At 61.9% G+C, this 230686-nt stretch carries 187 protein-coding genes, 2 tRNA genes and 5 pseudogenes (2 of these 194 cut by a window edge); 108 read left to right on the forward strand and 86 right to left on the reverse strand.

What is annotated here, in order from left to right; genetic code table 11:
- Positions 1-762, forward strand: partial view of a beta-lactamase family protein gene (locus tag IPL79_15110; protein MBK9072308.1) — the 3' portion only. Its footprint begins 672 nt before the window's first position; only the last 762 of its 1434 coding nucleotides appear in the window; its start codon lies beyond the left edge, outside the window; it ends in the stop codon at positions 760-762.
- 4 nt (positions 763-766) lie between these two features.
- Here the strand turns inward: IPL79_15110 and IPL79_15115 are convergent, their stop codons facing one another.
- The 3 genes from IPL79_15115 to IPL79_15125 form a co-directional block, all read right to left on the reverse strand.
- Complete coding sequence (locus IPL79_15115) at positions 767-1609, reverse strand: tetratricopeptide repeat protein (protein MBK9072309.1); 843 nt, start codon at positions 1607-1609, stop codon at positions 767-769.
- A 238-nt stretch (positions 1610-1847) separates the two neighbouring features.
- Positions 1848-3038, reverse strand: a complete 1191-nt coding sequence (locus IPL79_15120; GenBank protein MBK9072310.1) for a retropepsin-like domain-containing protein — start codon at positions 3036-3038, stop codon at positions 1848-1850.
- Positions 3039-3089: 51 nt separating this feature from the next.
- Positions 3090-6008 carry an insulinase family protein gene (locus tag IPL79_15125; GenBank protein ID MBK9072311.1) on the reverse strand — a complete coding sequence of 973 codons (2919 nt, stop codon included), beginning with the start codon at positions 6006-6008 and terminating at the stop codon, positions 3090-3092.
- Positions 6009-6282: 274 nt separating this feature from the next.
- Between IPL79_15125 and rpsB the strand changes: the two genes are divergently transcribed.
- From rpsB to IPL79_15145, 4 genes are all read left to right on the forward strand, one after another.
- Positions 6283-7131, forward strand: a complete 849-nt coding sequence (gene rpsB, locus IPL79_15130) for a 30S ribosomal protein S2 (GenBank protein MBK9072312.1) — start codon at positions 6283-6285, stop codon at positions 7129-7131.
- Positions 7132-7301: 170 nt separating this feature from the next.
- The gene (gene tsf / locus IPL79_15135; GenBank protein MBK9072313.1) at positions 7302-7952 is read left to right on the forward strand and encodes a translation elongation factor Ts; all 651 of its coding nucleotides are present in this window, start codon (positions 7302-7304) and stop codon (positions 7950-7952) included.
- 127 nt (positions 7953-8079) lie between these two features.
- A complete protein-coding gene (locus IPL79_15140; protein MBK9072314.1) occupies positions 8080-8496 on the forward strand; it encodes a hypothetical protein in 417 nt (138 codons plus the stop codon).
- A gap of 112 nt (positions 8497-8608) precedes the next feature.
- Positions 8609-9112: a hypothetical protein gene (locus tag IPL79_15145; GenBank protein ID MBK9072315.1), complete on the forward strand. Its 504-nt coding sequence runs from the start codon at positions 8609-8611 to the stop codon at positions 9110-9112.
- Between the two features lie 39 nt (positions 9113-9151).
- Here IPL79_15145 and IPL79_15150 read toward each other — a convergent pair whose 3' ends face one another.
- A complete protein-coding gene (locus IPL79_15150; protein ID MBK9072316.1) occupies positions 9152-9616 on the reverse strand; it encodes a hypothetical protein in 465 nt (154 codons plus the stop codon).
- Between the two features lie 165 nt (positions 9617-9781).
- Between IPL79_15150 and IPL79_15155 the strand changes: the two genes are divergently transcribed.
- A complete protein-coding gene (locus IPL79_15155; protein ID MBK9072317.1) occupies positions 9782-11263 on the forward strand; it encodes a hypothetical protein in 1482 nt (493 codons plus the stop codon).
- 129 nt (positions 11264-11392) lie between these two features.
- On the opposite strand, the gene IPL79_15160 is transcribed toward IPL79_15155, so the two are convergent.
- From IPL79_15160 to IPL79_15180, 5 genes are all read right to left on the reverse strand, one after another.
- Positions 11393-11884, reverse strand: a complete 492-nt coding sequence (locus IPL79_15160) for a hypothetical protein (GenBank protein ID MBK9072318.1) — start codon at positions 11882-11884, stop codon at positions 11393-11395.
- 284 nt (positions 11885-12168) lie between these two features.
- A complete protein-coding gene (locus IPL79_15165; GenBank protein MBK9072319.1) occupies positions 12169-13359 on the reverse strand; it encodes a homogentisate 1,2-dioxygenase in 1191 nt (396 codons plus the stop codon).
- The gene (locus IPL79_15170) at positions 13359-14516 is read right to left on the reverse strand and encodes a VOC family protein (protein ID MBK9072320.1); all 1158 of its coding nucleotides are present in this window, start codon (positions 14514-14516) and stop codon (positions 13359-13361) included. The genes IPL79_15165 and IPL79_15170 overlap by 1 nt, the downstream gene beginning before the upstream one ends.
- A gap of 61 nt (positions 14517-14577) precedes the next feature.
- A complete protein-coding gene (locus IPL79_15175) occupies positions 14578-15309 on the reverse strand; it encodes a hypothetical protein (protein ID MBK9072321.1) in 732 nt (243 codons plus the stop codon).
- 53 nt (positions 15310-15362) lie between these two features.
- On the reverse strand, positions 15363-16172 hold the full coding sequence (locus IPL79_15180; GenBank protein ID MBK9072322.1) for a patatin-like phospholipase family protein: 810 nt from the start codon (positions 16170-16172) through the stop codon (positions 15363-15365).
- 237 nt (positions 16173-16409) lie between these two features.
- On the opposite strand from IPL79_15180, the gene IPL79_15185 reads away from it, so the two are divergent.
- Positions 16410-16985: an FKBP-type peptidyl-prolyl cis-trans isomerase gene (locus IPL79_15185; GenBank protein ID MBK9072323.1), complete on the forward strand. Its 576-nt coding sequence runs from the start codon at positions 16410-16412 to the stop codon at positions 16983-16985.
- A 44-nt stretch (positions 16986-17029) separates the two neighbouring features.
- Here the strand turns inward: IPL79_15185 and IPL79_15190 are convergent, their stop codons facing one another.
- The 8 genes from IPL79_15190 to IPL79_15225 form a co-directional block, all read right to left on the reverse strand.
- Positions 17030-17962 (reverse strand): helix-hairpin-helix domain-containing protein, encoded by a 933-nt coding sequence (locus IPL79_15190; protein MBK9072324.1) that lies wholly within the window; start codon positions 17960-17962, stop codon positions 17030-17032.
- A 37-nt stretch (positions 17963-17999) separates the two neighbouring features.
- Positions 18000-18893, reverse strand: a complete 894-nt coding sequence (locus IPL79_15195) for a helix-hairpin-helix domain-containing protein (protein ID MBK9072325.1) — start codon at positions 18891-18893, stop codon at positions 18000-18002.
- A 36-nt stretch (positions 18894-18929) separates the two neighbouring features.
- On the reverse strand, positions 18930-19841 hold the full coding sequence (locus tag IPL79_15200; GenBank protein MBK9072326.1) for a helix-hairpin-helix domain-containing protein: 912 nt from the start codon (positions 19839-19841) through the stop codon (positions 18930-18932).
- A gap of 87 nt (positions 19842-19928) precedes the next feature.
- Positions 19929-20606 carry a maleylacetoacetate isomerase gene (gene maiA / locus IPL79_15205; protein ID MBK9072327.1) on the reverse strand — a complete coding sequence of 226 codons (678 nt, stop codon included), beginning with the start codon at positions 20604-20606 and terminating at the stop codon, positions 19929-19931.
- Between the two features lies 1 nt (position 20607).
- Positions 20608-21615 (reverse strand): fumarylacetoacetate hydrolase family protein, encoded by a 1008-nt coding sequence (locus IPL79_15210; protein MBK9072328.1) that lies wholly within the window; start codon positions 21613-21615, stop codon positions 20608-20610.
- 57 nt (positions 21616-21672) lie between these two features.
- Positions 21673-22857 (reverse strand): hypothetical protein, encoded by a 1185-nt coding sequence (locus IPL79_15215; GenBank protein ID MBK9072329.1) that lies wholly within the window; start codon positions 22855-22857, stop codon positions 21673-21675.
- A 50-nt stretch (positions 22858-22907) separates the two neighbouring features.
- Complete coding sequence (locus tag IPL79_15220; protein MBK9072330.1) at positions 22908-23120, reverse strand: hypothetical protein; 213 nt, start codon at positions 23118-23120, stop codon at positions 22908-22910.
- 111 nt (positions 23121-23231) lie between these two features.
- Positions 23232-25205, reverse strand: a complete 1974-nt coding sequence (locus IPL79_15225; protein MBK9072331.1) for a hypothetical protein — start codon at positions 25203-25205, stop codon at positions 23232-23234.
- Between the two features lie 136 nt (positions 25206-25341).
- Here IPL79_15225 and IPL79_15230 point away from each other — a divergent pair, with 136 nt between their 5' ends.
- Complete coding sequence (locus IPL79_15230; protein MBK9072332.1) at positions 25342-26607, forward strand: ATP-binding protein; 1266 nt, start codon at positions 25342-25344, stop codon at positions 26605-26607.
- A 4-nt stretch (positions 26608-26611) separates the two neighbouring features.
- Here the strand turns inward: IPL79_15230 and IPL79_15235 are convergent, their stop codons facing one another.
- Positions 26612-28576 carry a hypothetical protein gene (locus tag IPL79_15235; GenBank protein ID MBK9072333.1) on the reverse strand — a complete coding sequence of 655 codons (1965 nt, stop codon included), beginning with the start codon at positions 28574-28576 and terminating at the stop codon, positions 26612-26614.
- A gap of 87 nt (positions 28577-28663) precedes the next feature.
- Between IPL79_15235 and IPL79_15240 the strand changes: the two genes are divergently transcribed.
- The 5 genes from IPL79_15240 (at position 28664) to IPL79_15260 (ending at position 32944) form a co-directional block, all read left to right on the forward strand.
- The gene (locus IPL79_15240) at positions 28664-29122 is read left to right on the forward strand and encodes a group 1 truncated hemoglobin (GenBank protein ID MBK9072334.1); all 459 of its coding nucleotides are present in this window, start codon (positions 28664-28666) and stop codon (positions 29120-29122) included.
- A gap of 33 nt (positions 29123-29155) precedes the next feature.
- Positions 29156-29548 carry a hypothetical protein gene (locus IPL79_15245; protein ID MBK9072335.1) on the forward strand — a complete coding sequence of 131 codons (393 nt, stop codon included), beginning with the start codon at positions 29156-29158 and terminating at the stop codon, positions 29546-29548.
- A 138-nt stretch (positions 29549-29686) separates the two neighbouring features.
- Positions 29687-30157 carry a hypothetical protein gene (locus IPL79_15250; protein ID MBK9072336.1) on the forward strand — a complete coding sequence of 157 codons (471 nt, stop codon included), beginning with the start codon at positions 29687-29689 and terminating at the stop codon, positions 30155-30157.
- Positions 30158-30257: 100 nt separating this feature from the next.
- Complete coding sequence (locus IPL79_15255; protein MBK9072337.1) at positions 30258-32378, forward strand: ABC-F family ATP-binding cassette domain-containing protein; 2121 nt, start codon at positions 30258-30260, stop codon at positions 32376-32378.
- Positions 32379-32401: 23 nt separating this feature from the next.
- Complete coding sequence (locus IPL79_15260) at positions 32402-32944, forward strand: YaeQ family protein (protein ID MBK9072338.1); 543 nt, start codon at positions 32402-32404, stop codon at positions 32942-32944.
- Positions 32945-32970: 26 nt separating this feature from the next.
- Here IPL79_15260 and IPL79_15265 read toward each other — a convergent pair whose 3' ends face one another.
- Both IPL79_15265 and IPL79_15270 read right to left on the reverse strand, forming a co-directional pair.
- Positions 32971-33249, reverse strand: a complete 279-nt coding sequence (locus tag IPL79_15265) for a hypothetical protein (protein ID MBK9072339.1) — start codon at positions 33247-33249, stop codon at positions 32971-32973.
- Positions 33250-33714: 465 nt separating this feature from the next.
- Entirely contained in the window at positions 33715-34227 is a 513-nt protein-coding gene (locus IPL79_15270; GenBank protein MBK9072340.1) for a hypothetical protein, read from the reverse strand.
- 206 nt (positions 34228-34433) lie between these two features.
- Here IPL79_15270 and IPL79_15275 point away from each other — a divergent pair, with 206 nt between their 5' ends.
- A complete protein-coding gene (locus IPL79_15275; GenBank protein ID MBK9072341.1) occupies positions 34434-35438 on the forward strand; it encodes a serine/threonine protein kinase in 1005 nt (334 codons plus the stop codon).
- Between the two features lie 3 nt (positions 35439-35441).
- On the opposite strand, the gene IPL79_15280 is transcribed toward IPL79_15275, so the two are convergent.
- Both IPL79_15280 and IPL79_15285 read right to left on the reverse strand, forming a co-directional pair.
- Positions 35442-36269, reverse strand: coding sequence for a symmetrical bis(5'-nucleosyl)-tetraphosphatase (locus IPL79_15280; protein MBK9072342.1), 828 nt, complete (start codon positions 36267-36269; stop codon positions 35442-35444).
- Positions 36270-36294: 25 nt separating this feature from the next.
- A complete protein-coding gene (locus tag IPL79_15285; GenBank protein ID MBK9072343.1) occupies positions 36295-36951 on the reverse strand; it encodes a hypothetical protein in 657 nt (218 codons plus the stop codon).
- Positions 36952-37055: 104 nt separating this feature from the next.
- Here IPL79_15285 and IPL79_15290 point away from each other — a divergent pair, with 104 nt between their 5' ends.
- Entirely contained in the window at positions 37056-39239 is a 2184-nt protein-coding gene (locus IPL79_15290) for a YgiQ family radical SAM protein (GenBank protein MBK9072344.1), read from the forward strand.
- Positions 39240-39278: 39 nt separating this feature from the next.
- Positions 39279-39722: a hypothetical protein gene (locus tag IPL79_15295; GenBank protein ID MBK9072345.1), complete on the forward strand. Its 444-nt coding sequence runs from the start codon at positions 39279-39281 to the stop codon at positions 39720-39722.
- 1247 nt (positions 39723-40969) lie between these two features.
- Here the strand turns inward: IPL79_15295 and ahpF are convergent.
- From ahpF to IPL79_15310, 3 genes are all read right to left on the reverse strand, one after another.
- Complete coding sequence (gene ahpF / locus IPL79_15300) at positions 40970-42520, reverse strand: alkyl hydroperoxide reductase subunit F (GenBank protein MBK9072346.1); 1551 nt, start codon at positions 42518-42520, stop codon at positions 40970-40972.
- Between the two features lie 186 nt (positions 42521-42706).
- Positions 42707-43270: a peroxiredoxin gene (gene ahpC / locus IPL79_15305; protein ID MBK9072347.1), complete on the reverse strand. Its 564-nt coding sequence runs from the start codon at positions 43268-43270 to the stop codon at positions 42707-42709.
- A gap of 211 nt (positions 43271-43481) precedes the next feature.
- The gene (locus IPL79_15310; GenBank protein ID MBK9072348.1) at positions 43482-44390 is read right to left on the reverse strand and encodes a LysR family transcriptional regulator; all 909 of its coding nucleotides are present in this window, start codon (positions 44388-44390) and stop codon (positions 43482-43484) included.
- Between the two features lies 1 nt (position 44391).
- Here IPL79_15310 and IPL79_15315 point away from each other — a divergent pair, with 1 nt between their 5' ends.
- A complete protein-coding gene (locus tag IPL79_15315) occupies positions 44392-45363 on the forward strand; it encodes a DUF1853 family protein (GenBank protein ID MBK9072349.1) in 972 nt (323 codons plus the stop codon).
- Positions 45364-45523: 160 nt separating this feature from the next.
- Here the strand turns inward: IPL79_15315 and IPL79_15320 are convergent, their stop codons facing one another.
- The 6 genes from IPL79_15320 to IPL79_15345 all read right to left on the reverse strand — a co-directional run bounded on the left by IPL79_15320 (position 45524) and on the right by IPL79_15345 (position 55924).
- Entirely contained in the window at positions 45524-47425 is a 1902-nt protein-coding gene (locus tag IPL79_15320) for a hypothetical protein (protein MBK9072350.1), read from the reverse strand.
- Between the two features lie 152 nt (positions 47426-47577).
- Complete coding sequence (locus IPL79_15325) at positions 47578-47979, reverse strand: fasciclin domain-containing protein (protein MBK9072351.1); 402 nt, start codon at positions 47977-47979, stop codon at positions 47578-47580.
- 921 nt (positions 47980-48900) lie between these two features.
- Entirely contained in the window at positions 48901-49851 is a 951-nt protein-coding gene (locus IPL79_15330; protein MBK9072352.1) for a helix-turn-helix domain-containing protein, read from the reverse strand.
- 9 nt (positions 49852-49860) lie between these two features.
- A complete protein-coding gene (gene sufS / locus IPL79_15335) occupies positions 49861-51549 on the reverse strand; it encodes a SufS family cysteine desulfurase (protein MBK9072353.1) in 1689 nt (562 codons plus the stop codon).
- 49 nt (positions 51550-51598) lie between these two features.
- Positions 51599-52504, reverse strand: coding sequence for a hypothetical protein (locus tag IPL79_15340; protein ID MBK9072354.1), 906 nt, complete (start codon positions 52502-52504; stop codon positions 51599-51601).
- 114 nt (positions 52505-52618) lie between these two features.
- Positions 52619-55924, reverse strand: coding sequence for a hypothetical protein (locus IPL79_15345; protein ID MBK9072355.1), 3306 nt, complete (start codon positions 55922-55924; stop codon positions 52619-52621).
- A 187-nt stretch (positions 55925-56111) separates the two neighbouring features.
- Here IPL79_15345 and IPL79_15350 point away from each other — a divergent pair, with 187 nt between their 5' ends.
- Both IPL79_15350 and IPL79_15355 read left to right on the forward strand, forming a co-directional pair.
- A complete protein-coding gene (locus IPL79_15350) occupies positions 56112-57113 on the forward strand; it encodes a metalloregulator ArsR/SmtB family transcription factor (GenBank protein ID MBK9072356.1) in 1002 nt (333 codons plus the stop codon).
- A gap of 134 nt (positions 57114-57247) precedes the next feature.
- Positions 57248-58579, forward strand: coding sequence for an adenosylhomocysteinase (locus IPL79_15355; GenBank protein MBK9072357.1), 1332 nt, complete (start codon positions 57248-57250; stop codon positions 58577-58579).
- Positions 58580-58604: 25 nt separating this feature from the next.
- Here the strand turns inward: IPL79_15355 and IPL79_15360 are convergent, their stop codons facing one another.
- Positions 58605-59252, reverse strand: coding sequence for a hypothetical protein (locus IPL79_15360; protein MBK9072358.1), 648 nt, complete (start codon positions 59250-59252; stop codon positions 58605-58607).
- Positions 59253-59523: 271 nt separating this feature from the next.
- On the opposite strand from IPL79_15360, the gene IPL79_15365 reads away from it, so the two are divergent.
- From IPL79_15365 to IPL79_15390, 6 genes are all read left to right on the forward strand, one after another.
- Entirely contained in the window at positions 59524-60471 is a 948-nt protein-coding gene (locus IPL79_15365; protein ID MBK9072359.1) for a hypothetical protein, read from the forward strand.
- A gap of 53 nt (positions 60472-60524) precedes the next feature.
- A complete protein-coding gene (locus tag IPL79_15370; GenBank protein ID MBK9072360.1) occupies positions 60525-60947 on the forward strand; it encodes a polymer-forming cytoskeletal family protein in 423 nt (140 codons plus the stop codon).
- Between the two features lie 99 nt (positions 60948-61046).
- Positions 61047-62444: a hypothetical protein gene (locus IPL79_15375; GenBank protein ID MBK9072361.1), complete on the forward strand. Its 1398-nt coding sequence runs from the start codon at positions 61047-61049 to the stop codon at positions 62442-62444.
- A gap of 67 nt (positions 62445-62511) precedes the next feature.
- Positions 62512-63540 (forward strand): hypothetical protein, encoded by a 1029-nt coding sequence (locus IPL79_15380; GenBank protein MBK9072362.1) that lies wholly within the window; start codon positions 62512-62514, stop codon positions 63538-63540.
- 34 nt (positions 63541-63574) lie between these two features.
- Complete coding sequence (locus IPL79_15385; GenBank protein ID MBK9072363.1) at positions 63575-63928, forward strand: YkgJ family cysteine cluster protein; 354 nt, start codon at positions 63575-63577, stop codon at positions 63926-63928.
- 50 nt (positions 63929-63978) lie between these two features.
- Positions 63979-64377, forward strand: a complete 399-nt coding sequence (locus tag IPL79_15390; protein ID MBK9072364.1) for an MAPEG family protein — start codon at positions 63979-63981, stop codon at positions 64375-64377.
- A 7-nt stretch (positions 64378-64384) separates the two neighbouring features.
- Here IPL79_15390 and IPL79_15395 read toward each other — a convergent pair whose 3' ends face one another.
- Both IPL79_15395 and IPL79_15400 read right to left on the reverse strand, forming a co-directional pair.
- Positions 64385-65059 (reverse strand): SAM-dependent methyltransferase, encoded by a 675-nt coding sequence (locus tag IPL79_15395; protein MBK9072365.1) that lies wholly within the window; start codon positions 65057-65059, stop codon positions 64385-64387.
- Between the two features lie 54 nt (positions 65060-65113).
- The gene (locus IPL79_15400; GenBank protein ID MBK9072366.1) at positions 65114-66301 is read right to left on the reverse strand and encodes a DUF2786 domain-containing protein; all 1188 of its coding nucleotides are present in this window, start codon (positions 66299-66301) and stop codon (positions 65114-65116) included.
- An 846-nt stretch (positions 66302-67147) separates the two neighbouring features.
- Between IPL79_15400 and IPL79_15405 the strand changes: the two genes are divergently transcribed.
- Positions 67148-67645 carry a hypothetical protein gene (locus IPL79_15405; GenBank protein MBK9072367.1) on the forward strand — a complete coding sequence of 166 codons (498 nt, stop codon included), beginning with the start codon at positions 67148-67150 and terminating at the stop codon, positions 67643-67645.
- Between the two features lie 150 nt (positions 67646-67795).
- On the opposite strand, the gene IPL79_15410 is transcribed toward IPL79_15405, so the two are convergent.
- Both IPL79_15410 and IPL79_15415 read right to left on the reverse strand, forming a co-directional pair.
- Positions 67796-68215 (reverse strand): fasciclin domain-containing protein, encoded by a 420-nt coding sequence (locus tag IPL79_15410; GenBank protein MBK9072368.1) that lies wholly within the window; start codon positions 68213-68215, stop codon positions 67796-67798.
- Between the two features lie 545 nt (positions 68216-68760).
- On the reverse strand, positions 68761-69150 hold the full coding sequence (locus IPL79_15415; GenBank protein MBK9072369.1) for a class I SAM-dependent methyltransferase: 390 nt from the start codon (positions 69148-69150) through the stop codon (positions 68761-68763).
- Between the two features lie 268 nt (positions 69151-69418).
- Here IPL79_15415 and IPL79_15420 point away from each other — a divergent pair, with 268 nt between their 5' ends.
- Positions 69419-70366, forward strand: coding sequence for a DUF4419 domain-containing protein (locus tag IPL79_15420; protein MBK9072370.1), 948 nt, complete (start codon positions 69419-69421; stop codon positions 70364-70366).
- Positions 70367-70557: 191 nt separating this feature from the next.
- Here IPL79_15420 and IPL79_15425 read toward each other — a convergent pair whose 3' ends face one another.
- A complete protein-coding gene (locus IPL79_15425) occupies positions 70558-71076 on the reverse strand; it encodes a hypothetical protein (GenBank protein ID MBK9072371.1) in 519 nt (172 codons plus the stop codon).
- Complete coding sequence (locus tag IPL79_15430) at positions 71073-71987, reverse strand: class I SAM-dependent methyltransferase (protein MBK9072372.1); 915 nt, start codon at positions 71985-71987, stop codon at positions 71073-71075. The genes IPL79_15425 and IPL79_15430 overlap by 4 nt, the downstream gene beginning before the upstream one ends.
- 328 nt (positions 71988-72315) lie before the next feature.
- Between IPL79_15430 and IPL79_15435 the strand changes: the two genes are divergently transcribed.
- From IPL79_15435 to IPL79_15455, 5 genes and pseudogenes are all read left to right on the forward strand, one after another.
- Positions 72316-72705, forward strand: a complete 390-nt coding sequence (locus IPL79_15435) for a transposase (GenBank protein ID MBK9072373.1) — start codon at positions 72316-72318, stop codon at positions 72703-72705.
- A pseudogene (locus IPL79_15440) lies at positions 72705-73720 on the forward strand (IS3 family transposase). The gene IPL79_15435 and the pseudogene IPL79_15440 overlap by 1 nt, the downstream one beginning before the upstream one ends.
- Before the next feature lie 51 nt (positions 73721-73771).
- Positions 73772-74215, forward strand: coding sequence for a hypothetical protein (locus IPL79_15445; GenBank protein ID MBK9072374.1), 444 nt, complete (start codon positions 73772-73774; stop codon positions 74213-74215).
- A 1029-nt stretch (positions 74216-75244) separates the two neighbouring features.
- Entirely contained in the window at positions 75245-76141 is an 897-nt protein-coding gene (locus IPL79_15450; GenBank protein MBK9072375.1) for a hypothetical protein, read from the forward strand.
- A gap of 189 nt (positions 76142-76330) precedes the next feature.
- Positions 76331-76831, forward strand: coding sequence for a hypothetical protein (locus tag IPL79_15455; GenBank protein ID MBK9072376.1), 501 nt, complete (start codon positions 76331-76333; stop codon positions 76829-76831).
- Positions 76832-76901: 70 nt separating this feature from the next.
- Here IPL79_15455 and IPL79_15460 read toward each other — a convergent pair whose 3' ends face one another.
- Positions 76902-77690, reverse strand: coding sequence for a transposase (locus IPL79_15460; GenBank protein MBK9072377.1), 789 nt, complete (start codon positions 77688-77690; stop codon positions 76902-76904).
- Positions 77691-78307: 617 nt separating this feature from the next.
- Here IPL79_15460 and IPL79_15465 point away from each other — a divergent pair.
- The 7 genes from IPL79_15465 to IPL79_15495 all read left to right on the forward strand — a co-directional run bounded on the left by IPL79_15465 (position 78308) and on the right by IPL79_15495 (position 98381).
- Positions 78308-79963 carry a hypothetical protein gene (locus IPL79_15465; GenBank protein ID MBK9072378.1) on the forward strand — a complete coding sequence of 552 codons (1656 nt, stop codon included), beginning with the start codon at positions 78308-78310 and terminating at the stop codon, positions 79961-79963.
- Between the two features lie 109 nt (positions 79964-80072).
- Complete coding sequence (locus IPL79_15470; protein MBK9072379.1) at positions 80073-82490, forward strand: CHASE2 domain-containing protein; 2418 nt, start codon at positions 80073-80075, stop codon at positions 82488-82490.
- Positions 82491-82571: 81 nt separating this feature from the next.
- Positions 82572-85604, forward strand: a complete 3033-nt coding sequence (locus tag IPL79_15475) for a poly-gamma-glutamate biosynthesis protein PgsC/CapC (GenBank protein ID MBK9072380.1) — start codon at positions 82572-82574, stop codon at positions 85602-85604.
- The gene (locus IPL79_15480) at positions 85594-88149 is read left to right on the forward strand and encodes a hypothetical protein (GenBank protein ID MBK9072381.1); all 2556 of its coding nucleotides are present in this window, start codon (positions 85594-85596) and stop codon (positions 88147-88149) included. The genes IPL79_15475 and IPL79_15480 overlap by 11 nt, the downstream gene beginning before the upstream one ends.
- A 1-nt stretch (position 88150) precedes the next feature.
- Positions 88151-89158 (forward strand): hypothetical protein, encoded by a 1008-nt coding sequence (locus IPL79_15485; protein ID MBK9072382.1) that lies wholly within the window; start codon positions 88151-88153, stop codon positions 89156-89158.
- 5 nt (positions 89159-89163) lie between these two features.
- Positions 89164-93834, forward strand: coding sequence for a hypothetical protein (locus IPL79_15490; protein ID MBK9072383.1), 4671 nt, complete (start codon positions 89164-89166; stop codon positions 93832-93834).
- A complete protein-coding gene (locus IPL79_15495) occupies positions 93813-98381 on the forward strand; it encodes a hypothetical protein (GenBank protein MBK9072384.1) in 4569 nt (1522 codons plus the stop codon). The genes IPL79_15490 and IPL79_15495 overlap by 22 nt, the downstream gene beginning before the upstream one ends.
- Positions 98382-98659: 278 nt before the next feature.
- On the opposite strand, the gene IPL79_15500 is transcribed toward IPL79_15495, so the two are convergent.
- Together IPL79_15500 and IPL79_15505 are read right to left on the reverse strand one after the other, a co-directional pair.
- Positions 98660-98938, reverse strand: coding sequence for a type II toxin-antitoxin system RelE/ParE family toxin (locus tag IPL79_15500; protein ID MBK9072385.1), 279 nt, complete (start codon positions 98936-98938; stop codon positions 98660-98662).
- Positions 98935-99168 (reverse strand): ribbon-helix-helix protein, CopG family, encoded by a 234-nt coding sequence (locus IPL79_15505; GenBank protein ID MBK9072386.1) that lies wholly within the window; start codon positions 99166-99168, stop codon positions 98935-98937. Before IPL79_15505 ends, IPL79_15500 begins: the two co-directional genes overlap by 4 nt.
- 645 nt (positions 99169-99813) lie before the next feature.
- On the opposite strand from IPL79_15505, the gene IPL79_15510 reads away from it, so the two are divergent.
- Complete coding sequence (locus IPL79_15510; protein ID MBK9072387.1) at positions 99814-101073, forward strand: hypothetical protein; 1260 nt, start codon at positions 99814-99816, stop codon at positions 101071-101073.
- A 209-nt stretch (positions 101074-101282) separates the two neighbouring features.
- On the opposite strand, the gene IPL79_15515 is transcribed toward IPL79_15510, so the two are convergent.
- Both IPL79_15515 and IPL79_15520 read right to left on the reverse strand, forming a co-directional pair.
- Complete coding sequence (locus tag IPL79_15515; protein MBK9072388.1) at positions 101283-101597, reverse strand: hypothetical protein; 315 nt, start codon at positions 101595-101597, stop codon at positions 101283-101285.
- Positions 101598-101816: 219 nt separating this feature from the next.
- Positions 101817-102908, reverse strand: a complete 1092-nt coding sequence (locus IPL79_15520; protein ID MBK9072389.1) for a transposase — start codon at positions 102906-102908, stop codon at positions 101817-101819.
- Positions 102909-103503: 595 nt separating this feature from the next.
- Between IPL79_15520 and IPL79_15525 the strand changes: the two genes are divergently transcribed.
- Positions 103504-103860 carry a hypothetical protein gene (locus tag IPL79_15525; GenBank protein MBK9072390.1) on the forward strand — a complete coding sequence of 119 codons (357 nt, stop codon included), beginning with the start codon at positions 103504-103506 and terminating at the stop codon, positions 103858-103860.
- A 204-nt stretch (positions 103861-104064) separates the two neighbouring features.
- Positions 104065-106443 (forward strand): CapA family protein, encoded by a 2379-nt coding sequence (locus IPL79_15530; GenBank protein ID MBK9072391.1) that lies wholly within the window; start codon positions 104065-104067, stop codon positions 106441-106443.
- A gap of 29 nt (positions 106444-106472) precedes the next feature.
- Here IPL79_15530 and IPL79_15535 read toward each other — a convergent pair whose 3' ends face one another.
- The 3 genes from IPL79_15535 to IPL79_15545 all read right to left on the reverse strand — a co-directional run bounded on the left by IPL79_15535 (position 106473) and on the right by IPL79_15545 (position 112246).
- A complete protein-coding gene (locus IPL79_15535) occupies positions 106473-107981 on the reverse strand; it encodes a DNA/RNA non-specific endonuclease (protein MBK9072392.1) in 1509 nt (502 codons plus the stop codon).
- A gap of 230 nt (positions 107982-108211) precedes the next feature.
- The gene (locus tag IPL79_15540) at positions 108212-110056 is read right to left on the reverse strand and encodes a lamin tail domain-containing protein (GenBank protein MBK9072393.1); all 1845 of its coding nucleotides are present in this window, start codon (positions 110054-110056) and stop codon (positions 108212-108214) included.
- Positions 110057-110173: 117 nt separating this feature from the next.
- Positions 110174-112246 (reverse strand): hypothetical protein, encoded by a 2073-nt coding sequence (locus IPL79_15545; GenBank protein ID MBK9072394.1) that lies wholly within the window; start codon positions 112244-112246, stop codon positions 110174-110176.
- A 98-nt stretch (positions 112247-112344) separates the two neighbouring features.
- Between IPL79_15545 and IPL79_15550 the strand changes: the two genes are divergently transcribed.
- The 3 genes from IPL79_15550 (at position 112345) to IPL79_15560 (ending at position 116510) form a co-directional block, all read left to right on the forward strand.
- Complete coding sequence (locus IPL79_15550) at positions 112345-113667, forward strand: MFS transporter (protein MBK9072395.1); 1323 nt, start codon at positions 112345-112347, stop codon at positions 113665-113667.
- 61 nt (positions 113668-113728) lie between these two features.
- Complete coding sequence (locus IPL79_15555; GenBank protein MBK9072396.1) at positions 113729-116086, forward strand: DUF349 domain-containing protein; 2358 nt, start codon at positions 113729-113731, stop codon at positions 116084-116086.
- A 46-nt stretch (positions 116087-116132) separates the two neighbouring features.
- Entirely contained in the window at positions 116133-116510 is a 378-nt protein-coding gene (locus IPL79_15560) for a hypothetical protein (GenBank protein MBK9072397.1), read from the forward strand.
- Positions 116511-116538: 28 nt separating this feature from the next.
- On the opposite strand, the gene IPL79_15565 is transcribed toward IPL79_15560, so the two are convergent.
- From IPL79_15565 to IPL79_15580, 4 genes are all read right to left on the reverse strand, one after another.
- Positions 116539-117327 (reverse strand): type II secretion system protein, encoded by a 789-nt coding sequence (locus IPL79_15565; protein MBK9072398.1) that lies wholly within the window; start codon positions 117325-117327, stop codon positions 116539-116541.
- Positions 117328-117425: 98 nt separating this feature from the next.
- The gene (locus tag IPL79_15570; protein ID MBK9072399.1) at positions 117426-118097 is read right to left on the reverse strand and encodes a hypothetical protein; all 672 of its coding nucleotides are present in this window, start codon (positions 118095-118097) and stop codon (positions 117426-117428) included.
- A gap of 965 nt (positions 118098-119062) precedes the next feature.
- A complete protein-coding gene (locus tag IPL79_15575; GenBank protein MBK9072400.1) occupies positions 119063-119482 on the reverse strand; it encodes a DUF86 domain-containing protein in 420 nt (139 codons plus the stop codon).
- A complete protein-coding gene (locus IPL79_15580; protein ID MBK9072401.1) occupies positions 119479-119889 on the reverse strand; it encodes a nucleotidyltransferase domain-containing protein in 411 nt (136 codons plus the stop codon). The genes IPL79_15575 and IPL79_15580 overlap by 4 nt, the downstream gene beginning before the upstream one ends.
- 62 nt (positions 119890-119951) lie before the next feature.
- On the opposite strand from IPL79_15580, the gene IPL79_15585 reads away from it, so the two are divergent.
- Positions 119952-120101 (forward strand): hypothetical protein, encoded by a 150-nt coding sequence (locus IPL79_15585; GenBank protein MBK9072402.1) that lies wholly within the window; start codon positions 119952-119954, stop codon positions 120099-120101.
- Between the two features lie 26 nt (positions 120102-120127).
- Here the strand turns inward: IPL79_15585 and IPL79_15590 are convergent, their stop codons facing one another.
- Complete coding sequence (locus IPL79_15590; protein ID MBK9072403.1) at positions 120128-120367, reverse strand: DUF2442 domain-containing protein; 240 nt, start codon at positions 120365-120367, stop codon at positions 120128-120130.
- Positions 120368-120763: 396 nt separating this feature from the next.
- Here IPL79_15590 and IPL79_15595 point away from each other — a divergent pair, with 396 nt between their 5' ends.
- Complete coding sequence (locus IPL79_15595) at positions 120764-121189, forward strand: nucleotidyltransferase (GenBank protein MBK9072404.1); 426 nt, start codon at positions 120764-120766, stop codon at positions 121187-121189.
- A gap of 95 nt (positions 121190-121284) precedes the next feature.
- Here IPL79_15595 and IPL79_15600 read toward each other — a convergent pair whose 3' ends face one another.
- From IPL79_15600 to IPL79_15620, 5 genes and pseudogenes are all read right to left on the reverse strand, one after another.
- A complete protein-coding gene (locus IPL79_15600; protein ID MBK9072405.1) occupies positions 121285-123051 on the reverse strand; it encodes a hypothetical protein in 1767 nt (588 codons plus the stop codon).
- Positions 123052-123136: 85 nt separating this feature from the next.
- Positions 123137-126331, reverse strand: coding sequence for a hypothetical protein (locus tag IPL79_15605; GenBank protein ID MBK9072406.1), 3195 nt, complete (start codon positions 126329-126331; stop codon positions 123137-123139).
- Positions 126332-126425: 94 nt separating this feature from the next.
- A complete protein-coding gene (gene hemN, locus IPL79_15610) occupies positions 126426-127796 on the reverse strand; it encodes an oxygen-independent coproporphyrinogen III oxidase (GenBank protein ID MBK9072407.1) in 1371 nt (456 codons plus the stop codon).
- Positions 127797-127818: 22 nt separating this feature from the next.
- Positions 127819-128025 (reverse strand): annotated as a pseudogene (locus IPL79_15615) (cytochrome c oxidase subunit 3).
- 985 nt (positions 128026-129010) lie between these two features.
- On the reverse strand, positions 129011-129367 hold the full coding sequence (locus IPL79_15620) for a c-type cytochrome (GenBank protein MBK9072408.1): 357 nt from the start codon (positions 129365-129367) through the stop codon (positions 129011-129013).
- Positions 129368-129781: 414 nt separating this feature from the next.
- Here IPL79_15620 and ccoN point away from each other — a divergent pair, with 414 nt between their 5' ends.
- The 8 genes from ccoN to ccoS are packed head-to-tail and all read left to right on the forward strand — an operon-like array spanning position 129782 to position 138047.
- Positions 129782-131974 (forward strand): cytochrome-c oxidase, cbb3-type subunit I, encoded by a 2193-nt coding sequence (ccoN, locus tag IPL79_15625; protein ID MBK9072409.1) that lies wholly within the window; start codon positions 129782-129784, stop codon positions 131972-131974.
- Positions 131961-132140 carry a CcoQ/FixQ family Cbb3-type cytochrome c oxidase assembly chaperone gene (locus tag IPL79_15630; protein ID MBK9072410.1) on the forward strand — a complete coding sequence of 60 codons (180 nt, stop codon included), beginning with the start codon at positions 131961-131963 and terminating at the stop codon, positions 132138-132140. The genes ccoN and IPL79_15630 overlap by 14 nt, the downstream gene beginning before the upstream one ends.
- A complete protein-coding gene (locus IPL79_15635; GenBank protein MBK9072411.1) occupies positions 132137-132751 on the forward strand; it encodes a c-type cytochrome in 615 nt (204 codons plus the stop codon). Before IPL79_15630 ends, IPL79_15635 begins: the two co-directional genes overlap by 4 nt.
- Positions 132752-132757: 6 nt before the next feature.
- Positions 132758-134185, forward strand: coding sequence for a cytochrome c oxidase accessory protein CcoG (gene ccoG / locus IPL79_15640; GenBank protein MBK9072412.1), 1428 nt, complete (start codon positions 132758-132760; stop codon positions 134183-134185).
- Positions 134172-134687 (forward strand): FixH family protein, encoded by a 516-nt coding sequence (locus IPL79_15645; GenBank protein MBK9072413.1) that lies wholly within the window; start codon positions 134172-134174, stop codon positions 134685-134687. The genes ccoG and IPL79_15645 overlap by 14 nt, the downstream gene beginning before the upstream one ends.
- Positions 134684-135409, forward strand: a complete 726-nt coding sequence (locus tag IPL79_15650; GenBank protein MBK9072414.1) for a sulfite exporter TauE/SafE family protein — start codon at positions 134684-134686, stop codon at positions 135407-135409. The genes IPL79_15645 and IPL79_15650 overlap by 4 nt, the downstream gene beginning before the upstream one ends.
- Positions 135409-137859: a heavy metal translocating P-type ATPase gene (locus IPL79_15655; GenBank protein MBK9072415.1), complete on the forward strand. Its 2451-nt coding sequence runs from the start codon at positions 135409-135411 to the stop codon at positions 137857-137859. The genes IPL79_15650 and IPL79_15655 overlap by 1 nt, the downstream gene beginning before the upstream one ends.
- Positions 137841-138047: a cbb3-type cytochrome oxidase assembly protein CcoS gene (gene ccoS / locus IPL79_15660; GenBank protein ID MBK9072416.1), complete on the forward strand. Its 207-nt coding sequence runs from the start codon at positions 137841-137843 to the stop codon at positions 138045-138047. Before IPL79_15655 ends, ccoS begins: the two co-directional genes overlap by 19 nt.
- Here ccoS and IPL79_15665 read toward each other — a convergent pair.
- Both IPL79_15665 and IPL79_15670 read right to left on the reverse strand, forming a co-directional pair.
- Positions 138010-139203, reverse strand: a complete 1194-nt coding sequence (locus IPL79_15665) for a GHKL domain-containing protein (protein MBK9072417.1) — start codon at positions 139201-139203, stop codon at positions 138010-138012. The two genes, ccoS and IPL79_15665, sit on opposite strands and share 38 nt — an antisense overlap.
- A 329-nt stretch (positions 139204-139532) precedes the next feature.
- Entirely contained in the window at positions 139533-140960 is a 1428-nt protein-coding gene (locus tag IPL79_15670; protein ID MBK9072418.1) for a sigma-54-dependent Fis family transcriptional regulator, read from the reverse strand.
- Positions 140961-141181: 221 nt separating this feature from the next.
- Between IPL79_15670 and IPL79_15675 the strand changes: the two genes are divergently transcribed.
- Positions 141182-142090, forward strand: coding sequence for a universal stress protein (locus IPL79_15675; GenBank protein ID MBK9072419.1), 909 nt, complete (start codon positions 141182-141184; stop codon positions 142088-142090).
- Here the strand turns inward: IPL79_15675 and IPL79_15680 are convergent.
- The 3 genes from IPL79_15680 to IPL79_15690 all read right to left on the reverse strand — a co-directional run bounded on the left by IPL79_15680 (position 142087) and on the right by IPL79_15690 (position 144439).
- Positions 142087-143451: a hypothetical protein gene (locus IPL79_15680; GenBank protein MBK9072420.1), complete on the reverse strand. Its 1365-nt coding sequence runs from the start codon at positions 143449-143451 to the stop codon at positions 142087-142089. The genes IPL79_15675 and IPL79_15680 overlap by 4 nt on opposite strands.
- 102 nt (positions 143452-143553) lie before the next feature.
- On the reverse strand, positions 143554-144063 hold the full coding sequence (locus tag IPL79_15685; GenBank protein MBK9072421.1) for an FKBP-type peptidyl-prolyl cis-trans isomerase: 510 nt from the start codon (positions 144061-144063) through the stop codon (positions 143554-143556).
- Between the two features lie 70 nt (positions 144064-144133).
- Positions 144134-144439 carry a hypothetical protein gene (locus IPL79_15690; protein MBK9072422.1) on the reverse strand — a complete coding sequence of 102 codons (306 nt, stop codon included), beginning with the start codon at positions 144437-144439 and terminating at the stop codon, positions 144134-144136.
- A gap of 241 nt (positions 144440-144680) precedes the next feature.
- On the opposite strand from IPL79_15690, the gene IPL79_15695 reads away from it, so the two are divergent.
- The 4 genes from IPL79_15695 to IPL79_15710 all read left to right on the forward strand — a co-directional run bounded on the left by IPL79_15695 (position 144681) and on the right by IPL79_15710 (position 150819).
- The gene (locus IPL79_15695; protein MBK9072423.1) at positions 144681-145664 is read left to right on the forward strand and encodes a SagB family peptide dehydrogenase; all 984 of its coding nucleotides are present in this window, start codon (positions 144681-144683) and stop codon (positions 145662-145664) included.
- Between the two features lie 35 nt (positions 145665-145699).
- Positions 145700-148024 (forward strand): YcaO-like family protein, encoded by a 2325-nt coding sequence (locus IPL79_15700; protein ID MBK9072424.1) that lies wholly within the window; start codon positions 145700-145702, stop codon positions 148022-148024.
- A 136-nt stretch (positions 148025-148160) separates the two neighbouring features.
- Positions 148161-149867, forward strand: coding sequence for an aldehyde dehydrogenase family protein (locus IPL79_15705; protein ID MBK9072425.1), 1707 nt, complete (start codon positions 148161-148163; stop codon positions 149865-149867).
- An 88-nt stretch (positions 149868-149955) separates the two neighbouring features.
- Entirely contained in the window at positions 149956-150819 is an 864-nt protein-coding gene (locus IPL79_15710) for a hypothetical protein (GenBank protein ID MBK9072426.1), read from the forward strand.
- A gap of 38 nt (positions 150820-150857) precedes the next feature.
- On the opposite strand, the gene IPL79_15715 is transcribed toward IPL79_15710, so the two are convergent.
- Both IPL79_15715 and IPL79_15720 read right to left on the reverse strand, forming a co-directional pair.
- Positions 150858-151178 (reverse strand): hypothetical protein, encoded by a 321-nt coding sequence (locus tag IPL79_15715; protein MBK9072427.1) that lies wholly within the window; start codon positions 151176-151178, stop codon positions 150858-150860.
- Positions 151175-151621 carry an OsmC family protein gene (locus IPL79_15720; GenBank protein MBK9072428.1) on the reverse strand — a complete coding sequence of 149 codons (447 nt, stop codon included), beginning with the start codon at positions 151619-151621 and terminating at the stop codon, positions 151175-151177. Before IPL79_15720 ends, IPL79_15715 begins: the two co-directional genes overlap by 4 nt.
- A 220-nt stretch (positions 151622-151841) precedes the next feature.
- Here IPL79_15720 and IPL79_15725 point away from each other — a divergent pair, with 220 nt between their 5' ends.
- The 8 genes from IPL79_15725 to IPL79_15760 all read left to right on the forward strand — a co-directional run bounded on the left by IPL79_15725 (position 151842) and on the right by IPL79_15760 (position 160717).
- Complete coding sequence (locus tag IPL79_15725) at positions 151842-152810, forward strand: hypothetical protein (protein MBK9072429.1); 969 nt, start codon at positions 151842-151844, stop codon at positions 152808-152810.
- 148 nt (positions 152811-152958) lie between these two features.
- On the forward strand, positions 152959-153531 hold the full coding sequence (locus IPL79_15730) for a hypothetical protein (protein ID MBK9072430.1): 573 nt from the start codon (positions 152959-152961) through the stop codon (positions 153529-153531).
- 251 nt (positions 153532-153782) lie between these two features.
- Positions 153783-154997: a mechanosensitive ion channel family protein gene (locus IPL79_15735; protein ID MBK9072431.1), complete on the forward strand. Its 1215-nt coding sequence runs from the start codon at positions 153783-153785 to the stop codon at positions 154995-154997.
- A 32-nt stretch (positions 154998-155029) separates the two neighbouring features.
- The gene (locus IPL79_15740; GenBank protein ID MBK9072432.1) at positions 155030-155809 is read left to right on the forward strand and encodes a murein L,D-transpeptidase; all 780 of its coding nucleotides are present in this window, start codon (positions 155030-155032) and stop codon (positions 155807-155809) included.
- A 59-nt stretch (positions 155810-155868) separates the two neighbouring features.
- The gene (locus IPL79_15745) at positions 155869-157455 is read left to right on the forward strand and encodes a glycoside hydrolase family 1 protein (GenBank protein ID MBK9072433.1); all 1587 of its coding nucleotides are present in this window, start codon (positions 155869-155871) and stop codon (positions 157453-157455) included.
- Positions 157456-157522: 67 nt separating this feature from the next.
- Complete coding sequence (locus IPL79_15750; GenBank protein MBK9072434.1) at positions 157523-159034, forward strand: DUF2252 family protein; 1512 nt, start codon at positions 157523-157525, stop codon at positions 159032-159034.
- Positions 159024-160190, forward strand: a complete 1167-nt coding sequence (locus tag IPL79_15755) for a hypothetical protein (GenBank protein ID MBK9072435.1) — start codon at positions 159024-159026, stop codon at positions 160188-160190. The genes IPL79_15750 and IPL79_15755 overlap by 11 nt, the downstream gene beginning before the upstream one ends.
- Positions 160175-160717, forward strand: a complete 543-nt coding sequence (locus tag IPL79_15760) for a lamin tail domain-containing protein (GenBank protein ID MBK9072436.1) — start codon at positions 160175-160177, stop codon at positions 160715-160717. Before IPL79_15755 ends, IPL79_15760 begins: the two co-directional genes overlap by 16 nt.
- Positions 160718-160732: 15 nt before the next feature.
- Here the strand turns inward: IPL79_15760 and IPL79_15765 are convergent, their stop codons facing one another.
- Together IPL79_15765 and IPL79_15770 are read right to left on the reverse strand one after the other, a co-directional pair.
- Positions 160733-161833 carry a c-type cytochrome gene (locus IPL79_15765; protein MBK9072437.1) on the reverse strand — a complete coding sequence of 367 codons (1101 nt, stop codon included), beginning with the start codon at positions 161831-161833 and terminating at the stop codon, positions 160733-160735.
- A 3-nt stretch (positions 161834-161836) separates the two neighbouring features.
- A complete protein-coding gene (locus IPL79_15770) occupies positions 161837-162373 on the reverse strand; it encodes a hypothetical protein (GenBank protein MBK9072438.1) in 537 nt (178 codons plus the stop codon).
- 206 nt (positions 162374-162579) lie between these two features.
- Here IPL79_15770 and IPL79_15775 point away from each other — a divergent pair, with 206 nt between their 5' ends.
- The 3 genes from IPL79_15775 to IPL79_15785 all read left to right on the forward strand — a co-directional run bounded on the left by IPL79_15775 (position 162580) and on the right by IPL79_15785 (position 165537).
- The gene (locus tag IPL79_15775) at positions 162580-163047 is read left to right on the forward strand and encodes a response regulator transcription factor (protein ID MBK9072439.1); all 468 of its coding nucleotides are present in this window, start codon (positions 162580-162582) and stop codon (positions 163045-163047) included.
- 389 nt (positions 163048-163436) lie between these two features.
- On the forward strand, positions 163437-164339 hold the full coding sequence (locus IPL79_15780; protein ID MBK9072440.1) for a CYTH domain-containing protein: 903 nt from the start codon (positions 163437-163439) through the stop codon (positions 164337-164339).
- A 28-nt stretch (positions 164340-164367) separates the two neighbouring features.
- Positions 164368-165537 (forward strand): hypothetical protein, encoded by a 1170-nt coding sequence (locus IPL79_15785; GenBank protein ID MBK9072441.1) that lies wholly within the window; start codon positions 164368-164370, stop codon positions 165535-165537.
- Between the two features lie 69 nt (positions 165538-165606).
- On the opposite strand, the gene IPL79_15790 is transcribed toward IPL79_15785, so the two are convergent.
- Complete coding sequence (locus tag IPL79_15790) at positions 165607-166077, reverse strand: hypothetical protein (protein ID MBK9072442.1); 471 nt, start codon at positions 166075-166077, stop codon at positions 165607-165609.
- Between the two features lie 23 nt (positions 166078-166100).
- On the opposite strand from IPL79_15790, the gene IPL79_15795 reads away from it, so the two are divergent.
- Positions 166101-166709, forward strand: a complete 609-nt coding sequence (locus IPL79_15795; GenBank protein ID MBK9072443.1) for a hypothetical protein — start codon at positions 166101-166103, stop codon at positions 166707-166709.
- Complete coding sequence (locus IPL79_15800; GenBank protein MBK9072444.1) at positions 166703-167413, forward strand: hypothetical protein; 711 nt, start codon at positions 166703-166705, stop codon at positions 167411-167413. The genes IPL79_15795 and IPL79_15800 overlap by 7 nt, the downstream gene beginning before the upstream one ends.
- A gap of 1109 nt (positions 167414-168522) precedes the next feature.
- Here the strand turns inward: IPL79_15800 and IPL79_15805 are convergent.
- The 3 genes from IPL79_15805 to IPL79_15815 form a co-directional block, all read right to left on the reverse strand.
- Positions 168523-169326: a hypothetical protein gene (locus IPL79_15805; protein MBK9072445.1), complete on the reverse strand. Its 804-nt coding sequence runs from the start codon at positions 169324-169326 to the stop codon at positions 168523-168525.
- Between the two features lie 259 nt (positions 169327-169585).
- On the reverse strand, positions 169586-170224 hold the full coding sequence (locus IPL79_15810; protein ID MBK9072446.1) for a hypothetical protein: 639 nt from the start codon (positions 170222-170224) through the stop codon (positions 169586-169588).
- Positions 170225-170761: 537 nt separating this feature from the next.
- Positions 170762-170847: transfer RNA gene (locus tag IPL79_15815), tRNA-Leu, on the reverse strand.
- Positions 170848-170992: 145 nt separating this feature from the next.
- On the opposite strand from IPL79_15815, the gene IPL79_15820 reads away from it, so the two are divergent.
- A complete protein-coding gene (locus tag IPL79_15820) occupies positions 170993-172462 on the forward strand; it encodes a VWA domain-containing protein (protein ID MBK9072447.1) in 1470 nt (489 codons plus the stop codon).
- A gap of 91 nt (positions 172463-172553) precedes the next feature.
- On the opposite strand, the gene IPL79_15825 is transcribed toward IPL79_15820, so the two are convergent.
- On the reverse strand, positions 172554-173009 hold the full coding sequence (locus tag IPL79_15825; GenBank protein ID MBK9072448.1) for a hypothetical protein: 456 nt from the start codon (positions 173007-173009) through the stop codon (positions 172554-172556).
- A 162-nt stretch (positions 173010-173171) separates the two neighbouring features.
- Positions 173172-174140, reverse strand: a complete 969-nt coding sequence (locus IPL79_15830) for a D-alanyl-D-alanine carboxypeptidase (GenBank protein MBK9072449.1) — start codon at positions 174138-174140, stop codon at positions 173172-173174.
- Between the two features lie 180 nt (positions 174141-174320).
- Here IPL79_15830 and IPL79_15835 point away from each other — a divergent pair, with 180 nt between their 5' ends.
- The 10 genes from IPL79_15835 to IPL79_15880 all read left to right on the forward strand — a co-directional run bounded on the left by IPL79_15835 (position 174321) and on the right by IPL79_15880 (position 185471).
- Positions 174321-175961, forward strand: coding sequence for a serine/threonine protein kinase (locus IPL79_15835; protein MBK9072450.1), 1641 nt, complete (start codon positions 174321-174323; stop codon positions 175959-175961).
- Between the two features lie 18 nt (positions 175962-175979).
- Positions 175980-177266 carry a hypothetical protein gene (locus tag IPL79_15840; protein ID MBK9072451.1) on the forward strand — a complete coding sequence of 429 codons (1287 nt, stop codon included), beginning with the start codon at positions 175980-175982 and terminating at the stop codon, positions 177264-177266.
- A 10-nt stretch (positions 177267-177276) separates the two neighbouring features.
- A complete protein-coding gene (locus tag IPL79_15845; GenBank protein MBK9072452.1) occupies positions 177277-177936 on the forward strand; it encodes a PH domain-containing protein in 660 nt (219 codons plus the stop codon).
- A 4-nt stretch (positions 177937-177940) separates the two neighbouring features.
- A complete protein-coding gene (locus tag IPL79_15850; protein ID MBK9072453.1) occupies positions 177941-178741 on the forward strand; it encodes a hypothetical protein in 801 nt (266 codons plus the stop codon).
- 97 nt (positions 178742-178838) lie between these two features.
- On the forward strand, positions 178839-180257 hold the full coding sequence (gene tig / locus IPL79_15855) for a trigger factor (protein ID MBK9072454.1): 1419 nt from the start codon (positions 178839-178841) through the stop codon (positions 180255-180257).
- A 104-nt stretch (positions 180258-180361) separates the two neighbouring features.
- A complete protein-coding gene (locus IPL79_15860) occupies positions 180362-181180 on the forward strand; it encodes an alpha/beta fold hydrolase (protein ID MBK9072455.1) in 819 nt (272 codons plus the stop codon).
- Positions 181181-181266: 86 nt separating this feature from the next.
- Entirely contained in the window at positions 181267-181902 is a 636-nt protein-coding gene (gene clpP, locus IPL79_15865; protein ID MBK9072456.1) for an ATP-dependent Clp endopeptidase proteolytic subunit ClpP, read from the forward strand.
- A 71-nt stretch (positions 181903-181973) separates the two neighbouring features.
- Entirely contained in the window at positions 181974-183209 is a 1236-nt protein-coding gene (clpX, locus tag IPL79_15870; GenBank protein MBK9072457.1) for an ATP-dependent Clp protease ATP-binding subunit ClpX, read from the forward strand.
- Between the two features lie 140 nt (positions 183210-183349).
- Positions 183350-184570: a hypothetical protein gene (locus IPL79_15875; protein ID MBK9072458.1), complete on the forward strand. Its 1221-nt coding sequence runs from the start codon at positions 183350-183352 to the stop codon at positions 184568-184570.
- A 181-nt stretch (positions 184571-184751) separates the two neighbouring features.
- Complete coding sequence (locus IPL79_15880; protein MBK9072459.1) at positions 184752-185471, forward strand: outer membrane beta-barrel protein; 720 nt, start codon at positions 184752-184754, stop codon at positions 185469-185471.
- Positions 185472-186016: 545 nt separating this feature from the next.
- Here the strand turns inward: IPL79_15880 and IPL79_15885 are convergent.
- The 3 genes and pseudogenes from IPL79_15885 to IPL79_15895 all read right to left on the reverse strand — a co-directional run bounded on the left by IPL79_15885 (position 186017) and on the right by IPL79_15895 (position 190058).
- Positions 186017-188559 (reverse strand): annotated as a pseudogene (locus IPL79_15885) (leucine--tRNA ligase).
- Positions 188560-188602: 43 nt separating this feature from the next.
- A complete protein-coding gene (locus IPL79_15890) occupies positions 188603-189394 on the reverse strand; it encodes a hypothetical protein (GenBank protein MBK9072460.1) in 792 nt (263 codons plus the stop codon).
- A 469-nt stretch (positions 189395-189863) separates the two neighbouring features.
- Positions 189864-190058: pseudogene (locus tag IPL79_15895) on the reverse strand (hypothetical protein).
- Positions 190059-190416: 358 nt separating this feature from the next.
- Here IPL79_15895 and IPL79_15900 point away from each other — a divergent pair.
- The 5 genes from IPL79_15900 to IPL79_15920 are packed head-to-tail and all read left to right on the forward strand — an operon-like array spanning position 190417 to position 194129.
- Positions 190417-191196: a UMP kinase gene (locus IPL79_15900; GenBank protein ID MBK9072461.1), complete on the forward strand. Its 780-nt coding sequence runs from the start codon at positions 190417-190419 to the stop codon at positions 191194-191196.
- 22 nt (positions 191197-191218) lie between these two features.
- On the forward strand, positions 191219-191776 hold the full coding sequence (gene frr, locus IPL79_15905) for a ribosome recycling factor (GenBank protein MBK9072462.1): 558 nt from the start codon (positions 191219-191221) through the stop codon (positions 191774-191776).
- Positions 191777-191779: 3 nt separating this feature from the next.
- On the forward strand, positions 191780-192172 hold the full coding sequence (locus tag IPL79_15910; protein ID MBK9072463.1) for a hypothetical protein: 393 nt from the start codon (positions 191780-191782) through the stop codon (positions 192170-192172).
- Between the two features lie 15 nt (positions 192173-192187).
- A complete protein-coding gene (locus tag IPL79_15915; GenBank protein MBK9072464.1) occupies positions 192188-193135 on the forward strand; it encodes an NAD-dependent epimerase/dehydratase family protein in 948 nt (315 codons plus the stop codon).
- A 37-nt stretch (positions 193136-193172) separates the two neighbouring features.
- A complete protein-coding gene (locus tag IPL79_15920) occupies positions 193173-194129 on the forward strand; it encodes a M23 family metallopeptidase (protein MBK9072465.1) in 957 nt (318 codons plus the stop codon).
- Positions 194130-194136: 7 nt separating this feature from the next.
- Here the strand turns inward: IPL79_15920 and IPL79_15925 are convergent, their stop codons facing one another.
- From IPL79_15925 to IPL79_15980, 12 genes are all read right to left on the reverse strand, one after another.
- Positions 194137-196041: a von Willebrand factor type A domain-containing protein gene (locus IPL79_15925; GenBank protein MBK9072466.1), complete on the reverse strand. Its 1905-nt coding sequence runs from the start codon at positions 196039-196041 to the stop codon at positions 194137-194139.
- Positions 196042-196238: 197 nt separating this feature from the next.
- A complete protein-coding gene (pepQ, locus tag IPL79_15930; GenBank protein ID MBK9072467.1) occupies positions 196239-197570 on the reverse strand; it encodes a Xaa-Pro dipeptidase in 1332 nt (443 codons plus the stop codon).
- On the reverse strand, positions 197567-198022 hold the full coding sequence (locus tag IPL79_15935; protein MBK9072468.1) for a YeeE/YedE family protein: 456 nt from the start codon (positions 198020-198022) through the stop codon (positions 197567-197569). The genes pepQ and IPL79_15935 overlap by 4 nt, the downstream gene beginning before the upstream one ends.
- Positions 198023-198448, reverse strand: a complete 426-nt coding sequence (locus tag IPL79_15940; GenBank protein MBK9072469.1) for a YeeE/YedE family protein — start codon at positions 198446-198448, stop codon at positions 198023-198025. It lies immediately after the preceding gene.
- Positions 198424-199446 carry a glycosyltransferase family 2 protein gene (locus IPL79_15945; protein MBK9072470.1) on the reverse strand — a complete coding sequence of 341 codons (1023 nt, stop codon included), beginning with the start codon at positions 199444-199446 and terminating at the stop codon, positions 198424-198426. Before IPL79_15945 ends, IPL79_15940 begins: the two co-directional genes overlap by 25 nt.
- A 60-nt stretch (positions 199447-199506) precedes the next feature.
- Positions 199507-200430 (reverse strand): class I SAM-dependent methyltransferase, encoded by a 924-nt coding sequence (locus IPL79_15950; GenBank protein ID MBK9072471.1) that lies wholly within the window; start codon positions 200428-200430, stop codon positions 199507-199509.
- Between the two features lie 63 nt (positions 200431-200493).
- On the reverse strand, positions 200494-200967 hold the full coding sequence (locus IPL79_15955) for a hypothetical protein (protein MBK9072472.1): 474 nt from the start codon (positions 200965-200967) through the stop codon (positions 200494-200496).
- Between the two features lie 14 nt (positions 200968-200981).
- Entirely contained in the window at positions 200982-201242 is a 261-nt protein-coding gene (locus IPL79_15960; GenBank protein ID MBK9072473.1) for a hypothetical protein, read from the reverse strand.
- A 64-nt stretch (positions 201243-201306) separates the two neighbouring features.
- Positions 201307-202746: an FAD-binding oxidoreductase gene (locus IPL79_15965; GenBank protein ID MBK9072474.1), complete on the reverse strand. Its 1440-nt coding sequence runs from the start codon at positions 202744-202746 to the stop codon at positions 201307-201309.
- Positions 202747-202759: 13 nt separating this feature from the next.
- A complete protein-coding gene (locus tag IPL79_15970) occupies positions 202760-203500 on the reverse strand; it encodes an SDR family NAD(P)-dependent oxidoreductase (protein MBK9072475.1) in 741 nt (246 codons plus the stop codon).
- 13 nt (positions 203501-203513) lie between these two features.
- A complete protein-coding gene (locus tag IPL79_15975; GenBank protein MBK9072476.1) occupies positions 203514-203807 on the reverse strand; it encodes a GIY-YIG nuclease family protein in 294 nt (97 codons plus the stop codon).
- A 13-nt stretch (positions 203808-203820) separates the two neighbouring features.
- Entirely contained in the window at positions 203821-204288 is a 468-nt protein-coding gene (locus IPL79_15980) for a DNA starvation/stationary phase protection protein (GenBank protein ID MBK9072477.1), read from the reverse strand.
- Positions 204289-204455: 167 nt separating this feature from the next.
- Between IPL79_15980 and IPL79_15985 the strand changes: the two genes are divergently transcribed.
- The 19 genes and pseudogenes from IPL79_15985 to IPL79_16075 all read left to right on the forward strand — a co-directional run.
- A tRNA-Asn gene (locus IPL79_15985) sits at positions 204456-204527 on the forward strand.
- 152 nt (positions 204528-204679) lie between these two features.
- Complete coding sequence (locus tag IPL79_15990) at positions 204680-205924, forward strand: integrase arm-type DNA-binding domain-containing protein (GenBank protein MBK9072478.1); 1245 nt, start codon at positions 204680-204682, stop codon at positions 205922-205924.
- Positions 205921-206772 carry a hypothetical protein gene (locus tag IPL79_15995; protein MBK9072479.1) on the forward strand — a complete coding sequence of 284 codons (852 nt, stop codon included), beginning with the start codon at positions 205921-205923 and terminating at the stop codon, positions 206770-206772. Before IPL79_15990 ends, IPL79_15995 begins: the two co-directional genes overlap by 4 nt.
- Before the next feature lie 62 nt (positions 206773-206834).
- On the forward strand, positions 206835-207143 hold the full coding sequence (locus tag IPL79_16000) for an AlpA family phage regulatory protein (protein MBK9072480.1): 309 nt from the start codon (positions 206835-206837) through the stop codon (positions 207141-207143).
- A complete protein-coding gene (locus tag IPL79_16005; protein MBK9072481.1) occupies positions 207140-209404 on the forward strand; it encodes a DUF3987 domain-containing protein in 2265 nt (754 codons plus the stop codon). Before IPL79_16000 ends, IPL79_16005 begins: the two co-directional genes overlap by 4 nt.
- Positions 209405-210372: 968 nt before the next feature.
- Positions 210373-211305 (forward strand): SEC-C domain-containing protein, encoded by a 933-nt coding sequence (locus IPL79_16010; GenBank protein MBK9072482.1) that lies wholly within the window; start codon positions 210373-210375, stop codon positions 211303-211305.
- 211 nt (positions 211306-211516) lie between these two features.
- On the forward strand, positions 211517-211933 hold the full coding sequence (locus tag IPL79_16015) for a BlaI/MecI/CopY family transcriptional regulator (GenBank protein MBK9072483.1): 417 nt from the start codon (positions 211517-211519) through the stop codon (positions 211931-211933).
- Positions 211930-212952, forward strand: coding sequence for a hypothetical protein (locus tag IPL79_16020; protein ID MBK9072484.1), 1023 nt, complete (start codon positions 211930-211932; stop codon positions 212950-212952). Before IPL79_16015 ends, IPL79_16020 begins: the two co-directional genes overlap by 4 nt.
- Before the next feature lie 119 nt (positions 212953-213071).
- A complete protein-coding gene (locus tag IPL79_16025) occupies positions 213072-214400 on the forward strand; it encodes a TolC family protein (GenBank protein MBK9072485.1) in 1329 nt (442 codons plus the stop codon).
- Positions 214397-215623: an efflux RND transporter periplasmic adaptor subunit gene (locus IPL79_16030; GenBank protein ID MBK9072486.1), complete on the forward strand. Its 1227-nt coding sequence runs from the start codon at positions 214397-214399 to the stop codon at positions 215621-215623. The genes IPL79_16025 and IPL79_16030 overlap by 4 nt, the downstream gene beginning before the upstream one ends.
- Positions 215624-215633: 10 nt before the next feature.
- A pseudogene (locus IPL79_16035) lies at positions 215634-218776 on the forward strand (efflux RND transporter permease subunit).
- A 118-nt stretch (positions 218777-218894) separates the two neighbouring features.
- A complete protein-coding gene (locus tag IPL79_16040; GenBank protein MBK9072487.1) occupies positions 218895-220985 on the forward strand; it encodes a heavy metal translocating P-type ATPase in 2091 nt (696 codons plus the stop codon).
- Positions 220986-222298: 1313 nt separating this feature from the next.
- A complete protein-coding gene (locus IPL79_16045) occupies positions 222299-222826 on the forward strand; it encodes a sigma-70 family RNA polymerase sigma factor (GenBank protein MBK9072488.1) in 528 nt (175 codons plus the stop codon).
- A 753-nt stretch (positions 222827-223579) separates the two neighbouring features.
- Complete coding sequence (locus tag IPL79_16050) at positions 223580-224629, forward strand: hypothetical protein (protein MBK9072489.1); 1050 nt, start codon at positions 223580-223582, stop codon at positions 224627-224629.
- 190 nt (positions 224630-224819) lie between these two features.
- A complete protein-coding gene (locus IPL79_16055) occupies positions 224820-225359 on the forward strand; it encodes a hypothetical protein (protein ID MBK9072490.1) in 540 nt (179 codons plus the stop codon).
- A gap of 13 nt (positions 225360-225372) precedes the next feature.
- Positions 225373-226023: a class I SAM-dependent methyltransferase gene (locus IPL79_16060; protein ID MBK9072491.1), complete on the forward strand. Its 651-nt coding sequence runs from the start codon at positions 225373-225375 to the stop codon at positions 226021-226023.
- Between the two features lie 67 nt (positions 226024-226090).
- On the forward strand, positions 226091-227464 hold the full coding sequence (locus IPL79_16065; protein MBK9072492.1) for a TolC family protein: 1374 nt from the start codon (positions 226091-226093) through the stop codon (positions 227462-227464).
- Positions 227464-228867: an efflux RND transporter periplasmic adaptor subunit gene (locus tag IPL79_16070; GenBank protein ID MBK9072493.1), complete on the forward strand. Its 1404-nt coding sequence runs from the start codon at positions 227464-227466 to the stop codon at positions 228865-228867. The genes IPL79_16065 and IPL79_16070 overlap by 1 nt, the downstream gene beginning before the upstream one ends.
- A protein-coding gene (locus tag IPL79_16075) for an efflux RND transporter permease subunit (protein MBK9072494.1) crosses the window boundary here: on the forward strand, positions 228864-230686 show its 5' portion. 1495 nt of this gene lie beyond the right edge of the window; 1823 of the gene's 3318 nt are visible here — the first part of the coding sequence; its start codon is at positions 228864-228866; its stop codon lies off the right edge, out of view. Before IPL79_16070 ends, IPL79_16075 begins: the two co-directional genes overlap by 4 nt.

Consider the following 230686-nt stretch of genomic DNA (forward strand, 5'->3'; position numbering starts at 1 on the left):
GGCCTCGCGCGCACACGCGTTGGCGAGGCGAGCGATCTAGCCAACCGCGCCGATGGCTTCACGGTGGGCCCTGCTGGCGAGCGAGTTGCCGCGCCGCGGCCACACTACTCGGTGCTGTTTGGCGCGGCCGACGTGCGCTCCACCGCGCGCGACATGTTGACGTGGTATCGCCATCTAAGCGGTGGCAAGCTGCTGTCGCGCGACGCCTGGTTGCGGATGATCACGACGGCCAGTCAAACCCATCAGTTTGCCTATGGTTGGCGGGTGACGCGGCACGAGGGCAGGCCGCTCATCTCTCACGGTGGCATCCTCGATGGCGTGGCGCTGGCGTTTTGGGCGATGCCCGACGCGCAGCTCGTCATATTTGTGTGGTCCAATAACGATGCCATCGACGCCGAAACCATCGCGGAAGCGGCGTACGCAGGTTTTCGGGGGCAAGCGATCGCGCTGGCGAGGGAAACCGTGCCAGTCGCCGTCCCGCCTGCGCAGCTGGCGGCCTACCACGGCACCTACGAGCTCGACATCGCCGCGCGTCGCCGTGCCATCGCCGCGGGCACCTCGTCGGCGTTTCTCGATTCCATCGCGACGCTCGAGGTAGGCCCCGCGGGAAAATTGTTGCGCGTGCACCGAAAATACCACGGCGTTTATTTCGTGGCGCCCACCAGCGAAACGGTCTTTGTCAGTCCACCTCGCCAGGGCCTCACCCTTACCTTCGCGCCCGGCCGCCTCACCGCGTGGGGTTATCCCTATGCTCGGCACTAGCGCGTCACTTGGTCAGCTTGCGATACTCGTTGATGTGCCGAATCGCCGCGCGCGCGTCGCCGCGTGAGTCGTAGAGCGTCGCCAAATTGTAGTGGGCCTCGGCCAACGAGGCGTCGAGCTCAAGCGCGCGCACGTAGTTCGCGATCGCCAACTGCTCGTCTTGCAAGTCTTGCGCAACGACGCCCATATTGTACAGCGCCGTCGCATCGTCGGGCTCCAGCCTAAGCGCGGTGTCAAAACACGCGCGCGCGCCGCCTGGGTCGCCGTTTTCCGCCATCAGCCGCCCGAGATTAATCCACGCCTCGGTGGCGTCCGGCCGCAGGTCGATCGCCTTGCGATACGCCGCCATCGCGCCTGCCAGGTCGGATTCCTCTAGCGCGACCGCGGCGACGATCCAATCCTCCGCGGTCTGTGGCGCGGTGCTTGGGCGCGACGCCACCGCGAGGCGGACCGTGCCTCCACCAGGCGCGCGCGCGGTGACAAAGGTGTGCAGCTCGGCGTGGGACGAGGGCGCGTTATCGAGCGCCAATTCTAGCTGCGACACGTGGCGATTTTCGCCGCCGCGCACCAGCACGTGGCCATGGCGTGCCTCGAGCGCAAGCTCGGCCAAGGCGCCTGGCGAGCGTTCCGCCAAGATGGCCGCGAGATCTCGCCGCAGTCGCTGCTGCGAAAGGCCTGCGCCTAGCAGCGACTTGACACTGCGCAGCGCCGCTAGATCACGAAATGACAAGCGCACCGGCAGCTCGCCCACATGGCCTAGCCAGCCTTCGCGGATGCACATGCGCACCGTTGACTCGCTGAGGCCAATGAGTTGCGCTGCGTGACGTGCAGTGTAGTTGGACCACACGCCCGCAGTTTGTGGGTTTGCGCGGCGATGGTCAAGCGCCGTTTCGCGTCAATCGCCGGTGTGCTCCCGCGCGTCCAAGCTGTGGGTAGGCTGTGGAAGCGCTGTGAATGTGGCGAGGACAGCCTGTGTGGCGGTAGTGGGTAAGCCGTTGTTTGTTAAAGCATCTTGTGCGCAATTGCCAACCAACTCGGGTGGTTTGCTGCGTTTTGAGTGCGTGCGTCGCGCCTGGGCGCGGTCGCTATAATTTCCACGGCACGAGCGTAATCGACGATGCGTTTACCGTCGGTTGCAGGCGCCACAAGATGTTAAAGCCCGCGACCATCTCATCGTCACTCGCGATGGCGTCAACCACCATCACGTCGACCTGGCTCAGCTCGAGGCCGCCGAGCTGCATCGCCGGCACCTTGGCGAGGCGGCCGCTCATCATGGTGCCCAGGACCAAGCCCTCGATCTTGGCTTCCCCGATCGCAAGGCCCAGCTCGCTCGCGAGCGCCGTGGTAATTGCGGTCGTGCCCGCCTTTTCGTCGACGCGCGCGGAGATGGTGCGCTCGCCCACCGTGAAATCGCCAAACACACCAGCTTCGCCCTTTGGCCGCGTAAGCTTGCCGCTGGTACCAACGGCGAGCTCGTCGCATTTCTTGCCAAACATGGTCGCCTGATAGGCGCGGTCGGCATCGTCCGACAGCGTGCCGCCTTGGACGCGGGTAAAATAGTTGAGCGCAAACACCAGCTCGCAGGCGTCGGCGGTCTGCTCGGCGACGCGCGCGACGATGCCGGCGGCGTATTGCGAAAGGCTGTCTTCGCCCGAATTCGCCATAGATTGGCGGAAATCAGCGAACGCGCCCGGCAGGTTGTAGCGCCATTGCGCGTCGCCGCGCCACCACCAAAAATCGCTGTCGGCAGGCCGGCTGGCGATCAAGGCCGTGGCCGCGGTCGTTGCCTCCTGCGGTTGCCCAAGCTCCAAGTGCGCGCGGTACTTGCGCCACAGCAACTTGCGCGGCTCGCCGCAGGCCGGCTGCCAAGCGTCGACCGCGTCAATGGCCTCTTGGTTGCGCCCGAGCTCCATCGATTCCTCAACCACGGTGAGCGCGGCCTCATAATCGCAAGGCACCTTGGCCCACTTTTGCTTGGCGAGTCGCAGGTCAATGGGCTCGGCGGCAAGCTTGGTCGCCTCCGCCACCTTCGCCGAGGTTTCCGCCGCCCGCTTGTCGTTAATTTTCTTGCCGTTGATCGCGAGCCAAACGATGCCCGCCGCGACGACGGTGCCCCCGACCGCTAAGGCCACGCGCGATTTTCGCTTGGCGGCCGCCTCACACGGCCCGCACGAGCGGCCCATGTTAAAGGCGAGGCAGCTATCGCACAGCGGCTGCTTACAGGTTCGGCAGGCGCCAAAGGCCTCAAAGGTGGGATGGACGGCGCAGGCTTGCATGCCCGACGCATATCAGGCGCCGCGCGGGGCGCCAACACAATTCGCGCGGCTCTACTTCGCCGGCATCAGCACGCCGGTAAATTGGTTCTTCGAGGCCACCAGCCGCTTGGCCATGGCCTTAATATTTCCGTTGGTTACGCGCGCCACGGTTGCCTCGATATCGAGGAGCGCCGGCAAGGCATCGCCATACTCATAAGCCTGGGCAATGGAGCTCAGCCACCAGCGATTGACGCTCAAATTTTCTTCGCGTTCTCGTCGCAGCTGCGCAACAATACGCTCGAGATACGCGGGCTCGACGCCGTTTTTGGCAATGGCTGCCAATTCGGCGCGCGCGGCTTTTTGCAGCGCCGCGACATTTTCTGGGGCGCAGCCAAAATTAATGTCCAAGCGCAATTCTTGCCGCGGGATGCGTGAAAGCGTCACATTTGCCCGTGCCCCGTATACGCCGCTCATCTCTTCGCGCAACACGTCGATCAGGCGCATCCCGAGCGCCATGCGAAGGATTTTGGCATCGGTGGCGGTTGCCAACGTCCAAGTCGCCGGCAACCAGGTCGACAAGACAACCTGGCTTTTGGGTTCGCTGCCGGCGTGCACGGTTTTGCTGTGCTTGCCGGGGCGGCGTGGCAGATTTGGATCTTTCCACGTGCCAACTCGGGGACTCGTCGCCGAGCCCGGCAGGCTGGCGAGATACTTCATCACCAGCAGCCGCGTCGTTGGCAGGTCGAGCTTGCCGGTAAGCACAAAGGTAAAATCGGAGAGGTCGGCGAAGCGCTCGCGATAGAACGCGAAGGCGTCGTCGATGCTGATCGCCTCTAAATCTGCCGGCTCGGCGTCGCGCTTGCGCAGGTTGTTGCCGTAGTGCGCCTCGCGCACTTGGTCTTCAAATTTTTGCTCCGGCGAGGCATTGTTTTCTTTCGCGAGACCGATCTGCATCTGCTGCCAGGTCGCAATCGCCACGGGGTCACGCCGTGGCGCCGCAATCTTGGCATGTAGGATTTGCAGCATCAACTCAAAATCCGCGACCGACGCGTTGCCGAAAACGCGTTGCGAAAATTCATCCATTTCGGTGATGGCCACGGCTCTGCGCCCTGCGCTTAATTTATCGAGGTCAGCCTTGGAAAGCGTGCCGACGCCGCTAACATTGACCATCGCGGCTGAAGCTTGAGCGCTCCAGTACGTGGCATCGGAAGCGAGCGAATAGCCGCCCTTGGCAAAGCCCGACAGCAAAATGGTATCGGCGTCAAAATCCGTTGGCCTTAGCACCACCGTCGCGCCATTGGAGAGCTTCCACTCGGTGATGCCTAGTGCCTCGTCGACACGCTCGGCTATAATGGTCCCTGGCGTTGGTGGCGTTTCAAGAATCTTGCCCGTGATGGCAACCTCCTCGCGCTTTTCAACGCTTTGCTCGGCCGCCGCAACGGTCTTTACGATCTCGGCCTCGGGGGGCAAATCGCCCTCCTTGGGGGTGACGATCGAAATAATCCGCCCGCGTGCCACGGCGAGCTGACGTGCCCTCTGATTCAAATCGGTCAGGCCAATCGTTGGCAGCAAGGCTTCCACCAGCGCGAGCTCGGCGGCCCGGCCAGGCATTTGTTCGCCCTCGAAATAATTGCGCGTGAGCTCGGCGGCCACGTCGGCTGAGTCGCGCGAATCCGTTTCCTTGGTCATTTGCACATACGTGCTTAGAAATTCCTTCTTGGCGCGCGCGAGCTCGGTCGCGAGAAACCCATGTTGGGCCACACGCGCATTCTCGGTCATCAAGATTTTTAGCCCATCGAGCGTCCGTCCGTTCTTCACCACTGCCATGCGCGTCGTCGACGTTGCATCGCGTACGATTTCGTTGGTGCCGATGGCTGGCGGCATGAGAAACGGACTATCTGCGGCCTTGGCCAACTCGGTAAAGCGCTCGCTGATGATCATGGTTGCCAAGGCATCGATGACATAATCGCGATAATCACCGACGGTTTCTTCACCAGGCGCAGGTGTCTTGTCTGAAACTGAGATCATCGACATCGGCATTTCCTTATCGGAAAGCCGCGACACCAGCGTTGCATGGTCGAGTGGTACCCGCTCGAGGGGGCGCGGACGCGACTTGGTAGGGCCTGCCAGCGACGCAAAGCGCGCTTTGATCTCGGCCTCCGCCTTGTCTAGATCGAGGTCGCCGACGACAATGACCGCCATTAAATCTGGGCGATACCAATCTTTATAAAACCGCAAAAACGCCTCGCGCGGCGCGGTCTTAATTGTGTCGGGCAAGCCGATAGGCAAGCGCTCCGCAAACTTGGAGCCCCTCAGTAACAGGGGCAATTGCTTTTCTGCCAGCCGCATTTGCGCGCCTTGGCTTAGGCGCCATTCCTCTAACACGACGCCGCGTTCGGCTTCGATTTCCTTCGCGTCAAAGGCAATGCCACCAGCCCAATCGCGCAAAATATCGAGCGCCTTGCCTACGTGGGCGGCGTCATCGGTTGGCACCTTGAGTTGGTAGACCGTTTGGTCAAACGACGTATAGGCATTGAGATCGGCACCGAACTTCATGCCGAATTGTTCGATTGTCTCGATAATCTTGTGTTTGGGAAAATTGGCCGTGCCATTAAACGCCATGTGCTCGACAAAATGAGCCAGGCCGCGTTGGTCGTCATCTTCGAGCACGGAGCCGGCATTGATCGCCAGCCACAGCGATGCGCGTTTGGCAGGCTTTGGGTTTTGCACCAAGTAGTAGGTCAGGCCGTTGGGCAGGACGCCGCGGCGGATTTTTGGATCGAGGGGTGTCTTGGTCGTCAACCACGCCGGGTCGGCGACGACCACGGCGGCATCGGAGCCCTCGGTAGTGCGTTCGTCAGCGGTTGCTATTGTTGCGGTGGGGGTCGTGCGCTGTGGCGATTTGCACGTGAGGGTAGTCAGAACCGCCAGCAGAGGCAGCCAGGTCGCGAGACGGGGCCGGCCCAAGGTCCATTCGCTAGATTTCGTCATGCGACTCTGTATCACACCGATGCTCGCTGGAGGGCGACGTAGCTGGCAACCGGCATTGATGTAAGCCATTGATATTAAATATGTTTTATTGATTGCGATCATTCGGTAATGCAATTGCACCACTCCCACCGCCGTGCTACCTACTGCCCCCTAACCAACACGGCCTTTGAGTAGTGGCGCCGTGGTGTTGGCAGGTCTCATGGTGAGGCAGGTCAGCGCTGTTGCCACTGCGATGACGGGGCCGGACGCACAACGGAGACAGACTATGGAAACGATGGAAGAAGCTACGTCAGAAACCCCAATCACGCTGCGCCAACTCTTGGCCGCGGGTGTCCACTTTGGGCACAACACCGGCCGCTGGAACCCAAAGATGAAGCAATTCATTTGGGGCGCCCGCGACGGCATTCACATCATTGACCTGCAACACACGGTCAAGCTGTTCAAAAAAGCCTTTCAAGCCGTCGTCGACGTGACCTCGCGCGGCGAGCAAGTGCTGTTCGTCGGCACCAAGATGCAAGCGCAAGACGTCATCGCCGAAGAGGCGTTGCGCGCCGGCCAATACTTCGTAACGCATCGCTGGCTGGGCGGCACGCTCACCAACTTCAAGACGGTCAAGGGCTCGCTCGATCGCCTCGCCAACCTCGAAAAGCTCGAGGAAGACGGCACCATCAATGCGTACACCAAGAGCGAGCAAGTGCGCATCGCCAAAGAGCGCACCAAGCTCATGCAAACGCTCGGTGGCATCAAGACCATGAAAAAGCCGCCAGGCATGCTGTTTGTCATCGATCCTGCGAAGGAACACATCGCGATCGAAGAGGCGCGCAAGCTGGAAATTCCAATTGTCGCGGTGACCGACACCAACTGCAACCCTGACTTCATCGACTATGTCATTCCGGGCAACGACGACGCGATCCGCGCCGTCAAGTTGTTCGCTGGCCGCATCGCGGATGCGTGCATCATTGGCACCAAGGTGCACAAAGAGCGCGCCCACCTGCACAAGAAGGAAGAGGTTGAGCCGCAAGACCAAGTCATCCGCGTTAGTTCGGGTGGCGATGGCCCGCGGGTTGAGATCTCCACCGGGGGGTCCATGTTCAACCCAGACGCCTCAGCCCGTCCCGATTGATCTGCGTGGTTCATTTGCTGTGATCGTGCCGTACCTCCTCGGGGTGTTTCGTCATGGACTTTATGTCCACTCCTCACACCCCTGCGGCGTTGCGGCCCGCTGACAGCAAATGCACCGACGCAGATTCCATTTTAGTTTCTTAAGAACCGAATTGAGAAAGAAGAATTGCTATGTCGATGACAGAAATGATTCGTGATCTGCGCGAGCGCACCGGCGCTGGCATGATGGACTGCAAGAAGGCCCTCGAAGAGAGCGGTCAGAACGTTGAGAAGGCGATCGACTATTTGCGCGCCAAGGGCTTGTCCAAGGCCGCGAAGAAGGCCGGTCGCGAGGCCACCGAGGGCGTGGTGTCCTCGTACATCCATGCCGGCGGCCGTGTCGGCGTGCTGGTCGAGGTCAATTGCGAAACCGACTTTGCCGGCCGCAACGAGATGTTCGTCACCTTTGCGCGCGACGTCGCCATGCACATCGCCGCGATGAACCCACTTTTTGTGCGTGCGGAAGAAATCCCCGCCGACGCCATTGCGCGCGAGCGCGACGTCGCCACCGCCAAGGCCAAGGAAACCGGCAAGCCCGACGCCATCATCGCCAAGATGGTCGACAGCGCGGTGACCACGTGGACCAAAGAGGTGTGCCTGCTCAACCAAACCTTCGTCAAAAACCCGGCGCAAACCGTCGAGCAACTGACGCAGGAGCTGGTCGGCAAGATTGGCGAAAACATCCAGATTCGCCGCTTCGTGCGCTTTGAGCTCGGCGAAGGCCTCACCAAGACCGAATCCAACTTCGCCGCCGAAGTCGCCGCCGCTGCTGGCCAGGCGTAAGAGCCGCGCGACAGGACCGGTAAGTCCTGGATTAAACTCAGAAACTTACTTAGGCGTTTTCAACCCAAGGAGTTCGGCGCTGCCAGCGTCTGACGGGGGTATGAAAAAAAGCCTAAGTCTACTATTCGTGTTTTCTTGGATTCTTACTGGCTGCTCGAAACCAGCGTCACCGCCCGCGGTTGCCACCGCCTCCCCTGCGGCCGCCGAGCCGACGTCGGAAGATAAGGCAGCGCAACCCATGGTCTCGGGGGTGCCGACCGATTTCTCTGCTGCGGACCAGCAAGCAATAACCGACGGCCTGGCCGCCACCCGCCCGGCGATCTTGGCGTGCTATTCAACCACCGCGGGGCAGTCCGTTGCCGGCGGCCGTAAGGAACGCGTGCAGGTGGCGTTTGCGCCTGGAGGCATCGTCTCAAAGGTTACGTTTATGAATGCCATGCCCGAGCCCGACGCTGGCTGCATTACCGGCGTGCTCACAGCGCATACGTTTTCGCTGGGTAACACCGACGTGGTGACCGTTAGCATGCCGCTGCCGTCGAGGTAGCGCCCCCCGCCTTTAGCGTCGGGTATGGAAGGCATCGACCATACATAGCCTGCTTTATTCGGTTACGTCGGTTTGAGTGCGATCCCGGGCTCTGCCTATACTCGGGGCACATATGAAACAAACACGCATTTGCGCCTTGTTGACAATCTCCCTCTCTTTTGGCCTTGCAGCCGTGTCTACGGCCCAGGCTGGCCCGAGCGCGGCCAACGTCAAGCGCCACCAGCCGGTGGCGGTGAACGCGACGCGGGCTGAATCGCTGCGCCTTGGCCAGCCGAAATCGGATCAGCTTGTCGTTGAGATTGGGATTTTGGACATTCTCGGGGAACTGGCGGAGGGGCAAACAGTCGCCACACGCACATCTACTTCAAATTTCGGAGTGAACACCGTATCGAGGCAGGTCTCACCTTCGACTTTGGCGTCTACCGCGAATCTGGTCGGCACGGGGATAGGCAGCATACGACTCGACGTTGCCCCAGGCGGAAAAGTAACGAACGCCGTGGTGACGTCGAAGGCCTCGTTAAGCGCAGAGGTTGCGACCTTTCTGACGTCCAAGTTTCGCGAAGCAAAATTTGCTACGAACAACACCGAGGCAATCTCGGTGTACCTGCCATACTGAGCTGATTGCGGTCGCAGCTAGCGGCGCGCGCAAAAAACGCTACGGCTTGGCGTCAGCGGCGGGCGCTTCGGCCGGGGCCGACATGGCCTCCATGATTTTTGGCGTCAAGGCTTCCATCGCGTCGCTGAGCGCCTTTTCGTTCTCCGGCGGCAGGTTGCACGCGCCAATGGCCTCGGCATCGGCCGCAGCTAGAACGCAATCTGTGAACTCGTCGGGCCATTTGTCTTCGGCGCAGCGCGTCTTCATGATGGTCTGAATCTCGGCGAAGATAGGCGTCAGCTTTTCCTTGGCCGTCTCGGGCGCGCCGGCGCGCACCTCGGTTTCCAGCGCGCTGCCAACCTTGACGGCAACGTCGGTGCATTTGTCGGCGGCAACAGTCGCCACCGGCTCGGCGGCCTCGCCGCCAGATTTTTTCTTGCAGCCCACGGTCGAGGATGCGAGCAGCGCGAGGGCGCACAACAGGGACAAACGGGTGGCGCGAAGGCCGAGGGAGCTTGATTTCATAGGTAAGGGCGAGATCCTTTCGCGGGCATGGTGACGTTACCGCCCGCCAAAGGCAATCTAGTCGGCTTGTGAAATGATCCGTTCGAGCACATAGGGTGGACCAATGGTTTTGCCGCCACGGCGGCGCTGACGCCCTGGAGGCCGCTGACGTACCATGAGGCCGAGATGAACTGGCTTACGCGGATATTTGGGCGGCATGCGGCGCCAGCGCCTGCACCGGCGACGTCGGCCTCCGCGCCGAGGGAAGCAAGCGATGATTTGTATGCGGCACGAGCGCGCCGCAATTTCGCGGAACAGCTTGCCGGGACGTTCTGCCGCGGGATGCCCGGCGCGACGCTAGAACGGTTCGGCGCGGCCGAGCGCGATGACCATTTGCTGGCGCGCGTGACCTACCACCACCAGGGCGTCGTATCGCGACTGGTCCTCTATGCCGAAGACGACGGCCTGCATAGCTCGGTGTTTGTTGAGACCCGCTGCAAGGGCGTCTTTGGCACCCTCACTTTGTTTCGCGCCGCTGCTGGCGAAACCTTTGACGACGATACGCCCAGGGTGTTCCTCGCGCCGACGACGTATGCCACGGGGCCTCGGATCGTAAACGAAATCGCGCGGCTACGAATGTTGCCCGAGGAAATGCAAGCGCGGTTGTTTGCGCTCGCAGGCAGGGTCGAGCGCGTGGCGTTGGCAGATGAGGTGATCGTCGCGCACCTTGGTGACCTCGACAAGCTCGCAGAGGTCCTGCGATCGCCCACGCAGACGCAACGCCAGGTGCTAGGTGTTGGCAACGAGCTGGCCGCCATCGCGGCGAGTTGGTTGGCGATAAGCCATGACGAGGCGCAAGTTATTGAAGCCCGCGTGTGCGTTTTTTGCGGCGCGGCGTTCGTGTTTGCGCCGAGTGGCCCGCGCTGCACGCGTTGTGGAGGCACGGCAAATAATGCGCGGCCGATGCCACCCCCGCAGCACATCGAAATTCCCGATGATCCGCTGCTGGCCCCAGACGAGGCGGCGCTTGCGGGGCCCGCGATGGCAGCTAACCGCGTGCTGGCGTACGCTCTCTGCCAACTCGCGTCCGGCGCGGAAATGACCGATGAGGCCGCGCGCGGCCGCTTGTTCGTCACGTACACCCTGGATGGGCGCAGCTTCCGTGCAAAATTCAAAGATGCGTATGTCGGCGTGCGCACCGCGGTTGCGGGCGCGCGTGGCGACTTTTTCTTGGCTTGGAGCCATCAAGACGTCACCGGCACCATCAACGCCGGCGAGGCATGGCGCGAGACCGAGCGGAAGATCTTTTTCTCTAAGCACTGTCGCGTGCGCAGCGACCACACGGCCAAGGAGGCCGCGCGGCTGGCGTCGTTGCCGGCGCCTGCGCTGCGCATGCTCACAGAGATGTGCGAGGCCTATGAATCCAATGCGTCGCTCGAGGCCGGCTTTCTCGCGCAAGGCATGGGAGGCGTCGCGCATCGTCGCGGTGCTGAGGCGATTATCGAATGCAGCCAAACGTTGGCGGCGATTGCCGACGCGTTGCCGCGCGACTACCCCGACGTGGATGCGCTACGCTACCAAGTCGCCGCGTGTCGCCACTGTGGCTGGGAGTATTTTATCGACCAGGCGCGCCGCGCTTGCACCCATTGCGGCGGCGCGGCAGCATAGGCCGGCAACTGCGCGAAGTCGTAAGTGACCCCCAACGCCGAAAACAAGAAAGGCCGCTGCAAGCAGCGACCTCTCACGTGACAACTGTTACTGGCCGCGTTGCCGCGGTCAGCGTATTGTCGAAATGGCTTAGTTGCCTTTTGGAGCTTCGGTCTTGGCGGCTTCAGCGCCAGCCTTGGCAGCTTCCGCGCCGGCAGCAGCGCCAGCAGCAGCGGCTTCAGCGCCAGCAGCAGCGCCAGCGGCGGCAGCTTCGGTGCCTGGAGCGCCAGCGGCGGCAGCGCCAGCAGCAGCGCCAGCAGCGGCGGCTTCGGCGCCAGCGGCAGCAGCGCCCGCAGCGGCGGCGGCTGGGTCAACAGGCATGGCGCCTTGCATGGCGGCCATGATTTCTGGAACCAGCGACTGCATGTCTTCCATCATTTTCTTTTCGAGGTCAGCTGGCAGCTTGCAGCCGTCGAGCGCCTTTGGATCCGAAGCCTTTTCGACGCAGGTGGTGAATTCGGCTGGCCACTTGTCGGCATCGCAGCGCGCGACCATCTTGTCTTTGGCCTTGGCGAATACGCCGTCGAGCTTGGCTTGCGCCTCAGCTGGGAGCGTGCCCGCAGGCGAGCTCTTTTTCATCATTTCGCCAACCTTGGCGCCAATGGCGGCACATTTGTTGCCAGCGGCAGCCGCAGTGTCCTCTTTTTTACAGCCAGCAAAGGCGAGGGAAGCAATAGCAATCGAAGCAAAAGCAAGTTTACGCATGTATTAGAATATCTCCTTGGGAGCCCCACACTGCTAAATCCCGGCGTTGGAGTCAACGAATCAATCGTAATTGGGGCTCTACAATTGGCGAGATCGCTCGCGAACTGGCTATTGAAGTTGCCACAAGCGTTCGCAGCGTGACCGCAAGGCTCAGCGAGTGGCTAGATAAACGACTGCTGGTAGCTGGCATCTTCAACGGCCAACGCGGCCGCTGTGGCCTGCAGTGGCTTAAAGCAGTCGAGCATGACGGCAAGCTCGTCGGTGCGGGTGGTGCCAATCGATCGTTCGTAGGCACCAGGGTGCGGCCCATGTGGCACGCCGGTTGGATGATGCGAGATGCTGCCGGGCGCGACGCCGCGGCGCGAGGTGAAGTTGCCATCGCAATAAAAGATGATCTCATCGCAGGCAGGTGACGAATGCGGGTAGGGGCAGGGAATTGCCTCGGGGTGAAAGTCTACCAGCCGCGGCACGAAGCTGCATACCAGGGCGCCGCGCGCGGCAAACGTGCCGTGCCAGGTCGGCGGCAAGTGCACCGAGCTGACGCGCGGTTGGAAATTTAGGATGGGAAACGCAAACGGATACACGCTGCCATCCCATCCAACTACGTCGAGCGGGGCGTCTTGATAGGTAAAACCGTGCCAGCGGCCGCCGCGCTTGACCACGAGGTCGCGCACGCCGTCGTCGGTAGGGCCAATAAACGTCGGGCGTTTGAAATCGCGGTGGCTGTATGGCGCGTCCATGCGCAGCTGGCCCGCTTCATTGCGAAATTGCTTGAGCAGGTGCATGCCGCCTTTGAACTCGAACCAACACCAATATTGCGGCACGGCCGCATTGGCGGTCTTGCCCTCGTGGCCGCACAGGATAAACCGATGCGGCAGCGCGGCCGGGATGTAGACGTAGTCGCCCTGGCTAAATGCAAGGTCGCCAAGCGCGCTGCGCAGCACGCCACCGCCTTGGTGCACGTAAATGAGCATGTCGCCGTCTGCATTGCTGACCAGCACCGGGTCATCGGCGTCGGGAAAGGCAACGCCGGACGTGAGATCGTCGTTGAAGAGCAGCGCGGTTAACGCGTCGACCGGCGGGCCTCCACGCGCGTGCTGTTCGAAGGTCTTATAGTGGCGCTTGGCCAAGGGGCGCGTGGCCTCGGTGTCGGCCGCGACGGCCTCGGCCCAGCCATGCTGCGCGTTGGCGAGCGCCTGCGTATGAGGGCGCGCGAGATGATACATGATGGTATAAGGGCCATCAAAGCCGTCGCGCGTGAAGCACTCTTCATAGCGCAAATCGCCTTGCGGGCCGCGTAGCGCGATGTGGTGTTTGCGCGGGATTTCGCCGACCGTTATGCGATCGATCATTAGCGCTTCCCCGCGGAGGTTTGCTCGCGTTCGATGCTTTCAAAGAGCGCGCGAAAGTTGCCGGCGCCAAAGCCGCGGTCGCCCTTGCGTTGGATGATTTCGTAGAAAAAAGGCCCGGCTTTGGCGTCTTGGTAGAGCCCTGAGGCCTCGCGTAGAAAGATCTGCAGCATGTAGGTGCTCTTGGCGTCGCCGTCGACGAGAATGCCAAGATCGCGCAAGATCGCGATATCTTCGTCGATTTGCTTGATGCCCGATTGCTCAATGCGCGCCGGCAACATGTCGTAGTAACTGCCCGGCGTCGGCATGAAGTTGATCTTGCGTTCGCGCAGCCCGCGCACGCTGCTGACAATGTCGGCCACGGTGAGCGCGACGTGCTGCACGCCATCGCCGCGCAGCTCCTCGTTAAAGATGTTGATCTGCGAATTCTTGAAAAACGGCCGCGTCGGCTCGTTGTTGGCGAATTTGACGTTGCTGTGCGGATCGTACATGACGATGGACTTCAGCCCTGAGCCCGTCGCGCGGTTTGGGTCGACATCGCTGGTGTGAAAATCGACCTTCCATAGCTGCTCAAAGCCCATGACCTGCTCGAGCCAAAGCAGCATCGGCTTCATCGTTTGAAAATTGCTGGTGACGTGATCGATGTCGGCAAAGCCAAAGCGATTGGTCGCCGTGGGGCTCGCGCCTGGGGCGACGGCGACGGCGCCGGGATAGAGCGCGGCAAAGCCATTGCGCTGGCGAAAGCGAAACGTGGTATCGCCAAACGGCGTGGTGATCGAAAACTGCCGCAGCGTGCCGCCGGCGTCGGTGTACGTCGCGATATCGTCGATCGGCGTGCCGCCACGCGCCTCAAGCAGGGCAAATGTCTTGTCGATGTCGGCAACCTCAAAGATGAGCGTGCCGACGCCGGCGGGGTGCTTTTTCATAAAGCGCCAGGCGCGGCCGCCTTCGCCGAGCGGCGTGCTGCAGACCACGGTGATGTTGCCGGCGCTAAAGGCCACTGAACGCTGTTTGCCCGCGGCCTCAAGTTCTGGCGAAGAGCGCCAGGTTTCGGCAAAATCGAGCGAGCCGCTATAAAACGCACGGCTGCGATCGAGGTCTTGAACGTAATAGTGAATGCCCTCGATGCGCGTAATGCCTAGCGACTCCAGCTTGCTCATGATGCCGCTGGTTATAGGGAAAAAGCGCGTTAGATGCCAGCGCCGGCCGCCACGAGCCGTCCTACGGCGTCCACACGGTGACAGAATATGGGCTGCTGCTCGTGTTGCCCGAGGGCGTCACGCGCCACACCGAAATGAGATAGGTGCCGGCGGAGAGGCCGGTGAGATGCACGGTTTGCGGCGAAGGTTGCGAGGCCGTGGCGTCGATAAAGGTCGTGCTCGTGCCGTTGTCGCGATAGATGTTGGCCTTGAACTGTTCGCCGCCCAGCGACCAGGCGAGGCGCACGCTAAACGCTGAGCCGGTGACGATCACCTTGTAGAAGTCGAGCTCGCCGCCAATGGGCTCGCTGCAGAGAACGCCGCTGTGGCTGGTCTCGCTTGCGGAGAGCGCGATGGCCGTTGCCCCCGCGATGCCGTCGTCGGCGTTTTCTTCGTTGTCATCGCTGGTGCAGGCGCTATAGCCGGCGATGCACGTCAACGTTTGCAGCGAACAAACCGGGGCGGTTGGGAGATCACAATCGCTGTAGGTCGTGCAGGCCTGGCCGACCCCGGCATCGCTGGGTGCGTCGCCCGCGCCATCGCTGGCGCCGTCGCTTACCGCGTCACCACCACCGTCATTGTTGCTGCCGTCTTGGCCGGCGTCGTCGCTGCCGTCCGGCGTGCTATCCGCAAGTCCATCGCTACCCGCGTCGCCAAACTGTGGCGCATCGCCGGGCACGCTAGGAAAACTCGCCGTCGCGCAACTTCCGATGAGCGCGATGAAACACACGGCAACGAAGTGGGCGGGCTTCACGTGGCTAGTTGTGCACAAAAATCGGGCGAAATGCATCGCCATGGCCTTAACAATTAGGTCGCCGAAAGCCGGACAAGGTCGTCCGCGACCGGCTGCGACAGCGCGCGGCAGGTCGCGTCGTAGGCGCGCTGGAAGGCCTCTGGTCCGCGCTCCAGGCGAAAAGGATTGAGCCGCGGCAGGTCGTCGATCACGAGGCTCACCATGTTGGCGCGGTGAGGCACTTGCAGGGCCGCGCTTGCCGCGCTTCGCCACGGCGAGCGACTGGAGAGATGATGAAACAGCGTGCGCGCGCCTGACGGCACCGAGGCGAGACCGGGGCGGTCGGCGATGCCGCCGTCGAGCACCCAGCGGTCTTGCCAGCGCACCGGCTGAAACAGGCCGGGGAAGGCGCATGAGCCGGCAATCGCGGCGGTCAAATCGCCGCGGTCGGCGATGATCGTGGTCCGCTTGCCGAGATCAAACAGCGAGAATGCGCTCGGCACGCGGCACGTCGCGAACTCTTGCGTGGCAAGAGCGTCGCGCAATTTGGCGGCAAACCGCGCGCCGCGCAAGACGCCCAAGCCTGGCGCCGGATCCCAAAAGTCTTCGCGACGAAGGGCAACCAGGAGGCGACGCAGGTCGTCGCTCGCAAGCCCCGACGCCCACAAACCGCCAACTAGGGCGCCCGCGCTCGAGCCGGCGATGCGCGATGGCACCAACCCGGAGTGCTCCAGCGCGGTGAGCATGCCAGCGTGCGCAAAAAAGCCAAAAAAACCCGATGACATGGCGAGGCCAAAGGGTGCCCGCGCAAGCCAGGCGGCGAGGGACTCGCGGGGGGCGTCGCCGGCTGCGCTTGAAGGCGGGGTTTGTGGCGCGCGGGTCATGGTGTGACGTGAGATCGGCGTGCTAAGACAACGGCGATGACAACCACGAAGCTAGCAGCAATTATATTCGTTGTGGGCCTTGCCGCCTGCGAGAAGAAAAAATCCGGTGAGGCCCAGGAAGCCGCCACCACCGCCAATGCCAACACCGCCAACGCAAATGCGCCGGCGCTAAATGCCGGCGGTCCCACCGCCGCCGCGATCAAGGCTGACGCGACCTGCGAAGAGGCCGCGGTCGCCATGGTGCCCCCGCAGGCCAAGGCTGATGGCAGTGGCGCGAAGATCGAGGCCATCGTGCTGGCGGCGTGCTCGGAAATGCCGTGGACCGCGGCCGAGCGTGGCTGCCTTGCCAGCGTCGGCGGCGAGGTCGAGCGCTGCGAAGCGAGCATTGGCCAAGAGCGGCTGCAGGCGATCTTTGAAAACGTGCGCGCCAAGATGAAGGGGCCCGATCAGCCGGCACCGAGCGACGTCGCGGCGCCACCAAAGGGCGCCAAGAAGAGCAAGGCCGGCGTGTTTTACAAAGTGCAAAAGGTGGGCAGTGGCAAGGTGCATCCAACCGCGACCTCGACCGTGACCGTGCACTACACCGGCTGGACCACCGATGGCAAAATGTTTGATAGCTCGGTGTCGCGCGGCGAACCCGCGCAATTTCGGCTCAGCGGCGTAATTGCCGGCTGGACCGATGGCCTTCAGGTCATGGTCGAAGGCGAGACCACGCGCTTTTGGATTCCCGAAGAGTTGGCGTACAAAGGTCAACCCGGCGCCCCCGCGGGCATGCTCGTGTTTGATGTCGAGCTGATCAAGATCGAAAAGTAGTTTGGTTGCCGGTCGAGTAGGTCAACTGCTCAATGTTGCGGTGGCTACTTGGGATTGCGGCATGAGGGCACGACATCGAACGCGTAATCATCGGCATAGTCGGTGAAGGCGATGAGCACGGCGTTGGAGGTGGTTGCGTAGTTGGCCCACGTCGGCTCGTCGGCCAACTGCGCGTGCAGGTCGTTGTCGCTCTCGCCATAGTAGGTCTTCGAGCCGACGCGCCACGCGTGAATCCAGTATTGGTCCGACATTAGCGAATCCGTTTCGTTGGCGAGCAGGTCAGCGACGTGCCATGGATTGCCCACCCAGCAAGGCTTGGCCAGATCTGCATCGGCGGCGAGCGTTCCTAAGTCGCTGATGGTGCCGTACATAAACGTTTCTACCTCCTCGGCTAGCTCAAGCTCATCGAAAAGTTGGGCCCAGTCAGCGATAAACGACTCGTACGGCTGATCATCATTGATCCACACGTGCGGCCCTATGGGTGTGAGGTCATCGTGCTCACTGGTGGTAGCGGTGATGGAGGCCAGCGCCTCGCCCTCCGCGGTCACCGCGGGGATGCGTATAGAGGTCGGGTAGTGGCCATTGAGGGTGGCATGCCAGCGCAGCGCGGAGAAGACCTTGATGCCGACGTAGGGGACCTTATCGAGGGCAACCGTTGAGGTGTACGGGCCGTTTTCCTGCCGCGTATCGTAAATGTTTCTGGCAACTCGGGTGGTCAGGCCGGCGGCTACCAACTTGGCCACTGAGTAAGTGCTAGCGATCTTGAGCACCGCCACGGCGTCGGGCGCATCGGCCTCAATATCAAAGCCAAGCGCCTTGTCGTCATCTGAGACGTCCTCGGCGCCCAGCGATGACGCGGCCTCATAGGCCGCATCGGGAGCGGCAACGCACGCGATCGTGGATAGGGTGAAAAGGGATGCGATTGCGATTTGGGACCTTCGATTTTGCTGCATGCCGCCGCTAAGTGCAGGTGACATGCCAAAAAAACGTCGGTAGGGCGACAATTGCAAACGGCTAGCGTGGGTTGCGGCAGGCCGGCACGACGTCGTAGTCGGGGCCATCGTGGTAGGTGGTCTGAAGCAGCAGCACTTCGTTGGAATTGGTATCGTAGTTATTCCACGTGTCCTCTCCCTCCAGCGTATCGGGAGGCAGATCCTCATTGAGCACGGTCTTGTCGCCGACGCGCCAACCCCAGATCGTGTATTGGTCGGAAAGCATGTCATCGATCTGATAGCTCAAGACATCCGCGACGTGCCATGGATTGCCAATCCAGCACGTAGTGGCCAGCTGAGCGGTCTCCGCGTTGGCATCGAACTCACCCACGGTTGCGTAGGCCAAGGGTTCAAAGTCTTCGGGCAGGCCAGCCTCGGCGAAGCGTTGTCGCAGGTCGGTGCGCAGCTCGCCATAGGCATAGTCATCGTTGATCCAAACATGGTCAGGCAAGGGCGCTTGCCCCGCCTCGACGAGCGCTTCGTTGAGCATGGCCGGTAGCGACTCGCCGTACGCGGTCACCAGTGGGACACGCAGCGAGGTTGGATACAATTTCTTAATCGTCGCGTGCCAGCGCAGCGCGGAGAAGACCTTGATGCCGACGTAGGGGACCTTGTCGAGGGCCACAAGCGTGGCGAAGTCGCCCTGCTCGGTGCGCGCCTTGACGATGCGCTTGGCGACGTTTTTGGTAAGGCCGGCGGCAACGAGCTTGGTTACGGAGAACGTGTTGGCGATCTTGAGCACCGCGAGCGCGTCTGGCGCGTCAGCTTCGACGCCAAAGCCAAGGGCCGCCTTGTCGTCGGCGGCATCTTCGGCGTGGTCACTTGCCTCCTCCGATTCAGGAGGCGCTTGCAAGCACGCAGGGGCGCTGAGCGCTAGCGAGAGCAGCAAGGGTAGGTGGTAAGGCTTTTGCTTCATGGGGTTCTCCGGGGTTGTGGTGCGTGACGATGCGAATTAGCGATTAAAGCGGCAATTGGCGAGCGCACCGATATCGGTATAGTCGCCGTCGACACCCGCGGCGATGCGCACCGTGTGGGTGTAGATGTGGTGATTGGTCCACTCTCGTGACTCGAGAAAATTGTTGTCCGGTGGCACGTAGAGCACCTCGCCCATGTTTTCATAGCGCCAGGCGAAGACTTCAAACGCGTCGGGAAAGAGCGAGCCTGCCTGACCTTCGACGTGGGCCGCAACCTCGGTCGGGTCGCCGATCCAGCACGGCTGCCGTATACGCGCGGACGCCGCCGCATGCTGAAGATGCGCGATGCCATTAAAGGTGGATTCCGTAAGGGCCGATATTTTATCGGCGCTCATGCCCGCGGCGGCGAATTTCTGCGTAAGCGCGGCCTGGAATTCTTCGTAGCTGGTATCGGCGTTGATCCAAACATGGTTGCGCACGGCGGGAAGGCCCGCGGCGACCACCTCATCGTTAAAGAGCGACAGCGCGAGGTATTCATCGGATACGACTGGTAACCGCAACGACGTCGGGTAGAGGCGCTCGACCGTGGCGTGCCAGCGGAGGGCAGAAAACACCTTAGCGCCGACGCGCGGGACCTTATCTAGCGCGGAAATCGAGGCGAATGCGCCGGCAGCACGGCGAGCCGCATCGATGTTTTTGGCAACTCGGTTGGTCACCCCTGCGGCGACAAGGTCGTCAACGCTATAGGTGTTGGCCAGGTGCAAGACGGCGAGCACATCTGGCGCATCGTCCTCGAGGCCATAGCTAAACGAGCTTTTGTCATTGTCCTCGGCGTCCTCCGCCCCTAGGCCTGATTCGTCAGGTGGCAGATTGTCCGCGGTTAGGCATCCGATCGAATTGGCGGCTAACAACGCCGTTAGCGCCATAGGCAAGTTGCGGAGTAGGTTCATGGTGCGCCACGAATGTGCAAACCTGGTGCCACGACTCGGCTGATGCACTAATCTCGCGGCATGCCGCCGCGATCTTGCCTACCTTAACTATGCTGAGGGCGCGTCGGGTTGGCGCTCTGGCGCGGCGTCGATGAAGGCAGGCAGCTTGGCGCATGCGGCATCGATCGTTCTTAACTGTGGAAACGGCGTGAGGTCGATGGCGAATCGCCTAGCCGCATGCATTTGCGGAATGAGGCAGCAGTCGGCCAGGGTTGGCGTGCTGCCGACGCAATACGGCCCGCCATCGGCCTGGTGCGCCTGGCGCCACGAAGCCACCGAGGCCTCAAACGCGGCGAGGCCTTTGGTCATGAAGTCGCAAATCCATTCCACGTCGTCGCCGCCGAGCGCCTTGACCGCGGCCGTCGTCGAGAGGTTTTGAAACGGTTGGATACCGGCGTTGACGATTTCGGCGAGGGCTCGCGTCTGCGCGCGCGCGAAGGGGTCGCTTGGCAACAGGCGCGGCGTCTCAGGGAAACGCTCGTCGAGAAATTCGATGATGGGCAGCGACTGGGTCAGCACGTGGCGCGCGCCGCCATCTTCTATGACCTCAAGCGCCGGCACCTGGGCCATTGGATTGAGTTGCTTGTACGCCGCTGACTTGTGTTGGCCGCCGTCGTTGAGCAAGTGCACCGAGACGTAGTCGTACGGCAATCGCTTAAGGCCCAGCGCGATACGGACGCGCTGGCTTGCCGAGCTACGCCAATAATTGTGGAGAATTAGTTTCATGTTAGCGCACCGGGGTTCGTGAGGTTTGTTCGAGTGGTTTGACGGTCTGTTCAATGCTGCCCCATGGCGCATCGCCGGAGGCCAGCTCGGCGCGGATGGCGATGGTCTCGCCGGCCTGCATAAACGGCGTCGTGGGTTTGCCGTCGTTGATCGTTTCGATCATGCGTTGCTCCGCGAGGCACGAGATGCCGTGCTTGAGATCGGCGTTGGAGATGGTACCGCTGCCGAGGATGGTGCCGGCTGTGTAGTTACGCGTCTTGGCCAGATGCGCGATGAGATCAAAGAACGAAAAATGCATTTCGGGTCCGGCATTGCAGTTGCCGACTTCTTTGCCGTTGTAGACGCAGCGCATGGCGATATGGGCGCGGCCATCTTTCCACGCGGCGCCGAGCTCGTCGGGCGTGATGGCAAACGGGGCAAACGCGGTGGCGGGCTTGCTCTGAAAAAAGCCAAAACCCTTGGCGAGCTCGTCGGGGATGAGGTTGCGCAGCGAGACGTCGTTGCAGATCATGAGCAGGCGAACGTACGGCGCCGCCTGCGCCGCGGTGGTGCCAAACGGCACGTCGCCGAGCACGGCGCAGACTTCGGCTTCAAAATCGAGGCCCCATGCTGGATCGCCGAGACGAATGTCGTCGCGACAGCCGAGCATTTCGCTCGAGCCGCCTTGGTAGACCAGCGGATCGGTTTCGAGCGTCGGCGGTGGCTCGGCCTTGCGCGCCTTGCGGACAAGGCGAACGTGGTTGAGATAGGCCGACCCGTCAATCCACTCGTAGGCGCGCGGCAGCGGCGCGGCAAGCCTGGCCGGATCGACGTCGATCGCAGTCGCGGCGCCGTGCGCGTCAAAGTTGGCGGCGACGTTGCGCAGCGCGGGCTCGGCTTTGTCCCAGGCATCGAGCGCGGCCTGCAAGGTCAGCCACGGTGCCGGCGCAGGGGTCATTTTTTTGCCGTCAGCGCGCACGACGTGCAGCCGACCATCGCGCGTACCATCGCGGAGCGTTGCGAGTTTCATGGCGCCACCGTAGCGCCAAGGCGCCGCGCTTTAGAAGGGGCGCTTGTTACTATTAGGTCATAGTAGTGGGTCCGTGGGCGGCAGCGTCGTCGCGAGGTAGCCCGTCCACGAGGGTGCATCGCTGCGACATGCGGACGCAAGCACCGCGGCAACCCCTAGGTGGCCGCCGACGAGCGTGCGGCCCCACTCGATGTTGTGTGGTGGCGGCAGCGCGGGGGCGGCGTCGGCATACGCTCGGCAGCACCACTCGCACCAGCGAACGGCGGCGGCGCGGAACACCTCGAGGTCGGTGGCGCGGTACAACTGCTGATAGATGTGCATGAGGCCGGCGGCACCATGCGAAATTGTAACGGAGGGCGGCTGAATATAGTCCTCCATCGGTCTGCGCGTGCTACGCACCGCGACGTCGATGGCGCGCGCCTGCCACGCGGGCTCACCCAAGGCGGTGGCCGCGGCATACAAAGCGAGCGCCACCCCGGCGTCGCCGTGCGCCCAGCCGGCGTCGGTCTTAATCCGCGCGCTGGCATCGTGCGGCACCTCCACCCACGAAAGGGCCGCGGTGCCGTCATCGCGAATGCGACCTATGAGCCAGCGCGTCGCTTCGGCCAGCAGGGCCTGCGCTTGGTCGTGCCGCGGCAACTGGGCTAGGCCACTTAGCAAGGCCGCGACGCCGTGGCCAAGCCCGGTCTCCACTGCCGTGCCAAACACCGGGTTTCGCTCCGCCCAGTAAATCGCAAGCGGCGCCTCGCCTGGGGTGGCAAGGCGGCGCAGGAGCGCGCAAATAGCGTCGATGAGTCGCGGCTGCGGCCGCTTGATCGCATAAGCCAGCCAGCCCGCGACGCCATCCCAATGGCCGAGCAGGGGCGGATCGGCCAAATCAACCTCAGCGACGCTTTCGAGCAAGAGTTGATCTAGTCGTTCGAGGCTCGTTGCCACCGACGCCGATGGCGATGGCGCATGCTGCTCGAGATGGGCGAGCAGCCAACCAGCGCCGACGGTGCCGCCAAACAAATCGCCGCTGATTTCGTCGTCGGCAACAAGTTGCGCCGCGCGCGCATGGCCGCGCAAAATGCTCGGTGCTGATGAGATGTCCCCAGCCTCGCGCAAGACTATGGCGAACTCGGGGAGAAAAAGGGTGGGCAGCTCGGGTGCATGCGCCGCCAACTCAGCGACGTGCACACCTATCAGCTCAATGATTGGCTTTACGTCAGTCGTGGACGCAATCGCAAAGTCGCGCGGCATGCTGGTGCGGCTTACCATCAAAGCTGCGCCAGCAAAGCCGCCGTTGCGCTCTAAGCGCGGTCGCAGTCCCTGGAAGGGTTGCAGACGCTAGGACAGAACGTATGCGCCGTTTCCGGGCAGCCCACCGTCATCGTGCAGTTACAGCCCGAGGGCGCGCTTTGCGAGGCGCCAGAGGTGCCCCAATGGCCACCATAGATGTTTTGCAGGGCTTCGCCGGCAAGGGCGTGCAGCGTTTGCTTTTTGAAAACGAGTTTTTTCTTCATCAGCTAGCGCGTAACACTTGCGATGAATTGATCGCAATTTGAAAGGGCGGCGCCTGCGGCCAAAATTGACCAACTGTCTGGCGGCTTACATTCAAGTTTAGGCGTGACGCGCTACGGGGCGGCGATTTGTGGCTGCAATGCCTTCGTGTCTTTCGCGCGCTGCATATACTGCATGAAGGCCGGGATGGCGACCGCGGCGAGGATGCCAACCACGGCGACACCGATTTGCGTCCGCATGGCGCCGGTGTTGCTTGGCATCGGAATCGAAAAGCCGAGGCGGTCATCGCCGAGGTCTTTTGGCGTCAAGTACTTTACCAACAGCTGCACTTGGTGATGGGCCACGACGCCGCCAAGGGCTTGATCGAGAGGCAGTGAATTGCGGCCCTCGTAAAGCTTGCGCGCCTGGTCTTGCGCGGCGCCGAGGCCAAGGCCAATGAGCGCCTTGATTGCGGGTGCCTTACCGGGCGTCGCGTGGACTTCGACGTCAATGCCCTTCATCGACATGCGGGCGTAGACGGCCTTCACTGGCACTTTGTCGCCCATCTGCGCGCGCAGCTCGGCGGGGGCAAGCGTGAGGTCGGCCGCGGCTAGCATAATGGTCGGGTCGTCGGCCTTTGGCGCGAGCAGGGCATGCGAGGTCAGCGAAGTTGCGGGCACGCCGGCCGCGAGGGCGGGCGCCATGACGTCGGCATGTTTGGCGCCGTGGATCACCGCACCCCATGGCACCGCCGCGACGATCATGTCGCCAAACGATTTGCGCTGGCCGACCGCGAGCGAACCGGGATCGACCGTGGTCCCTGCCGCATTTATGATTGAAAACGTCGGCACCTCGCCAGCCACCGCAATCGTAGCGGCTTGTGCCTGCGTGAAGTCAACGCCGAGCTGCGCGACCATAAAGGCCTGGATGTCTTTCGCGACGCCCGCGAGGTCCATCGGCTTGCCGATGACGTCGGTGTACTTCAGCATGGTCGCGAGCGCGGGTGCGCCGAGATTGAGTTGCGTCACCATCCACTCGCCAGGCGCGGCGACGTGTTGCGCGAGCGCAGGCGCGGCGCCGAGCGTAAACTCAGGTGGCGCGCGAAACGGCAAACGCAGCGAGACGTTGTCGCCGGCGACCGATTGTTCGATGCTTTCAAAGAAGTGCGTGCCATAGGTGCGCAGCAGTGAGGCGCCAAAGGCGGCCTCGCCACCTTGCTCGGCGAGCTTGGCGATTTCGGCTTGCATGCCGGTTTGTCCCAGCGCGAGCATGCTCGTGATATCGCCCGCGATGGCCGCGGCTGCGCCTGGTTTGGCAGCCAGCTCCCAGCGAAACCCGGTCGCAGCGACGGCCAACGTGAGGCTTGCCGTTTGTTCGATGATGCGGCGTGCCGCCTCCCCAGCGGCATCTTGCTCGCCGTCGGCCTTGGCTTCGCGGCGCATCATGTCGCCATCGACCGTGATCATGGCGCTACTTTCGCTGGCCAACGTAAGCGCCTGCTTCACCCATGCGGGCTTGTGCTTGCTGAGCGAGTGGCCGCCCGCCGCGCGTTCGTCGAGATAGCCCTTGATGGCGGCTTCCTCTCCAACCACGAGCATCGTGCCGATGTTCGTAGTGAACGCCTCGCCGATGACTTGGACGTCGGCGTTGTTGTGCTTTTGCGTAAAGCCGAGCTCCGATTTTCCCGTCTTGCCGGCGGCGCCTGGAAAAAAGAACACCGGCGACTTAGCGGAGAGCTTGGCCATGCCGACAACTTGCACGGTGCGCAGTTGCAATCCCGCGCGGGATTCGAGCAAGGCCAGCACATCATCGACCAGCGCCTTATCGAAACCCATTGAGGTCGCGAGCGCCGGCAACGGTTGCCCGAGATCGAAAAAGCCAAACACTTCGGTTTTGTCGGTGAGCGCATCGACAATCGCGAGCGTGTCCGGCGCGAGCTGCTTGGCAACCGACGCCGACAGCAGCGTGGCGGTGTCGCCGCCTGGCGCCGCTTTCTTGCAGCCGCCGAGCACGAGCGATGCACAAAGCAGGGTAGTGAGCGTCGTCGCCCACGCGACGTGCCCCAAATGGGCGGCGCTAGCCGCCAGCGAATGCAGGTGTTGTTTCATGCCGCGGACGCTAGCACAGCCGGCCAACGGCTTGGCCGTACTAGCGAAGCGATGCATTGCATCTTGTAACTACATGATATTATATTGCTAATTGTGTGTTTCTGCAAATATACTAAATGATGGTATATTTACAACCATGAGTCGGAGGTTTATCCAACCGCGCATCGAACGCGCCTTATCCGATACCCGGGTGGTTCTACTCAATGGCGCGCGCCAGACCGGGAAGAGCACGTTGGCGCAGCAACTCGCTCGGACTGGCGGCGGGCGATACGTCACGCTCGATGATCCGTCGACGCTAGACCTCGCGCGCACAGATCCAGGTGCGTTGTGCACCGGCTCCGACAAGCTCACAATTATTGATGAGGTTCAGCTCGCGCCCGAGTTGTTCCCCGCAATCAAGCGCGCCGTCGACAAGCGTAACCGCCCCGGGCAGTTCTTGCTCACGGGCTCGGCCAACGTATTTTTGTTGCCGCGGCTGTCTGAGTCGCTGGCAGGGCGGATGGAAATCATTCCGCTCCACCCCATGTCACAAGCGGAGCTCCGTGAGGTGCCTGAACCGCTTCATGTCGTCGATGCGCTGTTTGCGCCGCATGACAAGGCGGTCGAGGCGGCGCTGACGACGACGCCCAAATTCTCGCGCTTAGACATCTGCCAAAATATTGTGGCAGGCGGCTATCCTGAGGCCGAAGGCCGCGAGCCGGGCGAGCGCCGCGACGCTTGGTTTCGCAGCTATGTGGCGAGCATTCTGCAGCGCGATGTGCGCGACATGGGCAACATCGACGGCCTCACCGCGCTGCCTCGCCTTTTTGGCCTCATGGCGGCGCGCAGCAGCAGCCTGCTTAATGTCGCCGAGTTGTCGCGCTCGATCGGCATCCCCGTCACGACCTTGCACCGCTATTTGGCGCTGCTCGAAGCGACGTTTCTATTTCAGCCGCTGCCGGCATGGTCGACGAATATTGGCAAGCGGTTCGTCAAGGCGCCCAAGCTGCATCTCGTCGATCCAGGCTTGACTGCCTCGCTGCGCGGCGAAAGCGACGCCCGCGAGCTTGTGGCCTCGCCGTCGCTGGGCGCCTTGCTTGAGACGTTTGTCGTGCAAGAAATTCGCGTGCTGCTAAGTTGGGGGCGCACCGCAGCGACGATGTATCACTACCGCACGGCTGCCGGGCGCGAGGTCGATCTGGTGCTAGAGGCGCCAGGTCAACGCGTTCTCGGCCTTGAGGTCAAGGCGACGAGCAGCGTTAGCCATAGCGACTTTGCCGGGCTGCGCGATTTAGCCGAAGCAGCTGGCAAACAATTTGTGCGCGGCGCCATTTTTTACTTAGGCGATGAGGCCTTGAGCTTTGGCAACAACTTATGGGCGCTGCCCATTTCGGCGCTGTGGGCGTCGGGAAAATTGATTTGAAGCGTCAGTCTTCCGGCAGGCTGTCGCCGCAGGCGCCCAGCGCGCAGTAGCACGGGCCTTCGGTTTTGCCGTCGGTGCAAAAGTTCAGCACCGTGCCTTGCGACAAGAACTGGAAGATTTGCGCCTGCGTCGCGGTGCGGCGGATGATCGCCGTGTGCGCGCCGTTGTCGACGTCGTGTTGCGCGTTGGTCTCGGGCGGCGCTGGCGATTTGTCTTCGTCGTAGACGACGATGGCGCTGGTAGGATCGTCGCTCGAGAGGGCGCCGTCCAGGCCAAAGGTCGTGACGGCAACGGCAGGCGACAAAAGGGGTAGGGCTGCCGTGCGCGCTTGATACAAGCTGGCCTGGTTGGTCACGGCCGAATCGCCGATCGACATCTGTTGCAAGATTTGCTTCTCGACGGTGCCGGGGATGGCAGCGTTGACGCCGCCGGGCAGGGCGTGGATGGAATCGATGGGGTCAAAGGCGAGCTGCAACACCTGCTCGGCAACCACGAGCGCCAAGGGCCCGCTGTAATAGCTGCCGATGATGCCGCTGTATTGCGGCCAATAAAAGGCGCGCTCAAAGATGAGGCCCCAGCCGCCGCCGCCGACGTGCAGCACGCCGCGCTCGATCGTTGGAGAAAAGGAGAAGAACGTCGCGCCGAGAATGTGTCCCTGCGAGATTCCCAAGAACGAAACGTCGTCGGGGTTGGCGACGAGCAGCGGCGACAGGACATCGTCGGTTAATTTGCCGCGGAGCAAGGTTTCCAGCGCAACAAAGTTCATCATGCCTTGAATGATGCGTTCGGCAAACGCCGGCGCGCGGGTGAGGTCGCTGAGGCCACCAACGGCGACCGGAAGGTCATTTTGCGTCATGCAGGTCCACGGCGGCGCGACGATGATGGTGCAATAGGTGGTGGCGTAGTGGCGGATGGCATCCCACGTGGTGATTTCGCTCGGCAGGCCAAAGAAGCCGTGGCCGTATAGAATGATAGGTACTGGGCCCTTGGCGCTGCACGCAGGCACGACCGCAAAGCCGCGCGCCGTGTAGCTGCCGGAGATCACAGGGGCGCCGTCGCCGTCGCGGTGGATGCCGCCGGCGGGGTCTAAGAAGTTAGGCACCTCGAAGTCGAATTTGACGATCGCCGCGGTGCCGGGATATGGATCGACCTCGGTGTCGACCACGGTGATGGCGAGGTCATCGCCATTGCCGATCGCGGCCAGCGTCGCATCGCGCGCGGTGAGCATGTCGCGGTGAATCGAGGCGTCGTCGGCGGTGGTGAAATGCCAGGCGACGACCAGGTCGTCTTTTTCGATGCCTTCGGCGGCGAGCGCGGTAAACATTGGTTCCGCGTCAGCCGCAACGCGCGCGAGACGTTCATGCGAAATAGCGGCGCCATCGCGCATGGCGGCAAATCCGGCGGGGATGGTGAGCGGCGCGCCGTCCTTGGCCTTGAGCGATCTGCGGATGGCGACCGCGTAGGTGCGGCCTCCTCGCAAGCGCTGCGCGGGGCGGATGTAAAGCGCCTGCTCGCCCGCGACCGTGGCGTTGACATCGAGCTCGGCCCAGTGCGCGACGCGCGCGCCGTTTGCGAGGTCGATGAGCACGGTTGGGCTGTCGTCGGTGAGGCTGGCTTCAATGTCGTCGTGCGCCGGCAAATTGGCGCCGTCGACCAATTCCGGAAATACCGTGAAGATCTGCGAGGCGGGTGAAAAGCCGGTACGCTCGTTGAGCCGACCCGGCACGAAGGCGCTGCCCTCGACGGTCGCCGGAAAGGCGTCGGCCGGGATGTCGAGCCGCACGCCGGTAGGGGAGGCGTCGTCGTCGACCTCGTAGATCGCGGAGGGCCACGGTGCGATGCACGCCCCGGGCGCCGCACCCAGAGGGTTGCACTGAGCTGCGCCGAGGTTGGCGTCGTCGTTGTTGCAGCCCGTGGCAGCGAAGCCTGCGGCAACTAAAAATGGCATCGAGAGACGTACGGTAGACATGCGACGACCCTAGCGCGAAATGGAGCGCGGCGCTGCGGCAGATCGAAAAAACGGCTTACGCGGCCAGCCTGTGCTATAGCGCCCGCTGTGACCGATCCGACGCTGTTTGCGCAAATTGGCCATGCGCGGCTGCGCGAGGTGCTAGAGGCCTTTTATGACCGCGTGTTCGTCGACGACATGATTGGCTTTTTGTTCGTCGGCAAAGATCGCGCGACGCTGGTGCAGCGCGAGTGGGAATTTACGGCGCGTCTGCTTGGCGCTGACCTAGCGTACAGCGGGCGCTCGATTCCTGAAGCGCACCGCGCAAGCCCTATCATGGGCGGGCATTTTGACCGGCGCATGCAGCTGCTGCGCGAGGTATTGCAGGCGTACGCCGTGCCCGCCACGGTGCAGGCCGCGTGGCTTGGGCACTCGGAAGCCATGAGGCATTTGGTGACGCGAGATGCCAGCGGCAGCTGCACCGAACAGCCAGCCGGCCGCAGTGATGAGGTGAGTGCGCCCGGCATTGAGGTGCCGCGACGTCTCAAAATCTTGCCGATTGACTAGGCAAGGCTATTTGCGCTGAAATACAGTAGCCCCATGGTAGCCAACGCCCAGTCGGATGCCACGGTCGAGCAGGCGATCAGCGCAGCGCGGCAAGCCGGCGATTTACCCGGTGCGCTGCGCGCCCTGCTTGATGCGTGTGAAGTCGAGCCGAGATTGGCGCTTGAGTACACCGACCTCGCCGCCGAGGCACAGCTTGAGGCTGGCAGCGAGTTGCACTTTGCATGGGCTTGCGCCGAGCTGCGCGCCTACACGTACAACTTGCCGATCGAGCGTCCCGAGTGGGTGCGCGAGCGCTATCAAGAGCTGCTGGCGGCCCATCGCGGTGAGCCGGCGCAAATGGCGCTGCTGCGCCGGGTGGGGCTGCGCATCGGCGAGCTCGAGGCCACCGGCGCGCTGCCGCAAAGCCTGGTTGTCCGCACGCGCTAGCCACCCGGCTGCCAAAAACCTGAGGTTCAGCACTCTCAGAAAACTGACGACATATACTAAAATGTAAGACATTTTTTGGTAATCACCGAGAATGATTGGCGCGCGGTCGTGGCGCGTGTCTTGCAAAAGATGCCGGCTATGCTGAACAAACAAACGCTGCTTTCATCGCTATTCGCGCTTTTTTTTGCCGCCTGCATCCATGGCCAGACGGAATCCAATCAACCCGCCTTAGGAAGGCCAGAGGGCGGTGAGCCTTGCGGTGACGTGGTTTGCGCCGAGGGCGAACAATGCGAATTGTTGCCGTTGGCTTGTCCTCCCAATGAGGTTTGCGCCGAAGTCATGGAGGAGCGTTGCGTCGCGCAAGGCAGTGGCGACGAAGAGGGCAGCGGCGGCGGTGGTGACGACGACGCTAGTGAAGCTGGCGACGACGAAGGCGATTGCGACGGCGGTGGTGACGACGACGGCGATAGCGACGGCGCTGGTGAGCCATGCCTAACCGATGCCGATTGCAGCGGTGGGATTTGTTACGCCACCGAGGCCCCGTTGGTGACCCTGTGTCAGGACTTTCACAACGGCGCTTGTGCCTGCGGTCCCATCCTATTTCCTTAGGTGGTCATAATATTAGCGGCTCACGCCCCTGCGTCCGCCGGGGCTAACGGGTAAGCGCCGGGTAGCATTTTGCCGCCGCTTCCACTAGGGTGGCGCGGCCGTGAGCTTGCTAGTCCTTGAGAACGCGTCGCTGCTGTTTGGCGACCGGATTATTTTTGATGAGGTGACGCTGCGCCTCATCGCCGGCGACCGCATCGGACTCATTGGGCCCAACGGCTCGGGCAAGACCACCATGCTCAAGGTGATCGCCGGGACGCAGGAGCTCGACGAGGGCAAGGTGACGCGCCTCAAGGGTGTCCGCGTCGGTTGGCTGCCGCAAGACATCGCGGTCGAAGGTGGCAAGACGCTGCTGCAGTTTGTCGTGGAGGGCGTCCCCGGGCGCAGCGAGCTGCACGACGCCTTGGCAGCGGTCGAGACGCAACTCGAGGCTATCGTCAACGGAGACGATGTCGAGGCGATCACGGATGCGTCGATACGAATTTCGGATTTGCATGAACAGCTCGATCACTTCGAACGCGACTATGGCGAGCATCAGGCCTACGCCATTATTACCGGCCTTGGCTTTCGCCCCGGCGATGAGCATCGCGATCTAAAAGAATTTTCCGGCGGCTGGAAGATGCGCGCCGTGCTCGCGGGCCTGCTCTTTCAGCGCCCCGAGGTGCTGCTGCTCGACGAACCGACCAACCATCTCGACATGCCATCGGTGGCGTGGTTTGCAGAATTTTTGCAGCGCTATCGCGGCGCGTTTATCTTGATCAGCCACGATCGGGAGTTCTTAAACGAGCAGATCAACAAGGTGGTGAGCTTCGAGCCCGAGGGCGTGCGCATCTACCCCGGCAATCACGACGCCTATCGCAAGCAGCGGCAAGAAGAGATGATCGTCCTCGGCAACCGCGCCAAGAACATCGCGCGTGAACGCGAGCGACTTGAACGCTTTGTCGACCGCTTTCGCGCCAAGGCGAGCAAGGCCGCGGCCGCGCAGAGCAAGATGAAGCTGCTCGAGAAACTAGAAACCATCGACGCGCCGCAGTCGCATGCCGTAATGAAATTTTCGTTTGCCCCCACCGCGCGCACGGTCAACGACGTCATTCGCATCACTGACGTCCGCAAGGCCTACGGCGACCACGTGGTGTTTCCGTCGCTTAATCTCACCGTGCGGCGCGGCGAAAAAATCGGCATGATCGGCGTCAACGGCGCCGGCAAGACCACGCTGCTGCGCATGCTGGCGGGTGAAATCCCCAAGGACAGCGGCACGATTACCATCGGCCAGGGCGTCACCGTTGGCTACTACGCACAGCATCACGCCGATACGCTCGACCTGACCGCGACGGTGGTCGAGGTAGCGCAGCGGGCAAATCCCGAGGCGCCGCAGAGCCGGGTGCGCGCGGTGCTGGGCGCATTTATGTTTTCGGGCGACACCGTAGATAAGCAGGTGCGCGTGCTCTCGGGTGGTGAACGCGCGCGCTTGGCGCTCGCCCGCCTGCTGATAAACCCGGGCTCGCTCTTGCTCATGGACGAACCGACGAATCACTTGGACCTCGATTCGGCTGAAAGCCTGGCGCAGTCGCTGCAAACCTTTGACGGGACGCTGCTATTTGTTAGCCACAACCGCAGCCTGATTCGCTCGCTCGCCACCAAGATCTGGAACGTTGAGAACCAGACCGTCGAGAACTATCCAGGCACGCTCGATGAGTATCTGTTTTCGTTGGCCGAGCGTCGGCGCATGGGCGAGACGCAGGCACAGGGCGCGGCGTTGCAAGCCAAGGCAGAAATCAAGCTCGGACCGACCGGGCAGGAGCGCGGCAAGATTCGGCGAGTGACAAAGGGAACTGATGGCGAGGCGGTGGTGAGCCAAGTTGCGCGAACAGCCGACGTCGCCTCGCCTGAGCGGGCGCCTGATCGGCCAGTTGACCGCGCCGCCGACAAAGAGCGCAAACGCCGCGAGGCCGAGGAGCGCAATCGCCGCAGCAAGCACGTAGGACCGCTTCAAAAACAGGTGGAAGCCCTTGAAGAGACAATTGCCGCGCATGAGATGCAGCTGGCCGTCCTTACCAAACGCCTCGAAGACCCCGCTGTTTATGGGGACGCCGCGGCTAATCAAGCCGCCGTCGCGCAATATGCGCAGGTCAAGGCGCTGCTCGACGCGGACACGGCGGCATGGGAAGAGGCTTCCGTGCGCCTAGAAGCCGCCAAGCAGGCCCTTCAAGACGCCGCGTCGTAGACGCCTTCTGTTATCGTACTGCCATGGCGCTGCCGGCAACGATTAGACGCTTTGCGATAAACCTCGCCGATAGCGATCGCGGCGTGTATGAGGCGCTTGATTTGCGCGTGGCGCAGCATCCATCAGAGAGCGAGCGATTTTTGGTGACGAGGGTGCTAGCGCGCGCGCTGGAGCACGGCGAGGGCGTCGAGTTTGGTAAGGGCCTATCGTCTGAAGACGAACCGGCGCTGGCACAACGCAACCTGCGTGGCGAGTTGCAGGCGTGGATCGAAGTTGGCTCGCCCTCGGCCGAGCGAATTCATCGCGCCAGCAAGGCGTGCGGGCGCGTGGTTATCTACGCTTGGCGTGCGGCGCCGCTGGCTGAGGCCTATCGCGAGGCCAAGGTGCATCGGCTTGAGCACCTAACGCTAATCGCGCTGCAGGCCGAAACGCTTGACGCGCTCGCGACCACGCTCGATCGCAACAACGATTGGGAGGTGGCGGTCAACGCGGGCATTGTTTACGTTGGCGTCGGCGGCCGCACGTTTGAATTGCCACTTGTGGCGGTAGGCCTAAGCGCTACGTAGGTTCATGGCAGCGCGGCTCGGCGCCGTTAGCCACGTATTTCGCGCGCTGCCTGTACGACACCCTTGCCGAGAATGCCGGTGAGCCAACCCCCGAGGAAGGTCACCACACCGGTGCCTACGGCGAACAGTGCGAGCGCGGGCTCGGAGGACGCAAACGCTTCGCCGACGACTGCGAGGGTTATGCTAGCCATCTTTAGGGACAAGCCGCCAAATAGGGCGGTGATGGCGCCGCCCACCGCGACGGCTCCAATGCTGTATTGCGACTTGTTTGACCACTTTTTTCGGGGCGCCACAGCTTTCGACACGCTCGGCTTAGCGAACGCCGTGGCTGCGCCGGCGCGCAATTTCGTACGACGATTGCGTTGCCATTGTTGTGAGCGAGCCTTTGCGGCGCCGGTTGTTACCGGCGTAACTCGTTGCGCTAGCGCCGTGCGCGGATTGGCGTGAGCGGTCTGGATGGGTACGGCGGAGGTTGCGCTCAAGGCGACCAGGAGGACGGCAGCGGCGGGGCGGGGAAGCAGAGTTGGCTTGTTCATGCGCAGGTAGATAAGCAACGTACATGCCAGACTTGGCCGAAGTGAAATCGCGCGGATACACAGCGGCGGCAGGCGCTTGACAACAGATTTGCCGTTTTCGCAAGCGGCTAAGGGGTCAGCAGGTGCCATAGCTAGGAAGCCGAGACCCGCTAGCAGCGCGCGAGATACGGCGACCTAGAATGCGGTCGGCTCGTTGCCGTCGGCCCTTCGTCGCCACTTCATCGCTTCGTCGCTTTAGCGAAGCGCATCGCGTGTCAGATCGATCGTTGCCTTACCCATCGCGCCCGTCATAAGAGCCGAGAAAAATGCATATGCTGCGGTCACCACGAAGGCTGCGGCGAAGATGACAGGCTCGTTTGACGTAAAGGCCTCCGTAATGGCCCAGCCAGCGACGTACGCCGAGGCGGCGGTCAACGCGCCCGACAAGGCGGTAATGACGGCGCCCAGCGCGGGTTTAGCTAAGCGGACGAGCGACACCTTCGCCGTGCGGCGTTTGACCTGCGCGGCAAGGGCAGCTGGCTTGGCGGTACCCACAGCGGTCGCGCCCGCGCGCAGTTTGGTTCGGCTATTGGAAGGCAGGTCGCCTGCGCGCGCTTTGCCACCACTAGCAATCGAGGGTGCAATCCGTTGCGTCAAATTGCTACCCCGGTGAGCGTGGGCGGCCTCGATTGGGACCGTGGCGGACGTGACCACGGCAGCCAGCAGCAAGGTGGCCGCGGTGCGAGGGCGAAGGCTGGATGTGCTCATGCGTAGCGATATAAGCAAAGTACGTGCCGGACCTGAGACTTATCGATAGGGCGGAACTCAGGGCCGCGGCTAGCCCTTGCTGGGGTCTACAGGTGTCAGGTCGAGAAGCGGCGCTCTTGCATGCGTACATCTGGCCCCTAGGTACGGTCCGAGTGCGCCATGCAAGCGTTGCGCGCCTTAGGCAAACCGCCGATACTTAATTAGTCATGAGCCAGGCGGGGATGTTGCTAGATGGCAAGTATGAGCTTGTCTCGCTCGCGGGCGAGGGCGGGATGGCCACCGTTTGGCGCGCCATCGTGCGCGGGGCGGCGGGGTTTACGAGGCCCGTTGCCATCAAGAAAATGCGCGAGGAATTTCGCGCGATGAAAAATTACATTGCGATGTTTGTCGAGGAGGCGCGCGTCGGCGCCGAGATGGCGCATCCCAACATCGTCCAAGTCTACGATTTTTGCATCGACGACAACGGCTCGTATTATCTTGTGCTCGAATGGGTAGATGGCGTCGATTTTGGCACCATCGTGCAGCAGGCGGCGGCGCGCGGCACCCCGCTGGAATGGCAGGTGCTTGCCTTGGTCGCCATAGGCACGCTGCGCGGCCTCGGCGCGGCGCACGAGCGAATTGGCGCCGACGGCCAGCCCTCGCCTGTGATCCACCGCGACGTCTCGCCGCACAATATCTTGGTGAGTCGCCACGGCGTCGCCAAGCTCGGTGATTTCGGGCTCGCCCGGGCGCGCGATCGCGTGATGAGCCTCACCGCGCCCGGCACCGTCAAGGGCAAGCTGCACTACCTCTCGCCTGAGGTCACCATGGGCAAGCCGGTGTCACCGCAATCCGACGTCTTCGCGATGGGCGTATTGATGTGGGAAACGCTGGCGGGCAAAAAGCTGTTTACCGGCCGAGCCGATATCGATGTCTTCAAGGCGATTCGCAAGTGCGAGATTCCCGATCTCGCGGCGATCCGCCCCGATGTGCCGGCGGCTCTTTGCCAAATCGTTCATAAGGCGCTCGAGCGCGAACTTGAGCTGCGCTATGCGTCGGCGCGCGCGATGGAATCGGCGTTAGCCGACGTGCTGCGGCGCAATTTGCCGGGCGACGTGCAGGCGCAGTTGGCCAGCCTTGTCTTGCAAGCCATGGGCGTCAACGCGCCAGGCGGCGCCGGCGCGGTCGATGACGCCGATACGCAAAGCTGGACGTTTAACCTCGACGCGTGATCGTCAGTCACAGGCGGCGACGGAAAACTGTACGTCGTCTTCGAGCCGCACCGCCGTGAGTCGCTTACCCCAGACGCAACCGGTGTCGAGGCTAAGGTGGTGTTGCGACGATGTTACGCCGAGCGCGGCCCAATGGCCAAACACCACGCGCGGCAAGGCCGCTGGCGTCGCAGCCTGCCGCCACTCAGCGCGAGCTACCGAAAACCACGGCTCGTTGCCGTCCGGCATGTCAGCCGGCTCGCCGTCGAAATCGCCGTCGGGTTCACCAGAATCGCGAGCGACCGTGCGCACGCGCGTGAAATAGAGCAGCAGCGAATGCAGGCGCGCATCGCCGGTGAGTGTGTCTTGCCACGGTCGGCCCTTGCCAACCAGCCTCGCGCAGTCCGCCCGCCACGTTGGCGCGGCGAGCAGCGCGGCAAGCTCGTCGGCGTGGGCGACGGCGTCAGCGACCGTCCACGTCGGTGCAAGGCCGGCATGCACGAGCACGTGGGGGCGACGTGCGATGGGCTGCGCGACGAGCCAGGGTTGCTGACGCAACCAATCAAAGAGCATGGCCGCGTCGTCGGCGGCGAGTAACGCGTCGAGCGTGTCTCGTTTTTTTTCTTTGGCGTGGCCGGCGAAACGCAAGAGCGCATGGACGTCGTGATTGCCGAGCACCGTGGTGAGGCGGTGGCGATGCGCGTAGGCCCAACGCAAGACCTCAAGCGAGGTTGGGCCGCGATTGACCAAATCGCCAGTGAGCCACAGACGGTCGCGCTCCCACGAAAAACCCGCGCGCGAGGGCGCGCAGGAACGCCTGCAGCGAGGCCATGCAGCCTTGAATATCGCCAATGGCGTACGTGGCCATGGTCGTACGTTACGCGCCAGGCGTATAACTGACGAGTGTCAGATCGACCGTGTTGGTCGTGCCGTGGTGTTCGTAGTGGTAGCCCACCAGGCCTCGGCCCGTCTCAAGAATATAGGTCATGTTATCGGGGCCGCTGCGAAAGGTGATGCGATAACGATGCTTGTTGGCGCCGTCCTTGGCGACAACCCAGCAATACAAGACGCCATCGCTCCAGGCACCGTCGTCGGGGCACACCGAGTCGCTGTCAAAGAGCGGCACGCGAAACCAACGTTCGGCGCCGTCGAGGGTTGGTTCATCCTTGCTCACGGTGCCGCCGGCAAAAAGATAAAATTCGCCTGCGCGCAAGATCATGGTTTGCGACGGCGTTGCGGCCCCGCTTTGGCCGTCGATGTCGGTGGGCCATCCACTTACGACGTAGCCAATCACGCCGGTGCCGTATCGCTCCTCGATGACCTTGGTCGTCCAATCAAACGATTTTGATTCGACGCGTTGGGATTCGGTGTTGTATGCAGTGACCGTGGCTCGGTACTTCCAGGTTGCGCCTTTGGCCAGCGGTAATGGATCTTCACCGCGCGGCTGGCTCTTTTGAAATAACCCGCAACTGAGCCCCGAAAAAAATACGAGTGCCGTCACGACGACGACGAGGTTGCGCGACGACGCGTTCATTTCGCGCTCGACGTTACCCCATTTATGGTCGCGGAACGTACTATTATTGTTGGGTTTTGTAATTCCTGGTAGGTCGGACGGGCAAGTCATGCTAACGGTGCGCCGTGGCGCTCGCCCCCGGCAAGCCGTTGTTCTCCTATCGCCCCTTTTGGGCGAAGCGGTTTGGACCTGCGCCTTTTTTGCCCACCAGCCGCGTCGAGATGGACGAGCTGGGTTGGGGCGAATGCGACATCATCATCGTCACCGGCGACGCCTACGTCGACCACCCCTCTTTTGGCATGGCAATTATCGGCCGCGTGCTAGAGGCGCAAGGGTTTCGCGTCGGGATTATCAGCCAGCCAGACTGGCGCAGCGCCGAGCCCTTTGCGGCGTTGGGCCGCCCGGCGCTGTTTTTTGGCGTCACCGGCGGCAACATGGACTCCATGGTCAACCGTTATACAAGCGACCGCAAGCGCCGCTCGGATGACGCGTACACGCCGGCTGGGGAGGGCGGGCGTCGGCCAGATCGCTCGGTCTTGGTCTACTCCCAGCGCTGCCGCGAAGCCTTTGCCGACGTGCCGATTGTCATCGGCGGCATCGAGGCGAGTCTGCGGCGCATCGCCCACTATGACTATTGGTCAGACCGCGTGCGGGCGTCGCTGCTGGTCGATGCCCAGGCCGATTTGCTCGTGTTCGGCAACGGCGAGCGTGCGATCGTCGAGGTGGCGCACCGGCTGGCGCGGCGCGAGCCGATCGCGAGCATTCGCGACGTTCGTGGCACGGCGTTTCTAACTACCGCGGCGCGCGACGGCTTTACGGTCATTGACTCGACGACGGTGGATGGCGTGGTGCCGACGTTGCCGGCGACGCCACCTAACCCATACCTCGATACGACGACGATGGCAGAGGCGGCGTGCGCAACCGGTGCCAACGCCCCGGCCGCGGCATCAGCGCCTGCCGCCTCGCCCTTGGTTCAATTGAAGCCACGCCGACAAGACCCCGCGACCACCGCGATTCGTCTTCCGGCCTTCGAAGACGTGGTGCGCGATCCGCTGCGCTATGCCCATGCCTCGCGCATCTTGCACCTGGAGGCAAATCCTGGCAATGCGCGCGCCTTGGTGCAACGACATGGCAAAGTCGATGTGTGGCTCAATCCGCCACCGATACCGCTCACCACGCCGGAGATGGACGCGATCTACGAGCTGCCGTATCAACGCATTCCACATCCAAGCTACGACGGCAAGATTCCCGCCTACGAGATGATCAAGCACTCGGTGACGATCATGCGCGGCTGTTTTGGTGGCTGCAGCTTTTGTTCAATCACCGAGCATGAGGGCAGAATCATCCAGAATCGCTCGGAGACGTCGATCCTGCGCGAAATCGAGCAGGTGCGCGACACGGCGCCGGGCTTCACCGGCATCATCTCCGACATCGGCGGACCGACCGCAAATATGTGGCGGCTGGCGTGCAAGAGCCGCGACATCGAGGCGTCGTGCCGCAAGCCATCGTGCGTCTATCCCGATATCTGCGACAACTTGCAAACCGACCATTCGGCGCTCATCTCGCTCTACCGCAAGGCGCGCGCGTTGCCGGGCATCAAGAAGATCTTGATCGCCTCAGGCGTGCGCTATGATCTGGCGGTGCGCTCGCCGGCGTGGATCGAGGAGCTCGCGGCGCATCATACCGGTGGCTATCTAAAGATTGCGCCAGAGCACACCGAGGCTGGCCCGCTGCGCCACATGATGAAGCCCGGCATAGGGGCGTTTGACAAATTCAAGGCCATCTTTGACAAGGCCACCAAGGCCGTCGGCAAAGAGCAATATCTCATCCCGTATTTCATCGCGGCGCATCCCGGGACGACCGATCTTGACATGCTCAATTTAGCGCTTTGGCTCAAGCGCAATGGCTTTCGCGCCGATCAGGTGCAGGCCTTTTTGCCGGGGCCGATGGCCACCGCGAGCACGATGTATCACACCGGCTATAACTCGCTTAAGTCGCTAAAGGCCGCCGAACGCGTCGAGGTGGTCAAAGACCCCGAGCAGCGTCGGCTGCACAAGGCGTTTTTGCGCTACCACGACGCCAACAATTGGCCGCTGCTGCGCCAGGCGCTTACGCGCTTGGGGCGGGCCGAGCTCATCGGCAACAGCAAGCATCACCTAATCCCGACCTATCAGCCCCTGGGCACCGGCGACGCCGCGGAAGGGCGGCGCGGCCCAACTAACGCCGCGCGCGGTGGCAAAGGGCAGGGCCCACGGCGCGGCGCGATGTTGACGCAACATACCGGCCTGCCGCCGCGGCGAAGCTCCTAGCCATAGCCTCACGCGCTGCAAACAAGGTATAGTTGCGCCGTGTTCGCGATCTACACCGGTTGCCTGATTCAGATCATTCCGATGCCACCGCTGGTGTTGCCCTCGTTGGTAGCGCCGCAATCGCTTACCGGCAAGGCAACCAAGACGCAGGTTGGATCGGTGCCGGCGTGCCTCGAAGGCGACGAGCTGCCGCTAACCGTGAAGATGCCATGCACCGTGCCGTACATGTTTGGGCCCTTCGTTGGCGGCATGGGCCACATCGAGCTGATGGGGCCGAAACTGCCGTCAGACTTCTACACAAAAGCGACGAGCAGCAACAAGAAGATGTTGCGCGTTGGTGGTGGCGGCAGTGGCATGTGCCCACTCATGTTTTGCGTCGACGTGCCAGCGATGAATCCGGCGGGCGTGCCCGATCCCATGATGAAAAAACCAATCAACGCGCAATACTTGCCACCCCCGCTCATGGTGCAGGCGCCGGCTTGACCGGCCGCCACACGAGCCGCACAAATGAGGGCACCTGAGGTCAACGAACCCCAATGACTGCTGCGACGGCGTGCCTCGCGGGCGGTAGGGCCGCCATGGCTCGCTGAGCCAGCCCCCTCGTTCAACTTTCTCCTGGCACTGAAATTGCTTTAGTTAGGCAGCCAATGCCTCGACGTCTTTCGCTCTGGGTCGCCACCGCCCTGGTTTGGGTGAGCCTGCTTGGCTTCTTGCTGGGCGGGCTGCCACTGGCTGGCGGCTGGTCGGGCCTGCACGCGCGCGACGCCGCCGCGGCGGCCGTGCGCAAGGACAAGCAGCCGGGCCTGATGGCGGTCAAGCGCCAGGCCACGCGCGCGGCAAAATCGAGAAACTTCGATACGCGGCGAGACGATGCGCTGTCCGATTCGGCGCCTCCACGCCTCGCGCGGACAAAGCCAAAGCTCAATGCACCGAAAAAATCAACACGGTTTTCGCGGGCGGTGCATAAGGTTGGCGTGGCTGTTGATCGCACGGCACAGCGGCTGGAACGCGTTGGCGCCGCGTCGCGCTACAAGTCCGTGCAAACTTTCACGCGCCGCTTCGCGCGCGCGCTGAGCCTGTTTTTTGGCGAACAGACGCTGGTCACTTCGTCACTTCGTTTTGGCATGGGTCTAGGAAAATCGCTGCCTGGACCGCTCGAGGTGCTTGGTGGGGTGGGGGCGGCGTTCAATCTTTGGAGCGGCTCCGTGCAATATTATGAGAGCCACGTGCCCGTCCGCGGCAAGACCAAGCATCTCAACGCCGGAATTGGCCTAAGCACGGTGGTCTACGGCGTGGCCTACGATAGCCGGCGCGAGGTGACCCAATCATTGGGCATCTCGTTGTTTAGCGGCACGATAAGCCCGCGGCGGTTTGCGCTGAGCAGCGGCATTCCGCTGTTGTTTGGCATCGCCTTGGGTGAGGACAGCGGGCTCAATGGCCGGGACTATAATCGCGGTCCATTTTTTCGCGTGACCTCGCGCATCCTGCCGCTCGTCAATATGAGCATCGAGCTATACTATCGACCGCTAGGGGCGCTGACAGCCAAGCTGCGGCCATATGCGATCAAAGCGCGCGATTTCAACTTGCGCGCCGCGCAGTGGGCGAAGGCAAAGCTAGCATGGCTAATCCCGGCGTGGCGTGCGCCAGCCGACAGCGACAAGGTCGACGTACCCGCGAAGGCGGCCAACGGCGCGCGGGCGACGACCAAGGTAAACTCGCGGCTTACGTCGCTAGGCGCGCATGTTGTCTTCAAACGCGGCGAGCGCGGCAGTGCTGCCCTTGCCCATGGCGATCACGATCTGCTTAAACGGCTCGGTCGTCACGTCGCCCGCGGCGTAGATGCCCGGCACATTGGTGCGGCCCTTGCCGTCAACGACAATCTCGCCAAAGCGGTTGGTTTCCACCAGATCCTTGATAAAGCCGCTGTTGGGTAACAGGCCAATCTGCACGAAGACGCCGTCGAGCGCGACGTCGTGAAGCGTTTCACTCGGGCGATCTTGATAGCGCAGGCCGGTGACCTTGTCGCCGTCGCCGAGCACCTCGGTGGTCTTGGCGTTGGTGATGACGGTGACATTGCGGCGCGCAGTGAGGTTTTTGACCAGCACGGCATCGGCCTTGAGGGCGTCGGAAAATTCGACGAGCGTGACGTGCGAACAAATATTGGCGAGGTCGATGGCAGCCTCGACGCCGGAATTGCCACCTCCAATAACCGCGACCGCACGGCCCTTGTAAAACGGGCCATCGCAATGCGGGCAAAACGCGACGCCGCGGCCGAGGTATTGCTTTTCCCCCGGCACGTTTAGCTCGCGCCACTTGGCGCCGGTGGCAATGATCAGCGAGGGCGCGGTGACGACCTCGCCGCCCTGCAAATGAAGTTCTTTTTCCGCGCCGTTGATGATCTTGTCGACGCGGCGGTGTTCGAGCACGTCGATGGGATAGGCCTTGAGATGCCCGGCGAGGTCGGCCGCAAGCTTGGGACCTTCGGTGTAAGGCGTGCCGATGAGATTTTCGATGCCAAGCGTGTCTTGCAGCTGGCCGCCCATGCGCTCGGCTACGATGGCGGTGCGCAAGCCCTTGCGCGCGGTGTAGATGGCAGCAGAGGCACCGGCAGGGCCGCCGCCAATGACGACCACGTCGTAGGCCTTGACCGCGACCGCACCGCCCGTTGCGGCTTGCGGCGCGCTGCCGAGCATATTCTCCAGCGCCGCGACCAGCTCGGCGAGCGAGGTCTTGCCGACCGAGAGCAGCTTGTCGCCGGCAAACACCGATGGCACGGCCTGCACGCCGAGCGCGTTTACCTCGGCCTCGGCGAGCGCGCCGTCGATTATCTCGTGGGATAGGCCGGGGTTGAGCAATGCGACGACATTGAGCGCCTGCACCACGTCGGGGCAGTTGGTGCACGACAGCGACATATATGTGCGCAGCGTTGCGGGACCTGAAATAGCCGCGATGCGCCGCGCAAAGCCCTCGTCGGGCATCTTGCCCTGACCGTCGGCGTTTAAGATCGCGAGCACCAGCGAGGTAAACTCGTGGCCGCCCGGCACCGCGCGAAACGCAATGCCCGTGGGCTTACCGTCTTTCACCAGCTCAAGCCGCACGCCCTCGACCTTGTCGCCAACAACTGCCGCCGTAATCTTCTCCGACGTCGACGCAATGGCGGTCGCCATGTCGACCAGCTCCGCCTGGTTGTCATGGTCACTGGGCCTTACCCGCAGCTCAATCGCCGCCTTAAGCGACCCAAACGCCCCGCGCAGTTGTTCAAGAATGTCTTGGTCAAGCATAAAGGTCCCCCTACGCAGGTCACTGGCGACCTGAAGTTCTTGTTTCTAAAAGGTGTCGTCAAGCGATGACGGAATCGCCGAGGTCAAGGAAGCCAGGCGAGAGGTCGAGGAGTTACCTCCTGGTAATGACGAGACCGAACGCTGCAGCTGACGCCGAGATCGGTGATTCCGTCGAGCGCCCGCGCGTTAGATTTTGCCGACCAGATCAAGACCCGGCTTGAGGGTCTTCGCCCCTGGCGTCCACTTGGCTGGACAGACTTCGTTTGGATGCGCGGCGACGAATTGCGCGGCCTGCACCTTGCGCAGCAGCTCATCAGAGTTGCGGCCGATGCCGTTGTCGTGGATTTCGGCGATCTTGATGGTGCCCTCTGGGTTGGCGACAAAGGTGCCACGATAGGCCAGGCCGGCCTCTTCGATGTGCACGCCAAAGAAGCGCGACAGCGTGCCCGTCGGATCGGCGAGCATAGGGTAGTTGATTTTCTTGATCGTCTCCGACGCGTCGTGCCACGCCTTGTGTACGAAGTGCGTGTCGGTGCTAACCGAGTAAACTTCGACGCCCATTTCCTTAAACTGTTTGTACTTGTCGGCGAGGTCGCCAAGCTCGGTCGGGCAAACAAAGGTGAAGTCGGCAGGGTAGAAGAAGAAGATCGACCATTTGCCAAGCACGTCTTTTTGCGTGACGGTCTTGAATTCGCCGTTGTGATACGCCTGGACTTTGAACTCTGGGATTTTGCTGTTGATGATGCTCATGTTGGTCTCCTAGTGGGTTTCATGCCGCACGGGGCGGCGGGGTAACGCGGGCGAACCATAGCAAGTCTTGGGTTCGTTGCCCGTCTCTCATACACCAATCTAGCGGTGGTTTTGTTATAGGTAAAATACATCATTTGTATCGCAGTGATAGTCATTGGCTATCAAGCGTTGAAACGCCCATCACATCTTAGAACTAGCCGAAACTATTGGCTCAGGCCGGGTATTGCTCGCGCATCGCGGCCGCCACCGCGGCAAGCGCCGCGCCCATGGGCGCCTGCTTGCGCCAGGCCAGCCCAATGACGCGATGGGGTGACGGCGCCGCCAACGCACGAATTACGAGCTTGCTGCGCTTGGCTTCAGTGGCGAGCGCCAGCTTAGGCAGCAGCGTCATGCCGGCGCCGGCGGCAACCATCTGCACCAACGTGCCAATGCTCGTGGCGCGAAATTCGAGTTCGTTGGCGCGGCCGCGTTGGCACACCGCGAGGGTTTGATCGCGCAGGCAGTGGCCCTCGTCTAGGAGCAGCACGTGCTCGCCACTGAGCTCCTTGATCGGCATTGGACTGGCAAGGGAGGCCAGCTCATGCGACGGCGGCATCGCGACGACAAAGTCGTCCTTGGCGATTACCTCGCTATGCAGGTGCGCGGTGGTGTCGTCGATGGCCAAGATCGCCGCATCGAGGTCGCCCGCAGCGAGCTGGCGCAGCAAGACCTCGGTCTTGTCCTCGACCCACAGCAAGGTGAGCTTAGGAAAGCGTCTGCGTAGGGCAGGCGAAATGGAGGGAAGCAGATACGGCGCAATGGTCGGGATCACGCCGAGCCGCAGCGAGCCTTGCAACGGATCGCCCAGCGTCTGCGCCGCGTTAAGCAAGTCTTCGACATCGAGCAAGAGCTTGCTTGCGCGGCGGAGCAGCGCATTGCCGGCGTGCGTTAACATGACGTGTTTGGTGTCGCGCTCGAGCAGGCGGGTACCCAGCGCCTCTTCGAGCTGGGCGAGCTGGGCACTCAGCGAGGGCTGCGAGACGTGACACTGTGCGGCGGCCTTGCGGAAGGATAGCGCCCCGGCAACCGCGACGAAATATTGCAGCTGACGCAGCGAAATGGGCAGGGCGGCGAGTTTCACGGTGAGTGGCGCAGACTATGACATGGGCGAGGCCTATTGTCGGCGGGTGGAGGTCGATGTCGTCGCCGATTTGCGCTGGCTGTTGCTTTCGCCGCCGCTGCTCGGCGGCGACGACGAGTATCCTTGCGACAACGTCGTGTTCACGGCGGCCGAGCGCATGGAGCTCGAGGCTTGGCTGGAGGCGCTGGCTCAAGCGCCGCAGCCGCTGATCGACTTTTTGGCAAGCGCGCGGCCAAATCGCGAGGTGCCGATGCGGCTTGGGCGCTACGCCGAGCGGCTGCTTGCCTATTATTTAAACGCAGGCCCAATCCACCGCCTCGTCGCCGCCAATCTCCCGATCATGGCACCTCCCAACCGCGACGGCGGCATCGCCACGGATCACACCACCCTCGGGGAGATCGACTTCTTACTGACCGGGCCGGGCGGGCAGCGGTTGCACTGGGAGTTGGCGCTCAAGTATTTCGTGGCGCGAGATGTCGAGGCACCTGGCATCGACGACTATATCGGCCCCGACAGCTCGGAATCGTTTCGGCGCAAAGTCGAGAAACTGGTTCGCCACCAAGTGCGGCAGGCGCCACCGCCGCCCTACGATGATCGCGCGTGGGCTTCTCAATTATTCGTGCGCGGTCAAATGTTCTATCGCCTTGGACGGCAGGTGACGGCGTGCTCGGTATTGGCGCAAGCCCACGGGCGTGGGTTTTGGGTGCCGTTTGCGGCTTTGCCCGAGCTACAGGCGCGACCCCGCGCGCATGGCTTTGTCATCTTGCCCCGCGCGCAATGGATGGCGCCGCGCACCCACCAAATCGCGATGAACGTGGCGCAAATCGCCGCCGAGGTTAGCCGGTTGTGGCAGGTCGCCGAAGCGGCGCGACCTCAAACGCCGCGTGCCGGCCTTATGATCGCGGAGGTAGCGCCTCGCGCGGACGGTCAGGGCCATGACGAGGTCGCCCGCGGCTTCGTCATGCCCGACTAACCCAAAACGCACAATCTAAGATCCAATATGACGGAGAACAGAACGCAGTGGGTGGCGGAGATTGCGGTGCACGCCTGCAGCGATGCCGAGGCGCAGCCGTCTGGCTGTAACGAGGCTCGCGAAGCCGTACACCGCAAGATCCCCACCCACTGCGTTCTGTTTAGTTTTCGGCGAGCACGATCACACGGTCGCCAGGCGCAAAGGTCACCGCCGCGCGCTTGTCGGGATTAATGACGATGCCATACCCCTTCTTGGCGTCAAACTGGTTGGCGATGATGCGGTACCCAATCGCGGTCTCGCCCCGCGCAAAGGCGCTTTCGGCGAGTGTGTAAAACGACATCGGGTGGCCCGGATAAACGTAGTCGGTGACCGGCTTGAGATAAATCTCCGACCCTTCGGACTCAAAGAGGGTGTCGAACACGCGCATTAGGTGCTTGTTTTCGCTGACCTGGCTCATGAGCAGGCTCACCAACTTGTCGCTGACGATGAAGTCGTCGGCCTGCGTAGTCTCGGCGAGCTCGCGATTGCGCACATCGAGCACCTCGCTGACGATGTTGAGGTGCTTGCCCGAGATTTGCGAGATGTTGCGCAAGTGGAGCAGCGTGATCAGGGTTTGCGTATCCGCGTCCTCGTCGTTCATGGCGCCGCGATAGCACATGAGCAAGATGTGGTCATACGAGGTGTAGGCGAGCGCATCGAGCACGCTGCGCGCCGTGGTGTCGGCGTGGCGATAGCCTACCTTTAGGTTTTTAAGCGAGGCCGAGGCCTCGGTCACTTGCTTGGCCACGTCGATCGAACTCACGATGTCGATGCGCGAACCGGCCAGCACATAATTGTCCATCTCGCGAATCACGAGGCGGGCGCGATCGTTCCAGCCGAGCAGCAGCGTGTTCTCGGTGCGCTGCTGCGGCGGGTTGCCGCGGGCAAATAAATTAGGCTGCACCTCGTGCGGCTGCGGTGGCGGACCAAAGGCGATGGCGCTGTCGTCCTCCGCGATCACGACCAGTTGATCGCGCGCGTCAAGTACCTGATGCGGTGGGGGATTTACCATGACCTTGCCCGCACCGTCCATAATCGCCAGCACCGCGCATTGTTGATAGCAAAGCGCCGCCTCGCGATAGGTGCGGCCGGCAAACGCGCCCGCGGGCGTGAAGTACATCTCCATGCCATCAAAATCCAGCAACTCTTGGTAGACCGCCGAGAGGCCAGATTGGCGACATGTTTGCACCACCACCTTTGCGATCAGCTCATCGCTGCTAATCAATTCGAGTTCATTGCCGCCCACCATCTTGGTGACCTCGAGATTTTTGCTGGCTTTGATTTCGGCCGTGATGTGGTAAGGGGCGCGCTTGCGCTCGGCGTTATTGGTTAGCGCCAGAATGGTCTTGAGGGTTTGGGCGTCGGGGTTGGCGCTCTCCTCGGGCGTGAGGATGACGATCGACTTAGCCTCATTGGGGCTGCCCGCGGCCAGATTGGCCGGCACCGCCGGATTGCCGCTGCGACAAATGATCTTGGTGTTCTTCCACGCCGGCACCTTTTCGCGCAGCTCGTCCTCCATGGCCACCTTGTCGCGGTCGGCGAGGACGACGATGCGCGGCCGGGTTGCGCTTTCATTGGCAATGATCAGCTCGCTGATAATGGTCGAGACCTTGCTCGACCACCCCAGGATGAGGGTGTGGTCCTCCTCGATAACGATCGATCTACCTTTGCGGAGTTCGTCGAGCTTGGTCTCCAGGCCGCTCGAAATAATACCAATTAGGGTCGACACGATAAAAACCCCGGCGATCGTGACGGCCAGCATGACGACGCGAAAGGCCCACCCCGTGTCGCCGCCCATGGTGCCGGCATCGAGCGTGCGCATCAGGCTCTGCCAGGCGTTTTCAATAAACGACGCGTCGCCGCCGCCGTCTTGGATAATGCCGAAGACCGACAGAATGACGGCCGCGAACAGCAAGATGACGATGGTCACCGCGGCCAACCACGCGATCATTGCGATCGCGCCCTTGGACATCGAGTTGTCAAATGCGTAGCGAAGCTTTGCCCGTACCCCGTGTTCCGCCATAATGCCGCGTGCTCCTTGGGCGGCAGTATGCCAAGCCCGGCGCCCAGCCGCAGCCCGGCATCCGGTAATTAACCGCTACGGCCGCGGAAAACATGGCCTTACATCGCAGCTATCGTCAGATCGCGGCGCCGCGCGCCGCATTGGTGGCTGCCTTACATTTTTGGCATCAGGACGGTGTCGATGACGTGGATCGTGCCGTTGCTGGCGGCGATGTCCGTCTTGACAACCGTCGCGCCGCCGACCTTAACGCCGGCGGTGGTGTCGATCGCGAGGGCCGCGCCGTTCACAGTGGCGAGTTCTTTGGCGGCGGTGACATCGGTCGCCAGCTTGCTGCCGCCAAGCACGTGGTAGGTGAGGACCGCCTTGAGTTTGGCTTTGTCGGCGAGCAGCGCATCGAGGTCAGCCTTGGCGATCTTGGCGAACGCCTCGTCGGTAGGGGCAAAGACGGTGAACGGGCCGGCGCCATTGAGCGTCTCGACTAGGCCCGCGGCTTCAACGGCGGCGATCAGCGTGTTGAAGTTGCCGGCTGCCTTGGCGGTGTCGATGATGTTCATAGCGACAGGCGCTGGGGTTGGGGCAACTTCGGCAGGCTTGGCTTCAACCGGCGCTGGCGCTGGGGTCGGCGCTGGGGCTGGCGTTGCGGCTTCTTCTTTTTTGCAGCCAACAATTGCGACGAGGGAGAGGGATAGGACGATTGACGATAATTTCTTCATAGATATTTGTTCCTTCTGGCCCGGTTAACGCGGCAGGTGAGCCTTGGTTACGCCAAACGCGCGATGGACACGTCGCGATGTTTCTTTTTTCGCCGGCGATTACGCGGATGACGACAAAGTTTTACGATTGGTTAAATGGCAGCCGCCATTTAATTCCACGACGCTCCGCGCTGCCTGGCCAGCAATGAATTTGCATCTGAAACACACCAAAATGCACTTTAGAAGCAGCGAGTTGCGCTTAAAGCGGCGTCCAGAATGCAAATTGGGCGCTGAAGAGTCTGCATGTGGTTGAAAATACTTTTAACGCGGTATGGCACGCGTTCTGCAATGACTCTAGGCACACAACAAAAACAAAAAAGGAAAAAAATGAGAAAGCTAAATTCAATAATGCTTCGTGCCCGCGTCGCCGACGCTGACCGCCAGAATCCCGCAGGGGCCAAGGCTTTTGTCTCCTACGGAGACGGCAACTAGCCGCAATTTCCGCAACGACGTTGCGCGGATGGGAGTGACTCGTTTCCTCCACCGAGACAGCGCCGTATCGGTCCATTTGCAGCCTAGTCTTGCCCCAGCCAGCTCTAAGCGACACGTTCTTCCTCCTCCTCCTCCTCCTCCTCCCACGGGTCGTGTGAGCTTGCTAGCGTCCAACTAGGTTTCTTATCCACTGACGGCGCGTCTCGCGTAAGCGAGCGCTCTCGAGCTGCCTCCTAAATGAGTTGTTGGCCTCTATGCCACGGCTCGTCAGGGTTGCAGCTTTTTTCGTTGCTACGTCGCCTTGGCGTAGTTCATGACGAGATATAGCCAGCAGTCGTCTTTGCCGGGGTTTTCGTAGGCGTGAACCACGTCGGCGGCAAATTCGATGGCATCGCCCTTGGCGAGTTCGAAGCGTTGCGCGCCAACGGTTAGCTCGAGCCGGCCGGCGGCAACCACCAGGTTTTCGCGGGTGCCCGGTTGGTGCGCTTGCGCATCCTCACGGCTGTGGGGCGCGATATACAATTCATAGAATTCAGCGCCCAAGGGGCCGCTAGGCGTGCCGAGGGCGCGCGACGAAAAGCGACCATCGCCGCCGACGATTCGTTTGGCGCCGCTGGCGCGAAGCAGGTTGATGGTGCCAGGCGCCGACGTCGCAAGGAGATTTGAAAATGGCACGTCGAAGGCGCGCGCGAGGCGCCAGATAAGGCTGACGCTTGGCGAGGTCTTGCCGAGTTCGAGCTGCCCCAGCAAGTTGCGCGAAAGGCCTGTTAGGCGCGCCAGCGTGTCGAGCGTCAGGCCGCGCGCGCCGCGCAGATCGCGCAGATTGCGGCCGACGATGGTGTCGAGTTCGATTTCCGGCATGGCGCAGCCCGCAAGCTCGGCCGCGGGTGGAGGCTCGTCGGGTGCTTCGCTCGCATCCTCTGCCTCGGGTGCGCGTTCGATCGGCATCGCTGCGCTCGCCCACGCCAACATGCCGCCGTCGAGGCTATAAACGTCGCGGAGCCCCAGCGATTCGGCAAGCCCGGCCGCGGTTTGGCTGCGTACGCCGCGCGCGCAAATAAACAGCGCCCGATCGCCGCGCAGGCCCGCCCTGGTCGCGACCCGCAGCTCATCCAGCGGCAGGCTGCGAGCGCCCGGCACATGACCCGCGGCCCAATCGCGCCCATCGCGCACGTCCACCACATCAAGCCCACCTCCCGCGATGAGCTCCTGCGCCTGCTCCGGCGTCAAACTAACGGCCATCCGCTAATTCTAGCGCGAGTGGGCTTGGATTTTCAGCAAGGCCTCGACCAACGCGTCGATATCTTCGCGCGTGTTGTAAGGTGCGAGCGACGCCCTCACCGTGGCCTCGACGCCAAAGCGGCGCAAAATGGGCTGCGCACAGTGGTGGCCCGAGCGCACCGCGATGCCCTCTTTGTCGAGCATGCCGCCCACCTCCGTGGTGTTTTGGCCAGCTAAGACAAACGACAGCACGCCTGCCTTTTCGTGCGCCGTGCCGATCATCGTAAGGCCAGGCACGTGCTCGAGGCGCTCGGTCGCATAATGTAGGAGGCCGTGTTCGTAAGCGGTGACGCGTTCGAGGCCGACATTGGTCAGCCAGTCAAGCGCGGCGCCCAGGCCCACCGCGTCGGCGATGTTGCCGGTGCCGGCCTCAAACCGCGCAGGCGGTTTGTGATAGGTCGTGTTCTCAAAAGTGACGTCCGAGATCATGTTGCCGCCGCCTTGCCACGGCGGCATGCTCTCGAGGATTTCGCGCTTGCCGTACACCGCGCCAATGCCGGTAGGCCCAAATACTTTGTGCCCCGAGAACACGAAGAAGTCTGCGTCCAGCGCCTGCACGTCGACGCGCATGTGCGACACCGCCTGCGCGCCGTCGAGCATAACCTTGACGCCATGGCCGTGGGCGATTTGAATCATCGCGGCGGCTGGCGTCACGGTGCCGAGCGCGTTGGAGACCTGCGTCATCGCAACGAGCTTGGTCTTGTCGTTAAAAAGCTTGGCGTACTCGTCGAGGATGATCTGCCCGCTGTCGTCGACAGGCGCGACGCGCAACTTGGCGCCCGTCGCCTTGCACAGCATTTGCCACGGCACGATGTTGGCGTGGTGTTCGAGCCAGGTGATGATGATCTCGTCGCCGGGCTCGACAAACTTGCCGCCCCAGCTTTGCGCGATGAGATTGATGCCCTCGGTGGTGCCGCGCAGGAAGATGATGTTGTCTGTCGAGGGCGCGTTGATAAAGCGACGCACCGATTCGCGCGCATTCTCATACGCTTCCGTCGCGCGCGCGGCCAGCGTATGCGCGGCGCGGTGGATATTGGAGTTTTCGTGCGCGTAAAAATACGACAGGCGGTCGATGACGGCCTGTGGCTTTTGCGTGGTCGCGGCGTTGTCGAGCCACACCAGGCGCTTGCCGTGAACTCGCTCTTGCAGGATTGGGAACTCGTGGCGAATCATCAGCGGATCAAGCGGCTGATCATCGCGGAGGGCTTTGGCGGCGCCGTCGTCGCCCGCGGGTTTCACAGCAACGAGCGAGGTGAAATCGCTCGGCAACGCTAGCGGCGCGTAAAGATGATCAAACGTCGGGGCCGCCGCAAACGGCGAAACGTCGGTGGTTGGCGCGGTGGTCGCTGTCACCAAGGGCAGCGACGTAGGCGCGTCCATGGTGGGATAGGCAGGGGCGCTAGCGACAGGCGTCGCTGGCGATGGGGTTGCTGGCGATGGGGTTGCTGGCGATGGGGTTGCTGGCGTTGGCGATGCCATCGGGACCGCATTCATTGGCGTCGAGACTGGCGTTGCAACCGGCGTCGCCACAGGTGTCACGCCCGGCGTCACGCCCGGCGCGCCAAACATTTCATTGGCGAGCTGCGACATCATCATCGCCATCGACGCAGGCTCGCCGTCGGGGACGGTCGGGGCCGTCGGCACGTCGGCCGCCGCCATGGAGAGGCCAGGCGTTGCCGTCGTGCCGGTTGGGCTGATACCGCCAGGATCACGCATATTTGTGGTAGTGGTCGATGGTCACGCCCTCGAGCACGCCGAGCGCGTCGTGGGTGAGCGCCGCCACCGAGCAATACAGCGAGATGAGGTATTGCGCGCCGCCGCTTTGGCTGATGCCCATGGGCCGCACCGAAAGGCTCGGGCTGACTTCGCCGGGGACGCCGGGCTGAAACAGGCCAACCACGCCGCGCTTGCGCTCGCCGACGCGCATGAGCAGAATATCGGTCTTGTTACCCTTGATCGGCATCTTGTCGGACGGCACCAGCGGCAGGCCGCGCCAGGTGAGAAACGACGCGCCAAATAGGTTCACCGTTGGAGGTGGCACGCCGCGGCGCGTGCATTCACGACCGACCGAGGCAATTGCCTTGGGATGCGCGACGAAAAATGCCGGCTCTTTCCACACCGTGGCGATGAGCTCGTCGAGGTCGTCGGGCGTCGGCGGGCCAACCCGCGGCTTGATGCGCATGTCGGGGTCGACATTGTTGAGCAGGCCATAGCTGCGATTGTTGAGCAGCTCGCTCTCTTGTTTTTCCTTGAGCTTCTCGACCGTGAGCGCGAGTTGCTCTTTGACTTGGTCCATCGGGCTGCGAAACAGATCCGAAATGCGCGTGTCGACTTCGATGGTGGTGGCGATCGAGCTGAGCACGTATTCGCGCGGTTGCGTCTCGTAGTCAGACAGGCCAACCGGCAACGGCTCGCCGGGCTCGGGGCTGCACTTGGCGGCGAGCTCGTCGTCGAGCGCTTGGTTGAGGCGATAGACGCCGGCTTCCACGGGCGTCCACGGAATCATCTGCGTGATCCAGCGCGGCGTGGTGCCGCGCCAAATCGGCGGCGTCTTGGTGGTGTTAGAGAGTTGGCGGGCGGCTTTTTCGCCAATGGTGCGTTTTGGATCGGCCATGGTTGGTTGCTTTCTGGCGCGACCCTAATGGAGGTCTCTGACACAGACAAGCGCCTGCGCCAACGACTACGGCGCGGCGTAAGCCGCGGCCGCCATTCCATTGTTAATAAACTATTACAACGACAGCGATCGCACGCGGCGCCGACGCGCGGCGAGGCCAATCCCTACGACCAGCAGCGCCGGCAAGGTTGCCCCCGCACCACCGCCTGGCCCCGCCTGACAGCCACCGCCGCGCACGAAGGCGTTGTCGCGGAAGCCGTCGTTGTCGTCGTCCTCGTCGCAGGCATCGCCAAAGCCGTCGCCGTCGAGGTCGCGCTGGTCGGCGTCGGCGTCGAAGCGGCAGATGTCGGTGCCGTCGGCGACCCCGTCGTTGTCACTATCGACGTCCTGGAAGTCGGGGGTGCCGTCGTCATCGGTGTCGGTCGGCGTAAAGCCAGGCGTGCCGCTGTCGGGCGCGGTCTCGACGTCGTCGCACAGGCCGTTGTCGCCAACGCCCGACGGGCAGTCGATGACGCCATCGCCGTTGCCGTCGGGTTGGCCATGGCCCGCCTCGTCGGCATCGGTCAGGCCGTCGTTATCGCTGTCGGGGTCAAGGCTGTCTGGCGTGCCGTCGGCATCGGTGTCAACGTCGCCGTCGCCCTCATCGGCGTCGGGAATGCCGTCGTTGTCGTCGTCCAGATCGATATCATCAGGGATGCCATCGCCGTCGTTGTCGCCCGCCTCGGGCACCGCGATACCATGGCCATCGAAACCATCGATCGGATCGACGACGCCGTCGTTATCGACGTCGCCACCGTCGCATTGATCGTCGGCGGGCGTCGTATCGACGCAGCCCGAAATGTCCGTGTCCGGATTTCCGTCGTCGTCACTGTCGGGGTCGCGAAAATCGGGGAGGCCGGTGCCATCGGCGTTGGGCGGCACGGTCGGCGTTGGGTCGCCAAACGCGGGGTCGCCATCGAGGCTATCTACCAAGCCGTCGCCATCCGTATCAGGGCCGTCGCATACGCCATTTTCCCCGGCATCGGTGCAGCCCGACGCTAGCTCAACGATGTCGAGCAGGCCGTCTTGGTCGCTGTCGAGGTCGCGATAGTCGGGCACGGCATCGCCGTCGCTATTAGTTGGTGCGCCAAGCGTGGCGTCGTCGGCGAGGCCATCATCATTGGCATCGGGGCCGTCGCAAAGCTCGTCGGCCGGCGCGGTGTCGACACAGGCGCTGCCGCCTTCGAGGCGATCGGAACCGCCATCATTGTCGCTATCGAGATCGCGATAGTCGAGGTGGGTATCGCCATCGGTGTCGGGCGGCGTTTGGTTGGTCGCCGCGTCGGCCAGGCCATCGCTGTTGGCATCCGGGCCGTCGCACATGGCGTCGAGCGGGCTGGCGTCGGCGCAACCGCTGGCGCCTTCAATGACATCGGGGATGCCATCGTTATCGCTGTCGAGGTCGCGAAAATCCGCGAGGCCGTCGCCGTCGGTGTCGAAGGTGCCTTCCGTCGCATCGGCGAGGCCGTCGCCATCGGCATCGAGGTCTTGGTAGTCGAGCAGGCCATCGCCGTCGGTGTCTGGCAGCGTGGCGGCGGCATCGTCGGCGAGGCCGTCGCCATCGGCATCGGCGCCGTCGCAGCGGCCCAGCGGCACGGCCACGTCGGCACAGCCGGCGTCGCCTTCCAGCAGGTCGGTCAGGCCGTCGCCATCGCTATCGAGCTCGCGCACGTCGGGCACGCTGTTGCCATTGGTATCGACGTCGCCCTCCTGGGCATCGCGCAGGCCATCGCCGTCGGCATCGCGGTCGAGAAAATCCGGGAGGGCGTCATCGTCGGTGGCGCGCGTTGCGTCAGGGCCGCTGCCGTTGCCGTCGTAGTCGACGACGCCAGAATCGGCAGAGGTTTCGTTCGCGTTGCATAAGCCATTGGCGCCAAAGTTGCCGGCGCAATCGATGATGCCGTCGGCTGGTCCAACGTCGACAATGCCGCCGTTGCCCTCCCAGGTGTCAAAGAGCAAGTCGTTGTCGCTGTCGAGGTCGATATGATTTGGTGAGCCCTCGCCATCGCGGTTGAAGTCGAGGCCGGGCGCGTCGCAGATGTCGTCGACGTTCACATCGACGCAGATCTGGGCGGCGCCATCGCCGCGATCGTCGCGATCGAGAAAGTTCGCGACGTCGTCGCCGTCGTTATCGCCGTCGGGGTCGAGGCCAAGCAGATTCTCCGCGGTATCGACGATGCCATCGTTGTCGTCGTCAAGATCCGAGGGGTTGGGGGTGCCATCGCCGTCGCTGTCGGGCGCATACACCACGGTGAGCACGGCGTCGTCGCAATCTGGGATCACTGGGTTGTCGTCGCAGGCCAAGTAGTTTACGCGATAGATGCCCGCGATGCTGGCATTGTTGGGGGTTACGATAATGTCGCCGCCAACCACGCTAGCCGTTGCGCCAACAGGATTCGACGTGATGGCGATGCTGATATTGTTGAGGGCATCGTCGACGTCGGAAAATGAGTTCGCGATGGCGGTGGTGACCGACGCCGTGCCAATGGTGACGACCGAGCGCGCGTTGCTAAGGCTGGTTACATTGCAGCTCGAGGGGCCATAGGGCGCGAGATTGGTGTAACGGACCTGGTCTTGCGACAACAAATAGAAGGCGGCCTCGCCGGCGGGAAATACGTCGCCGGTGAACTCGCCGGGAAAATCGGTGGGCTCCAGATCGAGCTCGAGCTGATCGTCGATCCACAGCAGCAGGCGCCCCGGCCGGTATTCGATGCGCGCGGTGTAGGTGGTGTTGTCCGCCCAGCCGGTGGTGCCAAATCGGCGGCCAGTGGTGAGCTGACGCGAATAGGTCGTCGGATTTAGCTGCACCCGCTGTTGGATGTCGTGCGACACCGAGCTGCCATTGTTAGGCGCGCCGCGCACGTGGGCGACCCGCAAGCCGGCGGGTTGGCCAGATTGCGCGGCTTGCTTCCAATCGATCACGATCCAGTCCGCCGAAGCATTCGACGAATCGCCCGCGTTAAAGCCGAGGGCGAAGCCCATGAGGTCATCGTCGTTGGTGGTTTGCACGTTCATTTCCGTGAGATACGTGCCGCGCTGGCCATCGTCGCCAAAGCGCGCGATGGTGGGCTTGTTGGTATTGACGGTCTGTACGCCAGTTGCGGGCGGGGTCAGCGTCCATGCAGCGTTGCCACCGGGAAAGTCTTCAATGGTGAGGTCGTCGAACGAAAAGGCGCGGGCGCATGAAAACTCGGCCTCGAGGTCACAGCTTGGCGAACAACCGTCGCCGGCGATGGCGTTGTCGTCGTCACAATCCTCCGAGGGCGCAACCATGCCGTCGGGCACGCCGCCAAGACACGCCGCCTCGGCGTCACGTGCACCGACCGCGACCATCATGGTTACTAGAACAATCAATGTCGCGACTTGCGCTAACTTCGTCATATGTAAAGCGATCGTAGGGGCGCTGTGCGTGCTTGTCACGGTTGCGAGCGGCAGATGCGACGGCAAACGTATGATTTTATGACGTGCGAACTTCAAGAAGTTGGTTATTAATTACATGTACTTATAGTATTTGCATTTATGCGAATAGTAGTATATTTATAGTTTTGTGGTGGTAGAAGCGCAAAAGATGGGGGCGGCCGCGAGCAACAGCGACGAGCGGCCGAGCCAGGCGTTTGAAACCACGGCCAGGTGGGACCTCTACCGTGTGTTGGCCGAGCCGATTCGGCTGAGGCTTCTCGCACTCGCATCATTCGAAGAGCTGTCGATCGGCGAGTTGGCGCAGCTAACGGGAGAGAGCCAACCCAATGTGTCGCGCCATATCGCCTCGCTGCGCCAGGTTGGCCTGGTCACGGGCACCAAGCACGGCACGCGCAGCATGGTGCGCATGCATCCCGGTGTGGCTGACGACGCCATCGTGCGCGATGCGGTGACCAGCGGGATGCAACTGTGTCAGGCTGATGGCAGCGCCGCCCGCATCGCCATTGTGATTGCGGAACGTGACGCCGCCGCGCGTGAATACTTTGCGAGGCCGGTCGAGGTAAGTGAGTTTGCCCCGCCCGTCGAGAGCGCGGCGTATCTGACCGCCTTGTCGCATTTATTGCCGCACCGTGGGCTCGCGATCGACATCGGCACCGGCGATGGCGGCCTACTGGAAATCTTGGCGCCGTGTTTTGACCGCGTGATTGCCATCGACCGCTCCGAGGCGCAACTCGCGCTCGCGCGCGCACGCGTCGCCGCACGCGGCTTTGCCAACGTCGAACTCGGCGTGAGCGATCTCAGCGAGACGAGCCATCGCGGGCTGCCGCGCGGCAAGGCCGACGCTGTTTTCGCCGTGCGTGTGCTACACCATGCCGCGGTGCCGCGGAAATTGATGAAGCAGCTTTGGCACTATTGCGCGCCCGGCGGCGCCTTGGTGCTGATCGACTACCACGCACACGGCGATGAGAGCATGCGCGCGCAAGCCGACGTGTGGCTTGGTTTTTCACCTGACGAACTGCGCGAGCTCGCCGCGCAGGCGGGCTTTGTCGACGTTTGCGTCGCAGGGGCGCCGGCGCCCAAGACGGGCCCCGATGCGCACCTGGCATGGCAGATCATGGTCGCCAAACGACCCGCGGGTGGTGCCGCGTGATCGGCGCCGTCGTCAGCCGCATGCTTGCCGGGTGGCACAAACTCGTCAAGGCAGCGCTTTCCGGTAGCCAAACCGACGAACTTTCTATAAGCAACCAAGCAATCACTCAACCCAGCAGCGAAACAAGGAACGTTATGAGCACACCAACCAAAGACACCGCCAACTACAAAGTCAAAGACATCAGCCTCGCCGAATGGGGCCGCAAAGAGATCGGCATCGCCGAAAGCGAAATGCCGGGCCTGATGGCGTTGCGCCAAGAATTTGGCAAGTCGCAACCGCTTAAGGGTGCGCGCGTCGCGGGCTGCTTGCACATGACGACGCAAACCGCGGTGCTCATCGAGACGCTCACCGCGCTCGGCGCCGAAGTCACGTGGACGAGCTGCAACATCTACTCCACGGTTGATCAAGCCGCGGCGGCGATCGCTGTTACCGGCGTGCCTGTGTTTGCGTGGAAGGGCATGACCGAGGCCGAATACGAAGCCTGCCTCGAAGCGCAAATTTATGCGTTCAAGGGCGGCAAAGGCCCCAACATGATTCTCGACGACGGCGGCGACCTCACGGTGTGGATCCACAACAAGCATCCGCAATTGTTCACCGGCGACGACCCAATTCGCGGCCTGTCGGAAGAAACCACCACGGGCGTGCATCGCCTGTATGAGATGGCCAAGGCCGGCACGCTCAAGGTGCCCGCGATGAACGTCAACGACTCGGTCACCAAGAGCAAGTTCGACAACCTCTATGGCTGCCGCGAATCGCTAGGCGATGGCCTCAAGCGCGCCACCGGCGTGATGTTTGCCGGCAAGACGGCGGTAGTTGCCGGCTACGGCGACGTCGGCAAAGGCTCGGCGCAAGCCTTGCGCGCGCTCGGCTCGCGCGTGCTCATCACCGAAATCGACCCCATCTGTGCGCTGCAAGCCGCCATGGAAGGCTACCAAGTGGTCACCATGGAAGACGCGGCCCCCGTTGCCGACATCTTTGTGACGGCCACCGGCTGTAACGGCGTCATTCGCGGCGAGCATCTGATGGCGATGAAAGACCAAGCCATCGTTTGTAACATCGGCCACTTCGACACCGAGATCGACGTCGCGTGGCTCGAGAAGAATCCTGAGATCAAGGAAGTCAACATCAAGCCACAGGTTGACCAGTTCATCTTTGGCAACGGCAAGCGGATCACGCTGCTCGCCCGCGGCCGCCTCGTCAACCTCGGCTGCGCCAACGGCCACCCGTCGTTCGTGATGTCGTCGAGCTTCTCCAACCAAACTATCGCGCAAATCGAACTGTGGATGAACGCCAAGAACTACAAAGCTGGCGAGGTCTACGTGCTGCCCAAGAAGCTCGACGAGAAGGTCGCCGCGCTCCACCTCGGCAAGATCGGCGTCAAGCTCACCAAGCTGACCGCGGAACAGTCGGCGTATCTCGGCATCTCGACAGAGGGCCCGTTTAAGCCAGAGAACTACCGGTATTAGTTCGACGCGAGCGCGCGTCGCGTAACTACCATTGTACGCCGACGCTAAGCCCGATGCCAAAGATGGCGTCGTGGCTATTGGTTGTCCCGGCTGAGGTCTTGACCCGCCACGGCAACTTCATGTCGATTGGCGTTAGCGCGATTTGCACGCGTCGCCGGGTGCCAGGCTCCCACGTCAGGGAAGGCTCGATGAGAACGGCATCGACGGTCGCAGCATCGAATTTAAAATCATACGTGGCGCGATGGGCCTGCGCGAGGACGCGCACGCCAACACACCCCGCCTTGCCGCGAACGCAATGCCGGGCGCCGAGGCCAGCGCCGAGCGCAAAGACGCTGCCAGTGGTTTCATCGCCGTTTACGAGCCCACCATTGGCGGCGAAGATTGCGTAGTAGGGCGAGCCGCCGTGCCCGCGCCGGCCGAGCGAGGTTTCTAGTTGGAGCCGCAGCGTCGGATAGGACAGCGTGCTGGTATAGGGATTGGTTGCCGAGAAACCGTACGTTCGGCCGTCGAGGCGCAAGCCAAGTTGCGCGCCCCAACGGAGGCGAGGGGCGGCTGCGGTGGGAGGTGATGGTTCGGCACGAGCCTCCGATAGAGTTGGCGCGGCCAGCGCGGAGAACATCGCAAGCGGCGCGAGCCACGGCAGTCGTTGAAGCAGTGATTGGTGAAATATCATTGGCGCACCCAGTGCAAGCGAGGTGCCATGCGCATCGCGCAACATTGCGCACGCGGGACCACGCAAACCTCAACGTCGCTCGTCCGCGGCGGTGAAGATTTGTCAAAGTGTGTCCATGGCGTGTTCAATATTGAACGGTTCCCAAACGAACCAGATCGAGGACTCGGACATCAAAGTCAGGTTAAGGGGCACATTTCGTTTACAGGCAAGCAACACTGTCATGTGACGCCCATAGTTCGGGTGGCATCGATCTTGCTGGGTAGCGCGTCGCATGAAACGAACACTTATCTTCTGCACCGCGGCGCTGCTGCCTGGTTGTCTCGTCTTTGGCGATGTCGATGATCCTGAGCCAAGGCGATGTTACACGCCAGAAAGCATGGCGATCAGCCCTCACGATGGCGCGGCGAGTCGGCTCGAAGATGGCTATGCCGCTACCGTCGCGGTGGGCGGCACCTTGCGACTTAATGCCGACGGGCGGTCGAGTTGCGGCGCGATGCAAATTAGTGGCAGCCCGCTAGCGCCATTTGTGGCGCTAGACATCGACAATGTCCACACGGCCGAGCGCGAGCTGGCGCTGCAGGCAACCGCGGCCGCCGCGCCGCGCGTGATCGAGTTCGCGTGGGAGAGCGAACCCGAGGCGCGCTATGCCGCGACCGTTGCGGCCAAGCCCCTGACCGCAATTGAAATCGTTTCGTACTGGGACTATCTGCCGCGCGGCACAGAGATCGCGATGCTGCAAGCAGAGGATGCCGGCATGGTGATCGCATTATGGGCTGACGACGGCACGCGGCTCGTCGACGGCGCCATGACCGTGCAAATCAATGGTGCCGAGAACCTCGGCGGTACCGGCGAGCTGCTGCTGTGGGACTTGCTTTGGCTGGGGGCAACGAACGCCGATGTCGAGGTCGTCGTGCAGGCCGGCGATGGCCCGAGCACGACCCTACAAATTCCTGTCGTCGCCGCGGTAGAGTCGTTGGCGTTTGTCGAGCCATATGTAGCGCCGCAAAACGCAACGGTCGAAGTCTGTGTTAAGGCGCAGGCATCGGGTCGCGCCGTGCTGGGGTTGCATTTTGACGGCAGCGACAGCAACGGCGCGCTAGCGCCTGCCGTTGCCGACAACTGTTTCGTTGTCGAAACCGGCGGCAGCGACCTCGCGCTTGAGTTCACCGCTGGTGGGGTGACGGAGTCGCTGGTGTTACAGGTTGAGGGCGCTAACTGATTCGAGCCGCCACCTCGCGATCGGGCGAGGTGAGTCGTGGTAACTTGCCGGCCATGGCAAAACTAATCATGGCGCTGCTCGCGGCGATCGCTTTAACGGTTTCAGTTGCGCAGGCAGACATCGAGATTCGCAAGGGTGGATCGAGTTGGGCCAAGCTTGAAGATGACGGCACCATCCGCATCGGCGGCAGCTCGGTCGGCAAGTTTGAGTCCGATGGCACTGTGCGCAAGGGCGGCAGCTCGATTGGCAAAGTCGAGTCAGACGGCACCATCCGCAAGGGCGGCAGCTCGGTTGGCAAAATTGAATCAGATGGCACCTATCGCAAGGGCGGCTCGTCGATCGGCAAGATCGAATCGGATGGCACCATCCGCAAGGGCGGCTCAAGCTGGGGTAACGCGTCCAATTGCTGCGGCGGCCATGGTGGCAAGCGCGCGGTGGCGGCGGTGTTGACCTTTTTCTCCGACGATTTCTTTTAGCCCCATCGGTGCCAGGGTGGCGATTTGACGCATTATCCACGGCCGTTGGCGTGCTGGATGCCGCGCGTGCAAACACAAAAAATGAGCTACACTAAGCCCATGCGGCAGCGCGGTTTGGTGGCAGCGAGCTGGGCCTTCACCTTGGTCTTGGTGGCCGTGGTGACGCTTGCCGCCTGTAACGAAACCACCACCTTGACGGTTGAAGAGCTGATGTCGCCTGAGACGTGTCGTTCGTGCCATCCCAAGCACTACGATGAGTGGAAGTCAAGCATGCACGCCTACGCGTCAGACGACGAGGTGTTTGTCGCGCTCAACGCGCGGGGGCAGGACGACACGGGTGGCGAGCTTGGCTCGCTATGCGTGAAGTGCCACGCGCCGATGGCGTTTGCGCTGGGGCTGACGGTCGATGGCAGCAACATTCGCGACGTGCCGCAATGGGCAAAGGGCGTGACCTGCTATTTCTGCCATAACACGGTCGAGATCAACGGCACTCACAACAACCCGCTTAAGCTCGCCATGGACACCACCATGCGGGGCGGCCTGTATGACGTCGTCGAGAACTCGGCGCACGGCTCGACGTTTTCTGAATTGCTCGCCGGCGACAGCGACGCGTCGTCGCAGCTATGCGGCGCTTGCCACGACGTCGTCTCGCCGGCCGGCGTCAAAACCGAAACCACGTTTATCGAATGGCAGGCCAGCCTCTTTGGCCAACCCGGGCGCTCGCATCTCTCATGCGCGGAATGCCACATGACGCCGCGCACTGACTATGTTGCCGAAGGCGCGGGCATCAGCGCGCCGCTTCGCGAGTTTGGCCGCCGCGATCACTTGTTTGCCGGCGTGGACGTCGCGCTGACCCCCTGGCCGGGCATGGACGTGCAGCGCGAGGCGATCGAGACCAAGCTCGCCAATACGCTGCTGCCACGCATCTGCGTCACGCCGCTAAATGGTGGCGAAATCGCCGTGCGGTTAGACAACACCGGCGCGGGCCACACCTGGCCGAGCGGCGCGGTGCACGACAGGCGCGCATGGGTCACCGTGCGCGCGTTTGGTGCGGGCGACGAGCTCTTGTTTCAAAGCGGGGTCGTCGGCGAGGCGCAGGACCCCGAGGACATCGCCGATCCGTATTTGTGGAAAATCGGCAACGACAACTTCGATGCCAACGGCGATCCCGCCTTTTTTACGTGGACGATCGCCACGATCGTAAATCATCGCTTGCCGCCGATTGTGACCACAGATCCAAACGATCCTCGCTTCGACCATTCGGTGACCCGTGCGTATCCGGTGCCTGGACTGGCTGGCGACATCGAACGCGTCGAGATGGCGGTGTCGATTCGGCCATTTCCGTTTCGGCTCTTTGACGAGCTGACGGACAGCGGCCACCTTGCCGGCGACTTGGCGGTGGACCTAAAAGCCGCGTTGCCAACGCACGAGCTGGAGGGCACCAAGCTGGTGTGGACGGCCGCGGCCGCTGACGCCGGTGGCTGTGTTAAGCCGTAACCCGCCGCGCCTGCACGATTAGTTGCCGCCGACGCGCTTTCCGTGGCAAAACTAGCGCGAGGCCAAAATGAAGACGTTGCGCGCGCTCGGGTATTTTTGCGGTGTCGTTGGGATCGCGCTTGGCGGCTGTGAGCGCGACGCGTCGCGCGTGCCCGCGGGGGCAACATCACCCACCCAACGCGAGGTCGTCACACCGCCCCCGCCTGATCGAAGCGGCGAGCCGCAGCCACAAGACTATGTCGCGACGAGCAGGGCGATGGCCGCGGCGCTCGAGGCGCATCCCGGCACCGCGGCGCAATACAGCGAGCTTGCGTGGCTCGCCTATCTCGCGGGCGATTTTGCAATGGCGGACAACGCAGTTACCAAGGGTCTCGCGCTGGCGCCCTCGCCCAAGCTGAGGTCGGCGCTCTATTACAGCCGTGGTCGCGTGGCGCAGGCGGCGGGGCGTTTTCCCGAGGCGGCCGCCGCGTTAGGTGAGGCCGTCGCCGCAGATGACAATCCCGCGGCGCAGTATTGGCAAGGCGCCTTGCCGACCGACGGCGCGGTGGTCTCGGGCGACGCCAAGGCCGTTTGTGCGGCGTTGGTCGCGCTCACGGCGCTGGCGCACGACGTTGAATCGTCGAAGGTCGCCTGCGAACTCGCGGACGCCGAGGTTACCTTTCCAAAGGTCGACACCGCCTCGCTCGCCGGCAAAGTCGCGGTGCTTACGTTTGTCGCCGAGGGCACGTCAAATCAGCTCGTCTATGCGCTTTGGCAACAAGGCGACGTCTTTGCGGTGCGCGGCGTAATCAGCCAAACGCTTGGTGACGCCATGCATCGCGGCCTGCGCCGTGTCGAGCGCCTCGGCGAGCACTTGGTGCTGCATACCGAGGTGAAAGGAAATTCGCGCGCGGCTTCGTATCTAGCGATGGAGGTCGAGTTTTGTCCCGCGGGCGCGAGGCCATGTTCGTTGGGCTTGCGGACGAGCTATGAGGAGTACGCCGAGGGCAAGGAAGACGATGCGGCGGCCGTGGCGTGGACCGTTGGCTATGAGCTGGGCACTAGCGGCGTTTTGCGCGTAGCCCAACAAACCGGCACGCCCCGGTTGGCATCGTAGGCGAACATCGCATTTATTAAGGACTAAGGGCGGCGTGACGAGCGAGCTTGAGCCTGGGGTAGCTTTGAACCTCGACTGCCAGCAGTGTGGCGCGTGTTGTCGCAACGACGTCGTCAATCGCGCCCAGGGCGTGGCGTATTGGGTGGAGATCGCACCCGACGACAAGATCTTGCAGCGCCATGATCTTGTGCGCAAGCTGGTGACCTACGATCGCCAGCGCGTGCCGCATCTGCGCGTGACCCACGACGGCACCTGCGAGGCGTTGCGGGGCGCCATCGGCACCAAGGTGACGTGCTCAATTTATCACCAAAGGCCATCACCATGCCGGCGCGTGATGCCAGGCGATACCACGTGTCTGCGCGTGCGCGCGGCGCATGGGCTTGGGTAGACCTGGGGCACGCCGTTTGACGCGGCCCTTCGTGAGGGCTACGGTGGCGCATGCGTTCGCTCATCATTGCCATCATGGTCGCCGGCGTCATGCCATATGTGCTTACGGGTATTGCCAAGGTCGGCGCCTTTCGCGCGCGCGACAATGCGCGCACCAGAGACTGGCAGGCGACGCTGACGGGTTGGCGCCAACGCGCGTACTGGGCGCATTTGAACGCGTTTGAGGCCTTTCCCTTGTTTGCCGCCGCGGTGCTGAGCGCGCTCATGTTCGCGCCGAATCACGCCCACGCGCCGGTGCTGGCCTGGAGCTTCATCGGGCTGCGGGTGGCATACGGCGCCTGCTTCATTGGCAATTGGCCGCGTATGCGGTCGCTGGTGTGGTTTTTGGCGGTGGCTTGTGCGCTGTGGTTGTTTGGCCTGGCGATCAGCGGCGCCGGCGCCGGCGACTAGCGACGGCTCAAAGCGCGATTTGCAGCGTCCGTGAGGCCGCAGCGCGCCGTCGCGACAGCTCCACGCCAACGGCGTCAAAACCCAAGGCGTTGCCGACCGCGAGCATGGTGCCAACGCCGCAAAACGGATCGACGATAGTCGTTGCCGCGGTGTGGCGGCGCAAAAACGTTGCGCTGGCGACGCAGGCGGCTTGGCCCATCGCGCGCACCCACGGCATGGCGCCGAGTTCGGGCAATACGTCGGCGCTGGCGGCGCCGGTTGGGAGGCGTAACGCGCGGCTGATGCAGATGAGGTGCGCATACGCGGGACGCCCGAACGTCACGGTACCCGGCGCGGCACGGCAAACGACCTTATGCCAAAGCAGGGCGCTGCCCGCGGCTTCGGCGGCCTTCATGATTAGGTAGCCCTTGTCGATCCATGCGCCATCGCGCTTGATATCAGTTTGGAAAAATATTGCCACGCCGTCGTCGGCGCTGCGCTCACAGATGAGCCTCGCGGTGGCGATGAACCACACGCGCCAGTCTGCAAGGGACATCGGCGCCAGCTCGCTGACGTCGGGCAACGAGGTCACCACGGCGTGCTGCGGGCCGAGCAGGTTATCGCGCAGCCAAGCCAGGCCATCGCCGTGCACGACCTCGCGTGACGGCGCGGCGCGCGCGACCAATGCCTCTGGTTGGCTCATGTGAGGTCGTCGAGCCTACACCAAGGCGGTAAGGGTCGCTGCGTCTGCGGTGCCTTAGCGTCCGCTGCCGAGCAAGCGCTCGCCGCCGCCTGCGCCACCAGCGGTCACTGGCTGATGTAGCACCACGCGGCGCCCAGCCTCGGCACCGGCGGCATGCGCGGTATTGTGGCGGACGCGGGCGCGACGTGAGGTGATGCGTGGATTGCGCGCGCGATAGAACGCGTCGAGACCTGGGTCGCCGCGCCACACCAGGGCGTTGCCGGCTTGTGGTGGCGAAGTCGATGGTGAGGCCGTCGGTGCGGCAGCCAGCGCCTTGCGTTCGGCCGCCAACTTTTCGTGGAAACCCCGCACGACGCCTGCCTGATAGGCAAGGCGATCGCGTCCGCTGCGCACCCGCGCGTCGGCCCGATTGGCGTCCCATAGCCGCGCCGCGGTCGCCATGAGGAAGGCGTAGACATGGCTGGCCATGGCGACGTTGGGCTCGGTGCCCGCGATCTCATAGACATGGCCGTGCTTGCCCAAGGCGGGCAAATAGATCGGTAGCTGGATCACTTTGACAAAAAACAGCTCGGCAAGCAGCCCCATCACCGCGGCCTCGACGCGATTGCGGCGCTTGCTCGAATCACCGAGGTGGGTCACGACATAGCCCGCGCGGCTACGCACCTCGACGGCTTCAATATTGTAGCGCAGCATTAGCTCGTGGGCCTTGCGCATTGCCGCCTCGGCCTCGTGCACCTCGGAGCTGCCGGCGAGCGCAAGCAACTTGCGGATGCGCCCGAGCATGCGGTTGGCGTTGGCTTGCGCGCGGCCCTGCTCGTTTGGAGGTGCGCTGCCTGATGCGCCGTCAAACCCGGCAGGCGGCGCAGGCACCGGTGAGCCCACCGCCTTGGCGTCGATACCTCGCTCGGCGCAAACCCGCGCGAAGGTCGCGCCATGCGCGGTCTCGTCGCGAATCTTCAACACCTCGTCGACAAATTGGTGCGCCATTTCGTGCTGCAGCACGCTGAGCACTTCAAGCCACGGGCGCTGCAGCATGAGCGCGCGCGATAACTCAAGCGTGCGTGTCGCCGACACCCACTGGCCGAGCCGGTGGTGCGCGTCGCCAAGCGCGAGCACCGGCGCCACCAGCTTGCCGCCAAAGCGCGCGCGATTTTCCCACGCATAGTTGGCGTGCAGCTCGCGCAAGAGGCTGGCCTCGAGTTCGGCCGACCATGCCCACGTCGCCTCGCCGGTAGCTGCCATGGCCATGATGTGCCACGGGCGCGACGGCTTGGGAAGCCACTAGCGCGTTGTCGCGAGCTTTTAAGCCTCGCCCGAAATTACCGCAGGCGTTCGTCGATATTGGCGACGAGGGCTTCAAACTCCTGTTGCACCGCGAGCGTGTAGAGCTTGGCCTGGCTCTTGATCGCAGCCCGCAGGGTTTCGGTGTTAGCGCGCAAGCGGTCGATCTCCGCCCAGTCTTTCTTGACTGACTTGTCTTTTTCATCACCGCTAATTTCTTATCGAGCTCATTGAGCCGGATGTCGGCGACGGCGAGAAAATCACCACGGGCGCGGCTTACCGCGAGGCTGGCGGCCTGGACCTCATGTTCGGTCTGTGGGGCGGCTTCGCTTGGTTGCTGGCTGGGGTTTTCGCCGGCTGCAGCTACATCTTTGGCAGGGTCCGTTGGTGCGTTGGTTGCGGCGCCCGTGGGGGTATTTATGGCGGCGGACTTGGGCGTTTCATAAGCGGTCGCCGAGGTGGTGGCGTTGGTCTTATCGTTGCTCTTGTCCTTCTGACACGATGCCGCGGTTGCTAAAAGTAGGGTTGCGATGATGACGGTGTGCTTTAACATAGTGGTTCCTTAGGAAGCGCAATAGAGCAAGACCTAGGCCAAGCTTGTCTCAAGCTATGTGCTGGATTGCACGGCGCGGGGCCGCGTGTGGTCCGAGCGCTCGCGCTCACTGTGGCAGTTGTGTCGCCAAGCGGCGGCCGCCCGATAGACAGGGCAAAACACCCTTGGTAATCGACAGCCAAATTGCGCTTCGGCCAGGCCGGCCCGCCCATCGCTTGCCAATTTTGCCGTCGCCCTGGCATAATTTTTTGGACATGACCAAGATGTTGCAAATTTTCCTGATTTCTACTTTCGTACTTAGCGCCTGCGGCGGTGGCGACGATGACGCCAGTACCGATCCCGACCCAGTCGATCCAGCTGACCTGACCGGGACCTTCGACGTGCTGGATATGCCCTATGCCTGCGAGGTGACAACGCAGCTCTTTGAGGCCACCGGTGAATATTCGGTGCTTTGCCAAAACGACAACGCTGGCCTCGTCCAGATCACGTTTAAAGATGAGGCCAGCGCCCGCCGCGACCAAGCCTTCACGATCACCAAACGCAGCTTTAGCTCGCATCCCGACGCGGACACCATCGACGTCTCATATTTAGAGCTTGGCGTGGGCATAAATGTCGACTCCGAGGACGATTTTGCGGGTGCCGCTGCCGTTGCCGCGCAAGGTGATCATCACGTGCTTACGCTCACCGACGTGCTGCTCGAGGATAGCGATGGCGTCAACACCCAAGCGGTGTCGGCGACGATCAATTTCTAGATCTGGTTTTAGCTCTGGCCCAGTGGGGCATGCAGGTCAGTTGCGCAAATTTCCTATACCCACTACGCGAGCTGGCCGAAATAGATCTTGGTGACGTAGCAAAACTTCACCTCGCCAAGGCGGCGCTTGGCTCGAAGCTGAGCCGCAAGCTTATTTCTTTTTCTTGGTGGCCTTGGGCGGCATCATCACGGTGTCGATGACATGGATGGTGCCGTTGGAGGCCGCGATGTCCGTGGCGGTTACTGACGCGCCACCAACCTTAACGCCCGCGGAGGTGTCAACGGCCACGCTCGCGCCTTGCACTGTGACGAGCTCCTTGGCCGCGCCGACGTCAGCCGCCATTTGGTTGCCGGCAACGACGTGATAGGTCAAGATGCCTGCGAGCTTGGTCTTGTCCTTGAGCAGCGCTTCAAGGTCTTTCTTGGGCAGCTTGGCGAAGGCTTCATCGGTTGGGGCGAAGACCGTGAACGGGCCCGCGCCATTGAGGGTGTCTTGCAGGCCCGCGGCTTCAACAGCGGCGAGCAGCGTGGTGAAGTTGCCGGCGGCCTTGGCGGTTTCGAGGAGGCTCATTGGCGCAGGTTCAGGCGCTGGCGCGGCCTGTGGTGCTGCCTCGGCGACCGGCATCGTTTCTGCGGCCGCGGCTGCCTCGCCGGCGGGGGTTGCCGCAGGCATGGTTTCCTTCGCGTCTTTTTTACACGCGACGGCAAACAGGGAAAGGGAGAGGGCAACAACGATAATTGACATTTTTTTCATGTTTATAACCTCGGCCGCACTCTACAAGCAGTTTGTAAAAGGGGTAGGGCCATGACGAAAACCCGTGCGGAAAACCCAAAATCTAACCGATGACGTTGGCTTGGTGCAGACGACCTCTAAGGACGAGGCCACCGCCTGCCGCGCCCCAGCCTTACCTATCATCGGGCGCGATGTTGGCCAGCCATGTAGGGGGGCGTGCCAGGCGCACCGCGAGTATTGAGCGAAGACATGGCGACAAAGATCCATCGTCGCTTGCTTGCGGCGAATGACGGGCGTCGCGTGTCTGGGATGGTCATGGAGGCGCCGGGCGCGGCCCCATTTGGCCAGCGCATCGGCGCTCTATCGAAGATCCTCGTGCCTTTTCAACGGTGATCGCTGCCGGTTTCCGGATCCGGGTCGCGGACACCCGGCGGGCACCCGAATTCCGCGCCGTGGTCGGGCAGGTTGGAGGCCTTGGCCGTAGCATCGATGCTCCGCGCGTTTTTAAAATGCTGGTACAGCCGCTCCAGCGCCGCCCGCATGTCGGCGTTGGGTTCGACGGCGTAGGTTAGATTGCCGTTTTCAAGGAAGAGCTCGGTCAGCTTGCCGGTGCCGGCGCCAAGGTCGGCAACGACGGATCGCTGCGTGAGCCCAAGCTCGGCTCGCATAAAATCCACCACCCCCGTTGGGTACCCGGGGCGGTATCGGACGTAGTTGTCGACCGTCTTGGAAAAGCGGGTGAGAGCATCGGGGGTCTTGGGTTGAATCTTCAATGCACTGAGAAATCACACGCTTTGGATCGCAAGCGACTGAAATCTATAAAAAAAGAGGTGGTGCGTGACCTTTGGTGCGTGACCCTGGTTGCGCGTCAGTGGCAACAGCGTTGATGCAAATCACCACGAAGTATCGTATGCGTGATTGGTGCGCACGTTCAAAGTCTCTGATGTCCAAGTTCCACGCGTTGCATTAGCATCTATTGCCTCCGACGAGGCACTGCAATCGCGGATAGGCACACCGTTCGAGGCGAGCGGATGTAGCAGCATGACGTTTTTAAAAAACGACCTTCATCCCTTGATGGGAGCTGTTCACCTCGCGTTTGCAAATCACTATCCCCTCGTGCTGTCTCCGGATGAAATCTGGCTCTGCATCGCGCAGGGATTTGCCGCACATGTCGACTTGCACGCCGAGGAGTTGAGAGGTCGTTTTGTTCGGCACACCGGGAAAGCGACCATTAAAGTGATACGCAACGAATTCTCGAAAGGGTCGCCGAGCAACGACTGGCCGGGATGCTTTGCAGAATTCTCCGACCAGATCGCAACTCATGTCGGCAAGACGCGTGATCTGGTCGTTGCAAATTTTTCGACCACAGGCTCCGTCGAGAAGGCTGCGTCCGAGGTCGTGTTAATGGCGGCCATGAAGCACTATTTTGAATATGTTGTGGAAACTCGTTGCGGCATCCCGAGTATTACGCTGCTGGGTACACCGACCGATTGGCGCGCGATTCGCCAGCGCGCGGCAACACTTTCCGAGTACGGGCTTGCGTGGTGGATCGATGTGCTGATGCCGATCTTGGATGAATTTGTCGCCGCTTCGGAAGGTCAGCCATCCACCGCACACTGGCAATCTTTCTACAAATGGCATGACCTTTCGGGAGGTGCGCGCGCCACCGGCTGGATCAATGTGCTTTTCCCCTATTTGCCTACGAAGGACAACGAAGTTGGCGGGGGAGCCAGCAGTAGGGGCGCGGTTGCCACACGGCGCAATGACCAAATCGACTTATGGGCTAAAGGCGCTACAGACGCCTGGAGTGGACTGCGACCCGCCGATCTGCCTAGCGGTTTATCAGTGGCGCCATTCACGTGGGAATATCTTGGGGCGAAGTATCCAATGGAGTTGGTCGCGGGATTTGTCGGCGTAACCCAGGATGCACAAAACCTTTCGGTGCGCTCGGCAATCGGGTGGGCGGTGCGGGACGAACAACCCAATTAGAGAAAATCGAAAATAGAAAATCCGGACCCTGGTTGAATGATTTGTGACGTGGGCGGCAGATGCGAGCGTTCGCGCTGGAATAGGAAATATCAAGTGGGATTGGGGCGGGTAGTACGACCGCTCCAGGCGCGGGGCATTCGTCTTCCGCCGCTTTCACCGCTTTCGGACACGGGTTGCGCTTTGCGCTAGCGTCAGCCCTCACTGTGTCGATACGGCGCAAACATCGACACGATCCGTTCAAGCCCTAACAGCCAGGCGACACCTGCCAACACGCCCATGCTTACGAGCCATGACTGACTCGCCCAAGCGCCACTGATAGCCCCAGCCATGATGAGCAACGGGCGCAAAAGGGTCAGCGGGCCAAGCACCACAACCGTGGCAAGCGTTCGCAAATCCTCGCTGCCAAACTTGTACACGCCAAACGCCAAGATCAACATCGCCACACCCGGCCCATACCATTTCAACATTTCAGCAAGGCACCGACCGACTGAGGCCGGATCGACAAGGTCGAGCCAAATGAAAAATCGCAGGAAAAAATAGAGCAGCAAAAAAGCCAAAACCGAAAGCCCCATGGCCAGCCGAATGCTTCGCAGATAGTAGGTGCGTAATTCCAATTCGCCTCTCCGCCCGCAGACGGCGCGGAAGCCACTGAGTCCGGCGTCTCCGACGGCAAGCAGCCCGGCCATAAGTGCCACTGCGTCGAGTGTCATATAACGCTCATCCGCGCCCCGAGGGCTTGGGGAATGCGGGACTGAAAACCCTCATAGCGGTTTGGTCGCATGCCGATCCCCCAATTCCATGCTCGCAAAATTGGAAGCCTCGACGCAGCGCCATCCAAGATTGCCGTATGCAGGCTGGTTTGTCTTGCGGCATTCGCGAGCACTGCGACGGCGTGAGCACGGCGCGCTGAGCAATATCCATCGTGGCGCGCGAGGGGTTCACGCATGCGTGCTATGTGAAAGAGCCATGCGCCAACTGGTGCCGCCCAAGAACGCTTGATATCGGCGTGCAAAAAACCAACGCTGCCTTGCTGGCGACGAAAGAATTCGTCCAGCGCTGAGCCGCGGAAATGGTGAAGCACGCTTGAGGAAATGTAGATGCGCGCGCCGCTAGCTTCGGCTGGTGCAAACGCGTTCTGGGTATGAAACAGGCAGGGTAGTTTTTCGCGCTGCGCTAACGTGGTGGCCTCCTCAACCAGCACGCGATTGAAGTCGTAACCAATAAACGAGACGCCCTCGGGAAGGTTGGCATAGGCGGCAAGCCAGCGGGTCAGATACCCAATGCCGCAACCGACCTCAACCACTTCAATAGATTTGTGCCCAGCCTCTTGCGCCGAGGCCACCATTGCCGTCAGCAAGCGTGATACCCGAGCGGCGATGCCAAACTCTTGCGAAAGGCGCTGAAGTTCGCGGTGAGACCGCAAAAACATCTGATCTATGTAGGCACCGTCGAGCTCGTCGGTGCCAGGAATGTCCCGGACAATTCGCAGCGCTTGCCGCATCTTTACGCGGTCTAACTCGTTTACTAGCTCTGCCCTGCGGATCGCGCCGCGTTCGAAGGTGCGCGGATCGATTCGAACCAAAAGGTCGCTAAGTTCGAGGCTATCAGATGCGTCATCCATCCCGAGGGCGGGGATACACTACGCGACCACGCCGGGTGTGCGAAAACGCTCGGTTTGTGGGCAATTAGGCAGGCTTCCCCCATGAAGTCTGGCCCCCGGAGTTGGACCTCGTATTGCATTGCGCTGTCGGATGAGAAATCTGAGCGTTCAGCAGTGCATCCAACTTGTTCCATTTGCGGCCCTTTGCTTCTTTGCGGTATGCAAATCCGACGAAAAGCCGCCCGTCGCATCCGCGCCGCCACCGCCCTCTCTGCCAACGTAGCTGAGAGGCCGACTTACCCAAAGATTAGTGTTGAGGGCAGTCGAGGTATGCAAGATGATTCAAGGCATGAAAAAAGCGACCGAGGTGTCGTCGGTAGCACAGCGGCGCCGGTTCTCGGTTAACGAAAAGTTGCGAATTCTGCGGGAGGCCGATGCCTGCGGCAAAGAGCGCGGTGGGGTCACGGCCCTGTTGCGCCGGGAAGGGATTTACTCGTCGCATCTGAGTATGTGGCGTCGGCAGCGCCTGGCTGGCCAGTTCGGCGCTGCGCCGAAGAAGCGGGGCCCCGTGGCGGTGCCACCAGATGCGCGGGATAAGCAAATCGCTGACCTTGAGCGGCGCGCCGCACGGGCGGAGGCGCGGGCCGATCGCGCCGAGCGGTTGTGCGCGCTCCAAAAAAAAGTCTCGGAGCTGTTCGGGATACCGCTGCCGGATCCCGAGAGCGAGCCCAAGCCTTGATGGCGATTGTTGCCGACACCTCGGGCGTCGACGGCGTAGCCCGCACGTGTGCCAGTCTGGGCGTAAGCGTGGCCAGCTACTATCGCGCGCGTCGTCCGCGGGTGCATGGGCCGCGACGGCCGCGGCGATCACCCCGTGCGCTCAGCGCTGCGGAAGCGGCCGATCTGCTATCGATCTTGCATGAAGACCGCTTTGCGGATCCAGCGCCCGCGCAGGTGTATGCGACGCTGCTCGATGAAGAGCGCTTTATTTGCTCAGAGCGCACCATGTATCGCGTGCTCGCGGCGCACCACGAGGTGCGCGAGCGCCGCGCGCAACGGCGCCACCCCGCGTACGCCGCGCCCGAGCTGCTGGCAACCGGGCCAAACCAATTGTGGTCGTGGGACATCACCAAGCTTAAAGGGCCGGCAACGTGGTCCTACTACTACTTATACGTCATTCTCGACGTGTTTAGCCGGTGCGCGGTGGGCTGGATGGTGGCGCCGCGCGAGAGCGCCGAGCTGGCAAAGAAGCTGATCGGCGCGACCTGCGTGCGTCAAGGCATCGACCGCGATCACCTCACCATCCATGCAGATCGTGGCAGCTCGATGCGCTCCAAGCTGGTCGCCGAGCTGCTCGCCGACTTGGGGATCACAAAGACCCATTCGCGGCCGCACGTCTCAAACGATAATCCGTACTCTGAGGCTGGCTTTAAGACGCTGAAATACCGTCCCGATTTCCCGGCGCGGTTTGGCTGCCTAGAAGACGCACGCGCCTACTGCGCCGATTTTTTGCTTGGTACAACGAGGAGCACTACCACAGCGGCATCGGCCTCCACACGCCGGATGACGTCCACTACGGTCGCGCGCAGGCCCGTACCGCGAAACGGGCCGTCGTATTGGCCGCCGCACAGCGAGCCCACCCTGAGCGTTTCGTCAACGGCACGCCGTGTCCGCCACCACTGCCGACCGCCGTATGGATCAACAAACCAAAGACAGGAGAGGTGATTCCAAGCCAGAACCATTCACTAAATTAAGCCACCTCGGTCTCTCAAATGCGTTGACAGGCTCCGCCGTCGCCTATCGTCATGGCTCCCGACGCGAAGCCCGTTCCCGTCGAAAACACCAATGCAATATTCCCTTTGCGGACGGGCGAGAGTTACTTCGGTGGAAGTGTTAGCGCGACGAATCTTGTCGAGTGGAAACTCGAAGATGGTTCAACGGTGCAGCTGGCGATTATCAATACGGGTGTGGACGCCGACGGGCGAAACACCGCGGTCCTGCGGGCGTTTTACCACGGTGCCACCCAAGACATTCAAACGTTTGCGCGTGAAGAACTTGCGAGTTGGGCCGAGCTGGGCGTGCTGCCCAACGGTAGGGCGCGGTTTCGCTACGGCTCAGATGGGGAAGGCCGACGCGTGCGCAACGCCATGCTCTTGCGTTGGGACAACGACGCGAAAAAAAGTGCGGCTGGTCAAACGTTGGCGTGGCGCCCGCGCCGACACCGAGCCCTCGTGGATCAATACGGGTGACTACCAGGTGGCAGCCGAGTCATCCAACTTATGCGCCAAGGTGGTAAATCGCATGGTGAGTTGCGGCAAAGACCCCAAGTTCCGCACGGCCTTGTTTAGCCGTAACGAAGCGGGGCCGGCGCAGGAAAAATGAATTTGATGCGCAACTGAAGCTGTGGAAGAGCCCCGCGCGCATCGATGAACAGTGCAAGCGGTGGGCGAGCGACGAGTACGTGGATACCAATTTTTCTGAGCCGGCACGCCTTGAACAGCTGGCGAAAGACACGGCGTCACCTTGCGGCTTTTTTGCGGCGGAGATCGTCGACGATGGCGGCTTGCCGCAAGCGAAAAAAGAGTAGCTACGGCAACGCGGTACCGTAGCCCTCGGCTCGCTCCACCGCGAGTCCACCGAAACTGGCACGGCGACCGCGAACCCTTACTTCCTTACCGGAGAGCCTGCTCCGATCGACTGCGACGCGTGTCGCCGCTTGACCCTCGCGTTCGCTGATGGGAGCGCCGTCGTGATCCGTCCAGCGTGAAGCTACGCCGTTTTGACTCTTGTCGCTTTAGCGATGTCTATTCGCTGCCGTGGTCGGGTAGGTTGGTGACCTCGGCCGCGACGTCGACGCGGCGTAGCTTCTTTAGATGCCGGCACTGCCGCTCCGCGAATCGCAAGCGCCTGAAATGTATTTAATAAAAGAGGTGGTGCGTGACCCTGGTGGTGTTTTCAACGTCGCACGAGATGTCGCGCTAATACGCCGCTACTGGGTCATCCTCTGCCTTTTGTTGGTATTTCACGTTTGCGTGGGAGAAGGGAGAAAGAATTGCAAACGAGTTGGGTCTCCGGTACGAACCGGTGCATGAGGCACGTGTTCGTTTTTTGTGTCGTTTGGCTTTGTGGAACGATCTGTAGTTGCGCAAAGAAGGGGCCCGTTCCGCAAAGCCAAACATCGGAATCTATAGCAAAGCCTTCGGTTGAAAATGCTCCCAAAGGCGTCGTCGAACCAACGGCAATCGCTTTTTTCTTCTAGTCAGCTATGTGAAAACTCCGTGATCGCCGCGGCGATTCCCGTGATGCCGCAGATTGTGGATGAGTACGATCAGGTTCATGGAGCCCCAGGCAAAGCAGCTTTTCGATTGGGAGACGACCAGCTGACGATTTCCTGGGAAGTGCCGAAAACAAAGAATGGGGAGCTAGACATTAATCCGCTTTCTGCGCATCCGGGATGGGCGAATCAAACAGGCGCGTCAGTTCGCATTCAACATCAGGAGAGCATTGACCAGTCACGGATGCCGTCTGGGGTTAAACAACTTTCAAGCAGTGACTACTTCGTAACGGACAAGGTTGGGAGCGCCGGGCTATTTCTCTGCAATACTGGCGTGCTTGTCACGATTCAGTCGCAGACCAAGAGTTTGAGAAGATCAGTGGAGATGCGCGATGCTGTCGGGCGGTCACTGCAATGTCGTACGGGACTGCCCACTGAGATGTCTTGGCCATATGCGCAGCTGGATGCTTCATTTGGTATTGTAATGGTCGCAGCACGACGCCTCGCCCTTACATCGCAAAACGGCACAGTCGTGGACATGTCCGTGGCTGATGCCACCATAGATCTTTCAGCAGGTGACGCTGAACTGATAGGCGCGGTTGCAAAAGCAACCGCGATTGAGATTGCAAAATTTACAGACAAGACATCTGTGGCGGGGCCCTTTGGCCCAGTTGAGATTCGGCATTATGTTGTCAAATCAAATGGGACGCAGGCGGCACTGCGTGTGCTTGCGTGTAACGCAAATACGTACATTCTCAGTGAGGTGAACTCTAATGACAGGAAAGCGAAGCCGCGTGGCGAATGGATCGCACGGTTTCGCTGCCCCAAGGAAGGTGATGTTCCAGTAGCTACGCGCAAGACATCGTGTGAACTTGGAATGAAGCAATGGTGTTTAAAGTGAACTTCTCAATCTTAGTCATCTGACGGCTCCAAATCACCCCGGAGCCGGCACTGTTCACGCAGCCCGCGCTGGCTACGCGTTTGCCAACCACCGCAAATTCCGCCGGAAATTTCCTATCCCACTGTCCATAATCTCCACCACGCCGCGGTTGGGCTTGATTCAGTTTGGTTTACACTGTGAGTCGTCACTATGAAAACAAAATGCTTAGTTGTGGTCTGCGCCGTCTTGCTTGGCGGCGCGTGTGAAAAATCGCCAGCGTCGAAGTCGCAAGCCGCGGGAAGTCCAGCCGTTGATGCGCCCGTAGCCGCCAAGGCGGACGAGGAAAAAGCGGCATTCCTTGCGGACCTCAAGGGTATTGCCGAAACCATGAAGGCCTATTCGATCAAGATAGTCGCCGCGCTCGAAGCGGCTGGCGACGATTGCGACAAGGCGGCCGCGAACGTGATGGCCACGGATGCCGAGGGGCAGATTATCAAGCAGGCGACCAAAGAATTTGGCCCGCGCGCGCGTAAGCACCCGGAGTGGCAAGAGGAAATGTCAGCGATTATGACCGCCGCCATCCCGTCCGACGTTCGGGAAACACTGTCCGCCCTGGAGAAAGCCTTAGCGGTCAAATGCAAAGACCATGCGGCCTTCCAAACCGCGCGCGCCAGCATCGCCTTTCCACGCAAGCAGCGTCCAGACAACTAAGGCGCGGCTGCTCACGCGCGACGTTTTCGACGGGTGGATGCGGGTAGTTCTCGACTTGGTTGCCGCGAGGTCAGCCAAATGGCGCGTGTCGCTTGACTAGGCCATGGCGGCGCCAGCCGGTGGTGAGCAGCCAAGTTTGCGCGGCGTGGACGGGTGAGGGGGCGCGCGTCGCGGCAAGCCATCGTGCTTCGTCATCATTGGCGCGGGCAAAGCCGTTAAAATACGGTGCCGACGAGCATGGGTCAGCGCTGTACATATGCGTGCGCGGTGGGCGGGCATGGCCCGCGGTCTTGGTGGCATGCTTAGCGGCGTTCATGATCACATAGACAAGTGCGTTGCGCACGTCGCGCGGCGAGGTGAGGGCGCGGGTATGTGCGCGTTGGCTCCAGACCCGCTCGCCGCGACGGTGCAGCGCTTTGTTGATGGCGCGCGCCGCTCGAGTTGCAAAGCTGGTGATGCCGGAGCTAAGCGATCGCTTTTCTGCCGCCTCGACAATCAAATGAATGTGATTTGTCTGCACCGAAAACTCGACGATGCGAAAGGTGCGGTCGCCGAGGCGTGGGCATTCGCTTTGGTTGGTCGCCGCCAGGCTGTGGCGCACGAGCGCAAACATGTCGTCGCGACGCAGCGAGGGAATGTTTTTATCCACGCGCAGCGTTACGTGGACGGGGTGAGCGGGATTGTGCACGGGCCGTGCGCGGTGCGGCGTTGGCCGCAGGCCCTTCGCCGGCTTAGGGCCTGAGCCTGGCCTTGCACCGCCGCGACCGCTGCCATCGCGCGCGCGTTTGCGCAGGGTTAGTTGGTCCCCAGTGCGATACGAGCGGCGGCGAGCCGTTTTTGTGGACGAAATCCGATCCATTGAATAGGGCTACCATAATATAATTCACTGTAAAAAAGTTATAAATAAACCTTTTTTAACGATGGATAGTCCATGTGGCGCCGGGGCACTGGCCTCTTTATGGGCCGTGCCCGGCGCACTGTGAGCAATGAGGGAAAAAGAGGCGGAGGGCGCGGCATATGGCGCCGGGGCACCGGCCTCTTAAAGGGCCGTGCCCGGCGCACAGCGAATATCGCGGGGCGAAAGCGAGGCACCGTGCGGTTCGCATGTTGTTGGCGCGAATGACGCGCGTTGCGGGTCTCGTAGGATCATGGAGGCGCCGGGCGCGGCCCCATTTGGCCAGCGCTCCGGCGCTCTATCGACAACCGTTCTTGCGTCTCAACTGCGATGACGAAAGCTGTCTAAAACAACTCGGTTTGAGGGAGTATTTGAGGTCGCTTTAGGCCGAAAGGCGGGGCACTGAACAAAAAGATAGCATTTGTGTCGATTGTGCTTGCGATCTGGATCGTAACCATACGATAATACTAAGTAAATGTGAACAGGAGTGGGGGATTATGCTTCTATTAACCGATACGAAACTACATAAGGCAGGATGGCTACTTCTAGTCATTCTAGCTAGTTGCGAGCAAGGCACGACGTTGGAAGGTTCGGCACAGGAAATTCGGTGGGGCGGAGGCCCACACGGGGATTCCTATGTCGGCTTAGACATTCTGCTCACCGACGGCGCCAATGCGGTGCCTTGCGGTGTTGGGACGGTCAATGCCGACGTGGTGGTGTCCGTCGGAGGCGCCGCGCCAACGCAGCTTGCCTCGGCCAACATCTTCAAAAGCTGTACGGGCGGCGTCGGCAGCTTTGCCATTGTCGCTGACAACAGCGGCTCCCAGGCTGGCGTCATCGACAACTTGCGCACGGCGGTGACGTCGTTTTCGCAGCGCATTACCGACCTTGGCGGCAAGACGTCGCTGGTGCGCGTCTCGACCGAGTCCGAAGTGCTGGTGCCGCTGACCGGCTCAATGGACGAGCTGCAGGTCGGCATCGATGCAATGTTCGTCAACCATGGCTGGACCGCGCTTTATGATGGCCTGCGCCTCGGCAATGAGACGCTCGGCGGCGTCGTTACGGCGCGCGACGATGGCGACGCGTTTCACGACATCGCGGACTTTTGCGCCAAGAGCGAGAAGGTCGGCATCGTTGCGTTCACGAACGGTCGTGAGAATAACTCGGCGCACCAGAGCTTGGTGAGCACGGAGTATCCAGGTGACGGCATCGACACCACGGTTGACGACGTCAAGAATCTCAACATCAACGGCATCTCGACGCCGCTGTACTTGATCGGGCTGGGCAAAGAAATCGACCAGGTCGGCATGGCAGACTTTGCCAGCGTGTCGGGTGGCCGCGCGCTCTTTATGGATGATCCAACGCAGGTGCCGGATGCCTTTGCCTTGGTCAACGATTACGTGGAAACCACCAACCAAATCTGCGCGCGGATGCCGGAAAATATCTGCGGCCCGGTGGAGGTCACGGTAAATTGGAGCTGGAAAGACGGCACCCGTCAGGCCGAGGGGTCGCGCACCTACGAGATAAATATCGATTGCCATGAGACGCCGACGGGGCGTGCGGTGACCATTCTCGCGACGCTGTCGAATCCCGAAATCAGCGCCCACGCGCAGACGCTCGCGTTTAACTCGATGTCGTGGGTAAGCTCGGTGCAGAACCCGCACATCCTGGTGATTCGCGACGATAACCATCACGGCGAAGCGCCCAACGAGAACACCTTTTTGCAAGCGGCCTTTGCCCACATCGACGCGACGTTCATCGCCGAGCCAGCCTCGGGCATTGAGCTCCATGACCTAACGGGCTACGATATTGTTTGGCTTTCGAACCCTGGCTATCCAGTTGACGACAAGAAGACGTTTGACGCGCTCAAGGCGTTTCAAGCGCAAGGTGGCTCCGTCATCATTCAAGGCGACGACATGGCCAACTCGATGGCGAGCTCGTTTTCGATGAGTGACCTGACGCGGCTGAAGTTTGTGAATAACGGAACCAAGCACTGTGGCGTCAACATCGACAACAACGGCGCTGGTCGCTACGACATTTCGTTTGCCGCGGGACATCCGGTGTCCGCGGGGTTGGAAGGTCTGAAGATCGGCTATGGCGACGACATCGACGTTACGACCCCGCTGGGCCTTGGCGAGCACATCATTGCCACGGCTGAGGTTCGCGGCAAGGAAGGCAAATGTGCGCCAATACCGGTGGTGGTGGGCTACGACCCCGATGACGTACCAGCGCCATAGGCCTGATTTCGCTTAGGTTAGTGCGCGGGTGAGTTCCGTGGCTAGCGTTGCCGTCCCTGTCGGGGCGGCATTTTTGCGTCGTAACGGGCACATGTTATGATTATTTCTGGTGTTTTATTGGATTCTCCACAACCTGCGCGATCGCTCGCGCCGCACCGTGGTCGGCATTGCCGCCGGCTTGATGCTGTTGTGGATTGGCCTGTTACAAATTACCGGCCTCAGCGAGGCGATCGACCGCAACGCCCGGCGCCTGATGTACGAAGTTCGCGGCCCTCGTTCGCAGGCCGCGCGCGTCATCTTCGTCGCCATTGATGAGCGCACCGTAGATACGTGGGGCATGCCGCCGTGGGAGCTAAGCAAGCTTGACGTCACCTTGGCCAAGATTCTCGCGGGCGGGCCCAAGCAGATCGCGGTGATGGAACCCGGCCCGCGCATGCTGCCCGGCGAGTTTTCCGCCGAGGTGGCGCAGGCCATCGCGCGCGGCGATATTTTAATGCCGCCGCCAAATCCTGAATTCGGCCAACCCGGCCTTTCGATGAGCTCGCGCGGCGTAGTCGAAAACGTCGCGCTTGGCAGCGAGGCGCATCTGGGAGGCCGCACCGTGACGCATGGCCTCCTCGCCAAGCTCGGCTACGAAACGGCAGCTGCATCGCTGCCGGTGAACTTCATCGGGCGCCAAGCAGAATTGGCGACCCTGCCCGCTGAGCTCGTACGCCGCGGCGAAGTGCCGGCCGCGACCTTTGCCGGCCGCGTCGTGGTGATCGGCATGCGCGGCGAACGCTTTGTGTCGTCGGTGCCAACGCCGGTCGGAGCGCTATCGCCGGCCGAGATCCATGCGCACCTGATCCACGCGGTGCTCGAGCGCTCGGTGTGGCGGGCGACGCCAGGGTGGTTGTTGGCGCTCTTGTGCGCGGCGTTGGCGCTGCTGGGCTATGCGGCGCTGCCGCGGCTGCGCACGCTGGTGCTGGTCGGCAACGCCGCGGTATGGGCGGTGGCATATGTCGCGGTGGCCTATATCGGCTTTGCCTATTACACGGTGCTGTTGCCGCTGGGCCTGCCGCTGGGCACGTTGGCGTTTGCGGCGATCGGCGGCACGCTGCTCGAGCGGCATCGCGCCGAGGCGCAGCTCGCGCGCCTGGTGGCCGCGGCCATCGAGCATCGCAGCGGCGAGCGCGTGTGGGCCGTCGATGAGTTGCTCGAGCGATTTTACGCCACCAGCCGCATGTATCTCACGTTCAAGTCGAGTCACGTCACCATGCTCGCCGCGGGTAAGTGGCATGTCGAGTTGCGAGGCTTGGGGCCCTCGACGCTGGAAGAGGTGATCGAACAGCGCCGCGATATTCGCCGCGAGCCATATGCCTCGGCGTATGCGACGCGCCGCGCGACGTGGTCGAGTCGGCCGTTCGTCGATCCCGCGCTGGGCCAAAAGACGCTGCTGATCCCGCTGCTCGCGTTTCATCGCCTGCTCGGGTTTTGGCTCATTCACATCGACAAAACGGTCGAATTAAGCGACGCCGATCGGCGCATGGCACAGCTCTTGGCCGGTCAGCTCGCGCTGGCGCTCGAGCAGGGGCGCATCGAGCAGAATCTGCGCGAGGCGCGGCAGGTCGATGCCTCGTCTGATGGTTATATGCCTGGCGCGGTGGCGATGTTGCAGCACCACTCGGTCGCGGTGTTTGCGCAACGCGCACAGCAAGACCGCCTGGTTGAGCATCTACCCACCGGGCTCCTAACCGCTAGCCTGTGGGGCGACGTCGCCTCAGTGAATGTCGTGATGCGGCGGCTGCTTACCATGGCCGGCATCGAGCGGCCTGAGGGCATGGCGCTTGGCGCGATCTTGGTTAAGCTGCTCAACGTCACCGACGAGGCCGCGCGCGTGATCTTGCGCGATATTATGGCGCAGGGTGGGTTTGTCCGCATGGCCGCGACGATGCAGCACGCCACCGGCCCGGCCACTACAATTGAATTTACCTTGAGCAAGGTCGAGGGCGGCGAGCAAGAGGCGGGCGGCGTGTACGTGCTATCGGCCGCCGAACGCCGCGATGAGGCGCTAAGCGGCGCGCAATGGCAGTGGTCAAGCGGTGGCGACGTGGCGCCAAGGCACATGGTCGATGTGCTGCGCGTGATGCAAGATGTGCTGCGCGATTGGACCGGCCAGGGTGGTGGCAAAATGGCGCTCGACGTCACCGCGGCCATCGCCCCCGTGCTCGGCAAGGGCGACAAGCTGCGCACGGCGTTGCAGCACTTGGTGGCGGAGGTAGGCCGGGCCTCCCCCGGCGGCGCTGCGCGCGTGCAGGTCTCCGAGCAAGGGACGGAAATCGTGTTGCGTTTTGAGGGGCCGCAGATGTTGCTGCCCGCCTCAGACATCTCTGAAATCCGCGGCGGCGGCCCGGTGTCCGAGCATCTGCGACCATTGCGCGAGGCGCGTGAGGCGGTGGAGGCCTGTGAGGGCAGCCTGCGCGTCGAGAGCAACATCGAGGATGGCACCGTCGTCGAGGTGCATTTGAATAAGCGCCCCACGGAGTAGCCGCGCCGCCGCGGCACAACCCGCGATTGGCGGTGCGCCACAGCGTCGTAGGGCCCGTTTTGTGCGATCATGCGGCGGTCGATGTTACCTGCCGCGCAGAACCTCATTTCGGTGCTGCCAATCTTTCCCGAGCGCGGGTTAGATCAGTCGATTCTCATCGCCGTTTTGATCGGCGTTTACGTGCTCCTATTCTTCACCGAGGTCTTTGGCTGGGTTTGGGCCGGGTTGGTGGTGCCGGGCTACCTGGCCTCGGTGTTTGTCGTCCAGCCTGCCGCCGGCATCGCCGTGGTCGTCGAGGGCGTCATCACGTTTGTGATCGTGCGCTTCCTCAGCGATCGCATGGCGTCATTTGGCGTGTGGAGCCCGCTGATTGGGCGTGAACGCTTTTTCGTCGTCGTGTTAGTGAGCGTCGTAGTGCGGCAGGTAAGCGAGCTGTGGCTGCTCGAATTTGGCCTGACGCATCTAGATGGGTTGCTCGGCACGCACCTCGCTTCGTCGCACGATTTTTCCTCGGTGGGGCTGGTGCTGGTGCCGCTCCTCGCCAACATGTTTTGGAAGCTCGACGTCAAGCGCGGCCTATTTCAGACCGGCGTCGCGGTGCTCATTGTTTACGCGCTGCTGCGCCTGCTCATCTTGCCGGGCACGAACCTGTCGTTCGCCAACCTCGAGCTGACCTACGAAAACGTCGCCCTCGACTTTCTCGGCAGTCCCAAGGCCTACATCATCATGGTCACGGGGTCGTATCTGGCCGCGCAATACAACCTCGACTACGGATGGGACTACAACGGGATCTTGGTGCCCTCGCTCTTGGCGCTCACGTGGTTCGAACCGAGCACGCTGATAACGACCATCGTCGAGGCCATGGTCTTGCTCTACGTCACCAAGGCGGTGCTCACGCTGCCGTTATTTAAGAACATGAATCTCGAAGGGCCGCGCAAGGTGACCGTGGTGTTCACGGTGGGGTTCGTCCTCAAATTTATCTTGGCCTGGGTGGTGTGGCTGTGGCTGCCGGACGTTGAGGTGTCCCAGCTCTTTGGCTTTGGCTACGTGCTGACCAGCCTGCTCGCGGTCAAGATGCTCAATCTCAAAAAAGTCGGGCGCGTCATGTTGCCGGCGGTGCAGGTGTCGTTGGTCTCATTCGTGGCCGGCAGCGCGGTTGGCTTTGTGCTCGATCTCGTCGCGCCCAAGGTGGCACCGCGCGCCCAGCCGCAACATGGCGTGGCGTCGAGCAGGGCGCTTACGCACCCCCAAGCCGCGCTGGCCTGGTCGGCGGTGCGTGCCGTACGCGAGTTGCCAAGGCCAATGCGCCAAGGCCGATCCGCGAGCGAGTTGTCGAGCTACGCCAAGCTGTGGCAGGGCGTCGATGCCTGGCTGGAGGGCGAGGGCGACGCGGGGCTGGTGAATGAACGCGCCGAGGCGGTGGGGCTGGTGCTTAGGCCAATGGCGGGTGCGAACGGGCCCGCATGGTTCTTGTTCGATCCGGAGGAAGACCTCACGCGCGTCAGCGGCTGGGACTCGGCGATGATCTTTCCGGACGCGAGCGGGCCGGTGCTCGAAGTCCCGCGGCCGCGTCACGATGAATGGTCGGTGCCGCTTGCGTGGGCGCTTTGCGCGCGCGTGCAGTGTCGCGCCATCTTGGTCAGCGGCGTCGATGGCGACGATGCGAGCTCGGCGGCGGCCTCGACGGCGCATCCGCGCGCCACCTTGCTGGTGGCGCATCGCGAGCTGCGGCGTCAGAGCATCGTGCAGGTGCGGCAGCGCCAGGGCGACCCGATCCTGCATCTGCGTCATTCGATTCCCGCGCGCGTCTCGCTAGGTGACTTGTGGCCTACCCCCGTTGAATTGTCGTGGACCGAACCGCCGATGCCGATCTTGCAATGGCAAGAGGACGCCGAGTTTGCCGTGCTGCGCGTGCCCGTCCACGAAGCGATCGCCCTCATCGCGCACAGCGCCCCAGCCTTGCCGACCTCGATGACGTCGGTGCGCGACTGGTTTGTGGCGTGGGAGGGGCAGCATCAGCTGTGGCAGCTCTCGGCGTCCGAGCTTCGCATCCTCGAAAAAATGATCGTCGAGCCGATCATGCTCGGCGCGCAGCCCGCGGCGGTCGCGGCGTTGGCGGAGGCGCTCGGATATCGGCTGCAATGGCTCTATGACCAAGGGCCGGGCGATCTGGTGCTAGGGTTGCGCGGTCATTTCGCCGCCGCGGTGATTCGCCCCGGCGGTCAGCCGATTGTGCTCGAGGTGCCGCGCGGGTTTGTCGAGCAGGGCGCAGCGTCGACGGCCTTCATGCTGTGGCGTCAAGGGTCAGGGCGCGCGCTGGTCTTTGCCCGATCCGTGCGCGATCTGCCGTGGCATGCCGACGTCGCCACTGGCGTGTTTTCGGAATTTCAGGCCATGCATCAGGCGCTGGACCGCACCTTACCTGCGGGCAGTAATGCGGTGATAGCGGCCATGCGCGGCGTGCCCCAGGCGTTTGAGGCCGCCGAAAGCGGCATGTCGTATGTTGGCCTCGGCACGCCGACCATCACCAATACCTCGGTGCCCGCGGCGGCATCGTGGTGGCTTACGACGCAGGTGTCGCCGCTGCTCGGCCGGTTGGCGTATGCGTCATCGGATGCCGATTCGCGCGACCTACTCGGCGTCGGCTCGCCGCAGCTCGCGTTCTCGCGCGCGCTGCCGCGCGTGGCGGTGATGCAGATCTGGCTCTCAAACGAGCTGCGGCAGGCAATGCGCAACGATGAGCCGGCGACCTGGCAGCTCATTGCGGCGCGGGCGGGCATGCCGTGGCGGCGGGTGTCTATGTATTTTGATACGCCGCGCCATGCCCTGGCGCTGGCGCCGTCGGCGATCGATCCGGCGGTGACCGCGGCAGTGGCTAGCTATCAACAGTCGGCCGATATCGCCAGCCTTTCGCGCATGCTGGCGGCTACCAAGCGGCGCGGCGCCACCTTGGCGTGGGACGTCGCCGATGCGGTGCCATGGCTCGTGGTGCCCGAGCGCGGCACGATGCGCTGGTATCCGCTCATGGGCGCGCGCACCTGTCCGCAGTCGACGCCGGCGAGGTTACTCGTGGCGCAGCGTTGCGCCTTTGAGGTGGGTCGTCATGGGCCGTAAGCAAGGTCGCTATACGCCACATGTCGCTTTCCTGGTCTTTCTGATCGGGGTTGGACTGTTGTGGAAATTCACCATGTACGTGCTGCAGGCGCCGCCCAGCGCGCAGAGCGAGAAGCTTCGCCGCTCGCAAAAAATGATTTCGTATCGCGTTGATCAGACGCGTGGCGCGCGATTCCGCTTGTCGCAAACCGACAACACAGTGCGCTTGATTACGCATGCCATCTTGCCCAAGCAGGCGGCAGCGCCTTCGATCACGACGCCGGATGAGCTGGTGGTCTACGGTGTGCGGCTGATCGCCAAGATCGGCGACCGGGTGCTGTGGCAACACGATATCTGGTCGACGTCGCGCCAGACCAAGCAGCCGCTGCCTGGCGGCGTCATGGGCGAAGGCGCCTTTGTTTCCGACGATTCGATCGAACTCACCGACGGCCGATTCACCACGGTGGCCCTGCCTACCATGCCCCAAGACGCCGAGCTGTGGATCTACAGCACCGTGGAGACGCCCGTGCTGGTGCGTATTTTGGAGCGGCGCGAGCGCTCGACGACGCAGGTCAAGCGCTCGGAGCAGCTCATGGACGACGCCATCGGCACCGAGCTGACGGCCGGCCGGTTTCTAGGCACGTGGTCGATGCTCGACATCGATGAGCGCGAAGAATTGCTGCAGTATCGATGGAACAAGCTGTCTGCGATTGGCGAGCGCAACCTCGATTATGTCGCGATTTCGCACTATGTCATGGAGCTGCCCGCGCTGGCGCAGGATGCACAAACCGTGTGGCCGGTGACCGATCGCCAGTGGGTGTCGATGAATGCGTATGGGCCATGTCGGCTGACGGTTTCGATCGAGCCCGCGCATGGCGTGCCCCTGGCGTCAGGCGAATTGTTGGTGCGCACCGTCGGCGAACAATTTATCTCGGCCTGGCAGACGTACGAAGGGCCGCTGGAGCTGCCGCCCACGTTTCATTCGGTATGGTTGCGCGCGGCAAGGCCGGGGCGAGTGCTGCCGCTGACGCTGGCGGGTTGCGATGACGAGGCGCGCGGCGGCGTGACCATTCGCAAGGGGGGCGCGCACTACGTCGATGACGCGACGGCGGTCTCGTTTGCGACCGGCGAGGCCGAGGCCGATCGCACGTTGCGGCTTGATGTGCGGCGCTTGCTGGCGCCAGGCGAAATGGCCGAGCCGGTGCCGTTTGTGCTCGACGTCGTGTTTCGCGACGGCGCGGGCAACTTGCTCGGGCGCGACGAGCTGGCCGTGGTTTCGTCGCCGCAATTTTTCGATCGCGCGGTGCCGCCGCCTCCGCTTGGCGGTGGCAAGGCGCCGCCGGCGGTCGAGGTGTCAGAGCCGGTATCGATGCGCGTCGTCGCACCGGTGGGTGCGGCCTCGCTCGAGGTCGCGGGCAGCACGCCCTTGCTGGTGCGCGCCTACCGTTATACGGGCGAGCCGTCGGCCATGGTGAGCACATTTGAACTCACCGCCACCAACGTAAAGTGGCGTGGCGCGCCGCTTTCAACGCGCGCGTGGCTGACCGTCGGGCCACAGCTGGTAAGGACCAACCAAGCCGCGGCGCCGCCGGCGCGGCAAGCCTATACCTTGCACACCGCGATGCGCCTGCAACCCGTCGGCATGACCGATCCGTTTAGCGACGAGGTCACCTCGGTGCTGGTGCCACCGACGCCGCTCTATTCGTTGCGGCCAGATCAAGGGGCGGTCAGCTTCGCGACGCTCGAACAAATCGCGCCGTCCGCCACGTGGGCCAGCGAGACGCGTGCGACGCCAGGCGTTGCCGTCGATCAAGAGCTCGAGACGGAGGTGCCGCTCGATCGAGCGGTCGTCGCGATATGGCCAATCGAGACCGCGCAAGCCCCGACGCTGCGCTGCCATGTTGCGAGCGTGCCAGCGCTGATCAAGGTATCGATTGACGGCACGTGGTACGAAAAGAATCAGACCGTGCCGCGCGAGACGTGGGAGCTGATGGCGTCAGCCAGCGGCGACGTGACGATGCAACTCGCCGCGCCCGCCGAGGCTAGATGCTATATCAATCGTCGCGTGCGCGACGGTGGCCTGCGCGTCTACCGACGCCGCGCGCTCTACCGTTGGGAGCCAGGCGAAACGTATACGACCACCGTTCGCCACGACGGCGCGACCTCGATTTATGCGGTCGTGTATGCCGAGCGCGCCGACGCGGGAATCCAAGCCGCGACGTTTGAGCTCGCGTTGCGCGGGGGCGCGCGCAATCGCTTGGTCGGCAAGTTGGTGGCGAGCCTTACGACGCTCGCTAAGACCTTGGAGCTACCGCCCTTGGCCGCGAGGGGCGATGTGATTTGGCTCGACCGCAGCGGGCCCGCGCCAACCGTCGGCGCCGCGGTGCGCTACGGCCTTGGCCCTGATATTCGTGGAGGTGTGCATACGGTGACTTGGCGGTACCAAGGGACAAAGCCTGTGATGGTACGCTTTGTTTCATCCGTGCCGATGCAGGTCGTCGCCGCGCCTAGCGTGCGACGCCTTGAGTTGCTTGGATCCGAGCCACAGCCAGAGGAAGGGCCATAACGTGCGCAATCGTGTGTATCTCGCCATCATGCTTTCCCCGCTCGTGGTGAGCAACGTCGCCTGTCGCAATGGTGGCAGCTCGTCGCCTCCGTCGACGGCGACGCCGCCCGATTCGCCGCGCACCACGCCGGCGCCGGCGCCCGAGACCATCGCGGTGGATGCGCTCGGCGAGCGGCTGTGGCCTGGGCCCGACGTCGGCGATTACGCGCCCATGGCCGCCAGTGAGAAGCGCGAGTTAGCGGCTGCGGCGTGGCACTTGTGGCGTTGCGCGGCGCCTGCGTCTGCGGCCACGGCGCTCGCACCCACCGCCGCTGAGCTTGCGCCCGCGCGCTATGTCGTGACGGGCACAGGTCAGCCGGTGGCCCTTGACGGCCTGGTCGGCGTGGCGCCCGGCGCACGTGGTCGCGGGGTGTATCTCGCGCGATGCGATAGCGCGATGCCGCGCATCTTGTTGCAGGCCCCACATCCGTACTTCGATCAACTCACCGAGCAGATCGCGCTGCGGTGGCTCGTCGAGGCGTCCGCGCCTGAGGCGCCACGCGCGCTCTTTGCGGGCAGCGTGCATCGCTATTGGAGCGCCGATGGCACGCGCCCAGTGCGTGAGGACAGCCCCGCCGATGTCAGCCATAACGAGGCCCACGAAATGACGGTCGCTACCGCCGCCATCGCGGCGCTCCAGCCGGGCCTCATCGTGGTGCAAGTCCATGGCTTTGGCACCGAACCAAGCGAGCTGGACATGGTGATTAGCAGCGGCTCGAGCACGCCTTCGGCTAAAGTCGTCGCGCTCGCCGCGGCGCTGCGCGTTTACGGTTATCGCGTTGGCGTCTATCCGCTCGACACGCCGCTGCTCGGGGCGACCTCCAACGCCCAGCGACGCGCGGTGGCGCCGCATGGCGCGGCATTTGTTCATCTCGAGCTCGCGCGCGGCGTCCGCCAAGCGCTCGCGATCGATGCGGGCGCACGCGCCTTGGTGTGGCAGGCCATCGTGGCCGCGGTATCCACAAACTAGGACCCATGAGACCTCGCGCGCCCACCAACCTCGTAGCGCTCGTGATGATCTTGCTTATTGGCGACGTCGCCGCGCGCACGCCAACGATCGGCGCCTCGCCGCTTTTGCCACAGCCCACGTATTATCGGTGGGAGCCATTGGTTCGCGAAGACGCCGCCTTGCTGCGCGGCGCGGCCACCGCCGACACCTCGTGGTATTGGCTGCCCGCCGCAACCTTCGTGCGCCTGCGTACGAAGGTGCCAATTGACAAGTTGGTGGTGACGCGCGCCGAAGAGGGGCCGGGTGGGCTCGTCACGCAGCGCTTGACCTTGGTGCCCATCGAAGGCGGCGCCGGCATCTGGCACACCAGCGGCGTTGGCGCACACCTAGGCATCGCTGCGCCTGGGTACCCGGGCGTGGCAGTTGCGGTCGAACGGCCCATTCGGCGCTTGCCTGAGCTGGCGACGACGCAGCTGCGGCTCGCGCTATGGGCGTGGTTGTTTCGCGGCCAGCCTCCCTCGCGCCCGCTCAGCGACGTCGATGAACTTCACGTCTACGAAGGCCTGGCCACGTGGGCGTGGCAGACCAGCGCGCAGGCAGATGTGGCAGCTCAGCGCCCGGTCGTCGCCGCGGCCATTTGGCATTTCTTTAGCGGGCGCGCCGCTGGCGCGGCCTATTCGTCGGTTGAGTTTGAGCGCCAGGAATTGTTGTCGGCGACGACGACGTTGGCGCTAGAGCCCACGCTGCCACCCGAGGCCTGTCATGCCACCAGCGACGGCGTGGTCGCGCTGCGCGTGCGCGGGCCGACGTGGTTGCATATCACCGCGCGGCAGGCGCGCGCGACGTGGAGGCCATGGCTGCTACGTGCTTCGACCTCGGACCCGGCAACCGCCGCAAGCGTGCTTCGCGCTGAAACGTCGGGGAGCGCGAGCGCACAAGTTAGCGCGCAGCTCGACGATGAGGCCGACGTCAATCCGCTGGCGGTGCCTTCCCGCGCGCTGCAACTGGCGTTTTGGCTGCCGGCCGGTGAGTCCTCGTTGACCTTGCGGGCCTCATCGGCAGCGTGCTTCACCGCCACCGCGCTGGTGATGCGTACGGCTTGGTTTACGCGCGCGTTGCGTCAGGTGCCGGTTGCGCGCGTGGCATCGCACGTGCTTGCGGCAAGCGCCGACGCGACCCAGCTCGCGCTAGGCTCGATCAGCGAAGCGATGGCCGCGGGTGCGCGGCTGCTGCCCGACGACGATCCTCGCCGCGCCGCGATGTGGCGCGCGCTCGACGTCTTGCTTGGCGAGACCACGGACGTCGCGCAACACGCGGTCATCGGCATGGCCATGCTCATTGTCGAGCAATCCGCGACGCTTGAGACGCACGAGGTTGAACGTTTGTTGGCAGTGACGGCGTCGAGTTCGTGGGCGCCGCTCGTCAAGCGCGCGGCGAGCAAGCGGCTAGCGGAGCAAGCCGGTGTTCACCAGGTCTTAGCGACGCTTGGCGATGGAGGCGAGCTTGCCTCGGCGTCGGGGCTGCCGCAAGAGCACGTGCTTTGGATGGCGCTTGCTAGCGCGCTTGAGGCGCCCGCCGATCCGCAGGCGCGCGAGGGCATGATCGCCGCTTGGCGCAACGGGCGTTGGTATGGCGTGCCCGAGCAGGAAATGCCGCCGATGCTCGCGGCGCCGCGCGTGACGGTCTTGAGCGATCCGGCATCGCCGACGTCGTCGTCTCGATCATGGTTTCGCCTCGACCCAAATCGCCCGCAAGTGTTGACCGCGGCGCTTGATGCGGCGGCGCCAAGGCGCAGCCAAGACGATGCGGCGATGTTGCGTTGGCGCGTCGTCTTTCGCACGGCGCGCGCCACGATCTCTCTACGGATTGGCGAACAGGCCCATGAATTAGCAGCGCAGGGCGGGGTGGCCGTCGGCGAATGGCTGCTGCCCGTGGGAACGCACAGCGTTTCATGGCAAGGCGACCCCGGTGATACTGCCTATGGTTCGCTGCCTATTGCGAGCGACGCCGCGCCGGTTGGCATCACGGCGCAACAGTTTATCCGTCTGCGTTGTGACGAAACCTGGACCCTGACGGCGCCCTCGCTGCCATTTTTGCGTGTCAGCGCGACCGCGTTGGGCGATGTGCTACCACAAGTCACCATCGCACCCGATCGCGGCGCTTCAACTGAGCTGCGGTTTGCCCCGTCACGGCTTACCAGCGTAACGCCGCAAGGGCTGAGCGTCGCGCGACCGATGGCGGCGACGATCGCGTTGCCAACGGAGGCGCGGCGCCTCACCCTCTCGTGTCACGGCGCCCAAGAGGCGTGGCTGTCGGTGCAAGCGCGTGCCGACGCGGCCGCGCACTTGCACGACGAATTGGCGATGCAACTCGCCGCGCTCCGCCTGCCGGAGCCGACGCCCGAGGCGCTGCGAACGGTCACCGCGCAATTGCGCGAGGGGCGCACGGCGCTCGATTTGGCCAGGCGCGCGTTTCTGTGGTGGGTCTTGGGCCACGGCGAGCTCGCGCAATTCGATGGTACCTCGGCGCGCGGCATCGCTACCTTGGCCGAGCAACGCGATATCTACGCCATGCTGGCGCAGATGGCGGTCGAACCCAATGTGGTTTACACACCGATCGAACACCGCGCGTGGGCGGCCAGCGTGCGACGTTTGTCGCTGCCCGCGGGCCTTCCACCTGCATGCGCGGAGCCAGAATTTGGCGGCGAGCATCGGCGGTGCATGGGGGAGATGCTGGCGAGCCATCGCCGCGAGCCATCGTTGCCGAGCGCGCTTGCCGCCGCCCGCGCGTATGTTGCGCTCGCCAGGTTGGAGGCTGCTACCGCCGAAGAGAGTTTGGCCATGTACGCGCTGACGTCGGCAGCCTTAGCCGACGGCTTTCACCCTTCGCTGGTATGGGCGCGTGCGCTGAGCGCGCGCGGCACCATGAGCCGACTCGTCACCGCGGTTGACGCCAGCGACGGCTCGTTGTCGGTGGCGCAGCTCGGTGAGCCACCCGATTTGGCGACACCAGTTGGCGCCAAGATCGTCGCGCTCGACGCGCCGTGGGATTATCGCCAGGGCTTGATCGCGCTTGACCACGCGGCGGGGGCTTCGCTGAAACTGCTCGGCGGCCGGGTCGTGCGCGTTGGCTATTGGTGTCAGCCGCTGGTCGAACGCCGCGGCGAGGCACCAACGTGCGACGTAACGCGCCGCCTAAATCAACGGCCACCCGAAGCGTTTACGGTGCCGCCGCGCGTCGTGCACTGGCAGGACGTCGCCTTGCCGGATGGCACCAACGCGCTGGCGTTTGATATGTTGGCGCCCGGCCGCGATCGCATGCTCGGCATCGTCGTCTTCGATGGCAAGCAGCCGATCGTCGGCGAAACGCGGCAGAAGGCGTTTCGAGTCTCGCCGCAGCAGCCGGTCGTCTTGCGCATCGCGGGCCCAACCGTCGTGACGGTTGAGCGCGCGCAGGCCACGGGGCTCGGCGAGCCCGCCGCGCCAACCCAGCCCTCGACGTTGGCGATTTCGCTCGGCGAGACGCGGCAGACTCTCGAAGCAAGCGTGGCTAGCGTTGAAATCCCCGTGCTCGCCGAGGCCGAAGTTACGCTACAGATCACGGCCGCGGCGCCCGCAAACGTGCTGCTTCGCGTGCGCACGGCAACTCGCAGCGTGCGCGTCGCGCCCTTCGAATTGCCAGCGGCACGCCAAGATGAACGCGTGATCATGTCGCTGCCTCGACCAGTGGTGCCGCAGGCGGTGCCGTCGCCGCGACCGCCACTGCTGCCCACGCTGACGACGCGCCTGCGCGCGGGCCTTGAGCGCGAAGACGATGTCGATGTGGCGAGCAGCGCCTCGGTGATCGATTGGCGCACGGGCGCGCGCCTACGTGTCGATCGACCGCAGGCCCAAGCGTGGCTAGCCATAGATGGGTTTGCACGCACCTATGATCAACTGCCGCTATCGCTCGGCCTTGATGCCGCCGTCGAAGCGAGATGGGTCCGCGGCCTTGGCGTGCGCCTGAGCGGTCGCTATGCGTGGGCGATTACCGGCGAGCCTGAGGCTGGCCGCGCCGCCGAGCGTGCGCACGTCGCCCGCCTCGGCGCCGAGGCCTATGGGCTCTTGACTGGTCGTCGTTGGCTCGTCCGGCCATCACTGCTCTATCGCACCAACCTCGCCGGCGACGGCGCCTCGACCAACGCCGATCCGACGCTGTGGAATAACTACTTCGCGGATCTGCCGACGTGGTACGAAGGCGCCGCCTTGCTGCAATGGGCGCCCTCGCTCGACAGCCGGCTCGCCATTACGCCGCGGGCGCGGCTTGCCAGCGACGGGCATCTCGAGTCGCTCTCGTCGCGCCTCCGCGTCACGGCGCTGATGGCGCAACGACCGTGGGGCGGCGTGTACTTCGCCGGCGCCTGGCACCCGACCTATTGGCAGCGCCATACCGATATCGCGCTGCGGCGTCAGAATCCGTTCTTTGCCCACGAAACCTCGCTTGGCTTCGACTTTTTGCGGCAGTGGCAGCACCGTTGGTGGTTCAAGCTCGGCCTGCGGGGCTCGCTGCAATATGTCAAGGGGGCGCGCAATGCGGCGGGATGGGTGCAATTTGAGTTCACCCGCAGCAGGCGGCGTTCGCTTGATGATATGCTGCCAAGCGAACAAGAATTTGATCAACTCACGAGTGGCCGATCATGGGCGGACGAAACCTATTAAATAAATTTCGTTCGTGGCGCCGCCGACGTTTTTTCGAGCGCCAGTATGCGCGCTCGCCGCGGCTGCAGCCGCACTGGCCCGTCATCGTGCAGATGCTGGTCGACAACGTGCCGCCGATGCAAAAGCGGCTGCGGCGCGACTATCTCGAGCTGATCGCGGATGGCATCGTCGCGCTCGATCCAATGGCGGAGCCGTATCTCGCCGGTGCCGGTGCCGATACCGCGGCCACGGCTGCGGCTCCCGGTGCCAAGCCGGCGCCGGCGGCGCCACGCGGCGACGAGCACGCCATCGCTGGGCTTGGGCTGCTGTGTCTGCGCTCGCTTGAGTACCTCGAGCGCCTCGACATGCAAGAGGTACAGACGATTCGCGCGTTTACGGCATTTGGCAAGTACTACTCGCAGATCACTGATCCCGAGCAGCAGCGCCGCGTCATCGAAAGCTATCTCCGCGAGACCGTGAGCGATCAGACGCAGCTGCGCGGCGACCTCGAGGCGTTAGATCGATTTTTTGGCTTCGATACGCTGCGCGAGCGCAATGCCTATGCGCAGATGGATCTCACCATCCAGGTTGAGTTGCTGCTGTGGTTCTTGGCGAGCGCGCTTGGGACTTGTGGGGCCGCCGTCGCCGGGATGAACGACGGCATTGCCATCGCAACCGCGTTGGCGGGACGGCTCGCGGAGGCCTCGCGCTGGCAGGTGCGTCACGCGGCCGGTAGCGCCTTGGTCGCGCTCATTCGCGCCCATCGCATCGAATATCCGCAGGCGTTGATGGCCGGGCTCCTGCAAGTCATCGAAAACGATGAGGAGCACCCCTGGGTCTTGGCCACCGCGGTGCAGGCCATGCTCCTCCTCGACGCCGCGCGCGGCATCGCGCTCATCGAACACCGGCTCATCGACGATCGCCGCGACGGCAACGATTTGGTGTTTCGCAAGCTGGCGGTCGACATGGCGACCAACGTGCTCGATCAGGTCGCCCTCAACGCCTTGCTGGCGCGACTCATCGCCAATGGCGAACCTAGTGAGTACGTGCGCCAAACGTTCGTGCGCGCCACGGTGGCCCTAACCGCGGAAGACGCGGTGGCGCAACTAAGCAAGCTCGCGGGGCAAACCGACGTCGCCGAGCCTAGCTACCGCGTGCGTGCTGCGGCCTATATTGCCGCGCGCGAGCGCGCCGTGAATCCCGCGACCTCACCGGCGCTCCTCGCCGAGATCAGCCGCTTGTTAATCGCGGCACTTGCCAGCGAAAAAAATACTTTCGCGCTAGTGGTCGCGTGTGAAGAGCTGGCAAAGCTCGCCGAGAACGTCGTCGCCGTGGCCACCCTGTCCGGCGATGAGATTGCGGCGCTCGTGGCACAGTGGCAGGCCGCCCTCGCCGCCGTGGTGGAGCATCCGGGGAGTCCGCCGAGGGTGACCGAGGTCGCCGCCGCGATGATGGAGCTCATCGAATCGGCGACGGATACGGTGCGCCGTCGCGTGCGGGACATCATTGGCGGGCAGTTGCAGGCGACCAAGCCGTACGGTGCGAGCAGCCTCGCGGCCCGCGGCGAGCAAGCGTTGGCGCCACAAGACGAGGCCCACATTGGCCGCGTGCTCGCCGAGTTGGCGCGTAGCGATTGGGGCATTTCCGCGCAGCGCCGCGGCACGCGCTGGCGGTTTTGGCGTGGCGATCAATTCGCCCGTCGCTTGTGGCGCATCGTTCACGAGCTGCGCCATCCGCTGCCGAACAAGCGCCAAGCCTTCGCCCACACGGTGGGGCGGCGCTATCCCGGTTCGCTGCGCGCGCACCCGGGCCTGCTCGACGAGGCCACCGCAACGACCGTGCCTGGTGAGCGCACCAACGTCGACGCGGAAGGCTCGTGGGGCCGTCATCTGCCGCTGGTCGACGACATCCTCGACGTGCCGCTTTTAAGCGGCGCGCCAGCCACGGTCGTCTCAAGCCTGGGCACCGCCGTTATCACGCCGCCGGCGAAGTTCTGGGATCGGGTGCGCAATCGCTACCGTATCTCGATGCGCTATCGCAACTTGGCCGCCGCGCGCATGGCGGCGTTGCGTGCCACCGAAGATCGCGAGCGCCATCGCTACGTTGAGATGTTTGCCAGAGATTACGGCGTGCGCATTGAGTTTACGCCGCACAGTCACGGCGCGGTGGCGCCCTATCCCCAGCGGGTGCGCGCGCTTTTTCAAGGCGAAGTGGTTGCCGAAGAGGGAGGCGTCGCACTCACGCCCCCGCCCGCCGCGGCGGCAGGGTTGGCGCTGGCACCGTGGGATACCGTGACCAATTGGCTCTCGGCCAATCAGTACTACTTCACCTCGGCCAAAGAAAACAGCCAGGCGGCGCTAGCCATCTTCGTCGCCGGCATGACATCCCTATTTTTTATTCGCAGCTTTCAAAAGCGCCGCATCATTCATAATTCGCGCTTTGCCATGCCGCTTACGATTGGCGGCTGGGGCACCCGCGGCAAGAGCGGCACCGAGCGCCTCAAGGCGGGCTTCCTCGACGGGCTTGGCTTTGACGTCTTCGTCAAGACCACGGGCTGTGAGGCGATGTTTATCCATAGCGCGCCGATGCAGCAGCCGGTCGAGATCTTTATTTATCGGCCATATGACAAGGCCACCATCTGGGAGCAGATGAATCAGATCCGGCTCGCGAGTCGCCTCAAGGGCGACGTGTTTTTGTGGGAGTGCATGGCGCTCAACCCCAAGTACGTGCAGTTGCTGCAGCACGACTGGATGCGCGACGACCTGGTCACGCTGACCAACAGCTATCCCGATCACGAGGATATCCAAGGGCCCGCCGGCTACAATGTCGCGCAGGTTATCTCGGAATTTATTCCGTTCAACTCCACGCTGATCACCAGCGAGACCAGCTATCTGCCGCTGTTTCAAGAGAAATGTGAGGCGCGCAACACGCCCATGCACATCATCGGCGAGCGCGATGCCGAATTTATTGCGGATGACTTCCTCGACCTGTTTCCCTATCGCGAGCATCCGCGCAATATCGCGCTGGTGACGAAGTGCGCCATCGAGCTCGGCGTCGACCCCGACCTGGCGCAATACACCATGGCCAAGTGCGTCGTGCCCGATCTGGGCGTGCTCAAGGCCTATCCCAAGGTCAAGGTGCGTGCGCGGCTGCTGACGTTTGTCTGCGGAAACTCGGCCAACGAGCGCACGGGCTTTATCAATAATTGGCGGCGCATGAAGCTCGACGCCATGAATTGGGAGACCGAGCCGCAAAAGCTTGTCATCACTGTGGTCAACAATCGCGCTGACCGCATCTCGCGCTCGGAGGTGTTTGCGCGCATCTTGGTGCGCGATGTCGCCTTTGATCGCCACGTGCTCATTGGCACCAACCTCAAAGGGTTGCGCGGCTTTATGGACGACGCGCTGACCGATTATCTAAAAGAACAGCACCTCGTCAACGACGACGAAATTGATGGCGGCGACAAGGCCCGCACGCTTGCGCTGAGCCGCGCGGCGCGCGAGCTCGAACAGCTGCGCATTCCGCGGCCGGAGCTGCGGTTCATTTTGCAACGCCTTGGCATCTATGCCCAGGCGTGCGGCCAGGCGCTGGCGCCGGATAACGCGGCGCTCGCCGACGCTATCGCGCCATGGCTGGCCGCCGACGCCAAGGGCACGGTGCAGATCGCCGACCTTATTACCGAGGTGACCGCCGATGCCAAGCTCACCGCCGCCGTCGAAGGCGCCTTGAGGCCGATGGCCGCAGATGATCCAGGCGCGTACGCGCCGGAGTTCCCCGAAACGCTTGAGGCGCCTAGCCTTGCCGACGTGCTCGGCGCGTTTCGCTTTGAGCTCGCCCGCATGGCGATGCGCGCGCGGCTCGAGGCGCGCCTCGCCGCCTTATTTGCACCCGGCGGCGGCAGCGGCCTGGCGGCGTTTCGCGGCGATTTTGCGCTGGCCTATAAACAGATGTTTCTCTTGCAGGTCGATACGATCGAAGATGCCGGCGCTACGGGCGATCAGATCATCGACCGCTGCGCGCGCTGCATCCCGCCGGGCAGCGACGTCATTCTCATGGGCACGCAAAACATCAAGGGCACCGGCCTCGACTTCGTCTATCGCTGGCTCGCCATGGACAAGGTCGTGACCTGCCTGAGCGAGCAAAAGAGCGCGCGACGTGAGAAACGCATGGCCGCCCTCGCCGAACTCGAGGCGTTCGAAGATCACGGCCTGGTCGACACCGGGCACTTGCTGGGCCTGCTCGCCGCGCCACCGCTGCACACCCCCGACGAGGACGAACTCGCGGCGAGGCAGCGCATTGTCGCCAAAGTCACGCAAGTCTATGACCGCCGTCGCAAGGCGTTGCTTGAGGTCAAGAAGGCCGACTGGGTGGATCGGGCCGCCGCCTGGGGCGAGGGCTGGCTTGACTACATTGACAGCGTTCATCGCACCAACGCCTCGCGCCGCATCACCGACGACTTGGTGAACCGCCGAATTACGCATGGCCGCGCCTCGCTCGAGATGCGCAAGCTGGTCGGCCGCATCAAGGGTGGTTGGCTCGCTAAGGCGATCCGCAAGCCACGTAAATAGCGCTATCATAACGCTTGCGATTTTGGCGCGCGTCGCGCCTATGGCGACTAAGAACTGCAAAACCTCTACGGCGCCCAACTGGGGATGGTCGAATTTTGCATGGGGATAGGAAATTTCAGGCGGTAACTGGCGTGGGTGACAGGTGACGAGCAGGACTGGGAGGGACCAGAATGCCGGATCACGGGTGAATTAGAGCCTTCAGATCACTGAGATTGATCCCCCTATCCTCAACCTTGGACCACATGGACTTCGTAAACGTATTCATCGCCGGATTCGACTTATGGAGGCCATTTGCGGGCCGAATGTAGGACGGCGAGTATCTCTAGATCAGCAGCGTTGACGCGGTACACAATCACGAATGGAGTAGCGCCTACGACCAACTCGCGAGTGCCTTTGACGCGCCCAGTTCTTCCCGACTCTGGAAATTGTCTGAGCTGCGTTAAATGTGCCATGACTTGCTGAACGACGCTTGCAGCGGCGGTGTCGTTTCTTGACGAAATAAACTCATATGCGTTTTCGAGATCGGCAAGGGCGAGGCGCGTCCATTTGACGGTCAACCCCATTTCTTAAGCGCCTTGGCTACTTCCTTGGCAGATGCAAACTCGCCTCGATCGGCTTGAGCCATTGACGCAATAATATGTTTACGTTGCCATCTGGTGATCTCCAAGTAGGCTTCGATGGCCTCCGTAATGATGAAAGAGCGGTCCCGCTTGGACACTTTGGCCAAATGGTCGAGCTCGTCGATTTGGTCGCTTTCGATGCGCAGTGAGATTCCTTGCTTGGCCATGCAAACCTCCTCTGTATTTCATTGTATTCCAGTGAAATACGCCAGTCAATCGAGATCTTCGTCTGGTGGAGGCTGTCAATCTCAGTGATTTGAAGGCTTTAAATCCCCCTAGATGGGGATAGGAAATTTCAGGCCGAAATGGCGGTGGGTGACAAGAGCCGCACAGGGCTGGCTGAGTTGCAACGTGCCGGATCGCGGGGGATTTTAAGCCTTCAGAGCACTGATATTGACGGCATCTTGATCGATCAACACCGTTAACAACTCGCCCATTTGACGCGACGACAACAGGTGGCTGCCTTCATTGAACAAGGCGACCTTTGAAAGGTCCACAAGTCTCAGTGATCTGAAGGCTCTAAATCCCCCCTGGATCCAGAACATAGCAACCCACCCGGTCTCCTCGGCCCCCGCCATCTACCGCCATTTCGGCCTGAAATTTCCGATCGTCCTTGCGAGAGCCGCATTGCCGTGGGCGCACTTGGTATTATGTCGTTGGCGTCAGCCGATGCCGCGAACACATGACGCTCGGTAGGTACCAGGCCGCAACTTCTGTGGCATCAATCACGTCTCGCATATAGTCCCGCAGCCATTCTCCGTGGCGGCACAAAACAATTGACCATTTCGCGACATTTGTGACACACAGAGCTCATGCCTTTGCGTCGTGGCAATAACCCTGCTTTGTTCAAGATCGATAGCCGTGTCTGGCTCGCCGGCATTTGTTCGGCGTTGCTAGCCAGTGGCTGCGACAATGGAGGCAATTCCGATATCCCCCCGAGCCCTGATCTCATGCTAGGGCTCAACGACGTCTCCGTGTTGTTTCCGATGCCACCCACGGCAACGGATTTGAATGTGCTCCGGCTTAGCGACCAAGGCGTCGGCGGCCCGTTGTTGCCACAGGCGTGGTTCGATGAGATTTCAGTATTCGCCGACGAGCCGCAGCAAAACCAAACGTATGCAAGCTGGGCCATCGTCGGTATGCGGCTAGATCCCTGTTTTCCAGATTTGAAATTGTTGGCCACCGACCCGGCGCGGTGTCGTAGGCAAGTGCGCCTTATCGCGCAACCGATCGCAGAAGATCTCGGTGCACCGGGGGGGACGGTCGGTGCCGCGGGTGGTGAGATCGAGCCCGCCGTCGCCATCGATAGTGCCATTCATCTCCTCTACGATCTCAACGAAACAGAGTTTGCACATTTCCTCGTCGCTTGGAAGACGCTCCTTGCGACGACCTCCCCTTCGCTAGGGGCGCCGTTACAAGTGAATCCCGTCATTGCCAGCCAAGGATTGGCCGGCCCATTTGCCCGAGGTGTAAGGCAGCTGGTATTGGCGTCCGTGGGCAAGAGCAGGCTAGGACAGGTAACCTTCATGGAAGGCAGAGGCGTTGAATGGGAATTTGGCGGCATCCGCATCATAAACGGGGAACGCCAATTGCTCGCGATTGCGGGGCTAGCCGACGAAGCCGCCGCGACACAGCAGTTTGACCAGCCACCTGAAAGCGGATTTTTGATTTCTCCGGTCTCGAGCGCGAGCGGCGGGCTGATGGCGTTGGCAGGTGACGTCGTAGACAACAGCTTTGTCTTAACGGCGCCGCCCACGGAAATTGACGATGCCTTGCAGCTGGCGCTCGAGATCGACAATCCGGCGACGTCATTCCACGCAGATTCGCTAGATTGTGCATCATGCCACGTGGCGGGCCGCGCGCGTCGACGTGCCGAAGACTTAGGGTATTCGACCGCGGGGTTTGCGCGCTATACCCATCCATCGTTTGATCTGACGCAGACCACCAACGAATCGCTGGCGCGCGACGTAACGATCCTGAGGGCATTTGGTTTTGCTGCGCGAAGTCCCATCGTGAACGATCGCGTCATTCATGAGTCGGCCGCCGTCGCGGATGCCTTAAACAACATGTAGTCGCCGCTGCGCCCGCGACGAACGCTTCGTAGATCGGTAGGCTTGCGTTGATCGCAATTGCCTGTGCTAAGGCGCTAGATACGGGCGTGCGCAATATCATTGATCTGAGGGCTTTAAATCACCCGTGATCCGGCTGCTTGAACCCGGACGCCCTGCACAGGGCCTGCTGTCACCGCATTTTCGCCTAGAATTTCCTATCCCACAGAAGGCTAAAACGTAACTTCGAATGAGACCGAATTAGTTTCGTAGTTCATCTCTTCGATTTGCTTTTCGTCGTTGATCGAAATTTGCAACGTGTAGGTGCCAGGCGGCACGTCGGTGATGTCGACCCATTGGCACGGCAGGCCGGCGCCATAGACATCTTCCCAGCCGCGCGAAATGCCTTGGTTGCCGCAGTGATAGCCAAAGCCAGGAATCGACGAGCCGGCGATGGGCTTGATATCCATGAGGCAGAACGCCTGCTTGTGGCCGCTGGCGACGATGCCGCCGTCCCCGACGACCTTGTAGTCGGCGTAGCCCGTCATGTGGGGGGATAGGAAATTTCAGGCCGAAATGGCGGTGGGTGAGAAGAGCCGCAGAGGGCTGGCTGAGTTGCAACGTGCCGGATCGCGGGGGATTTTAAGCCTTCAGAGCACTGATATTGCTGGAAAATTGGGGAGTCTTGACGGCAGCGGACGCGGTCCGGCATAGCGGCCAGGGAGCGAACTGGCTGCGGCGGTTAAAACGTCGGTCAAGGAAACTGGCTACGGTGATGCCCATGCCCAACCGGGTGCTGGCGGCAGAGCGCGGGCTGCCGATGTGGCGGGCGCCGTGTCGCTTAGCCCTAGGTGACTGAGAATCTTGGCGATGACGTCGGGGTCGATGATCTCGGCAATGACGCGGACCTTGCCGGCACAGCCAGGGCGCTGGCAGCGCGTGAGGTCATCGGCAAAGACGCGGGCAAGGAGCTGAGCCCAGCGGTAGCGGGCCGGGGCGGTGTTGCGTGCGGTCTGCGGCTGGGTCGGCTCGATACGCGGCGCGTCAGCAGCTTGCGCTGCAAGCGTGGCTATTTCACCGCGAAACGCATGCCGCGGCGCAAACACGCCAAAGAAGCGCAGCATGTGGACGCGCGGAGGCGGCATGAGCGCGGCGAGCCGGCGCAAGAAGGCCACGGGTTCCAAGACCACATGGGTTTGGCCGGTGTGGCCCCGGCGGCGCAGTTCATAGGCGACCTTGCCGCTAGGCGTTTGGGTAAGGCGCGACGAAGCGAGAGGTGGCCGGGCTCCATATCGAAGCAAGCGCTCAAGGCGGTCGCGCTTGTTCGTAGGTAACGCCTGGCTAATGTGTAGCGAGACGCCGCCAACGTACGCGGCATCCGGCTGCTGGCGAGCCGGCGGTCGTTTCACGTCGGCGCTGTCACCCTCATGACCGGCATCAAACGCAAGTTGACGCGGCATGGCCTCCGCAAGCGAGGCGGTGAGTGCGGCTTGCTCATCGTCGGCGTCAGCGCCCGCGGCTTGCACGGCAAGTGGCCCGCGTTGCAGTGCGCGCTCGAAGAGCCGATGCACGCGGATGGCCATGCGATGCGCAAGATGTTCCAGGTCCCCATGCGAAGGCGGTGGAATTGGTATCTGCGCGAGCCTGTCGCCATCGGCACGCACAAACACCACGTCCGGCACGATGGCATGAATATGCGGGTGCAAATTGAGTGATGATCCAAAGCGCTGCACAAATGCAATGGCGCCTGGCTGCGGCGACGTCACGCTCATGCGACGAGCGACGCGGCGTTGATAATTGAACACCTCTTGCATCAGCGCGGTGAGGACAGCGGAGAGCATGGCGGGCTGCGACGCCATGGCAAGACGAAACCGATGGGCGCTTGCTGGCTTTGCGCCGTAGCTGCGTTAGGCGCCTCGCTCGGAATCGGTCATGGACCACTCGTCCACTCCCTCATCCTCGGAGCCGCCTGCCTTGCTACGACGCAAACCAGCTTCGCGCCAGCGGCTAAACACGGGTTGTGCAACCCGGACCGTGCAGCGGCTACGAAGATACGCGCGAAATGTTTTCGCGATGTGGCGCGGGTAGCCATAAGGGAAGCGCTCGTCCGCATCTCGCAGCAAGGCGGGTAAATACTCGTTGACTACGGCGTGGAGCACCGTGGTTGCTGGGTTGCGGCGTTGATAGCGCAGGGTACGTGCCGCAGACACTGCGAGCTACCCATCGCAGCTGGCGTGCCATGATGTGCACGCAACAACGGGGCGGCATTCGGCATGTCAGCACAGGCCAGCCATGGCCAAGTGGGACGTGGCGCGGACAATCTGGCCGCGTACCGCACGCGATCTAAGACACGCGATGCGATTGCTTAGTATGCCCACAGGCACGTCTCTTCATCGTCTGCCCCGCGGTCCATGACGTGTAGAAATCCGGACCCTGGTTGGAGTTTCGCTCGCCGTGCTCGAGGCCTTTAAAGATCATGGCCTGGTCAATACCGGCCACTTGCTGGGCCTGCTCGCTGCGCCACCGCTGCACACCCCTGACGATGACGAGTTGGCGGCGAGGCAGCGCATTGTCGCCAAAGTCACGCAAGTCTATGACCGCCGTCGCAAGGCGTTGCTTGAGGTCAAGAAGGCCGACTGGGTGGATCGGGCCGCCGCCTGGGGCGAGGGCTGGCTTGACTACATTGACAGCGTTCATCGCACCAACGCCTCGCGACGCATCACCGACGATCTCGTCAACCGCCGCATTACGCATGGCCGGGCCTCGCTAGTGAGTGTCCCAGATGTTATGAGCCAGGCTGCGCCGGGATGACGTCGGAGGCCAAGGCGCGAGGAGTGGAGTTTGGTGGTTCCAAACGACCGACGAGCAACGCAGGCAGCGGGCGTCACGCCTAGCAGGGTGGCTCATGTTATCTGGGACACGGCACTTAGAGATGCGCAAGCTCGTGGGCCGCATCAAGGGTGGTTGGCTCGCTAAGGCGATCCGCAAGCCACGTAAATAGCGCTATCATTAGGTATGCGATTTTTTCGCGCGGCGATCGGCCTGGGCTTTGGCCTCGCCTTGGCAACAGCTTGTCAGGGCGCGCCCACCCGCGAGATTTCGTTGGTCGTCGAGGTCGTCGATGAAAACGGCGTGCCGCAAACCGTGGCGCTCGATGACGGCGCGCGCACCGTGATCACCAACGAACACGGCAAGGCCTCGCTGGCCGTGGCCCAGCCGACGGTCATCGTTGCCAGCGGCGAGGGCGTGCTGGCTGAACCGTTCGTGGTCGGGTGGGGCGATGACGGCACCACGTTGCGGGTACAGGTGTGGAGCAATCTCAGCGGCACTAGATGGTCGCTCCATGCCACCGGCGATGTCATGTTTGGTCGCCGCTACAATTTTCCGCCCGAAGGCGAGCCTCTCATTCCCACGTCGGACATCGCCGGCGGCTCGCTCGATGTCATCGCCGCCATCCGGCGCATGTATGTCGCCGCCTCGGTGCGCGCGACCAATCTCGAGACCGTCGTCTCTAACCTGCCCGCGGGTAACATCTATCCCGGCAAGCGCTTCATCTTAAATAGCCTCCCCGAGACCCTGGCGGCGCTTGCCGCGCTTGAGGTCGACGCGGTGTCTTTAGCAAACAACCACGCGCGCGACTACCTCGACGAGGGCGTGCTCGAGACCGTGCAGCACTTAGACGCCGCGGGCTTGCCGTGGTTTGGCGGCAGCTACGACGCCTCCCTGGGCGACGCTCCGCTCTATGTTGAAACGGCCGGCATCACCATCGGCTTTCTCGCGTGGACAACTGTCGACGGCGATTTCGTCAACGACAGCTATCCGACCGATAAGGCCGAGACCCCGACGAATCTAGATCCAGACGAGGCCTGGCAGTATGATGCAAGATCGTGGGGTTACGCCGGCAAGACGTTTACGGCCGCCACCGCGCCGCGGCGCATCGGCAGCGCGTGGCGGCTCTTTCGCGATGCCGAAGCGACGATGAGCGAGGTCGACGTCGCCGCGTCATGGGCGTCGCTGATGGCGGTGTATCCCGAGTTGCAAGATTGGGTGGCACGGCGAGGCCACGGTGGCGCCACCGGCTGGTCCGACGCGCGGCTGCAAAAAATTACCGAAACCAAGGCGGTGGCCGACGTTGTCGTGGCGCAGTTTCACGCTGGCTTTCAATTTCAGCCGGCGCCCTCGAGCGCGGTGCGTCGCAATGCCCACGCCGCAATCGACGCCGGCGCCGACATCGTGATCTGCCACCATCCACACGTGCTGCAAGGCGCCGAGTGGTACAAGGACAAGCTAATTATTTATAGCCTTGGCAATTTCATCTTCGACCAGGATTTCTTGTCGACGTATTCATCGGGCATCCTGCGCACGGTGTGGGACGGCGGCGAGCTGTTGCAGGCGCGCTTTTTACCGTCGGAGATCGTTGGCTACAAGCCGCGGCCGGTGTCGGATTTGGCGGCGCGCACGACCATTCGTCGCCTCGCGGAAATGAGCTTAATGTCCGCCGAATCGGAACGCGGCGATGACGGTGGCATTCGCGTTTGGCGGGCGGACCCGCTGCCAGGTACCGCGCAGGCGAGCCTAGAATTCGTGCGCAATTCGGCAATCATCGGCAAGTCGCTACCGACGCCAACGACGAGGCAGGTGAGCCTTAACCCCGGCACGACCGTGGCGCTGCCGCGGCAAGGCCTGCGCCTGGCGCGCCTTTTGGCCGCCAACGTCGATGTCGGGCGCGAGCTCTTTCACTGGGGCCATTTCGAGGACGAGTTTGCCGACGCGCTCGAGACATGGGGTGCGCATTGGGCACTCACCGCGGGCCGTAAGTTCGTCGAGCTAAATGGCGAGGCGGTGGCGGGTTTTGGCTATTTGCGCCTGTATCGCAATTCGCGCAGCAGCGCGGTGGTGACGGCGCGGCCGGTGGCGCGGGTGCCCTTGTACCAACATCGCCTCTACGAAAATTCCAATGACCAGGCCGTGCCGCTCGATCCGGACGCGACCTACACCATGCGCGCGGTGGCACGTCGATCCGGCAGCGGGGAGCCGGCGTTTCGCCTCGACCTCTATCTCTTCGACGATACCAACCCAACCGAGGATCCGACGTCGGAAGCCATTGGCCAGCGCACCCTGGAGGTTGACATTCCGGGCGATGGCGAGTGGCACCAGGTAGAGGTGGAGGTGCCGCCCAGCACGTTTGTCGCAGGCAACAAATATGCAAATATGGTCATGCTCTATGTAACGCTTGGCGTGCCGGACATAGGCGAGAGCCGGTTTGACATCGACGAGATGACCTTGGTCGAGTGGCGTCCAGCCGACGCCATGCCGGCGCTGTATGGGGTGTATGACTACGTGCGCAATCGCGGCGGCACCAAGGTTGAAGTAGACATTAGCGAGTTACCGTGAGGCCATGGGCGCGGCCCCGCCAGGGTGGGCTAACGACGAGGCGCGCGTGGCGCGGCAATGCGGGGTCTTTTCGCCTGCGGCGCCGCGGACTTGGCGCCGCTTTGCCGACTGCCGCCAAGGTCGTGCGGGCCGCGGATGCGCGCCTGCTTGGGCGCAAGGGCCCCTGGCTTCCTGGGCGGCTTGGGCTCATGCGGCAGCGAAGTCAGCTTGCGAGCCGCCAACTCGCCAATCCGGCCTGGCTGGCGCGACATAATTTTTAAGAGCTCAACCTTCCACGGCGGTATCATTAGCTCGCCCGGTAGGGCATCGCCGCTATCGCGATGCGTTAGCAGCGCTTGACGAATCGCGGCCGCATTGGGGCCATCGGCGAGGTGGGTGAACAATTCGATGCCTACAGCGGCCTGCACCTCTTGAGCCGTCTTGATAAACGGTTTAATGCCCGAGACCATCAGAAATGGGTCCTGCACGTTTGGCGCGATAATGCTAATGGGCCGCGCAAACTGCAGCGCCTCGCCAAGCGACAGCGCACGCCCCGAGGCGTCCTTGTTAGGCACGATGATGCCGACGCGAAAGAAGCCCGCCGGCTTGGGAGCCCGCTTGCCATTGTGGGTGAGCACCTCCGACTTTACGGTGACGGTCTTGCCATGGACGTCGGTATAGGTCACGGGCGACCACACCGGGCCGGCATAATTGTAGATTTCATAGTCACCGTCCGCGGCTATGCGTTGAAACGATTTCTCGGCGTCGCGATACACCCCCGCGTTAGAGTACTCAGCCTGCGGAAAGGCATTGTCGTTGACCGCAAAGGTCGCCATTTGGTCCGCGCGGCTCTGCGTCGCCTCGGCGCTCGGCATGATATGGCCGCGCGACAACTTGGTCAGCTGAAACAGGCCGCGAAAATCGTCTTGCAGCTCATTGGTCTTCCAGTCCCGCGGCACGTCGGGGCCACGCCACGCGGTGTTGTCTGGCCGGAGCGCCGGGCCGTCGACGTCGGGATCTTTGGTCATCCACATCGTCACCACGGTGCCTGCGCGAATTGTGCCAGGTGTTTCGGCAATCGGCGTGACATCGGCGATGATGCTGACGAAACGCCCAACGTTCTTGACCATAAGCTTGTCGCCAAAATTCTTGGTCAGCGTGGGAATCCCGAGGCGGGCTTGCCCTGCGCCACGGGTCGCGAGCTGTTGCGTGATGGCGCCAAGCCGAGGTCCCGCGACGTTCATGCCGTCGACGTCGCCGGCAAGCAGGCTTTGCCGGAGGCGCTCGCTGATGCCAAATTTTTTCGCGGTGGTGACCGGGGTGGCGTTGTCGTTCGTCGCGCCGTCGGTGGCCGGCAGGCGTTGTTCCCACGCGGCGGCATCAGCGCTCGTGATGGCGGGCATGCCCTTGATGGGCGCGGCGGTAATCCCGACGACGCGCGGCGGCTCGGGTTTTACATCGGCCCAACCTACCTGGGCGGTCGCCAAGGCAAGGATCGTCGCGGTGCAAAGTGCCACCAAGGGTTGCCAGCGGTTGAGCATGCGGTTGTTCGGCTTCATGGTGGCTTTCTCGGCTTGGGGCTAGTCGCTAGCAAGGGTGCAAGCCATGTGCCACGCGGGACGCGTGCGCAGACTTGCCGCTGCTACGGGCCAGAGCCAAGGGAGGGCGCGCTAACTCGTCCGACGATAAGATTCGCGTGCGGAGCGTCGCCTGATGGGGTTTGTTGCCCCCACTGGTGCCAGCCGTGGCTGGTCCCCTAGTCGGCGGGACCAGGCGCCGTCGGTACCTTTTAGTTCGGCGCGCCGATGGTCGCCGCCGTGCTGGCAAAATCGGCTAGGTCGTCACCGGTATCGGCCTGGTCGGGCACGCGTGAAATGGTTTCGTCATTGAGGCCCGACGAGGCGCCGTCCTTGCCAACGCCTGGTGCGCCGTTGTTTGGGCCATCGCCGCCACGATCGGTTGAGGCAAAGACGCCGCCGATTTCGACATGATCGAGTAGGATCCCGTTGGCATCGCGCAACTCAAGAAAAATGTTTACCGGCAACGCACCCACGGGATTGCCGACGACGATGCGGTCGCCTGCCACCGAGGCCGCGAGAATGCCGCTGCCAATCACGCGCGCGTTGCTTGTGCTCAGCCGTGTCACCACGCGCGCCTCCTGCAAGAGATTTGGGCCGGTATAGACAATGAGCTGATAGTTATTCAGGTTCGTAACGCCCGGCATTAGATTAACCAGCTCGATCCATTCATCGTCTGAGCCCGCCAGGCCCGTGCCCGGGATGTCGTCAAACGGGACGTTATTGCCCCCGACGCTATCGCGCCAGTCTGGCACCGGCGACACGCGTACCTCGGTAATCATCATCGAGCTTGGATCAGCAGGCTTGCTCTCAATGGTGATGGAAAATAGCTCAGAGGCCACCATCACGTTGCCGACGCGATCTCTCACGCCGCCGGGACCGCCCGCGATCGAAACATCAACCGTGCTGCCAAACGGAAAGACGCCGATCGGCACCAACACCACGGTGGTGTCGTCGTTGAGAAAACGAGCGGGGCCGAGCGCAATCGGCGTGTTATTCACTTCGACGACGATGACGCCCGGGGCGTCGATGGAGGCCGGATCGACGCCCTCGCTAAAATTGATGGTAATGGCGGTCGAGACCGATCGGCCGCTACCGGAGGTATGCGATACGACCACGGGAGCCACGGCCTCGGGTGGGAAAATAGGATTAATGTTGGCCGCGCCGGGCGTGGCGAACATCGCCTCAAAATCGTTGATATCGTGGCCCGTGTCGGCAAAGCCATTAGGGCGCGCAATCACTTCGTCAAACGCCCCCCGGGCAAAGCCGTTGCTGGTGCCGTTAGGTGCGCCATCGCCAACGCCGTCGCCTTCCATGTCGCGAGAAGGCGTAAGGCCCCCGATTTCTACGTCGTCGACGACGCGGGCCCAAGGATCGATGAGCGAAATGTACGAGTCGGTCGAAGAGGCGCCGGTCGGGTCGCCGATGACGAGGTAGCCACCGGGCAGAAACGCGCCAAGCGTAGAACCCGACGAGAAGGCCATGACGCCATCAATGCCGAGGCGCGTTTGTTTAACCTCGGTGTCTTTAATCGTGAGGATCCAATTGGTCAGATCGACGGTGTCGGTGCCGGCGTTGTAGATTTCGACGAATTCATCATTGCTTGAAATCGTGCCGTTGCCCGGGGGACCCAGATACGAAGGCACGGCGCCGCTGAAATCATGTTGCGGTGACAAGCAGACCTCGCTAATGACGATATTGGCCACGGTTGGCGGCGGTCCATCTGGGGTGCCGTCAATAGCGCCGTCGCCAGCCCCATCGCCGCCACCGTCGGCGCCGCCATCGCCACTGCCGTCCGTCGCGCCATCATTGCCGCCGTCGCCACCACCATCTTGGCCGCCGTCGCTGCCATCATTATTGCCGTCGGTTGGCCCGTCGCCCGCACCGTCATTGCCGCCGTCGTCGCCGCCATCTTCCATGGCATCGGCGCCCCCATCAGGATCTTCAGGTTGACGATTGTCGCCACAGCTAAGCACGAAGGCCGCGCCAAACGCGCACACCCATGCCCATCGGCGTGCCGCCGAAGCGCTTTCACGTGGTGCGTGGATGCCGATCATTAAAGATAATGATCGAGCATTTCGCGCCTAGATGCAAGGTTGGCGCATGTGGGCAGCCACCCTACTATGGCGCTGGATAGCGCCAGCGTTGGCATTAGCGACGATCTGTGCGATCGATTACTTATCTAAGGTGCTCATGGGCGTCGCCGGTGGCGCGAGTTGTACCGAGAACACAAAATTCGCCTTCGGCTGTCGCAAGTATCGCTCCCGAATCACCGCTTGCGGCACGGTCGCGCCATCGACATGCCGCGTCGCGAGCGCACGCGCTCCCTTGCCGTCGCCCCGCGCCTTGATGCCAGCGACGGTCGTCATCATGTCATTGACCGCGGCAATAAGTTTTTCGCGCACGATTACGAACGCGCCGATATCGCTACCATTGGCTGCCATCACCGTGGCGTCCCAGCGCAAGGCGCCGCGCTCGATGAGAAAGCCAAGCTGAATCGCCGAGACGTTGCTGTACGTCTTGCGATCGCCGCCACCGGTGTACATGCCCTGCGAGACGTGCCCCATCGCCCACACGATGGCGTCGGTATAGGTTGCGATCGCGAGCTCATCGCTGATGAGGCCCTTGCCGCGGAGAAATTCGATTAAGTAGAGCGCGCCGGTCTGGGCCTTGAGCTCCTCGAACACCGACGCGAGTGGCCCGCCGAACGCGACGTCGTCGGTCTTGCCAAACGCCTTGTATTCGTGCGCTGGCCCAAGATTGTGCATGGCCTCGTGCAAGATCGTCGCGAGCAGGCCAGGCTCGGCGGAGCCTTGGTAGGTCGCCATGCTGCTGGCATCGAGCATCGAGGCGGCTTGCTCGCGGCGTGCGGCGAGGCTGTCGGGATCGGTGTAGAGGTTGGTCATCGCGACGGTGCGGCCGCGGCCTTCGTTGGCGACCGGACCCCAGTTGGGCAAGCTCTGCCCGATGGTGGCTCCGAGCGCATCGCGGTCATCGCCGGCGTTGACCACGATGTCGATGAAATCTGGCAGATGAAAGGCGACGGTCCGCGCCTTGTATGGCTTACCCGCGCGTGCGGCGACGGCCGCTTCCATCTCTTGCTGCACCGGCGTTAGCTTTTTTTGCCAGGCAATCGAGCCCTGATTGATCAGGGCGAACGTGAGGTGAAAGCCCGCCTTGTGCGCGCATGGCTCCCAATAGGTTTCGTCCGGCGCGACGCGCACGTACCATTTTGAGTTGTCGACGCTCATCTTGGCCCACGCCTCGTCAGCCGGCATCCAGTTGTTGTCGACAAAACTCTGCGCGGCCGCGAGCAGATAGGTGACCAGCGCATCCTCGCCCGTATCGGCGAGGCTCGCGGCGGCTTGCTTCAGCGTTTCGCTGATACGCTTCATCTGTGGCTCGAACGCCGTCGTATACGGCACCGCGACCAGCTTGCCACCGTCCTCGCGCACGACCGAGAACGGGGTAAGCAGCGCCGCCGCATCCTTGTGGGCTTCGAGGGCCTGGCAGAATCCCTTGTCGTGTTGCGACAGCGCCGCCGCCTTGCCACTGGGTGGTAGCGACTTGGGATACACCCCGACAAACGGCTTGGGGCTGCCCGCTATGGCGCTGCAACCAGCGATCGCTTCGGTGCCCGGCGCGACGCACTGAGGGCCGCGATTGCGGCGAAATAGGCTTTGCGCGACGCGGTCTTTTGGATCGAGCTGCGTGGCGAGCTCGGCGACGCCTGTTTGCAATTGATAGAGTTCGTCGATCTGATCAGCCACGGCGAGCATATGGTGCGCAAACGCCTGATGGGGCGCAGGCATAGTTGACAGATCATTGCGCACCAGCGTCGGGCGCCCGGCATCCAAGTCTTTTTCTAGCGGCGTTGGACCGCCCGCGCGCAGTGCCGAGGCCTTAGATGTCTCGCTAATGGCGGTGGCGGCGGCGGCAAACGCCGGCGTAAAGGTACCGTCTTTCACCCACACAGGTTGGGTCCCATAAAAAAGCAACGTCGCCACCTCGTCTGGCTCTATCGCCTCATTGCCGTTGGCGTCGGCGATCCAATAGATGGGCAGGTTCAGCCGCACCGCATAGCGATTAAAGGCGATGCGGCCCAGGCCCTTCCACGACGTCTTGGTGGCGGCGCGGGCCGAGGGCGTCGTCGCCTCTGTGGCGGCGGTTTTCATGGTCGGCGCCGGTTTTGGCCGTCCGCAGCTGGCGGCGAGCAGGGTAAGGCAGAGCGCAGAGATGAGCTTCATGCGTGCAACCTACGCCAAGGCACAAAGCGTGTCTAGCCGGCGAAAACCTATCCTGTGGCCGCTTTGACGCGCGAACCGCGTGCTACCAATGATCGCCTATGTTGCGCGCTGCCGCCGCTACCTGGCGAGCCTCGTTTGCCGGCCTGCCCCGCGCGGTATGGCTGCTTGCGCTGGTCTCGCTGGTCAATCGCTGCGGCGGCATGGTGCTGGCGTTTTTGGCGCTCTATCTCAAGGAGGCGCTGCACTTTGGCCTCGGCGAGATCGGCTATATCACCGCCTGCTTTGGCGTCGGCGCCATTGCCGGCGCGTTTGCCGGCGGCTGGCTGACCGATCGCTTCGGCTACTTCGCGGTGCAGTTTGGCAGCCTGGCGCTCAACGGCGTGTTGCTCATCGCGTTGCTCGAGGTGAAAACATTTTGGCCGATGATTGCATTCATGTTGATGCTGGGCTTTATCACCGAGGTGTTTCGCCCTGCCAATAGCGTCGCGGTCCTGCGCGCGAGCAGCGCCAGCAATCGCACGCGTGCGTATTCGCTGGTGCGGCTGTCGTTTAACATAGGCTGGACGGTGGCGCCAGCCATCGGCGGCGTGGTGGCGTACTACCTCGGTTGGGCGTGGCTATTTTGGGCCGACGGCCTGACGTGCCTCGCGGCTGCGGCCTTTTTATGGTGGCGGGTGCCGCGTGATCTCGGCGCGGCAAGCGCCCCGGCATCGCCATCGCAAGCGGCACCTTTCGCATCGGCTACCGCCGGCGAAGCGGCGGCCACGATCGCCCCGAGCCTCGCCGCCTCGCCGCGCTCGGCATGGCAAGATCGCCCGTTCGTTTTGTTTTGGTGGTGCACGTTTCTTGGCGCCATGGTGTTCTTGCCGATCGTGTGGTCGGTTCCGATCTACTACAAAGACGTGTTTGGCTGGACCGAAGCCCAGATCGGAGGATTGGCCGCGCTCAATGGCGCCATCGTTGCCTTGGTCGAAATGCCCTTAGTTTTTGGCCTCGAGGCCAAGTGGTCGCCGCTGCGCTTGGTGCGCTTTGGCATGGGCTTGTACGCCATTTCGTACGTTTGCCTACTTACGCTCGATGCCCAGGCTGCGCTGGTCGCCGGGTTGGGCTATACGATCGCGATCTCATTTGGCGAAATTTTCGTGATGCCGTTTTCGTCGACTTGGGTCTCGGTGCGCGCGGATGCCGCCGCCCAAGGCCAATACCTCGCGATGTATTCGCTCGCCTATGCCGTTGCCAACGTGCTCGCGCCGCTGCTCGGCATGCACCTCGCGGCGCGCTTTGGCTACGGGGCGCTTTGGCTCGCTTGCATAGGCATGAGCGGCGCCGCGATGCTTGGGCTAGCCGTGTTGCGCCGCAGCGAACACCATGGCGTCGTAGCGCGCACATTACACGACCCATCGCAGCGCGCTGAAAGTTAAGGCGTCCCGAGCCAGGGATTCCTAGCTGAACTCTTGTTCCGCATGTTAAATTATCAATTGCATGTCTGAGCGCAAGGGAACCAAAGGAGCGACCGACTTCTTTCGTGCTTATGTGCAGCGAGGCACCACCGCCGCTCGCCGCGCCGCCGTCAATAAATTGGGCGGGGGCGACTCGGACGTCGCGATTCTCGCGCGGCTGGCCGCCACCGATGAAGACCTGGCCATTCGCAAGCTTGCGATCGAGCGGCTCGAGCCGCCAGAACTTCTCGCCGAAGTTGCGAAGCGGCAGAGTGACCCCGCCTTGCGACAACTTGCATCTGAAAAGGCGGCTACCCAGTGGGGTCATGTCGCGAGTAGTGGCGGTGAACAGGCACAGGCCGCGCTGGCAGGGCTCTTGGCATTTGGCTGCGATGTGAGCCTTCTCGCGGTGACCTTGCGTGCGGTTGCCTTGGAGGCAGATCGCGAGATCGGATGCAAGGCAGTCGATCATCTCGACGATCGCGATGCGCTGGCTTCGGTGGCGGCGCGTGCGCAAGACCCCGAGGTTCGGCAGCGAGCCCAAGCGCGCCTGGCTGATCTCAAGCCGACGGTAAAAGGAGCAAACGCGGTTGGTGACGGGCACCGCGAACACGGTGACGCGATCGACTTGGTGCAACAGGCAGAGGACCTCGCCGACCGACTTGATCAGGCCGTTGCCGCCGAGCGCTTGGCGGCGTTAACCCAACAATGGCCGCCTGTCAATCGCGTTGATCAGGCGCTGCTTGACCGCTGGGACGCCGCGACCCAGCGCATCATTGACCCCGCGTTAGGTACGGCTAGGCAAGCCGACGGACCCGCGGTGCGGCGCCGGATGGGTAGCAACGATTCAATAGCGACGCCGGCACTGGCGCCGCGAGAGGCGGACCAAGCGCGTCCAGGCATGCGGCTGGCCAGCCAGTTGCGCGCGATGGTCAAAGACCTAGAGGCTCTGACCGATGAAGACGATCTGATCGAGGTTAGCCGCGCGCTCGACGAAGCCAACCGCGCGTTTGCCATGACGGGGGAGTTCGAAGAAGGCGACCGCCACGCGCGCCAGCAGCACTATCGCGAGCAGAGCGACCAACGCGCCGAAAGCATTCGCGCGGCACGCAAGGCGCCGGATTGGGAGCGCAAACAAAACGTCCCGAAGCAAGAGGCGCTAATCAACGAAGCCCACGAACTCGCCAGGCAGCCGCTGACCGAGGGCGAAGCCCGCGAGCTTTCGACGCAGCTGCGCGGCCTTCAGGCGCGGTGGAAGCTCGTGGCCTCGGTACCGGCGGCCTATGGCAGCGACTTGTGGAATGAATTTCAGGCGGCCTGCGAGGCGGTCTTTCATCGAATTAGCGATGAACGCGCGAAGGCGAGCGATCTCATGGCCGCGCAAGTCGCAACGCGCGAGGAGCTGATAAAAAAAGCCGAGGCGCTTTCGACGAGTACTGATTGGGTGGTCACCACGGAGGCTATTCGCCAGCTCCAGGCGGAATGGAAGGCCACCGGGCACGTGCCGCGCCAATTTACCGAAGGTCAATGGGATCGCTTTAGCGCGGCGTGCGGCCGCTTTTTTGAGGCGCGCAAGCCGGTCGTCGAGGCCGAGCGCGAGGTGCAGGGCCGCGCCGCGAGCGAGCGCGAGGCCTTGGTCCTGCAAATCGAGGAACTCGTGGCGAAAGCGCCGCTTAATGGCAGTTGGTCGGAGACCACCGGCAAATTTAAGCAGCTCCAACAACAATGGAAAAACGTTGGCTTCGTGCCCGGGCGCACCGCGGCGGCCTTGCGCCAGCGCGTTAACACGGCCGGCGATGCGTTGTACGAGCGGCGCAATGCGGCGCGGGATGCCGTCGCGCAGGCCATGCGTGACGAACTCGCGAAATTGGCGACCAAGGTCGCCGAGGCGTTGGCGGCGAGTGAAGGCGTCGGCGCCTTGACCCTCGCCATTCGCGAGCAAGTCGCCGCGCTCGCGACGCGCGAGATTGTGCCGGATGCGAACTTGCTGTCGCAGCTTGAGCAGCTCGCTTTGCACGCGCTGCAAACGGATCGAGCCGGCTTGCGCGGCAGCTCACTCGATCCGGCCATCACCAACAAGCAACGCGTGGCGCTCATCTCCAGCGTGCGGGCCATGCTACCCAAGCCGTCGCCCAAGCTGCAAGGCGACGAGTCGACCGCGCGTATCGCGGAAATCCTTACCCAATCAGTGGCCAAGTTTAAGGTCGGCCTGCAACAAGACTTTCGCACGCCGAATGAGGCTGCCGACGACTTCGTCGCGCAGTGGCGCGCGCTCGGGCCCATCATCGACAGCGCGGGCCGCACCGCGCAGCTGGCGTTTGACGACGCCATTGCGGCGTTGCGCCAGGTCGAAGATCCTCGCAGCGCCGCGCTCGATGCCGGCGAACGCACGCGGTCATAGCGCGCTTGAAATTATCGATTCAATGCTGTCATAATTATAACGCCTTATGACCAAGCCTATTTGGGAACTCGAAGCGGCGGCGATTAGCGACGAGCTGCTCCGGCCACCCAAGCGCACACCCAGCGCCACCGAGGTCGCGGCCATTGCTCGCCGCCTCGATGCCCTACCAGCCTCGCCGTTAGAGGAGGCCGATGAGGCGCTGGCCGAATTCGGTGTCCCCGAGGCCACGGTGTTTGACGGCGGCGCCATGGGGACGGAGATCACGCACCCCCGCTTTCACGACGAAGAGGCACAGCCGACTCGGCCGGCGTTTGTGCGCCTGGCGACCGCCAACGAGGACGCCTTCGTCACCCCGACCTCGAAGCTAGCGCCACACGAGCTAGCCGAGCTGCGGCAGCAACTTGCGAGCAGCGCCAAAAAATAGCCAGGTGGGCTAGCGCGACGGCCGAGCCTTATTGATTGCTCGCGGTGTATTTGCCACCGACCACGCTGCCTGTCAGTGACAATGCCATGTACGACACCTGCCGGTTTGAGACGGTCCAAGGCGCCTTGGTTAGGCGATCTTGCGATTCAAAATAGACGGTGACGGGGTCGCAGGTGCCATTGGTATAGCAATAAGGTTCATAGAACACGGTGGCCGCGTATTTTGATTGGGTGCCGGTTATGCCGGGCACTGCGTCGTCGCAGCGCAAGGTGCCGCCATCACAATTGCCCGGCCAGCAGGTGACAACGTTGCAGTGCCCGGTTACATCAAACTGACGCGCCACGCCCGTGATCGTGGCGCCGCCGCACGGCAGCTGCTCGCTAAATTCGAGCGCCATCGTGCCGCCTGGTTGCAGCACCATTAGGTCTATAAATTGCTTATAGGGCGCATCTCGCCACTCATCGTAACACTCGCCGGTTGGGTCGGGCTGGGTGCGGATGCGGATCGAGCCGCGCACCTCGGGAGGCAGCCCGGCAATCAGCGCGTCCGCCGGCGTCGCCTGCGAATTCCGTGCGAGCCGAAATGCTTGGCTAAGTGCCGCGCGCGCGGCCTGGGCCGTGGCGGGCGCATCTTTGGTAGAGGTTTTCTTGGTGGCCGAGATTGCCGTCGCCGCAAGCATGCCGATGATGGCGACCGTGACCACCAGCTCGGTCAACGTGAATCCACCTTCGCGCCGCGCGCGGCGTTGGTTGAGCTGGCTCAGGCTTGCAGAAATGCAGGAGGGGGGAGAAACGATTGAAGAGGTTAGCAATGGCATGGCGATTCCTTTGCCGTCGAGGAATAAAAATGGGCTGACGCCTAGCGCCGCACGCAAGTGCAGCGCGCGTTAGCCGGGCGCGGGCGAGCAGGTAAAGGCTAGCAGCCTGCGCCGTAGTCGACAGATTTGCTAAGGATGCTGCCCGTCATGCTTATGGAAATCATCGAGGCTTGTTGGCCAAGACACCCAGTTTGATTAAACCCGTAAATCAAGTACGAAACCGGATCGCAGGTCGCATTCTGGTAGCAGATCGTTCGGTGGGGCGTGTTTTCACCGACGTTGCCTTGCGTGAAGATGCCGTAATTCCGACCGCCGAACCACTGCCGGTTAGAAAATGTGTCCACTTGATAAAGCTCGTCTAGGTTGGCCGTGAAGAGGGGGGCTGCAAACACGTAGACCGCATCAAAGTTGCCACCGCCGTGGCTCTTGAATTGAAAAATATCGGTATGCCGGATCGGCTCAAGTTGACCGTTTGCCCGAAGCGTCTTGAGTTCGAGGCGGACATACGTGGCATTGGGGTCGTCCTCGCACAGGGCGCTGGCTGGGTTGTTTTGACATCTCAAGAACACGGCATCAATCACGCCTCGAGCGTCGGGGGCACCAAGCGCGATGGCACCCGCGGTGGTGCCATCGGTGACTACCTGGCTGCGCTGGGGCTGCATCTGCGCTATGTCCGCAACCGCGTTCTTATAGACCTGCGGCATGCCGACGGGCTTGACGCTATTAACCGCGACGGCGCTCAAGATGCCGATCAACGCCACAGCAACCACTAGCTCAGTCAGCGTAAAGCCGGCCTGCGCCCGGGAGGGGTGGCGTTCTGTCGCCGGCGAGAGGGGATTTTGGGCGCAATGAGGGCCGTAGCCTCGATCATTTGATCGAGGTTCTGTGCCACCCACGGGCGCCTGAACTGGTTCAGGTAACCGAGAATGCTTATTCATGTTTTTTTCGCTTTGTTGTTTTGTTTTTGTTGTGCATTAGCAAGTAGCAACAAGCGCGCCAAAGTTCTTGAAATGAATTCTGCCACCTGCGCGCTGCAATTGCGCACGGCGCGCGCACGCGAGATGCAAGCTGCACGTCGTGTCAGGCAGAATGCATGTAAGGCGCGCATTTGCCTTAGCGTCCTGCGCGTAGGCCGAAACGCGTTATCCTCGGGTATCCTGCCTTGCCGTGACTTAGCGGCGTGCCTGCTACCACGCGGTGGGCTGTGGGATAAGCTCATCCAAGCTCCCACGTTCGCTCGGTATGCCAAAGCACGGTCTTTGCTTGCGCGGCCTAATATGATTTAGCCGTGTCGGCGCCAATGCAGCATTCGTCAAACGGCAGCCGTCTCTTGAGGGGCGTGGTGTTCGGCACTCTGCTCGCCGTTGCGAATTGCTATCAAGCGCCCCCCGGCTTCAATGATAGCGATGCGGCGGGCGTTTGGCGCTTGCCGCGGCGACGAGCCTCGTTATCACGGGGGCGACCATATATGGCAGCGGCGGGGGCGGCGGACAGGCGGCCACCAGCAGTTGTGCACCGGGCGGTTCGAAGATCTACAGCGCAGGCGGCGGCGGTCGGCTCCATCCACCTGCACGGCAACAGCGTCGACACCACCGACACCCAGAGCAGCCCCGCGCTGGTCACGGCTTTGCCGGTCATGCAGTGAATGCTCGTCGGTCTCAATGATCGCCGGCTTGGCGCAGCTCACGTTCCCTATAAAGCCGGCGGCCACACATCGAACGCCTAGGTCGACTGGCTACAACGTTGCGCGAACATGCCCGATGAACATGCGGAAATCGTTTAGCCGTGTCGCGGCTACTTCGACGAGCACCGCGTCATCTAGGCGGCTGTAGCCATGCACCAAGATGTTGCGAAAACCAGCCATCTTGCGAAACTGATCGGCGAAGGGGCGCGGCAGCACCGACAACACGGCGAGTTGGTCGACGGCATCGGCATAGCCTTCCGTCGATCGCCCGTGCGAGGCAGCGATCTGCGTCGCTATATCTAGCGCTAGTTGAGCACAGAGAAACAGCGCGCGCTCCACCGCCAGATGCAACGTGCGATTGGTCAACGTCGCCAGATTTATGGCACCCAATTGTTCGACGTCGCCGACATACGACTCGAGCTGTTCCAAGCGCCTTTCCAGCGTGCCGCGATCAAGCACCCCTGGGCTCATACGGCGCCCTTCGCGGGGGTCGGCGAAAAGGCAGCGCGTACTTGTTCAAGCCGTACAATATCGTCGGCGTAACGCGACAGCGCGTCGGCTTCGCGCAGGCTGGACGCTGCCAAATCCTTGGCATAAAGCCGTCGCCCGTCGCGCAGCACGCGGTGGTAAAGCAGCGGCGTCGCGTGATTCAAAATGACAAGATCGACCGCCTCTGTCTTGGCGATGGCGGTAAGTTCCGTCAGCAGTTCAACCTGGTGCCCCAACGGCGGGGTGGGCGCTGACCGATCGATATATACCGCCAGATCGAGGTCTGAGTCCGGTCTCGTATCGTTGCGGGCGGTTGACCCGAAGACATAAGCCTCAAGCACTTCCGGACGTGAGGCAAAAAACGTTGCCAAGGCCGCTTCCGTGGTCATGTTGCAAGTGTACACAGTGGCAGCGCCCGAAGCAGCCCATTTACGGTATCGATTTCAGACTGTTGAGATCGTTGCTACATGTTGTCGCCGAACTACTGCTCCTGCCAGTGATCGCCAACGTCGCGGTGCGGATGGTTGTGCAGGCCAGCAAGCCACGGCGCGTCGGTGCCGGCTATCGCGCGGTGGCGCGACCTCAATGGCCCGGCGGCTGAGCTATTTTCGCGGCGCCCCCGATGCCTTAGGGAATGGGCTTGCTCTCCAGATACAGGGTATCCGGGCAGAAATCGGTGCCGTCCGGCCACGTCACGGTGCCGCGCTCAACCCGGCACTGCCGAAAAAAGCCGGGGTCGCGCAACGCGTGAAAGGCCGGATAGTGGAGATATGCCGTGGCTAGGAAGCAGCGCACGTCACCATCAGAAAACTTCACCTTGAGCGCGAAGTTGTCGAGTGGCCATACTTCAACCGGACGGGGATTCATAGGTAGATCACAATCTAATGCTTCAGTCGGCCTGCCAAGTATTTCGTCATATTTTCAAACACCTATGCAACATCGCCTGGGAGATGCACCCGGAATTTCCTATGCCCCAGAGTCAAGAACGCGATATACTCTAACAATGGATCAACGCGATCGTCGCTTGCGCGCCGTTGATCGGCAATCCCGAATGACTTTCAGCCGTGATGGGTCGACGGACGTCGCACCGATTTCTGGTGCTGCTGCCGTGGCCCTTGCTGCACGCCTTTCCACGCAGCAATGGCTGCTGGCGGGGCGATCGCTGCCAACTCATCGCAGATCGGAGCTGCCGATCGTGTTCCGGCCTGCGCGAACATCATGAGCGACGTGGATCTCGCGCTGCCCGAAGATTTTCGCGATCTTCTGGTGGAGCTCGCAGAGGCTGGTGCCGACTTTGTCATCGTGGGTGGCTACGCGGTGGCGATGCACGGCCACCCGCGTGCGACCAAAGATATCGACATTTTTTTACGACCAAGCCCAGAGAATTCGCGGAAGGTGTTTCAAGCCCTTGTAGCCTTCGGTGCGCCGTTACAGCAATTTGGGGTCACGGAGAGTGAATTCGCAATTCCCGGCGGTGTGCTTCAGCTGGGTGTCGCTCCCTGCCGCATTGACCTACTTACCCAGGCGACTGGCATCACCTTCGAAGAAGCGTTCGCGGACTGTCGAATGCTCACGGTAGGCGGTAGAGAGGTAAGGGTCATCGGCTTGGCAGCGCTACTAAAAAACAAACGCGCCACCGCCCGCCCCCAAGATCTGGCCGACGTCGCTGCACTAGCTTCCGGCGAGTAACTCGGCCACAAAAGCCTAAGTCGATTGTGTTGGATAGGCGCCAGGCCGTTATGTGCCGCGAATGCCAGTCCATCACGGCGAAGACCGCGGCGGTCCTACTGCTCCTGCCAGTGATCGCCGACGTCGCGGTGCGGATGGTTGTGCAGGCCGGCGAGCCACGACGCGAGGCCATGCGTCCAGGCGCTGGTGGAGACGAGCGCGGCTAAGACGCCGACCGAGGCCCACGTCACCCACGGCGCGAGGGTGACGCGCCAGTCGGTGGTCGCGAGCTTGGAGACAAGCACGGTTGTGGGCTCTAGCGAGGCGAGCAGGGTGGGTACCATGGCCATCAGTGCCAGCCAGGTAAGCGCGGCGACGGCGGCTAGCGCGAAGCGTTTCGCGCCGAGATGTGTCGGCGTGGCGAGGTACGCGCGATAGGCGAGCATCAGCGCCAGCGCGGTGATCGCCAGCCACGGCGCGGCGACAAGCGTGGTGCCGAGGGCGACCCACCACATCGGCGCAAACAAGATCCCGGCGACCGCCGCGCCGATGATGCAGCCAAGCGTGGCCCAGGTGCCGTGATGATCTGAGATGAGAACCAAAATGGCAAGCAAGAGCCCAAGGCTGATGCGCCCGGCGTCGTGCGCCATGGCCTCGACGGCAAAGCGCCAGGTGCTCAGCGCTGGCGCCGCAGAGGCGTGATCGTGGCCGTGTTTGTGATCATGGCTGTGCCCATGCGCCTCGCCATGGTCATGCCCGTGGCTGTGCCGATGCCCGTGCTTATGCGGCGCGGCGCCATAGCGACGCACCCACGCGGAGGCGAGCAAGGCGACCACCGCGGCGCTAGCGGCGGCAGCGCCTACAAACGCGACGTGCCACCACAGGCCGGCAAAAAACGCAAAGCCCATCATCTCGACCGCGACAAACGGAAACATCAAGGCATAGGTCCAGCGCGATAGGCCGCTCGCGTCACGCGACGGCGGCAAGCTCGCGGTGTCGCACCGCGCGGGCGCCGCGGTCTCCCACAACGTCATCGCGCGCGCCGCGGTGAGCGCGGGCCAGCGGGCCTGCACCGCGTGCGATGCGGTGCGCAGCAAGAGCCCCAGCGCCAACCACGGCGCAACCATCGTGGCGATATCCCACACCGCGAGCTGCACGCCTTCGTGCGCGTGCGCGGCGGCCTCGGCGTGGCCATGGGCATTGCCGTGCGCATCGCCGCTCATGGTCAGCCACACCAGGCCTAGGCCAGCCAGCGCGCCCGCGAGCTCAGCGAGCTTAACCTTGGGCGTGCGCCGCGGCGGATGCAAATCGTGGAGCAGCAAGTGAAACAGCAAACCCGCGGCAATCGCGTTAAGCGCCGGCGCCGCGGTGCCTAGCGACGCCGCGCCCGCGTCACCCGCGAGCGCACCAATCGCGATCGCGGCCGCCACAGCCAGCGCGCGCAGCCACACGCCGCGGCTGCCAAACGGCGCAAACGCAATGCCCATGGCGCACATCATCGGAATCGTGTGCGCCGCAACCGCGACCACGACGTTCCAATGTACGTGCTCGTCGTGGCCGGTGACCGTGCCAAGCGCAAAGCCATCGAGCAGCTTATGGATCACCAGCGCGGCAAAGGCCGCCGTGAGCACGCTGGTCGTGCTGCGCGTTGGCGCATAGTGCGCCGCCAGGCTTGGCACAAAAAAGGCGAGCGCGAACAACACCAGCGCAAACGGTCCCATAGCCAAGGTCGCCTCCGGCAACACGTCGAGCATCACGGCAGGCACCATGCTGCATAACGCCAGCACGCGAATGCCATGCAGCACGACGGCTGGCACCCGCGCGAGCGCCAGTCCGGCTCCGATGAGGGCCGCCACGCCTGCCGCCAATACGCCCAGCCACATGATGTATGGTCACCCTACCTGGGGCTCATGCCGGTGTCTAACTTTGCGGGTCGGAACGTAGGCCTCTGTCGAGCGGCCTCCCGGTCTAAGGGCAGTCTACGGCGCAGGTAGCCTGGCTCTCCTGCGGCGCGCTGCAGATGAGGTCGCCGCATACGTGACAATCGGCGGCGCAGGTGGCCAGGTTTTCTTCGCTGCCGCAAGCGCCATCGCCGCACATCGCCGACTCGCAATCGGTGGGGCAGTTCGCCCAATTTTCGCTCGCCCCTGTGCACTCGCCGTCACCGCAAAATTCGCGGCCGGGGTCGCACGAGGTGTACGGCAAGCAGAACGGATCGCAAATCCCATCGCAGTCGGGGTCGTCGCAACCAGCATAGCCGTCGCCATCGAGATCAGCTTGATAGCCGTCGCAATGCTCTGCCGTCGTCCCGAGCACCGTTGAGGTCATCAGCCACGTATCGCCGCGCACAATCGGATAAAATTCTTCATCGACGCCGCTCCAGCCGCCAAAGAGCACGGCTTGCTGCCGCCTGGCATCGTAGGCTGCCGCGGTGTCCTGGCGCGCTGGTGGCGTCAGCGAGAAGATTTGTTTGGTCCAGGTGTCGCCGTCCCACTCCCATAAGTCGCCGCGCGGCACGGGTGGCAACGGGCCTCCGCCTGGCCTATCGCCACCATACACAATCACGCTCCCACGCCTCGAATCAAAATACATCGCGTGGCGCGCGCGCGCTTCAGGCGCGGATGCAGACAGTCGCTCTTCCCACAAGCCGCTGACGCCATCCCACTCCCACGTATCGGCTAGATCGCCATAGCTGCCAAACCGGGTGCCGATGCCGCCAAACATGACGATGCGTTGGCGGATGGCGTCATAAGCCATCGCATGGCCGCGACGCGAAGGTGGTGGCACACCTTCCGTCCGTGGTGTCCACACCGCTCCGTTCCACTCCCAGGTGTCGCTCGCATTGCCACCCGCGATCTCGCCACCAAACAGCACGACCCGCTGACGCGCGTGATCATAGGTCATGGCGGCTAACCTGCGCGCCGACGGCCCATCGTTGGGCGTTACATTGGTCCAGCTCTCACCATCCCACTCCCACGTCTCGGCGAGCGACGAGCCGTATAGGGCGCGGCCGCCAAACAGCACGGTGCGGTGGCGGGCTACGTCGTACGCCATCGCATGGTCCGCGAAGGGAGTTGGGGAGACGGCCGGTGTGCGCAAGATCCATCGCAGTCCGTTCCACTCCCAGGTTTGCCGCTGCTCGCCATAATTGTAGTCGTACCCGCCGTAAACCACCACGCGGCCGCGCGCATCGTCATAGGCGGCGGCATGTCGGCCCATCGGCACAATTTCTTGCGAGGCGGAGGCGTCACGCCAGGTCGCGCCCGCGAGTAGCCACGTGTCTTGCAAGCTTGGGTCATAGCCGAGGCCAAACATGCCATCTTCGCCGCCCATGATCAGCATCGCATTTTGCGAGGCGACCCACGCCATGTCATGTGCCAAGCGAGCTGAGGGCTTGCTGCCGGTGGGTTGATGCGACCACGTGGCGCCATCCCACGACCACAGGTCGTCATTGCTCACGCCGTCATCGCCGGCATGGCCACCATAAATAAGCACGCGCTGGGTGGTGGCGTCATAGGCCATGGCGTGGAGGCGACGTGGCGTGGGCGGATCAACCGCAGCGATCTCCACCCAGCTCGAGCCGTCCCACTCCCAGGTGTCGCCATAGTTGCCGTTCCATGTGTCCGCGTCGCTGCCACCAAAGAGCACGAGGCGTTGGCGCTGCTGATCGTAGGCCATGTCGTGGTAGACCCGCGGTGTTGGCGACAGCGCGGGCGCAAGGGCTAGTTGAGACCATGCGGCACCATCCCAGGCCCACGTGTCACCAAGCAGGCTGCCCCACACCAAGGCCGTCGTGCCGCCGAAAACGATCATCCTGCCCTCTGCATGGCTAAACGCCGCCGCATGCATCGTCCTCGCGGGCGGCGAGTTCGCGGGGCTTCGCAGCGTCCAACTGACGCCATCCCATTCCCAGGTGTCGTCGTAGCTGGAAAACTCATTCAGGTTGCCGCCAAATAAGACCATCGTTTGACGTAGAGGATCATAGGTCAATGTGTGGCCCCAGCGCGCTGCCGGCGTCGCTGCGGGAAACACTTGGGTCCACACGCCATCGCGCCAAATCCACGTATCGCCTAGCGCCATTTCATTTGGGTGCCCCCCGACCTGCTCATTGTATAGGCCACCAAAAAGCACCACCGTATTGGTGCGTGGGTCATACGCCATGGCGTGGTGGCGGCGCTTGCTGATTGGTTCGATAGCGTCTACCTCGTCCCAAATCAAGGTCTCGGCCAAGCAGACGTCGACGCAGCCGTCGCTGCTGCGGGCATTTGCATCATCGCATTGCTCGCCGGCGAAAAAATCGACGATGCCATTGCCGCAGCTTTCGTTGGACTGACAATCGGGTGTACAGCCGTCGCCGGCGACAAGGTTACCGTCGTCGCAGGTCTCGCCAGCATCGAGCTGGCCATCGCCACAGCGGCGACAATTTGAATAGCAGCCATCGTCGTTGTCATTGTTATCGTCGTCGCAGGTCTCGCCGGTGATGCTGTCGATGACGCCGTTGCCGCAGGTCTCATCGGATTGGCATTCTTGCGAGCAGCCGTCGCCGCGCGTCGTGTTGCCGTCGTCGCAGACCTCGCCGTCGTCGATGATGGCGTCGCCGCAGCGCTGCGGCTGGCAGTTGGGGCGACAGGCCGCATCGGGCGCGTTGCTGTTGGCGGCGCCTTGGTCGCAAATCTCGTTGAACTGCAAGTCGGTGACGCTATCGCCGCACGTCGGGACGATGCAGCCGGCCTGGCATCCGTCACCGTTGACAAAATTGCCGTCGTCGCAGCTCTCGCCCTTGATCGGATCGAGCACCCCGTTGCCGCAGGTTTCGTTTGACTTGCAGTCGGCGGAGCAGCCGTCGCCGCTATCGCGATTGGTGTCGGCGCAGACCTCGCCGGCAGCCTCGTCGATGATGCCGGTGCCGCAGCCAATCGCGACGCAAGAAGTTGGCAGGCACGCGCCGTTGTCGATTGGATTGCTGCCGGCAATGACTTGGCAGGCGGCACCCTCGGCCTTGTTTTCGCACGCCGCCAGCGCGAGGTCGGCAACGCAACGCCCGTGGCCATCGCATTGGGTACCGCTTGGACACAACAGCTCGTCGCACGACGTTACGTCGGGCGTGACCGTGCATGCGCCTGCGAACGCAAACAGCGCGATCAGCAAGAAAAGCTTAAACATGTCCGAATTATAGGGCGGTCGCCTAGTAGGTTAATAGGCGCATCGGTAGGCGGGCTGCCGGCATGGCGCGTCCACGTCGGGGGGCCCGCGGCCGCTAGACGGTCGCCGAAAAGCGCGCGGCCGTGGGCGCCGCGTGTAGGCGGCGATCAAATAGCATGCAGATGTTGCGAAGAAACGTACGGCCGGCTGGGGTGATGTTCACCACGTCGCTTTCAAGCCGGACAAGGTCGTCGTGCACCAGCTCGCGCAGCCCGGCTTCGATGTCCGCACGCATCTCGGCGGGCCAGTCGCTTGGGTCATACGTCGCCGTGCCCTGGCACATCAGCGCCAAAATATGACGGCGCACTACGACGTCGTCATCGGTTAGCAGATGGCCGCGCACCACTGGCGACGTGCCGGCCTGCACCAAGGCCATGTAATCGGCCACCGTCTTTTCGTTTTGCGCAAACGCGGTGCCGCAGTCGCTGATGCTCGAGGCGCCCAGGCCAAGCATCACTTCGGTGCGCCTGGTGGTGTAGCCCATGAAATTGCGGTGCAGGGTGCCACCACGCGTCGCCCGCGCGAGGTCATCACCTGGCAACGCGAAGTGGTCCATGCCGATGTCTTCGTAGCCCGCCGCCATAAACAGCTCGCGGCCGAGGCAAAACAGCTCCAACTTCTGCGCGGGCGTTGGCAAATCCGCCTCGGAAAATCCGCGCTGGCCGGTATTCCCGATCCACGGCACGTGCGCATACGAGTAAAACGCAATGCGATCGGGACGCAGCGCGATCGTGGTTGCGATCGTCTCGCGCAGCGAGGCCAGGGTTTGCTTCGGCAGCCCGTAAACGAGATCGTGACTGACCGAGGTGTAGCCGAGCTCGCGCGCGGTCTGCGTCACGCCGCGCACCTGCGCCGGGCTCTGCACGCGATGGATAGCCTGCTGCACCGCAGGCGCGTAGTCCTGCACGCCAAAGCTAACCCGGCGAAAACCACGCGTCCCGAGCGCCTCCAAATGTGCGCGCGTCGTATTGCCGGGATGGCCCTCAAAGCTGTACTCGCATTCGGCAGCGGCCAGCGGTGTCGCCAACGCTTGCAGGCCGTCGACCAATTGCGCCAGCCGCGCCGGCGCGAAGAAACTAGGCGTGCCGCCGCCAAAATGCAACTCGGCAATGGCGACCTCGGGCAGCGCCGCGCGCCACGCCGCCCACTCCGTTAGCAACGCCTCAATATACGGCCCCTCGACGTCGTGCTTTTTAGTGATCTGCCGATTGCAGCCGCAAAAGGTGCACAGACTCTCGCAATAGGGCAAATGGACGTAAATGGAGATCGGCGCGGGCGATGGCAGTGTGCCTACCGCAGCGACTAGGCGCGCTTGCCAGGCGGCCGGCGAAAAGCCCTCGCTCTCCCAATATGGCACCGTCGGATAGCTGGTGTAGCGCGGTCCCGCGGTGGCGTATTTTGCGACGAGAGAAGCTACGTCTTGCATCGTCGTCTGTAAGCACTTCGCGTCAGTGGATCAAATACATCAGCGGAAACAAGAAGATCCAAATCAAGTCGACTAAGTGCCAGTACAATGCCGCGTAGTCAATGGGCCCAAAATAGGTCGGGCCAAAATGACCGAGCATGGCGCGCAAAAACAGCCACAGAAAGACGATGATGCCGGCGATGACGTGAATGCCATGTAGACCAGTCATCGCGAAGTAGATGCTAAAGAACATGTTGGTCTTCGCCGGTGGCGGGCCATCTTTGAAGGCGTTGTGGCCTCCATGGGCTACCGCGCCTGCGCCGCTCGCCTCGGTCTTGATCGCGCCGGATGCCACGGGTGCTGACGCGGCATACGGATCAGCGGGGGCAGGTTCGGCCGACGCCTTGCTACACGCCGCCTCGATTTGCACCTTGGCGCCACGCGCGAGATGATCGCCGTATTCCACCAAGATCGCATGTTGCGGCAGGCCATCCGCGCCGCGCGGACACACGGCCGGGTTGGCTGAGACTTGCCAGCATGGCGCCACATGCTTGGTTTCCTCGCAGGAGGCAATCTTGCGGCTGCTCTCTTCGACTTTCTCAGTCGCGCCACCGTTCTTGCGGAACGTCACGATGCGTTCGGTGACGCCGCACGACGCCTGAATGCCCGGCGCGGCCTTGTCCTTATCCAGATCGCCTTCAATGCAGCCCGTCGCGGCTTTCGCGGCGGCGAAGTCGTAGATGATCGTCGACTTGTGGCCGGGGCACTTATTGCCTTTGTTGACCAAGGGCTTGCCGCTGGCCGTGATGCACGGATCAAATTTCGCGCCGTAGACCAGGCCTTCGTGAAACTTGTGGCTGTACTCAAAATACTTGATCACCAAAAAGCCAAACGCACAGGCGATGGTCGCCAAGAGCAGCCCCACCAACAGCCGCTGCTGATTTAGCTGCGCCGCGCGCACCGCCCACGCCGCGGTGAGGCTGGAGACCAGCAGCACGGCGGTGTTGATGGCGCCCATCGTGACATCGAGGTAGCTATGGGCGTACGCGTAGATCTCGGGGTGAAACGAGCGGTACACGATGTACGCGACAAAGAGCCCCGAGAAAAATAGGATCTCCTGCACCAAGAAGAACCACATGCCGAGCTTGCCGGCATCAAATTGATGCTTGGCGTCGTCGTAGTGGTGTTGGATGAAGCGACTTTCAGAAGAATGTGCGGATGACTGTTCCATAAAGTTACTCGCCGATGACGCGGATCATTTTGACCAGCTCGGCGACAACCTCGGGCTTAGACTCGAGTTGGGGCGCGGGTGGCATGGTAGGGCTTTTACCAATTGCGGCGCCGCCTTTCAAAATCACGGTGGCAATTTGCTCGTCCGTCACCGATTTTTGCCATTCTTTGTCTGAATAATCCCGCGGTTTTGGGTTGAGTCCGGCGGCGGCTGCCCCATCACCCCGCCCACCGGCGCCGTGGCAGGTCGAGCAAAGCGAACCAAACAGCGCCTTGGCTTCGGCCTTTGCGGGCGAATCCGCCGCCGCTGGTGCCGCGGCAACCGCGGTCTGGCCCGCCGTCTTAACCGCTTCGCCATCCATTTCGTTGGATTTCTTGCCACACGCCGCGAGGGTGGCGGCGGCGACGAGGGCAAGGGTTGCGCTGCCGAGGAGGAGGGACCTTACTGACCGAATAGTTGTCTTCATTGTGAGGCGTTGGTAAGCAAATGCAGCGTCTTGGGCAACGTTTTTGTGCGCCTAAACTAGCAACGTTGCTGCGGCCGAGCGTCACAACCAAGGGCATGCCAACCGGCATGACAACCGGCATGACAACCGGCATGGCAGCCACCATGGCAAATTGACGCAGGCGTGGCGAATTGTCGCGCGCGTTCCTTGCATAGGAGAGGGGAGCGATGGCCAATGCCACGCAATTTTTGCGCGTAACTGTAACCAACTTACCACCTCCGCCAGTTCTATGACGGCACGTAAGTTGCTATTGGGTTCGCTGAGGAATTCATGGCTCAGACAGAAACCGTAGTTTACGACGACGCAATTGTTCGCAAGTTCGTCACCGCCAGCATCGTCTGGGGTGCGGTCGGCATGTTGGTGGGGCTGTGGATCGCCCTCCAGCTCGCGGTCCCCAGCCTCAACGTGACGCAATATTTTAGCTTTGGCCGCCTGCGGCCGCTGCACACCAACGCGGTGATCTTTGCCTTTGCCGGCAACGCCATCTTTGCGGCCATCTATTACTCCTCGCAGCGGCTGCTCAAGACGCGGATGTTCTCCGACCTCTTGTCGTCCTTACATTTCTGGGGCTGGCAGCTCATTATTGTGGCCGCCGCCATCACCTTGCCGCTGGGCATCACCCAGGGCAAGGAATACGCCGAGCTCGAGTGGCCGATCGACATTGCCATCGCCGTGGTGTGGGTGACCTTCGCGGTAAACTTCTTTGGGGCGATGTGGAATCGCCGCGAAAAGCACATCTATGTCGCGCTGTGGTTCTACATCGCCACCATCATCACCGTCGCTATCCTGCACATCTTCAACAACCTCGTCATTCCGGTCAGCGCGTTCAAGAGCTATCCGATCTACGCCGGCGTCGAAGATGCCTTCATGCAGTGGTGGTACGGCCACAACGCGGTCGCCTTTTTCCTAACCACGCCATTTTTGGGCATGATGTATTACTTCTTGCCGAAAGCGGCGGATCGCCCGGTTTATAGCTATCGGCTATCGATTATTCACTTTTGGTCGCTGGTGTTTATCTACATCTGGGCCGGGCCGCATCACCTGCACTACACCGCGCTGCCGGCGTGGTCGTCGACGCTCGGCATGATCTTCTCGGTCATGCTGTGGATGCCATCGTGGGGCGGCATGATCAATGGCCTGCTCACCCTGCGCGGCGCGTGGAAGCGCGTTGCCGAAGACCCCGTGCTCAAGTTTTTCGTGGTTGCCATCACCTTCTACGGGATGTCGACATTTGAAGGCCCGATGCTCTCGATCAAGAGCGTCAACTCGTTGTCGCATTACACCGACTGGAACATCGCGCACGTGCACGGCGGCGCGCTCGGCTGGAACGGCTTCATGTCGTTCGGCATGTTTTATTGGCTGGTGCCGCGGCTCTTTCAAACCAAGCTGTATTCGATCAAGCTCGCCGGCGTCCACTTCTGGATCGCCACCCTCGGCATCTTGCTCTATGTGCTTTCGCTGTGGACCGCGGGCATCACCCAGGGCCTGATGTGGCGCGCGTTTGATGATACGGGGCGTCTGCAAAATCCAGACTTCCTCGAGACCATGTTGCAGCTCATCCCGCTGTATTGGGTGCGCGCCCTCGGCGGCACCATGTACCTCGTGGGCACGTTGATCGGCGCCTACAACATCTACAAGACGTGGACCACGCGCCCTGCGGTCTACGCCGACGTCACCGCCAGCGTGCCGCCGCGGGTGCGAGATCTCGGCAAGGCGGTCGCCGACGGCCCCGAGGTCAAGCTGCATCGCCGCTGGGAAGGCCTGCCCATGGTCTTCACGGTGCTCGTCACGCTCTCGGTCATTGTCGCCTCGCTGTTTGAGATTATTCCGACCTTTCTCATTGGCAGCAACGTGCCGCGCATCGCCTCGGTGACGCCGTATACGCCGCTGGAGCAATATGGCCGCGATATCTACATTCGCGAGGGTTGCTACAACTGCCATTCGCAGATGGTTCGCCCGTTTGTCGACGAGACCGTGCGCTATGGCGAATACTCCAAGCCCGGCGAATTTATCTATGATCGGCCGTTTCAATGGGGCAGCCGCCGCATCGGGCCCGATCTGCACCGCGAAGGTCAGAAGGGACGCAATCATCGCTGGCACTACATGCACTTCGAGCAGCCAACCTCGACGTCGGCGAAGTCCATGATGCCGCCGTACCCACACTTGCTTCGCCAGGAGATCAAGTGGGACACCATCCAGCCGCGCATCAACGGGCTGGCGATGCTGGGGCAACCCTATAGCCGCGACGTGCTCAATGATGCCGGCGTGGTGGCGCGGCAGCAGGCCGAGCTGATTGCCACGGATTTGGCGGCGCAGGGCGGCCCCAAGGGCACGGCGACCAAAGAAGTAATTGCGCTCATCGCCTACATGCAGCGCCTCGGCACCGACATCACCAAGGATGTGCCGCGGGCCGCCGCGGGCGCCGCGTCGTCAGGCAACGGAGGTGGCTATGAGTCTTTCTGAGCTAATGTCGAAGATGGGCGTCGCCGATTTTACCGGCGCGGCGCTCATTATTTTCTTTGTCGTCTTTATCGCGGTGGGCGTGCGTGCGTTGCTCTATCGCAAGCAGACCGTTGAATACAAGAGCCAGCTCCCGTTCGAAGACGGGACCAAGGAGCCAAGCCGATGAGCGAACCAACCATCAAACCAGCCGAGCCTCAACGCGACACCACGGGGGCACCGCTGCTGAGCCACGACTACGACGGCATCCAAGAATTCGATAATCCGCTGCCCGGCTGGTGGACCGCCATCTTGGTGCTCAGCGTGATCCACTCGGTGGCGTACTTCATTTGGTTTCACGGTGGCGGCCCTGGAAAATCCGAGACGGAAACCTATGCCGCTGAGTGGGCGGACTACGCCAAGCTTAAAAAGGACGTCGCGGCGAAGGAAGCCGCCGAGATCTCCGAGGCCACGCTCGCCGCCGCCAGCAAAGATCAGGCGGTCCTCGCGCGCGGCAAAGAAGTGTTTACGATCAATTGCGTCAGCTGCCATGGCCCCGCCGGTGCGGGCTTGGTTGGGCCAAATCTGACCGACATGTCACAGATCCACGGTGCGCAGCGCCTCGACATTTACAAGACCATCCGCGATGGCGTCATCGACAAGGGCATGGTCGCGTGGGGCACCATGTTGACGCACGAGCAGGTGGTCGACGTGACGGCGTACACGGCCACGCTGCGCGGCCAGAACGTCGCCGGCAAGGCCGCGGAAGGTCAAGCGGTTTCGCCATACGCGATTCCGTAGGGCACAATGACCGCGCCCAAGCAAGCCCCCGAGCGCGTCCTCTCGACGCTCAACAACGACGGCTCGCGGTTTTGGATTCATCCCAAGCTGGTCAAGGGGCGGCTGTGGTGGCAGCGGGCGGTGGTCGGCTACGCGCTGATTGCCTTGTTCGTCGCGCTGCCGATCATCTCCATCGACGGCAAGCCGGCGATGTTGCTCGACATCTTGGCGCGCGAGTTCACGCTGTTTGGCACCACGTTTCGCCCCAGCGACACGTTCTTGCTGCTCTTGCTCGGCATTGCGTCGTTGCTCTCCATTTTTTGGATAACCGCGCTGTTTGGCCGCATCTGGTGCGGCTGGGGCTGCCCGCAAACCGTTTACATGGAGTTTGTCTTTCGCCCCATCGAGAGCTGGCTTGAGGGCGGGCCGACCCAGCGCAAGGCGCTCGATCAAAAACGCCCAACCTGGCGCCGTTTGGCTAAATGGGCGATTTTTGCGGTCATCGCGTTTGCCATGGCCAACATCTTTTTGTCGTATTTTCTCGGCTGGCACCGGCTGGTAAAATGGATCGGCAATGTGCCCAGCGAGCATCCGTTTGGCTTTGCCACCGTGATGTTTGTGTCCGCGCTCGTGTTTTTTGATTTTGCCTATTTTCGCGAACAGATGTGTACCGTGGCCTGTCCCTATGGGCGCCTGCAGTCGGTCTTGATTGATCCGAATTCGCTGATTGTTGGCTACGACGTCGCGCGGGGCGAGCCGCGCGGCAAGCCGGGGTCAAAGAAGAGTTTGCCGGTGGTCGGTGAGGCGCAGGGCGATTGCGTGGCCTGTAACGCCTGCGTCGCGGTGTGCCCGACCGGCATCGATATTCGCAACGGCCTGCAGATGGAATGCATTGGCTGCACGCAGTGCATCGACGCCTGCGAGCCGATCATGGAAAAGCTGGGGCGCCCGACAGGGCTCATCCGCTATTCGTCGCAAAACGAGCTCGAGGGCAAGCCTCGGCAGGTGGTGCGGGCGCGCACCATTCTCTATCCCATCGGCATCTTGGTCGCGCTGACCCTGTTTGCCTATAACCTGTCGCATCGCGGCGGCACCGATGTGTGGGTGGTGCGCAACGCGCAAGTGACGTATCAGGAATTGCCGGGTGGGCGCATCGCGACCTCGGTGCGCGTCAAGATCGAGAACAAGTCCGAAGCGCATCGCGTCTATCGCATCGCGCTACAGGACGCCAAGGGCGAGCTCATCTCGCCAACCTCGCCGCTGCAACTCGATGCCAAGAAGGCCACCACCATCCCGGTGTTTATCAGCGTCGCCAAGGTGGACTTTGAGCACGGCAAGCACGCCTCGCAAATCTTGCTCACCGACGACGCCGGGTTTCGCCGCGAACTGGCGATCACGCTGTTTGGGCCCGAGCATGACGATGAAAAAGAAAAGGGCGATCATGACGACCACTAGCACAGCCAACCCAGGGGGCGCCGAGCCCGCGAACGCCGCCGGCTCGTGGTGGCGCGATCCGGGCAAGCGGTGGATCGGCGTCGTGCTGATCTTGCTGCTCGGCAACGTCGGCATGGTCGGGATGCTGATGATCGCGGCGGGCCCGGCCGATGCGCGGCGGGTTATCCCGGACTACTATCAGCGCGCGGCAACCTACGACAGGGAGATTGCGCAGCGTGGGACTAATCGCCAAATGGGACTCAGCACGCGCATCGTCGCGACCGCCTCGACGTGGACGCTTGGAGTGCGCGGTCGAAACGGCGCGGTCACCGACGCGCGCGTTGGCGTCGCCATCCGCCATCGCAGCCGCCCAGAGCTCGATAGGGCGATCGTGTTAACGCCCGCGAGCGGCGGCTATGAGACCGCGTTGGCGTTACCCGTTGGCCTCTACGACGTTGAGGTCACCATTGAGACCGCAGCGGGCAAATTTATCGATACGCAAGAGGTCGAAATCAAGCCATGACCGCGTCGCTTATCGCCACGGTGTTTGCGGCGAGCATTATTGGCTCGCTGCATTGCGTGGCGATGTGCGGGCCGTTGGCATCGTTGGCAATGGGGCAGAGCGCGGGGCGCGGCCGGTTTGCGGCGGGGCATGCGATCGGGCGCCTTGGCGTATATGCGTTGCTTGGCGCGCTTGCCGGCCTCGCGGGCAAGACCTTTGATTTGGCGGGACGCGCGCTCAACGTGCAGCGCTTTGCGATGATCGTCGCCGGCGGCGTCTTGCTCGCGTGGGGGCTATATCATTTAGCCGTTGCGCTCGGGATGCGGCCGATCGCGGTGAAAAATGCCTTGTATCGCAAGTCGCTGGTGCGTTTGCAGAAGACGCCACCGGGGCGGCGCGCCGTGCTCATGGGATCGCTTAGCGGGCTGTTGCCGTGCGGCTGGCTGTGGTCGTTTGTAATTTTGGCGGCGGGCACGGGCACGGTGCTTGGCGGGCTCGCGGTGATGACGGTATTTTGGGCGGGGACGGTGCCCGCGCTCACCGGCGCGTTAACGCTGTTTGAGCCGGTTTTACGCTATCTGCGGCAGAAACTGCCGTTAGTCACTGCGATCACGGTGGTCGTGCTTGGGCTCATGGCCTTATCCATGCGCGCGCCATTGCTCGCGCGCGACGAGGCGGCGGCATCGGCAAAGACGGTCGACGTGACCAAGGGCGAACTGCCGGCCTGCCACGGGGGCCACTAGTGTCGGCGGTCGCGGCCGCGCAAGCTTCGTCGACCCCGGGCTGCAGCCATTGTGGCCTGTCGCTGCCCGCGGGTGTGACGCCAAGCGAGGCGGGCCTGGCATTTTGCTGCGCCGGCTGCGAGACCGTCTACGAGGTGCTGCGCGATCAGCAGCTCGGCCATTATTACGACATCGCCGGCGTGCGCGCGCCGGCACGCAGCAGCGGCCGCAGCTACGCCGAGTTTGACGATCCGGCGTTTCACAAGCTCTACGTCACCGTCGCCGAAAACGGGCTGGCGCGCACCTCGCTGTTTCTCGAAGATCTGCGTTGCGCCGCGTGCGTGTGGCTAGTCGAGCAGGCGCCGACCCAGCTCGATGGCGTGTCGCAGGCGCGCGCCGATATCGGGCGTAGTCGGCTCGATCTGGTGTTTGATCCTACGCGCACCGCGCTGTCCGCCATCGCGCGGCGGCTCGATCGGGTGGGCCATCCGGCACATCCGTACCGCGGCATCGATCGCGATCTGGCGCGACGCAAGGAAGATCGCGCGCTCTTGCTGCGCATCGGCGTCGCCGGCGCGGTGGTTGGCAACGTCATGCTGCTGGCGATTGCGCTCTACGCCGGTTGGCTGTCGGACATGAACGCGCAGGACACGCAATTTTTTCGCATGCTGTCGATGATCGCGACGGTGCCGACGATTACCTATGCCGCGATGCCTTTCTTTCGCGGCGCGTGGACGGCATTGCGGCAGCGGCGCCTGCACCTAGATTTTCCACTCGCCGTCGGCATCGCCGCGGGCCTTGGGTGGGGCACGCTCAACGTGCTGCGCGGCACCGGCGAGATCTATTTCGACACCGTTGCAATGCTGGTATTTCTGCTCCTGCTCGCACGGTGGGTGCAGGCGCGCCATTACCGCCGCGCCTCGACCTCGGCCGAGATGCTGCTGGGCCTCACCAGCAGCCGGGTGCGGCGCGTGATTGGCGCCGACGACGCGACCATTGACGCGCCGATCGAGGCCATTCACATCGGAGACGCGGTGGTCGTACACGCCGGCGAGACCATTCCCGTCGACGGCGTGATTCGCCGCGGCAGCTCGGCGCTCGATATGGCGCTGCTCACGGGCGAATCACAGCCGGTCGACGTCGCCGTCGGTGCCACCGTGTTTGCCGGCACGCTCAATGTCGCCGCGCCGCTGACGATCGTCGCGACGAGCCTGGGCGAGGAGACGCGCGTCGGGCAATTGGTGGCGCGCATCGACGAACAGCATCGCCGGCGCTCGCGCGTCGAGCAGATGGTCGATCGCGTTTCGGGGCGCTTTGTCGCCGTGGTCTTCGCGGTCGCCATTCTCACCTTTGTCGCGCACGGCGTGATCACTTCGTGGAGCGCCGGCGCCGAGCACGCCATGGCGCTGCTGATTGTTACGTGCCCGTGCGCGCTTGCGCTGGCAACCCCGCTCGCCGTGTCGTTCGCACTGGGCCGCGCCGCGCGTCGCGGCATCTTGATCAAAGGCGCTGATGCGCTCGAGCGCCTCGCCACGCCGGGCACGGTCGTGCTCGATAAGACCGGCACGTTGACGCACGGCAAGCTCACGGTCGTTGCCGCGCTGCCGCATCGCGATGATTTGCCTGCGGTTGCCGCGCTTGAGGTCGGCATGAGCCATCCGGTGGCGCGCGCGCTCGCGGCCGCCGCTTCGCCGCATGCCGCGGGTGCTGTCGATGTCGCGCAGCAAACAGGACGCGGCGTCACCGGCACCGTCGACGGCCAGGCCTATGTTGTCGGCGCGCCGGCGTGGGTGCTGTCGCAAGCGACCATGTCGTCCGAGCTCGCGCGCGCCATGGACGAGGCCGCCCGCCGTGGCGAGACGCCTGTCTTGGTCGCTAAAGGCGGCGCGGTGTCTTCGGTCATTTTGCTGTCGGATCCGCTTCGCGCTGACGCCGCACCCGCTGTGGCACGACTGCGCATGCTCGGCTGGCGCGTAAAAATTTGCTCCGGCGATGCGCCGCATGTCGTCGCGCACGTCGCGGCCGCGCTCGCGGTGGCGCCGGCAGATTGCCAGGGCGGCGCGACGCCCGAGGCCAAGCTCGCCACCATCGAGGCGCTGCGCGCAAACGGCCCGGTGGTCATGGTGGGCGATGGCGTTAACGACGCCGCGGCGCTCGCCGCCGCGACGTGCGGCATCGCGGTGCACGGCAGCGCGGATGCGTCGATCGAGGCCGCCGACGTCTTTGTACGCACCGCGGGCCTGGCGCCGGTGGCGTCGCTGGTGCACAGCGCCAGCCTCACCATGCGGGTGATTCGCCGCAATTTCGCGATCTCTACGTTCTACAACGTCATCATGGGCGGCCTCGCCGTGCTCGGCGTGATCCATCCACTGTGGGCCGCGATTCTCATGCCGCTGTCGTCGCTCACCGTGCTAGCCTCGTCTACGCGCACGAACGCTTTTGGAGCAAGCACATGGCCACCAACTACCTAATCCTCTGGCTTGCCCTCGGCGGCGCGGTGCTCGCGGTGGTCGGCTTTATCTGGACCGTGCGTTCCGGCCAAATGGACGACCTCGACACGCCGCCGCATCGCGTCTTGTTCGACGACACGCCGTCGCCGCCGACCGACGCCTCGACGTCGGCTAGCTCTTCGCCACCACCGCCGGCAACAAAACCTTAAACACGGTGCCGCGGGGGCTGGTCTCCACCTCGAGCGTGCCGCCGTGCAGCTGCACCAAGTTCTGCACGATCGCCATGCCAATGCCGGTGCCCTCGGGCTTGGTCGAAAAGAACGGCTCGTAGATGCGCTGCAGCACCTCGGGCGTAATGCCATGGCCGTTATCTTTGACCTCAATGATCACATGCTTGGACGAAGCGCGCAGCGCGAGCTCGACTCGACCGCCGGGGTTAACCGCCTCAAGCGCATTTCGCACCAAGTTAAACACCACCTGATGCAGCTTGGGGCCATCGATGCGCGCCAGCATTGGCGTCGCGCACGGCACGATGACCAACTCGACCTGGCGCGCGACGGCGCCCGGCCGTTCAAGCTCGACGACATGACCTAGCAGCACGCGCAGATCTTGCTCCTGCGTATCAAGCCGCGGTGGGCGCGCAAAGGCGAGAAAGTCGTTGAGCAGCGCGGTGAGGCGATCGATCTCGTCGTGCACGAGCTTGGCGGGTTCTTGCAGCGAGCGATCAACGCCGAGCTTGGCGAGCCGCCGTTGCAGCAGGCTGAGCTGCAACTTCGCCGAATTGAGCGGATTGCGAACTTCGTGCGCCAGGCCCGCGGTAAGCGCCTGCATGGCGGCGACCTTTTCATTCTGCCGCCGTCGCTCCTGTGCCAGCAATTGCTCTTCGGAGTGAACCTGGTAGTGGCGCAACATGATGGCGAGCTCGATATCAAACAGACGGTTGACGCTCTTGATCTGCTCGCTCAAACCAGCGCCTGCCGCGTCAGCACCACCGTACACGGCGAGCGCCTCGATATAGTCATTGCGGAGCACGTTCATCGCGGTGAGCATGTAGTGCTGCGCCAGCCCGATCTGCACGTGGCGTCGCCCAATGCGTGACCGCCGTTGGTAGAACGCGTCGTCATACGGCCCGCGCAGGCCAGATTCCATCCACGCGACCAACGAGCCTTTTTGCCGCTCGACTTGGGCGTCGTCCTGAAAGATGGCGCGCGCGCCCGCGTCGGCGAGCACCCGCTGATAAAAATGGTCGGCAAAGCGCGGAAAATGCGGCGCGAGCAGGGGCAACATGGCGCTAAGGCGCACGCCATCCGCGACCGAAAACTCGACGTACGCGAGCAGGTCTGGCAGCACGGTTTCCTCGGACACGGCGGCGCACTGTAGCGCGGGAGGCGCGGATTGTCTGCGCAGACCGGCAGGTGAGCGCACGTGTCTTCCTGCTCGCAGATAGATGGTGGACCGGCCGGTGGTCGCACGTGTCTTCCTGCTCGCAGATAGCGTGCGGACCGGCAGGTGAGCGCACATGTCTTCCTGCTCGCAGATAGCACCCCTCCGGGGCACAGCGAGACGGCTGTGGTATCCACATCCCGAGGTGCTAGCCACACCGCCCTGCAATCTATGCTCGCGGAAGAAACGTGCGCCACCTGCCGGTACGATAGCGCGCCACTGACCGCCGCCACCTAGCCCAGAATGGCGCGTTATGATCGATCAGTGCGCTTGGTCGGCGCCACGACGGGTTCGCTTGAGCGCGCCCCCGAGCTGTATTCGTGGAGGCGATACTGAATGGTGCGGACGCCGACGCCGAGCATCTCGGCGGTCTTGGACGTCGAGCCGCCCGTCGCCTTAAGCGTCTCCAGTATGGCGTATTTTTCGATGTCGGCGAGCTTGGCGCCGGGAATGGGCGGCATGGCATTGCCCCCGGCCGCGCTCGCACTGCTCTGCACGAGCTCGCTGAGCAGGGCGGGCAGATCGCCAAGTTCAATGGTCGAGCCTTTGGTCATGACCACCGCGCGTTCGATCATGTTCTCGAGCTCGCGCACGTTGCCGGGCCAGCGGTGATGGTTCATGGCGTTCATCGCGGCGGCGCTGATGCCGGTAATTTGCTTTTGGTTTGCGACGGCAAAGCGATGCAGAAAATGCTGCGCCAGCAGCGGCAGATCGGTCAGCCGATCGCGCAACGGCGGCATCTCGATCGCGACGACATTGAGCCGGTAATAGAGATCTTCGCGAAAGCGGCCGGCGCGCACCGCCGCCATGAGGTCTTGGTTGGTCGCGGCGATTAGGCGCACATCGACGCGCGTCGGCGTGTTGCTGCCGACCCGCTCGAACTCTTGCTCTTGCAAGACGCGCAGCAGCTTGACCTGAATATTTGGGCTGATATCGCCGAGTTCGTCGAGAAACAGAGTGCCACCATCGGCCATCGAGAAGCGTCCATCGCGGCGATTTACCGCTCCAGTAAAGGCGCCCTTTTCATGGCCAAAAAGCTCGCTCTCAAGCAAGGACTCGGCGAGCGCCGCGCAGTGCAACTTGACGAAGGCGCCGCCGGCACGCGGCGAACGTTCGTGGATGGCATTGGCAATCAGCTCTTTGCCGGTGCCGCTCTCGCCCGTAATGAGCACGGTGGCGCGCGACGGCGCCACCTGATCGACCACCTCGAAGACACGTTGAATCGACGGGCTGGCGCCGACGATATTTTTCGGCGCCACGCGATCGGTTACGCGCTTGCGCAGCTCGGCGGCCTCGACGCGCAGCGATTGGCCTTCGACCGTGCGTTCCAGCGAAATAAGCAACTCTTCAAAATTGAGCGGCTTGGTCAGGTAGTCGCGGGCGCCTTTGCGCATGGCTTCCACCGCCGAGGCCACGCCGCCAAAGGCGGTCATGACGATGATATCCGGGCTGGGGTCCTGCTTGCGCAGCTCGGCTACCAGCTCGATGCCGTCCATGCCGGGCATTTTGAGGTCGGTCAGCACGACGTGAGGCGCGAATTCTGCCACCTTGCCGAGCGCCTTAAAGGCGTCGGCCGCGGTCTCGACCTCATAGCCCTCGTCGCGCAAAAGCTCGGCGAGCGCGCTGCGCGCGTTGACCTCATCGTCGACGACTAAGATTCTTCCGAGTTTCGTTGCCATGACCGGGCCCTGGTGCCGCTGGGGGGGGTTATGCGAGTACCGTGCCAGCCAGACGCGCGCCGCGGGTCGAAAAATCGCCCGAATCGCGCACATTTTGCGTTTACCCCCCCGTCTGCCGCAGGGTTTGCATGGTCGCGGCGAATCGGCGTCATTTTTCGCGACCCGCAACCGTCCCGGTCCAGCGGTTGCGTGCCGGCACAAAAACTGCACACTATCGCACCATGTTGAAACACATCGCCGTTGGCATCGACCTCTCGTCTGGCTCGAACGAAGCGCTGGGCTACGCGGTGACCTTGGCCCGCCGCAACGGCGCCAAGGTGACGATGATTTCGGTCACCACCTTGCCGCCAGCGACCGCGATATTCCCTCGCGCCGCCGGCCAGGCCGCCGAGCTCTACACCAAGCGCTCAAATGAAATGCTCGCGTCGCATCGCGCCGAGCTCGAGGCCTTGCGCGAGCGCGTCGCTGGCGGGGCGTCAGTGGAAATTTCAACCCTGATCGTGCCCGGCTTTGCCGATCGCGACGTCGCCACCGCGGCCGAGGAAATCGGCGCCGATATGGTTGTTGTCGGCACCCATGGCCGGGGTTTTCTCGGGCGCATTTTCATCGGCAGCGTCGCGGAACGCACGGCGCGCTCATTTAACAAGAGCGTGTTGGTGACGCGCGGCGATCATCACCACGCCGATGGCGGCTTTCGCCGTATTTTGGTCGCGACCGACCTCTCGCCTCCGGGCGAGGTCGCGCTCGATCGCGCGCTCGAAATCGCCGCGCCGGGTGCCAGCATCGAACTCGTTCACGCGTGGCGCGATCCCTTGCAGGCGTGGTCGTTCGACCCCGCGGTGTCGCTTGCGTCATCCACGGTGTGGAGCGACGTCGAGACGGCGCTAATGGAAGAACTCAAGGCTACGGTCGCCAAGTCGGCCGAGCGCGCGTCGCATCAACCGCCTATCGCCATCCGCGCCTTGCTCGGTTACGCCGGCCAAGCCCTGGTCGCGCGCGCCCACGAAATGTCCGCCGATGCGATCGTCGTCGGCGCACACAGCCACCGCGGCGTCGCGCGCTTTCTGCTCGGTAGCACCGCCGAGGCCGTGCTGCGCCACGCACCTTGCTCCGTCCTCATCGCGCGCTAGCGCGGAATCGATTCGCCAGCAGGCATCTTGATGCCCTTGGCCTTGGTGTAGGTCGCGCCGTCGACGAAGAGCACGGTGGCGATGTATTCGAGGGGGCGAACGCCGTCGGCCTGCATCGCGCCGACGAGGAATGAAGTTGGTGAATAGTTGGGCACGTCGCCGACGCCGGCGTTAAGGCCAGCGGCGGCGTCGCTCATCTCGGACGCCGTCGCGCCAACCGCGCGCGCCTTGTAGAATTGCGAGAGGCCCGCCATTAGTGGCGCCACCTGCTCGGCGACGGCGCGGTGGCCCGACGATAGGCGGGCGGCATTATCGCCGGTGGCAAAGATGGCATCAACCAGGCCATCGCGCAGCTCGAGCGCCGCGCCGGCCAGCGCCAGCAGCGGACCTTCGGCGAGGCCCACGCCGTCGTCGCTGGCGCTCACCAGCGGCATTGGCGCAAACACTGGGTCGACGCAGCTCGCGCCCTCGGAGCCCGCGGCCTCGATCTCCGCCGCGGTGCAGCCCGACAGCGCCAACATGTGCCAGACAAACTCAGAGCAATACATTGGCAACTCGGCCGAACTCTTATTGAGAATGATCTTGCCGAGCTCGGTCACGGTTTGTTGCGTCGTCATTTGCTTGGCGACAAAGATCGGCATCAGATAGTCGCTTTGGAACTTTACCTTGCCGTAGGCGCGATTGCCGGCCACTAACTTGGCCCACGCGCGTAGCTGCGCACGCCGCGCGTCGTCAAAGCCCGCCGGCCGCACGATCTGGATCGCATCGACGCCAGCATCGACCGCGCCGCTTGCCGACACGCCGCCGGCAAAGTGCAAGGCGTTGAATTGGCCGCTGTATTCGCTATCGAGCGGGCTATCGACATTAAACGCCGCGCCGTTCTTGGTGTAGACGAGGCTGGCGTGGGTGACGCCCATCTGGATATGTGGGTACGCCATTGAGCCGGCGAATTCGGGACGAAACGTCAGCGCGATGTCGCCGTCCTGTAGCACGCCCGCCTTGGCGAGTTGCCGCGACATGTCTTCGCGCGCCAACCGCTTGGCGGCAGGTGTGGTGCCGCTCTGCTTGATCGCAATAATGCGCAGGCCGGCATCGGCGACTTCGTCAGAGGCCTGCCACACCGTTGGGTAGCTATATTTTTGCCGTGCGAGCTCGGTATCCACCGCGCCCTTGGGCACGCTGAAATAAAACGGCATCTTAACTAATTGATCGGGGCGCCCGCTCTTGAGATCAAACGGATCGCCGTCGTCCCATTCGTCATCGCTGGGCTCGCCGATACAACCGCTCTGAGACACGAGGATCGACGCCGCAAGAGCGACGCTCGAGGTCAGGGTAAAAACACCATGGCTAAGTTTTCGCATGGCACGGGTTAAGCAAGACGCGTTCCAATCGTGCGGTGCAGCGAGCTTGTGTCATTCCCATAGGTTAAGCGCGTCTTGGCGCAGGAGCGGCAAGCGGTGTGGTCAGTGGTGATGCCCGCCCGGCCCATGAAGGTGACCGTGCTGCAATTCGTCGGGGTCAGCTGGCCTCACATGCTCAACCTTGCCGGTGAAGTAAAGGTCCACCCCTGCCATGGGGTGATTGAGGTCAAGCGTGACCGAGGTTTCGCCAATCGCCTTGACCGACGCGCGCACCATATTGCCTTGTGGATCGCGCAGCGGCAGCACGTTGCCTACCGTCAACACGCCGTCGGGCACCTTGCCGCTGGGATCGACAAACATGGCCTTCTCAACCTCGAAAATGGCCGCTTCATCGTAGACGCCATAGGCCTCGGCGGCAGCCACCGCAAACGCAAAGGCATCGCCCGCGGTAAGCCCGGCAAGGTTTTGCTCAAAGGTCGGAATCATCGAGCCATTGCCAAAGATGAAGCCAAGCGGCTCATCGCCGGACGTCGATTCGACCAAGCGGCCATCGGCGGTGCCCTCGGTTAAGGTGTAGTGCACCGTGACCACGCAGTTGGGCTTTATTTGCATGGGGGTGTTCGTACCTTGGACGGGCTGGGTTTGTGAAGATTTCGTGCCAGCTACCATCCTCGACTCGCCGTCACGGAGCGCCCTTTTGCAGGTCCCGGGTAGCCGGCGAAACCCTTCCGGAATGCGTCGGGCCGGGCAGGGGTAATTGTAAATGCGGCAACGATTCGAGCATTTTGCGGTTTCCAACGTTTGTCTGGATCTCACGAGGTTGCACGGTTTTGCCGTCGCCGCCAACGTCTCTGAATCGCTGATGTATTTTTTTTGATTCATGGTCGAGGCGCTGGAAAAATCGATGCATCGCTGCGCGTTTGTGGCTGTTTTGGGCGGTCTCATTCGCATTGCTCGGCGGCGGCGCGGCGTTGTAGAAGTTTTTCAATTATGAAAAACGAGACGCGTAAAAAATTATCTCTCTCCCGGCTGAAGATTCAAAATCTCTCGAATGCCACCGGTGCTGAGGCCGGCGCCTGGGCGTGCAATAGCTGCAGGTCATTTCTGTGCGGCATTACCGACGGCTGCAGCTTGGATCAGAATTCGTGCGACTGCGGCGACTCGGTGTTCATTTGTTCGCCGACCAAAGTCGTTAGCTGCGATGACACTCCAAGCGCCTAGTTGCCGCGGTGCCCGATAGCCTGCAGCTTCATCCCAACACCGTCGTACGGTGGGCAGGCCAACGGCTGGTGATTTCGTGCCAGCCAACCGGCGATGTCTTCGCCGTTGATGACCCTGGTATTTGTGAAATCTTGCATGCGTTTGCGGCCCCCCGACCGCGCACGGGCCTCCAAATCGAGGGCATGAGCCCTGATGAGGTGGCCGACCTGGTGGACGAGCTGTGTGGACTTCAAATTCTGCGCCCCGCCAACGCCCCCGCGTCGCCGTGGGAACCGCACGATGCCCTGTTCCACGCGACGAGTCGCAACGCGATGCGCAAGCTCAGTAGCGCGCCGGCAACGGCTGCCGTCATGCCGCCCGTTGGAGGCTTCGTCATCGCGTTGCCGCAGCCAGAGGCTAGCCTTTCGATGCCCTTGGGCGACGCGCTCACGTTGCGCCGCTGCATTCGCGATTTCGGCGCAGTGCCCATCGCCTTGCCACGCCTTGCCGCGCTGTTTTACTACGCCATGCGCAATACTCGCGAAATTATCGACCCAGGCGGCAGGGTCTCACAGGTGCAGCGGCCTTACCCATCCGGAGGCGCGGCGCACTCGCTGGAGGTGTATGCGGCGATTAACGTTGCGGCCGTCGAAGCCGTGTCATCGGGGCTTTATCACTATTGCCCGCAACGCCACGTGCTTGAGCAAACCTCGTGCACCGCCAAGGACCTGCAGGCCATCTTGCAGCGGGCCCAAGCCGCGATGGGGTCGCCTTCACTTCCTCCCGTGGTGCTCGTCGTGACCAGTCGCTTCGCGCGCGTCGCCGAAGGCTATAGCGGTGGCGCCTATGCGCTCGTCGCCAAAGAAGTAGGGTGCCTGATGCAAACCATCCAACTAACCTCGACCGCGCTGGGCCTCGGCAGTTGTCCGCTTGGGGTTGGCTTGCCTTTGCCAAGCGCAGATCTCGAGCATGAGCCAACCGTCGGCGAAATCACGCTTGGCTTGCCAAGCTAACCATCACGATGTTGAAGCCAAGCGATACTCTGCGCATGATGGCGGGCCTTGACGTCCTTGCGAATCAACAAGGCAGTTGCCTCGTGCATGACGGCCGCGGCGTCGTGAGCCTCGGGGACTTGGACGCCGCCTCGCTGCGAAGCATCATTGGCGCGGTGCAGCTCGGGGGGCGAGTTGAGAACGTCGTCGCGCGGCTAGCCGACGAATTTGAGCCAGATGACCTCATCGAAGCTCTCGACGCGTTGGTGGGCACCGTCTTTGAGATCGCGGGCGAAGCGCCGCTCGAGCCAGCCACGTCACCCGCGACTGGCAACGTCGTCGTGGTGGGCAATGGCACGCTTGGCAGCGCCATCGCCACGCATTTGACGACAAACGGCGTGGCGGTTGAATTCCTTGATGTTGGCACCATCGCCGCCGACGCCTCCCTTGAGGCACAAGCCGGCATCCAAGTCGTTTACCGCGAACTGCATGCTGCAGCTGCCGCATCCCCGCCTAAAACGAGCGCGGCCCAGTTGGCGCGCCATATTGAAAATCGCACGCTTGTGGTCGCGTGTTTAGAAAACGTCGCTACGGCGGCGCTGCTGATGGTGAATCAAGCATGCCTGGCGGCTGGCGTGCCGGTGCTGTTTGTTCAACCAAAACGCGGCGATGTGGTGGTAGGCCCATTCGTGCTGCCATGGCGCACACCTTGCCTAGGGTGCTCGATTTTAAGCAGTGACTTCCGCCTCGACGCGCCGCAGGGCGTCGGCATCATGGCCCTGCTGACCCTCGGCGGCCTGGGCGCAGCGGCAGCCGCGCCGGTTACGGTTGTCGCTTCGACGGTGTTAAATCAGTTGCAAAGCTTTTTTCGCGGCGCCCCGCCGTCCACGAGTACTGAGCTGCATCGCATCGCAAATAATGGATCGCTTACCTCAACGACGTTTTCGCCTTCCACGTATTGTCCGGCCTGCTTCGGCATGAATCGCGATGGTCTTGGTTCCGCACGGGACGCGGCCACGCCTCCAACTCTGCCGGGGTTTAGCGATCAGGCCGGCATCGAGGTTGGCGGCGGCGTTAGAACCGTTGGGCTTACCGAGGCCGAGCAACGCGCACGCGCCGCCTTCGCCGCGCTTGGCGTACATGTTCGATATGTTCACGACACGCCGCCGGACCGCTTGGTCGCCGCGCATCCGCTCCTGCGCGACCTCCACTTTATTCGGCTTGATGGGCAACCGCGTTTTGCGGCCGATGCCCGCGTGGTGCGACGACAAGCCAGCAGCCGCGCGATTGGCAAGGGGCTGACACGCCAGCACGCTTGGTGCTCGGCCGCATATGAGTGGTTCGAGGACTTGTATTGCTTTTACCGCGGAGGCACCCAGGTAATCCGCGCGGCGTACCAAGACGTCGCAGCCCACGCCATCGACATGGAATTTTTTGCGGAGGGCTTGTTGCCTCACTTTGACGGGCTTCATCATGAGCAATTTACCCGCGCGACGCCCATCGATTGGGTGTGGGGGCGGGACCTTGTTGGTGACCGCCCCATCCTGTTGCCGGCGGCCAACGTATATCTGACCGCGGATTTCCAAGTCGCCGGTGGCAGGCTCGCCTTGCCCAAACGAGGCTCGTCGGGCATCGCGGCGGGGTGCAGCCTTGAGGACGCAGTGCTCGAAGGGCTCTTGGAAGTCATCGAACACGACGCCTGGTTTTCCGCGCCAGCCACGGGCCTCGCCTGTCCGTCGCTCGACCTCGCGACGGTGGACGATGCCGACGCGCTTCGGCTCATCGACGTGCTGCAGGCGTCGGGTTACGACGTCGGCGTGCGCAACCTAACCAGCGACCTTGGCGTCTGCGTGCTTGAGGCGCACCTAACCTCGCGCGACGACTTCACGCGGTATCACGCGGGCGGCCGTGGGTGTCACCTCGATCCGGTCATCGCGCTGCGGCGCGCGCTCACCGAGGCGTTTCAGTGCCTCTGCGGCTATGCCAGCGCGGCGGCCACGGACGTGTTTACCGGCCGCGGCAGCCTCATAAACAGTTTCGTCGAACGCACCCAGATGTCGAACCGCATTAGCGGTCGCTGCGCGTGGCGCGACCTGCCCGATTGTCAGCCCGCGTCGCGGCGTGTCGTCGACTACGTTGCCGTTTGTGTCAAAAAACTTAAGGTCGCCATTCCGCGCGCCGATATCTGTTACTACCAATTTCCTAGCCCCAGCGAGCATGGCATTTTCGTGACCAACGCGTTCGTTTCGGGCGTGTTTGACCAAATCGGCCAACCCTCGCATCTCCCTGAACGCTTGCTGAATTACCGCCGCTGCATGGGCCAAGCGGGCGCGCGATTTGAGCCCCACGAGTTGTTCCTTAGGGAGATGCCGCTTTATTAGCCTTGGCCGCGCCACGAGCTAAAATCGCGTGCAAATGGCTTAATTTCTATGCGCGTTGCGCGCTAAACCGCGGCTCCCTTGGACGCGCGGGCGAGGATGCCTTGGCTATTTAGCCAATAAACTATAAGGTCGCGGCATGACCTCGCCTGAATTCCCGCGTGCCGCTGCCTCCAGCACCACCGCACCCATGCCGGCCACGTCGACCGCGCAGATGGATGAAATCTTGGCTCGCCTGCAGCAGCGCAAAGACGCCTGGGCCAAGACGCCGATTGATGAACGCCTGCGGCTGCTCCGCGCCACCTTGCGCGGCGTGGTGCACGAGGCGGCCGCGTGGTCAGAGGCCATTTCGCGGATAAAAGGCCTCGATCCGCACGGGCAAATGCATGGCGAAGACTGGCTCGCGGGGCCCGTGGTGACCGCGCGCAACATTCGCCAACTTATTAAGTCGCTCGAAGCAGGTGGGCAACCCAAGCCACTGGCGTTGCGCCAACGCCCCGGTGGCCAGTGGGTCGCCGACGTCTTGCCGTGGGATCTATGGGACCGCTTGGTCTACACCGGTTGGAAGGCCAGCGTTTGGATCGAACCCGGCAAGCCGCCGACGCAAGGCCGTGCCTATCGCGAAAAAGCGGCACACGGCGCGGTGGGGCTGGTGCTCGCCGCGGGCAACGTCACCTCCATTGGTGCGATGGACGTGCTGCACAAGATGTTTATCGACAACGAAGTCGTCGTCATGAAGATGAACCCGGTCAACGAGGCGGGCGGGCCGCATATTGAGCGCGCGTTTCGCGCTTTGGTCGATGCCGGTTTGTTCGCGATTGTCTATGGCGGCGCCGAGGTCGGCCAATATCTAACTGACCACCCCAAGGTCGACACCATCCACATTACGGGCTCAGACCGCACGCACGACGCCATCATCTGGGGCGGCACCGCCGAGGAACAAGCAGAAAATAAAAAGGCCGGCACGCCGCGGTTGGCCAAGCCAATTACGTCTGAGCTCGGCTGTGTCACGCCGGTGCTCGTCATGCCAGGCAATTGGTCGCCGCAAGAGATTGAATACCAGGCCGATCAGGTCGCCGGCATGGTCGCGCAAAACGGCTCGTTTAACTGCAATGCCGCCAAGGTGGTGGTGACGTGGAAGGGGTGGGCGCTGCGCGAGCCATTTTTGGCGGCATTGCAGCGAGCCTTGCAAAAGGCGCCGCCACGCAAAGCCTACTATCCTGGCGCGCAGCAACGCTACGATGCGTTCCTCAAACACTACCCGCAACATCTCGCGCTCGGGCAACGCGGCGAGGGCGTGGTGCCATGGACGTTTATTCCGAACGTGCCCGCCAAGGCTGGAGAGTACGCGCTTTCTAACGAAGCCTTTTGCGGCGTGCTAGCCGAATGCACGCTCGACGCCGCGAGCGCCGCGGACTACTTTGACGCCGCGCAAACGTTTGCCAACGATGCCTGCTGGGGCACGCTGTCTTGCATGGTCATCGCCAACCCGGCGACGCAAGCCGCGCCACAGTTTGACAACTTCATCGCGGGCCTGCGCTATGGCGGCGTTGCGATCAATGGTTGGGCCGGCGCGATCTACGGCCTGGCGCAAACCACGTGGGGCGCCTTTCCTGGCCATCCGCTCGACAACATCGTCTCGGGGCGCGGCTCGGTGCACAACACGTTTATGTTCGACTATCCCGAAAAGTCGGTGCTGACGTTTCCGTGGAAGCACGCGGCTAAGCCGGTGTGGTCGGCCTCGCACAAGCATCTCGCGGACGTCGGCAGGGGGCTGCTTGCCATGGAGGCCGAGCCGAGCGTGTGGAAGCTGCCCAAGCTGCTCATCGCCGCGCTGCGCGGATAAGCCTTATGTAGCGTGCGCTAAGGTGCGACGTTACCGACGGAACAAGTCAACCATTGCCTGACGCATGCAACGCGTATTATGCTGAGGCGTGCCCAGTCAGCGCCGCCTGCTAATTGTTGACGGCGAGTCCGACGGCGATGGTCCGAACGTCAATTTGGCCCAGGCAAAAAGCGCCGTCGGCCACCTCTACGGTTCGATCCAGCGCCTCGAGTTTAAGACGCCGGCGCAGCTCATCGCGGCGTTGCCTCAATACAAGGTAGACCGCGTGATCACGGCGGGCCACGGTGGGCGTGATGGGCCTAATGCGCGCGGCCAAGACGACTTAGGTTGCTCGGTCACCGTGTCGACGGACAGCATCACGCTGCAGTGTCAAGAACAAGATCAGCTAACGACGAAGGAAGTTTGGTCCGCCACTATTTGGCATTTTGATATACTCAATCTGATCAATCGTCTTAACCGTCACCGAGGCTCGCACCCGGACGTGAAATTTGGCGTTACCAAGTTTACCATCGATCAAATTTTCGTGCTGCTGGCGCTTGCTGAGGATTTGAGCTCAAAGGATCCAGCCATCCGCTTCCAGTACAAAAGCGGCGAGCCTACCTCTAAGACCGACGACTTGCCGGACTTCGCGCGGTTTTGCGCGGCCCTGGCCGGGGCCCTGGATTCGCCCAGCGTCACCAACGGCAAGCCATATACGCCCTACTTCTATGTCGGCAGTTGCTATTCAGCCGCGGCGTGGGGCTCTTTGCCGCCGAAGACGTTAGAGCCCGCTTCGTTTATCTCCGCTGTCGCGCAGGGCAGCGGCATCCCGACCTTTGGCAATGTGCATGGCACCAGCGTTGGCGCCACGTTGCAAAACCTGGCGCTCATTGAGCAAGCCGTAGATGCGGAGGGCGACGGTTCGTTGCCGACGCCAAAAAACTTGCTCGATCATGTCCAACTTGCGCGGTAGTCGAATTCGATGCTCCGGCACTCATTGTACGCAGGCGCTTAGTTCTCAAGCACCGGCACGATCTGAAACCACAGCGTGTTGGGCGCGCCGCAGGTCTGGCATACCGAGTTAATCGCGCGCAGGCGTCGCTCGCCTAACACCTCGGCGCGTTGCTCTTGGCCTCGCAGTGCGCCGCCGCAAAGCGGGCAAGGATGCGACGCCGCCTTGGAACCGATGACCGCTGGCGTCGGCACGATGATCGGTTGCTCGGGGCTGCCTCCGCGCTCCAGGCGTGCAAGCTGCTGCTTGAGCTTCACCACCTTGCGGGCGGTGCGCGCCTCGATGCGCTTTTCGGTGCGCGGCCGTTTCTTCCCACTCATGCCAAGGCGGGCCCCGTGGCGTTAACCTTTACCTCGACCTCAATGCCATCGCGCACGCTCTGGGTCACGACGCAAAAATCCTCGAACATCCCCAGGCACCCGGTTAGCGCCGCGGCGTCTGGTGCAATGGGGGCATTGATTTGCACGCTTACCTTGCCGATGCGCAGGCGCTTTTGCTCGTTGCGAACGATCTCCATGTGCACGCTGGCGGTCACCCCGGTGAGGCGCTCGCCCTTTTTTTGCAAGCAAAACACCAGGCTCGCGGCGAGGCAGTTGGCGATTGCCACGGCTAAAATCCGCGAGGGATTGGGCCCGGCGTCGTGGCCAAGTGGTGCCGGCTCGTCGGTACGCAAGGGCGCAAACGGCTTGTCAAACGCGATGGTGAACTCATAGCCATCGACCTGAGTCAGCTGCAATTCAAAACTAGAGACGACGTCACTCATATATTTCCTCGGACGGCGACAGAGGAGCGCCGCGGCGATGATACACCAGAGTGATTCGCGAGTAGCTGTGACGAGGCGTCGCTAACACGCTGCGTAATGTCGCTGGCGCGACAAATCGACATGTAGGCAACTAACAGATAGCGCATGTCTTTTAGCCACTTAGCATTTTGCGCTAGCGCTTATTTTTGACCACAAGGGCGTTGGTGTTAACGTTCCGGCGATGAACCCTAACCTTACGATGCTTGCGAGCGGCTTGATGTCCTTGGGTCTTGTGGGCTGTGGTCCGTCGGTTACCGGCGGTGACATTACACCCGGTCCAAACGATCCCGAAACCGGACCACTACCTGGCGATACCGGTCCGTGCACGCGCATGGACTTGGTATTTGTAATCGACGATTCTGGATCGATGGGAGAAGAGCAGGAGAACCTGCGCGACAACTTCGCCTCCTTTGCCGCGTTGCTGCAAGACTATCGCAATCCCGAGGGCGAGGCCGTGGATTTTCGCATCGCGGTTACGACCACCGGCCGCGACATCAATTTCTTTGTCGATCCCAACCCGCCGTTTCCGATTCCAGGCTTGCCGCCACAGCCCCTAATGCCCATGAACGAAGACGGCGATAACGGCGCCTTCCGCAAAAAGTGTGGCATGTCGCAGCGCTGGATCGATGGCAATGCGGCCAACATGAGCGACACCCTGGAATGCCTCGCCGAGGTAGGGACGAATGGTCCAAGCATTGAGATGCCGCTTATGATGAGCACGTGGGCGCTGCAAGAACGCGTCGCAGACGGCACCAATGCCGGTTTTCTGCGCGACGATGCCCTGCTTGGCATTGTCATGCTAACCGACGAAAACGACTGTTCGCGAACTGACAACGGCTTTACGCTAGGCGGGGACGACGGGGAATGCGGCGAGGATGCGCAGCTGCAAACGGTGCCGCAGACCATCGCCAAGCTCGATGAGGTTAAGCAGGGCCGCGGGCGCTGGGCCGCCGCCGTCATCGCCGGGCTAAGCGATTGCTCGTCTGATTTTGGCAACGCGGTCGAGGCCACGCGCCTTAAAGACTTTGCGGCCGAAGCTGGCGACAACGTCATCACGCACTCGATCTGCGACGGCAGTCTTACCGAAGCCCTTGAGGCTGCGCTCGATACCTTCACCGAAGCCTGCGAAGTGTTTCCTGGGCCGAGCTGAGCTGAGCTGCGCCGGGTGAGCAGCCCGGTCGCCGTATCAAAAATCTGCGGACGGCCGCGCGGACGCTCAGAATCCTGAGACAACGCGCCTGCAACGCCGCGGAAAGATAAGTCGGGCCAATGGCACGAGACTTGAATAAGTCAGTCTTATGACTGATAGATCGATCCTCTTTGCGAATGCCTTGTTCCTCTTGGCCTGCGGCTGCGGCGACAACACCGATGAGCCAGCGCCAGCCCCGCCGCCCCCTGCACAAGGGCGGACTGCCGAGCATGCGGCTGCCACGCTAGCGGGCGTGCTTGATGTCGATGGGGCTCGGCGTATCGCCTGTAGCAACATCACGGTAGCGTTAGCTAATGCGGTCGACACCGAAGCCGTAATGATCAATGTGGCGCTGCTTGGGCCGCTTGAAGATGCTCCGCCCGCAGTCGGTGAGACGATTGAGATCGACCTTGGTGAGCTACCAGCCGCGCTGCGGGTTGCGTTTGGCACGAACCTCACGCGCGAGGCGTGCAACGATACGATTGAGCCCAGTCGCGCGCCCGTTGTTGAAGCCGAGTTCTTGCCCCTTGCCGGGACGATTCGAATTGAGGTTGTCGAGCATCTCGAGGTGTTTCCGACTTACAACGCGAGAATCGGGATTGATGGCGTCCGTTTTACCCATGACGGCGCGCCTATTTCGCTTGACCTAGGCACCGAAACATTTGGTTGGTTGCCAGGTTAATCGAGGCGCGACGCCCCACCGTGCACCACGGCTGCTTACCTGCACAAGCATCGAATGCCGCTTCCCCTTCATCTCGCTGCCGCCTGGGTTGGAGAGGTCGACATTTTGTGGTACGCATAAGTAACTTCTAGACGTTGCGCTGGCGCGGTAACCGCACCTCCGCCGACTGTCAGGCCTATATGCGTGCCGTGGCGTCGCCTGGTGGCGGCGGGAGCCTTCGCGGGCCCGCGTCGCCAGCATCGGGAGCTACCATGAACGAAGTCACGACAACCCTTCACGATCTCTGGGGCGCCAACCCACCGGGGGCATGGTTGTTCGCCGGCGCGCTGGCGGCAGGCATCATGCTCGCAGGCGTTGTCTCGCGCGGGTGGGCGCGGCGACGCTACGCGGTGCTCGCCAAGACGCCCAAGCTCGAGCTCATGGAGATTCCGCTGCGCATTGCGGAAAAGACCTCGCTGCTATTTTTGATCGCGGTGGCCTTGTTTGTCAGCGTAAGGCCGCTCGTCTTGCCTCCTCTCGTCGGCCACGGCATTGCCAACGCCTTTACCGTGATCGGATTTTGGCAGCTCGGCTACTGGGTCTCGACCGCCGTGGTGGCGTGGCTCTCGCTACAAAATGGCAAGGGGGCGCAAGGCGCCTTGGCGAGCAGCCTGGGCATCTTGGGCTTTCTCTTGCGCCTGGTCATTTGGACGCTGATCTTCTTGCTTACCCTCGATAACCTTGGCGTCGACATCACCACCTTGGTCGCGGGGCTTGGCATCGGCGGCCTGGCGATTGCGTTGGCGGTGCAGAGCATCTTGGGTGATTTGTTTGCATCGTTGTCGATCGCGCTCGATCGGCCCTTCGTTGTGGGCGATTTTATCGTGCTTGGCGACTTTTTAGGCACGGTGGAGGCCATCGGCATCAAGAGCACGCGCGTGCGCAGCCTTGGCGGCGAGCAGATCATTCTAGGCAATTCCGATCTGCTCAATAGCCGCGTGCGCAACTACGGTCGCATGAGCGAGCGCCGCGTGCAGTTTTCGGTTGGCGTAACCTACGAGACGCCGGAAGACGTGGTGCGCAAGATTCCTGGGCTCATTCGCCAGATCATCGACGACCAGGATGGGGTGCGCTTTGATCGCGCCCATTTTGCGAAGTTTGGCGACTTCGCGCTCGAGTTTGAGACCGTCTACTACGTGCTCAGCTCGGACTACAACGTCTTCATGGACACGCAACAGGAAATCTACTTTTGCGCTCCTGACGGCGTTTGCCGGCGCGGGCATCGAGTTTGCGTATCCAACGCAAAAGCTGTGGATGGCGGGCGTGCCCGCAGCAACCAATGTATCGACGTAAGTATAAGTAGTTACTTTAAAATTGCCCGTCGACATCGGCGCGGCGCGCCGATTCAAACAACCTGGTATCTGTCAGCGCGGCCTCGATTTGGGAATTGCGCATTAACTCCCGCGAAGAGATTGGGACGTGGATAGATCGATTCCGTTGCCGGTGCGTGCATGCATATATGCCGCGCGCGCTGGTCCTTGTATCTTTCCTCGTGGCCATCGCCTGCGCCGAGGGCGGGTCCCGGGTGGCGACGCAGCCGCCACCACCGCCAACAGGCGAAATTCCCGCCAAGCTGCGGCCTACGCATCCACGGGCGCTAGCGGCTGCCGCGCGGGTCGGGCCGGTGCTGATAACCGAGCTGGAGGGTCGCGGACTACGTCTAGGTGATCCGATTTTTCTGCGCGCGCTCAAGCGCGAACGCGTGGTGGAGGTGTTTGTCAGGCAGCGCGCGACCGGGACGTTTGAGCTGTTTCGCACCTATCCGATCGCGGCCGCCTCAGGCGAGCTGGGGCCCAAGCAGGCCGAGGGCGACTGGCAGGTGCCCGAGGGGTTTTACCAAGTGGGCCGCCGCGCGATGCATCCCGGCAGCGCGTATCACCTCGCCTTTAACCTCGGTTACCCCAACGCCTACGACAGATCGCATGGGCGCACCGGCAGCGCCATCATGATGCATGGCAATCAAGTCTCCATTGGCTGCCTCGCGATGACCGACGCAAAAATTGAGGAAATCTATACCCTCGCTGAGGCGGCGCTGCGCGGCGGGCAGGTCGCCTTTGCCGTGCACGTGTTTCCATTTCGCATGACCACGCGCGAGCTAGCGTATGCCGCGGCCGAAGAGTCGCCGTGGCACTCCTTTTGGCTTAATCTTAAAGAAGGCTACGATTGGTTCGAAACCACCAAGCGGCCGCCTCGGGCCACGGTCGTCAAAGGCGCGTATGCCTTTGCCCCGTCGCCCTGAAATCCTCAAAACTGCCATTGTCCCGTCACTAAATTGGCGCATAGTCGTCGGCTATGCGCATGCAACTGCGAACAAGCCAGGCGGCTGTACTCTTTATGATGGGCCTGCTTGGCTGCCAAGATGCGCCGCCGCCGGCGCTTGAATTTGGCGCCCAAGGCCCGCTCACCGGCGACGCGGGGCGCGGCTCGTTTTCATTTGGCGTGACCACGGCGGCCACCCAAATCGAAGACGCCAACCAAAATACCAACTGGTATGCGTGGACCGAGCCAGCACCCGGCGGGCTTGGCAAAGGAGCGTTTGTTGGCGACGCGGTCAAAGGCTATGCAATGGCGGTCGACGACGTTGCGCTGCTAGTTGAGCTCGGGGTCGATACCTATCGGCTCTCGCTCGAATGGGCGCGCATTGAGCCCGAGCGCGACGTTTACGACGAGGCGGCACTAGCGCACTACGACGAGGTAATCGACGCGCTGCTGGCGGCGCAGATTAGGCCAGTCATCACCATTCACCATTTTAGCAATCCGCTGTGGTTTGAAGATCCGCGGCTTGCGACCTGCCCAGTCAAAGATGCGCCCAAGAACACCGCCCAGCTTTGCGGTTGGGCGGGCGACGACGATGGCAGCGAGGCGGTGCAGGAGTTGGCCGAGTTTGCCGGCATGCTGGCCGCGCGCTACGGCGCCCGCGTCGATGCGTGGATGACCATCAACGAGCCCATTAACTATTTGGTGGCGGCCTATGGCGCCGGGGTGTTTCCGCCGGGCAAGAACTACCTGCTTAGTGACTTTACGCGGTTTATGGCGGCGGCGCGCAACCTGCTTGCGGCGCATGTCGCGGTCTTCGACGCCATCAAGGCGGCTGACGTGGTCGATGCTGACGACGATGGCGTTGCGGCAGCCGTGGGCCTGCCGCTCTCGGTCGCCGAGTGGACGCCGTCGCGCGACAACGAACTCAGCGACCATCCCGACGACGTAGCGGCGGCGGCGAGGGTGCAGCGCGTCTACCACTATCTGTTTGTCGATAGCCTCTTGGCGGGCCAGTTCGACAGCGACCTAGACGGCGAATTCGATGAAGACCAACCCACGTGGCAGGGCAAGCTCGATTGGCTGGGCGTGCAGTACTACAGCCGCATCAGCGTGACCGGCAAATTGCGGTTGATTCCTGGCGTCGACGCCATGCTTTGTTTTGGCACCTTCGATTTGGGCTCGTGCCTGCCGCCACAAGATCCAACCAAGTGGATCGAGGAGATGGGCTATGAATGGTACGAGCCAGGTATCTTCAACGTGTTGACAGATTTCTCGCGGCGATGGCCCGCGCTTCCGCTGGTGGTCACCGAGTCGGGCATCGCCACCACAAGTGGCCAGCGGCGCATCGAGCATATCGTGCGGTCGCTCGAGCAAATACGCCGCGCCATCCTGGCCGGCGCCGATGTGCGCGGCTATTGGCATTGGACGCTGCTCGACAATTTTGAGTGGGCGTTCGGCTATGCGCCGCGCTTTGGCTTGTATGCGGTCGACCGCGGCGGCGCCTTTGCGCGCACCGCGACCGCCGCGGTCAGCGTGCTGCGCGAGATCGCAACGGCGCGAAAGGTGTCGGGCGCGCGGCGCCAGCAACATGGCGGCTTGGGGCCGATGACGCCCGAGCCGGAGTAAGACGCTGCGGTCGAAGTGATAGGCAATCCGCGGGTGTTGCCGGGCTGTCACACAAGCCGTACACGTCGTGTTATCGACGACCATGCTCACGGTGGCGCCAGCGGGCAGCAAGCAGGTACGAGTGGCAAGCCGTGTCGCGGTGCCCATCGCGTTTTTGCTAGCTTTGCTGCCAACCGCGAGCTGTGGCGAGCTAGATGGGCAAACCGCGCATGGCAAGTGGCTGGCTGGTGAGTTAGTGGCAAGTAATGCGCAATGGTCGATGCGGGCGCCAGAGCTGGTCGCCATGAAGTACACCAAGATGGCGCGCAGCCCGTTTCAGTTTTTTCGCGGCACGGCGGGCCTTTACTGGCATGACGTGCTGCATTGGCAGGGGCGCACCAGGCTTGTAGTTGTTGGTGGCGCGACGTGCAAGCCTTTCACGGTCATCATGGGCGATCCGCATATCGAGAACGTCGGCACCTTTCGCACGGCTGGTGGCGACATGTTCCTTGGGTTTAACGACTTTGACCTCGCCGATGTCGGGCCCATGCAAGGCGACGTGATGCGGCTTGGCGTGGGCTGGTTTGCCGCGGGTAGCGAAATCTACGCCGGTGGCGATACCGTGGCGCTTTCACAACAAGCCGCCACCGCCGCGATCAGCGGCTATGTCGACGAGTTAGCCTCGCTCGCGGCGGACGACGCGCTCATGCAAGGTCGGCAGTGGGCTATGGGCGCAACGGAGGCCAGCGATAAACTATTAGAGAAGGCGCGCGAAAAGGGCGATGAGCAAAGCAAGCTAGAAGACTACGCGCCGCAAGATGCCCAAGGCGCGCGCGTGCTGCAGCTCGGCGATATTGAAGACGTCGCCGCGGACGGCATCTGGGAAGACACGCTGCAAGGCCTTGCGCAGTCGGCGCGCGGCGATGTGCTTGCCGCCGTAAATCGATATGTGCCGGTGCAGGAAAATTCGTCGACACCGGCCAGCGCGACGCTCGATGTGGCGCGCAGGCTAGGCGCGGGCGTCGCTAGCTATCCGGCCGATCGCTATTACGTGTTGCAGCAAACGCCAGCTAGCGGCGGCGCCTACCTCTTGCTCGAAATGAAGGAAACTGGCCAGGGCGTGCCGCTCTATGGCATGGAGCTCGGCACGGCGACCACCCCGCTACCCGGCGGCGAACGCGTCGCGCGCTATCAGGTGGCGCTTAGCGATCGCGCCGACGGCGATGCATGGCTTGGCCATGTCGAGCTGGGGGCGCTTTCGTTTCGCGTGCGCGAGCTGACGGGCTATCAACGCGGCTTTGACGTCGCCGACCTCGCCGATGACGTCTTTGAAGGCAAGCTAACGAGCGCCGACATCAATGCCTTGGCGCAGCAACAAGGCGCGCTCTTGGCCAGGTTGCACGTGCGCGGCGCGGTGCTTCGCAACGAGGCGCTATCTCATCGCGGCGCGGCCACGGGCTTGCATGCCTGCGTCGACAGCGCGTTTGTTACCCGCACAATGCAGGCGGCCAAGGCGTACTGGCGCATCACGCTCGCGGATTTTTCTGTCTTCGTGGCGGTGCTCGCAAACTATCCAGAATGGTTGAGATATGGCATTTAAACAATTTGTCGCCTTCGTATGTGTCGCATGGGGGCTCGCCTCGCCAGGGCTGCTGTTTGCCGATGAAGCGGCTGAGGCGCCCGCGCAAGCAGCTGCCACCACGCACAAAGACGCGCCCGCGTTGCAAGTCGGCCATGGTGGCATCATCGATGCTCGCGCCGTGCGCACGAGCTTTGACGAGTCGACGGCGCCCGTGGAGGGCAGCCGGCCCATCTCATCCACGTTTGATTTGGCCAAGGCCGAGTCGTGGATTGCGCCGAGGTGGGGCGCGGCCGAAGCCGAGCTGCGGCTTGAGGCCGTGCGTTCGGGCGGCGAAGATAGCAGCCAAGGCATCGCCGAGAATTCGCTGGTGATGCGGGTAAATCGCGCGTGGGCTGGCGCCGTTTTCGGCGAGCGCGCTGATGGGTCGGAGAGGCAAGGGCAGGTCGTGGTCGGCATCCGTGCTGGCCTCATCGCGCATCCTTGGTACGACCAATCCGAGTTTGCGGGCAAGCATCGCGATATCGCGACGTCCGCGCCGGAACGCTATGAGCTGGCGCCGCGGTCGGATATCGGCGCCACGGCAACCGTTACGCTGTCGCGGCTCGCCGGTGCGGTGCTTTCGCTGACGGTGCTCAACGGCGAAGGGCTTGGTCAGCGCGAGCAAAATAACGCCAAGACCGCCGCTGCGAGTTTACGCCTTGATGTGGCGCATTTTGAGCTTGGCGGCGAGTCGGTACCGCTGCGCGTTTTGGTCTTGGCGCAAGAAGGTTCAAGTGGGCCGGCCGCGAGCGCCGATCACCGCCTTGGCGCATCGCTATTTACGGCCTCGCGTCACGCGCAAATCGGCGTGACCTGGATGGCCGCGGAGCAGCTCGACGCCTTGGGTATCACCAGGCCTTGGCTCGCGAGCGCGCATGCCGACGTTCGCCTTTGGCACAATGCCTCAGCCGCCGCCGGTGTTTACGCGCAAGTCGCTTCGCTGCGCGCGCGCGGCCAGCGCGTTTCGTTTGAGACAACCGCGGTCGGTTGGGTCGCGTTACCGCAGGCGGTTCGCGCCTATGCAGGCGTCCAAACGACAAACGTGAACAATGACGCTGGCCCGCTGCCTGGTGCTGCGGTGGGAAACAGTTGGTCTATCATTATAGGAGCAAGCGCGGCATGGGACGTTCGCTAAGATATTTCCCCTTGCTGCCCGCGGCGATCACAGTGCTTGTCGCGGGGTGCAGTGGCGCGTCCGATGGCGACCTAAATCTCCCGGATGCCTCGCCCGATGCGCCCGCGGCCCCAGCGGACGGCCCCACCGATGCGCCAATGGACCTGCCGAATATCCGCATCAATGAAGTGGCAGCCGGTGAAGCCCCTGACTGGGTAGAATTCGTCAATCTTGGCGACGTTGCCATTGAGCTCGCCGGATTGCGCATCTTAGACGCAAACGACGCGACGACCGCGGTGCCGTTGGCAGCAAGTGGCACGCTTGAGCCAGGCACTTATCTCGCCGTAGACATCGCCAACGAAACCGTGGGGTTCAAGCTCGGTGGCGATGAAGAGTTTTGGCTCTACACCGCCGCAGGCGACGTTATTGATTCGGTTGATTGGAACGAAGGCGACGCCGCCACTGGCAAGAGCTATGCTCGCCAGCCCGATGGCACCGGCGACTTCGTCAGCCTTGAGACGCAAACCAAGGGCGCGGCGAATCCGTAAATCGAGCGGAGACACTCATAATAGCGGCGCCACTGGCGTAGTCATTTCGGCAGGCAGCTCTGCGGTGAGCGCGCCGAGAAACGTTACGATCGCATCGAGTTGCGTGGCGTCGAGCTCCTTGCCGAGCTGGTGCAAGGCCATCAGGCGCACGGCCTCGCGCAGCGACGAGATCGAGCCATCGTGGAGATATGGCGCGGTCTTGGCGACGTTGCGCAGCGCCGGCACCTTGAACATGCCTTCGTCGGCGGGATTGTTGGTAACGCTGGCGCGGCCGCGATCCTTGATCGCCGGCCACGGCCTCACGCTGCCGAGCTTCTGAAACATCTGGCCACCGAGCGTGGCGCCGCTGTGGCAGGCGACGCAGCCGGCCGCAATAAACTCGCGCGCGCCGACCTTTTCATCGTCGGTTAACGCCGCGTCGTCGCCGGCGAGAAAGGCATCCCAACGCGACGGCGTCACCAGGGTGCGCTCAAAGGCGCCGATCGCGATCGCCATGTTGTCAAACGTCACCGGCTGCTTGGCGTCGGGAAACGCGGCGGCGAACAAGCCCTTATAAGCGGCCGAAGCGCGCAGGCGCTTCTCGATGACGGCCACGCTCGGCATCGCCATCTCGACTGGATTCATCACCGGCCCCTTGGCTTGGGCCTCGACGGTTGGCTCGCGGCCATCCCAAAATTGCGTGGCATGCAGATACGCGTTGTAAACCGTGGGCGAATTGCGCGTGCCGACTTGGCCCTTGTGGCCCGTGGATACCGGCTTGCCATCGACGCCATACGCATTGAGCATGTGGCATGAATTGCACGACACGTCGCGCGCAAGCGAAAGCCCGGTTTCATAGAAAAGTTGTTTGCCCAAGGCGACGGCCGCTGGCGGCTGGGGCACCGCGGTGGGCAAGGGCGCAAACATCCCGAGGCTGGCGCGATCGATGATGGGTGGACGCATCGAAACCGGGGTGGTGCCGCCCGCCGGAGGTGCCGAGGCGGAATCGCTAGGTTGCTTGTTGCACGCGCCTATTGCGGTCACGGCGACTAGGCCAGCCACGAACTGCGTGACCAGCCGCGTCGCTTGATACGGTGCTTGATACGGTGATGTTGTTTGCTTCGGCAAATTGTTCATGGCTTAGTCCCTTTCGTCATCTTCGGTTTTGGCGCCGCGTGGCTCGCCGGTTGGAATGTCGCCGCCGCCTGCGCCGCCCGCGGGCGAGGCAAACACCGATGCGGCGTTGTGCTGATAAACCAAGGCGCCGCCCGCCTGGCCGGTGCGATAACCGAGCGCCAGCACCACCAGCGTGCCCAGCACGCTTACCGCGGCGGCCGCATGGCCCGCGCGATGGTTGGCGAGCAGCAACGTGCCAACCATCGCGAGTGCAACGACGCCGCCGGCCCACACAAACTGTTCAGCCGCCTCTTCATGTGCCTCCAGCGCCGCCTCGGGCACGACTGCCTCGACGAGCTCCTCATCTTGCTCGCCACTCTGCATGGCGACAACGCCCGAGGCGACCAGCACGCCTTGCAGCGCGAGCACCACGACCCAGGTGCGGGCGGGCCACCATTTGCGCAGCCACCCCACCCAGATACCGGCCGAAACCAGCGGCATCAGCAGGGCGAGGGCGATGGGGATGTGAACAACTTTTGGGTGAAAGAAAAGCGACTCCATGGTACCAACCTTTGCGCCGAGAGGCTCACCGCCCGGTCGTGTGGAAACCTTGCCGGGCAAAGCCGTCGGTGCCTATCCGCCAAATGTGACCCATGAGTAATTCCCACGAGTTGGCGCGTAGCCATCAGTCAAACGAGCGATTCCGAACTATCGCGACCTTGGTGGCATTTGCCGGGATTGCCTTGCTGACTGCGATCGATATCGCCATGGATTTGCGTTCAGGCACGGCGGTCAGCCATGTTGCTGTGGAACTCGCCATCGTCGCCGTCGGCATCGTCGGCGCCGTCGTGATGGGCCGCCGCCTGTCGATTGCGTTGCGCGACTCCGCGTATTGGCGCGAGTCGTCCGCCGCGTTGCAATCGAAGTTACAAGAAACAACCGCGGAGGCGCAAAAATGGCGCGACGAGGCGCGGCAGTTGCTGCAAGGGCTCGGCTTGGCCATTGACGCCCAGTTAGAACGGTGGGGCCTATCGCGTGCCGAAAAAGAAGTTGCGTTGCTTCTGCTCAAAGGGCTGTCGCACCACGAGATCGCGGCGGCGCGCGGCATCTCGGAGGCGACCGCACGGCAACAAGCGCGCGCCGTGTATCGCAAAGCCGACCTCGACGGCCGCCACGATTTGGCCGCATTTTTTCTCGAAGACTTGCTCCTTCCCATGGAGACGCCACGCGCGTAAGTACTGGCTTCGCGTGTAGCCTAGGGCCTGCTAGCCCTGACATATTGAGTAGCCGTTGGGACAAGAGGCTCCAGCGTTTTGTGGCGCACCACTCGGCCAAGCGCGCGAAACTTTGAGCCTTCGCGCCGGTCGACCTTGGCCCGAGTTCTGCACTGCGTTGCGCCATGATGATCAAATCAACCACCCTTGCTAGCTTCCTTGCCGCAGCTCTTCTTTACACCCCCGCTTATGCCACGAAGGGGTCGCGTACGCGCCAGTCCCCCCAAGGCATGGTTGAAGGGCAGGCGGGCGCGGCCCAACGAACCGCGACACAGCGGCGCCTAACGGCGAGCGCTAAGTCGAAGCGTACGCTCGTTCCCACCAAGAAGCTCAAGGGCAACGGTCGTCCCGTGCGCCTGCTCCCGGTGCAAGAACTAGTCACCGAACTCTTTGGCGCGCAAAAGGCGGATGCTCAGGCATCTGACTGGTTGCCGATTCCTGAGACGGTCGTGACCGACGCCAATGGCAAGATCACGAGCTGGAAGGGCGTTGGCTGGGTCTATGAGGCCGAGGCAAAGTTTCAGGTGCCCGCGACGACCATGGCTTCGATCCAAACCGCGATGGAGCAGAACGACCTCGAGCGCTTCGTCGGCCCCAAGCTAGGCGCTGACTTTCGCGCCAAAGGCTACCGCCTGGTGAAGCAAGTCGCCGGCACCACCACGCAAGACTACAAAGATGTCTACCTAGACACCGCGGATTATCGCGGCACCAAGCAGGGCATCTCGATCCGCTTTCGCCAAGTCGGCTCGCAAATCGGCACCAACAACGGCATGGTCGAAATCAAGATCTACACCAAGGGCGCCAAGAACACGGCGGTCCAGGATCGCCTTGAGATTCGCTTTCGCACCGATGATGTCTACACGGCGCAACGCCTCTTCGATCGCGATCCCGCCCTTGAAGCGTATAACCCCCTGGCCAAGCTCGACCAGTTCGACCCCGCCTTCAAAGGCAAGACGCTCTCGCCGGTCGTGAACCTCAACAACCAACGCCTCGAATACCAGCTGCGCGACGCCAACGACAAGCCGCTCTATCTCTTCACGCTCGACACGGTCAATGGCTCAAGCCCTCGCAGTACCAAGGCCGGCACCGCCAAGCACCACGAGTTTGAGGTCGAGCAAATGTTTACCGACGCGGGCCCCGAAGCTGCCGCCATGTTGCGCGACATCACCCAGAAAATTGAAGACTCGTTTAGCCTCCCGCGCTCGACCTTCAACAAGCCTGGCCAAGCCGCCAAAAATCTCGGCCTGATCTAACCCTCGGTTGGTAGCAAGGAGCAGCGACATGCAAGCATTCCCATCAAACAACTCGAGGGCGCGACTGCGCGCCTGGTTCCTCGCGGCCGGGCTGTCGGCCGGTAGCTTGTTTCTCACCGGTTCGGTGGCGCCGGCCTTCGCCGACGACGCGATTCAGCGGCTCGACATTACGCAGCTCGGCGCCGCCGAGTTCGCGATGCTCAACGACGAGCTCTACAAGGTGTCGCGCGCCTTCGAGAACGACTTCGCCGATCACACGCGACGCCCGGGCCTGGCTATCAAGCTCTATCGCCTCGAGCAGCTCGGCATGGCGATGCTCGCCTCTGGGGGGCTAAATTCGGTGGGCACGCGCAGCACCGAGCTGCGCCTCGGTCAGGTAAGCGAGCTGCGCGCGATTGTGGGCCGCATTACGCAGCTCAACGAAAGCTTTTTCCTTCGCGCGCTCGCCGAATATCACAAAGCCGAAGGCGAGCCGCCGCGTCGGCTGTTTGGCGCGCTGGTCGACAAGTTTGGCCCAATTGATCGCAGGGGCAAGAAGAAATACGACGTCGCCAAGGCCTATGCGAAGGCCGTCGCCGAAGGGCAGGAAGTCGGCGCGACCATCCACCCGCTGAACAAGGCCTTCATCGACGGGCTCGGCAACAACGAGCTCGCCGAGTGGGTAGCGCGCGAGGACGGCTCGACCGTTGCCTCCAAGAACGGCGCCAAGCATCTCGACATGGGCAAAGGCAAAGTGGCGCTTTCGGCCGGCGGGCTCAAGGTGCTGCGGTCTCCGAATGGCGAGATTCAAATGGTCTATCTGATGCCCAACTCGGGGTCTTATAAGCCAAGCGTCGCCTCGATCGAAGTGATACGCCAAGACCTGCTCGAGATGGGCGTGCCCGCGGATCGTATCGCCACGCCGGCGTATCTCGTTGGCAATTCCGCCATCTACCACGTCGCCCTCATGTCGGTCGGCGTCGACCGAAAAGAGGCGAAGGCGAAGGCGGCGGCGCTCGAAGACAAGACCATCGAAGACCTCGAGGCCAAGCTGCAGCCGCTCAACGCCAAGCGCGTTTCCTATCTCAGCACGCTGAGCAAGGCGCAGCGCACGCAAGCGCGCTTGGAAGCTCGCCGCCTTGGTACGCAGGTCGCGCCGCGAGACGGGACGAAAATCAAGGCCGGGAAAAATCAGCGCACGCCACGTGGCAAGCGCTAAGCCTGACCTCGCTGTGGTCGCCAGCTAAGCGCGGGGCGTGGCAAGCTGCCGGCACTAGCGGCGAGGCAACTACGACTTTTTGTTATAACGCGTCATCACAGGTGGCAACAACGCCAGCACCAAGATGGCCAGCGCCACCAAGCCATAGGTCGGCTGCAACGCGCTGTGCGCATCCAGCATAAGTAGTTGCACGTTGATCCAGATGCCAAGGGAAAAACCTGTGTACAGGGTAAACGTCCAGGCCCAGTGGCGATCGGTGTAAACATTGAGCTTTTCGAAATATGGCCAGTTCGGGCGTGCCACGAGCCCGTACGCCACTAGCAACGCCAACAGCCCGACAAAGACCAAGAGCAACAACCCCGGAACCAAGAAATTGCTAAAAGGCGAATGCTCCAGAAACCCAATCGGCATGCCCAAACGTCGTCCACTTGGGTCGAGAACCAGCAAGCCGCCGCCGTACACGGCCCCGAGACCGAGCGTTCCTACCAACAGAACAAGCAGGTATAGGGGAATGGATCTCATGGCCTTTGAATAGCGCATGCCTGGCATGCTACGAGTGTGGCGTGCGGCAATTGGTGATGGCAGTGTGGGTGGGCGTCCTAAGCACGGGATGCAGCATGGGGCTGGGCGCATCCCTGGAGGGCAACGCTGGCTTTGTCCGCGCCACCGTGTCCGATCCCGTAGGCGCCGAGCGCGACGAAACCGTGGTCACTGCGGGCGTGTCGCTCAATTTCGAGTTTGATTTTGTGAGAGATGCCAGCTTCGGCATGGGCTATGGCTACCAAACGCTGCGCTCGCTTGAGGCAGACGGTGCCGCGGTCGAAGCGGTGCCGTTTGGCGTGTGGTATGGCGGGTCGATCGAAAATCGGGGATGGCGGCTGCGGCCTCGCGCGTCCTTTGGGTTCTCGATGGATCGCGGCGAAACCGATCAGTATATGGATGTGAACATGCTGGTGGGCGCGTCGTATCACTACAAGCGCGGTCGCGCCCTTCATTTTATGGTGGGGCCGCAGGCGGTCTTTGCCCGCGACTATGGGTTAGGCGGCGACACCGACTACCGAGGCTGGGGCGGTCAGCTCCGCATTCGATTGTTTCGCATGATGTTGACCGACTGCGATCCAAAGGACCGGGAACACGCTGCGAAGATGGCCAAGAGTGACAATCCATGCTGAATCGAGCCCTTTTTCTCGCAGGCTTGGTGGCCGCGTGGTCGTTGTCGGTGTCCACAGGTTGTCTGGGCCTAGCGGCCGGGAAGGTCATCCCGGGCGGCAAGGTCCGGCATCGCGATGGCAACGCCACGTCCACGACGTCGAGCTTTAGTTCTGATCGCGTGGAGACGCGCACGACGAGGACGATCTATGGCGTCCGCGGCGAGGACGTTGGCGGCGGTCGCTACGGTGGCCTCGTGGCTGGCCGCTTTGGCATTGGCGAGATTCAAGTCGGCGACAGACCGACCTATCGCGATGCAGGGGTGGTTGACATTCGTTTGGAGGCTCAGCGCGCGCTTACGTCGCGGGTCGGCGTGGGAGCGTCGGTCGGCTGGCAGCTTGAGGGCGCGACGAACGAAGGCAGCAAGGTTAGCCGCATAGGCTTTCCGGTGACGCTCATTGGCTCGCTGGTCCCATTGCGGCCTTTTGTGGTGCGGCTCGGCGCCGTGGTGCAACCCGGCGTAACCGTCGTCGATGAAGAATCTACGTCCGGCAATAGCTATGCCGCCATGGTCGGCACCGGCGTCGTGACCCAGTTTCGCGGCTGGCATTTCGTGGCTGGCGTCAATTGGCAGAAAGCCTGGGCCGGCAACGTCGCCACTCCTGATGGCCCCGAGGCCTACACCTCCGAAATGTTCTTGATCGATATCTGGGTGGTCGGCTGGTAGTTGCTGACCGATAAGGGTCACTCCCGGCCCGAAATTCAACATCTATTTCAAGTGGTTAACTAGGCTACTGCGTGATCACGTTCAAGCGAACGTGAATACGCAGCACCGCATCTAGTATCCGGTAATTACAGGCGAATCGGCAGGCGAGAGTGACCCTAGATGTAAACTGCGCCGAGGGCTACGAATGTCGGGAGGTGCCATCCCCTTGCGATGAAGGCGACGCCGACGTGTGTGCCACGGTCTACATCACTGAGTGCGCTGAGATCGAGGAGACCGAATGTGAAGGCGACGACTGCGATTCTCCGTCGGAGCCTGAGGTTCTCTAGGGTTGCGTCGCTTGGGTCAGAGCGTGACCCCACTCCGCGATGGGTGATAGCTACCGCGGCTCTTCAAGGCTTTCGGGCAAACACAACGACCGCTTCACCCGGGCTTGGAAAACGCATATCTGATCGCGTGTAGCCGTGATCCGCGAGCGGCCCGCTTGCGAGTAAGTAAGCGGCTTGTGGTTTATAATATTCAGTATTTTCAACGTCGGTAAGGTGAGTGAAAGCCATCCTCTTTACTTCTATGACCTTTGGTGGCGCGCCGTACACTGCGGCATGAGCATTTAGCGCCAAGGTAAGCACGGCTTGGGAAAACTCCGATGTTATGTTCGCGCGCGGCAGGTCTAGCCGCATGGTTGCACCATAGACGGTGACCTTGCCAGCCGGACGCGAATCGCTAGAGTGACGCAAATGGAAGGTGCGTTTGCCTTTTCCTTTCCTTGCTTGGACGTGGAACTCAGAGCCCTTGATGGGCTCCGCGCGCGTCATTAACGTCTGAAAATCAGACGTCCGTTTGCCGCTAGACGTGACGCTTGCTTTTGCGGGCGCTCCGCGGCCGCCAGCATGGGCCGCCGGGGCCAAGCACGCGCCTACAACTAAGGCCAGGGCTGTCATTTGGGGGAATTGCATAAGGTCTAGTTGAGCAACTCTTGTGCCAGCCTGTCAGCCCGATTCCTAGGGACGCGCATGGCTACTGCAGTTGCTGCGCGCTCGTCGTGCCGCCGCATTACTGCATTCCTGTGGGGGTCGGTGAACCAAAGTGGCAACCCGTGCGCTGCCATCGAGCTACGGCGCGGGGCGTACAAACAACGCCGACGCCACGGGGCGAATGATGCAGTAGCCATCACCGAACAGCTCCCAGGCATCGGCGTTACACTCGAGCTTGTGCTTGAGATAAATCGCAAAGGTCTCGCCGGGTGGAATCGTTATCTCGTAGTCGCGCCCATAGTTGCGAACTGGCACGTTGCGCTCGTCATCGCCGCGCCAAAGCGTGACGGTATCCTTGGTCTTGGTGCCGCGCTTGACCGAGCCAAGGAGTTTGCAGTCATACTCACCGCCTTGCGCATCGACCTTGCAACGGCGGAGCGACGCCTTGCCCTTGGCCAAGCGCCAATTTAGAAACTTCACGCTGGCGCTCACCGTAAAGGTTAATGGCGCGTCGGTGGTATTGGGGACCTCCCAGCGCGCATAGTCGGCGGCGCGAAACCAGTCGGCCACGGTATCTGGCACGTAGATGAGCAGCTTGATGATCGCGACCGGAAAAAGCACCCAATCGCGCCCGACCGGCAAATAGTCTTTGGGCATCTCGGTTTGGCTACCAAAGCCATAGACGACATCCCATTCCAGCTGCTGGTGTTCGACATTTGGCAGCTCTGACGGGTCGAAATCGATCGCGACATCGGCGTCTTGCAACGCCTGATCAGCGGCCTCGGCCGATTTCATTTCTTCCTCGGTGGGCATGCCGTCTTCGGCGGGCGCCTCCAGGCAGGCGGTAGTAAGCGCCGATACCGCGATGATCGTCGCGGTGAAAAACGCCGTCGTAAGCGGTAACCTGTGTTGCGGTTGGTCGAAGCCGTGTCGTTTCTGCATTGGCTACGACATAGCAATCCCTGCGCCATTCCTCTGCGACAAGCCGAGCTTGACGTAAGGCGGCGATTTTGCGCAATTTCATCGCCTTTTCTTAGCTTAAGGTGCCAGTTACAGCGGCCACCGGCGCCTTAACTAGCGGCTAGCGCACCACCACGTTTCGGGACGTCGAGCGTGCTCATTGTTCGCTTGAAGTCAGAATTACTTGTTAGGCGCTCCGCGGCCCTACGAGAACGGATATACGACAGCTAAATCCCTGCGTTCACTTCGGGTTGACGAGGATGAAGTGGTTAATCCTACTGCCCTGAATGTGCTCGTGAGGGGTGTAGTCGATTTTAATAGCAAGAGAATTGGGGTTGTATCCGAGCTTGGAAAGCGTCTTGAATACATCTGCTTGATCTTTCTCATGCACAATCTGCGCGAACTGTTCCGCGCGCGTCATCCGAGGGTTGTCGCTTCCCAGTACTTCCATCTCGATAAGAAAGTTATCAGGGAGATCTATGCGGAGGGGCTGGCGCTTGGCGCTAGTTCCCAGTTTTGCGACGCCTTCCCAAATCGTCGCCGATAACGGAGAAACGTCGCCAAGTTTCGGCACGGAAATACGCAAGCCGGGTTTGAAGACAGCATCGTTCAAGTTGATTTTCGTATCAACGTAGCCGGGCTCTAGCGACCCGCCGCGGAAGAGGCGGCCATTGCCTTTGCTGATTTTGATCTCAAAGTGAGTCACTTTCCCAGCGTTTCCAGGACGCGTAACCCTTGACAGGCTTCCGCGCGCGATTGGCGCCGAGGCCATCCATTGGGGGCTTAGCGAATTCTTTCTTGGGCCGGCTTCGGCGAGTCCCGTGAGCAGCGAGGAGCCTAATAGTGAGGCAAGTAGAATAGAAGTGATTTGCTTGGTCATGTCAGTTGTTATAAGCAAGGACAGTGCCAACGATCGCGGGGGGCTAACCTCAGTAAATCTGTTTTGTTTTTAATATGTCCGATGTGTATAGTCTGCAGTGCGCCGGCCTGGTGGAAGGGCCTCTAGCCATCAGGCGGCGCCGACTCAAGCACGGTGGGAACTGCGTACCTCATCTCTGTACCTCGCGGCGCCACGGGAGCCTGACTCGGGTTGCTACAGAGACTCGCAAAGCGCAGCTCGCCGCCAGGTGAGCGAAGCACTCGTGTCCCTCGACACGCCAGTACCTACGAGACTCGTAATGCGCAGCTCGCCAGCAGGCGAGCGAAGCACTCGAGTCCCTCGACACGTCAGGAATTACGAGACTCGTAATGCGCAGCTCGCCGCCAGGCGAGCGAAGCACTCGAGTCCCTTGCGGGGTTGCAAGCAACCCCGCCGCCGCTGGCTTCGCCAGCGGCGCTCTCGCACCAGTCGCATGCTTCATGCGCAAGCTGGCACGACCGAAACCACCGGTCACCCACCGTAACTATTTAATGCGACTGGTGCGAGAGAAGGGACTCGAACCCTTACGGGGGTTGCCCACAGGAACCTAAATCCTGCGTGTCTACCAGTTCCACCACTCCCGCGTACCCGTGCTCGTAGCATAGGGGGCAAGGAATTTGCAGGCATCTAGCTGGAAAACAACGCCAAAATCGGCCCGCCGCCGCTATTTTCGCCCGCCGTAGATCGAACGCCCCGCCGGCGCGTCTCACCTAGCACTTGGAGGATTTTATGGTGAAAACATCGTTGGTAGTTGGCGCGGGTTTGGTCTCAATCATCTCAATCATGGCGGTATGCGCGCAGGCACAGCCCGCGCCGGAGCCGAGGCCAGCGCCGGGCCCAATCGCTCGCGCCCCCTCGCGCCCGCTAACCATCGCCGCGTCGGGCGGTACCTGCGCCGAGGGCGTCGCCTCAAATTCCGGCCAGGCCGGCAACTTCGCCGGCGGCCGCATGGTCGCCTCGCTCTCACACCCATACGTCCTAGCCGGCGAGCCATCGCTGTACGCCGCCATCGACCTATCAACCGACGCCATCGTCGGCGAAAAGCGGCCGGCGCTCTCGCTCGCCATCGTCATTGATCGCTCCGGCTCCATGTCGGGCGACAAGATCGTCCAGGCCCGCGCCGCTGCCAAGGGCATCATCTCGCGCCTAAACGAGGGCGACGCCGTTTCGCTGGTGCAATACGACGACACCGCCGAGGTCGTGGTGCCGCTCATCGCGATGACCGACGCCGGCAAGAAACGCCTTGCCGCCGCGATCGACAACATCTCCGACCGCGGTGGCACCAACCTGCACGGCGGCATGGTGCTCGGGCGCGACCAAATCGCCGGCGCGATCAAATCTGGCAACGTCAACCGCGTCATCTTGCTCTCGGACGGCCTCGCCAACGTCGGCGTCACCGACCCGTCGGTCATCGCCAGCGTCGCCGGCACCGCCGCCGACCGCGGCATCCGCATCACCACCGTCGGCGTTGGCGACGACTACAACGAAGACCTCATGGAAACCATCGCCGAGTCAGGCCGTGGTGCTTACTATTATGTGCAACGCGCTGCCGACCTCGAATCCGTCTTCGCCCGCGAAATCAGCTCGCTCTCTGGCACCATCGCCAGCAACGTCGAACTCACGCTTGAGCCACTTTGCGCCGGCGTCGCGATCGAAGAAATCTACGGCTATGCCGCCAAGCGCGACGGCAACCGCTTCACGATTTCGCTCCCCGACCTCTTTGGCAACGACAGCCGCAAGGCAGTAATTCGCTTTAGCAACAGCGCGCAAACCCGCGCCGCGGTCAAAGCCACCCTGCGCTTCAAGCACGCTCGCACCGGCGCCGCGCATAGCGTGACCTCTGTCCTCACCTACGACATCACCAGCAATACCGCGCAGGTCGACGGCGCCGTCAACCGCGACGTCATGGCTAAGGTCGAGCAAGCCGAAACCGCCAAGAGCATCCGCGAAGCCATGGTCGCCTACGAGAAAGGCAACGCCGAAGAGGCTCGCAAGATGATCGCGACGCAAAAAGCGACAACCCAGCAACGCGCCAGCAAGTACGGCTACGACAAAGACTCGCGCGTGCAGGAGCTCGAGGCCTCCGCCGAAAAGCTAGACGACGCCATCCAGGCCGCACCGGCCGCCGCTTCCGACGAGGGCAAGGCGATGCGCAAGGCTTCTAAAGCCGCAGCCGGCGCCATGTCGAAGCAAAACTAGCCCGCAAACCACTACGCAAAAAAACCGCCCCATGTGCGATGGGCCGGCATGCGAAACACGCGGCGCGAGGCCGCGTTTTTAGTTCGTTATGCTAGGCGTGGGTTTGCACGCGCTGATAGCCATTTTGAACTGGCTGGTACTCGTTGCGCTCGTCTTCGGATTCGTCGGTGTCTTCTTCATCGTCCGCCGCGTCGCTTGGCGCCATAAACCAGCCCACCACCGAGGCGATGCCAAAGCCAGCCGCAATAATCGCAAAGGCGACCGAAAAACCATTTGGCGCGTGGCCATTAGCAAAATTGCCAATGCCACCGAACGACTTGACCAAACCAGAAGTGCCGAGGGCCAACAGCCCCATCCAAACACCCGCCGGTATCCAAAACAGATGATTTCGCTGCCCTCGATATTCCATAAATGCCGAGACCGCGGCACCAGCGCCCAGGCCAATCGACATCGCCGTATATGGCGAGATGATCATCTGCAGCAACATGTAGACCGCAACCGTGACCGCGACTGGAACGAACAAGAGGGTTGAATAAACAAAAATCATCGCTAGTTTCTCCTTGATTAACTCGTTGTTGAGCTAACCAGCAATAGTGCAGCTTCCATGCCAGGCACCAAAGCGCCCAAACCCCGCAGTCGTCGGGCGCTGCCGCCACCAACCTGGGGGGCGCGTCACCAAGCTGAGAGGGCGGGGCCCCACACCTCGACGCTAGTTAACGGCTGCGCGGGCGGCAGGCTTGCGCTTGCCGAGCTCGCCTTTGCCAGGCGAACCCTTGGATGAAGACTTCGTGGCGTCGCTTGCCTTGACCGGCGCCCCCACTGATGGCCCCGTCAGCTTGCGCTGCTCCATCCACGTCGCCACCCGCGAAAAATCGGCAAAGCGCGTCAACTTGCCAAAGCCGCCAAGAAACGACATCACCACGTCGCGGCCGCCGATTCGCGCCGCAATCACGAAGCAGTGCCCCGCCAGGTCGGTGTAGCCGGTCTTGCCGCCAAGCACCGGATAACGCGACGAAAACAGGGTGCGGTTAGTATTGCGATACACGACCACCTTGCCGGTCTTGGCCGTGACCTTGGTTTCCTGCGTGGTCATAATTTTTGCGAGTACCGGATCCTTGAGCGCCTCGCGCAACGCTAACGCCAGCTCACGCGGGGTTGAGGTATTGCCTAGCAGCCCCGACGTATCCGTAAAATGCGTGCGCGTCAGGCCCATCTTCTTGGCATAAGCGTTTACGGCCGCAATCAATTGCGCGTCGGTCAGGCCGACGGCGCGGCCTAGGGCGCTGGGGGCGCGGTTATCCGACGCGATCAGCATGGCCCGCAGCAGGTCATGATTGGTGTACTGCTCGTCGACGTACAGCCTAGTGCGCGCGCCGCCCTTGGCACGGTCGGCGTCGCTCTGCGAAATGGTAGTCCAGTCGTCGAGCTTAAGGCCGCGCTGCCGCACAACTAGCGCCACAAACACCTTGGATGTCGAGGCAATGGGCCGCGCCTCATCTGCCCCGCGGCCGGCGATCGTCGCCCCCGTCTTGGCATCCATTACCCAAAACGCCGACGAGCGCACGTCCGGCGCGGTGGCGTTGGTTGCGGCTTTTGTACTGGGTTTGGCGCTGGCGATGCTCTCCCCCGAGAGCAGCGCAGCCATCACCAATACGACATGTCCCCACATGGCGTGCATCTTTAAATGGTATCGAATCCCGGCGGGCCACGCGAGTTTTTTCGCCACAAACCCCACCATCGGCTGGCGTCAACCGATGACGCCATGCACAATTAATAAGCGCGCTCGCCGGACGACCACGCATCATTAGACCTTGCGTCGATTTGGCGCGTTCGCAATAATCACGGGACTTCGTTTGCCATGGCTAGACCGACCAAAACCCAGCAGAAACTCGACTTAATTGGGGTTTCTTTTGGCAATTACGTCGCCACCCGCAAGCTGGGCGAAGGCGGCATGGGCGCCGTGTTTCTCGCGGCGCATCCGCATATCGGCAAGAAGGTCGCGGTCAAGGTCTTGCACGCGACGTATTCGGACTCCGAAGACGTCGTCAAGCGCTTTTTTGATGAGGCCAAGGCGGTCAACGACATCGGCCATTCCAACATCGTCGATATCAGCGACTTCGGCCTGCTCGATCACCCAGAATATGGCCGGCTGTACTACTTCATCATGGAGTACCTCGACGGCCTCACGCTCAAGCAGCTGACCCGTCGCGATGGCCGTCTGCCGCCGGCCCGCGTGCTGGGCATCGCGTCGCAAATCGCCGACGCTCTGGCCGCGTCGCACCGCGCCCACATTATTCATCGGGACTTAAAGCCCGACAACATCATCTTGCAGGAACGCGACGGCCGCGCCGACATCGTCAAGATCTTAGACTTCGGCATCGCGAAGCTATCAGGTGACAACAATAGCAGCCAGACCCGCGCCGGCATCGTGCTCGGCACGCCCGCCTATATGTCGCCCGAGCAATGCGAAGGCAAAGGCCGCATTGATCACCGCACCGATATCTATTCGCTGGGCATCGTCATGTACGAAATGGTCGCGGGGCGCGTGCCGTTTACCGCGGAAACCTACGGCGACGTCCTGATCCAGCATCTCACGCGCACGCCCGAGCGCCCATCGCTGCATAACCCGCAGCTGCCGCCGGCGATCGAAGCGGTTATTCTCAAGGCGCTCGAAAAACGCCCTGACAATCGCTACCCCAACATGACCGAGTTTGCCGCCGCCATCAACGATCCGGCGGGCTACGTCAACCGCTACGGCGGCCTGCACGAGTTCACGCACACGCCGATTCCCGGCATTAGCTCGCCATCGCGCCCTATGGCCGCTACCATGATGGCATCGCCTGGCCAAGCCGCCGGCGTGGCGCCACCGCCAATGCCGCCCAGCGACCCAACCACGATGAGCAGCGGCGCGGGCCAACTCGCGGCCGTCAAGTCATCGTCAGGTTCGAGCGGCCTGCTCACGGCGATGGTGGTGCTGCTCGCGCTAGGCGGCGGTGGCTACGCGGCATATTGGATGTCCGAGCGGGGCAAGCAAGCCGAACTCGCGGGCGCGGCGCTGAGCGGTGGCGACGCAGACGCGGAGGCTCAAGGCCATGGCACGCCGGTGCCGGCACCGGATGCTGGCGCTGTCGTGCCCGACGCGGCGCTGGCTAATCCACCGCTAGATGCCGCGGCGCTTGTAAACGATGCGGCCGTGCACCCCGCAACGATCACGCTAACAATCTCTAGCAAGCCCAAAGGCGCCAAGGTCAAACTCGGCGGCAAGTTGCTTGGCGTCACCAACGCGACCTTCGAAGTGCCATGGTCAGATGCGGCGCAAGAGCTCGTCATCGAGAGCAACGGCTATGTAGATTATCGCGAATCGCTGACCCCGACCGCTAACATCATGATCAAGGCACAGCTCAGCGCCAAGCCCAAAAACGGCAGCACCAAGCCCAAATGTAAGCCGGGCGATGGCGAAACCGTAGATGTGTTCGCCGACGACAATTGCGTTAAGTAAATAGGGTATAGTCACGCCATGAAATTGGCAGCTACGCTGGTGGCATGGGTGGGGTTACTTGTGGCCGCGCCCGGCCTAGAGCGCGCGATCGCGCAACCAGCCCAAGATAAGTCGGCCCGTGAGTTACACGAAGCGGCGCAGAAGGCGTACGACCTCAGCAAATTCGCCGATGCCGTCGAGCTGTGGACCTCGGCCTACGAAAAAGATCCGCGCCCCGGCTTCTTGTTCAACATTGGACGCGCCCACATGAATAATACCGACTGCAAGTCGGTGCGGTTTTTCGACCGCTTCATCAAGGTTGCCGGCAAGAGCTCACAAGTTTCCATGGCACGCGACCTCGTCGAAAAAGAGCGCGCGCGCTGCGGCAAAAAGCAAGACAAGGCCAAGGGGCTCGGCGAGCTCGGCGAAACGTCGATGAGCGAAGGCAAGTGCGCTGAGGCCGCCGAATACTTCCGCAGCCAGCTCGACGAGCGCAAGCGCGATGATTTCAACGAGGCGAGCAAGGCCGAGCTCGTGGCGATTAGCGATCGCATCGCCGCCGCGGACGCCTGCGTGACCGCGCGTGCGCGTGATCAAAAGTCGCTCGACGCCGCCGAAGAGCATCGCCTGGCGGGGCGTTGCCGGGAGGCGATCGTCGCGTTTGAGGCGCACCTTGAGGCGCGCGCGGCCAACGCGGCGCTCCCGCTCACCGGCGCTGAACGCGAAGGGATTGAACAAACCATCGCGGAGCTGCGAGCTGATCCGTGTTCGCAGAAAAAGCCAGCGACCATCCTTGGGGTCGCCAAGCTCGCCGTGCGTTTGCAGGGCGGGGCGGCGGTGTTGCCGATCAGGCCAAACTCCACCACGACGCAGTCGATGGTGCGTCTAGGTGCAGGGTATCTCGTGCGCCTGGGCAGGGCGTTTGAGCTTGAAGTTGGCGCGACGTTCGCAGAACACCTCGTCCGCGCCACTGGGAAAGATCCTCACATCGTGACGACCGTAGCGCACGCCAGGCTCGGCTATATCGGGGCGGCGCAAATGCAATTTGGTATTGAAGCCAGTGGCGGCGTCGCCGGCGCCTTTGCCTTGGGCGAAGGCAACCCGTTTGTCGTCTTTGCTTGCGATCCAGCCGAGCCAGATTGCAGCAACGCCAGTGGCACGGTTTGGATGCCATATCTGGCAGGCGGGCTTTTTGTCGATTTTGCGGTGACACGGCGCATCGCCTTGGGGCTGACGGCGACCTTTGGCCGCGCGGTTTCGTCGTCGCCGGAAATCGACCTAACGCCGCTGGTTGGCGTTACGGGCGGAATTTCGTTGCGATTTTAGGGAGCATCATATGAAGAAATGTCCGTTTTGCGCCGAGGAAATTCAACCCGACGCCATCAAGTGTCGGTACTGCCAATCATCGTTGACCCCTGGTGGTGGCGCGGCGGCTGACGCGACATCGCCACCGGCGGCAGCACCATTCGCAGGATCCGCGAGTCGCTCACCCGGTCACCCCGAGCGACGCATGATCTACGATGGAAGCCCCTCGGCAGCGGCGTATCTCATGCAGTACGCGTCGATCATTATCGGCACCCTCGTCGCAACCGTGTTGTTTAATTGGATCGCCGGCCGCACCGACGCCACCGATAAGAATCACGTCCTGCTCATCGCCTTGCCGCTCCTAGTCGGTGTGCTCGCGTTTTTCGCGATGTGGCTATTTCGTCGCTCGATTCGCTTTCGCGTCACCTCGACCAACATCGAGTTCGAGCGCGGCATTCTGTCGAAAAACATCGACGTGCTGGAGCTGTGGCGTTGCCGCGATGTGCGCTATCGCCAGAGCCTCACCGACCGCATGCTCGGCATCGCCCATATTGATATTTTCACGACCGATGTCACCACGCCGCAGATCGAGATGATCGGGCTGCCGGCCTCGCGCCAGCTATTTGAGCAGATCCGCGACAGCATCGAGCTGCAGCGCCAGTCTCATAATATCTATGGCGTTGTGAGCTAGTGCGATGGCCGCGGTGGTCGTAATCCAGGCGTGGTTGCAGGGCCCTGAGGGCGCCTTGATCCGCCGTCAGGTCACCATGGTAACCGCGGAGCGTTGGCGCGAGCAACGCGTCTTGCTGGCGACGTATACGCAATGCCCTGATAAGACGGCGCCCACGCTGCGCGTCGCGACCTATACGTGGCCCATCTCGCCCGCTGGCACCGACCCCTATGGCATGTGGGGCATCCACGTCACAGGCGAGGCGGAGCAGCAGCTTGCGTTGCAATGGCTGGAGCAGACGGCGGGCAGCTTGCGCGCCTCGCCACCGCCGAAGCGCATTACGGATCGCATCATCGCATCGGACCGCATCCGCATTGCGACCGCGGAGGTGCTCGACCGCCGGCCGGCCTCGCAAGCCGACACAGGCGAGTTTGTCGCCCAGACGCCCAAGGCCGCCGCGCAGGCCGAGGCCCCAAAGCGCAAGATCGTAAAGGCGCATACCTTGCCGTATGGCAGCGGCTCGATGACAGACATGCCAGCCGTCGATGAGGTCGGCTTGACGGCCGAGGACGCAAGCCGCGACGCGCGCCAGGAGGTGCTTGCCAACGTGTTCGCCGTCCATCACTTCGCTGAAGATGAGGCGGCGGTGCTGCTGCACCTCGGGCGTCACGGCACCATCTCCGCCACCGACGTGGTGGCGTTGGTTGGTACGGATGCGCCTGACGTGTGGATGAACGTGCTTGGACGCCGGCTGGCAGCCGCGCGCCTGACGCTCATGCGGCGTGATGACCAAGGCGGGGAGCCCGCCTGGCAGTGGATTGGCTGACGCCCCCGAACCAGCCCGTTGCTCGCGCCGATTGGCGGCTAAGATCGGTTTCCCCGCGGCCTGGGGTGTGCTAACCGTCAGGGCTCGAAAGGGTCCCATGCAACTGCGCCTTGAAGATGTTTCACCCGTTGAAAAGAAGCTCGTCGTCGAGGTGCCCTGGGACACCGTGAGTGCGCGCCTGGGCACCGCCTACAAGGAAATCGGCAAGGACGCGCACCTGCGCGGCTTTCGCCCCGGCAAGGCGCCGCGCGCGGTGCTCGAGCAAGTTTACGGCCGCCGCGTCGATGCCGACGTCGCGACGACGCTGCTCGAAGAGTCGTTTTACCGCGCCATCTCCGAGCACAAGCTCGAGGCCGTCGCGCCACCGCGTTTTGATGCGGCACCGAGCAAGATCGTCAAGGGGCAGCCGCTGGCCTTCGCCGCGATCATCGAGGTCAAGGGCAGCTTCGAGCCGCAAGGCTACAAGGGCCTCGAAATCGAGCGCCGCAAGGTGGTCGTCACCGACGAACAAGTCGACAAGGCGATCGAGCAATTGCGCCGCGACGCCACCGAGCTCTTGCCCATCGAAGGCCGCGACGTGCTCGCCGCCACCGACGTCGTTGCGCTCGAGATCAAAGGCACGGTTGGCGAGAATACCGTCGATCACAAGCAGTTTGTGGTCGAGCTCGATAACGCCGAGCGCGAGGCAATTCCAGGCCTGCACGCCGCGCTGGTCGGCCTGCCGCTTGCCACCAAAGACAAGGTGCTTGACCTGCAAGTGCCTGCCGATCACGAAGACCCGCAGATGCGTGGACAAGCGGCCCATCTCACCTTCTCGGTGGTTGAGGCGCGCGCCAAGCAAATGCCGGCCCTCGACGACGAATTTGCCAAGGACACCGGCAAGGGCCAGACGTTGGCCGAACTCAAGGCCGCCGTGCGCGCCGAGTTGGTCGCCAAGGAAACCGAGGTTGTGAACCGCGAAGCCCGTCGGCTGGCGCTGCGCGCGCTCGTGAAGCAAAACCCGATCGCCGTTGCCAACACGCTCGTCGATCGCGCGATCGCGGCGCAATATCGCCGCCTCCAGCAGATGTTTGGCATGCAGGCCAGCGCGCTTGGCGCGATGGGCGACAAGCTCAAGGCCGAGATGCGGCCCGGCGCCATCGATGAAGTGCGCGGCGAGTTGTTGATCGACGCTATCGCGGCCAAAGAAACCATCGCCATCACCGACGAAGAAATCGAAAATCGGCTGCAAGCGGTGGCGGTTGAACGCAATACCACGGCGGCTCGCGTGCGCGCCGAGCTCGAGCGCGACGGACGCATGGATAACGTCACCCATTCCATTCGCCACGACAAGACGCTCGATCTCTTGGTGACCCATGCCAAGATCACCGAGGTCGACAAATTGACGCAAGACGCGGGCCCTGACCTAGGGGACGCGCCGATCGCCGACGGTCATGACGACCACGCAAAGCACGACCATGCCGGCAGTGGGCACGACCATGGCGGCCACGTGCACGGCCCCGGCTGCAACCACTAGCGCCAGCGCCCTGCGCGGCGGCGGGGCACCGGCGCTGAGAGTTTGTTGTCGAATCGACAATTAATTTCTCTGGCTTTTTTGCGCCCGGCTTGTGACACTTGGGCGTGCCATTCACGCTGGGCGAGCCGCGCATCTCTTTCGAAACTCAGGGCGAAGACGGGCCACCTGTGCTCCTCATCATGGGTTTGGGCATGCGCGGCGTGGTATGGGAGGCGCAAATCAATGATCTGTCGCGCGACCATCGCGTGGTGTGGTTTGACAATCGCGGCATCGGCGCCAGCGAGCATGCGCCGACCAGGTATAGCGTCGCCCACGCCGCCGACGATGCCGTACGCGTCCTCGACACCCTCGGCTGGGATCACGCGCACGTCGTAGGGGTCAGCTTTGGCGGCATGATCGCCCAGGAGTTGGCGCTGCGGCATCACGAGCGCCTGCGCTCGCTCGTGCTCATCGCCACCCACGCAGGCGGGCCCATGGGCATGGTTCCGACCGCGCGCGGCTTACGCTTGTTCTTGCGCGCCCACCTGGGCGATCGCCAGCGCGCGATGATGTCGCTGCTCTATCCGCAGGAATTTGTCGACTCGATCGATCGCGAGGCGCTGATGGCGCGCATGGCCGTGCAAGCCAACCAGCAGCCGCGCCAGAGCGTCATGCGCCAGCTTTATGCGGCGGCGAGGCACGATACGCGGCGACGCTTGGCGCGCATTGCGGCGCCGACGTTGGTTATGAAACCGACGCAAGATATCCTGGTGCGGCCGATGCATTCAGATCGCCTCGCGACGGGCATTCCGGGCGCCAAGCTGCATGAGCTTCAAGGCGGCGGCCATGGCGCGATTTTTCAGTGCCAAGCCGAGGTCAACGCCGCGATTCGCGCCCACGTCGCCGCCCACGCCGACAATCCGCCTCGCCTAACTTCGACCTAACTACCGGCTTGGGTAGGGCTGGGGCCTACCAACTTATGCGTGGACGCCACGTTGCCGCGGCCGCGCTTGGTCGGTAGAGTCGGGGGATGGACATCCGCAACTTCATCGTGCCCACCGTCATCGAGACCACGCATCGAGGTGAGCGCGGTTGGGACATTTTTTCCCGCCTGCTCAAAGACCGCATTATTTTTATGGGCTCGGGCGTCAACGACGACGTCGCCAACGTGATCATCGCGCAGATGTTGTTTTTAGAGTCGGAAGACCCCGACAAGGACATCATGCTCTACATCAACTCGCCGGGTGGCCTCGTCACCGCCGGCCTGGCGATCTATGACACCATGCAGTACCTGCGCTGCGAGGTCGCCACGGTGTGCATGGGTCAGGCATCGTCGATGGGCGCGTTCTTGCTCGCGGCGGGGTCCAAGGGCAAGCGCTTCTGCCTGCCGCATTCGCGCGTGATGATTCACCAGCCTCTGGCTGGCTTCTCAGGCCAGGCCACTGACATCGATATCCATGCCCGGGAAATCCTCAAAACGCGCGACACGCTGAACGGGCTTCTCGCCAAGCACACCGGGCAAACCATCGAGCGGATCCGCCACGATACCGAGCGCGACAACTTTATGTCGGCGCATCAGGCCAAGGAATACGGCCTGATCGACGAGATCTTTGTCCGCGATAAGGCGCACCCGACGCCAAAGCCAGACAGCAAGAAAAACGGCTAAATAGCCGCCAATTGGCGCAGTTCGCCCGCGGCCTGTGGCGGCGGGGGTGGCGCCGGCGCTATAGTGGGCCCATGGCCACGGATCGCAAAGAAACCGCCGCTAGCTGCTCGTTTTGCGGCAAGGCCGAAAAGGATGTGCGCAAGAAGCTCATCTCCGGACCCAATGTCTACATCTGCGATGAGTGCCTAAGCCTGTGCAACGACATCATCGCCGAAGAGAACGAAAAAGAAGAGCTGCAGTTCGGCCACGCGGGTATTCCCAAGCCCGCGGAAATCAAAAAAGTCCTCGACGAGTATGTGATCGGCCAAGACCGCGCCAAGAAAATCTTGGCGGTCGCGGTGCACAACCATTACAAGCGCATCGAACACAAGGCCTCGGACAACGACGTCGAGCTGCAAAAATCAAACATCTTGCTGCTTGGGCCTACGGGCTCGGGCAAGACCTTGCTCGCGCAAACGCTGGCGCGCATTCTCAACGTACCTTTCGCCATTGCCGACGCCACCAACCTCACCGAGGCGGGCTACGTCGGCGAAGACGTCGAGAACATCATCGTCAATCTGCTGCAAAATGCCGACCACGACATCGAGCGCGCGCAGCGCGGCATTGTTTATATCGACGAGATCGACAAGATCGCGCGCAAGAGCGACAATCCGTCGATCACGCGCGACGTCTCGGGCGAGGGCGTGCAGCAGGCCTTGCTGAAAATCATCGAAGGCACGGTCGCCTCGGTGCCGCCCAAGGGCGGACGCAAACACCCGCAACAAGAATTTCTTCAGATCGATACGACCAACATCTTGTTCATCTGCGGCGGCGCGTTTGTCGGCCTCGAGGACATCATCCAAAATCGCATCGGGCAAAAGATTATCGGCTTTGGCGCCGGCACCAAGTTAGCGACACCGGAGCCCAGCCAATGGGATTTGCTGCAAAAGGTGCAGCCTGAAGACTTGCTCAAGTATGGCGTCATCCCAGAATTTATCGGACGCCTGCCGGTGATCGCGCCGCTGCATGAGCTCAGCGAAGACGCGTTGGTACAGATTCTCACGCAGCCCCGTAACGCCTTGGTTAAACAATACCAACGCCTGCTCGAGATGGACGGCGTCAAGCTCAAGTTCACGCCGGGCGCGCTGCTCAAGGTGGCCAAGCTGGCTGCCGAACAACGCAGCGGCGCCCGCGGCCTGCGCGCCATCTTAGAACGCGCGCTCCTCGAAACCATGTACGAGGTGCCGGGCCAAGCGGTCGCCGAGGTTGTGATCAACGAAGACGTCATCGATAAGCGCAGCAAGCCGATCATGACCTACGCCGCGTGAACCCCCAGCGGGTCGCTCGGCACGCAAACTACATAAGCGACGATGTGGGACGTTGTCGCCACGTGCAAATCGATGGCGTGGTATCGGCGGTGCGCTCCTTATTGTCGCGCCCACCGGCGATGTCATCTACAATACCGCAGATGATAAAGCAGACATTAGGTCTTACGTGGTTGGCCGCTGTGGCGACGTTGGCCGTAGGTTGCGCCGGCAGCACGGTTGATGGACCGCCCGCGTCGCCGCCGCCAACGCCCGTACCGCCGCAGGTAACCGTCGCGGTAACCGGCACCGTGATCGAATTGTTTGACGAGACGCCGGTCGCCGCCGCGGGCGTTGCCACCGCGGGCACAGACCCTGGCTCAGAGACCACCACGGACGACGAAGGCGAATTCGCCATCACCGTGCCAGTGACCAGCGTTATTTACGCCACCGCGACCAAGGCAGGCTTTGCGACCACGTCGAGCGGCCCTTATAAACTGGGCGAAACCGCCACCGACATTTCGGTGCCCGTCGTAAACGCGGCGACGCTGACTCAGATCAAAACCGCCGCGGTGCCGGAGGGCAATCTCGAGCATGGCGTTGTGATCGTCGACGTGCAGTCGCCGGCAGGGGTGCCGTTGGAGGGCATTAGCCTTGGCGAAGATACCGTTGCCATCAAGCTCGACGGCGCGCCTATGGCTGAAATTCCGCGCCGCCTGCTCGACGCAAACTTAAATCCGCTCAGCGAGCTAGAGTCGGTAGAAACCGACGCGACGGGACGTTTCTTGCTGTTCTCGGTGCCGGCAGGTAGCTACACGCTAGCCGTCAAGCTTGGTCCCGATGCCGAGACGCCGCCGGTTGAGGCCTCGCTCGAAGTACCGGCCTCCGGTGCGGCCATCTTGACGCTAAAGCAGCCAGGGGCCGCGATCATCGTCGACTCGTTCGCCGACGATATTTATCCGCTGCTCCAGCGCACCGCCGACGGCGGCTACGGCTGCGCGCGCTGTCATAGCGCGAACAGCACCGCGGGCTATCGCATCCACTTCGACGCGCCCGCGGTCGACGTGTGCCGGTGGATCGTTGAGGGCTACACCGCCGCCGAGCCAAATCCACTTGATCCAAACGCGGCGCTCGAGCGGCCGCCGCTTGCTCATTTTGTTGAGGATCAAGAAGACCAGTCGCGCCTGCTGTATTTCCCGCTGTACGGCAAACAGTTTAGCGGCCCCAACGACCCACCCGCTATGCTCGACACTCATCCCAACGCGACGTTTGTCTCAACCAGCGATCCTGGCTACCTAACGCTTAAGCAGTGGGTGACCAACAACGTCGACTATACCGGGGCAGAGCTGCTGCAAATGGCTTGTGGCATTACGCCGCCGAGCTGAGCCGTAGCCGCGGGTTCCCGCCCCATGTGACGCTGGCGCGCGGTGCGGCGCCCCTGCGGCACACCAACCTGTGACGAATTGTTCACACGTCACCACAATTACGCAAGCAATATTAAATGGTTATGGTGATTGGTTGGCTGGTACGGCACTTGCTCAGGTACAATGGCAGAGGAGCACCACGATGACTAGAATCACAATCGCCAAACTCGCCCGCAACGTTGCCCTGATTGGTGGGGTCGTTTTCGCCGGAGCCGCCGTCGCGCAGCCGGCAGCGTATCCGCCCCCTGGCGGCGCGTATGGCGGTGGCGCGCCAGGACAGGCGCCTGCCCAGCCACAAGGTTATTACAGCACGCAGCCGGCCGCGCCGACGGGGTTTCAGCCCCGCCGTGGCCTCCTGATCGCCGGCGTGGGCTTTGGGATCGGCTCGATGGGCAATGAAGCCGGCGCCATCGAATGTGCTGATTGCGATACCAACCCCGTGTCATTTGCCGGCGACGTGCGCCTCGGCGGCATGCTCAGCGATCGCCTCGGCTTGATGGTCGAGGGGCAAATTGATTCGTCGGTGGTTCAGTCGTTCGGCGGGCCGTACGGCACCGAAGGCACCAAGTCGATCTCGCAAACCGCGGTGTTTGTCGCCGCGCAATACCATGTCTCGCCGCGACTCTACGTTCGCGGTGGCCTCGGCCTCGCCAACTTGGCGTTTGACTATTCCGACAGCTATGGCACCGCCAGCGAGTCGATTAGCGCGGGCAGCGCGGTCATGGGCGCCGTCGGTTACGAGCTCATCTCGACGCGCGGGCTGTCGCTCGACGTTGTGGGCCGCCTCACCGTGGGCACCTATACCGATATCGGTGAAACCGTCAGCGCTGGCTCGGTCGGCCTGGCCTTCAATTACTTTTAGCCACTAACGTCGTCCAAGCCTCGTCTCATCGCCGCGGGTGTCAGCGGCGCGCGACCACATGGTTCGTCTCATCGGGGCGGTGGTCAGCGGCGCGCGACCACATGCTTCATTTCATCGCTACGGCTGTTCGCTCTGCTCACGACGCCTTGCGCTCAGGACGGCATGATGCGCCAAATGGATGAAGCCAGTGTGCCTTCGCGAAACGCTCTGAAACGAACATGTGTCGCGCACCGCTTCTGCGCGCTGGCGTACCGGCAGGTGGCGCACGTTTCTTCCGCGAGCATAGATTGCACGGCGGTGCTGTCACCACGCAAACCTACCGGCAGGTGGCGCACGTTTCTTCCGCGAGCATAGATTGCAGGGCAGTGGTGTTGGCACCGAGCGCGGTGGATACCACAGCCGTCTCGCCGCGCTCCGGAGGTCCGCTATCTGCGAGCAGGGAGACACGTGCGCTCGCCTGCCGGTCCTCCATCTATCTGCGAGCAGGAAGACATGTGCGCTCACCTGCCGGTGAGCACGAACACGCCGCTGCGCCCACCTGCCGGTCAGACCACTAGATTAACGAGCTTGCCCTTAACGTAGATCTCGCGGCGGATCGGCTTGTTGTCGATGAATTTGACGACGCCGGGCTCGAGCTTGGCCTGCGCGATAATATCCGCCTCGGCGGCGGCGGCTGGCACCTCGATGGTGCCGCGCAACTTACCCGAGACCTGCACCGCAATGACGATCACGTCGCGCGCTAGCTTGGCGGCGTCGTAGGTGGGCCACGCGGCATAAGTGAGCGACTCGGCGTGCCCGAGCCGCTGCCAGATTTCCTCGCACATGTGCGGGCAAAATGGCGCCAAGATCTTGATGAAGGCCTCGTACCAAGCTTGCGGGATGGCGGTGGCGCGGGTTGCCTCGTTGGCGAAGATCATCATTTCTGAGATCGCCGTGTTGAAGCGCATGTCGGCGACGCACTCGGTGACGCGCTTGATCGCGCCATGCAGCAGACGCTCGAGCTCTTTGTTGTCGTCGCCGGTAGTGCCGGCTACTTTGCTTGTGCGCTCGCCGGTTTCGTTGTCAAAGCCAAGGCGCCATACGCGGTCGAGAAAACGCCGCATGCCAACGACGCCGGCGGTCTCCCATTCGGTGCCTTCGTCGAGTGGGCCCATAAACAGCTCGTAAAGGCGCAGCGCGTCGGCGCCAAACTCGTCGCACATATCGTCGGGGTTGACGACGTTGTACTTGGACTTGGACATCTTCTCGAGGCGCGAGGCAACCGGCGTGCCGTCGGTTTTGACAAACCACGCGTCTTCTTTTTTCTCGACTTCTTCGGGGTAGTAATACTTGCCGCGCGCATCGCGATAGCTCTGCGCGTGGATCATGCCTTGGTTAAACAAGCGCTGAAATGGCTCCGGCGTCGAGACCAACCCGAGGTCAAACAGCACCTGGTGCCAGAAGCGCGCGTAGAGCAAATGCAAGGTGGCGTGTTCGGCGCCCCCGACATAGAGGTCGACCGACCTCCAATACTTTTCCTCGGCCGGCTCCCATGCCACGTCGTCGCGGTCTGGCGAGATGAAGCGAAGGTAGTACCAACAGGATCCCGCCCATTGCGGCATCGTGTTGGTCTCGCGGCGCGCGGGCTTGCCGGTAACCGGGTCGGTGGTTTTGATCCACTCGGTGGCGCGTGCGAGTGGTGGCTGGCCGTCGTCGGCGGCGCGATAGGCGTCGATTTCAGGCAGCGCCACAGGTAGCGCGCTCGCGGGCAGCACCCGCACCGTGCCGTCTTCGAGTTCAATCGTCGGAAACGGCTCGCCCCAATAGCGTTGGCGCGAGAACAGCCAATCGCGCAGGCGATAGCGCACGCTCTTTTCGCCGCGCTTGTTGGCCGCCAGCCATTCGATGACCTTGTGCTTGGCCGGTTCGATGGTGAGGCCGTTGAGAAACTCCGACGCAATATGCTCGCCGTCGCCGTCATACGCGGCCTCGGCGACGTTGCCGCCTTTGACCACTTCGACAATCGGCAAATCAAATGCCTTGGCAAACGCCCAGTCGCGTTCGTCATGCGCTGGGCAGGCAAATACCGCGCCGGTGCCATAGCTCGCCAGCACGTAGTCGGCGATCCAAATTGGGATTTCTTTGCCGTTGACTGGGTTTTTCGCAAAGGCGCCGGTAAAGCAGCCGGTCTTGGGCGCGTCGGCCGCCTGGCTTTGGCGATCGCGATCGCTCTTCTTGCCAACGTCGGCGCGATAGGCGGCGATGACGGCGGCTTGCGCCGGTGTGGCAATCGCGTCAACCAACGGATGCTCGGGCGCGAGCACGACGTAGGTGCCGCCAAACAGCGTATCGGGGCGCGTGGTGAAGACCTCGATGTCTGCTGCGGCGCCTGCCTTAGCTCCAACCACGGCGAATTTAACGTTGGCGCCAATCGATCGCCCGATCCAATTGCGCTGCATCTCCTTGATGCCTTCGGGCCAATCTACGTGTTCGAGGCCATCTAATAGCCGATCTGCATAGTCAGTGATTTTGAACATCCACTGCTTCATCATGCGCTTCTCGACCGGATCGCCGGTTTCGATATAGACCCCGTCTTGCACCTCTTCGTTGGCGAGCACGGTGCCCAGCGCAGGGCAGTAGTTCACCGCGACCTCGGCCTGATACGCGAGGCCCTTTTCATAGAGCTTGGTGAAAATCCACTGGGTCCACTTGTAGTAGCGCACGTCGCTGGTGGCGAGCTCGCGGTCCCAGTCATACGACAGGCCCAGCCGCGACAACTGTTGCTTAAACGTCGCAATGTTGCGCGTGGTGATGTCGCGCGGATGCTTGTTCTCGCGCTCGGCCTGGCGCTCGGCGGGCAAGCCAAAGCTATCCCAGCCCATGACGCGCAACACGTTGAAGCCCATCATCCGCTTGGCGCGCGCGACCACGTCGGTCGCGGTGTAGCCCTTGGGGTGGCCGACGTGCAGCCCGGACCACTTGGGTACGGGAACATGTCGAGCACGTAGTACTTGGGTTTGGTGCGGTCAGTCGGCGTGGCGAAGGTCTTTTTTTCCTGCCACGTCTGCTGCCATTTTGCGTCGATTGTAAGGTGGTCAAATCCGGCCATAAAGCCGGGCGAACCTAGCACGGGCGGGCTGGCGTTGACGCCGCTACAGCGCGTTATACGCCGCTACAACGGCTTGCTCGGCTGCGCGAAACGCCTGGAGGTCGGCGTCTACCCAGGCGGGGGTTACGGCGCTGGCAGCCTTGTGCATCTGCAGCACGGCGGCGCAATATGTTGCAAGATAGTCTGCATCAGGTCCGACCGCGAGCGCGCTCACGGCTTCGAGAATCGTTGGCAACTGCGTGCTAAAGGCGACATGGTTTTTGGTCTCCCTTGCCGCGAGCAAGTCGGCCTTTGCAATCTTGATTACCAAACGATAATATTCGGACGATTTTTCCTTCTTCTTTTTTTCTTTTTTGGCGAGGGCGGCGAGGTCTGCGCGATCGAATTCAATCTCTTCTTTGTCGATCTGTAAGCTAAGCGCTTTGCGCGCCGTTAGGTTGGCTTCCAATGTCTTCGCGAGCTTTACCAGCGCGCCGTGCGTGTCAGCCGAGACCACTGGCTTTTGCTTTTCTAACATGAGCCCATCCACGTCAGCCGCGAGGCTTGTCAAGGAAGTCGCGAAGGCGCTCAGCGTACGCGTCAGCTCGGCGGAGCCATTTTGCTTGGATACAAGCAGGGCTAGGTCGCACGAGGAGGTGTTCCATCTGCGTGGGGGTACGTAGCGCTTGCTGCGAACAAGTTCGGAAATATGGTCTCCGACCTCGCTTGAATCGTTGAAGCAGGTAATGGCCCCCCGCAGCGCCTTCTGGTTTTCGGCAGGGGTTCCGGCCTGCGCTGTAGAGACGGCAAACGCGAGGATAATCGTGGCGAGACAGGCGAAGGTAACGTGGCGCATGGTTGATTTGTCCTTTGGTGTTCCTCACCAAATTCAAAGTCTGTGCCAACCAGCGGCTCCAACGCTCGCGACAAGCAACTGAATTTGTTGGCCAGCTCAAGCGCTTGCGAGCCAGGCGGTGGGAGCGGGGCCCCCAGTGGCGAACCTACAGCCCCAGGCCGCCGAGTAAGTCTTCGAGGCCACCAAGGCCTCCTGCACCACCACCGCCGCCGAGACCGCCGAGGTCTGGCAGGCCGCCGAGGTTTTCACACACTGGGCCAGCAAGCGCCGCGCAGGTGGCAAGGTCCAGCCCAAACTGCGTGCACTGCGCAATGGTTTCAATGAGGCAGAGCGGGTCGCTGCCGCCGCCACCACCGCCCGGCGTGCCGCCGCCGATGGCGCCACAAATTTGCTCGACCAGGTCGGCGCAGGCAGCAGGGTCTAAACCAAATTGCTCGCATTGCGCAGTCGCTTGCGCTTCGCAGGCGCTTGGGTCGGTCGGATCCGTTGGGTCGGTCGGGTCACCTGGATTGGTCGCGTCGCAATACTGCTCGGCGTAACCTGTGCACGTCGCCACGTCGACGCCGAACTGCGTGCACTGCGCGACAAAGTCGTCAATGCATTGCGCATTGCCTGGGTCGGTTGGATCAACCGGTGGAGTTGGATCAACTGGATCGGTTGGTTCGTCGCTGCAGGTTTGCGCGATCAAGTCGATGCACGCCGACGGCGAAAGCCCAACATCGTTGCAATACGCCTGCGTGGTATCAATGCAGTTGTCGCTTGGCGTATTGTTTGGCGGCGCCGTCTCGTCATTGGTGCACCCGCCCACGCTCGCCAAAGCGGCGAGCAGCAGCGACGTGGCCACGGCAGAGTTGAGATGAGACGATAGACGCGTATGAGCTTGGCGCATGATGACCTCCCCAGTCGGCACGGACTATAACGGGGTTGGCGCGGCGGCCGCAGCTGCTTTCTCCATTTTCGCCTGACAAACGGCGTCGCCTGACGGTGGCAAGTGTAGGTCTGTTGGCGTAGAGTCGTGCGGCATGTCACTGCCCGGTTCGACGCCCTCTAAATCATCGTCTAAGCCTGCGTTTCGGCGCATCTTATTGAAGTTATCCGGCGAAGCGCTCATGGGGCCGCAGGGCTATGGCATTAGCACCGAGGTCTTAGGCGTTATCGCCCAGGAAATCGCAGATGCGGCCTCAACTGGCGTTCAGGTGGCAGTGGTGGTCGGCGGCGGCAATATATTTCGCGGCGTGTCGGACTCTGCCAAGGGCATGGATCGTTCGACCGCCGACTATGTTGGCATGCTCGCGACCGTCATGAATGCGGTGTCGCTGCAAGACGCCGTCGAAAAACGCGGCCAAGCCACGCGCGTGCAATCGGCCATTGAAATGTCGGCGCTAGCCGAGCCCTACATTCGCCGCCGCGCGATACGCCATCTCGAGAAGGGCCGCGTCGTCATTTTTGGCGCTGGCACCGGCAACCCATTTTTTACCACCGACACCGCGGCGGCGTTACGCGCGATGGAAATTGGCGCCGATGTCGTCATGAAGGCGACCAAGGTCGATGGCGTGTACGACTCCGACCCGCGCAAGAATCCCGGCGCTCGCCTTTATAAGACCGTCAGCTATACCGACGCACTGCAAAAAGATCTCAAGGTGATGGACTCAACGGCCTTTGCGCTGTGCCGCGACAACAAGCTGCCCATCATTGTGTTTGATATGACTAAGGCCGGCAACATCGCGCGCGTGATCGCGGGCGAGGCCGTCGGCACCCGCATCGTCGGCGACGACGAGCCGTCACAATTCGCAAACGTTTAGACCGACCGCTGGGAGAATGACTATGATCGCACAAATTACCACCGAGGCTGAAGCTGGCATGAACAAGGCGATCGAGGCCTTTAAGCGCGACTTGCAAAAAGTTCGCACCGGCCGCGCCTCGACCTCGATGCTCGATGGCGTGCGGGTGGATTACTACGGCACGCCGACGCCGATCAATCAAGTGGCCAGCGTGACGGTGGTCGACGCACGCCTCATCACGGTCAAGCCGTGGGAGAAATCGATGATCGCGGCGATCGACAAGGCCATTCGAGCGAGCGATTTGAATCTAAATCCTGTCGCCGACTCCGACCAGGTGCGCCTGCCAATTCCACCGCTGACGCAAGACCGCCGCAAAGATTTAGTCAAGCAGGTCAAGAAGATGACCGAAGACGCGCGGGTCGCGGTGCGCGCGGCGCGGCGCGATGCCAACGACATGATCAAGGAAGCCGAAAAAGACAAGGCCATCACCGAAGACGAGCGCAAGGCCGGTGAAAAAAAGATTCAGGACATCACGGATAAGTTCATCGCCACGGTGGACGAAACCGCAACGGCCAAAGAAGCCGAAATCATGGAGTTATAGGCCATGAAACGGCTTTTAGCGCTACTCGTATTACTAGCCAGCGGCACAGGTTGTGTGATGTCGCCGGCGCAACCGGGCCCGGTATCACCGCGGCCGGCGCCGCCATCAAGTGATGCGCCCACGCAACACGGCGGAGAGGCCGACGTCTCAACGTCGATCATCGCGACGTGGGAGGTGGTGGCAGTCGCTGATGCGACCTGCCAGCTGGCCCCCGTTGACGCGCCGATCGCGGCACACGTTGGACTAGCCTGCGCCGCGGACACGCCCGTAGGTGCGCGCGTGCTCAAGATGAGCGACGGCGTTTGCTCGCTGATTCACCCGCGGCCGGACTGCGGTCCCGGGCGCATCTGCGATCCGCGGCCAGCGCAAGAAGTACCCTGCCCAGGCGCGCCGTAGGTTAGTAGCCAAGTTATGAAGGTGCTCATCACTGGCGCGGGTGGCCAAATTGGTCGCGATTTGATCAAGGCCTATGCGGCAGAGGGCGCGACGATCATTGCGACCGACGCACGCTTGCCTGAAGCGGCGGTGGCGGTGGCGTCTTGGCATCGCTTGGATGTTACCGAGGCAGCCGCGGTCGAGCAGGCATTTGCCGAGCACAAGCCGGATCTTGTGGTGCACCTCGCGGCGATCTTAAGCGCCACCGGTGAAACCAATCACATCGCCGCCTACAACGTAAATCAAACCGGCACCTGGAACGTATTGGAAGCGGCGCGCAAGACCGGCGCGCCGCGCGTGCTGTTTACGTCGACCATCGCGGTGTTTGGTCCGGGTCTGCCAGACCCAACGCCCGACGATGTGCCGCTGCGTCCAACCACCATGTATGGCGTGACCAAGGTCGCGGGCGAGCTTTTGTGCGATTACTTCCGCGGCAAGTTTGGGCTAGACGTGCGCGGGGTGCGCTTTCCGGGGCTTATTTCGGGCAGCAAGCCGGGCGGCGGCTCGAGCGATTATGCGGTGCATATTTATTACGACGGCGTGCGCACGGGGCGCTATCAGGCGTTCTGCCGCGCCGACACGAGAATTCCGCTGATGTATATGCCCGATGGCGTGCGCGCGCTGCGCGAGCTAGCGGCGGCTCCGCGAGAGCGGTTGTCGCGAGCGATCTATAATATTGCCGCGTTCTCGCCGCGAGCCGATGAAATCGCCGCCAGCGCGGCGACCGCGATTGCCGGCCTTGACGTGACGTTTGTGCCCGACCCGATGCGGCAAGCCATCTTGGATTCTTGGCCGCGCGCGCTCGATGACAGTTTAGCGCGCCGCGAGTGGGGCTGGGCGCCGCGCTATGACCTAGCCGCGATGACCCGCGAGCTGGTCGCCGAGCTGCGCCAGACGCTCGCAACCTCGTCGCAAAACAAATAGTTAACGATTCGTCAGTTAATTATGCTAGCCTGCTCGCATGGCACGCAAGGTATCGCTGCGCGAGGCGCTTGGGCTCGATGATGTGCCCGCACGGCTCGCCGAGCTGGTCATGGTGTTTCGCGGCGACGAACACGTAAGGCCCAGCCGGTTCGGGTTGTCGAGCGCGAAGCGGCTGCAGCCACGGGCATCGCTGCAGCTGTGGCGCCATTGGCTAACCGGGCCGCACCATGGGGTGCCATCGCCGGTCTTGATTACCAACTTGTTTAACCACACGCCGACGCCGATCGAGGACGGTTGGTCGGTGCGCGTCACCCAGGTCAGGGATTTTCGCGGCCAGGCGGGCACCTATGACAGCCACAATGGCACTGATTTCGCGGTAGCGCCCGGTACGACCGTGGTCGCCGCGGCGCCCGGACGGGTCATGCACGTGATCAATGAATACAATCGCGGCGGGCTCAAGGTGGTGATCGAACACGGCGGTCACCTCATTACGTCGTGCAATCATCTCGCCAAGGCGTTGGTGGCCCCGGGCGATTTCGTTGAGCGTGGGCGACCGGTCGCGCTCTCGGGCTACAGCGGCACCGACGGGCTCTTGACGTTTCCCTTTGGCATTCCGCACGTTCATTTTAACGTTTGGCACAATGGCGTCGCGGTTGACCCTTTCGCGGTTGGCGGCGAGCCGTCGCTGTGGCGCGAGCACAATCGGCCAACCCCGCACGGCGGACGCGAGAGTGTGCGCCTGTCGCCAAGCCTCTGGGATCAAGATGCGATTGCGGCTGGCATCGAGGCTTGTAAGGACCCGCGGGTACGTCAAGCCTTAGCCTCGCTTGATGACATCGCCGTGCGCGGCGTCCAGCTCGTTTTCCAGCAGCTTACGTATCCGCTGCGCTTTGTGGCGCGGCCGGCGCCGTATGCCGCCACGGCGCCGCGGACGCCCGTGCTCGACCTGCCGTTTGCCGCCGAAGAGATTGCCGAGGTGAGGTTTGTCGACTAGGGCGTGCTTACTTCGCCATCACAAGCGGTAGTTTCGGCGACGCGGCATCGATTAGCCCCACCAGCTCGGCGCGTTCGCGGCGTGAGCCTTGCGCGCTGGCGGCGAGTGCGCGGGCGGTGGCGAGCGAGCCGCGGCCGACGTCGGGGTTGCCGCGCAAGATGTCGGCAAAGAGCGCGAGTGCGGTGGCAAAGCGCAGATCGGCGTTGGCGGACTCGAGCGCGCTGGCCATGCCGGTGGCGGCAAAGGCGAACGAGGCCTCCGTCGCGACGTCGGCGGTGGGCAGCTTGTGGCGAATGAGCGTGGTGACCATGCCGGTCGGGTCGGCCTTACCTGCTGCGGTCAGCTCGATTTCGTAGAGTGCCGTGACTTGATGACCCGCGCCAATTTCGCCGGCGTCGACCTTATCGTTGCGGAAGTCTTTGTCGGCGATGTCGCGGTTTTCGTAGCCAATCAGCCGATAGCGCGCGACCTTGTCGCTGTTGAAGTCGACCTGCAGCTTGACGTCTTTGGCGACCACTTCGAGCGTGGCGCTGATTTTGTCGACAAAGATGCGCTTGGCTTCATCGATGCCGTCGACGTAATAGTTGTTGCCATTGCCCTTGTTGGCGAGCTGCTCCATCGTGGTGTCCTTGTAGTTGCCCATGCCAAAGCCCACGGTGGACAGCGTGATGCCTTCTTTGACGTAGCCGCTGATCTGCGCGAGGATTTCTTCGTGCGAGGTGCGGCCGACGTTGGCATCGCCGTCTGAGAGCACGATGACGCGGCTATTGACGCCCTTGCGATGCTTGACCGCCGCCATTTTGTAGGCGAGGTCGATGCCCGCGCCCATCGCGGTCGAGCCGCCGGATGAGAAGTCGGAGATGGCGGCGAGGATGGTCGACTTTTCGGCAGCCGACGTTGGCTCGAGCACGACGCGCTCGGCGCCGGCATAGGTAACAATACTTACCGTGTCGCGCGGCGACAGCTCTTCGGTGAGCAGCCGCAGCGACTTTTGCACCATCGGCAGCTTGTCGCTGCTGCTCATGGAGCCCGAGACGTCGACGAGAAAGACAAGGTTTGCCGGCGCGCGCTCGCTGGCGCGCTTGGCCTGGGTCGCGACGCCAACGCGCAAGATGTGGCGGCCTTCCTGCCACGGCGAAGGGGCGGCATCCATGCTGACGGAAAACGGCCCGCGGATCGGCGCCGGGTACGCATAGTCGTAGAAATTGACGAACTCCTCGACGCGCACGCTGGCAGCAGGTGGGAGCTGGCCTTCGCCGAGCTTGCGGCGCGCGATGGTGTACGACGCATTGTCGACATCGGCGGCGAAGGTGGAGAGGTTGTCGGCCTTGACGTCGGTCCACGCGTTGGGCTTGTAATGGGCGTAGTCCTCGGTGGAGACCGGTTCGGGCGCTGAGTTCGCAACCACGCCGCCGGCGATCGCGCCGCGGCCATAGGCCACACCACCGCTGCCGCCACCGCCGGCGCCAAGGCCGTGCATCGTCACGCTGCCGTAGCCGACGCCTGTTCCCGAGCCCGAGACGCTGCCCATGCGGCCGTCTTTTTTTCCTGCCTCCACAGGCATTTTCGACTTAGCCGCGGCGGGCGCGTCCCTATCCTCCTCCTTGACGTCTTGCATCGGTTGCGCCGTGGTTACGTCTGTTGTGGCGATCTGCGCGACATCGCCCGATTCGGCGGACACGGTCGCGAGTTGCTCCTGGTCAGCGGTAGTGCGCGGCGCGGGTTTGTCGTCGGCCGGCGCCTGCGAGAGACTTGGCATCGTATTGGCGGCTTCGCGTAGCTGGGACTCGCTGCCCGCTGGGTGGGTTGTCCGCTCGGCGCGTTCCGGCGCGCCGCAGGCGGCGGACCAAGCCATGGCAGCGCTAAAGAGGTAGGTGCGAATTCGGCGAAGTGCGTGGGGTGATTTAGACATAGCAAACTCCTTGGGCGTGGGCGGGCGCAGCCGTGGCCTGAGCGCCGCATTGGCCACGCTGCAACATGCAGCGCCGGCAAGGCACCAAAACCAGCTACGCAGCTGTTGGGTGATAGACGCCTGCCGCGACCATCGGTTCTGAAAAAAATGAATTTTCTGACGGGGCGGAGTGCGGGGCTTGCGCCGGGACGTCGGCCTTAGCCCGCAACCATGCGAAATGCATCGCGGGTTAGGTTTTCGATGCGGTCGGCGTGGACGGCAATATTGTCCTCGATGCGGATGCCGCCAAACGGCGCCAGCGCGTCGACCGCCCCCCAGTTAACCAGCCCGGCGCGGTCGTCGGCGCGCAGCGGGGCGAGCAAGGCCGGGATGACGTAGAAGCCAGGCTCGATGGTGAAGACCTGGCCGCTCTCGATGACGCTGGTATTGCGCAAATACGGGTTTTCGGCGCGCGGCGGCGTCAGCTTGCAGCCGACGTCGTGCACTTGCAGGCCGAGCGAATGCCCAAGGCCGTGCGGAAAAAACGCTCGCGTCACGCCGCGGGAGACCAACGCCTCGCGGCTGCCGCGCGAGCCGCCGGCGATATCGAGGTCTGCCAGCAAGGTGGCGAGCTGCACGTGGCTGTCGTCGTGGAGGTCTTCATAGGCGCGCCCTGGCCGCACGCCGCGCACGAGCGCTTGTTGCAGCGTCTCCATGCCTTCGAGCAGCTCGCTAAACAAGCTGCCCCCGCGGACATAGGTGCGCGTGATGTCGCTGGCGTAGCCGCAATAGGCGGCGCCGGCGTCGATCAAAAACGAAGGCGCGGTCGAGGCGCCGGTGGTTTTATAGTTGACGTAATGCAAGGTGGCCGCGTGCTCGCCGAGCGCGACGATACCCTTGTAAGGCGTCTGCGCATCGTCTTGTTCGCTGGCGGCGAGATATGCCAAATGCAAGGCGAGCTCGCTGGCATTGGTGTCGGCGTCAAACAGCGCGCGCGCGGCAATATGGCCGCGCACGGCGCGTTCGCTGGCAACGCGCATGCAGGCGAGTTCATACGGCGTTTTGCGGGTGCGTATGGCGTGGATAGCCGCGATGAGCGCTTGCGGATTTTTGCTTACGCCGGCGAGCGCGGCCGGCGTCGTTTGGTCGCCGCCGCGGCGCGAATGGATCAGCGCAGTGGTCGGCTTGTTGGCAGGCAGATGATCCGCGAGCGTGGCCTGCGTGGCGTTAACGACGACAAATTCGTGCCAGAAGTCGCGATCTGGCGTTGCCGGCGCATCCCAAAAATCATCGCCCGCCGTGCGCACGATGGTCGGGGGCTGGCCGTGCCGCAGCACGAGATAAGCGCCAGCCTCGCAAATCGGCGCAAAGTGCAAAAACGTCGGCGTCGCCGCAAACGCAAAATACTGGTCGTCAAACGGATTTTTCTGCAGCGCCTCGCCGCTTTCCACGACGAGCGCGTCAAAGCCGCTGGCCTCCAGCGCCTTGGCGTAGGCAGGCAGGATGTGGGCGAGATGTTCGCGATACAGTTGGGCGAGAGAGACGCTCATTCGCACACCGTATCCGCAACTGCACTCGTCGCCAAGGCCTGGTCGCGGCGACCGGTGACGTGTTGCAAGAGCATGCCCGCGGTCATGGCGGCGACGAAGACGAGTGGCACCATGGCGCCGCTGCCGAGGCTGACGATCGCGGGGCCGGGGCAAAAGCCGGCGATGCCCCAGCCAACGCCAAAGATGCCGGCGCCGATGAGCAGCTTGGCGTCGAGCCCATGCTTGAGGGCTTGGTGAAACGAAGGCTCAAACAGCGGCGTCTTGTGTTTGGCAATGAGTTGTAGCGCGGCCATGTGCACGGCGATGCCGCCGGCCATGACAAACATCAGCGTTGGGTCCCAGGCGCCAAAGATGTCGAGGAAGGCGCGCACGTTGCCGGGATTGGTCATGCCGGCAACGCCAAGGCCAACGCCGAATAACACGCCCGCGAGCAGGCTCACCAAGGCTTGCATTTAGAAGCCCTCCACGCCAGCGGCGCGCAAGGCGACGATGGTCAGTACGCCAGTGGCGATAAACGTGACGGTGGCCGCGATCGAACGCCCCGAAAGCCGCGCGATGCCGCAGATGCCGTGACCGCTGGTGCAGCCGCTGCCCAGGCGCGTGCCATAGCCTACGAGCACCCCGGCGATGGCGACCAGCCACAGTGGTTGCGCGTTAGCCAGGCCAAACACGCCGGGGCGGATGAGGTAGAGCGCGACGCCGGCGATGAGCAGGCCGGCGAGGAAGGCGCCGCGTTGCCCGCGGTCGCTGGCGTGGCGTGCGACCAGGCCGCCGAGCAGCCCGCTAATGCCGGCGATGCGGCCGTGCGACAGCCAATACAGCGAGGCGGAGAGCCCAATAAGCGCGCCGCCTATTAGTGCGAGAGCGATGTTTGACATGCCTGCGTTTGTAACACGCCATGCGCGGCGGCAAAGGCGTCGTCACTCGAAAACCCATGCAGGCTCTGTACGACGTAGAGCGGCCGCCCGCGCACCTCGTCGTAGATTCGCGCGAGGTATTCGCCTTGGATGCCCTGCGAGATGAGCACGACGCCGCAGGCGAGCAAGCCGCCCATGGCTGCCCAAAAACCGCCGGTGAAGGTGGCCTGCCATGCGAGATATTGCACCCCAGCGACGGCGGCGCCGCCGATCGCTAGCAGAGCCATCATCGCGCCGACGTAAGTCCAAATTTTCAGCGGCGCGCTAGAAAAGCTGACGATGCCGTCGAGCGCGAGGCGCCACAGCGATCCGAGTGACCAGCGCGATTGGCCGTGCTGGCGCGGGCGCATCGTGAAAGGCACCTCCTCGCAGCGAAACCCCGGCCACTGAAACAGTCCCTTTAGAAAACGGGTGCGCTCGGGCAGGGCGTTGATCACGTCGATGAGCGCGCGATCGATGAGGCGAAAATCGGCGGCGTTGGCGGCGAGGTCGATATTGGCAAGGCGGCGCATCACGCCATAAAACCGCGCGGTCAGCCAAATGCGCAGGCGCGATTGGTCGGCGCGCCACTGGCGAATGCCAACCACCAAGTGCGCCCCGCGCCGCCAACGCGCAAGCATGTCGAGCACGACGGCTGGTGGGTGCTGCAGGTCGCAGTCCATGAGGATGGCCGCCTGTCCGGCGCAGGCGCGCAGCCCGGCGCTGATGGCGGCCTCCTTGCCAAAATGCCGCGCCAAGCTGACCACTTTTATATTTCGACGCGACGCCGCCAGCGCTGCGAGCATGGCTAGCGAGGCATCGCGGCTGCCGTCGTCGACAAACACTAGCTCCCAGCGCTCGCTTGCTTCATCGAGCATGGTTGCGAGCTCGTCAACAAAGGGGAGGAGATTAGCCTCCTCGTCGTGCACAGGCACCAAAACGCTAAGCGTGGGGTAGCTGCGCGGCTGGGCAGGGAGCACGCGCGCGGTGTAGCGTAAGGTGGGATTGCTTGACAAGGGCCAAACGCCTGCTGCGGCAGGCTACGAGATAGCGGCCTCACGCGTGACGCAGGCAGCCTGGGCGACATCGGCGCCGGTCGCGCGCGATAGCGCCGCAACGCCGCTGGCGAGTTCGCTCGGCAATGGCGCATAGCGCACGCTATAGCCGGCGGGTAAGCTCGCCTCGACAAACGGCAGGCTTGGCGCGTATACGAAGTGTCCGCCAGGCCTAAGCGCGAGCAAAATATGGCGATACGTATCGGCGTAGCGCAGCGCCACGCCACCGCCGCCCGCGCGCACGTGGTGATGCAGGAAATTCAGTGAAAACGCCATATGCGACGTGATCGTTGCAAATGCGGCGGGAGGCAACGTACACGCCAGCCACGTGCTAAATGGCGGCGCGTTTGCCAGCTGCACGTCGGGCGGCGCCAAGCGATCAAGGCCATGGGCGTCCCAGCCCAGGTTGCGCAAGTGACGCACCAGGTATGCATGTGCGCCGCACCCAAGATCGAGCAGCGGCGCCATGAGCTGCCACGTGGCAAAGCCAAGCACGTCCATTTGCAGCGCCGCCGAGTATTCGCCGCACACCACGGCTGGGGCGTCAGCCTCGACGTGCCCGAGTGGCCAGGCGGTGAGCGCGTCGAGGTGGGGCCGAAGTGCGTCGCGCACGCCGTCCGCCGTCATCCCCTTAGCCTTGGCCGTGCGCACGACCTCCACCACGCCCCGAAAAAGCCGAGCCAGATCGGCAATGGCGCGCGGTGGCAGCTCAACAAATTGGTGTTGCCGCAACAAGTCGGCAGCGGCGGCATGTGCAAGCGCCTCGGCAGGCAGCGGCGGCATCACCGCGGCCAGCGTCGGCTCGTCAAGCGGTGGTAGCGCAAGCAGGTCGGCGATTTGCGCCTCGTCGAACTGCATGGGCGTGGCCAGCCATTTGGCGGCAAATGCGGCGAACGAGTGGGCAGACATGACGCCTGCCTAGTATGGCATGGCCTGGCCGCGAGCATCGGCGAGCCGCGACCGCAAGTCGATTTAGGCTGGCACGAGCAGGCGCCAGCCCGTGCTGAGCTTCACCATGGAACCCACGATGGCGCCTTGACCGTTGCGAAACGCGAGCGTGCACGAGGCAATGCTGGGCAGCATGGCGGCCGGGTCGGCGCCATAGGCAAAGCCCGACTCCGCGGCGGTCTCAAACCTCTCGACGTTGCCTTGCGCGTCGAAGAAGGCCTCGTGGAGGCGTTTAAAGCACGCGCGCAAATGCTCCTCGGTGAGCACCTGCTGCTTATAGGCCTTGCTCCGCTCGGGGGACATGAAGGTGTCGACCTCGCGTGGCGTCGGGAACAGGCGCCGATAGTTGGCATACGTGCCCATGCGCAAGGCCTCGATAATGGCTTGTCCGACCTCTTCGGTGCTTTGCTTGCCGGTGGTGAAGGATTGCGTGAGGCCCTTGATCGCCTCGGGCGCAATTTCGCCGCCGCTGCCAAATGTCGACAGCTTGTTGTTCATGCGTCGCCGATACATCACGGCGATCGCGAGAAACCCCAGAACGCGACGCCGATGACCGGGGCCCAAAACATCCACTTGCGCCATTCGTTGACCTTTTGGCGGCTCTCCTCGCGATTCTCCTCAAAGCGCTGCATTTCCATTTGCGCCCGAATTGCCTCTTGCGCCATCTGATCGCCGCGATCGACCTGAAGCTGGGCACTTGCAGGTCGGGCCATAGCCCCGAGCACGACGACCATCGCTAGCGCTGCCAGCACGTTGCCTGCGTATTTACTCATCACCCCATCCCCTCGTAGAATGAGATCGTAGCGCGCGCCCGAGCTCGTGCTCAAGGGCGTAGGGCTACTTGGTGAAGGCCGGCGCTACGGCGCGCTTAAATAGATCGTTCGAAAACACCCCGGTAGGATCAAGTGCGACCTTGTGCGCCTTGAACGCCGCAAGGCGCTCGGCGCCATATGCCGCGAGCACGTCGGCCGGCCGCAACACGGCGTCTTTTGCAAAATAGAAGCGGCCGCCGTAGGCAAGCACGATCGCGGTGAGCGCCTCGGTATGCCGCCACAAGGCGTCGCGGCCGCGCGCCGTCACGCGAAAATCGAGCGCCAGTGACCAACCGTCGACCCCGTGCGAGAGCAAAAAATCATCCGCGCGATGGCGCTTGAGCACGCCGAGGTAAGGGACGATGCCGGCTTGATGGCACGCTGTTAGCACGTCGCGCATGCAGGCCAGGGCGCCTTCCGCTGGCACAAACAGCTGATACTGAATGAGCCCGCCGTCGCCATAGGCGCGCTCCCAATCGGTGACGTAGTCGAGCAAAAAATTAAACGCGACGAGAGACTGCGCATAGCCGCGTGCTCGCCAGCGCCAGCCAGCAAATGCACTCCAGTATTTCGCGGCATTTACCCAAGGCACGAAGGCATCATTCGTAAACGGCCGCATGAAGCGCCACAAATGTGCCTTGGGAAAGCCCATCACGCGCGTCGGCAGGCCGCTGAGGTTGTCGGCATAGGATGCACGTAGCGCGTCGGCGTCCTTGGTCCCGACATACTCGGCCGTGTGTATGAGCCCACGCCCAAGCGTCTCGCCGCGCGCAAGGCAATCGACCCACGCCACCAGGTAGTCGGCACTGCTTAGCCGCGATTCGAAGCGCAACAACAGCTCCTCGAGATTGCGCGCAATGATCGGTGTAACCATCAAGTTGCCGCTTGGCACCTTGTGTAGCTGTAACTTCACCCGCGTCACAGCGCCGAGCAGCCCCATGCCGCCGCAGACGGCGTGAAATAGCTCGGGATGTGTGGTCGCGCTGATGGTTTGCGTTGCGCCGTCGGCCGTAAGCAAGTCAAGTTCGAGCACATGCTCGCCAAAGGGGCCGCCAACCGTGTTGTTCTTGCCGTGGATGTTCATCGCGACGCAGCCGCCCAGCGTTGGGCGCATGGTGCCGGGTACCACGGGTGGCCAATAGCCATCAGCGATGGTGGCGCGCCACACGTCTTCGATGGTCGCGCCCGCCTCGGCATCGATGATGCCGGTGGTCGCATCCCACGACAAGATGCGATTTAGGCGTTCGGTGCTAATCACGAGGCCAGCGCCATTTAGCGCCGCATCGCCGTAACTGCGGCCGGCGCCGCGAAAGGCGATGCTCAGGCCCGCGGCCCCAGCTTGCGCAACAAGGGTCACGAGCTCGGCGGTTGTTTGCGGCTGGGCGAAGGCGCAGCTTGCGCGCACGGCGCGACCAAAGCCGGTGAGGACTTGCCTGGGCCATGGCGTTGCGGCGGGCGTGGTCATGATTGTCGGCGCCCTAGAAATTTAAGCGGCGAAAGATAACAGACGGCACGCACTTCATGGCCATGCCAACCAGCGCCCATCGGCGCGGCACATAGCCGCTCGCGCTACCTCCCTTGGCGGCGAGTCGAAGCGAGCGCTTTGCAGCCTCATCGGCGGTAATGACCCAGAACAGATTTTTGGCGCCACGGATCATGTCGGTTTCGACGTAGCCGGGCTTAATGGTCACAATGTTGACGCCATAGCGCGTGCAGCGATTGCGCAGCGCCTCGAGATAGGTGGTTAGGGCGGCTTTAGACGTGCCGTAGGCTGGCGTGTTGCGACGCCCGCGTTCGCCCGCAATGCTCGAGATGCCGACGATGCTGCCGCGCCGGACGGCTTCGAACTTGGCGGCAATAGGGTTCATCCACGCCATGGCGCCAATCACATTGACCGCAATCGTGGCCCGCTCCTTCTCAAAGTTGTATTCGCCCTCACGGGTGAACTTGAGGATGCCAGCGGCATAGACCAACAAGTCCAGCCCTCCGAGGTCGCGCTCAATGCGCTCGAGCAGCGCGGGCACCTCGGCGTGGTTTTCGACGTCGTGGACGTAGCACTTGATGTTGTCGGGTGACGTCTGCTTAATGCGCTCAAGCTCATCGGCGCGGCGCGCTAGGATGGCCACCTTGGTGCCACCGCGCGCGAGCTGCGTGGCCATGGCTGCCCCAATGCCGGAGGATCCGCCAACGACAATTGCGTGCGTAAACGTTAAGGCCATGACGCCCACTAGTTTACCGCCTTGTGGCAAGCGCGGCGCCCTGCGCGCGAAGAAACGCGAGTTTTTGTGCCCGAGGCTGCGCTTTCACCGCGGCTTCGAGTCGCTGCGCCGAGGCCCGATCGGCGCATGCAGCCGTGGCGAGCAGGCGTAGCGGTCCGCGGCCGCGCGTATACTTGGCGCCCTTGCCCGCGTTGTGCTCGGCGAGGCGCTTGGCGACATCGCGCGCGATGCCGGTGTAGAGCGTCTTGTCGGCGCAGCGCAGCAGGTACACAAAGTAAATGGGCGCGCTCGGCGCGGGCTTGGCCATGCGGGTGCGGCGGTTAGGCGAGCAGGCTGCGCAGCATCCACGCGGTTTTTTCGTGGGTCTGCATGCGCTGGGTGAGCAAGTCGCAGGTGGGTTGGTCACTGACTTCTTCGGCGATCTTAAACACCTCGCGCGCGGTGCGGGCGACAGTTTCATGGCCGGAGACGAGCTTTTTGATCATGTCGGTGGCCTTGGGCACGCCGCTATCTTCTTTGATCGCGGACAGCTCGCCGAATTGCTTGTAGGTACCCGGTGCCGGAAACCCAAGCGCGCGGATGCGCTCGGCAATGAGGTCCACCGCCAGCGCCAGCTCGTTGTAGTGCGTCTCAAACATGAGATGCAGCGTCTGAAACATGGGGCCGGTGACGTTCCAGTGAAAATTGTGGGTCTTGAGATACAGCGTGTAGCTGTCGGCCAGCACGCGCGACAAGCCGTGGGCGATTTCTTTGCGTTTGCGTTCTTCAATGCCGATATCGATTTTCATAGGGCCTCTGTCGCCAACTCTACTCCCGTTTGTCGGCAAGCACAGGCCGCCGCCACACGGCCGCCGAGACCGCCCCCAAAACGCCAAAACCCCTGCGCCCGCCCGCCCCGCGGCCTTGACAACCCCCCGGCTTTCGAGCAATTTGGCGGTCCACCATCGGTGGGTCTTCCGGGGTAGCTCAGTGGTAGAGCAGGCGGCTGTTAACCGCCTGGTCGGAGGTTCGAACCCTCTCCCCGGAGCAGCTGCTTTGTCCGTTACTGAACAAGGCTGTCCATTAAAGCTATAAAATTCAATAAGTTGAAATGATGCCCAATCCAGGCAGGCCCGCCGGCATCCGTGGCTGTTCAGGTACATCTAGGACCTTTTAGGTATACCGGCTAGTATACGAGAGGTGGGCAAGCCTTCCCGTATACCTAAATCACCCAAACCGCTCAAAAAGCCGCTGCGGCCCGCCGATAAGCCATTCACCGTAAAAGAGGTGGAAGCAGCAAAGCCAAAGCAGGCTAGGTACCTTTTGTGGGAACCAGGCGGCCTGGTTTTGGAGGTGTTGCCCTCCGCCAAGAAGGTCTGGCGCCATCGCTATACAAAATACGGCAAGCAGCACTGGTACAAGCTGGGCGATTACCCCGTGGTGTCACTCGCCGATGCCCGGACCGCGCTGGCTGAGGTTAAGGTGTCGCTGGCCAAGGGCGGCGATCCAGCAGCCGAGAAGAAGCAGGCCAGGGTGGAAGGGGCCAATACCTTCAAAGCCGTGGCGCTTGAATGGTGCGAAACCAATGCGGCAGGCCTCAAGCCGAGGACGGCCAAGCAGCGGCTAGACAACCTCACCAATCTCATCTTTCCCTCCCTTGGTCACCTGCCAATTGCCTCAATATCCGCATCAGTTGCGCTCCAACCGCTCAAACGCATCGAGGCCAGGGGCAAGCACCACACCGCGCGGCGCATGCTGCAGCATTGCGTCGCCATTGCCGACTACGCGATTGCTAAATCGGTATTAAAACTCAATCCATTTCAACCTCTCCGGCGGCTCATGAAGGCCGAGACCGTTAGGCACCAACCTGCAATTATCAAGCCCGCCCGCTTTGGGCAGCTATTACGAGCCATAGACGCTTATAGCGGCGATGCGATCACCCGCCATGGGTTGCAGTTGCTGGCGTTGTTCTTTGTTCGGCCAACGGAGTTGAGAACCATGCGATGGACGGCCATCGACTTCGAAGCCCGGCAATGGAGCCTTTTCGCGACCCAGAGGAAAGAGAAACGGGAACTTGTCGTGCCCCTTGCTAGGCAGGCGGTTGAGATATTGACGCAACTTCGCGATATGACGGGCGATAGAACATACGTCCTTGGTTCGCGGCTCGGAGATAAAATTCTGAGCGAGAACACGTTTAATAGCGCATTGCGGCGAATGGGGTTTAGCGGCGATGAGCACGTAGCCCATGGTTTCCGAGCAAGCGCACGCACCATGATGAATGAGGTGCTTAGATGCGAAGGAGAGCTAGTTGAGCTTCAGCTAGGTCGCGAAATCCCCGGCCCGATGAGCGCAACCTACAATCGGGTTGAGCGAATCGATGACCGCACAGCGATGATGCAGCGGTGGGCGGACTATCTGGATGAGTTAAGGGGTGGCAAACCATGAAGCATGCTCCAGCGGCACCGTCGAGCCCTCTGAAAAGGTTTGATGTCGTAAAGGCCTTGAGAGGCCCAAGTTTTTTCAAGGCATACCGCGATAACCCCCTCGCCGAGATTCGCAGTCGAGCGATTATCGTTGGCAAAGCCATCCTTGGGCAAGACGCAGAATCAAATGCCTTAGTTGCGGAGGCCACGAGGTGGCGGACGTTGATAGCGTCTATGCTAACGCCTGGCATTTATCTCGGAAGCGCGGCAGAAGAGAGCCGTTTTGATGAGCTACGGTCCTGGTTGATCTTTATCGACCGGTGCCAGAGCAAGACCGAAGACGACCTTCCGAAGCTTGCACCAAAAGACCGCAAAGAGGTGTTGAGAGTATTTGCCTTGGAGCGAATCGCGGCGGTGCTGGTGGAGTTCGACACGGGCTTGCCCTCAGTGGGCAAGACGCTAACTTTGGCGACCTACCTCACTGAGGCACTGCTTGCCAGTCTCTACATGCGTGACGCGGATTCGCTAGCAATTGCGCTTGCAAGCGCGCAGGCAAGCGCCCTAAGCGGCGCCCAAGGGGGCCGGCAAACCAAGGCCTTGACGGCCAAGGCATATGCTTTCATTTGGGTTCGGTTTGATCAGAAAATGAAGCAGCTCGACAAGCAGGGGAAGCCTCCCTATCAAAGCTATACCCAAGCCTCTGAAAAACTCGCCGCGGAACTTGAATACAAGATTTTGGAGGCGGCACGAACCTTGAGAAATAACCCGATCGGGGCTGACGGTATTCTGAAAGTCCTCACAAGGACCGACGATGAGAAAAATATTTCGCGAGAATTTGCGCCAATAAAACGAACGCTTAGCCGCAACTAGTCAGGGGGGAGGGGGGCCTCCTCCCGGTTTTGCATGGTCGCAACAGTCGTCATGTTGGATGCATGTTGAAAAACAACGACCCAATTAGCCCCCCTCCTCACAACCCCGCTTCGAGCAGCAAAAAGTTTACGTTGCTGCGGATCGGCGACCTTCTAGAAAAGGTGCCGATGTGCCGATCGTGGATCTACGACCAAGTAGGTAAACGCCTCTTCCCGCCGCCCGTCGGAATCGGCGCCCGCGCCGTGGCGTGGGTGGAAGCTGAAGTCGATCAGGTCGTCGAGGCCAAGGTCGCCGGTAAAACCGAAGCAGAAATCCAAGAACTGGTGGGCGAGCTGGTTGCTGCGCGCGCCACCAGCGGAGGTGCTCAATGAGTCGCGAAGAAATGCTTACGGCGGAGGCAGTCGCCGCGGTGTTGATGGGTAAGCCGACGGCATCAGGTGGTTGGATGGCGCGCTGTCCGAGTCACGACGACCGTACGGCCAGTCTGAGCATCGCGGAGGGCGCAGGAGGCAAGCTGCTATTGAAATGCCACGCTCATTGCGAATTTGAAGACATTCTTGCCGCGGTCGACAACGAGTCTGCCCGCGAAGCCAGCAAAGCGCCGTCGAAGAAGCAGGGCTTCGGCGCGGCGTCGAGCAGCCCAATCGTTGCGACCTATGACTATTGCGACGTGAACGGCACGCTGCTCTACCAAGCGGTTCGCTCCGAGCCCAAGTCCTTCTGGCAACGCCGTCCCGATGGGAAGGACGGCTGGATTAACAACATGAAAAGCATCACACGCGTTCCGTATCGCCTCCCGGAGTGGTACGGCCAAAACTCCAAGAAGCCTATCATCATAGTCGAGGGTGAGAAGGACGCGGACACAGTGTGCGCACTGGGGCTGCTGGGCACCACCGTTATGGGAGGGGCGTCGGCGTGGCGCGACGAACTGGCAGCTTGGTTCACCGATCGCACGGTCATAATTATCCCCGACAATGACGAGGCGGGCGAGAAGTTCGCAACGGCTGTTTACGCGTCGCTGGTCAATGTGGCTGCGTATGTAAAGATCGTTCGATTGCCGGGACTTGCAGAAAAAGGCGACATCAGCGACTGGGTGGAAGCTGGTGGAACGAAAAAGCAGTTGATTGAAATTTCCAAATCCACACCTCAACTTAGAGGGGGAGCGGCCATGTCAGAGACCATCGAAGTTGCCGAAGTTGACACATGCTTGCCACGGCCGCTGACTCGCGTAGGGACCACGCTTCCATTGTTTCCGCTTGATGCGCTGGGGCCGGTGCTGGGGGCTGCCGCTAAGGTGGCGGCAGAGTGTATCCAGGCCGATCCTGGTGTCTGCGGAACCTCAATCCTGGCCGCCGCCGCCTTGGCATGCCAGCCTCACGCCAACGTTGAACTAGATGGACGAACCTACCCGCTGTCGTTGTGGTTTCTCACCATCGCCGAATCAGGAGAGCGTAAGAGCGCTGTCGATAACCTCGTTCTAGTTCCGCATCGCGAGTATGAGGCGGTGCAGTGTGAGCGGCGCAGAATTGAGCGCGCCGACATCGAGCAGCGTATGCGTATTTATGACAACAACGTTTCCAGAATTGGCAAGGGAAAAAAGTCTGACCATGAAAGCGATGTAGCGGCTCTGAAGCAACTTGGCAAACGCCCCGAATTTCCACCAAGCGGCATACTGGTTATGGCTGAGCCAACTTTGGAATCTGTCCACAAAGAATTCCTAGCTGGCGCCTCGTCCCTGGGCCTTTTCTCAGATGAAGGAGGTCAGTTCTTTGGCGGGTTTAGTATGGGGAAAGAGCATGCAATGGGGGCTATTTCCGGCTTGAGTAAGCTGTGGGACAACGGAAGCGGGGAACGCGTGCGAGCCAGCGAAGTACCTCAAGTCTATCGCAACCGACGGTTCTCCTCTCACCTAATGGTGCAAGGCATCATTGCCAACCGGGTATTTGGGAATTCGCTGTTGTCAGGTCAAGGGTTCTTGGCTCGAACTCTAGTCTGCAAGGCAAAGGCGATGGCGGGCACACGGATCTACAAACGCAAGGATGCAATGACCTCTCCGGAAGTTGAATTCTACTACAACGCAGTTAATACATTGTTTGGTCTGCCGTATCCGACGGCCGGCAAGTCCACCGGGGAGCTGAAGCCACGGACTATTGGTCTCTCTGAAGCAGCGACGTCGGAGTGGATTCGCGTGTACGACATGTTCGAGGCGGGCATTGTCGACAAGTATGCGACGATCAAGCCTTGGGCCAGCAAAGCAGCTGAGCAAGTCATCCGCATTGCCGGCGTACTTACGCTGTTCGAGAACCCGTACGCAAACGAGATCCCCGAGGATGCGATCGTCCGGGCAACGAAAATCGTCATGTACTACATGGACTGCACGTTGGCTGAGACGGAGGAGACAGCCTTGCCCGAAGCGGTCCGCAACGCGCTCGGCATTTTGGCGTGGTGCAAGAAGAAAAAACTGACCGAGGTCACCTCTGAAGACACCTTGCATTACGGCCCAATCGCTACACGCACGGCGTCGGTGCGCGATGCGGCGATGAAGGTGCTCGTTGAACACGGGTGGGCGGTTCAGCGCGGCGCGAAGAAGGCTTGGACCATTCGTATCGACGTGGACAGCCGCGGCGAATGAAGGGCCGGTGCTAGGTTGCTAGGTTTGCTAGCTCGGCTACAACGTCGGGTCATTTGGCGCGTGAAACGAGAGTACTTAGCAGAACTAGCAACCTAGCAGCGTGGGGCCTGCCATGCGTGCTTCCGACAGCCCTGACATCTTGGGGCGAGCAGCCAATGGCAACACGATGGTTAGCCTTACCTCTAGCCATCGTGGACCGGGTTGGTTCCTACGTCCCGCAGCTGCATGGCTCTGGTAGAAGTCGGTATCGGTTCCCGATTGTAGATGGAGACCGAGCGCGGCCGAAATTTTTCTGGTGAAATTGGATCCGGGCGACCCGCGCCCGCAACTACGACGCCGTTAATCGTCTGGGCGAACCAGCGGCCACAGCTATACGTCCAACACCAGGGTACGAACGACGTAGTTTGCCTATGGCCAGCGCGGCCGAGCCACGTCGTCTCTCGAATGGCGCGGGAACCATCTCAGTAAAACACTCGGTGCGGCTGGCGCGGTGCGTAGACCTGCCACGCGCCGTCGAAAACGAAGAGGTGTTTACCAGACAACCGCGGAACCCACGGCGTAAGGTTGAGAGTCAACGTAGACGATGTCTGCCTTACTAGACAACGGCGACGACGCGTGTCGTGGGACTGGCGTTCTCGGCTCGCACCTTCCTAGAAACCACTGCTCGACCGAGAGTTGGTTGCAGATCTCCCTCGAAAAATTTTGTTGGCAACACCGAGGCATCGCAATTAAACTAAAAAAGAACAAAAGGAGTTCGAACCATGGCAAAACCAAAAAACAGCGGGAAAGAATGGACGGCAACTGACAGAGCAGCGCTAGATCGTCTGGCCCGTGGAAACACTCCTACGCGAGTCATTGGACTAAAGCTTGAGCGCTCGCCGTCCGCGGTTCAGTCGCAAGCAAGCAAGCAGAATACTTCGCTTAAGCCCACCAATCAATCACCTCGGCCCGGCAAGCGGAAATAGCATTTGCCTAGTTTATCCAGGAATGGTCCATGCCACTGTGGTTCTGGCAGGAAATACAAGAGATGTCATGCAATCGTTGATGAGATGCAAAGCACCCCTTGTGCTGCGCCGTCGCCGAAAAAGTTCGCCTCTCCTGATGCCACCGCTAGTGTCGAAATCGCTGACGCAATGCATCGACTCGGACAGTTGATATCACTGGCGCCGGGACCGTACCATGGGAAAAGCTCGATGCAACCGCAGCCTCGTGAGCTGTACAACTGGGAGATCGTTGCACCAGCGATGGTTTTCAGTGCGGTGAGCTGTGCGCTGTCTCTGATTTCTCTTGCAGGTGCGGACGCACCGAGAAGGGAACAGGACGCGTTTGTTCTCACTCGCCGACTTTTCGAACATCTAATCCAATTTTCCTGGATTGCAATCGACCCCACGACTCATTGCAAACGCTGGGTCGACGACGACACCTTCTATCGAGTAAAGACCCACAAGCGCCTAAACGAGATAGGTAAGCCTCAGCTTGACCAGACGCAAATGGATGAACTTGCATCGCTACCCGGCAAAAAATTGCCAAATTTACTGGAGTTAACCAAGGAAGTAGCTGCTCACTGGGATCCTATTTTGCAAACACCTCGCCCTGATGTGGGGTTTGAGTTGATCTATGCGGTAATCTACCCTTACTCAAGTTTGTATGCGCATCCGAGCCCAAGAAGTTTGTCGCCCTACGTAGTCGGTGTTGACGCCGATGGGACCTTTAGAATTGGATTCGATAAGTTGGGACCAGTAAATTACAGCGCTTACACACTCGCACCGACGATTATGGCACTTTTACTGTTGGTCTCGAGCCGAGTGCAAGGATTTCCCAAAGCTGTCGATGTCAAAAAAATATATACGGCGAATCAAATTGTTCAAGCAAACTCCCACACTAACCATGTAGATCTGTAAACGCATTTGTGATTGAGAGTTCAATCGTCAGCATCAGCTGCGCCATGATGGTCCGATTCACAGCCGCTGAGCGCTATCGCGAGGCCATAAATTGCGATCACAACGGTTTTGGGAAGTTGTCGCATTTACTGAACGTTATCAGAGTTGACAAGTCCACTGCAATAACCTACTACATGTAATAGTAGATGGCACGACAAAGGAGAATCTGGCTGTGACATTTCGCCTGCGTTCAGGGAAAAAAGGGTTAGAGCTGCGGCTCCATGATCTGGAAGCCGCTATCATGGACATTGTGTGGAGCAAGCAGTTAACGGCATTCGCCGTACTCGATGTGCTCACCGTGCTCGAAAAAAAGCGAGGGATTGCTTACACCACCGTGATGACGACGGTTGGACGCCTTTACGAAAAAGGGTTGCTATCGCGTGAGCGCGATGGCAAGCGCTATCGCTATTCGCCCAAATTAACCCGCGAGCAATTCTTAGAAGCAACGGCGCGCACCGTGCTCAATGAGGCCGTAGGTAGCCACCAGGCCTTAGCCATGCTGGCCGAAAAAGTCTCAGAGGCATCGGCGGGCGAGCTCGATGAGCTTGAGGCACTTATCTCGCAGCGTCGCGAGGAGCTTGAGACGTGAGCGAGGTGGCATTTCCATTGCTGGGTGCGGCCATCGTGATGTTGTTGGTATTGCCAGCATGTGCCTTAGTTGCCAAGGCCGCGCTCATGTTGCTGGAGCGCCATGAGGCACGCGGCCCATTGCACGGCTTGGCCGCGCGGTATGTTGTCCTCACAGCTGCGAGCATCCTGCCGCTAGCGTGGTTTCTTTCTGCGGGCTTGCATCAGGCCGAGGCCGGCGAGTCGGTGCTCGCGTGTCTGTTTGATCATCATACCGCAGAGCTGTGCTTTGAGCCGGGGTTGTTTGCCTTGACGCTTGCGCTAGTGGTGGTGGGACTTGGTGTTGCCACTATGGAACGCCACGCCGCCCCGCGCGCCTCGCTCGTGCCCGAAGCCGCAGAGCTGGCGCGACGTCTTGAGGGTATTGTTCAGACGCATGCGGAGCTGAACGACTTGCAAGGGCGCATACGAATTGTCGACGTGCATGGGTTCTCGCTGAGCACAACAGGACTAATTCGGCCAACCATAGTCATTGGTCTAGCGTATGCAGCGAGCATTTCAGATGCCATGCTTGCTAGCGCGCTGGGGCATGAAGGCGAGCACGTCCGGTCGCGCGATCCACTGCGCTACTTCATTCTTAACCTCGCGCTGGCGATAAATCCATGTAGCCGTTTTTTATTGGCGCCACATGCGACGCGTTGGTATGCCGCGCGCGAGGTGCATTGTGATCGCGAAGCGGTGATACGCGGTGCTTCTCCACTGTCGCTCGCAGAGGCTATTGTGCGCGCGGCGCGGCCGAGTGTTCGCGAGTTGGTGGCGCTTGGTGCGCGTGAGACCGCGGTCCTCAAATTTCGGATTGGGATGCTGTTTGCGTTCGCCGAGCATGCGCCGACGCGCTGTTGCCATCGCAGCATCTCGGCGTTTCCCGTGGCATTTGCTTTGCTTATTATCGCGCTGTTGTTGCCGCATCAGACAGGCACGGCGGCGCTTGATGCGATTCATGTCGGCGCAGAACACGCGCTTACCTACTTTTGGCAATGAGGCTCCATATGGCTACATTTAATTCGATCTGTTTGTCGTTTATTACTACTGGTCATAGTAGCAAGTTGCTTGTGATCGCATGCTCGCTGCTGGTTGGCGCGTGTGCACGTTCTTCAAATATGCGCGGCAGTGCTGATCGTGCAGAAACGCCACCTCCTCATTTGCGCGACGTTGTCGAAGGTAGTGCCGATGATGGGCATCCAGAGCATGCGGCGCCAGTGCCCGATCCTGCCGCAAGCGGAGAGGTATCGCTCGGCGGCATTTTTGCCTATGCAGACGTGCACTCACCCGTGCTCGCCGTGGCGCGCAGCACGCGTTCACGGGCAGAAGCGGCGCGAGCGGCAGCATTGCCGCTGTTGCCGGGCAATCCCGAACTTACCGTGGCCGTGGGTTCCTTGCGCAGCTCTGCGGAGTTTGGCAACGATGTCGAAATTTCTCTCATGCAGCCAATCCAGATCTCCGGCGTGCGCGGCTTGCGACTTGACGCGGCCGATCGCATGGGTGAGCTAACCGACGCCGAAATCGAAGAAATTCGTTGGTTTGTTCACTGCGACATTCATGCCGCGTTTCATCAGGCACTCGTCGAACAAGCGCGTGTGCGCTTGGCGGAACGCGTGGTGGAATTTCAAGCGGAGGTGCTGCGCGTTGTTGAGAGTCAGATACGCGCTGGTGAAGCCGCGCCGCTTGCGTTGCGCCTAGCCCAAGCCGAAGTGGCGCAAGCGCGACAAGTTTTGGTCGCCGAACAGCAAGCATTTTTAGCGGCGCGAATTCGACTGGCACAACTCGCGGGGTGGCCGGTGGCGACGCCGCCCATGCCGGGCGGCAGCGTCGATACGCCGACGGAGCCGCCAGCATATGAACGCCTGCTTGAGGTGGCGCGTGGGCAGTTGCCAAGCCTGCGCACAGGTGCGGCGCGTGTTAGCGAGGCGCAGGCGCGGGTCGCGATGGCCAAGCGCGACGTTTGGCCGCGGCCATCGCTTGGCGTGCAGTACCGCCGCGAAGGTGGCGTTGCAAATGAAACGGATTTGGTTACGTTGTTAGGTGTTATCTCGCTTGAGATTCCAAGTTTTCAGCGCAACCAGGGCGAACGCGCACATGCGCGCGCCGATGCCACCATTGCCGAGGCTGAGTTATCGGCGATGTCGCGTCTGCTCGACGGCCAAATTGCCGAAGCGCGTAGCGCCGTGGTGGCGGCCGCTAGTCGTATGCGAGCCTACGGCACTGATATTTTGCCGCGATTCGAAGAAAACCTAGCGTTGCTTCGCCGCTCGTTTGAACTGGGAGAAATCGACATTCTCGCGCTATCAACTGGCCGCGAGCGGTTCCTGCGCATTCAGAGCGACGCGCTTGCCGCACAACTTGATTACTTTGTCGCCTTGGCCAGCCTCGAACGAGTGGTCGGCGTTGATTTGTGGCGCGACGATCATCACCAGGAGAGCAACCCATGATTCGCTTCGTACACTCACTATTCATCATTTTCTTGTGTGTCGCGTGCGGTAAGTCGGCAGACAAACCGGACGAGCATGCTGACGAAAAAGGCGGCCACAAAGAGGAAGGCCATGAAGAAGGCCACAAAGAGGAAGGCCATAAGGAAGAAGGCCACAAAGAAAGTGAAGGCGAGGGGGAAGATGAGCACGAAGGGGAAATTCGCGTCTCCGCCGAGGCCCTTGAGCGCGCTGGCATCCGCGTGGCAGTGATCGAGCGCCGTGCGCTAATAGGCGGCTTGGCGATTCCAGCAGAAATTCAATTTGAGCCGAGCAGCACCGCGCATGTAAGTCCGCTGGTGCCAGGTCGCATTACGCGCGTTGCGGTGGCGCTTGGCGATCGCGTTAAGCGTCGTCAGCTCTTGGGCATCGTCGCCTCGAGCGATGTTTCGACCGCGCGCGCGCAGCTCGGCCAAGCGCGGGCACGGCTTACCGCGGCAGAGGCGACGCTGAAACGCCAACAACAACTATCCACTGAAGGCATCGGTGCGCAACGCGATGTGATTGCCGCTGAGTCGCTAGTCGCCGAGCTAAAAGCGGAAGTCGAAGGCGTGCGGCGACAGCTTTCTGTGTTTGGTTCCGGCAGTGCGGGAGAATTAGCGCTGACCTCGCCGATCGACGGTGTGGTCGTTGCCGTCAACGGTACCCTTGGCGAGACCGCAACGCCTGACGAACCTGCCTTTATCGTCACAGATCCAACCAAGGTTTGGGTGCGAGGCAATGTGCCCGAGCTTGAGTTGAGCCGGCTTGTCGCAGGATCTGCCGTGGTCGTGCGATTGCATGCATTTCCCGAGCTTTCCATGGCTGGCACGATTTCCTATATTGCGCCTGCGCTCGATGAATCGACGCGGGCATTGCCTATACGCGTTACGCTAACTGCGCCAGATGCGCGCTTGCGCAGCGGGCTGTTTGGTAGCATTGAACTCTTGGGTGGAAGTGCCGATGAGCGCGTACTCGTCGTGCCCGCAGATGCCGTAGCCACCATTGAAGGTCAAACGGTGGTGTTTGTGCCCGCAGATGAGCCAAATACGTTTAGGCCACAGCCAGTTGCGCTGGGGCGCCGCGCGGGCGGTTTGTTCGAGCTTGTCTCCGGGCTAAAAGAAGGCGACTCGCTCGCCGTCAGCGGGGCATTTACGCTCAAGAGCGCGGCAAGCACCGGCGAGCTATCCGAAGGCCACGCGCACTAAGGAATTTGCCATGAAAACACTTCTCGAATTTTGTCTTAAGTGGCGATTGCTGGTCTTTACGTTTGTGGTGATGGTCGCGGCCATAGGGATCCGCAGCGCACAGCAGTTACCGATCGATGCCGTGCCCGACATCACCAACGTCCAGGTGCAAGTCTTAACCAACGTGCCGGCACTTGGCCCGGTAGACGTCGAGCGCACGATTACGTTTCCGGTCGAGTCATCTATGAGTGGCCTGCCTGGCGTCGAGCAAATTCGCAGCGTCTCGCGGTTTGGGCTATCGGCTGTGACCGTGGTCTTTCAAGAAGGCACGGATTTACTACGCGCGCGCCAACTTATTTCCGAGCGCCTAACGCAGGCTCGCGAACGCTTGCCCGCAGGCGCATCGCCTGAGCTTGGGCCGCTCAGCTCTGGCCTCGGCGAGATTTTTCAGTTTGAGGTGCGCGCCGACACTATGTGTGCCGCGGGACAGCCCGACACCGAAGCGTGTTACACGCCGATGGAGTTGCGCACAGTGCTCGATTGGTTTGTTGCCTATGAGTTGCGCTCGGTGCCAGGGGTAGTCGAGGTGAACTCGTTTGGTGGCGAGCTTAAGACGTATGAAGTAGAGGTGTTGCCAGATCGGCTGCGCGCGCTAAAAATATCACTCAATAATTTATTCGAGGCTCTCGAACGCAACAATGCCACTGCGGGTGGCGGCTATCTCGTGCGCTCAGGCGAACAGCTCCTGGTGCGTGGCGAAGGTCGCATTCAGAGTCTCGATGAAATTGGTGACGTGCTCATTGAGACGCGCGACGACGGTGTGCCGGTGCGCGTGCGCGACGTGGCGCGTGTTCACCTTGCGCCGATGATTCGTCAGGGCGCAGTCACGCGCGATGGACGCGGCGAGGTTGTGACCGGCATCGTCATGATGTTGGTTGGTGCCAACGGCCGCGAGGTGGTCGAAAACGTGAAAGACAAGATTGCGCAAATTGCGCCGTCGCTGCCGCCTGGCGTGCGATTTGACGTATTTTATGATCGCTCAGAGCTGGTAAATCGAACCATTTCGACGGTTGCGAAAAACTTGGCAGAAGGCGCGCTGTTTGTCATCGCCGTGCTGTTTCTATTGCTTGGTAGCGTGCGCGGAGGGCTCATTGTCGCCGCCGCGATTCCCTTCTCGATGCTGGTTGCGTTCACAGCCATGAAGGCGCTGGGTGTCAGTGGCAATCTCATGAGCCTTGGCGCGATTGACTTTGGCATCGTGGTTGACGGTTCCGTGATCGTCGTTGAAAATGCCGTGGTGTATCTCGCGGCCGCCGCACGCGGCAAAGGGCGACCCTTGACATACGCCGAAGCGAGCAAAAGCGTACTCGGCTCAACCCTCGATGTCAGCAAGGCGGCGCTGTTTGGCCAAGCCATCATCGTGCTGGTCTACGTGCCGATCTTAACGCTGGCTGGCATTGAAGGAAAATGTTCAAGCCTATGGCGATCACCGTGTTGTTTGCATTGATCGGCGCGGTAGTGGCGTCGCTAACATTTGTGCCAGTGCTCGTCGCGACGTTTATGCGTCAGCACACCGAAGAAAAAGAGCCGTTCGTGGCTCGTCTGTTGCATAGGGTATATCCGCGCATGCTAGCGCCGCTCATGCTCATGCCTAAAAAAGTTATCGGCGTGTCACTTGGCTTGCTTGTGGTCACTGGCATCGTGACGACGCGCATGGGCGCAGAATTTATCCCGCGGCTCGATGAAGGCGCGCTCGCGATTCAGGTGTTGCGGTTGCCAAGCGTGTCGTTAGAGGAAAGCGTGCGGAGCGCTACGCGGTTTGAGAAAGTCTTGCGCGAATTTCCTGAGGTGGTGACCGTGGTCTCCAAAACTGGGCGCGCGGAAATTGCGACCGATCCGATGGGCGTCGAGCTATCTGACTCAATTATTATGCTCAAGCCACAGAGCGAGTGGAAGACCGCCAGTACTAGGGAAGGGCTGGTGGCGCGCATGTCGGAACGATTTAAAGAGGCTCTTCCGGGGCTAGGCTTTTCTTTTTCACAGCCCATTGAGTTGCGCATGGCCGAGCTTATCAGTGGCACGCGATCAGATGTGGCAATTACCATCTACGGCGACGATCTGGCGACGCTGGAACGCGTTGGTGCCCAGGTACAAGCGGTGGTGCGTGAAATTCCGGGTGCCAGTGACGTGCGCGGTGAGCAGCTCGCCGGCTTGCCAACACTTGAGGTCACCGTCGATCGTGCGGCGGCGTCGCGCTATGGCATATCGGTACGCGATGCGCTCGATGCCATTGAGGTGCTAGGTGGCCGCGGGGTTGGCGATGTCTACGAAGGCGAGCGCCGCTTTCGCCTGCAAGTTAGGTTGCCGTCGGCATTGCGCGACGATATCGACCAGGTGCGAAATTTGCCAGTCAGCGGCGAGAGCGGCCCATTGGTGCCACTCGGGCAGATTGCCAGCATTCAAATCGTTGATTCGCCTGCCAGCGTAAGCCGCGAGGCGGTGAGACGCCGCACCAGCGTTGAGGCAAACGTGCGCGGCCGCGATTTGGCGTCGTTCGTTGGCGACGCGCAGGCGCGCGTGCGTAGCGAGGTGAAGATGCCGCCGGGTTATGTTGTGCAGTGGGGCGGGCAGTTTGAAAACTTAACGGCCGCAACGGAACGCCTCGCAGTAGCGGTGCCGATGGCGCTGGTGCTCATCTTTATCTTGCTCTATATGGCATTTGGCCAGCTAAAGCCGGCGTTGCTCATTTATCTAAACGTGCCATTTGCGGCGGTTGGCGGCGTTTTCTTGCTGGCGCTGCGCGGCATGCCGTTCTCGATTAGCGCCGCGATTGGGTTTATTGCGTTGTTTGGCATTGCGGTGCTCAACGGCGTCGTCTTGCTGACCACGATCAACAAGCTGCGCGATCAAGGCAGGACGCCCCAAGAGGCGGCGCGCGAGGGTGCCGAATCGCGCTTGCGGGCTGTGGTGATGACCGCGGCTGTGGCCGCCTTGGGCTTTATCCCCATGGCGTTCTCGTCGAGTGCCGGCGGCGAGGTGCAACGGCCGCTCGCAACTGTTGTTATTGGCGGCCTACTCAGCGCCACGTTTTTGACGCTGTTTGTATTGCCGACGGTCTACGCGTTTATCTATCGGAATGCGCCGCCGGCTGAAACGAGTGCAGCACATGAATAAGGCTAAAACACTTTCAGCCGCGATTTCCCGGAAACGCGCGAAGTAAGGACCTGATAGGTCAACAGTTCCATGTTTAGGAGAACGTATGAGTTCACAAAAGTACTTCCGGGTCGAAAATATGGATTGCGCTAGCGAGGAGGCTGAGATTCGTCGCGCGATAGACACCGTGCCTGGCGTTCGCGGGCTCTCGTTTCAGCTGTCTGCACGAACAATGGGCATCGACGCTGATGCGGCGACCATCGAGATGACGCTTGCGGCCATGAGGAAGGCAGGATTCAAGCCGCAGCCGGTTGTGGAACAGCCAGAGACATCGAACGCCTCAGCGCAACCAAATGCTAGTATTTCTAACATCGGCAAACTGGTGACTGCGCTTTGCCTTGCCATAGGAGCTGAGGCCATCGGCTATTTCGCACCAGATGACATGGCTTGGAAGGCTGCAGGTTTCGGAGTAGCGGCATCGGCTATTTGGTTTGCTGGTTTTGATGTTTACAAAAAAGGTTGGGCTGCACTTGTGCGCGGTCGCCTCAACATCAGCGCGCTCATGACCGTGGCGGTGACTGGCGCATTCATCATTGGCCAATGGCCAGAAGGCGCCATGGTGATGGCGCTGTATGCGATTGCAGAAGCCATCGAGGCACGAGCGGTCGATAGAGCCCGAAACTCAATCAAAACCCTGCTGGCGATGGCGCCAGAAGAAGCATCGGTGAAAGATGCAGCCGGTCAATGGCGTGCCGTGCCCGTCGCCAATGTTGCCGTTGGAACGATTGTGCGTATTCGCCCAGGTGAGCGCGTGCCTATGGATGGGAAAATTATCGTAGGCACGACAAGCATCAACCAAGCACCCGTGACTGGCGAAAGCCTTCCGGTTGAAAAAAAAGAGGGCGATATGGTGTTCGCTGGCACCATCAACGAAAACGGCGCTATAGAGGTAGAAGTTACAGCATTGGCTTCGAACTCAACTCTTGCCCGAATTATTCACGCCGTTGAAGAAGCACAGGGAAGGCGTGCTCCCACACAAGGGTTTGTCGATAAGTTCGCGCAGATTTACACGCCATCGGTATTTGCTATTGCAGTATTTATTGCACTAACGGGGCCGTGGCTGCTCGAGTGGACGTGGTTGCAGGCAATCTACAAAGCACTTGTGCTCTTAGTCATCGCCTGTCCCTGCGCATTGGTGATTTCCACGCCTGTGACTATAGTCAGTGGTCTCGCAACAGCCGCTAGGCGCGGCATTTTGATTAAGGGCGGTATTCATCTCGAGAACACACGCAAATTGAAAGTCATCGCACTCGATAAAACGGGCACGATCACCGAAGGAAAACCAAAATTAGTACATTGGGAAGCTTTGGAGGTCAACTCTATGGACGCTGCCCGGGTGAAGGTCGTTGCAGCGTCGTTGTCAGGGCAGTCAGATCATCCGGTTTCGAGAGCCATCGCCGGCGGTCTTGTAGCGGAAACGTCAACCGTCTCAGAATTCAAAGCACTTGCTGGTCGCGGTGTACAAGCGAAGATAGACGGCGTGAATTACGTCCTAGGAAACCACCGTTTGATTGAGGAGCGCGGGCAGTGTTCGACCGCGCTCGAAGCTGAGCTTAAAAAACACGAAAGCCAAGGTCGCACAGTTACGCTGCTTGCGTCGTCGGCTCAGGCGCTTGGGTTCTTTGCAGTTGCCGACACCATCAAAGATTCGTCACGCGAAGCCGTGGCCTCGCTTCGCACGCTCGGGGTTATGCCAGTCATGTTGACGGGAGACAATCAACTGACAGCGACTGCCATTGCTTCTGTTGCCAACATCAGCGAGGCACGAGGTAATTTATTGCCGCAAGACAAGCTCGACGCTATCAAGTCGTTCCAGAAACGTCACGGGATGACCGCGATGGTTGGAGACGGTATCAATGATGCTCCTGCTCTGGCGCAAGCAGATCTTGGCATTGCCATGGGTGGTGCTGGAACTGACACCGCAATGGAGGCAGCGGATATTGTTATTATGAATGATGACTTGCGTCGCATTCCAGAGGTAATACGGCTGTCGCAACGCACCCATGCCATTCTCTGGCAAAATATTTCCCTCGCTCTTGGCATCAAGTTTGTGTTTCTGGTGTTAGCTGTGTTTGGCAGCGCGTCAATGTGGATGGCCGTTTTCGCAGACATGGGTGCAAGTTTACTGGTGGTTGCCAATGGTCTAAGGTTATTGCGAGTCGTTGTTTGAGCCTTTACGCGACCCGGAACCGCTATCGTAGCAAACACACGTGCATGGTAGTGAGAAGTGGACCCTATAAACTTGACGGCTAGTTAAGGTAGTGACCTGGCGTCCCGGGGAAGCCCAGGGAGCCAGATATGAAGAAGTTTCGACAGAAACACAGTTCCACATTTCAAGCGTACCCGTCGGGCAAATGACGTCTGGTGGCGCGAGGCCCAATTGGGGGCCAAGGTCGGGGATACAAAGTCCTCGACGAGCAAATCATCAGTACTCGCAATCTTAAAATCGTCAGGCCCCCACGGGGTTCAGATCCGACGTAGTTTACCACTGCGACAAGACGCCATCTTGCGAGTAAATTTAGATACTCCGTGGATCTTCCAACTCGGCGCCTTCAAATTCGCCAGCCAACAAGATCTCATTGCCCAACGATGTCATGCCGTCGTTGGATCACAATACGACCCGGCCTACTACCGGACTTGTGTAGGATCATTAGGGCGGGACAGGTGCGCCCTTGCCGTGCGGTTGGCGACAGGTTCATCGGCTTATCCATCAGATTACGTTTAGCGTGGTGCGCTCAGCGGCAAGCCAATTGGAGGCCAAATCGATGGTCTTTCACCTCTACCAACGTGCGCTTCAAAGACGACTAGACATTTGCAGCGAGGGCGATCGATTTGTTACTGGCCGAGGCGGTCCTCGTTCCCACGGCATGGGGCAGGTAGAAGTCGGTACCAGTTCCGGGTTCCCGCTTAAGACCGAGCGCGGCCGAAATTTTTCTGGTGAAAATGGATCACGGTCAGCCAGCGTCAATAACGACAGGACCAGCCGCTGGACGTCATGCGGTCACGGTTGGCAACGAAATGGCTGGAGATCGTCGGCAACTCAGCGGTGGCGGTGAAATGGACCAACTTCTGGCATGCACCACTTGTTTTGCCGCGTGCCGTCGCAGCCGAGCCCCATGGTCTCGCGATGGGCGCGGGGGCCGTAAATACAGAGGGCCTGTTGCACCAGACACTGCGTACCCGGGCAAGGGGCGGCAAAGTCGCGAAGGTCGAGCTGCCGGGCGTGTCGCCGCAGCCAAGCCTCGCGCACCCACTTGAGATACGTCGGCAAGGCGATGCCGGTTAGGGTGCATTGAGGTGCGGCAGTTGGGGACCGAGAGCGGCGAAATCCCAAGCTGAGGCAAGTTTTTCGGGAATCTGATGAAAGAGCTGTCACACTTCCTGATTAAGCGGCCTAGACAAATGAGAGGACACGGATGAACCTGAAGCCTTCATTTCCGCACATAGGGCTGTTCGCGGCCTGACGGACAAAAATAATTGCCCATGTCAGCTGGCAACCAAGAACTGGATGATCTGATGGCGCAACTTGCGTCTGGAGATCGCACGTCTTTTGGGCGCGTATTCGAGCTCCTCTGGGGACCTGTTTTGAAGTTTTGCGAAGGAGTACTTAAGAACAATGCTGACGCGGCAGATGCCGCCCAAGAGGCCATGTGCAAAATTCTTGACCGCGCCCCCGACTACGACAAAGCCCGCCCGGCCATGCCATGGGCACTCGCCATTGCTGGCTGGGAATGTCGAACTATTTTACGCAAACATACCCGACGTCGAGAAAGCGCTGAAGCTGTTGACGTCATTGCCAGCGATAATCCGCAAGCGCAATTGATTGCCACCACGTTGACGGCGGCGGCGACCACCGCACTGGGTACGCTGTCAGCCTCTGACCAAGAAGTGCTCATCGCAACCTACTGGGACGAGGCTGCTTCTGTGTCAGGGGCGACGTTGCGCAAACGGCGTGAGCGGGCGCTCGATCGACTGCGAAAATCATTCAGGAGGCTTTATGGGCTCGATTGAAATTGCACAGCTTCAAAAACGGGTTCGGTTGACGTACGAGTTTTCCCGTTTGCGTCGAGCCGCACTCGGTATGGTGCCAGTCCTTGGTATTGTAGCGGTCGCAACTCTCTTCACGCATCGACCAGCCTCAGCAATGGCGTTCGGCGCCGCGGCATTCCTTGCAGGATTGACCATGCTTTGGTTCGGCCGTGAGCCTCAGAAGGCCGTTCTGCCAGGAATTGTCGCGGGCATTGTTCCGCTGGTTTTCGCGCTTAGTGCAAACTATGTACATTCGTGTGGCATGCATGGCTGTAGTACGTGGTGTGTGCCGGCCTGCGCCTTGGGCGGCGTTGTTTCAGGTTTGGTGGTAGCCGGTATGGGCAATCAGCGTCGTGCAGGACCTATGTTTTGGGTTTCGGCGTCTAGCCTCGCTTTGTTAATTGGCGCCATGGGATGCTCGTGTGTTGGCTACACAGGCCTGGGAGGGCTCGCTTTGGGCTTTGTATCGGGCACGGTACCTGGACTTTTACGGCGGATCTCGCCTATCGAGAATTCGTGAAGACTTTTTGAGGTTCTTCCCGAAATCGAGTTCCTGTACGCACCAGCCGATTCCGGCGCCGTCCGGTACAACGCCACGCCTTGGCCTGCAAAACCACCGCCGCTGGGCGGCGCTGCCCATTCACTTTTTAGCAAAAACGCCAATTAGGCTGTCACGCCCTGGCGCCCCGTGGCCTATTTAGGCATTCCACGACCTCGCGGATTTTCAAGGAGCCCATGCAACGTTTTTCTCACCCCCTCGCCGTCGTTCTCACCCTAGCTGCGGCCAGTTGTTCCAGCCACATGGCCGACGCTGGCGGTGGAATCTTCGAATCGATTCCAAGCCCCGCCATTTTGATAGCCAATGGTGGCAATAGCACCATATCGATCATCGACCCTGCGACGTTGCAGGTAGTTGAGTCCTTGCCGGTGATGAGCGACATGAACCCCCACCATGTTGGTGTGTCACCAGATAAGTCCCGCGTACTCATCACGGCTTTGAGCGGAGATCTTTCAGGCGGCCACGGTGGAACGGGTGGTCATGGCGGTGGCGCTGAAAGTACCATCGTGTACCAACTCAGCCTTGATTCTCGCGAAATCACGGATGTGATTTCTATCGATGCAACGGCGCACAACGCGGCGTTTTCGAGCGACGGCAATACCATCGTGCTGGGCATGATGGAACACGGCATGATTGTGGGTTTTGACGCAACGACATTTTCACAAGTCTTTGAGGCCATGGGATTTGAAATGCCCCTTGAAGTAACGCCAACGTCCACCGGTACGGTGCTCGTCGCAGAGTCAGGTGCGGGCCGCATTGCACTGTTTGACCTTGCGTCGAAAGCAACCACGGCGACGTTTGATGTTGGCACAACCCCCGTGGCGGCATGGGCCTCTGGTGGCGGCAACTATTACGTCTCTGTCGAGGGCGGCAAGCAAGTAAAACATCTTGTGGAAGACGCCTCAGTCACTCTCGACTCCCACACAGTTGATCCGGAAGGAGTCCCCGGGCAAGCCGTACTCACACCCAACGCGCAAGAGCTCTGGGTAGCAGTGGAAGATCGAAACGTCGTTGCGTACTTTCATCCCGACACCCACGCCAAGCTGGGCGAATTTTCCGCTGGGATTAAGCCACATGGAATTGTTTTTGAGCCAAGTGGTGAAAGAGCTTTTGTCACCGATGAAGAAGGAGGAAACGTACTGGTGGTCGACGTGGCCACACATACCGTCAGCTCCGAAATTGCTCTCGGCGGAAAACCCAATGGCATTGCCTGGTTGACTCGATGAGTTGCTCCAAATGTGAGTCGAGAAATACCCATCGAAGATCGCGGATAATTGCGGTGGTATTCATCGCCGTGATTTCCACCGTTGTGATTGTGCAGTACTTCAATTAGTGGGCAGCAGCCAACACGTGTCAGGTTGCCGCGCGGAAACGGCTATTCGCCTTGCAACGCCTGAAATAGCTCAAAGGCCATCCATGAACGTTCTCATACTAATACTTTGTTCTGTTGCCGTAAATGGCCTTACCGCGTGCGAGGCCAAGACGCCAAAATCAATACCCGAACAAGAAATTGCACCGCCGCTTGCCGAGGCGCCTGGCAAAGCGGACCCATCCCAACATGGTCACTCGACCCAAATTGCTTCCGACGCTGCACCAACTCCAAGAGCGGAACCAGAGCCCTCTGCGGAACTCACAGCTTTTACGAAGGCCCAGCCGGTGTTCAAGAAATATTGCGCAAAATGCCATGCGGCATCTACAGGAAAACGCGCTGCCCTGAAACACTTTGTGATGGATGCGAATTCGTTTAGCGGGCCGCACGCTTCGTCGATGCCAGCGACGATTCGCAAAGTGATGGGCCAAAGCGGCAAGCGTGCCACCATGCCAAAAGACAACCCGGGCAGGGTTTCCGGGAATGAACTCAAACTCATATTAGAATGGGCCGATGCAGCAGAACGGGCGGCCTCAACCCAACAGAAGCCGACAGATAGCCATGACGGGCACGAACATCAACACTGATAAGGGCAGTTCCATGAGTTACATTCCAGCACTGCGTTTTAACTGGCTGACTCGTTTTTACGATCCGCTGATTCGCGCCACATTAAAAGAAGACCGTTTTCGCGGACTTCTTCTCGAGCAGGCAGCCGTTCAGCCAACCTACAAGGTTCTCGATGTTGGTTGCGGTACCGGAACGTTAGCACTTATGATCAAACAGCGAGTGCCTTCGGCCGAGGTGTTTGGTGTCGACGGCGACCCAGGTGTGCTCAAGATCGCAGAGGAAAAGTTTCGTGTTGCCGGCGTTTCTGTCAATGTCTATCAAGGCCGCGCTTCGGAAGCGCCATTTCAGGCACAGTTTTTCGATCGCGTGGTTTCAACGCTCGTGTTTCATCACCTCAGCACTGACGAGAAGTTAAAAACGTTACAGCAGGTTAAGAAGTGGCTGAAGCCTCAAGGCGAGCTGCACATTGCCGACTGGGGCAAGGCCCAAAATCCGCTGATGCGGGCGGCATTCCTTCCTGTTCAAATGCTGGACGGGTTCAAAACCACGTCCGACAACGTCAAAGGTAAGCTTCCGGAACTCATGCGTGCAGCAGGTTTCGTCGAAGTAATCGAGACCCATCATGAAATGACTGTCTTTGGCACGCTGAGCCTTTATCGGGGAACAAATGCACCATTGTCGTAGCCATGCCCGTCACGCTTACGCCCGCCGCGCCTACAACTGCGTGGCCGTCGTCGTTCGACAGTTTACAATGGTCGTGGTTCTGGCGACCCTTCCAACAGTGGCGTTTGGCCAAGCCTCGCCTTATCGACTGCCTTCCGATGGCACGCTTGACTCGCTGATTGCTGAGGCATTGGCGGCCCGAGCGGAGCTTGGCGCTTCAGAAGCCGACATCCGTGCTGAGGAAGCACAGGTACCGCAGGCTGGTGCATTTCCTGACCCAACCCTGCAACTGGGAATCCAGAATGACGGCTTCTCCAGCATTCAAATTGGTACCATGGAGACGAGCTTCCTTTCCATCATGGCGTCGCAGACGTTCCCTTGGCCCGGGAAGCGCCAGCTTCGTTCTGACATTGCCTCGCTGGAGGTAAAGAGCGCCGAGCGTGCCAACGACAAGCTGCGTTTGGCGATTGAGGCATCCGTTCGCCAGTTGTACGTGAGTCTTTTGCTGGTGCGCGATCAGCTCTTGTTGCTGGAAAAGCTCACTACGCTATGGGGGAAGTCGGCCGAGACAGCGAGGACTGTCTACGAGGCGGGAAGCGGCGCTCAATCTGACATCTTGCGTGCACAACTGGAACTTAGTCGCATGAAGCAACGGAAAATTGCGCTGGCTGCGCAAGAGACCACCATCGTTCAGAACCTCAACCGTCTGCGCGGCAGGCCACTTGCCGATGCGATTGCAACCACCGCGACGCTCTCGAGCTTGGGCCTGCCCCCGCTGTACGATAAAAAAGACGCGCTCGCCGATGCGACCCGAAAAAGCCCAGATATTGCGGCGACGCAGATTGAATATGACAGAGCGCAAAAGGCCAAAGCGTTGGCAAAAAAGGGCAGTTTGCCTGATGTGACCATCAGCGCGGGAGTTATGCCTCGCGGAGACTTGCCTCCCATGTGGCTGTTGACTGTTTCGGCGCCCATTCCAATTTTTGCCGGTCGTAAGCAAGCGCAGGCAGTCAAAGAGAGCCAAGCACGGGCGGAGGCCGCGCAGGCGACGCAGTTGGCCATAGAGCAGCAGTTGGCACTTCGCATTGCAGAACGTCACACCGCACTACAAGCGCTTTTGGCGAGCATTGATCTCTACGACAAGGGCCTCCTCGTGCAATCGCGGGCCACAGCAGAAAGTACATTGTCACAGTACCGCGTAGGCAAAGCGAGCTTTGCTTCGGTATTGGATGCCAATGCCGGGGTTCTCGCGGACGAAGCGGCGTATTTGGCCATGGTTGCTGAAGCGCATCGATTACTGATTGCTGCCAATGAAGTCTCACTGGCTCCAATGGCCGTCTCGTCCGGTGTCGGCCCGGGTGCCGCGATGCCGACCTCAGGCGTCGCTTCTGGAGCAGCGACGGTTCGCCCCGGTGAGCAGTCAGGGGGGACGCAAGCGACTCCCATGACGGGAGGTATGTGATGGAGACCCCGCAAGTTGCACCTCGTAGGAAACGTTTTGGCTGGATAGCCGTCATTCTTGCCGTGGCTTTGGGAGCTGGTATTTATGGCGTTGCTGTTCAAGTTGCGTCGAAATCATCGTCGCCAGAAATGAGTAGCAAAAAGCATAAGTTCCACTGCCCGATGCACCCAAACATCGTCATGGACTACGCCGGCAATTGCCCCATTTGCGGCATGAAGCTTGTTCCCATGGATGATCCAGGAACTGACGCTTCGCCACTAAACCGCTCTCCTGAAATGATTTCTGGCACAAGTCAGGTTCCAGACATGGCAACCGTGGACATCGATCCAGCGAAGCAGCAGTTGATTGGCCTCACCACGGCGGAAGTGACCCAACGAACGATTGGCGGCGTACTGCGAACCGTAGGTCGTGTTGCCGTCGATGAAACACGCGTTCGTCACGTCAACATGAAGAATGGTGGATTTGTCGAAAAAATATTTGTCGACTTTGTCGGAAAGCGCGTACGAAAAGGCGACCCACTTTTCACGCTGTTTAGCCCCGAGCTCCTTGCAGCGCAGGAGGAATACCTGCTGGCCAAGCGCACGCAGGACTCGATGAAAGAAACGCCGGGCGCAAACGAGCCAACGCTGCTCGCCGCCGCAAAAAGACGTCTTGCGCTGTGGGACGTCTCAGAAAAGGAGATGCGTCGACTCGACGAAACGGGAACGCCTGCGAAGACGATTACCTTTTACTCCCCAGCGTCCGGCGTTATTACCAAGAAAGACGTTGTCGACGGCATGAAACTTGAGGCTGGAGCGATGCCTTATGAGATCGTCGACTTGTCCAACGTTTGGGTCTTGGCCGACATCTATGAAACCGAGCTGAGGTTTGTCAAAAATGGGACATCCGCCGCGCTCACCATCAGGGCGTTCCCTGGCCGCACCTTTACGGGGAACGTTGTATTCGTAGACCCTTTTCTCAGTCCGCAAAGCCGCACTGTCAAAGTTCGTCTCAACTTTCCCAACCCCGATGGCGATTTGCGGCCCGAGATGTTCGGTGAAGTGGTGCTTCAGCTCGGAGGCAAAGAAGCCCTTACCGTTCCCGTTGACGCCGTAATCGATTCCGGCACCGCCAAGGTCGTATTTGTTTCGCTAGGCGATGGAAAGTTTGCTCCACGCGAGATTGAGACTGGGCAAAATGACGGCAGCTTCGTAGAAGTCATCAAGGGACTGAAGATCGGAGAACGCGTGGTGACGCGCGCTAACTTTTTGCTGGATTCAGAGTCGCGGCTTCGATCATCGCTCAATGAAGCGGGAGGTGGCCAGAAACAAAGTGCCCGTGTCCTTCCGCCCAGTGGCACGGATACCCCGCCGAAAACAGACGAGCCGACGCCTGCCCCAGAGCATGAAGGGCACGGCAGATGATACGGCGCATCATTCAATTTTCGGCCGAGAATCGCTTCCTCGTTATCTCCGCGACCATCATTGCGCTGGCATTTTCTTGGTGGGCCATGCGGACCATCCCCATGGACGCCTTGCCTGACCTTTCCGACACCCAAGTCATCATCTACTCAAAATGGGACAGAAGCCCGGACATCATCGAGGATCAGGTGACATACCCGATCACGACCGCATTACTCGGTGCACCCAACGTTAAGGCGATTCGTGGATTCTCCGACTTCGGATTCAGTTACGTCTACGTCATCTTCGAAGACGGAACCGACGTCTATTGGGCCCGCACGCGCGTCCTGGAGTCCTTATCAAAAATTACATCGCAGCTCCCGGCAGGCGTGAAGACTGAACTCGGGCCCGATGCTTCAAGTGTTGGCTGGGTGTTCCAGTACGCGCTCGTCGATAAAACCGGCAAACATGCCACCGACGAATTGCGATCTTATCAAGATTGGTTTCTGCGCTACGCCGTTCAAAGTGTTCCTGGCGTGTCTGAGGTGGCTACGGTTGGCGGTCACGTTCGTCAATATCAAGTCACCGTAAACCCCAATGCGCTCGCGGCCTACAGGATGCCGCTTGACACCGTCATCAATGCCATCCGCACAGGCAACAACGACGTCGGCGGTCGCCTCGTTGAAATGTCTGGGCGCGAATACATGGTGCGCGGTCGCGGGTATGTCAAAAATATTGGCGATATCGAACAAATCGTGCTGAGAAGTGAAGGAGGCACTCCCGTTCTGGTCAAGGACGTTGCGCAAGTAGCACTCGGGCCGGAGATGCGCCGAGGCGTGGCCGACCTGAATGGCCTTGGAGATGCGGTAGGGGGCATCGTTGTTATGCGCCAAGGTGAAAACGCCTTGAATGTCATCAGTCGCGTGAAGAAAAAGCTGGAGGAACTCAAGCCATCGTTGCCGGCGGGTGTCGAGATCGTGACAACCTACGATCGCTCGGTACTTATTGAGAGCGCTATCGAGAACGTATCGCACAAGCTAATTGAAGAGATAATTATTGTCTCCATCATCATTCTGGTTTTTCTATGGCACTTCCCGTCATCGATCGTCCCCATCATCACCATTCCCATTTCCGTGGCTCTCTCGTTTATCCCCATGAAGCTCATGGGGTTCGATGCCAATATCATGTCGCTCGCCGGCATCGCGATTTCCATCGGCATTCTCGTCGATGGCGCCATTATTGAAGTGGAGAACGCCTACAACAAAATCCACCACTGGATAGAGGGCGGCAAAAAAGGTGACTTTTATAAAGTCAGACTCGAAGCGCTGATGGAAGTGGGGCCCGGCGTATTTTTTTCGCTCTTGGTGATTGCCGTTGCATTTTTGCCGGTATTTACGCTCATCGACCAGGAAGGCCGTCTGTTTAAGCCGCTTGCATTTTCAAAAAATCTTGCAATGGCCATCGCTGCCGTGCTGGCGATTACGCTCGACCCTGCGCTGCGCATGCTTTTTGCGCGAATCGATCCTTACACATTTCGGCCACGCTGGCTCGCCAAGCTCGCAACGATGGTTGTGGTGGGCAAGTATCGCTCCGAAGAAAAGCATCCGATCAGCCGGTTGCTTCACTGGCTCTACGAGCGACCCTGCCGTTTCGTCATTCGCCACCCCAAGACGACCATCGCAGTTGCTTTTGCGGCGGTGGCGACCACCATTCCTATCTATTTGCGCCTGGGATCTGAATTCATGCCCCCCTTGCGCGAAGGAACCATTCTCTACATGCCGTCTGCCGTCGAACCTGGGATGTCCGTCGCCGAAGCCCAGAAGGCGTTGCAGCTCCAAGACAA

This window comes from Myxococcales bacterium, assembly GCA_016716835.1.
Taxonomy (GTDB): Bacteria; Myxococcota_A; Polyangia; order Haliangiales; family Haliangiaceae; genus JADJUW01.

Coding starts and splice junctions, on each gene's coding strand:
- IPL79_15685 (MBK9072421.1), bottom strand. CDS start 144,063: ATGCAAATAAAGCCCAACTGCGTGGTCACGGTGCACTACACCTTAACC.
- IPL79_15125 (MBK9072311.1), bottom strand. CDS start 6,008: ATGACGAAATCTAGCGAATGGACCTTGGGCCGGCCCCGTCTCGCGACC.
- IPL79_15880 (MBK9072459.1), top strand. CDS start 184,752: ATGACTAGAATCACAATCGCCAAACTCGCCCGCAACGTTGCCCTGATT.
- IPL79_15425 (MBK9072371.1), bottom strand. CDS start 71,076: ATGACACTCGACGCAGTGGCACTTATGGCCGGGCTGCTTGCCGTCGGA.
- IPL79_15430 (MBK9072372.1), bottom strand. CDS start 71,987: ATGGATGACGCATCTGATAGCCTCGAACTTAGCGACCTTTTGGTTCGA.
- IPL79_16050 (MBK9072489.1), top strand. CDS start 223,580: ATGCAACGTTTTTCTCACCCCCTCGCCGTCGTTCTCACCCTAGCTGCG.
- IPL79_15575 (MBK9072400.1), bottom strand. CDS start 119,482: ATGAGCCCAGGGGTGCTTGATCGCGGCACGCTGGAAAGGCGCTTGGAA.
- IPL79_16055 (MBK9072490.1), top strand. CDS start 224,820: ATGAACGTTCTCATACTAATACTTTGTTCTGTTGCCGTAAATGGCCTT.
- IPL79_15970 (MBK9072475.1), bottom strand. CDS start 203,500: ATGGCCTTAACGTTTACGCACGCAATTGTCGTTGGCGGATCCTCCGGC.
- IPL79_15285 (MBK9072343.1), bottom strand. CDS start 36,951: ATGAACGCGTCGTCGCGCAACCTCGTCGTCGTCGTGACGGCACTCGTA.
- IPL79_15475 (MBK9072380.1), top strand. CDS start 82,572: ATGTTACCTGCCGCGCAGAACCTCATTTCGGTGCTGCCAATCTTTCCC.
- IPL79_15510 (MBK9072387.1), top strand. CDS start 99,814: ATGCCTTTGCGTCGTGGCAATAACCCTGCTTTGTTCAAGATCGATAGC.
- IPL79_15490 (MBK9072383.1), top strand. CDS start 89,164: ATGAGACCTCGCGCGCCCACCAACCTCGTAGCGCTCGTGATGATCTTG.
- IPL79_15170 (MBK9072320.1), bottom strand. CDS start 14,516: ATGAGCAAGCTGGAGTCGCTAGGCATTACGCGCATCGAGGGCATTCAC.
- IPL79_16000 (MBK9072480.1), top strand. CDS start 206,835: ATGTTGAAAAACAACGACCCAATTAGCCCCCCTCCTCACAACCCCGCT.
- IPL79_15340 (MBK9072354.1), bottom strand. CDS start 52,504: ATGGCCGATCCAAAACGCACCATTGGCGAAAAAGCCGCCCGCCAACTC.
- IPL79_15875 (MBK9072458.1), top strand. CDS start 183,350: ATGATAAAGCAGACATTAGGTCTTACGTGGTTGGCCGCTGTGGCGACG.
- ahpF (MBK9072346.1), bottom strand. CDS start 42,520: ATGCTTGACCAAGACATTCTTGAACAACTGCGCGGGGCGTTTGGGTCG.
- hemN (MBK9072407.1), bottom strand. CDS start 127,796: ATGCAAGACGTAGCTTCTCTCGTCGCAAAATACGCCACCGCGGGACCG.
- IPL79_16005 (MBK9072481.1), top strand. CDS start 207,140: ATGAGTCGCGAAGAAATGCTTACGGCGGAGGCAGTCGCCGCGGTGTTG.
- IPL79_15220 (MBK9072330.1), bottom strand. CDS start 23,120: ATGAAGAAAAAACTCGTTTTCAAAAAGCAAACGCTGCACGCCCTTGCC.
- IPL79_15650 (MBK9072414.1), top strand. CDS start 134,684: ATGACCGCGTCGCTTATCGCCACGGTGTTTGCGGCGAGCATTATTGGC.
- IPL79_15250 (MBK9072336.1), top strand. CDS start 29,687: ATGCTGAACAAACAAACGCTGCTTTCATCGCTATTCGCGCTTTTTTTT.
- IPL79_15545 (MBK9072394.1), bottom strand. CDS start 112,246: ATGAAGCTCATCTCTGCGCTCTGCCTTACCCTGCTCGCCGCCAGCTGC.
- IPL79_15850 (MBK9072453.1), top strand. CDS start 177,941: ATGGCCGCGGTGGTCGTAATCCAGGCGTGGTTGCAGGGCCCTGAGGGC.
- IPL79_15375 (MBK9072361.1), top strand. CDS start 61,047: ATGCGGCAGCGCGGTTTGGTGGCAGCGAGCTGGGCCTTCACCTTGGTC.
- IPL79_15960 (MBK9072473.1), bottom strand. CDS start 201,242: ATGAGTAAATACGCAGGCAACGTGCTGGCAGCGCTAGCGATGGTCGTC.
- IPL79_15230 (MBK9072332.1), top strand. CDS start 25,342: ATGAGTCGGAGGTTTATCCAACCGCGCATCGAACGCGCCTTATCCGAT.
- IPL79_15160 (MBK9072318.1), bottom strand. CDS start 11,884: ATGATGAAAAAGAGCTCGCCTGCGGGCACGCTCCCAGCTGAGGCGCAA.
- IPL79_15800 (MBK9072444.1), top strand. CDS start 166,703: ATGCTGAATCGAGCCCTTTTTCTCGCAGGCTTGGTGGCCGCGTGGTCG.
- IPL79_15150 (MBK9072316.1), bottom strand. CDS start 9,616: ATGAAATCAAGCTCCCTCGGCCTTCGCGCCACCCGTTTGTCCCTGTTG.
- IPL79_15775 (MBK9072439.1), top strand. CDS start 162,580: ATGGATTTGCGTTCAGGCACGGCGGTCAGCCATGTTGCTGTGGAACTC.
- IPL79_15670 (MBK9072418.1), bottom strand. CDS start 140,960: ATGGCAACGAAACTCGGAAGAATCTTAGTCGTCGACGATGAGGTCAAC.
- IPL79_15370 (MBK9072360.1), top strand. CDS start 60,525: ATGGCAAAACTAATCATGGCGCTGCTCGCGGCGATCGCTTTAACGGTT.
- IPL79_15725 (MBK9072429.1), top strand. CDS start 151,842: ATGAACCCTAACCTTACGATGCTTGCGAGCGGCTTGATGTCCTTGGGT.
- IPL79_15350 (MBK9072356.1), top strand. CDS start 56,112: ATGGGGGCGGCCGCGAGCAACAGCGACGAGCGGCCGAGCCAGGCGTTT.
- IPL79_15460 (MBK9072377.1), bottom strand. CDS start 77,690: ATGGATCGGATTTCGTCCACAAAAACGGCTCGCCGCCGCTCGTATCGC.
- rpsB (MBK9072312.1), top strand. CDS start 6,283: ATGGAAGAAGCTACGTCAGAAACCCCAATCACGCTGCGCCAACTCTTG.
- IPL79_16070 (MBK9072493.1), top strand. CDS start 227,464: ATGGAGACCCCGCAAGTTGCACCTCGTAGGAAACGTTTTGGCTGGATA.
- pepQ (MBK9072467.1), bottom strand. CDS start 197,570: ATGAGCGTCTCTCTCGCCCAACTGTATCGCGAACATCTCGCCCACATC.
- IPL79_15820 (MBK9072447.1), top strand. CDS start 170,993: ATGGTGAAAACATCGTTGGTAGTTGGCGCGGGTTTGGTCTCAATCATC.
- IPL79_15715 (MBK9072427.1), bottom strand. CDS start 151,178: ATGAGTGGGAAGAAACGGCCGCGCACCGAAAAGCGCATCGAGGCGCGC.
- IPL79_15630 (MBK9072410.1), top strand. CDS start 131,961: ATGAGTCTTTCTGAGCTAATGTCGAAGATGGGCGTCGCCGATTTTACC.
- IPL79_15675 (MBK9072419.1), top strand. CDS start 141,182: ATGTTGAAACACATCGCCGTTGGCATCGACCTCTCGTCTGGCTCGAAC.
- IPL79_15330 (MBK9072352.1), bottom strand. CDS start 49,851: ATGGCCGTTAGTTTGACGCCGGAGCAGGCGCAGGAGCTCATCGCGGGA.
- IPL79_15380 (MBK9072362.1), top strand. CDS start 62,512: ATGAAGACGTTGCGCGCGCTCGGGTATTTTTGCGGTGTCGTTGGGATC.
- IPL79_15565 (MBK9072398.1), bottom strand. CDS start 117,327: ATGCCATTGCTAACCTCTTCAATCGTTTCTCCCCCCTCCTGCATTTCT.
- clpX (MBK9072457.1), top strand. CDS start 181,974: ATGGCCACGGATCGCAAAGAAACCGCCGCTAGCTGCTCGTTTTGCGGC.
- IPL79_15445 (MBK9072374.1), top strand. CDS start 73,772: ATGGCTCCCGACGCGAAGCCCGTTCCCGTCGAAAACACCAATGCAATA.
- IPL79_15200 (MBK9072326.1), bottom strand. CDS start 19,841: ATGAACCTACTCCGCAACTTGCCTATGGCGCTAACGGCGTTGTTAGCC.
- IPL79_15320 (MBK9072350.1), bottom strand. CDS start 47,425: ATGGCGGAACACGGGGTACGGGCAAAGCTTCGCTACGCATTTGACAAC.
- IPL79_15920 (MBK9072465.1), top strand. CDS start 193,173: ATGGCACGCAAGGTATCGCTGCGCGAGGCGCTTGGGCTCGATGATGTG.
- IPL79_15555 (MBK9072396.1), top strand. CDS start 113,729: ATGTCTGAGCGCAAGGGAACCAAAGGAGCGACCGACTTCTTTCGTGCT.
- IPL79_15980 (MBK9072477.1), bottom strand. CDS start 204,288: ATGAAAATCGATATCGGCATTGAAGAACGCAAACGCAAAGAAATCGCC.
- IPL79_15935 (MBK9072468.1), bottom strand. CDS start 198,022: ATGCAAGCCTTGGTGAGCCTGCTCGCGGGCGTGTTATTCGGCGTTGGC.
- IPL79_15950 (MBK9072471.1), bottom strand. CDS start 200,430: ATGTCTGCCCACTCGTTCGCCGCATTTGCCGCCAAATGGCTGGCCACG.
- ccoG (MBK9072412.1), top strand. CDS start 132,758: ATGACCGCGCCCAAGCAAGCCCCCGAGCGCGTCCTCTCGACGCTCAAC.
- IPL79_15940 (MBK9072469.1), bottom strand. CDS start 198,448: ATGTCAAACATCGCTCTCGCACTAATAGGCGGCGCGCTTATTGGGCTC.
- IPL79_15185 (MBK9072323.1), top strand. CDS start 16,410: ATGGTGCCCCCGCAGGCCAAGGCTGATGGCAGTGGCGCGAAGATCGAG.
- IPL79_15355 (MBK9072357.1), top strand. CDS start 57,248: ATGAGCACACCAACCAAAGACACCGCCAACTACAAAGTCAAAGACATC.
- IPL79_15790 (MBK9072442.1), bottom strand. CDS start 166,077: ATGCGCTATTCAAAGGCCATGAGATCCATTCCCCTATACCTGCTTGTT.
- ahpC (MBK9072347.1), bottom strand. CDS start 43,270: ATGAGCATCATCAACAGCAAAATCCCAGAGTTCAAAGTCCAGGCGTAT.
- IPL79_15770 (MBK9072438.1), bottom strand. CDS start 162,373: ATGGAGTCGCTTTTCTTTCACCCAAAAGTTGTTCACATCCCCATCGCC.
- IPL79_15535 (MBK9072392.1), bottom strand. CDS start 107,981: ATGAAGCCGAACAACCGCATGCTCAACCGCTGGCAACCCTTGGTGGCA.
- IPL79_15345 (MBK9072355.1), bottom strand. CDS start 55,924: ATGACGAAGTTAGCGCAAGTCGCGACATTGATTGTTCTAGTAACCATG.
- IPL79_15900 (MBK9072461.1), top strand. CDS start 190,417: ATGTCACTGCCCGGTTCGACGCCCTCTAAATCATCGTCTAAGCCTGCG.
- IPL79_15965 (MBK9072474.1), bottom strand. CDS start 202,746: ATGACCACGCCCGCCGCAACGCCATGGCCCAGGCAAGTCCTCACCGGC.
- IPL79_15395 (MBK9072365.1), bottom strand. CDS start 65,059: ATGAGCCAACCAGAGGCATTGGTCGCGCGCGCCGCGCCGTCACGCGAG.
- IPL79_15700 (MBK9072424.1), top strand. CDS start 145,700: ATGATGGCGGGCCTTGACGTCCTTGCGAATCAACAAGGCAGTTGCCTC.
- IPL79_15190 (MBK9072324.1), bottom strand. CDS start 17,962: ATGTCACCTGCACTTAGCGGCGGCATGCAGCAAAATCGAAGGTCCCAA.
- IPL79_15620 (MBK9072408.1), bottom strand. CDS start 129,367: ATGGATGGCGAAGCGGTTAAGACGGCGGGCCAGACCGCGGTTGCCGCG.
- frr (MBK9072462.1), top strand. CDS start 191,219: ATGATCGCACAAATTACCACCGAGGCTGAAGCTGGCATGAACAAGGCG.
- IPL79_15720 (MBK9072428.1), bottom strand. CDS start 151,621: ATGAGTGACGTCGTCTCTAGTTTTGAATTGCAGCTGACTCAGGTCGAT.
- IPL79_15530 (MBK9072391.1), top strand. CDS start 104,065: ATGCGATTTTTTCGCGCGGCGATCGGCCTGGGCTTTGGCCTCGCCTTG.
- IPL79_15495 (MBK9072384.1), top strand. CDS start 93,813: ATGGGCGGACGAAACCTATTAAATAAATTTCGTTCGTGGCGCCGCCGA.
- sufS (MBK9072353.1), bottom strand. CDS start 51,549: ATGGCGGCGGCCGACGTGCCGACGGCCCCGACCGTCCCCGACGGCGAG.
- IPL79_15580 (MBK9072401.1), bottom strand. CDS start 119,889: ATGACCACGGAAGCGGCCTTGGCAACGTTTTTTGCCTCACGTCCGGAA.
- IPL79_15810 (MBK9072446.1), bottom strand. CDS start 170,224: ATGACCAAGCAAATCACTTCTATTCTACTTGCCTCACTATTAGGCTCC.
- IPL79_15390 (MBK9072364.1), top strand. CDS start 63,979: ATGCGTTCGCTCATCATTGCCATCATGGTCGCCGGCGTCATGCCATAT.
- IPL79_15550 (MBK9072395.1), top strand. CDS start 112,345: ATGTTGCGCGCTGCCGCCGCTACCTGGCGAGCCTCGTTTGCCGGCCTG.
- IPL79_15260 (MBK9072338.1), top strand. CDS start 32,402: ATGGCGCTGCCGGCAACGATTAGACGCTTTGCGATAAACCTCGCCGAT.
- IPL79_15955 (MBK9072472.1), bottom strand. CDS start 200,967: ATGAACAACAAGCTGTCGACATTTGGCAGCGGCGGCGAAATTGCGCCC.
- IPL79_15145 (MBK9072315.1), top strand. CDS start 8,609: ATGAAACAAACACGCATTTGCGCCTTGTTGACAATCTCCCTCTCTTTT.
- IPL79_15405 (MBK9072367.1), top strand. CDS start 67,148: ATGACCAAGATGTTGCAAATTTTCCTGATTTCTACTTTCGTACTTAGC.
- IPL79_15740 (MBK9072432.1), top strand. CDS start 155,030: ATGCCGCGCGCGCTGGTCCTTGTATCTTTCCTCGTGGCCATCGCCTGC.
- IPL79_16065 (MBK9072492.1), top strand. CDS start 226,091: ATGGTCGTGGTTCTGGCGACCCTTCCAACAGTGGCGTTTGGCCAAGCC.
- IPL79_16040 (MBK9072487.1), top strand. CDS start 218,895: ATGGATTGCGCTAGCGAGGAGGCTGAGATTCGTCGCGCGATAGACACC.
- IPL79_15520 (MBK9072389.1), bottom strand. CDS start 102,908: ATGGCGTCGCAGCCCGCCATGCTCTCCGCTGTCCTCACCGCGCTGATG.
- IPL79_15360 (MBK9072358.1), bottom strand. CDS start 59,252: ATGATATTTCACCAATCACTGCTTCAACGACTGCCGTGGCTCGCGCCG.
- IPL79_15275 (MBK9072341.1), top strand. CDS start 34,434: ATGAGCCAGGCGGGGATGTTGCTAGATGGCAAGTATGAGCTTGTCTCG.
- maiA (MBK9072327.1), bottom strand. CDS start 20,606: ATGAAACTAATTCTCCACAATTATTGGCGTAGCTCGGCAAGCCAGCGC.
- IPL79_15835 (MBK9072450.1), top strand. CDS start 174,321: ATGGCTAGACCGACCAAAACCCAGCAGAAACTCGACTTAATTGGGGTT.
- IPL79_15480 (MBK9072381.1), top strand. CDS start 85,594: ATGGGCCGTAAGCAAGGTCGCTATACGCCACATGTCGCTTTCCTGGTC.
- IPL79_15755 (MBK9072435.1), top strand. CDS start 159,024: ATGGCATTTAAACAATTTGTCGCCTTCGTATGTGTCGCATGGGGGCTC.
- IPL79_15785 (MBK9072441.1), top strand. CDS start 164,368: ATGCAAGCATTCCCATCAAACAACTCGAGGGCGCGACTGCGCGCCTGG.
- clpP (MBK9072456.1), top strand. CDS start 181,267: ATGGACATCCGCAACTTCATCGTGCCCACCGTCATCGAGACCACGCAT.
- IPL79_15975 (MBK9072476.1), bottom strand. CDS start 203,807: ATGGCCAAGCCCGCGCCGAGCGCGCCCATTTACTTTGTGTACCTGCTG.
- IPL79_15505 (MBK9072386.1), bottom strand. CDS start 99,168: ATGGCCAAGCAAGGAATCTCACTGCGCATCGAAAGCGACCAAATCGAC.
- IPL79_15195 (MBK9072325.1), bottom strand. CDS start 18,893: ATGAAGCAAAAGCCTTACCACCTACCCTTGCTGCTCTCGCTAGCGCTC.
- ccoN (MBK9072409.1), top strand. CDS start 129,782: ATGGCTCAGACAGAAACCGTAGTTTACGACGACGCAATTGTTCGCAAG.
- IPL79_15765 (MBK9072437.1), bottom strand. CDS start 161,833: ATGAACAATTTGCCGAAGCAAACAACATCACCGTATCAAGCACCGTAT.
- IPL79_15120 (MBK9072310.1), bottom strand. CDS start 3,038: ATGCAAGCCTGCGCCGTCCATCCCACCTTTGAGGCCTTTGGCGCCTGC.
- IPL79_15155 (MBK9072317.1), top strand. CDS start 9,782: ATGAACTGGCTTACGCGGATATTTGGGCGGCATGCGGCGCCAGCGCCT.
- IPL79_15245 (MBK9072335.1), top strand. CDS start 29,156: ATGGTAGCCAACGCCCAGTCGGATGCCACGGTCGAGCAGGCGATCAGC.
- IPL79_16025 (MBK9072485.1), top strand. CDS start 213,072: ATGCGCGGCAGTGCTGATCGTGCAGAAACGCCACCTCCTCATTTGCGC.
- IPL79_15560 (MBK9072397.1), top strand. CDS start 116,133: ATGACCAAGCCTATTTGGGAACTCGAAGCGGCGGCGATTAGCGACGAG.
- IPL79_15235 (MBK9072333.1), bottom strand. CDS start 28,576: ATGTCTACCGTACGTCTCTCGATGCCATTTTTAGTTGCCGCAGGCTTC.
- IPL79_15840 (MBK9072451.1), top strand. CDS start 175,980: ATGAAATTGGCAGCTACGCTGGTGGCATGGGTGGGGTTACTTGTGGCC.
- IPL79_15455 (MBK9072376.1), top strand. CDS start 76,331: ATGAAAACAAAATGCTTAGTTGTGGTCTGCGCCGTCTTGCTTGGCGGC.
- IPL79_15925 (MBK9072466.1), bottom strand. CDS start 196,041: ATGTCTAAATCACCCCACGCACTTCGCCGAATTCGCACCTACCTCTTT.
- IPL79_15225 (MBK9072331.1), bottom strand. CDS start 25,205: ATGAAACAACACCTGCATTCGCTGGCGGCTAGCGCCGCCCATTTGGGG.
- IPL79_15325 (MBK9072351.1), bottom strand. CDS start 47,979: ATGAACATCATCGACACCGCCAAGGCAGCCGGCAACTTCAACACGCTG.
- IPL79_16045 (MBK9072488.1), top strand. CDS start 222,299: ATGTCAGCTGGCAACCAAGAACTGGATGATCTGATGGCGCAACTTGCG.
- IPL79_15215 (MBK9072329.1), bottom strand. CDS start 22,857: ATGCCGCGCGACTTTGCGATTGCGTCCACGACTGACGTAAAGCCAATC.
- IPL79_15645 (MBK9072413.1), top strand. CDS start 134,172: ATGACGACCACTAGCACAGCCAACCCAGGGGGCGCCGAGCCCGCGAAC.
- IPL79_15365 (MBK9072359.1), top strand. CDS start 59,524: ATGAAACGAACACTTATCTTCTGCACCGCGGCGCTGCTGCCTGGTTGT.
- IPL79_15180 (MBK9072322.1), bottom strand. CDS start 16,172: ATGACCCGCGCGCCACAAACCCCGCCTTCAAGCGCAGCCGGCGACGCC.
- IPL79_15825 (MBK9072448.1), bottom strand. CDS start 173,009: ATGATTTTTGTTTATTCAACCCTCTTGTTCGTTCCAGTCGCGGTCACG.
- IPL79_15915 (MBK9072464.1), top strand. CDS start 192,188: ATGAAGGTGCTCATCACTGGCGCGGGTGGCCAAATTGGTCGCGATTTG.
- tsf (MBK9072313.1), top strand. CDS start 7,302: ATGTCGATGACAGAAATGATTCGTGATCTGCGCGAGCGCACCGGCGCT.
- IPL79_15635 (MBK9072411.1), top strand. CDS start 132,137: ATGAGCGAACCAACCATCAAACCAGCCGAGCCTCAACGCGACACCACG.
- IPL79_15745 (MBK9072433.1), top strand. CDS start 155,869: ATGCAACTGCGAACAAGCCAGGCGGCTGTACTCTTTATGATGGGCCTG.
- IPL79_15165 (MBK9072319.1), bottom strand. CDS start 13,359: ATGATCGATCGCATAACGGTCGGCGAAATCCCGCGCAAACACCACATC.
- IPL79_15515 (MBK9072388.1), bottom strand. CDS start 101,597: ATGACGGGCTACGCCGACTACAAGGTCGTCGGGGACGGCGGCATCGTC.
- IPL79_15735 (MBK9072431.1), top strand. CDS start 153,783: ATGAACGAAGTCACGACAACCCTTCACGATCTCTGGGGCGCCAACCCA.
- IPL79_15540 (MBK9072393.1), bottom strand. CDS start 110,056: ATGATCGGCATCCACGCACCACGTGAAAGCGCTTCGGCGGCACGCCGA.
- IPL79_15605 (MBK9072406.1), bottom strand. CDS start 126,331: ATGTTTAAGCTTTTCTTGCTGATCGCGCTGTTTGCGTTCGCAGGCGCA.
- IPL79_15830 (MBK9072449.1), bottom strand. CDS start 174,140: ATGCACGCCATGTGGGGACATGTCGTATTGGTGATGGCTGCGCTGCTC.
- IPL79_16030 (MBK9072486.1), top strand. CDS start 214,397: ATGATTCGCTTCGTACACTCACTATTCATCATTTTCTTGTGTGTCGCG.
- IPL79_15910 (MBK9072463.1), top strand. CDS start 191,780: ATGAAACGGCTTTTAGCGCTACTCGTATTACTAGCCAGCGGCACAGGT.
- IPL79_15845 (MBK9072452.1), top strand. CDS start 177,277: ATGAAGAAATGTCCGTTTTGCGCCGAGGAAATTCAACCCGACGCCATC.
- IPL79_15760 (MBK9072436.1), top strand. CDS start 160,175: ATGGGACGTTCGCTAAGATATTTCCCCTTGCTGCCCGCGGCGATCACA.
- IPL79_15590 (MBK9072403.1), bottom strand. CDS start 120,367: ATGAATCCCCGTCCGGTTGAAGTATGGCCACTCGACAACTTCGCGCTC.
- IPL79_15420 (MBK9072370.1), top strand. CDS start 69,419: ATGACGTTTTTAAAAAACGACCTTCATCCCTTGATGGGAGCTGTTCAC.
- IPL79_15680 (MBK9072420.1), bottom strand. CDS start 143,451: ATGCGAAAACTTAGCCATGGTGTTTTTACCCTGACCTCGAGCGTCGCT.
- IPL79_15730 (MBK9072430.1), top strand. CDS start 152,959: ATGACTGATAGATCGATCCTCTTTGCGAATGCCTTGTTCCTCTTGGCC.
- IPL79_15270 (MBK9072340.1), bottom strand. CDS start 34,227: ATGAGCACATCCAGCCTTCGCCCTCGCACCGCGGCCACCTTGCTGCTG.
- IPL79_15995 (MBK9072479.1), top strand. CDS start 205,921: ATGAAGCATGCTCCAGCGGCACCGTCGAGCCCTCTGAAAAGGTTTGAT.
- IPL79_15890 (MBK9072460.1), bottom strand. CDS start 189,394: ATGCGCCACGTTACCTTCGCCTGTCTCGCCACGATTATCCTCGCGTTT.
- tig (MBK9072454.1), top strand. CDS start 178,839: ATGCAACTGCGCCTTGAAGATGTTTCACCCGTTGAAAAGAAGCTCGTC.
- IPL79_16060 (MBK9072491.1), top strand. CDS start 225,373: ATGAGTTACATTCCAGCACTGCGTTTTAACTGGCTGACTCGTTTTTAC.
- IPL79_15400 (MBK9072366.1), bottom strand. CDS start 66,301: ATGGCAGCTACCGGCGAGGCGACGTGGGCATGGTCGGCCGAACTCGAG.
- IPL79_15705 (MBK9072425.1), top strand. CDS start 148,161: ATGACCTCGCCTGAATTCCCGCGTGCCGCTGCCTCCAGCACCACCGCA.
- IPL79_15600 (MBK9072405.1), bottom strand. CDS start 123,051: ATGTGGCTGGGCGTATTGGCGGCAGGCGTGGCGGCCCTCATCGGAGCC.
- IPL79_15210 (MBK9072328.1), bottom strand. CDS start 21,615: ATGAAACTCGCAACGCTCCGCGATGGTACGCGCGATGGTCGGCTGCAC.
- IPL79_15805 (MBK9072445.1), bottom strand. CDS start 169,326: ATGCAGAAACGACACGGCTTCGACCAACCGCAACACAGGTTACCGCTT.
- ccoS (MBK9072416.1), top strand. CDS start 137,841: ATGGCCACCAACTACCTAATCCTCTGGCTTGCCCTCGGCGGCGCGGTG.
- IPL79_15435 (MBK9072373.1), top strand. CDS start 72,316: ATGAAAAAAGCGACCGAGGTGTCGTCGGTAGCACAGCGGCGCCGGTTC.
- IPL79_15410 (MBK9072368.1), bottom strand. CDS start 68,215: ATGAGCCTCCTCGAAACCGCCAAGGCCGCCGGCAACTTCACCACGCTG.